Source organism: Pseudomonas sp. GV071 (assembly GCF_003050835.1).
Lineage (GTDB): Bacteria > Pseudomonadota > Gammaproteobacteria > Pseudomonadales > Pseudomonadaceae > Aquipseudomonas.
This window is the reverse complement of the sequence record NZ_QAOJ01000002.1, coordinates 226,255-452,672: the sequence shown is the minus strand read 5'-3', so window position 1 is coordinate 452,672 and position 226,418 is coordinate 226,255. Positions and strand designations below refer to the sequence as shown.

219 protein-coding genes, 2 pseudogenes and 1 riboswitch are annotated in these 226,418 nt (G+C 62.3%); of the genes and pseudogenes, 108 read left to right on the top strand and 113 right to left on the bottom strand.

The genetic code is table 11. From position 1 onward, the window contains the following. Positions 1-4 precede the first annotated feature (4 nt). The 4 genes from C8K61_RS06055 to C8K61_RS06040 all read right to left on the bottom strand — a co-directional run bounded on the left by C8K61_RS06055 (position 5) and on the right by C8K61_RS06040 (position 4,526). A complete protein-coding gene (locus C8K61_RS06055) occupies positions 5-958 on the bottom strand; it encodes a diguanylate cyclase (protein WP_108095296.1) in 954 nt (317 codons plus the stop codon). A gap of 9 nt (positions 959-967) precedes the next feature. Next, positions 968-1,969, bottom strand: coding sequence for a response regulator (locus C8K61_RS06050; protein WP_108095295.1), 1,002 nt, complete (start codon positions 1,967-1,969; stop codon positions 968-970). 156 nt (positions 1,970-2,125) lie between these two features. Beyond that, complete coding sequence (locus tag C8K61_RS06045) at positions 2,126-3,406, bottom strand: glycosyltransferase (protein ID WP_108095294.1); 1,281 nt, start codon at positions 3,404-3,406, stop codon at positions 2,126-2,128. A gap of 196 nt (positions 3,407-3,602) precedes the next feature. Next, a complete protein-coding gene (locus C8K61_RS06040) occupies positions 3,603-4,526 on the bottom strand; it encodes a GntR family transcriptional regulator (RefSeq protein WP_108095293.1) in 924 nt (307 codons plus the stop codon). Between the two features lie 221 nt (positions 4,527-4,747). On the opposite strand from C8K61_RS06040, the gene C8K61_RS06035 reads away from it, so the two are divergent. The 9 genes from C8K61_RS06035 (at position 4,748) to C8K61_RS05995 (ending at position 13,375) form a co-directional block, all read left to right on the top strand. Further along, positions 4,748-5,803, top strand: coding sequence for a spermidine/putrescine ABC transporter substrate-binding protein (locus C8K61_RS06035; RefSeq protein ID WP_108095292.1), 1,056 nt, complete (start codon positions 4,748-4,750; stop codon positions 5,801-5,803). A 130-nt stretch (positions 5,804-5,933) separates the two neighbouring features. Continuing rightward, a complete protein-coding gene (locus C8K61_RS06030; protein WP_108095291.1) occupies positions 5,934-6,794 on the top strand; it encodes an ABC transporter permease in 861 nt (286 codons plus the stop codon). Next, complete coding sequence (locus tag C8K61_RS06025) at positions 6,791-7,597, top strand: ABC transporter permease (RefSeq protein ID WP_108095290.1); 807 nt, start codon at positions 6,791-6,793, stop codon at positions 7,595-7,597. The genes C8K61_RS06030 and C8K61_RS06025 overlap by 4 nt, the downstream gene beginning before the upstream one ends. Continuing rightward, entirely contained in the window at positions 7,590-8,687 is a 1,098-nt protein-coding gene (locus C8K61_RS06020) for an ABC transporter ATP-binding protein (protein ID WP_108095289.1), read from the top strand. Before C8K61_RS06025 ends, C8K61_RS06020 begins: the two co-directional genes overlap by 8 nt. A gap of 43 nt (positions 8,688-8,730) precedes the next feature. Further along, positions 8,731-10,014, top strand: coding sequence for a glycosyltransferase (locus C8K61_RS06015; protein WP_108095288.1), 1,284 nt, complete (start codon positions 8,731-8,733; stop codon positions 10,012-10,014). After that, positions 10,007-10,369, top strand: a complete 363-nt coding sequence (locus tag C8K61_RS06010; RefSeq protein ID WP_108095287.1) for a cupin domain-containing protein — start codon at positions 10,007-10,009, stop codon at positions 10,367-10,369. Before C8K61_RS06015 ends, C8K61_RS06010 begins: the two co-directional genes overlap by 8 nt. Before the next feature lie 124 nt (positions 10,370-10,493). Further along, entirely contained in the window at positions 10,494-10,838 is a 345-nt protein-coding gene (locus C8K61_RS06005) for a cupin domain-containing protein (RefSeq protein ID WP_108095286.1), read from the top strand. 5 nt (positions 10,839-10,843) lie between these two features. Further along, positions 10,844-11,842 carry an aminoglycoside phosphotransferase family protein gene (locus tag C8K61_RS06000; RefSeq protein WP_108095402.1) on the top strand — a complete coding sequence of 333 codons (999 nt, stop codon included), beginning with the start codon at positions 10,844-10,846 and terminating at the stop codon, positions 11,840-11,842. Positions 11,843-11,893: 51 nt separating this feature from the next. Next, complete coding sequence (locus C8K61_RS05995) at positions 11,894-13,375, top strand: aldehyde dehydrogenase (protein ID WP_108095285.1); 1,482 nt, start codon at positions 11,894-11,896, stop codon at positions 13,373-13,375. A 28-nt stretch (positions 13,376-13,403) separates the two neighbouring features. Here the strand turns inward: C8K61_RS05995 and C8K61_RS05990 are convergent, their stop codons facing one another. Genes C8K61_RS05990 through cbiE form a run of 3 tightly spaced genes read right to left on the bottom strand, consistent with a single transcriptional unit; the run spans position 13,404 to position 16,462 of the window. After that, complete coding sequence (locus C8K61_RS05990; RefSeq protein ID WP_108095284.1) at positions 13,404-14,162, bottom strand: cobalt-precorrin-6A reductase; 759 nt, start codon at positions 14,160-14,162, stop codon at positions 13,404-13,406. After that, positions 14,159-15,256 carry a cobalt-precorrin-5B (C(1))-methyltransferase gene (locus C8K61_RS05985; RefSeq protein WP_108095283.1) on the bottom strand — a complete coding sequence of 366 codons (1,098 nt, stop codon included), beginning with the start codon at positions 15,254-15,256 and terminating at the stop codon, positions 14,159-14,161. Before C8K61_RS05985 ends, C8K61_RS05990 begins: the two co-directional genes overlap by 4 nt. A gap of 3 nt (positions 15,257-15,259) precedes the next feature. Continuing rightward, the gene (gene cbiE / locus C8K61_RS05980) at positions 15,260-16,462 is read right to left on the bottom strand and encodes a precorrin-6y C5,15-methyltransferase (decarboxylating) subunit CbiE (RefSeq protein ID WP_108095282.1); all 1,203 of its coding nucleotides are present in this window, start codon (positions 16,460-16,462) and stop codon (positions 15,260-15,262) included. A gap of 112 nt (positions 16,463-16,574) precedes the next feature. Here cbiE and cobG point away from each other — a divergent pair, with 112 nt between their 5' ends. From cobG to C8K61_RS05935, 9 genes and pseudogenes are all read left to right on the top strand, one after another. After that, entirely contained in the window at positions 16,575-17,900 is a 1,326-nt protein-coding gene (gene cobG / locus C8K61_RS05975; RefSeq protein ID WP_305889195.1) for a precorrin-3B synthase, read from the top strand. Further along, a complete protein-coding gene (locus C8K61_RS05970; RefSeq protein WP_108095280.1) occupies positions 17,900-18,526 on the top strand; it encodes a precorrin-8X methylmutase in 627 nt (208 codons plus the stop codon). The genes cobG and C8K61_RS05970 overlap by 1 nt, the downstream gene beginning before the upstream one ends. Further along, positions 18,526-19,272 (top strand): precorrin-2 C(20)-methyltransferase, encoded by a 747-nt coding sequence (locus tag C8K61_RS05965; RefSeq protein ID WP_108095279.1) that lies wholly within the window; start codon positions 18,526-18,528, stop codon positions 19,270-19,272. The genes C8K61_RS05970 and C8K61_RS05965 overlap by 1 nt, the downstream gene beginning before the upstream one ends. 196 nt (positions 19,273-19,468) lie before the next feature. After that, positions 19,469-21,115 carry a precorrin-3B C(17)-methyltransferase gene (gene cobJ / locus C8K61_RS05960; RefSeq protein WP_108095278.1) on the top strand — a complete coding sequence of 549 codons (1,647 nt, stop codon included), beginning with the start codon at positions 19,469-19,471 and terminating at the stop codon, positions 21,113-21,115. 251 nt (positions 21,116-21,366) lie between these two features. Beyond that, complete coding sequence (locus C8K61_RS05955; RefSeq protein ID WP_108095277.1) at positions 21,367-21,780, top strand: hypothetical protein; 414 nt, start codon at positions 21,367-21,369, stop codon at positions 21,778-21,780. 63 nt (positions 21,781-21,843) lie between these two features. Next, positions 21,844-22,140, top strand: coding sequence for a hypothetical protein (locus tag C8K61_RS26805; protein WP_178086427.1), 297 nt, complete (start codon positions 21,844-21,846; stop codon positions 22,138-22,140). Continuing rightward, positions 22,055-22,537, top strand: a pseudogene (locus C8K61_RS05945) (arylsulfatase); the annotation flags it as partial. The gene C8K61_RS26805 and the pseudogene C8K61_RS05945, both read left to right, overlap by 86 nt. Positions 22,538-22,668: 131 nt before the next feature. Further along, complete coding sequence (locus C8K61_RS05940; RefSeq protein WP_108095276.1) at positions 22,669-25,200, top strand: fused MFS/spermidine synthase; 2,532 nt, start codon at positions 22,669-22,671, stop codon at positions 25,198-25,200. A gap of 71 nt (positions 25,201-25,271) precedes the next feature. Then, complete coding sequence (locus C8K61_RS05935; protein ID WP_108095275.1) at positions 25,272-25,658, top strand: hypothetical protein; 387 nt, start codon at positions 25,272-25,274, stop codon at positions 25,656-25,658. Positions 25,659-25,664: 6 nt separating this feature from the next. On the opposite strand, the gene C8K61_RS05930 is transcribed toward C8K61_RS05935, so the two are convergent. The 7 genes from C8K61_RS05930 to C8K61_RS05900 form a co-directional block, all read right to left on the bottom strand. Then, positions 25,665-26,573, bottom strand: coding sequence for an SdiA-regulated domain-containing protein (locus C8K61_RS05930; protein ID WP_108095274.1), 909 nt, complete (start codon positions 26,571-26,573; stop codon positions 25,665-25,667). Positions 26,574-26,691: 118 nt separating this feature from the next. After that, positions 26,692-27,159, bottom strand: coding sequence for an MEKHLA domain-containing protein (locus C8K61_RS05925; protein ID WP_108095273.1), 468 nt, complete (start codon positions 27,157-27,159; stop codon positions 26,692-26,694). 106 nt (positions 27,160-27,265) lie between these two features. After that, complete coding sequence (locus C8K61_RS05920; RefSeq protein ID WP_108095272.1) at positions 27,266-29,758, bottom strand: RND family transporter; 2,493 nt, start codon at positions 29,756-29,758, stop codon at positions 27,266-27,268. Between the two features lie 19 nt (positions 29,759-29,777). Further along, entirely contained in the window at positions 29,778-30,848 is a 1,071-nt protein-coding gene (locus C8K61_RS05915; protein ID WP_108095271.1) for a YCF48-related protein, read from the bottom strand. A gap of 63 nt (positions 30,849-30,911) precedes the next feature. After that, positions 30,912-32,270, bottom strand: coding sequence for a DUF1329 domain-containing protein (locus C8K61_RS05910; RefSeq protein WP_108095270.1), 1,359 nt, complete (start codon positions 32,268-32,270; stop codon positions 30,912-30,914). Positions 32,271-32,308: 38 nt separating this feature from the next. Next, positions 32,309-34,213, bottom strand: a complete 1,905-nt coding sequence (locus tag C8K61_RS05905; protein ID WP_108095269.1) for a DUF1302 domain-containing protein — start codon at positions 34,211-34,213, stop codon at positions 32,309-32,311. Positions 34,214-34,334: 121 nt separating this feature from the next. Then, the gene (locus C8K61_RS05900) at positions 34,335-34,898 is read right to left on the bottom strand and encodes an alpha/beta hydrolase (protein ID WP_108095268.1); all 564 of its coding nucleotides are present in this window, start codon (positions 34,896-34,898) and stop codon (positions 34,335-34,337) included. Between the two features lie 296 nt (positions 34,899-35,194). Here C8K61_RS05900 and C8K61_RS05895 point away from each other — a divergent pair, with 296 nt between their 5' ends. After that, on the top strand, positions 35,195-36,211 hold the full coding sequence (locus tag C8K61_RS05895) for an AraC family transcriptional regulator (protein WP_108095267.1): 1,017 nt from the start codon (positions 35,195-35,197) through the stop codon (positions 36,209-36,211). A gap of 12 nt (positions 36,212-36,223) precedes the next feature. Here C8K61_RS05895 and C8K61_RS05890 read toward each other — a convergent pair whose 3' ends face one another. From C8K61_RS05890 to rpmH, 29 genes are all read right to left on the bottom strand, one after another. Further along, on the bottom strand, positions 36,224-36,955 hold the full coding sequence (locus C8K61_RS05890) for a hypothetical protein (RefSeq protein ID WP_146174270.1): 732 nt from the start codon (positions 36,953-36,955) through the stop codon (positions 36,224-36,226). 63 nt (positions 36,956-37,018) lie between these two features. Next, on the bottom strand, positions 37,019-38,029 hold the full coding sequence (locus tag C8K61_RS05885; protein ID WP_108095265.1) for a YeiH family protein: 1,011 nt from the start codon (positions 38,027-38,029) through the stop codon (positions 37,019-37,021). After that, positions 38,026-38,346, bottom strand: coding sequence for a Rieske 2Fe-2S domain-containing protein (locus C8K61_RS05880; RefSeq protein WP_108095264.1), 321 nt, complete (start codon positions 38,344-38,346; stop codon positions 38,026-38,028). The genes C8K61_RS05885 and C8K61_RS05880 overlap by 4 nt, the downstream gene beginning before the upstream one ends. Then, on the bottom strand, positions 38,343-39,005 hold the full coding sequence (locus C8K61_RS05875; protein ID WP_108095263.1) for a DsbA family oxidoreductase: 663 nt from the start codon (positions 39,003-39,005) through the stop codon (positions 38,343-38,345). Before C8K61_RS05875 ends, C8K61_RS05880 begins: the two co-directional genes overlap by 4 nt. Further along, positions 39,002-40,330 carry an MFS transporter gene (locus C8K61_RS05870; protein WP_108095262.1) on the bottom strand — a complete coding sequence of 443 codons (1,329 nt, stop codon included), beginning with the start codon at positions 40,328-40,330 and terminating at the stop codon, positions 39,002-39,004. Before C8K61_RS05870 ends, C8K61_RS05875 begins: the two co-directional genes overlap by 4 nt. A gap of 96 nt (positions 40,331-40,426) precedes the next feature. Then, complete coding sequence (locus C8K61_RS05865; protein WP_108095261.1) at positions 40,427-41,479, bottom strand: 3-keto-5-aminohexanoate cleavage protein; 1,053 nt, start codon at positions 41,477-41,479, stop codon at positions 40,427-40,429. 75 nt (positions 41,480-41,554) lie between these two features. Then, positions 41,555-42,403 (bottom strand): TauD/TfdA family dioxygenase, encoded by an 849-nt coding sequence (locus tag C8K61_RS05860; protein ID WP_108095260.1) that lies wholly within the window; start codon positions 42,401-42,403, stop codon positions 41,555-41,557. A gap of 10 nt (positions 42,404-42,413) precedes the next feature. Then, the gene (locus tag C8K61_RS05855; RefSeq protein WP_108095259.1) at positions 42,414-43,394 is read right to left on the bottom strand and encodes a quinone oxidoreductase; all 981 of its coding nucleotides are present in this window, start codon (positions 43,392-43,394) and stop codon (positions 42,414-42,416) included. A 191-nt stretch (positions 43,395-43,585) separates the two neighbouring features. Next, complete coding sequence (glmS, locus tag C8K61_RS05850; protein ID WP_108095258.1) at positions 43,586-45,436, bottom strand: glutamine--fructose-6-phosphate transaminase (isomerizing); 1,851 nt, start codon at positions 45,434-45,436, stop codon at positions 43,586-43,588. A 10-nt stretch (positions 45,437-45,446) separates the two neighbouring features. Beyond that, on the bottom strand, positions 45,447-46,217 hold the full coding sequence (locus tag C8K61_RS05845) for a DeoR/GlpR family DNA-binding transcription regulator (protein ID WP_108095257.1): 771 nt from the start codon (positions 46,215-46,217) through the stop codon (positions 45,447-45,449). A 182-nt stretch (positions 46,218-46,399) separates the two neighbouring features. Beyond that, positions 46,400-47,758: a bifunctional UDP-N-acetylglucosamine diphosphorylase/glucosamine-1-phosphate N-acetyltransferase GlmU gene (gene glmU / locus C8K61_RS05840; RefSeq protein WP_108095256.1), complete on the bottom strand. Its 1,359-nt coding sequence runs from the start codon at positions 47,756-47,758 to the stop codon at positions 46,400-46,402. Positions 47,759-47,966: 208 nt separating this feature from the next. Continuing rightward, positions 47,967-48,392, bottom strand: coding sequence for a F0F1 ATP synthase subunit epsilon (locus C8K61_RS05835; RefSeq protein ID WP_108095255.1), 426 nt, complete (start codon positions 48,390-48,392; stop codon positions 47,967-47,969). 44 nt (positions 48,393-48,436) lie between these two features. Continuing rightward, complete coding sequence (gene atpD / locus C8K61_RS05830) at positions 48,437-49,813, bottom strand: F0F1 ATP synthase subunit beta (protein ID WP_108095254.1); 1,377 nt, start codon at positions 49,811-49,813, stop codon at positions 48,437-48,439. 30 nt (positions 49,814-49,843) lie between these two features. After that, positions 49,844-50,704 (bottom strand): F0F1 ATP synthase subunit gamma, encoded by an 861-nt coding sequence (atpG, locus tag C8K61_RS05825; RefSeq protein ID WP_108095253.1) that lies wholly within the window; start codon positions 50,702-50,704, stop codon positions 49,844-49,846. Between the two features lie 63 nt (positions 50,705-50,767). After that, the gene (gene atpA, locus C8K61_RS05820; RefSeq protein WP_108095252.1) at positions 50,768-52,312 is read right to left on the bottom strand and encodes a F0F1 ATP synthase subunit alpha; all 1,545 of its coding nucleotides are present in this window, start codon (positions 52,310-52,312) and stop codon (positions 50,768-50,770) included. 21 nt (positions 52,313-52,333) lie between these two features. Continuing rightward, positions 52,334-52,870 (bottom strand): F0F1 ATP synthase subunit delta, encoded by a 537-nt coding sequence (locus C8K61_RS05815; protein WP_108095251.1) that lies wholly within the window; start codon positions 52,868-52,870, stop codon positions 52,334-52,336. A gap of 14 nt (positions 52,871-52,884) precedes the next feature. After that, entirely contained in the window at positions 52,885-53,355 is a 471-nt protein-coding gene (locus C8K61_RS05810; protein ID WP_108095250.1) for a F0F1 ATP synthase subunit B, read from the bottom strand. A 54-nt stretch (positions 53,356-53,409) separates the two neighbouring features. Next, complete coding sequence (gene atpE, locus C8K61_RS05805; RefSeq protein ID WP_002555987.1) at positions 53,410-53,667, bottom strand: F0F1 ATP synthase subunit C; 258 nt, start codon at positions 53,665-53,667, stop codon at positions 53,410-53,412. Between the two features lie 114 nt (positions 53,668-53,781). Continuing rightward, entirely contained in the window at positions 53,782-54,651 is an 870-nt protein-coding gene (gene atpB / locus C8K61_RS05800) for a F0F1 ATP synthase subunit A (protein ID WP_108095249.1), read from the bottom strand. A 16-nt stretch (positions 54,652-54,667) separates the two neighbouring features. Then, entirely contained in the window at positions 54,668-55,075 is a 408-nt protein-coding gene (locus tag C8K61_RS05795) for a F0F1 ATP synthase subunit I (protein WP_108095248.1), read from the bottom strand. 172 nt (positions 55,076-55,247) lie between these two features. Next, positions 55,248-56,120, bottom strand: coding sequence for a ParB/RepB/Spo0J family partition protein (locus C8K61_RS05790; protein ID WP_108095247.1), 873 nt, complete (start codon positions 56,118-56,120; stop codon positions 55,248-55,250). 9 nt (positions 56,121-56,129) lie between these two features. Continuing rightward, positions 56,130-56,918, bottom strand: coding sequence for a ParA family protein (locus C8K61_RS05785; RefSeq protein WP_108095246.1), 789 nt, complete (start codon positions 56,916-56,918; stop codon positions 56,130-56,132). Between the two features lie 18 nt (positions 56,919-56,936). Beyond that, complete coding sequence (gene rsmG / locus C8K61_RS05780; protein ID WP_108095245.1) at positions 56,937-57,584, bottom strand: 16S rRNA (guanine(527)-N(7))-methyltransferase RsmG; 648 nt, start codon at positions 57,582-57,584, stop codon at positions 56,937-56,939. After that, positions 57,584-59,476, bottom strand: coding sequence for a tRNA uridine-5-carboxymethylaminomethyl(34) synthesis enzyme MnmG (mnmG, locus tag C8K61_RS05775; protein WP_108095244.1), 1,893 nt, complete (start codon positions 59,474-59,476; stop codon positions 57,584-57,586). The genes rsmG and mnmG overlap by 1 nt, the downstream gene beginning before the upstream one ends. Before the next feature lie 523 nt (positions 59,477-59,999). Then, positions 60,000-61,367, bottom strand: a complete 1,368-nt coding sequence (gene mnmE, locus C8K61_RS05770) for a tRNA uridine-5-carboxymethylaminomethyl(34) synthesis GTPase MnmE (protein WP_108095243.1) — start codon at positions 61,365-61,367, stop codon at positions 60,000-60,002. Positions 61,368-61,465: 98 nt separating this feature from the next. Continuing rightward, a complete protein-coding gene (gene yidC / locus C8K61_RS05765) occupies positions 61,466-63,217 on the bottom strand; it encodes a membrane protein insertase YidC (protein ID WP_108095242.1) in 1,752 nt (583 codons plus the stop codon). A gap of 2 nt (positions 63,218-63,219) precedes the next feature. Next, entirely contained in the window at positions 63,220-63,465 is a 246-nt protein-coding gene (gene yidD / locus C8K61_RS05760; RefSeq protein ID WP_108095241.1) for a membrane protein insertion efficiency factor YidD, read from the bottom strand. Continuing rightward, positions 63,458-63,859: a ribonuclease P protein component gene (gene rnpA, locus C8K61_RS05755; protein ID WP_218277798.1), complete on the bottom strand. Its 402-nt coding sequence runs from the start codon at positions 63,857-63,859 to the stop codon at positions 63,458-63,460. The genes yidD and rnpA overlap by 8 nt, the downstream gene beginning before the upstream one ends. A gap of 16 nt (positions 63,860-63,875) precedes the next feature. Next, on the bottom strand, positions 63,876-64,010 hold the full coding sequence (gene rpmH / locus C8K61_RS05750) for a 50S ribosomal protein L34 (protein ID WP_002551315.1): 135 nt from the start codon (positions 64,008-64,010) through the stop codon (positions 63,876-63,878). Positions 64,011-64,551: 541 nt separating this feature from the next. Here rpmH and dnaA point away from each other — a divergent pair. Genes dnaA through gyrB form a run of 4 tightly spaced genes read left to right on the top strand, consistent with a single transcriptional unit; the run spans position 64,552 to position 70,704 of the window. Further along, the gene (gene dnaA, locus C8K61_RS05745; protein WP_108095240.1) at positions 64,552-66,021 is read left to right on the top strand and encodes a chromosomal replication initiator protein DnaA; all 1,470 of its coding nucleotides are present in this window, start codon (positions 64,552-64,554) and stop codon (positions 66,019-66,021) included. A gap of 36 nt (positions 66,022-66,057) precedes the next feature. Then, on the top strand, positions 66,058-67,161 hold the full coding sequence (gene dnaN, locus C8K61_RS05740; RefSeq protein WP_108095239.1) for a DNA polymerase III subunit beta: 1,104 nt from the start codon (positions 66,058-66,060) through the stop codon (positions 67,159-67,161). A 17-nt stretch (positions 67,162-67,178) separates the two neighbouring features. Continuing rightward, the gene (recF, locus tag C8K61_RS05735) at positions 67,179-68,282 is read left to right on the top strand and encodes a DNA replication/repair protein RecF (protein ID WP_108095238.1); all 1,104 of its coding nucleotides are present in this window, start codon (positions 67,179-67,181) and stop codon (positions 68,280-68,282) included. A gap of 4 nt (positions 68,283-68,286) precedes the next feature. Continuing rightward, on the top strand, positions 68,287-70,704 hold the full coding sequence (gene gyrB, locus C8K61_RS05730; protein ID WP_108095237.1) for a DNA topoisomerase (ATP-hydrolyzing) subunit B: 2,418 nt from the start codon (positions 68,287-68,289) through the stop codon (positions 70,702-70,704). Positions 70,705-70,801: 97 nt separating this feature from the next. Here the strand turns inward: gyrB and phoA are convergent, their stop codons facing one another. The 5 genes from phoA to glyQ form a co-directional block, all read right to left on the bottom strand. Then, positions 70,802-72,241 (bottom strand): alkaline phosphatase, encoded by a 1,440-nt coding sequence (phoA, locus tag C8K61_RS05725; RefSeq protein ID WP_108095236.1) that lies wholly within the window; start codon positions 72,239-72,241, stop codon positions 70,802-70,804. Between the two features lie 219 nt (positions 72,242-72,460). Then, positions 72,461-73,234, bottom strand: coding sequence for a 1-acyl-sn-glycerol-3-phosphate acyltransferase (locus C8K61_RS05715; RefSeq protein WP_108095234.1), 774 nt, complete (start codon positions 73,232-73,234; stop codon positions 72,461-72,463). Between the two features lie 30 nt (positions 73,235-73,264). Further along, positions 73,265-73,801 carry a D-glycero-beta-D-manno-heptose 1,7-bisphosphate 7-phosphatase gene (gmhB, locus tag C8K61_RS05710; protein WP_108095233.1) on the bottom strand — a complete coding sequence of 179 codons (537 nt, stop codon included), beginning with the start codon at positions 73,799-73,801 and terminating at the stop codon, positions 73,265-73,267. A gap of 3 nt (positions 73,802-73,804) precedes the next feature. Next, positions 73,805-75,859: a glycine--tRNA ligase subunit beta gene (glyS, locus tag C8K61_RS05705; RefSeq protein ID WP_108095232.1), complete on the bottom strand. Its 2,055-nt coding sequence runs from the start codon at positions 75,857-75,859 to the stop codon at positions 73,805-73,807. Continuing rightward, positions 75,856-76,803 (bottom strand): glycine--tRNA ligase subunit alpha, encoded by a 948-nt coding sequence (gene glyQ / locus C8K61_RS05700; protein ID WP_108095231.1) that lies wholly within the window; start codon positions 76,801-76,803, stop codon positions 75,856-75,858. The genes glyS and glyQ overlap by 4 nt, the downstream gene beginning before the upstream one ends. A 90-nt stretch (positions 76,804-76,893) precedes the next feature. Here glyQ and C8K61_RS05695 point away from each other — a divergent pair, with 90 nt between their 5' ends. The 3 genes from C8K61_RS05695 (at position 76,894) to C8K61_RS05685 (ending at position 78,813) form a co-directional block, all read left to right on the top strand. Further along, positions 76,894-77,448: a DNA-3-methyladenine glycosylase I gene (locus tag C8K61_RS05695; protein WP_108095230.1), complete on the top strand. Its 555-nt coding sequence runs from the start codon at positions 76,894-76,896 to the stop codon at positions 77,446-77,448. A gap of 148 nt (positions 77,449-77,596) precedes the next feature. Then, complete coding sequence (locus C8K61_RS05690) at positions 77,597-78,484, top strand: lysophospholipid acyltransferase (protein ID WP_108095229.1); 888 nt, start codon at positions 77,597-77,599, stop codon at positions 78,482-78,484. A 59-nt stretch (positions 78,485-78,543) separates the two neighbouring features. Then, entirely contained in the window at positions 78,544-78,813 is a 270-nt protein-coding gene (locus tag C8K61_RS05685) for a PilZ domain-containing protein (RefSeq protein ID WP_108095228.1), read from the top strand. Positions 78,814-78,844: 31 nt separating this feature from the next. On the opposite strand, the pseudogene C8K61_RS05680 reads toward C8K61_RS05685, so the two are convergent. The 5 genes and pseudogenes from C8K61_RS05680 to def form a co-directional block, all read right to left on the bottom strand. Further along, positions 78,845-79,162 (bottom strand): annotated as a pseudogene (locus C8K61_RS05680) (tetratricopeptide repeat protein). Between the two features lie 15 nt (positions 79,163-79,177). Beyond that, on the bottom strand, positions 79,178-80,551 hold the full coding sequence (trkA, locus tag C8K61_RS05675) for a Trk system potassium transporter TrkA (RefSeq protein WP_108095227.1): 1,374 nt from the start codon (positions 80,549-80,551) through the stop codon (positions 79,178-79,180). 62 nt (positions 80,552-80,613) lie between these two features. Continuing rightward, positions 80,614-81,942, bottom strand: a complete 1,329-nt coding sequence (gene rsmB, locus C8K61_RS05670) for a 16S rRNA (cytosine(967)-C(5))-methyltransferase RsmB (RefSeq protein ID WP_108095226.1) — start codon at positions 81,940-81,942, stop codon at positions 80,614-80,616. Further along, positions 81,939-82,889, bottom strand: a complete 951-nt coding sequence (fmt, locus tag C8K61_RS05665) for a methionyl-tRNA formyltransferase (RefSeq protein ID WP_108095225.1) — start codon at positions 82,887-82,889, stop codon at positions 81,939-81,941. The genes rsmB and fmt overlap by 4 nt, the downstream gene beginning before the upstream one ends. A 209-nt stretch (positions 82,890-83,098) precedes the next feature. Next, entirely contained in the window at positions 83,099-83,605 is a 507-nt protein-coding gene (def, locus tag C8K61_RS05660; RefSeq protein ID WP_108095224.1) for a peptide deformylase, read from the bottom strand. Positions 83,606-83,758: 153 nt separating this feature from the next. Here def and C8K61_RS05655 point away from each other — a divergent pair, with 153 nt between their 5' ends. The 3 genes from C8K61_RS05655 (at position 83,759) to C8K61_RS05645 (ending at position 86,570) form a co-directional block, all read left to right on the top strand. Then, complete coding sequence (locus C8K61_RS05655) at positions 83,759-84,784, top strand: LysM peptidoglycan-binding domain-containing protein (protein ID WP_108095223.1); 1,026 nt, start codon at positions 83,759-83,761, stop codon at positions 84,782-84,784. Between the two features lie 94 nt (positions 84,785-84,878). Further along, the gene (dprA, locus tag C8K61_RS05650; protein WP_108095400.1) at positions 84,879-85,964 is read left to right on the top strand and encodes a DNA-processing protein DprA; all 1,086 of its coding nucleotides are present in this window, start codon (positions 84,879-84,881) and stop codon (positions 85,962-85,964) included. A gap of 48 nt (positions 85,965-86,012) precedes the next feature. After that, positions 86,013-86,570: an L-threonylcarbamoyladenylate synthase gene (locus C8K61_RS05645; RefSeq protein WP_108095222.1), complete on the top strand. Its 558-nt coding sequence runs from the start codon at positions 86,013-86,015 to the stop codon at positions 86,568-86,570. A gap of 3 nt (positions 86,571-86,573) precedes the next feature. Here the strand turns inward: C8K61_RS05645 and C8K61_RS05640 are convergent, their stop codons facing one another. After that, positions 86,574-87,551: an NADPH:quinone reductase gene (locus C8K61_RS05640; RefSeq protein WP_108095221.1), complete on the bottom strand. Its 978-nt coding sequence runs from the start codon at positions 87,549-87,551 to the stop codon at positions 86,574-86,576. A gap of 179 nt (positions 87,552-87,730) precedes the next feature. On the opposite strand from C8K61_RS05640, the gene hemF reads away from it, so the two are divergent. The 3 genes from hemF to C8K61_RS05625 are packed head-to-tail and all read left to right on the top strand — an operon-like array spanning position 87,731 to position 89,867. Next, entirely contained in the window at positions 87,731-88,651 is a 921-nt protein-coding gene (gene hemF, locus C8K61_RS05635) for an oxygen-dependent coproporphyrinogen oxidase (RefSeq protein ID WP_108095220.1), read from the top strand. Then, entirely contained in the window at positions 88,651-89,469 is an 819-nt protein-coding gene (gene aroE / locus C8K61_RS05630; protein WP_108095219.1) for a shikimate dehydrogenase, read from the top strand. Before hemF ends, aroE begins: the two co-directional genes overlap by 1 nt. A gap of 11 nt (positions 89,470-89,480) precedes the next feature. Next, the gene (locus tag C8K61_RS05625; protein ID WP_108095218.1) at positions 89,481-89,867 is read left to right on the top strand and encodes a DOPA 4,5-dioxygenase family protein; all 387 of its coding nucleotides are present in this window, start codon (positions 89,481-89,483) and stop codon (positions 89,865-89,867) included. An 82-nt stretch (positions 89,868-89,949) separates the two neighbouring features. On the opposite strand, the gene C8K61_RS05620 is transcribed toward C8K61_RS05625, so the two are convergent. The 4 genes from C8K61_RS05620 to betC form a co-directional block, all read right to left on the bottom strand. Next, a complete protein-coding gene (locus tag C8K61_RS05620; RefSeq protein WP_108095217.1) occupies positions 89,950-90,465 on the bottom strand; it encodes an anti-virulence regulator CigR family protein in 516 nt (171 codons plus the stop codon). A 160-nt stretch (positions 90,466-90,625) separates the two neighbouring features. Then, on the bottom strand, positions 90,626-92,200 hold the full coding sequence (locus tag C8K61_RS05615; protein ID WP_108095399.1) for a SulP family inorganic anion transporter: 1,575 nt from the start codon (positions 92,198-92,200) through the stop codon (positions 90,626-90,628). Between the two features lie 171 nt (positions 92,201-92,371). Next, positions 92,372-93,310 carry a choline ABC transporter substrate-binding protein gene (gene choX, locus C8K61_RS05610; RefSeq protein WP_108095216.1) on the bottom strand — a complete coding sequence of 313 codons (939 nt, stop codon included), beginning with the start codon at positions 93,308-93,310 and terminating at the stop codon, positions 92,372-92,374. A 15-nt stretch (positions 93,311-93,325) separates the two neighbouring features. Further along, a complete protein-coding gene (betC, locus tag C8K61_RS05605; RefSeq protein WP_108095215.1) occupies positions 93,326-94,852 on the bottom strand; it encodes a choline-sulfatase in 1,527 nt (508 codons plus the stop codon). 143 nt (positions 94,853-94,995) lie between these two features. On the opposite strand from betC, the gene C8K61_RS05600 reads away from it, so the two are divergent. Together C8K61_RS05600 and pbpG are read left to right on the top strand one after the other, a co-directional pair. Beyond that, positions 94,996-95,886, top strand: a complete 891-nt coding sequence (locus tag C8K61_RS05600) for a LysR family transcriptional regulator (protein WP_108095214.1) — start codon at positions 94,996-94,998, stop codon at positions 95,884-95,886. 210 nt (positions 95,887-96,096) lie between these two features. Then, entirely contained in the window at positions 96,097-97,020 is a 924-nt protein-coding gene (pbpG, locus tag C8K61_RS05595; RefSeq protein ID WP_108095213.1) for a D-alanyl-D-alanine endopeptidase, read from the top strand. A gap of 27 nt (positions 97,021-97,047) precedes the next feature. Here pbpG and C8K61_RS05590 read toward each other — a convergent pair whose 3' ends face one another. The 7 genes from C8K61_RS05590 to C8K61_RS05560 form a co-directional block, all read right to left on the bottom strand. Continuing rightward, a complete protein-coding gene (locus C8K61_RS05590) occupies positions 97,048-97,788 on the bottom strand; it encodes a hypothetical protein (protein ID WP_178086426.1) in 741 nt (246 codons plus the stop codon). 80 nt (positions 97,789-97,868) lie between these two features. Continuing rightward, positions 97,869-98,264: an SCP2 sterol-binding domain-containing protein gene (locus C8K61_RS05585; protein WP_108095211.1), complete on the bottom strand. Its 396-nt coding sequence runs from the start codon at positions 98,262-98,264 to the stop codon at positions 97,869-97,871. Positions 98,265-98,447: 183 nt separating this feature from the next. Beyond that, positions 98,448-98,720, bottom strand: a complete 273-nt coding sequence (locus tag C8K61_RS05580) for an HU family DNA-binding protein (RefSeq protein WP_108095210.1) — start codon at positions 98,718-98,720, stop codon at positions 98,448-98,450. Positions 98,721-98,909: 189 nt separating this feature from the next. After that, positions 98,910-100,058 carry an NAD(P)/FAD-dependent oxidoreductase gene (locus C8K61_RS05575; protein WP_108095209.1) on the bottom strand — a complete coding sequence of 383 codons (1,149 nt, stop codon included), beginning with the start codon at positions 100,056-100,058 and terminating at the stop codon, positions 98,910-98,912. A 72-nt stretch (positions 100,059-100,130) separates the two neighbouring features. Then, positions 100,131-100,298, bottom strand: coding sequence for a rubredoxin (locus C8K61_RS05570; protein ID WP_108095208.1), 168 nt, complete (start codon positions 100,296-100,298; stop codon positions 100,131-100,133). Positions 100,299-100,461: 163 nt separating this feature from the next. Continuing rightward, positions 100,462-100,629 carry a rubredoxin gene (locus C8K61_RS05565; RefSeq protein ID WP_108095207.1) on the bottom strand — a complete coding sequence of 56 codons (168 nt, stop codon included), beginning with the start codon at positions 100,627-100,629 and terminating at the stop codon, positions 100,462-100,464. 173 nt (positions 100,630-100,802) lie between these two features. Beyond that, the gene (locus tag C8K61_RS05560; RefSeq protein ID WP_108095206.1) at positions 100,803-101,468 is read right to left on the bottom strand and encodes a glutathione S-transferase family protein; all 666 of its coding nucleotides are present in this window, start codon (positions 101,466-101,468) and stop codon (positions 100,803-100,805) included. Between the two features lie 383 nt (positions 101,469-101,851). Here C8K61_RS05560 and C8K61_RS05555 point away from each other — a divergent pair, with 383 nt between their 5' ends. The 9 genes from C8K61_RS05555 (at position 101,852) to C8K61_RS05515 (ending at position 109,984) form a co-directional block, all read left to right on the top strand. Next, entirely contained in the window at positions 101,852-102,619 is a 768-nt protein-coding gene (locus tag C8K61_RS05555) for an ABC transporter substrate-binding protein (protein ID WP_108095205.1), read from the top strand. A 79-nt stretch (positions 102,620-102,698) separates the two neighbouring features. Continuing rightward, complete coding sequence (locus C8K61_RS05550) at positions 102,699-103,247, top strand: chorismate lyase (RefSeq protein ID WP_108095204.1); 549 nt, start codon at positions 102,699-102,701, stop codon at positions 103,245-103,247. A gap of 50 nt (positions 103,248-103,297) precedes the next feature. Continuing rightward, a complete protein-coding gene (gene ubiA, locus C8K61_RS05545; protein WP_108095203.1) occupies positions 103,298-104,188 on the top strand; it encodes a 4-hydroxybenzoate octaprenyltransferase in 891 nt (296 codons plus the stop codon). Positions 104,189-104,278: 90 nt separating this feature from the next. After that, entirely contained in the window at positions 104,279-104,968 is a 690-nt protein-coding gene (gene phoB, locus C8K61_RS05540; protein WP_108095202.1) for a phosphate regulon transcriptional regulator PhoB, read from the top strand. An 18-nt stretch (positions 104,969-104,986) separates the two neighbouring features. Next, entirely contained in the window at positions 104,987-106,288 is a 1,302-nt protein-coding gene (gene phoR / locus C8K61_RS05535) for a phosphate regulon sensor histidine kinase PhoR (RefSeq protein ID WP_108095201.1), read from the top strand. Positions 106,289-106,401: 113 nt separating this feature from the next. After that, on the top strand, positions 106,402-107,742 hold the full coding sequence (locus C8K61_RS05530) for a hemolysin family protein (RefSeq protein ID WP_108095200.1): 1,341 nt from the start codon (positions 106,402-106,404) through the stop codon (positions 107,740-107,742). 218 nt (positions 107,743-107,960) lie between these two features. Continuing rightward, complete coding sequence (gene purE, locus C8K61_RS05525; RefSeq protein WP_108095199.1) at positions 107,961-108,452, top strand: 5-(carboxyamino)imidazole ribonucleotide mutase; 492 nt, start codon at positions 107,961-107,963, stop codon at positions 108,450-108,452. Between the two features lie 66 nt (positions 108,453-108,518). After that, the gene (locus C8K61_RS05520) at positions 108,519-109,601 is read left to right on the top strand and encodes a 5-(carboxyamino)imidazole ribonucleotide synthase (RefSeq protein WP_108095198.1); all 1,083 of its coding nucleotides are present in this window, start codon (positions 108,519-108,521) and stop codon (positions 109,599-109,601) included. 137 nt (positions 109,602-109,738) lie between these two features. Next, positions 109,739-109,984 carry a GlsB/YeaQ/YmgE family stress response membrane protein gene (locus C8K61_RS05515; protein WP_108095197.1) on the top strand — a complete coding sequence of 82 codons (246 nt, stop codon included), beginning with the start codon at positions 109,739-109,741 and terminating at the stop codon, positions 109,982-109,984. Here the strand turns inward: C8K61_RS05515 and C8K61_RS05510 are convergent. Beyond that, on the bottom strand, positions 109,971-110,855 hold the full coding sequence (locus tag C8K61_RS05510; protein WP_108095398.1) for a LysR substrate-binding domain-containing protein: 885 nt from the start codon (positions 110,853-110,855) through the stop codon (positions 109,971-109,973). The two genes, C8K61_RS05515 and C8K61_RS05510, sit on opposite strands and share 14 nt — an antisense overlap. Positions 110,856-110,951: 96 nt before the next feature. Here C8K61_RS05510 and C8K61_RS05505 point away from each other — a divergent pair, with 96 nt between their 5' ends. The 3 genes from C8K61_RS05505 to C8K61_RS05495 all read left to right on the top strand — a co-directional run bounded on the left by C8K61_RS05505 (position 110,952) and on the right by C8K61_RS05495 (position 113,316). Continuing rightward, on the top strand, positions 110,952-111,716 hold the full coding sequence (locus C8K61_RS05505) for a sulfite exporter TauE/SafE family protein (RefSeq protein ID WP_108095196.1): 765 nt from the start codon (positions 110,952-110,954) through the stop codon (positions 111,714-111,716). 37 nt (positions 111,717-111,753) lie between these two features. Continuing rightward, complete coding sequence (locus C8K61_RS05500) at positions 111,754-112,284, top strand: DUF3299 domain-containing protein (protein WP_108095195.1); 531 nt, start codon at positions 111,754-111,756, stop codon at positions 112,282-112,284. A gap of 111 nt (positions 112,285-112,395) precedes the next feature. Then, positions 112,396-113,316, top strand: coding sequence for a ZIP family metal transporter (locus C8K61_RS05495; protein WP_108095194.1), 921 nt, complete (start codon positions 112,396-112,398; stop codon positions 113,314-113,316). Between the two features lie 13 nt (positions 113,317-113,329). Here C8K61_RS05495 and C8K61_RS05490 read toward each other — a convergent pair whose 3' ends face one another. The 3 genes from C8K61_RS05490 to C8K61_RS05480 form a co-directional block, all read right to left on the bottom strand. Beyond that, positions 113,330-114,379: a GGDEF domain-containing protein gene (locus C8K61_RS05490; RefSeq protein WP_108095397.1), complete on the bottom strand. Its 1,050-nt coding sequence runs from the start codon at positions 114,377-114,379 to the stop codon at positions 113,330-113,332. Between the two features lie 118 nt (positions 114,380-114,497). Further along, positions 114,498-115,394, bottom strand: coding sequence for a D-hexose-6-phosphate mutarotase (locus C8K61_RS05485; RefSeq protein WP_108095193.1), 897 nt, complete (start codon positions 115,392-115,394; stop codon positions 114,498-114,500). A gap of 23 nt (positions 115,395-115,417) precedes the next feature. Then, positions 115,418-115,816 (bottom strand): acyl-CoA thioesterase, encoded by a 399-nt coding sequence (locus C8K61_RS05480; RefSeq protein ID WP_108095192.1) that lies wholly within the window; start codon positions 115,814-115,816, stop codon positions 115,418-115,420. Positions 115,817-116,117: 301 nt separating this feature from the next. On the opposite strand from C8K61_RS05480, the gene C8K61_RS05475 reads away from it, so the two are divergent. After that, positions 116,118-117,407, top strand: a complete 1,290-nt coding sequence (locus tag C8K61_RS05475) for an MFS transporter (RefSeq protein ID WP_108095191.1) — start codon at positions 116,118-116,120, stop codon at positions 117,405-117,407. Here the strand turns inward: C8K61_RS05475 and C8K61_RS05470 are convergent. Next, entirely contained in the window at positions 117,391-118,701 is a 1,311-nt protein-coding gene (locus C8K61_RS05470) for a sorbosone dehydrogenase family protein (RefSeq protein WP_108095190.1), read from the bottom strand. The two genes, C8K61_RS05475 and C8K61_RS05470, sit on opposite strands and share 17 nt — an antisense overlap. Before the next feature lie 219 nt (positions 118,702-118,920). Here C8K61_RS05470 and C8K61_RS05465 point away from each other — a divergent pair, with 219 nt between their 5' ends. The 24 genes from C8K61_RS05465 (at position 118,921) to argE (ending at position 144,097) form a co-directional block, all read left to right on the top strand. After that, positions 118,921-119,892: a phosphate ABC transporter substrate-binding protein PstS family protein gene (locus tag C8K61_RS05465; protein ID WP_108095189.1), complete on the top strand. Its 972-nt coding sequence runs from the start codon at positions 118,921-118,923 to the stop codon at positions 119,890-119,892. A 176-nt stretch (positions 119,893-120,068) separates the two neighbouring features. Beyond that, positions 120,069-122,357, top strand: a complete 2,289-nt coding sequence (locus C8K61_RS05460; protein WP_108095188.1) for an ABC transporter permease subunit — start codon at positions 120,069-120,071, stop codon at positions 122,355-122,357. Between the two features lie 3 nt (positions 122,358-122,360). Then, entirely contained in the window at positions 122,361-124,040 is a 1,680-nt protein-coding gene (pstA, locus tag C8K61_RS05455) for a phosphate ABC transporter permease PstA (protein WP_178086425.1), read from the top strand. 177 nt (positions 124,041-124,217) lie between these two features. Next, positions 124,218-125,051, top strand: a complete 834-nt coding sequence (pstB, locus tag C8K61_RS05450) for a phosphate ABC transporter ATP-binding protein PstB (RefSeq protein ID WP_108095187.1) — start codon at positions 124,218-124,220, stop codon at positions 125,049-125,051. Positions 125,052-125,182: 131 nt separating this feature from the next. Then, positions 125,183-125,914, top strand: coding sequence for a phosphate signaling complex protein PhoU (gene phoU, locus C8K61_RS05445; RefSeq protein ID WP_108095186.1), 732 nt, complete (start codon positions 125,183-125,185; stop codon positions 125,912-125,914). A gap of 164 nt (positions 125,915-126,078) precedes the next feature. Further along, positions 126,079-126,993, top strand: a complete 915-nt coding sequence (locus tag C8K61_RS05440) for a response regulator (RefSeq protein WP_108095185.1) — start codon at positions 126,079-126,081, stop codon at positions 126,991-126,993. Between the two features lie 114 nt (positions 126,994-127,107). Next, positions 127,108-128,007: a peptidoglycan DD-metalloendopeptidase family protein gene (locus tag C8K61_RS05435; RefSeq protein WP_108095184.1), complete on the top strand. Its 900-nt coding sequence runs from the start codon at positions 127,108-127,110 to the stop codon at positions 128,005-128,007. Between the two features lie 71 nt (positions 128,008-128,078). Further along, positions 128,079-129,929 (top strand): diguanylate cyclase, encoded by a 1,851-nt coding sequence (locus C8K61_RS05430; RefSeq protein ID WP_108095183.1) that lies wholly within the window; start codon positions 128,079-128,081, stop codon positions 129,927-129,929. Between the two features lie 986 nt (positions 129,930-130,915). Continuing rightward, positions 130,916-131,018: riboswitch (guanidine-I (ykkC/yxkD leader) on the top strand. A gap of 46 nt (positions 131,019-131,064) precedes the next feature. After that, entirely contained in the window at positions 131,065-132,081 is a 1,017-nt protein-coding gene (locus C8K61_RS05425; protein ID WP_108095182.1) for an ABC transporter substrate-binding protein, read from the top strand. Positions 132,082-132,158: 77 nt separating this feature from the next. After that, entirely contained in the window at positions 132,159-133,184 is a 1,026-nt protein-coding gene (locus C8K61_RS05420; protein ID WP_108095181.1) for a fatty acid desaturase, read from the top strand. 3 nt (positions 133,185-133,187) lie between these two features. After that, positions 133,188-133,964: an SDR family NAD(P)-dependent oxidoreductase gene (locus C8K61_RS05415; protein WP_108095180.1), complete on the top strand. Its 777-nt coding sequence runs from the start codon at positions 133,188-133,190 to the stop codon at positions 133,962-133,964. Next, positions 133,964-134,716 (top strand): SDR family NAD(P)-dependent oxidoreductase, encoded by a 753-nt coding sequence (locus C8K61_RS05410; protein WP_108095179.1) that lies wholly within the window; start codon positions 133,964-133,966, stop codon positions 134,714-134,716. Before C8K61_RS05415 ends, C8K61_RS05410 begins: the two co-directional genes overlap by 1 nt. Beyond that, positions 134,713-135,594 carry a DMT family transporter gene (locus C8K61_RS05405; protein ID WP_108095178.1) on the top strand — a complete coding sequence of 294 codons (882 nt, stop codon included), beginning with the start codon at positions 134,713-134,715 and terminating at the stop codon, positions 135,592-135,594. Before C8K61_RS05410 ends, C8K61_RS05405 begins: the two co-directional genes overlap by 4 nt. After that, entirely contained in the window at positions 135,594-136,361 is a 768-nt protein-coding gene (locus C8K61_RS05400) for a creatininase (RefSeq protein ID WP_108095177.1), read from the top strand. The genes C8K61_RS05405 and C8K61_RS05400 overlap by 1 nt, the downstream gene beginning before the upstream one ends. Continuing rightward, entirely contained in the window at positions 136,349-136,984 is a 636-nt protein-coding gene (locus C8K61_RS05395) for a cysteine hydrolase family protein (RefSeq protein WP_256589372.1), read from the top strand. Before C8K61_RS05400 ends, C8K61_RS05395 begins: the two co-directional genes overlap by 13 nt. Then, a complete protein-coding gene (locus tag C8K61_RS05390) occupies positions 136,984-137,766 on the top strand; it encodes an N-acyl homoserine lactonase family protein (RefSeq protein ID WP_108095176.1) in 783 nt (260 codons plus the stop codon). Before C8K61_RS05395 ends, C8K61_RS05390 begins: the two co-directional genes overlap by 1 nt. After that, positions 137,763-138,557: a hypothetical protein gene (locus C8K61_RS05385; protein WP_108095175.1), complete on the top strand. Its 795-nt coding sequence runs from the start codon at positions 137,763-137,765 to the stop codon at positions 138,555-138,557. The genes C8K61_RS05390 and C8K61_RS05385 overlap by 4 nt, the downstream gene beginning before the upstream one ends. Then, positions 138,557-139,393 carry an ABC transporter permease gene (locus C8K61_RS05380; RefSeq protein WP_108095174.1) on the top strand — a complete coding sequence of 279 codons (837 nt, stop codon included), beginning with the start codon at positions 138,557-138,559 and terminating at the stop codon, positions 139,391-139,393. Before C8K61_RS05385 ends, C8K61_RS05380 begins: the two co-directional genes overlap by 1 nt. A gap of 5 nt (positions 139,394-139,398) precedes the next feature. Continuing rightward, positions 139,399-140,241, top strand: a complete 843-nt coding sequence (locus tag C8K61_RS05375; RefSeq protein WP_178086424.1) for an ABC transporter ATP-binding protein — start codon at positions 139,399-139,401, stop codon at positions 140,239-140,241. A 225-nt stretch (positions 140,242-140,466) separates the two neighbouring features. Further along, a complete protein-coding gene (locus C8K61_RS05370) occupies positions 140,467-141,099 on the top strand; it encodes a hypothetical protein (protein WP_256589367.1) in 633 nt (210 codons plus the stop codon). After that, positions 141,099-141,524 (top strand): hypothetical protein, encoded by a 426-nt coding sequence (locus tag C8K61_RS05365; protein ID WP_108095172.1) that lies wholly within the window; start codon positions 141,099-141,101, stop codon positions 141,522-141,524. The genes C8K61_RS05370 and C8K61_RS05365 overlap by 1 nt, the downstream gene beginning before the upstream one ends. A 221-nt stretch (positions 141,525-141,745) precedes the next feature. Beyond that, entirely contained in the window at positions 141,746-142,171 is a 426-nt protein-coding gene (locus C8K61_RS05360; RefSeq protein WP_108095171.1) for a RidA family protein, read from the top strand. Then, the gene (locus tag C8K61_RS05355; RefSeq protein ID WP_108095170.1) at positions 142,168-142,845 is read left to right on the top strand and encodes a DUF1028 domain-containing protein; all 678 of its coding nucleotides are present in this window, start codon (positions 142,168-142,170) and stop codon (positions 142,843-142,845) included. The genes C8K61_RS05360 and C8K61_RS05355 overlap by 4 nt, the downstream gene beginning before the upstream one ends. A gap of 97 nt (positions 142,846-142,942) precedes the next feature. Then, a complete protein-coding gene (gene argE, locus C8K61_RS05350; protein WP_108095169.1) occupies positions 142,943-144,097 on the top strand; it encodes an acetylornithine deacetylase in 1,155 nt (384 codons plus the stop codon). 88 nt (positions 144,098-144,185) lie between these two features. Here argE and C8K61_RS05345 read toward each other — a convergent pair whose 3' ends face one another. Continuing rightward, a complete protein-coding gene (locus C8K61_RS05345) occupies positions 144,186-145,022 on the bottom strand; it encodes a MurR/RpiR family transcriptional regulator (RefSeq protein WP_108095168.1) in 837 nt (278 codons plus the stop codon). A 225-nt stretch (positions 145,023-145,247) separates the two neighbouring features. On the opposite strand from C8K61_RS05345, the gene C8K61_RS05340 reads away from it, so the two are divergent. The 5 genes from C8K61_RS05340 to C8K61_RS05320 all read left to right on the top strand — a co-directional run bounded on the left by C8K61_RS05340 (position 145,248) and on the right by C8K61_RS05320 (position 150,406). Further along, positions 145,248-146,306, top strand: a complete 1,059-nt coding sequence (locus tag C8K61_RS05340) for a spermidine/putrescine ABC transporter substrate-binding protein (RefSeq protein WP_108095167.1) — start codon at positions 145,248-145,250, stop codon at positions 146,304-146,306. Positions 146,307-146,447: 141 nt separating this feature from the next. Beyond that, the gene (locus tag C8K61_RS05335) at positions 146,448-147,563 is read left to right on the top strand and encodes an ABC transporter ATP-binding protein (protein ID WP_108095166.1); all 1,116 of its coding nucleotides are present in this window, start codon (positions 146,448-146,450) and stop codon (positions 147,561-147,563) included. Then, positions 147,563-148,465 (top strand): ABC transporter permease, encoded by a 903-nt coding sequence (locus tag C8K61_RS05330; protein ID WP_108095165.1) that lies wholly within the window; start codon positions 147,563-147,565, stop codon positions 148,463-148,465. The genes C8K61_RS05335 and C8K61_RS05330 overlap by 1 nt, the downstream gene beginning before the upstream one ends. Further along, complete coding sequence (locus C8K61_RS05325) at positions 148,462-149,331, top strand: ABC transporter permease (protein WP_108095164.1); 870 nt, start codon at positions 148,462-148,464, stop codon at positions 149,329-149,331. The genes C8K61_RS05330 and C8K61_RS05325 overlap by 4 nt, the downstream gene beginning before the upstream one ends. Then, positions 149,321-150,406, top strand: coding sequence for a P1 family peptidase (locus tag C8K61_RS05320; protein ID WP_108095163.1), 1,086 nt, complete (start codon positions 149,321-149,323; stop codon positions 150,404-150,406). Before C8K61_RS05325 ends, C8K61_RS05320 begins: the two co-directional genes overlap by 11 nt. Before the next feature lie 120 nt (positions 150,407-150,526). On the opposite strand, the gene C8K61_RS05315 is transcribed toward C8K61_RS05320, so the two are convergent. Continuing rightward, positions 150,527-151,447, bottom strand: coding sequence for a LysR family transcriptional regulator (locus C8K61_RS05315; RefSeq protein ID WP_108095393.1), 921 nt, complete (start codon positions 151,445-151,447; stop codon positions 150,527-150,529). 176 nt (positions 151,448-151,623) lie between these two features. On the opposite strand from C8K61_RS05315, the gene C8K61_RS05310 reads away from it, so the two are divergent. From C8K61_RS05310 to C8K61_RS05280, 7 genes are all read left to right on the top strand, one after another. After that, positions 151,624-152,412, top strand: coding sequence for a carbon-nitrogen hydrolase family protein (locus tag C8K61_RS05310; RefSeq protein WP_108095162.1), 789 nt, complete (start codon positions 151,624-151,626; stop codon positions 152,410-152,412). A gap of 261 nt (positions 152,413-152,673) precedes the next feature. After that, on the top strand, positions 152,674-154,161 hold the full coding sequence (locus C8K61_RS05305; protein ID WP_108095161.1) for an aldehyde dehydrogenase: 1,488 nt from the start codon (positions 152,674-152,676) through the stop codon (positions 154,159-154,161). 22 nt (positions 154,162-154,183) lie between these two features. Continuing rightward, entirely contained in the window at positions 154,184-155,563 is a 1,380-nt protein-coding gene (locus C8K61_RS05300) for an aspartate aminotransferase family protein (RefSeq protein WP_108095160.1), read from the top strand. Between the two features lie 284 nt (positions 155,564-155,847). Beyond that, the gene (locus tag C8K61_RS05295) at positions 155,848-156,822 is read left to right on the top strand and encodes an ABC transporter substrate-binding protein (protein WP_108095159.1); all 975 of its coding nucleotides are present in this window, start codon (positions 155,848-155,850) and stop codon (positions 156,820-156,822) included. A 78-nt stretch (positions 156,823-156,900) separates the two neighbouring features. Beyond that, positions 156,901-157,704, top strand: a complete 804-nt coding sequence (locus C8K61_RS05290) for an ABC transporter permease (RefSeq protein WP_108095158.1) — start codon at positions 156,901-156,903, stop codon at positions 157,702-157,704. Continuing rightward, entirely contained in the window at positions 157,701-158,528 is an 828-nt protein-coding gene (locus tag C8K61_RS05285; RefSeq protein WP_371919972.1) for an ABC transporter ATP-binding protein, read from the top strand. Before C8K61_RS05290 ends, C8K61_RS05285 begins: the two co-directional genes overlap by 4 nt. A gap of 104 nt (positions 158,529-158,632) precedes the next feature. Beyond that, positions 158,633-160,270: a GMC family oxidoreductase gene (locus C8K61_RS05280; RefSeq protein ID WP_178086423.1), complete on the top strand. Its 1,638-nt coding sequence runs from the start codon at positions 158,633-158,635 to the stop codon at positions 160,268-160,270. On the opposite strand, the gene C8K61_RS05275 is transcribed toward C8K61_RS05280, so the two are convergent. After that, on the bottom strand, positions 160,267-161,181 hold the full coding sequence (locus C8K61_RS05275) for a LysR substrate-binding domain-containing protein (protein ID WP_108095155.1): 915 nt from the start codon (positions 161,179-161,181) through the stop codon (positions 160,267-160,269). The two genes, C8K61_RS05280 and C8K61_RS05275, sit on opposite strands and share 4 nt — an antisense overlap. Before the next feature lie 173 nt (positions 161,182-161,354). Between C8K61_RS05275 and aspA the strand changes: the two genes are divergently transcribed. Next, positions 161,355-162,785: an aspartate ammonia-lyase gene (gene aspA, locus C8K61_RS05270; RefSeq protein ID WP_108095154.1), complete on the top strand. Its 1,431-nt coding sequence runs from the start codon at positions 161,355-161,357 to the stop codon at positions 162,783-162,785. Between the two features lie 196 nt (positions 162,786-162,981). Here aspA and glsB read toward each other — a convergent pair whose 3' ends face one another. Next, entirely contained in the window at positions 162,982-163,890 is a 909-nt protein-coding gene (gene glsB / locus C8K61_RS05265) for a glutaminase B (RefSeq protein ID WP_108095153.1), read from the bottom strand. 50 nt (positions 163,891-163,940) lie between these two features. Further along, positions 163,941-165,422: a PLP-dependent aminotransferase family protein gene (locus C8K61_RS05260; protein WP_108095152.1), complete on the bottom strand. Its 1,482-nt coding sequence runs from the start codon at positions 165,420-165,422 to the stop codon at positions 163,941-163,943. Positions 165,423-165,648: 226 nt separating this feature from the next. Here C8K61_RS05260 and C8K61_RS05255 point away from each other — a divergent pair, with 226 nt between their 5' ends. From C8K61_RS05255 to C8K61_RS27115, 4 genes are all read left to right on the top strand, one after another. Then, entirely contained in the window at positions 165,649-166,287 is a 639-nt protein-coding gene (locus tag C8K61_RS05255; protein WP_108095151.1) for an FMN-binding negative transcriptional regulator, read from the top strand. A 10-nt stretch (positions 166,288-166,297) separates the two neighbouring features. Further along, on the top strand, positions 166,298-166,747 hold the full coding sequence (locus C8K61_RS05250; RefSeq protein WP_108095150.1) for a GNAT family N-acetyltransferase: 450 nt from the start codon (positions 166,298-166,300) through the stop codon (positions 166,745-166,747). A gap of 24 nt (positions 166,748-166,771) precedes the next feature. Next, positions 166,772-167,446, top strand: a complete 675-nt coding sequence (locus C8K61_RS05245; RefSeq protein ID WP_108095392.1) for a GNAT family N-acetyltransferase — start codon at positions 166,772-166,774, stop codon at positions 167,444-167,446. 207 nt (positions 167,447-167,653) lie between these two features. Next, positions 167,654-170,803: an autotransporter domain-containing protein gene (locus C8K61_RS27115; RefSeq protein ID WP_108095149.1), complete on the top strand. Its 3,150-nt coding sequence runs from the start codon at positions 167,654-167,656 to the stop codon at positions 170,801-170,803. Between the two features lie 96 nt (positions 170,804-170,899). Here C8K61_RS27115 and C8K61_RS05235 read toward each other — a convergent pair whose 3' ends face one another. Beyond that, positions 170,900-171,718, bottom strand: a complete 819-nt coding sequence (locus C8K61_RS05235) for a Cro/Cl family transcriptional regulator (RefSeq protein ID WP_108095148.1) — start codon at positions 171,716-171,718, stop codon at positions 170,900-170,902. 224 nt (positions 171,719-171,942) lie between these two features. Between C8K61_RS05235 and C8K61_RS05230 the strand changes: the two genes are divergently transcribed. Both C8K61_RS05230 and C8K61_RS05225 read left to right on the top strand, forming a co-directional pair. Next, positions 171,943-173,391 carry a sodium:alanine symporter family protein gene (locus tag C8K61_RS05230; protein ID WP_108095147.1) on the top strand — a complete coding sequence of 483 codons (1,449 nt, stop codon included), beginning with the start codon at positions 171,943-171,945 and terminating at the stop codon, positions 173,389-173,391. A gap of 173 nt (positions 173,392-173,564) precedes the next feature. Next, complete coding sequence (locus tag C8K61_RS05225) at positions 173,565-174,569, top strand: asparaginase (protein WP_371919970.1); 1,005 nt, start codon at positions 173,565-173,567, stop codon at positions 174,567-174,569. Positions 174,570-174,682: 113 nt separating this feature from the next. On the opposite strand, the gene oadA is transcribed toward C8K61_RS05225, so the two are convergent. Beyond that, positions 174,683-176,494: a sodium-extruding oxaloacetate decarboxylase subunit alpha gene (oadA, locus tag C8K61_RS05220; RefSeq protein ID WP_108095145.1), complete on the bottom strand. Its 1,812-nt coding sequence runs from the start codon at positions 176,492-176,494 to the stop codon at positions 174,683-174,685. 11 nt (positions 176,495-176,505) lie between these two features. Beyond that, positions 176,506-177,921: an acetyl-CoA carboxylase biotin carboxylase subunit gene (locus C8K61_RS05215; protein WP_108095144.1), complete on the bottom strand. Its 1,416-nt coding sequence runs from the start codon at positions 177,919-177,921 to the stop codon at positions 176,506-176,508. Between the two features lie 162 nt (positions 177,922-178,083). Between C8K61_RS05215 and C8K61_RS05210 the strand changes: the two genes are divergently transcribed. Beyond that, complete coding sequence (locus C8K61_RS05210) at positions 178,084-179,028, top strand: LysR family transcriptional regulator (protein WP_108095143.1); 945 nt, start codon at positions 178,084-178,086, stop codon at positions 179,026-179,028. Here C8K61_RS05210 and C8K61_RS05205 read toward each other — a convergent pair. Continuing rightward, complete coding sequence (locus C8K61_RS05205; RefSeq protein ID WP_108095142.1) at positions 178,988-179,209, bottom strand: PA3496 family putative envelope integrity protein; 222 nt, start codon at positions 179,207-179,209, stop codon at positions 178,988-178,990. The genes C8K61_RS05210 and C8K61_RS05205 overlap by 41 nt on opposite strands. A 138-nt stretch (positions 179,210-179,347) precedes the next feature. After that, positions 179,348-180,226, bottom strand: coding sequence for a transcriptional regulator HexR (gene hexR / locus C8K61_RS05200; protein ID WP_108095141.1), 879 nt, complete (start codon positions 180,224-180,226; stop codon positions 179,348-179,350). Positions 180,227-180,401: 175 nt separating this feature from the next. Here hexR and zwf point away from each other — a divergent pair, with 175 nt between their 5' ends. Then, the gene (gene zwf / locus C8K61_RS05195; RefSeq protein ID WP_218277800.1) at positions 180,402-181,826 is read left to right on the top strand and encodes a glucose-6-phosphate dehydrogenase; all 1,425 of its coding nucleotides are present in this window, start codon (positions 180,402-180,404) and stop codon (positions 181,824-181,826) included. 161 nt (positions 181,827-181,987) lie between these two features. Here zwf and C8K61_RS05190 read toward each other — a convergent pair whose 3' ends face one another. The 7 genes from C8K61_RS05190 to C8K61_RS05160 form a co-directional block, all read right to left on the bottom strand. Beyond that, positions 181,988-182,617, bottom strand: a complete 630-nt coding sequence (locus C8K61_RS05190) for an SCO family protein (protein ID WP_108095139.1) — start codon at positions 182,615-182,617, stop codon at positions 181,988-181,990. An 81-nt stretch (positions 182,618-182,698) separates the two neighbouring features. Then, complete coding sequence (locus C8K61_RS05185) at positions 182,699-183,100, bottom strand: YbaN family protein (RefSeq protein WP_256589366.1); 402 nt, start codon at positions 183,098-183,100, stop codon at positions 182,699-182,701. After that, the gene (locus C8K61_RS05180; RefSeq protein ID WP_108095137.1) at positions 183,093-183,686 is read right to left on the bottom strand and encodes a biliverdin-producing heme oxygenase; all 594 of its coding nucleotides are present in this window, start codon (positions 183,684-183,686) and stop codon (positions 183,093-183,095) included. The genes C8K61_RS05185 and C8K61_RS05180 overlap by 8 nt, the downstream gene beginning before the upstream one ends. 141 nt (positions 183,687-183,827) lie before the next feature. Then, positions 183,828-184,727: a heme o synthase gene (gene cyoE, locus C8K61_RS05175; RefSeq protein WP_108095136.1), complete on the bottom strand. Its 900-nt coding sequence runs from the start codon at positions 184,725-184,727 to the stop codon at positions 183,828-183,830. 25 nt (positions 184,728-184,752) lie between these two features. Further along, complete coding sequence (locus C8K61_RS05170) at positions 184,753-185,784, bottom strand: heme A synthase (RefSeq protein ID WP_108095135.1); 1,032 nt, start codon at positions 185,782-185,784, stop codon at positions 184,753-184,755. A gap of 14 nt (positions 185,785-185,798) precedes the next feature. Then, on the bottom strand, positions 185,799-186,389 hold the full coding sequence (locus C8K61_RS05165; RefSeq protein WP_108095134.1) for a hypothetical protein: 591 nt from the start codon (positions 186,387-186,389) through the stop codon (positions 185,799-185,801). Beyond that, the gene (locus C8K61_RS05160; protein ID WP_108095133.1) at positions 186,386-187,114 is read right to left on the bottom strand and encodes an SURF1 family protein; all 729 of its coding nucleotides are present in this window, start codon (positions 187,112-187,114) and stop codon (positions 186,386-186,388) included. Before C8K61_RS05160 ends, C8K61_RS05165 begins: the two co-directional genes overlap by 4 nt. Before the next feature lie 76 nt (positions 187,115-187,190). Between C8K61_RS05160 and C8K61_RS05155 the strand changes: the two genes are divergently transcribed. Beyond that, complete coding sequence (locus C8K61_RS05155; RefSeq protein ID WP_108095132.1) at positions 187,191-187,394, top strand: twin transmembrane helix small protein; 204 nt, start codon at positions 187,191-187,193, stop codon at positions 187,392-187,394. A 9-nt stretch (positions 187,395-187,403) separates the two neighbouring features. Here C8K61_RS05155 and C8K61_RS05150 read toward each other — a convergent pair whose 3' ends face one another. Genes C8K61_RS05150 through coxB form a run of 4 tightly spaced genes read right to left on the bottom strand, consistent with a single transcriptional unit; the run spans position 187,404 to position 191,647 of the window. Further along, positions 187,404-188,327 (bottom strand): cytochrome c oxidase subunit 3, encoded by a 924-nt coding sequence (locus C8K61_RS05150; protein ID WP_108095131.1) that lies wholly within the window; start codon positions 188,325-188,327, stop codon positions 187,404-187,406. A gap of 27 nt (positions 188,328-188,354) precedes the next feature. Then, positions 188,355-188,900, bottom strand: coding sequence for a cytochrome c oxidase assembly protein (locus C8K61_RS05145; protein ID WP_108095130.1), 546 nt, complete (start codon positions 188,898-188,900; stop codon positions 188,355-188,357). 7 nt (positions 188,901-188,907) lie between these two features. Next, positions 188,908-190,512, bottom strand: coding sequence for a cytochrome c oxidase subunit I (ctaD, locus tag C8K61_RS05140; RefSeq protein WP_108095129.1), 1,605 nt, complete (start codon positions 190,510-190,512; stop codon positions 188,908-188,910). 10 nt (positions 190,513-190,522) lie between these two features. Next, positions 190,523-191,647, bottom strand: a complete 1,125-nt coding sequence (coxB, locus tag C8K61_RS05135) for a cytochrome c oxidase subunit II (protein WP_108095128.1) — start codon at positions 191,645-191,647, stop codon at positions 190,523-190,525. Positions 191,648-192,042: 395 nt separating this feature from the next. On the opposite strand from coxB, the gene C8K61_RS05130 reads away from it, so the two are divergent. Further along, complete coding sequence (locus C8K61_RS05130; RefSeq protein ID WP_108095127.1) at positions 192,043-192,690, top strand: hypothetical protein; 648 nt, start codon at positions 192,043-192,045, stop codon at positions 192,688-192,690. Between the two features lie 79 nt (positions 192,691-192,769). On the opposite strand, the gene C8K61_RS05125 is transcribed toward C8K61_RS05130, so the two are convergent. Beyond that, the gene (locus C8K61_RS05125; protein ID WP_108095126.1) at positions 192,770-193,504 is read right to left on the bottom strand and encodes a carbonic anhydrase; all 735 of its coding nucleotides are present in this window, start codon (positions 193,502-193,504) and stop codon (positions 192,770-192,772) included. A 202-nt stretch (positions 193,505-193,706) separates the two neighbouring features. Between C8K61_RS05125 and C8K61_RS05120 the strand changes: the two genes are divergently transcribed. The 6 genes from C8K61_RS05120 to C8K61_RS05095 are packed head-to-tail and all read left to right on the top strand — an operon-like array spanning position 193,707 to position 199,472. Next, a complete protein-coding gene (locus tag C8K61_RS05120; RefSeq protein ID WP_108095125.1) occupies positions 193,707-194,318 on the top strand; it encodes a CDP-alcohol phosphatidyltransferase family protein in 612 nt (203 codons plus the stop codon). 27 nt (positions 194,319-194,345) lie between these two features. After that, positions 194,346-196,115, top strand: a complete 1,770-nt coding sequence (locus tag C8K61_RS05115; RefSeq protein WP_108095124.1) for a bifunctional alpha/beta hydrolase/class I SAM-dependent methyltransferase — start codon at positions 194,346-194,348, stop codon at positions 196,113-196,115. Further along, positions 196,112-197,458 (top strand): phosphatase PAP2/dual specificity phosphatase family protein, encoded by a 1,347-nt coding sequence (locus C8K61_RS05110; protein WP_108095123.1) that lies wholly within the window; start codon positions 196,112-196,114, stop codon positions 197,456-197,458. Before C8K61_RS05115 ends, C8K61_RS05110 begins: the two co-directional genes overlap by 4 nt. Next, on the top strand, positions 197,455-197,889 hold the full coding sequence (locus tag C8K61_RS05105; protein WP_108095122.1) for a hypothetical protein: 435 nt from the start codon (positions 197,455-197,457) through the stop codon (positions 197,887-197,889). Before C8K61_RS05110 ends, C8K61_RS05105 begins: the two co-directional genes overlap by 4 nt. Positions 197,890-197,899: 10 nt before the next feature. Then, the gene (locus tag C8K61_RS05100) at positions 197,900-198,544 is read left to right on the top strand and encodes a 1-acyl-sn-glycerol-3-phosphate acyltransferase (RefSeq protein WP_108095121.1); all 645 of its coding nucleotides are present in this window, start codon (positions 197,900-197,902) and stop codon (positions 198,542-198,544) included. A gap of 1 nt (position 198,545) precedes the next feature. Further along, entirely contained in the window at positions 198,546-199,472 is a 927-nt protein-coding gene (locus C8K61_RS05095; protein ID WP_108095120.1) for a phosphatidate cytidylyltransferase, read from the top strand. A gap of 37 nt (positions 199,473-199,509) precedes the next feature. Here the strand turns inward: C8K61_RS05095 and C8K61_RS05090 are convergent, their stop codons facing one another. From C8K61_RS05090 to C8K61_RS05045, 10 genes are all read right to left on the bottom strand, one after another. Next, the gene (locus C8K61_RS05090) at positions 199,510-200,448 is read right to left on the bottom strand and encodes a carbohydrate kinase (protein WP_108095119.1); all 939 of its coding nucleotides are present in this window, start codon (positions 200,446-200,448) and stop codon (positions 199,510-199,512) included. Between the two features lie 37 nt (positions 200,449-200,485). Continuing rightward, entirely contained in the window at positions 200,486-201,961 is a 1,476-nt protein-coding gene (xylB, locus tag C8K61_RS05085; protein ID WP_108095118.1) for a xylulokinase, read from the bottom strand. A 9-nt stretch (positions 201,962-201,970) separates the two neighbouring features. Then, the gene (locus C8K61_RS05080) at positions 201,971-203,476 is read right to left on the bottom strand and encodes a mannitol dehydrogenase family protein (RefSeq protein WP_108095117.1); all 1,506 of its coding nucleotides are present in this window, start codon (positions 203,474-203,476) and stop codon (positions 201,971-201,973) included. A 9-nt stretch (positions 203,477-203,485) separates the two neighbouring features. After that, a complete protein-coding gene (locus C8K61_RS05075; RefSeq protein WP_108095116.1) occupies positions 203,486-204,595 on the bottom strand; it encodes an ABC transporter ATP-binding protein in 1,110 nt (369 codons plus the stop codon). A gap of 27 nt (positions 204,596-204,622) precedes the next feature. Then, positions 204,623-205,456 (bottom strand): carbohydrate ABC transporter permease, encoded by an 834-nt coding sequence (locus C8K61_RS05070; protein ID WP_108095115.1) that lies wholly within the window; start codon positions 205,454-205,456, stop codon positions 204,623-204,625. 13 nt (positions 205,457-205,469) lie between these two features. Continuing rightward, positions 205,470-206,402, bottom strand: coding sequence for a carbohydrate ABC transporter permease (locus tag C8K61_RS05065; protein WP_108095114.1), 933 nt, complete (start codon positions 206,400-206,402; stop codon positions 205,470-205,472). 94 nt (positions 206,403-206,496) lie between these two features. Further along, complete coding sequence (locus C8K61_RS05060) at positions 206,497-207,807, bottom strand: sugar ABC transporter substrate-binding protein (RefSeq protein WP_108095113.1); 1,311 nt, start codon at positions 207,805-207,807, stop codon at positions 206,497-206,499. 224 nt (positions 207,808-208,031) lie between these two features. After that, positions 208,032-208,937 carry an AraC family transcriptional regulator gene (locus tag C8K61_RS05055; protein WP_108095112.1) on the bottom strand — a complete coding sequence of 302 codons (906 nt, stop codon included), beginning with the start codon at positions 208,935-208,937 and terminating at the stop codon, positions 208,032-208,034. A gap of 59 nt (positions 208,938-208,996) precedes the next feature. After that, a complete protein-coding gene (locus C8K61_RS05050; protein ID WP_108095111.1) occupies positions 208,997-210,058 on the bottom strand; it encodes a PA0069 family radical SAM protein in 1,062 nt (353 codons plus the stop codon). Between the two features lie 85 nt (positions 210,059-210,143). After that, on the bottom strand, positions 210,144-211,139 hold the full coding sequence (locus C8K61_RS05045) for a bile acid:sodium symporter family protein (protein WP_108095110.1): 996 nt from the start codon (positions 211,137-211,139) through the stop codon (positions 210,144-210,146). Positions 211,140-211,227: 88 nt separating this feature from the next. Between C8K61_RS05045 and C8K61_RS05040 the strand changes: the two genes are divergently transcribed. Continuing rightward, positions 211,228-212,031, top strand: a complete 804-nt coding sequence (locus tag C8K61_RS05040; protein ID WP_108095109.1) for a helix-turn-helix domain-containing protein — start codon at positions 211,228-211,230, stop codon at positions 212,029-212,031. 111 nt (positions 212,032-212,142) lie between these two features. On the opposite strand, the gene C8K61_RS05035 is transcribed toward C8K61_RS05040, so the two are convergent. Genes C8K61_RS05035 through prlC form a run of 3 tightly spaced genes read right to left on the bottom strand, consistent with a single transcriptional unit; the run spans position 212,143 to position 215,243 of the window. Continuing rightward, complete coding sequence (locus tag C8K61_RS05035; RefSeq protein ID WP_108095108.1) at positions 212,143-212,913, bottom strand: DUF1835 domain-containing protein; 771 nt, start codon at positions 212,911-212,913, stop codon at positions 212,143-212,145. Between the two features lie 15 nt (positions 212,914-212,928). Continuing rightward, positions 212,929-213,195: a YheV family putative zinc ribbon protein gene (locus C8K61_RS05030; protein WP_108095107.1), complete on the bottom strand. Its 267-nt coding sequence runs from the start codon at positions 213,193-213,195 to the stop codon at positions 212,929-212,931. Beyond that, on the bottom strand, positions 213,195-215,243 hold the full coding sequence (prlC, locus tag C8K61_RS05025; RefSeq protein ID WP_108095106.1) for an oligopeptidase A: 2,049 nt from the start codon (positions 215,241-215,243) through the stop codon (positions 213,195-213,197). The genes C8K61_RS05030 and prlC overlap by 1 nt, the downstream gene beginning before the upstream one ends. A 115-nt stretch (positions 215,244-215,358) precedes the next feature. Between prlC and C8K61_RS05020 the strand changes: the two genes are divergently transcribed. Beyond that, positions 215,359-215,901 carry a gamma carbonic anhydrase family protein gene (locus C8K61_RS05020; protein WP_108095105.1) on the top strand — a complete coding sequence of 181 codons (543 nt, stop codon included), beginning with the start codon at positions 215,359-215,361 and terminating at the stop codon, positions 215,899-215,901. Between the two features lie 117 nt (positions 215,902-216,018). Here C8K61_RS05020 and C8K61_RS05015 read toward each other — a convergent pair whose 3' ends face one another. Continuing rightward, complete coding sequence (locus C8K61_RS05015) at positions 216,019-216,777, bottom strand: SDR family NAD(P)-dependent oxidoreductase (RefSeq protein ID WP_108095104.1); 759 nt, start codon at positions 216,775-216,777, stop codon at positions 216,019-216,021. A 120-nt stretch (positions 216,778-216,897) separates the two neighbouring features. On the opposite strand from C8K61_RS05015, the gene C8K61_RS05010 reads away from it, so the two are divergent. Next, positions 216,898-217,800, top strand: a complete 903-nt coding sequence (locus C8K61_RS05010; RefSeq protein ID WP_108095103.1) for a LysR family transcriptional regulator — start codon at positions 216,898-216,900, stop codon at positions 217,798-217,800. 66 nt (positions 217,801-217,866) lie between these two features. Further along, positions 217,867-218,514 carry an HAD family hydrolase gene (locus C8K61_RS05005; RefSeq protein ID WP_108095102.1) on the top strand — a complete coding sequence of 216 codons (648 nt, stop codon included), beginning with the start codon at positions 217,867-217,869 and terminating at the stop codon, positions 218,512-218,514. On the opposite strand, the gene C8K61_RS05000 is transcribed toward C8K61_RS05005, so the two are convergent. Both C8K61_RS05000 and C8K61_RS04995 read right to left on the bottom strand, forming a co-directional pair. After that, positions 218,511-218,744, bottom strand: coding sequence for a DUF1161 domain-containing protein (locus tag C8K61_RS05000; RefSeq protein WP_108095101.1), 234 nt, complete (start codon positions 218,742-218,744; stop codon positions 218,511-218,513). The genes C8K61_RS05005 and C8K61_RS05000 overlap by 4 nt on opposite strands. A gap of 102 nt (positions 218,745-218,846) precedes the next feature. Continuing rightward, positions 218,847-219,944: an aminopeptidase gene (locus tag C8K61_RS04995; protein ID WP_108095391.1), complete on the bottom strand. Its 1,098-nt coding sequence runs from the start codon at positions 219,942-219,944 to the stop codon at positions 218,847-218,849. Between the two features lie 133 nt (positions 219,945-220,077). Here C8K61_RS04995 and C8K61_RS04990 point away from each other — a divergent pair, with 133 nt between their 5' ends. From C8K61_RS04990 to C8K61_RS04980, 3 genes are all read left to right on the top strand, one after another. Next, positions 220,078-220,491: a hypothetical protein gene (locus C8K61_RS04990; RefSeq protein WP_108095100.1), complete on the top strand. Its 414-nt coding sequence runs from the start codon at positions 220,078-220,080 to the stop codon at positions 220,489-220,491. Positions 220,492-220,533: 42 nt separating this feature from the next. Continuing rightward, positions 220,534-220,944: a hypothetical protein gene (locus C8K61_RS04985; protein WP_108095099.1), complete on the top strand. Its 411-nt coding sequence runs from the start codon at positions 220,534-220,536 to the stop codon at positions 220,942-220,944. A gap of 109 nt (positions 220,945-221,053) precedes the next feature. Further along, positions 221,054-222,394 (top strand): sodium:proton antiporter, encoded by a 1,341-nt coding sequence (locus C8K61_RS04980; protein ID WP_108095098.1) that lies wholly within the window; start codon positions 221,054-221,056, stop codon positions 222,392-222,394. 91 nt (positions 222,395-222,485) lie between these two features. Here the strand turns inward: C8K61_RS04980 and C8K61_RS04975 are convergent, their stop codons facing one another. From C8K61_RS04975 to C8K61_RS04960, 4 genes are all read right to left on the bottom strand, one after another. Continuing rightward, on the bottom strand, positions 222,486-222,911 hold the full coding sequence (locus C8K61_RS04975; protein ID WP_108095097.1) for an OsmC family protein: 426 nt from the start codon (positions 222,909-222,911) through the stop codon (positions 222,486-222,488). A gap of 73 nt (positions 222,912-222,984) precedes the next feature. After that, positions 222,985-223,980, bottom strand: coding sequence for an LLM class flavin-dependent oxidoreductase (locus tag C8K61_RS04970; protein WP_108095096.1), 996 nt, complete (start codon positions 223,978-223,980; stop codon positions 222,985-222,987). Positions 223,981-224,310: 330 nt separating this feature from the next. Continuing rightward, positions 224,311-224,535 (bottom strand): DUF1161 domain-containing protein, encoded by a 225-nt coding sequence (locus C8K61_RS04965; protein ID WP_108095095.1) that lies wholly within the window; start codon positions 224,533-224,535, stop codon positions 224,311-224,313. Between the two features lie 163 nt (positions 224,536-224,698). Next, on the bottom strand, positions 224,699-224,914 hold the full coding sequence (locus C8K61_RS04960; protein ID WP_108095094.1) for a dodecin: 216 nt from the start codon (positions 224,912-224,914) through the stop codon (positions 224,699-224,701). A 139-nt stretch (positions 224,915-225,053) separates the two neighbouring features. Here C8K61_RS04960 and C8K61_RS04955 point away from each other — a divergent pair, with 139 nt between their 5' ends. Beyond that, positions 225,054-225,377 (top strand): YqjD family protein, encoded by a 324-nt coding sequence (locus C8K61_RS04955; protein WP_108095093.1) that lies wholly within the window; start codon positions 225,054-225,056, stop codon positions 225,375-225,377. 28 nt (positions 225,378-225,405) lie between these two features. Here C8K61_RS04955 and C8K61_RS04950 read toward each other — a convergent pair whose 3' ends face one another. Then, positions 225,406-226,335: a LysR family transcriptional regulator gene (locus tag C8K61_RS04950; protein WP_108095092.1), complete on the bottom strand. Its 930-nt coding sequence runs from the start codon at positions 226,333-226,335 to the stop codon at positions 225,406-225,408. Between the last annotated feature and the right edge of the window lie 83 nt (positions 226,336-226,418).

Genomic DNA, 226,418 nt, shown 5'->3' with positions numbered 1-226,418 from the left:
ACGCTTATTCGTAAACGGTGACGCGGTTACGCCCATCTTCTTTCGAGGCATACAGCGCCTCATCCGCCCAACGAATCCACTCTTCGTGGTGGTCGCAGGTGGTCGACAGGTCGGCCACGCCGAGGCTGATGGTCATGCGCAGCACTTCCCCGGCATGGTCGATCTTCAGTGCGGCCACATGCTGGCGTAGCCGCTCGGCAAACACCCGGCCGCCTTCCTTGTGGGTGTCGGGCAGCAGAATCACAAACTCTTCACCGCCGTAACGGCCAGCCACATCGACATCGCGAATCAGCTCGCGAATGGAATCGGCCACGCGCTGGATCGCCTTGTCGCCGGCCTGGTGGCCATGGGTGTCGTTGATCCGTTTGAAGTGATCGATGTCGAGCATGATGAGCGTCGCCGTGCTGTCGTAGCGGCGGTGACGGGCGTGTTCTTTCTGCAGGCTTTCTTCCCAGTGGCCGCGGTTGTACAAGCCGGTGAGGCGGTCGGTGCTGGACAGTTTCTGCAATTCGGCATTGGCCGAGAGCAGCTGGCGGCGGTTGTTGGCGACGTCGGTGACGTCGTAGATCACCAGGCAGATATGGCCGATCTTGCTGGTCGCCGAGCGCAGCGGAAACAGCGTGGTGTTCTGGTACATGAAGTCTTCACGGCCAGTGATCGGCTGGTAGTTCTTGAAGCGCAGCAGGTACGGGCGCTGCTCCCACACGGTGAAGGCCGGGGTGCCAAGGGCGGCCACGCCTTCGACCTTTTTGCGGAACCACTTGCTGTCCACTTCCGGGAACAGCTCGAAGAACGAGCTGTTGTTGGCCACGCTCGGCTGAATGCCGGAGCGATTCTCCATGAAGGTGTTCCACACCAGCACCCGATAGTCCTCGTCGAACACCACCACGCCCACGTCGATGCTCTGCACAATCGCGAGCAGCCAGTGGAATTCGTTGAGGTCGATCGGCTCGTTCATGGTGGCCGCCTAGTTCATCAGGTACGCGAGTTTTTTGTTGAGCAACTGCACCGAGTCTTCACTGAACAGCATCAGCAGGTCGAAGTGAATATCGTGGCCTTCCAGGCTGTAGCTGATCTCTACCGCCAGGGTTTTCTGGTTACGCCGGCTGTTCACCTGAATCAATTCGTCGATGGCCAGGTGCTCGCCGAGAATCTGCGGGTGGCTCTGGGAAAACACCACATCGATCTGCTCGGCGATGCCCGACAGGCAGGCGCCGATCAGCAGCGTAGAGAGGTCCAGGAGCATTTCCAGGTCACCGCCGTCGTTGCCTTCTCGGTGCAACAAGGTGGCCATGTCGGCGATTTCCGAGTCATGGAAAATCAGCAGCGCCTCACCGGCAATGCCACTGCCGATATAGCCCTGGCAGATCGCGGTCAGGCGCTCGTCGCCCCTCTGCACGTCGGCCAGGGCCATGTGCAGCTCGCCGACTTCCAGCAGATTGACGTTGGGCACCGGCAGTTGCACAAACACATCCAGTACCCGCGCGAGCATGGCGCCGGCGCGGCCGATGGCGACGTTGACGGTTTCCTGCAGGGCATCGCGAAAGCTGCTCGGGCCATCAATGGCCGGCGCGTTGGCGGCCACATCCTGCTGCGGCACGGCGAGCAGGCCGTGCTTGTGCAGAGTGGCGCGAAATTCGGAGGGGTCGAAGGGTTTGCGCAGAAAGGCCAGGGCGCCGAGGTCGAGCACACGGCGGACGGCTTCTTCCTGGACGTCGGCAGAGATCACGATGATGTGCGCTTCGAGACCTTCCTCGCGCACCGCATTAAGCACCTGGTAGCCATCCATCACCGGCATGGTCAGGTCCAGCAGCACCACTTTGCCCAGGCCGTTGCGGATCGCTTCGAGCCCCGCCTTGCCGTTGTCTACTTCGGTGACAGACACCGCCCACTCGGGCGGCAGCGCGCGCAGCAGCTGCTTGCGCACCATGCTTGAGTCATCACAGACCAGCAGAGGAATTGAGGGCATTGCGGGTTTCTCTTCGCGCTCGTACTACGCCGAAATCAGCCAATCGAGAACAAGGTGCCGATAATGGCTCAATGATGGCAACTGAGTCCATGGCAAATTGATGGCAAGTAACGCGCCAGAACGGCGTTGCAGCGATTTTTAGCGAGAAAACCCTGGCTATTCGGTCAGGGCGAGAATCGCCCGAGCGGCCACTTCACTGCCAGGATTGGCTTGCATGGTGGCGCTGATGCGCTGCAAACGGGCAGCCAGGGCGTCATCCTCCAACAGTTGCCGCAGGGCCTCGGGCAGCGCCGCCAGCGGCTCGGCAAAACGTGGCAGATAGGCGCCGACGCCAACTTGTGCAGCACGCTGAGCGTTGTCGTGGCCGTCCCAGCAGTACGGAATAACCACCGACGGCAGGCCGAAATACAGCGCCTCGCAAAAGCTGTTGTTACCACCGTGATGCACGAACAGTCGGCATTCGCGCAGCACGGCCGGCTGCGGGAACCAGCTGTCGAGGTAGACGTTGTCGGGCACGCTGTCATACATCTCGCGGTAGGCGCCGACGTTGATCAGAAAGCGATACGGCAAGCCGGCCACGGTGGCGATCAGGCGCTTCATCATCTGTACATCGGCAGCCCCCAGGCTGCCGAAACTCACGTAGATCAGCGGCGCCTCGTTGTGCGCCGGAAACTCTGGCACCACGTAGGGCGCCTCGGAACGCACACAGCCATCCAGGTACACGTAGCGCGCCGGTGTTAACGGCTGTTCACGGTTGTAACGAACCGGGGTCGGCGACAGCAGCAGGTTCAGATAAGGCGAGTCTTCGAGAAACTGACCGGCCGGGTGCAGCGGGTGCTGGCAGCTTTCCAGAAAACGCGAAAAGCGCCCATGGGCCGGGGCCACCGCCGCGTTGTACCGGCTGACAAAGACCTGCCTGGCGTCGTTGTCGCTGGCGGCGCAACCGGACAGATACGGCGGCACCGCTGCATCGGGCAACTCGGTTTCCGCGCAGGAGACCATCCGCACCCACGGGCAACCGGCCTGGCTGATGGCCGGGAAGGTGACCACGTTGTCGAGCACGATCACATCCGGACGCAACCGCGCGAGCAGTTGCTGCAGCGGTTTTTCCGCCTCGATAGCGGTGTCGATGATCGCTTCCCAGGCTGGCGCCACATAGCTGTCGATCTGCTCCAGAGGTGTCTGGTCGAAGTAGGGAATGTTCTTCTCGATGAAGGTTTCCCAATAGTGCTGGTGTTCGGCGGCAGACAGTTTGGTCTGCGTCGGAATCGGGAACTCGGCAAACCCATACTCGGCAAAAATCCCCTGGAAATGCCCGTGGCAAATGAACACCGGCCTTGCCCCCAGCCCCTTGAGCACCTGGGCGATGCCAATGCAGTTCAGCGCCGCGCCAAAGCTGGCTTCAGGGAAAAAGGCGATCAGGGGTTCTTTGGGCATCAAGGGTTATTCCACACATCAATCTGACCACCGTCGCCCCAGCGCAGGCTGGGGCCCAGGCACGCAAGTCACCCAGCAATGGCGATCCTTTTGCGATTCTGGATTCCGGCCTGCGCCGGAATGACAGTGGAGGGGTTTGGACTATTGGCTACGCGGTATTTTTTAGCACAAAAAAACCAGGCGTGTAGAAAATTGCTTACCGCCGCGCCAGGCCAACCTGCGGCACGCCGCGGTTGGCGGTCTGCGGGCGCTGGGCTGCAGACAGGCGCAGGTGCAGGCGCATCAGGTCGGCAGCGATCTCCAACTGGCCGCGCTCGATGTGCTCGATGATGCGCAAATGCTCGCGCAGCGCCTCTTGCAGACGGTGCACGCTGACCATCGGCAGCAGGTTCGGCAAGCGCCGCAGCGCCTGGTGATGCAACAGCGCATCGCGGATGAACTGGTTGCCGCAGCTTTGCGCAATGCACTCGTGAAAGCTGATATCCAGCTCGCGGAATTGCTGGATATCGAAGCTGCCGATGCTCTGGCCCAGCAGCGTTTCCATGCTTTCACGCAGCAGCGCCAGGCGCGCCAGGTCTGGCTCGAAGCCGGGGCTGAGCAAGGCTTGCGGCTCCATCAGCAGGCGGTAATGCAGGCTGTCTTCCAGTGCGGCGAGGTTGTTCAACAGCGGGCGAAACAACCACGACTGCCCCGGCCCGCGCTCCAGCACCTGGCTTTCGCTGAGCTGGGTAATCACCTTTTGCGCCGCCGGGCGGCCGATGCTGTAGCGGCGCATCAATTCGCTGATGCTGATGCTGCTGCCCAGGCGCCCGGCCATGCGGTCGCGCAGGGCCGACGTGGCCAGGGCTTCTTCCTCGGCTTGCGGCAGCGCGGCGCTCAGCGCCTGGTCGGGCAGCGCCAGCAGGCTGTAGCCCTTGCCGGCTTCGTGGCTCAGCAACCCTTCTTCCTGCAACAGCTTGAGCGCCGCGCGCACCAGGGTGCGGGACACCTGAAAGCTGCGCGCCAGGGCTTGCTCGGATAACGCCTGGCCGATTACCAAACCGCTTTCCTGCACATGTTCAAGAATGCGTCGGGCCAGTTCGAGGTGGTTGCCCCGTGGTTTTTTTTCGCTGCTGCTCAAGCCTGTTTTATCCCTGCCTGTGGGGGCGCCAAACCGCCCCGGTCGTGGTGCTGGGCACCTTATGCCATAGCCCTCGGTGAGCAACAAGAACTGCGCACCCTGAACAAAAAACCGTTGACATAGGAATTTTCCGGTCTTAATTTCGGAAAAAAAACATATTAGCTAGATTTTGCGGCACTGCCTTCGAACACCAACAACAACAGTCGTTAGGAGCGCGCAACATGAGTAAGCTGAACCACCTGTTGTCTCTGGGTCTTGCTGTTTCCCTGGCATTCACTGCCCAGGCCGCCAGCGCCAAAGACCTGGTCATCTCCATCTGGGACGGCTACATGGCCCCCGATGCGCTGGACAAATTCAAAGCCGCCAGCGGTCTCGACACCGACAAGGCGCTGCACGCCACCAACGAAGAAATCATGGGCAAGCTGATGGCCAACGGTGGCGAAGGCTATGACGTGGTGTTCGTCTCTTCCCCCTTCGCCGAAGTGCTGCACAAGCAAGGCCTGCTAGCTGACATCGACCCGGCCAAGTTGCCCAACCTGAAAAACCTCTACCCCGAAGCCGGCAAGCTTGAGTACGACGTCGGCAACACATTCTCCGTGCCTTACACCTGGGGCACCACCGGCATCTGCTACCGCTCGGACAAAATCCCGACAGCGCCCACCAGCTGGAAAGAACTGCTCAACCCCAGCGACGCGCTGAAAGGCAAAGTCACCCTGCTGGCCACCGACCGCTGGATGCTCGGCGCCGGTTTCCTCGCCAACGGTTGGTCGGTGAACGACAGCGACGCCAAGCACCTGGCCACCGTCAGTGCCGAACTGATCGCGGCGAAAAAACGCATCCTGTCCTTCGACGACACCACCTTCTACTCCAAGCTCGCCTCCGGCGAAGCGTTGATGGCGCATGCCTGGGACGGCTGGTGCAACTACGGCACTACCGACAATGCGGCGATCAAATTTGTCGTGCCCAAAGAGGGCTCGGACCTGTGGGTGGACACCATGGTCGTGTTGAAAAGCTCCAAGCACCAGGATGACGCCTTCAAGTTCATCAACTTCATGCTGGCCAAGGAAAACCACGCCTGGGTGGCGGAAAACATCCTCTACAAAGTGCCCAACCAGGCCGCCATGGAAGGGCTCTCGCCCGAGCTGCTGCACAAATACCCCAACCTCACCACCAGCCCGGCTGAGTTGTTGAAGATGGAGCAGTTGCGGGATGTGGGTGGCGCGACGCAAAAGGCCTACACCCGCGCGGTTACCGAAATCATGGCGTCCGGTAGCTAAGCCGGGGGTAGGTTGGGTTGAGCCAATGGCGAAGCCCAACATTACGGTCCAGCGCCAAACACCGAGCGGCCCTTCGCGATAGCAGCGTTGGGCTTCGCCTTCGGCTCAACCCAACCTACGAGTCGTTCCAATGAGTTCATTGCACGCTGACAGGAAACTGTCGGCCTGGCTTCTTACGCCCGGACTTGGCTGGCTGCTCGCGTTTCTCGTGCTGCCGTGCCTGCTGGTGCTGGTCTACAGCTTTGTCGAGCGCGGTGCCTATGGTGGCATCGAGTGGACCTTTACCCTGGATAACTACCAGCGCGCCTTCGACCCGCTGTACCTGGGCATTCTGCTCAAGTCGGCAAAAATCGCTGCGCTGGCCACCCTGTTCGCCGTGCTGATCGGCTACCCGGCGGCCTATGCCATTGCCCGCGCGCCGCGCCATCGTCAGCCGGTGTATCTGTTCCTGGTGATGCTGCCGTTCTGGAGCAATTACCTGATTCGCACCTACGCCTGGATCGTGCTGCTCAACCGCGAAGGCCTGCTGAATAAACTGGCGGCAACGCTGGGCTACAGCGGCGAACCGATCAGCCTGCTGTACACCGAAAGCTCGGTGGTACTGGGGCTGGTGTACAACTACATCCCCTTCGTGATCCTGGCCATCTACTCCTCCTTGTCGCGCATCAATGGCGAGCTGTGGGAAGCCTCGCGCGACCTCGGCGCCTCCGGCTGGATGACGTTTCGCCGGGTGATCCTGCCGCTCAGCGTGCCCGGCATTGCCGCAGGTTCGGTGTTTGTCTTCGTGCTCAGCATCGGCAATTTCATCACCGCCGACCTGCTCGGTGGCAAGCAGGTGCAGATGGTCGGCAACCTGATCTACTCGCAGTTCCTCACCGCCCGCGACTGGCCATTCGGCTCGGCGCTGAGCTTTATTCTGATCGCCATCATGTTGCTGCTGCTGTTCGTGCAGGCGCTGCTGGCCCGTCGCGCCGCGGAGGGCAAAGCATGAGCCGGCCCAGCCTGCGCAGTTCCGCCGCGCTCGGCGCACATCTGTGGTTGGTGTATGCCTTCCTCTATGTGCCGATCCTGGTGCTGATCCTGCTGTCGTTCAACAAGTCCGGGCTGCCGACCTCGTGGAGCGGGTTTTCGCTGAAGTGGTACGTCTCGCTGGCACATAACAGCGCGGTGTTGTCGGCCGCGCTCAACACCTTGATCGTCGCCTTGAGCTCGACCTTTATTGCCTGCGTGCTCGGCACCTTGCTGGCGCTGGGTGTGGAGCTACGGCGTAAAGACAACAACAAAGGCCACGTCGCCGACACCCTGCTGATGGCGCCGATGATCATCCCCGACATCGTCCTGGCCATCGCCCTGCTGAGCTTTTTCAACCTGGTGAAAATGGGCCTGGGCCTGCACTCCATCGTGATCAGCCATGCGGTGTTCAACATCGCCTTTGTCTGCGCGGTGGTGCGCACCCGCCTCAAGCACTTTGACTACTCAATTCTGGAAGCCTCGATCGACCTCGGCGCCAGCTGGTTCACCACCCTGCGCCGGGTGCTGCTGCCGGCGATTTTCCCGGGCGTGCTGGCCGGCGGGTTGCTGGCGTTCACCCTGTCGGTGGACGAATTCATCATCGCCTTTTTCAACTCGGGTTCAGGCCAGGCCTCGACCACCTTGCCGATGCAGATCTACGCCATGATCCGCTTCGGCGTCACCCCGGAAATCAATGCCCTGGCGACGCTGGTGATGCTGGTCAGCATCACCGCGCTGCTGGCATCGCAGCGTTTGAACAAGGCTCCGACGACCCATGAATGAAGTGAAGAACGTGCTCGTCCTCGATAAGGTCAGCAAGAGTTACGGCGACAACCTGGTGGCCGTCGACAACGTCTCCCTGAGCATCCGCGAAAACGAGTTCTTTGCCCTGCTCGGCCCGTCCGGCTGCGGCAAAACCACCCTGCTGCGCATGCTCGCCGGGTTTGAAACCCCCAGCGGCGGCTGCATTTATCTGGACGGCACCGACATCTCGCCGCTGCCGGCCAACAAGCGCCCGCTCAACCTGATGTTCCAGAGCTACGCGCTGTTCCCGAACATGACCGTGCGCAAAAACATCGCCTACGGCCTGGAAATGGAAAAGCTGCCGGCGGCTGAAATTCGCCAGCGGGTGGACGAGGTGCTGGCCACCGCGCAACTGGGCGAGCTGGCCGAGCGCAAACCCGACCAACTTTCCGGCGGCCAACGCCAGCGCGTGGCCCTGGCCCGAGCCTTGGTGAAACGGCCACGGGTGTTGCTGCTGGATGAACCGCTGGGTGCCCTGGATAAAAAGCTGCGGGAAAAAATGCAGCTGGAACTCAAGCGCCTGCAACACGAGAGCGGCATCACCTTCATCATCGTCACCCACGACCAGGAAGAAGCCCTGGTGATGTCCGACCGCATGGCCGTGCTCGACGGCGGCAAGGTCTGCCAATGCGGCTCGCCGGCCGAACTCTACGAGAACCCCAACAGCCGCTTCGTGGCCAACTTCATTGGCGTGAGCAACATCCTCGAAGGGCTGCGCGAAAGCGACAACAGCGTGATGGTGCGCAACCGCGCCCTCAAGGTGGAATCCGCGGTCGGCGAGTTGCGCGGCGAAGCGGTGGCCGTGGTGATTCGCCCGGAACGCCTGCAGGTGCTCAACTCAACCACCCCATTGGCCGAGGAACAGGCCTGCGTGAATCAGGTCGAGGGGCAGATCGTCGAGATCGCCTACCACGGCCTGGACACCAACCTGCACGTACAGACCGCCCTCAGCGACAAGCCGCTGATCGTGCGCGTGCCCTCCTCGCAAGTCGACCACGCCCGGTTCGAACAGGGCGCCAGCATTCGCCTCGGCTGGCAGACACGGCATGCCCGTGTGCTGATCCGCTAAGCAACCCAACACTCACCAATCAGGATCAGGCAGGAGCAGTGCAATGAAGCAAAAAGTCATCGCCTTTTTCCCGGAAGCCGCTTACGGCCCGGCCTTGAACTCAGTGGGCATCGCCCAGGCGTGCGAAGCCCTCGGCCACAAGGCGGTATTCCTCACCGACCCCGGCATGAGCGGCGTGTATTCGGGCTACGGCTTTGAAGAGCACATGGTGAACATGTCGGCGCCCATGCCGCCGGAAGAAATGGCCAAGTACTGGGTCGACTTCATCAACGGCCATATCCCCAACTTCCGCAAAAGCCCGCTGGAGCAGATTCCCAACTACGTGAAGGAGTGCTGGGCGGCCATCGTCGAAACCGCCAAGTGGGCCGAGAAGGATTTGCCCAGCGTGCTGGCCAAGGTGCAGCCCGACCTGATCTGTGTGGATAACGTGATTCTGTTCCCAGCCATCAAGCAGTACGGCAAGCCGTGGGTGCGGATTATTTCCTGCTCGGAGAACGAGATCGAAGACCCCGATATTCCGCCGCACCTGTCTGGCATGAGCGTGCACGACAAAGACGGCCACGCCGAATTCCGCCGCCGTTTCGACGAAGAGGTCGGGCCGATTCACGCCGACTTCAACGAGTTCCTGGTCGCCCATGGCGAGCAGCCGTACCCGCTCGGCACCTTCTTCGAAGCATCGCCCTTCATGAACCTGCTGCTGTACCCGGACCCGGTGAAATTCGAACGCCGCCACGCCCTGCCGCCCGAGCAGTTCCACTACCTGCAAGGCTGCGTGCGCGCCGACAAGCCATATGACATTCCAGAGTTCAAAGCCAACAACGACAAGCCACTGTTATACGTCAGTTTCGGCAGCCTGGGTTCCGGCGACGTGGACCTGCTCAAGCGTCTGATCAGCGCCATCGGCAACCTGCCTTACCGCGCGCTGTTCAACGTCGGCGAGCACCTGGAGGAATACACCGACCTGCCGGACAACGTGCTGATCTCCAACTGGTATCCACAGCCGTCGGTAATCGAGAAGGTCGACGCGGTGATCCACCACGGCGGCAACAACAGCTTCACCGAGTGCCTGTTCTTCGGTAAGCCGGCCATCGTGATGTCCTACGTCTGGGACGGCCACGACAACGCCATGCGCGCCGAAGAAAGCGGCCACGGCTTCAAGCTCGATCGCTATGAATGGAACGAGGCAGACCTGGCCGCCAAGCTCGACGCCTGCCTGACCGACAGCGCCATGCAGGCGCGGTTGAAACAGACCAGCGCCTACATGCAATCGCGTAAAGGCCCGCAAGACGCGGCCAAGATTCTCGACGGACTGCTTAACGATGAGTGAACCAACAGTGACCACAGCACCGGTGCTGTATGACGTCAGCACCCGCACCGACCTGGTGGACTGGGGCGTGCAAAGCGACGCCGTCGAAGGCGTCTCCCACTCCAGCGGCCGCCTGCTGTTCAAGGGCCCGAATAACAGCCCGGAAACCGGCCTGTGGGTGTGCACGCCCGGGCGTTGGCGCCTGTCGATTCCCCGTGACGAGCTGTGCCATTTCGTCAGCGGCCGCGCCACCTACGTTGAGGACAACGGCGAAGTGATCGAAGTGCACCCCAACACCCTGGTGCTGTTTCCCGCCGGCTGGACTGGCGAATGCCACGTGCAGGAAACCATCCGCAACCTCTACATGCTGGCCTAAGCCAAAGCACCAACCCGTAGGAGCGGCTTTAGCCGCGATGCTTTTGATTTATTCACGACCCAATCGCGGCTAACCGGAACGCCGGACCGGCCGCTCCTACGAAATCTTCATAAGGACCAAAACCATGACCACCCCACACCTCTACAACCCGCTGCAAATCACCGACCTCAAAGACTGGGGCACCATCCCGACCATGCTCGAAGGCGAGTCGAAAGTCTCAGGCGTGGTGCTGCACAAAGGCCCCGAAGGCCAGTCCGAATGCGGCATCTGGGTGTGCACGCCAGGCAAGTGGTTCTGTCATGTCACCAGTGACGAGTTCTGCCACTTCCTCGAAGGCAGCAGCACCTACGTGCATGAAAGCGGCGAAGTGATCGAGATCAAACCGGACACCGCGGCGTTCTTCCCAAAAGACTGGAAGGGCACCTGCACCGTCCACGAAACCATCAAAAAGGTCTACATGATCCGGTGATCAGCATGCCCGAACAGTACGCCCGCCCCGAGCAGCGCCGCGCCTTTCTGGCCGGCGCAGGCTTTGCCGACAGCCGCCTCGAAGCCCTGCCAATGGACGCGTCGCGGCGCTGCTATTTCCGTCTGCCGCAGGCGGGTTTGCTGTTGATGGATTCGCCACCGGCGTATGAACCCATCGTGCCGTTTCTGACCCTGGCCCTGCACCTGCGCGAGCTGGGTTTGTCGGCACCGCATGTGCTGGCCAGTGACCGCGCTGCCGGCCTGGCACTGATCGAAGACTTCGGCCAGGCCACTTACACCCGGCTATTGGCCATGGGTTATGCCGAGCAGCCGCTGTACGAATTGGCTGTGGACGCCCTGGTGCACCTGCACCAGGCACCGCGAGCGTTGGCAGTGGACGTGCCAGCCTACGACCTCACTGCACTGTTGGCCGAAGCAGCGCTGTTTATCGATTGGTACGCGCCGCTGCTTGTGGATAAGTCAACGGCAGAGACTCTGCGCGCACCGTATCTGGCCCTCTGTGGACAACTTGCCCACAACGTCGCCAGCCGCCGCGAGGCTCTGGTGCTGCGCGATTTCCATGTAGATAACCTGATGCGCCTGGATGGCCAACACGGTATTCGGGCCTGTGGATTACTGGATTTTCAGGACGCCCTGATTGGCTCCTGCGCCTACGACCTCATGTCGCTGCTGGAAGATGCCCGCCGCGATGTCCCCGACAGCCTGCGTGACCAGCTGCTGACCCGTTACCTGGCGCAGCGCCCGGAGGTGAATGCCGAACAGTTCAGCGCTGATTACCCGGTGCTGGCCGCCCTGCGCCACGCCAAGGTCGCCGGCATTTTTGTGCGCCTGGCCCAGCGTGACGGCAAGCAGCATTACCTGGCGCACCTGCCACGGGTGATCGGTCTGCTCGACCGCGCCCTGCACACCCCGGCGCTGCTGCCGCTGCGCGAATTTCTCGACCGACATCTGCCCGGCTGGGCGCAACCACTGCCTGCCCACTGACCCTGTTTCCGGGTTGTGGATAACCCTTCACAGCCCCCGCCTGGAGCCGCCATGAAGCACTTCATCAACCCCGAATTCATCACCCCGCAGAGCGAACGCCTGCGCGCCATCATCAACCCCGCCACCCTGGAACAGGTAGGCAACATCGTGCTCGGCGATGAGGCCGACGTGAACAGCGCCGTGACAGCCGCCAATGCCGCGCAAAAACAGTGGCGCAAGGTCGACGCAAAAAGCCGGGCGGCGATCCTTCATCAGTTGGCCAATGCCATCGAAAGTGAAGTGGCGGTGAACCGCGAAGCCGGGCGGCTGATGACCCTGGAAATGGGCAAACCCTTCCCTGAAGCCATGGGCGAGCTGGCCAACTGCGCGCCGATTTTTCGCTACTACGCCGAGATGGCCCGCGACGACGCCGGCAAGGTCGCCGGCACCACGCAACTGGGCTCGTTCCAGCATGTGCGCTACGACGCCATGGGCGTGAGCGTGCACATCATGCCGTTCAACTTCCCCATCCTGCTGATGTGCTGGACGGTGGCCGCGTCGCTGGCTGCCGGCAACGCCTGCATCATCAAACCGGCCGAAGCCACCAGCCTGTGCACCCTGAAATTCATGGAGCATTTTCGTTTGCTACCAGCCGGGCTGGTGAGCTGCGTACCTGGCGATGCGAAAACCGCGCAGTTGCTGATCCAGTCCGAAGGCACCCACGCCGTCGCTTTCACCGGCAGCGTGGCGGCCGGCAAAGCGGTGGCCATGGCCTGCGCCGAGCGGATGAAACCCTGCGTGATCGAAGCCGGTGGCAGCGATGCGCTGATCGTCTCCAAACACGCGCCGCTGGATGTCGCGGTGGCCGGTTCGGTGACCGCTGCCTTCCACCTCACCGGGCAGATCTGCACCTCGGCCGAACGCTTTTTTGTGGTGGACGAGATTCACGATGCGTTCGTCGAACGCTTTGCCGCGATGACGCAAAAACTGCGCATTGGCCACGGCCTGGAACACAGCGAAATCGGTCCGCTGGTCAGCGAAGCGGCGCGCGACAAGGTCATGCGCCTGGTCGCCGACGCCGTGGCCAAAGGTGCCACGGTGGTCTGTGGCGGGCGCATTCCGCCAAGCCAGCCGGTGGGCTGGTACTACGAGCCGACCATCCTCACCGGCGTTACCCAGGCCATGGATATCCTCCACGAAGAATGCTTTGGCCCGGTCGCGGCCATCTGCAAAGTGGCCGACTTCGACGAAGCCGTGCGCCTGGCCAACGACTCGCACTTCGGCCTCGGCGCCTCACTGTTTTCCACCGATCTGGCTGAAGCAATGGAAGCCGCCGACCGTTTGGAAGCTGGCATGGTGTGGGTGAACAACCCGCTGATCGACAACGACGCCCTGCCCTTCGGCGGCTGGAAAATGTCTGGCATGGGTCGCGAGTTGGGCCGCCAGGGTCTGGACGCCTTCCGCCGTTCGAAGATGGTGATCATCGACCACCAGCCGCAGATTCACGAGTGGTGGTACCCGTACAAGGACGAGGTGTTTTACAGCGAGGGCTGAAGCAAAAGCATCGCGGCTGAAGCCGCTCCTACGGATCGCACAATTGTGTAGGAGCGGCTTCAGCCGCGATGCTCTTGAGTGCCTCAAGCAGCACCCGCCCTTCGGAAAACGCTCTATCCACCGCCGGCAACTCAGGCCGACGCAGCACCAGCACCGGCACCCCCAGCTCGCGCGCCACCTGCAACTTCGGTTCGGTGGCCTGGCTGCCGCTGTTCTTGCTGATCAGCACATCGCAGTGCAAACGGGCAAACAGCTCGCGCTCGCTTTCCAACGTAAACGGCCCACGGGCGCCGATGATTTCGGCGCGCGGCGTGGCGGGCTGGCTTTGCAGGCAGCGCACGGTCCAGTGCTGGTGTTCGGGGATTTCGTCGAGGTGTTCCAGCGGTTCACGACCGAGGGTGAACAGCGGGCGCCGGAAAGGTTTCAGGCTGTGGATAAGTTCGTTCCAGTCGGCCACTTCTCGCCAGTCATCACCGGCCTGCGCTTGCCAGCCTGGGCGGCGCAACGCCCAGCAGGGAATGCCGGCCAAGGTGGCAGCGCGTACTGCATTGGCGCTGATCTGTGCGGCGTAAGGATGGGTCGCGTCAACCAGCAAACCGATGCCGTTGTCGGCCACAAACTGCGCCAGCCCTTCGGCACCGCCGAAGCCGCCAACGCGTACCTGGCAGGGCAAATCCTCCGGTACGCGGCCAAGGCCGGCGAGGCTATAGATATCGTCTGCCGCCAGTTGCCGGGCCAATGCTAACGCTTCGGTCACGCCGCCCAGCACAAGCACCTTCGGCCTCACTGCCCTGCCCCCGCATACCCTACGATGCCGCCCTGGCGGTCGATGGCGAACACCTCCACCTCGACCTCGGCCGGCACGATGCTTTTGGCAAACGCCAATGCATGGGCACACACCGCATTACCCAGTTCGATACCCTCGGCACTGGCCGAGGCCAACGCCTGCTGGCTGGTATTGCTGGCGACAATCGCCGCTTGCAGGTCAGCGCTGGCGCCAATGGCGGCGGCCCATTCGGCCAGTTGCGGCAGGTCGATGCTGGAGTGGCGGCTGTGCAAATCCATATGGCCGGCGGCCAGCTTGCTGATCTTGCCGAAGCCGCCGCAGATGCTCATTTTCGCCACCGGCGCCACGCGCAAATGCTTGAGCACGGCGCCGACGAAGTCGCCCATTTCCACCAGCGCGGTGTCGTCCAGTTGGTAGTGGCGGCGCATGCAATCTTCGCTGGCGTTGCCGGTGCACGCCGCCAGATGGGTAAAGCCATTGGCCTTTGCGACGTCGATGCCCTGGTGAATAGAAGCGATATACGCCGCGCAGGAAAACGGCCGGACGATACCGCTGGTGCCGAGAATCGACAGGCCGCCCAAAATGCCCAGGCGCGGGTTCATGGTTTTCAGCGCCAGTGCCTCGCCGTTTTCCACACAAGCGGTGACTTCGAAGCCGCCTGCATAACCGTGCTCAGTCGCCAGGTTGAGCAAGTGATTGGTGATCATCTGCCGCGGCACCGGGTTGATCGCCGGCTCGCCCACCGGCAGGGTCAGCCCCGGTTTGGTCACGGTGCCAACACCTGGGCCGGCAAAAAACGCCACGCCCGGTTCACGGCGCAAGCGCACGCGGGCGAACACCAGGGCGCCATGGGTGACGTCCGGGTCGTCGCCAGCATCTTTCAGCGTTCCCGCTTCGGCGCCATCTTCGAATGGCCGGCAGAACTCCAGGCGCATCAGCACTTCGCGGCCTTTGGGCAGGACGATTTCCACCGCATCGCTGACCATGCCGGCGAGCAACAACCGCGCCGCCGCCAGGCTGGTCGCGGTGACACAGCTGCCGGTGGTGTAGCCGCTACGCAGCGGCGCGGGTTGTTCGGCGGTTTCTTCGCGCATGGCTCAGGGCTTCACGGCGTGCAACAAGGTGATCGGCAGCGCGGTGCGCCAGGTATCGAACTCGCCTAACGGTAGCGCCTGGGCGACGCTGATGCGCGTCAGCTCGCCGCCACACTGTTCACGCCAGGCCACTAACCGCGCTTCGCTTTGCAGGGTCACCGCATTGGCGACCAGGCGGCCACCGGGGCGCAGGTTGGCCCAGCAGTGTTCCAGCACGCCAGGAAGGGTGACGCCGCCACCAATAAAAATCGCATCGGCTTGCGGTAAACCATGCAGCGCTTCGGGGGCGCTGCCGGCTACCAATTGCAGACCGGGCACACCGAGGGCATCGCGGTTCTGCGCGATCAGGCCTTGGCGCTCGCCGTTGGCTTCAACGGCAATCGCCCGGCACGTCGGGTGCGCGCGCATCCACTCAATACCGATGGAGCCGCAGCCGGCGCCAACGTCCCACAGCAGTTCACCGGGCAACGGCGCCAGGCGCGCGAGGGTAATGGCGCGTACATCGCGTTTGGTCAGTTGGCCGTCGTGGGCGAAGGCGCTGTCGGGCAGGCCGGGGGTCAGCGGCAGCAAGCGCGCATCGGCGCCGGCCACGCACTCTATGGCCAGCACATTCAATGCAGCCACTTCCGGCAAGGCCCAGGTGCTGGCGAGGCCATCGATGGAACGCTGCAACGGGCCGCCCAGATGCTCAAGCACACGCAAGCGACTGCCGCCAAACCCGCGCTCATTCAACAATTGGGCGATGGCAGCGGGGCTGCTGCCGTCGTTACTCAGCACCAGCAAGCGTTGGCCGGGATGAATATGGCTGTGCAGCGCCGCTAGCGGGCGGGCAACCACAGAAAGGCAGCTGACGTCCTGCAACGCCCAGCCCAATTGCGCCGCCGCAAGCGAGAAAGACGACGGCGCCGGAAACACCTGCATCTCTTCAGCCGGCACCTGGCGCGCCAGGCTGGCGCCGACGCCAAACAGCATCGGGTCGCCGCTGGCCAGCACGCACACCGGCGTGCCGCGCGCGGCCAATACCGGGCCGAGGCTGAACGGGCTTGGCCAGAGCAAACGCTCGGCGCTCAGGCAGTGCGGCAGCAATTCCAACTGGCGCGGGCTGCCGACAATCAGGCGAGCGTCGAGCAGCGCCCGGCGCGCCGGTTTGCCCAGGCCGCTGTAGCCGTCCTCACCGATTCCCACCACTGTCAGCCACGCCGCCATGGGCACTCCTTCACGCCAGCCGACCAGCAGGCTTTTCCTGGGGTCGGGCAAAGCGGGCATAATAGCGCGTTCGCCGGCACCCACAGCCAGCCACGGCGAACCGGTGACCTTTTTGAACGACGCCCAGCCCCTGCCCAACGCCCCCCTGCCACGCCATACCGCGTGCCCGGGTTTGCTGCGCATTGTGCAAGCGCGGGATGGCGGCATCTGCCGGGTCAAATTGCCCGGCGGCCGGCTTAGCGCGGCCCAGGCATTGGCCATCAGCGCCGCCGCCGAGCGCCATGCCAGCGGCGTGCTGGAAATCACCAACCGCGCCAACCTGCAGATTCGTGGAGTGCGCGGCGGTGAAGAGCAGGCGCTGATCGACGCGCTATTGGCCGCCGAATTGGGCCCGCGTAATTCCGCTGCGGACGATGTGCGCAACCTGATGCTCAGCCCCGCCGCCGGTGTCGACCCGCAACAACGCCTGGATGTGCGCCCGCTCGCCGAGCAGTTGCTGAGCTTGTTGGAAAACAATGAGCGCCTGCACCAGCTCTCGGCCAAATTTGCCCTGCAACTGGACGGCGGCGAAGGCATGGCGATGCTCGAGCATCACCATGACCTGTGGATAAGTGCACTCGACGCGCAGCGTTTTGCCTTCGGCCTGGCCAGCAGCCCCAGCGAAGCGCTGGCGGCCGTCAACGCCGACCAGGTGCCAACGCTGGTGAACGCCTGCCTGGAACTGTTTCTGCAGCGCGCCAACCCCGAACACACGCGCATGCGCCATCTGCTCAAGCAGATGCCGACCAGCGACTTTCTCACTGCGCTGCAAGCCCGGCTGCCGTTCCCACTGCAACAAGAGGCCGATGTCCTCGAGTGGCGCAGGCCGGCTGCCGAGCCTTGGGCGCATCTGGGCATTGGTGAGCAACGCCAGGCAGGTCTGCGGCATCTCGGCGCCGCGCCGGTGCTGGGCAGAATCAGCGCTTCGCAATTGGCTGGCGTCGCCCAACTGGCCGCAGACGCGCTGTATTTCACTCCCTGGCAAAGCCTCCTGCTGCGCGATGTGGCAGCTGCTCAGGCGCCAGACCTGATGGCAAAACTCAACGCCCTTGGCCTGCTTACCGACAGCGCCGCGCCGCTGGCACGCATCGTCGCCTGCAGTGGCTCCAGCGACTGCAGCAAAGGCCTTTCCGCGAGCAAAGCCGACGCCCTGCTGCTGGCCGATTTACTCGCCAACCGCGGCCCTATCGACCAAGTGCACCTGAGCGCCTGCACCCGCTCCTGCGCCGCCGCCCATGTGGCGCCGCACACCCTGCTGGCCGTGGCCGAAGGGCGTTATGACCTCTATACACGCGACAGCAACGCAGCCGGTTTCGGCCGTTTGCTGGCCCGTAACCTGACTATTCTTGAAGCCGCCGACACCCTGACCGCGCAGCCCCAAACCATGGAAGCCCCTTGATGCTTGAGTACATCCGCGATGGCCAGGAAATCTACCGCCACTCGTTTTCCATCATCCGTGCCGAAGCTGACCTCAGCGGCATTCCCGCCGACCTGGAAAAGCTCGCGGTGCGCGTCATCCACGCCTGCGGCATGGTCGACGTGGTGCAAGACCTGCGCTTCTCGCCCGGTGCCGGCACTGCCGGGCGCACGGCGCTGGCCAACGGCGCGGCGATTCTGTGCGATGCGCGGATGGTCGCCGAAGGCATCACCCGCGCCCGCCTGCCGGCCAACAACCCGGTGATCTGCACCCTCAATAATGAAGGCGTGGTTGACCTCGCCCGCGAGCTGGGCAACACCCGCTCGGCGGTGGCCCTGGAACATTGGCGCGAGCATCTGGAAGGCGCCGTGGTGGTGATCGGCAATGCGCCCACCGCGCTGTTCTACTTGCTGGAAATGATCGACGCTGGCGCGCCAAAACCGGCGCTGATCCTTGGTTTCCCGGTGGGTTTTGTCGGTGCCGCCGAATCCAAAGACCTGCTCGCCGCCGACAGCCGTGGCGTGCCCTACGTGATCGTGCGCGGTCGTCGCGGCGGCAGCGCGATGGCGGCAGCGGCCGTCAACGCCCTGGCCACGGAGGTGGAGTAATGAGCGGAAAAGGACGTTTGCTCGGCATCGGCGTCGGCCCGGGGGACCCCGAGCTGATCACCCTCAAGGCCCTGCGCCTGCTGCAGTCGGCGCCGGTGATTGGCTACTTCGTGGCCAAGGCCAAGGTCGCCCTCGGCCAGCACGGCAATGCCTTTGGCATCATCGCCGCGCACCTCACCGAGGCGCAGCAACGGCTGCCCATGGTCTACCCGGTCACCACTGAAAAGCTCGCTCCGCCTTTGAGCTACGAAGACATCATCAGCGACTTCTACGACACCTGCGCCGAGCAGATTGCCGAGCACCTGGAAGCCGGCCGCGACGTCGCCGTGATCTGCGAAGGCGACCCGTTTTTCTACGGCTCGTACATGTACCTGCACGACCGCCTGGCCAGCCGTTACCCGGCCGAAGTGGTGCCGGGGGTGTGCTCCATGCTCGGCGGTGCTTCGGTGCTGGGTATTCCGCTGGTGTACCGCAACCAGAGTTTGGCCGTGCTCAGCGGCGTGTTGCCGGCTGACGAACTCAAGCAACGCCTGGCCGCTACCGATGCGGCCGTGGTGATGAAGCTGGGGCGCAACTTCGACAAGGTGCGTGGCGTGCTGGAAGAGCTGGGCCTGGCCGGGCGCGCCAGATACGTTGAGCGCGCGACCATGGAAAACCAGCGCATCGTGCCGCTGAATGAGGTGGACCCGATGGCGTCACCGTACTTTTCGTTGATCATCGTGCCTGGGGAGAAGTGGCAGGCGTGAGGTGAAGGGCTGCGTTTGCCGCAACCCTCTCCCCCAGCCCCTCTCCCGCTAGCGGGCGAGGGGAGCTAAATCGGTGACTGGTTTGGAACCTCAATTCCAGGCCCACCACAAATCAGTCCCCTCGCCCCTCCGGGGAGAGGGTTAGGGAGAGGGGCCGCTACAACGCAGCCCTCCCCGCCGAACACCGGAGTCCTCCATGTCCCCCGCCATTCTCATCCTCGGCAGCGGCGCCCTCACCACCGCCCGGCGCATCCAGGCGTCGTATCCCGGCAGCCAGGTGTATGGCCTGAACGAGCGGGTCACCGCCGACATCAGCTACAGCGACTTCGGCAGCCAACTGCGCGAGCTGTACCAAAGCAACCGCCCCCTCATCGCCCTGTGCGCCGCCGGCATCGTCATTCGCTGCCTGGCCCCGCTGCTGCACACCAAAGGCGCCGAGCCACCGGTATTGGCCGTCGCCGAAGACGGCAGCGCGGTAGTCCCACTGCTCGGCGGCTTGGCCGGGGTAAACGTGCTGGCGCGGGAAATCGCTGCTGCTCTGGATGTGGCGCCCGCCATCACCACCAGCGGCGAACTGCGCTTCGACACCTGCGTGCTCAACCCCCCGAGCGGCTATGTACTGGGCGATATCGAGCAGGGCAAACGGTTTGTCTCCTCCTTGCTCGGCGGCCAAAACGTCAGCATCGATGGCGACGCACCCTGGCTGGAACAAGCGCGCCTGCCGCTGGCCGCCGATGCCCACCTGCGCATCCGCATCAGCACCGACGCCCAGGGCAGCGCCGATGAATTGCTGATCCACCCGCGCAGCGTGGTGGCGCTCAACCCGCCGGCCGATGCAGCACGTATCCAGCAGAGCCTGGCTGCGGCCGGCATCAGCGCCCATGCCCTGGCTGGCCTGCTCTGCCCGCGTGAACAGATGGCCGATAACGCCCTGCACGCCACCGCCGACAGCCTCGGCGTACCGCTGCGCTTCAGTGATCAGCCGACCCTCAACGCACCCCACCGCGTGCTGGAAAGCCAGGGCCTGCAGCTGGCCATCGCCGAGCAGCCGGTGGTTATCCACAGCCTCGGCCAGGCCCGTGGCCGGCTCACAGTGGTCGGTCTTGGCCCCGGCGCCGCCGAGTTCACTGCACCTGCCGTCAAGCGCGCGCTGCAAGAAGCGCAAGACGTGCTCGGCTACGAAACCTACGTGACCATGGCCGGCCCATTCCGCGCTGACCAGGTGCTGCACAACAGCGACAACCGCGAAGAACTGGCGCGCTCGCGCCACGCCTTCGAACTGGCCGCCAGCGGCCGGCGGGTGGTGGTGGTGTCGTCCGGCGACCCCGGCGTCTTCGCCATGGCCGCCGCCGTACTGGAAGCCCTGGAAGCCAGCAGCGACCCGCACTGGCACAGCGTCGAGTTGCAGGTACTGCCCGGTGTTTCCGCCTCGCTGGCCACCGCCGCCAAAGCCGGCGCGCCGTTGGGCCATGACTTCTGCATGATCTCCCTCTCCGACAACCTCAAGCCGTGGGAGGTGATCGAGCTGCGCCTGAAACACGCCACCCTCGCCGACCTCGCCCTGGCCTTCTACAACCCGATATCCCGCGCCCGCCCCTGGCAACTGGGCCGTGCGCTGGACGTGGTACGCGAACAACGCAGCCCGGAAACCGTGGTGGTGTTAGGCCGCGATATCGGCCGCCCGGCCGAAGCGCTGACCGTCACCACGCTCGGTGAGCTGCGCCCGGAGATGGTGGATATGCGCACCATGGTGATCATCGGCTCCAGCACCACACGGCGTTTTGCCAAGGCGGGCAGTGCGGTGGATTGGGTGTATACGCCGCGCTCGTACCCAGGGCCGTAGATCAAAAACATCGAGGCCAAAGGTGTTCTCCCAGATCTAACCGTGCCCCGTAGGATCGGCCGGGCGGCGATCCGCTTCAGCCGCGAGTTTTTGCTCCTCGCTGTAACTCCCTTCTTTGCACAGCTTTAGTGCAATTCGGCATAGCGCCACTGGCCAATCTTCGAATCGCTGCTAACTTCATCCGAGCGCCTCGGCACGGTCGTACCCAACCGGCAGGTGGCGCTCTAGAGAGCTCAGGAGGGATTCCGAGAATGTCAGTTAGCCATCAGTTACCCCTTTATCTGCGTGCAGGCCTCGCTGCTGTGGTGCTGGCCAGTGTGGCCGCGTGCGCGAGTATCGATGCGCAGACCACTGAGTATGTTGGCGCGCCCCACGCCGCCGCCACCAACCCCGCCAACGTGCAAGTGCTGCGCAGTGAACCGACTCGCGAGCATGTGCGCGTGGGTGAGGTGATTCTCGAGGCCAGCACCGAACCCGCACCGCCAGTGACCGAGCTTGAGCAGAAGCTCAAAGACGAAGCAGCGAAGATCGGTGGCGATGCGGTGGTGGTGGTCTACGACCAGATTCAACCCGTGGCAGCCGTGGTCAACGGCCCGCTATGGAACCGCGACATCGAAACCATTGAAGGCCGTCGCCTGAAGGGCATCGTCATTCACTACCAATAAGCCAACCAACACCGGAACGTCTGGGCTGTGTCTTACAGCGTTACCAAATGGAAGAGGTACGCCATGCAGTATTCGATTTACGCGCCGTCGCTGCGCCGCTTTTCTATCGTCGCCTTGGTCACGTGCCCCTTGTTGGCCAACGCCGACAACGCCCGCGATTGGCAGAACACGCCCATCGATACCAACTTCGTGTTCGGCTATTGGAACCTGGTGAATTCCAACACGCCCATCGACAGTTCCTTCCCCCTGGATGGTCTGTCGGTGGATGCCAATGTGGGCGCCCACCACCGGTGGCAAGAGCTTCAAGGTGCACCTGGACGGCTACAACCAATTGCCCTACCTGACCGGCCAACAGCCTAAAGGCAATCGCCACGAGTTCTTCTACTTCAACGATGACGGCGTGTTGGTATCGGCACGGTTCGACAACTGGAAAGCGGTGTTCTGCGAACAACGCGAGCCCGGTGGTTTCCGAGTGTGGAGTGAGCCGTTCGTGTGCCTGCGAGTGCCGAAAATTCTCAACCTGCGCATGGACCCCTACGAGCGCGCCGATGTGGTGTCTGACCAGTACTACGACTGGACCACCAAGAACGTTTACCTGGGTGCTGTAGCGGTAACCAAGTCGGCAGAGTTCCTGCAGACCTTTATCGAATACCCACCGAGCCAACGACCAGCGAGCTTCAGCATCGACCAGATTCGCGCGGCGGTAGACGCGAAGATTGCCGAGGATGCGAAGAAAAACGCGCCAGCCAAACCCTGACCGCATCACCGTTGCTCGTCAGGTGGCGAGCAACCTGTTTTACTTCGGGACCGGCCATGCGCCGGTCTCGTTTTGTTTACCGCCGCATGCGCTTTTATCCGCACCCGCCATTGAACAAGGACCGCTACACAATGCCGTCTGCGAGCAGTTCGAAGTCTCCCGCTCACGCCTCTAGCGTCACCCCCATTGCGGCCAACCCGGCCCTGCTTATTTGCGCCTTGCTGCTGTTCGTTTCCGGCGGCGCGGCCCTGATTTACCAAGTGTTGTGGATCAAACAACTGTCGCTGGTGGTGGGCGTCGAGGTGTACGCCATCACCACCGGTGTCAGCGCCTTTTTTGCCGGTTTGGCCTTCGGCGGCCTGGCCTTCGGCCGCCTTGCCGACCGCCTGGCGCGCCCCGTGTTGCTCTACGCCGGGCTGGAGGTGATCGTCGCCGGGCTGGGCATTGCCGCCACCTATGGCTTGGGCAACGCCGCCGGTTTGTTCGCCCGCCTGGAAGCCCAGTTCGGCCTGCTGGCCTGGCTGCTGCCGTTCGCCCTGGTGGGCATTCCGGCCTTCTTGATGGGCGGCACCCTGCCCGTACTGATGCGCGCCATCGGCCCCGCGACCGGCCAGTTGGGCCGCGCCGGCGGGCGACTGTATGCCGCCAACACCGCCGGCGCGATTGCCGGTACCGTGCTCACCGCTTTCGTGTTGATTCCCTGGTTGGGCGTGCGCGGCACTGCGTTCGCGGCTGCCAGCCTCAACCTGCTCGCCGCCCTGGCTGCGATGTGGCAGCACCGTGGCCAACGCCTGCAGCCGGCAACGCCGATGCTCGAGCGCCATCCGCGCAGCGCCGCCGCGCGTCTGGCCCTGTTGCTCTATACCGTCGCTGGCGGCGTCGCCCTCGGTTACGAAGTGCTGTGGTCGCAAGCCATCGTGCAGTTCATGAGTACGCGCACCTTCGCCTTCTCGGTGATGCTCGCCACCTACCTCGCAGGCTTAGTGCTGGGCAGCGCCCTGTATGCCCGCCGCGCCGACAGCCTGCGCGACCCCTGGGGCCTGTTCGGCCTGCTGATTGCCGCCGCCGGCCTGCTGGCGCTGCTGGAAATTGCCGGCCTCGGCCGCTGGCTGATCGATACACAAAGCCATGTAGAAGCCTGGGTGCTGATCGCCACCGACAATGAGCTGGCCGGCATGTGTGCGCGTTTCCTGGTGGCGGCGTTGAGCATCGTGTTCCTGCCCACCACCCTGCTCGGCGCGGCCTTTCCGCTGGCCCTGCGCCTGGCTGTGGACAGCCGCCATGTCGGCCGTGATGTGGGCGCCATCGTCGCGCTTAACACCCTTGGCGGCATCGTCGGCGTGATGCTTTGCGGTTTTGTCCTGATCCCTTTCCTCGGCCTGGTGCACAGCCTCGCTCTGTTGGCCGTGTTGGCTGGCCTGATCGGCCTGATCGCCGTGAGCTTTGGCGAGCGGGTCAGCAATCGCCTGCGCAATACCGTGCTCGTTGTGGCGCTGGCCTCGGTCGCCGTCGGCCTGTTTACCCCACCACAAACCCTGGCCGAGCTGTTGCCCGGCGCGCAGAAAGGCACCCTGGCGTTTTACGAAGAAGGCAGCGGCGGCACGGTAGCGGTGGTTACCCAAGGCAACCCGAAACAACGCTTCAACCGCCTGTATATCCAGGGCGTGTCCAACACTGGCGATGCCATGCCGTCGTTGCGCTACATGCGCCTGCAAGCGCTGCTACCGCTACTTATCCACAGCGGCGAACCAAGCTCGGCGCTGGTGATCGGCTTCGGCACCGGCATCACCGCCGGCGCCTTGCTGCAGTACCCAACCCTGGAACAGCCGGTAGTCGCCGAACTGCTGCCCGCCGTGATCAGCGCCGCGTCGCTGTTCAAAGGCAACTTCAATGCCGCCAACGACCCGCGCCTGGACATCCGCCTGCGCGACGGCCGCCGCGAACTGCTGCGCAGCGCGCAAAGCTACGACCTGATCACCCTGGAACCGCCACCGCCGTCGGCCGCCGGCGTGGTCAACCTGTACTCGCGCGACTTCTACCAACTGGCCGCCAGCCGCCTCAACAGCCAGGGCATCGTCGCCCAATGGCTACCGCTGCCGACGCAAACCCTCGACGAAAGCCGCGCCTTGGTGCGCGCCTTCCTCGACGTGTTCCCCCACGCCTCGCTGTGGACCACCGAATTCCACGAGATGCTGTTGGTTGGCTCACAGCAACCGATGCCACTGGACGCCGCACGCATCGCCCAACGTTTCGAACAACCCACCGTCAGCGACGCCCTGCACCACATCGGCATCGACAGCGCCGCCGCCCTGCTTGGCACCTGGGTCACCGACCGCACCGGCCTGGAAAGCTTCGCCGGCGATACCCGCGCCGTCACCGACGACTACCCGCGCATTGAATACGCCCCCTGGGTAAAAGCCGACGAAATCACCCGCACCCTGCCCGCCCTGCTCGGCAAAACCACCCGCCCACCGCTGCTCAACGCCGACGATGCCCTGATCAACAAGGTGACCGACCAACAGGAACGGCTGCAGAGCTTCTATGGCGTGGGACTGCTGGCGTACCAAGGCAAACGCCAGGAATGGGAACGGGCCGTGCGCGAAGTGATCCGGCGCGATGGCGGCAATCCGTATTACCGGTGGTTTTTGGGGGTGGGGTTGTAGGGTACTAGTCAGCGGATATCAGGTTCGCCTAATGTTCGCCACTAAAGCCCAACGCAAACCAAGGATGGCCTATGCAAATTCGCTCCCTATTGCTCAAGTACTACGGTCTGAGCATCTTCATCACTGGCATTCTGGCCGTGTTCAAACCCAGCAGTCCGTGGCTCGCCACCCTTGCCAGTCTGTTCATTCTCTCGGGCCTGGTTTACCACTTCATCAAAGACAACTTCGACACCGTCAGCGATAGCGACATGTACAAGATCGTCGCCGGGGTGTCGCTGCCCAGTGTCATCCTCACGCTGGTTTTCTCGTCGCGCCTGGGCTTTGGCCATCTGCCGCTGGGAAGCGCGCTGGGTTATGGCCTGGTGTTTACCGTGGTGAATGCGGTGGCGGTGTATGGGTTTGCGGTGATGTCCAAAGGCATCATTGAGAGCGCCCCAGCGGAGGGGGAAAACGACTAGGTTGCGCTACTCAACGGTCCGCTTGAACCGATAAAACAGATTCGGCTCACTCACCAAATACAAATCCCCATTGCTGCCCATCGCCATCCCTTCGGCCTGCGGAATATCCGCCTTCAACCCCAGGTTGCCAGCACGCAGGTTGAGGCTGCTCAGGGGTTGGCCGTTTTGGTCGAGTTCGATGACCATTTTCGATTCGTCGGAGAGCGCCCACAGGTGTTGGGTGGCGCTGTCGTAGTAGAGGCTGGAGAGGTCGGTGAGGAACAGGCGTTGGTCCCGTTCGGGGTCGGTGCGCACTTGCAGGCGCAAGGGGCCTGGGCCGTGTTGCATAAAGCCGCTGACTTCGAAGATGCGCATGGGGTCGCGCTCTTTGGCGATGAACAGGCGCTGGTTGGCGGCATCGAAGGCCAGGCCTTCGAAACCTTTGTTTTCTTCGCCAACGCTGCTGAGGTCAAGCTGGTGGGCGTTGGCGGGGTCGTCGATGTCGATCAGGGTGGTGGCGTCGTTGATGTGCACTTCGGTGAGCCGACGGCGACGTTCTTCGACAATGATGTACACGCCCGGGCTGATGTATTCGATGGCTTCCGGGTCTTTGAAGCCTTGCAGGGGAATGCTGCGCAGCAGCTCGCCGTCCAGGGACAACTCAAGGAAGTGCGGGCGTTGATTGGTAACGCTGACCAGGGTGTTGCGCTCGGGGTCGAAGGACAGCGCGGAGACGTTGGTTTCCTCACCAATGGCGCGACCTTCGATGTCCACCTGGTAGCTGGGTAGACGATCAGGACCGCCACTGTTTTCCGTTTGTTCGATCTGGAACCACACGCGCTCGAAGTAGCGGTTGTGTTGGACTATCGCGGCAGTGCTCACCAGCGCAAGGGCCAGGCAGCCCTGTACAACTCTGGAAGCAGACAGGCCTTTCATTTCACGCTCCACACTGAACCGAGGGTGCCGCCGAGTATGGCGGGCGGCTATTACAACTTGGCTTGTAATAGATAACCGCAGGTTTCAGAGGGCCGCAGGGGGAAATAGTTCGTGCTGGTTACACCGGCTTCCAGCGGTCGAAGCTGGCGGCCTGGCCGATCTTCTCGCCTTGTTCATTCAGCACATTCCACACGGCAGCCTTTTCGATCCAGAAGCGTTGGCCGTTCTTGGCGATCCGAATGCCGCGGTAATTGGCGACATAGCCGTGGCGCGCCACCTGCTCTAGAAAACGTTGCCGCTCCTCGCGCTCCATGGCTTCGGCGGTCAGGCGTGAGGGCGTGGCGATCAATTCGCTCCAGCTGAAGCCCCACAGCGCCAGTGTAGCGGCGTTGCCGTAATTGAGGATGGGGTCGGCCTGGGGGCCGTGTGACAGCAAGGTGCGTTGGGTGCGGTAAGCGACTTCAGCCAGTTGTTCGCCCTCAAGGGCGAGGGCTCCGGGAATCAGCTCGACGCCGAACCAGTGGCGGTAGCTGGTCAGTATTCGGCGCACTTGCAGAATGGCGGCGGGGGTTTGCCAGGGGTTCATCGGGTTCACCGTAGCGCGGAAAGTGGCGCCCAGCTTCGCCGCTCGACAGGCTGTGTGCAAAGGCCCGGCGGGGTGAACGGCACGCCGGGCCCGATGGTGTGTGTGTTTACGCGCCAGGCGCCACGCACCGCTTGCGTTGCCCGACTCGGCGCAAGGCGCCGTCCGTGTTTGCCGTCGCCGCGTGCTGGCCGACGTTGCGCAGCAGAAAGTGCGACAGCGCGGGAATCAGGATCAGCGCACCGAGCATGTTCCACAGCAGCATAAAGGTCAGCAGGATGCCCATGTCGGCCTGGAACTTGATCGGCGACCACACCCAGCACACCACCCCGGCCGCCAGGGTAATGCCGACCAACGCCACCACTCGCCCGGTAAAGGCCACGGCGCTGCGGTAGGCGTCACTCAAACTGCGCCCTTGGCGTTGGTAGTGCAGCTGCACACTCAGCAGGTACAACGCGTAGTCCACGCCGATGCCCACGCCAAGGGCAATCACCGGCAAGGTGGCAACCTTGACGCCGATCCCCATGGCCACCATCAATGCTTCGCACAGCACCGAGGTCAGTACCAGCGGCAGCAGCGCCACGAGCATCGCGCGCCAGCTGCGGAAGGTGATCAAACAGAAGATCGCCACCGCCAGGTACACGTACAACAGCATGCTGCGGTTGGCTTCGCGCACCACCAGGTTGGTCGCGGCTTCGATTCCGGCGCTGCCGGCGGCGAGCAGGAATTGGCGCTCGTCGGTGCTGTTGTCGCGGGCGAAACGTTCGGCAATGGCCACCACGCCGTCGAGGGTTTCGGCCTTGTGATCCTTGAGGAAGGCAATCACCGGCATCACCGAGCAACGGGTGTTGAACAGCTCTGGCGCGTTCACCGAGGCCTGCTGGGCGGCGTAGTTGAGCACGTCCTGGTTGCGTTGCAGGCTGGCCATTTTCGGGTTGCCTTCGAACGAGCCGGCGGTGATCTGCCGCACCGCGTTGACCAGCGACACGGTGGTCTGCACCCCCGGATGCTGTTGCAGCTCCCAAGCCAGGCGGTCGGCCAACACCAGGGTGCGGTAGTCCAGGCAACCTTCCGGCGGGGTTTTGATCATCACCGCAAACAGGTCGCTGGACAGCGCGTAGTGGCTGGTGATGTAGGCGTTGTCGAGGTTGTAGCGCGAGTCGGCGCGCAGCTCCGGGGCACCGCGATCAAGGTCGCCGATCTGCAGGTGCAGGCTGACGAGAAAACCGCCGACGCCGAGCAGGGTCGCCAACAGCACCGTGACAGTCGCCCATTTGGCCGTGGTGAAGCGGTTGAGGCCGTCCCACATGCGACCAAACCCACGGTGCTGCTCAGCGCGGGTGTCGATGCGCAGCGCACGCTCGGCAGCTTTGCGGCCAACCCCGACGTAGGACAACGCCACTGGCATCAGCAGCAAGCTGGTGAACACCAGCACGGCCACACCAATACTGGCGGCGATGGCCAGGTCCTGGATCACCGGTATGTCGATCAGCATCAGCACGGCAAAGCCCACGGCATCGGCCAGCAGCGCCGTTACCCCGGCAATGAACAGACGGCGGAAGGTGTAGCGCGCGGCGATCAGCTTATGGGTGCCGCGGGCGATGTCCTGCATGATGCCGTTCATTTTCTGCGCGGCATGCGACACGCCAATGGCGAAGATCAGAAACGGCACCAGCACCGAATACGGGTCGATGCTGTAACCCAGCCAGGCGACGATGCCCAGTTGCCAGACCACCGCCAGCAGCGAGCAGCCGATCACCAGCAAGGTACTGCGCAGGCAACGGGTGTACAGCAGGATGATGGCGAACGCTGCCGCCACCGCCAGGGCGAAGAACGCCATGACCTGCACCAGCCCGTCGATCAACTCGCCGACCAATTTGGCAAAGCCGATCACCCGCACGCTGTACGGGCCCTTGCCCTGCGCCGTGGCGTCGATCTGCTCGACCTTCTCGCGCAGCGCTTCCAGGCGTTTGGCGAAGGCGTAGTAGTCGATGCCCTGGCCGGTGGCGGAGTCTTTGTCGAGCAACGGCACCACCAGCATGCTGGAGCGGAAATCATTGGCCACCAGGCTGCCGACCACGCCGGCACGGGCGATGTTCTGGCGCAGTTGCTCGATGGCGGCAGGTGAGCCGTTGTAGGCATCGGGCATCACCGCGCCGCCCTGAAAGCCCTCCTCGGTCACTTCGGTCCAGCGCACGCTGGGCGCCCACAGCGAGCGCAGCCAGGCGCGGTCGACGCCGGGGGTGAGGAACAGGTCGTCGTTCACCTGCTTGAGCACGGCGAGGTAGGCCGGGTCGAAAATATCGCCGGCCTGGTTCTCCACCACCACCCGCACCGAGTTGCCGAGGCCGCGCAGTTGATCGCGGTTGTCGAGGAAGTTGCGGATATAGGGCTGGCTCTGCGGAATCATCTTTTCAAAGCTCGGCCGCAGTTCCAGGCGGGTCAGCGCCATATAGGCGAACAGCACCGAGAGCAGCGCGATGATGGCGATAAACCATGGCCGGTGGTTGAACAGCAGGCGCTCCAGCAGGTGGCCGCTGCTTTGGTCGAAATCGCGCAGGTCGCGGATCACCGGCATGTTGTCTTGTTTGATGGTGCCCATGGGGATTCTCGTTGACCGGTTAGGGCAGGCGCTGGCTGCGCACACCGCGGTTGCCGACCAGCACCAGGCTGTCGTCGGCGCTGAACTGGGCGGCGCTGATGGGCGCCATCTCGGCCTGCGGCACGGCTTGCAGGGCCTGATCAGTGGCGTTCAGGCGCAGCACATGCCCGGCCTGGGTGAAAAATACAAAGCGCCCGGTAGTGTCCCGGGCGGCGGCGGTGATGTTGCTTTGCACGCCGGTTTCCAACTGCTGCCAAGTAAGGCCGTCGTCGCTGCTGCGCAGAACATGCCCGCGCAGGCCGTACGCCAGCAGCTCGTGAGCCGCGCCGGTGACGCCGAAAAAGCTCCCGCTGTAGGGCGTCTGCAGGGCAACAAAACGCTGCTGCTCGGCGCTCCAGCGCAACAGCAGGCCCTGCTCGCCGGCGATATAGGGCACGCCGTCGACGGCGGCGATGGCGTTCAGGTGCAGACGCTGCGGGTTGTCGGTGTGCTCGCCGAAGGGCTGCCAGTGCCCGCCGCCATCTTCGGTACGCAGGATCAGGCCGAACACGCCGACGGCATAACCGAGCTTCTCGTTGGCAAACCACACATCCAGCAGCGCTTTGTCGGCGCCCTCGTCGACCATGCGCTGCGCTTCGGCCAGGCGACTGGCCCACTCGTCATTGCCCGGTTCGGCACTCGCCAACGCGGCGTAATGGGCCTGCATCAGGGCGCCGATCTGGCGACCGTCGAGCTGCTTGCTCCAGTGCTGGCCAGCGTCGTCGCTGTGCACAATCACACCGTCATGACCCACCGCCCAGCCTTGCTGCGCACTGGCGCAATACACGGCAGTCAGGTCGCTGCTCACCGCCACCTGGGCTTGCTGCCAGGGACCGGCGGCGCTGTCGGCCAGCAGGATATGGCCACGCTGCCCGACCGCCACCAGGCGCTCGCCACAACGGCGCACGCCATCCAGCGGCGCCACTCTGGCCAACGGACTGATACGGGCTGGCAAATCCAGCACGTCGATAAATTCGGCCCGCGCCGCCAGGCACACGCTGCATAGGAGCAGCGCCAGCAAGGAGCGCACGGCTTGGTTGAAAATGTTCATGGTCTATCTCGGCATTAAAGGTGCGCCAGCAGGCGTTGCTGCCCTGCCCGCTGGCGCCCGAACTCAGCGGATGCCCGCGCCAGCCAGCGACTCGGGAGACCACTGCGCCTTGGATAGCGCGTCGATGTAGTGGATGCCGCCGTAGGGGCCGACCACGCCGTTGATGTTGTACGAGCCACCCACCAGGTCGTAGATCATGAAGGGCGTGGAGTCCGGTACGGTCTTGTCGTAGCTCTGGCTGAGGAAGGCAAACGAGCCGCGATAGAGCTGGCCACGGGCGTCATATTGGTCCGAGGCCAGCGCCACCCAGCTGTCTTCGTCGAGGTAGAAGCGGCGCTTGGCGTATACGTGGCGAGCGCCGCTTTTCAGCGTGCCTTCCACCACCCAGACGCGGTGTTTTTCCCAACGCACCAGCTCGGGTGCCAGGTGGTTCGGGGTGGTGATGGCTTTGGCGTCTGGCGCGTAGGTCAGGCGGTAGGTGTTGTAGGGCACGATCATTTCCTGCTTGCCCACCAGCTTCCAGTCGAAGCGGTCCAGCGCACCGTTGAAGACGAATACGTCATCGTAGGTGCCGGCACCGGCAGTGCCCGGGTTCGGCGTGTCGTAAGCGAGGTTGGGTGCCAGCTTCACCCGACGCACGCCGGGCAGGTATTGCCAGGCGCGGCGCGGTTGCTGCAACGGGTTGGCGGCATCCTGCAGCATGATCGCCTCACCGGCGCGGCGCGCTGGCGCGGTGTAGTAAAGCTTCATCTGGTAGTAGGTGGCGTTGGCGTTGATCGGCTTGGCCATGTCTTCGTAGATCGGGTAGCTGATAAACGCCTGACCGGTGGTGGCCAGGCTGGCGACGCCAGCGGAATCGACGTTCCATGAGTCGTACTTGGAATTGATGGTCACGCCCTGGTAGCGCAGCAGGAAATTCCACATGGCTTCGGCACCCGACTGCGGAATCGGGAACGGTACGCCAGGCAGCACGTTGTCGATGGCCAGCCCGCCTTCCAGCGATTTGGCACCGGTGGCGTTTTTCACGCTGTTGTCTTGCACGGCCTGCGGCACGGCAGCGGTACGGTGAGTGGGGTAAAGCTCGACGCGAAAGCTGGGAAAACGCTTGGCCAGTTCCACCGTGGTGGCGCTGAGCTGGTCTTTGTATTGGTCGACGTTTTTGCCATCGATCACCACCAGCGGTTTTTCGCTGGCAAAGGGATCGGGGCGCACGCTGTCGCCGCTTTTGAAGCCGGCCGGGGCCTGGCTCAAGCCGCCGCTGTAGGCCGGAATGCTGCCGTCGGCGTTGCCGGCCACTTGTGCGCCAATGGCGGTAAGGCTGGTGCCCAGCTGCGCCGCTTCAGTGGCGGAAACGGCGGCATGGGCCTGGCCGGCCATGGCCAGGGCGAGTGATACAGACAGTACGGTGTGCACGAATTTCATCTTGTTGTTCTCCTGCGCAGAGGCGGGTAATTCGTGGATCAGAAGGTGGTTTTAAACGTCAGGTAAACCGCGCCGCGGTCTTCACCGCTGGCACCGCCACCGGAGAAGGACGAGTAGCCACCGGCGTAGCAGGTGTAACGCTGGGTCAGGTCCAGGGCGTTGGGCAGCGCACCGTCGGTGGCGCCGTCTTTGCACTTCTCGGTGTCGCCGAAGGAGTCCACGTACTTGAGGTCGACGTAGTACTGGTTGTAAATCGCCGCGCTGAGGCCCAGGGCGTAGTTACCGGTGTCTTCGGCGCCGCCAGCAGCAACCGGCGAAACGCCGTCGATGCCGACGTTAATGGACATCGGCGCACTCAGGTCGACGCCTGGAAACACCTGGTACCAGGTGGGCGTGAAGTTGACCGCCACGCCCCAGTTATCGCGGGTCGGCTTGTCGATGCCGCGGTAGCTGCTCTTGCCTTTGTAGAGCGCCTCGTTTTGGCTATCGAGGCTCAGCAGGTTGCTGTAATACACCTCGCCCAACAGGCTCGCGGCATCGAACAGCGCGGTTTCGGGCAGCGCCATCAGGCCGTTGACCACAAAGTGCAGGGTGTCGCCGGTGGCGCTCATGCTCTCGCCTTCGCGCAGCGGCGCGTCGACCACGCCGGTGCTGGCATACCGCGCACTCAACGGGCCGCCACCGGTGACCAGCAGCGGGCTGTAGATCGCCGGAATACTGGCCAGTGGCATGCCATGACGGATGTTCAGGTCGCTGCCGACGCTGACGCCGCCGATGTCCTTGGACAGGCTCAGGCCATAGATATCGATGTCTTCGCCATAGGCCAGGCGGTAGGACGTGGTTTCAATCGAGTTGCGCAGGCCCGGCACGCCACCGACCAGGGTCAGCTTGCGCGCATCGAGCACGGCTTGCGGCAGGATGTCGGAGGTTTTGCGGTAGTAGAAACCCAGGGTGCCATCCAGCCATTCGGGTGCCCACTTGGCCATCACGCCCCAGTCGCCACTGTTGTCCGGGGTCAGGTCATCGCCACGACGAATATTGCTCAAGGTGCCGTTCGGCCCAGCCAGGCCGGCGCCACCGGTGTGGCCGAGAATGAACGACTGCGCGCCTTCGCCGATCAGGTCGGAAGAGCCGTAATAGGTGCCGGCTTCCGGCAACCGCGCTGCGTCCCAACCGAGGAAGTACTGGGCGCCGAACGACCACTCGGAATTGAGGGTGAAGCTGGTGGACAGCTGGTTGCGCGGCACGAACAGCTCTTTCGCTTCGGTACCCGGCGAGGCAGCCAGCTTGGCCAGGTCGAGGCCGGACTGGCCGTAGCTGATCGAGTGCACCGGGTTGAGAATGGTCTCCCCCCAGAACACGTTGTGCTGGCCGGCCTTCATGCTCAGCAGCGACTCCTCGCCGACTTCGGTGCTGTAAAAAACAAAGGCGTCGAGAATCTCGCCAGACGGGCCGCTGTAATAGCGCTGGGCATAGTTGCTCAGGTGCGAACTGCCAAACACCGCGGGGGCGCCAGGCCGACCACCCCAGCCGGCAATCGAGGAGTACTCGCCGTTACCGTTGACGAAGGGGTTGGAGTTGGACCCGGCGTTGTCATAGGCCTTGTCGTACCAACTGGCACCGCTGACGCGAAAGCCCATACGGTTCTGGTAGACCACGTCCAGTTCGGTGAGCAGGTCGAGGCGGTTGGTGATATTGGTGCCGGCTTTGCGGAAGTTGTAGTCGCCGTCGTTGTTGTTCGGCGTGCCGAGCATGCGGCTATCGGCGCTTTCGGTACGCACGCCGTAGTTGTACTTCACGGTGTTGTCGAAGCGCAGGGACAAGTCCGGGTTGCCGGTATCCACTTCAACGGCCTGAACGGCCGGTACCGCCGCCAGCAACATGGCTGTGGCCAACAGGCTTCGACGCAAGGGCGGGCGGTGCTGCTTGTTATTGTTGTACATCGCGTTGACTCCGCTTTTTGTTGTTATGGGTTGCTGCAGGTCGCACACGCGGGGTGGCCGCGCGGGCGGGTAAAGGGGTCCTTGTGGGGGGTGAAAGGATTGCGTGCGTCCGTAACGGGCCTTAGCCCAGCAATCGCTTGATCAGGGTTTCGCCCCGCGGCCATTCGCCGTAGCCGGAAGCGGGGTTGAGGTGGCCGACCGCGCCCAGCTCAACCAGGTTGGCGCCCCAGTCGCCGGCCATCAGGCGCACGGCCTCCAGGCTGGCGAGGTGATCGTTGCTGCTGGCGGCGACAATGCTGGGGAACGGCAGTGGCCCCATCGGCAACGGCGACCAGCCGTTTTGCTCAAGCACCTGTGGGCTCGGGTACTGCGCCGGCCAGGCGCTGGCGAGGTCAGGTGGAGTCACCAGCAAGGCGCCGAGGATCGGTCGTGAATAGCGCGCGGCCCAGTGCACCGTCATCAGCACACCGGCGCTGTGCGCCACCAACACCACCGGACCTTCGATCGTGTCCAGCTCGCGCTGGATGGCGTCGACCCGCGCCAACAGGCTCAGGCCATCCTGTTCCAGCGGCGGCACCGTACGGCTGTTGGGCAAACGGGCGGCGAGCAAGGTTTGCCAGTGCTCGGCGACGTGATCGCGCAGGCCGGGAATAAAAAGCACGGTGACTTCGGAGGTGTTCGCCACAGGGAGCTCCTGACTGCCAATCCGGTTCGGCGCACATAGACGCCGGGGTTGAGCAGACAGTAGAGGCCGGGGCCCCGGCGCCGCTTCACATTAAGCGTCAGCCATTTCGCAATTCATGACAGGGCCGTGCCAAGACCATGGCCAATGCGGCCTGCCGCACTCCTCGAACGCTGCTAGAGTCAGGGTTACGGTGGCCACTTCTCATTTCGTGACACCCCCCGTGACCGCGTGGGAGGGCATCGGGCATGATGCCCGGCGGCCATCGAAATGGCCGTGCCTGTGAAGGAACTAGAACAATGACAACACTGGTTCGCGCAGCGGTTTTGACCAACTTCCTGGAGGTCGCCCAGCACCTGGGCCTCAAGCCCCAGACGCTGCTGAATGAAGTGGGCCTGAGCAAGAGTCAGCTGCAGGACCCGGAACAACGCATCCCCATCGACGCCGCCGTGCGCGTGCTGGAAAACGCGGCCACTGCCAGCGGGTGCCAGACCTTCGGCCTGCGCATGGCCGAGTCACGCCAGCTCGCCGACTTCGGCGCGGTCAGCCTGTTGCTCACCCACCAACGCACCCTGCGCGAGGCGCTGCAGGTGGTGGTGCAATACCGTCATCTGCTCAACGACTCGCTGGCGATCTATATCGAAGAAGCCGGCAGCATGGTGATCATTCGCGAGGAAGTGGTAACCGCCGCCGGCCTCAGTTGCCGCCAGGGCAACGAGCTGGCGATTGGCGTGATGTACCGGCTGTGCGCCGCCCTGCTCGGCAGCCACTGGCGACCGATCAGCGTCAACTTCACCCACGCCGCGCCCGACGATGTGCAGGTGCATCGCCGGGTGCTGGGGCCCAAGGTCGAGTTCAACAGCGAGTTCAACGGCATCGTCTGCCCCGCGGCCGATTTCGACGTGCCCAACCCCCAGGCCGACCCTGGCATGGCGCGCTACGCCCAGCGTTTTCTCGACTCATTGCAGGTGGAGCAGGACTCGCCGCTGATGTTCGAAGTGCGCAAGGCCATCTACCTGTTGCTGCCCATGGGCCGCGCCACCATCGAGCAGATCGCCATGGCCATGGGCATGAACGTGCGCACCCTGCAGCGGCGCCTGGAAGAGAACGAAGCCACCTTCAGCGACTTGATCAACGGCGTGCGCCGCGACCTGGTGATCCGCTACCTGGAAAACCCCGGCTACTCCCTGGGACGCATCGCCGACATGCTCGGCTACTCGATGCCCAGCTCGTTTACCCGCTGGTTTATCAGCCAATTCGATATGCCGCCGGCAACCTGGCGCAGTGAGCACGGCATGGCGCGCAAAGAGCGCTGAACCTGCCGGCGCTCAGGGCGTTGGCGCTGTGCTGACCAGCGCCAGCTCATCCAGATCCAGCACGGCGCGGCTGAGGTAAAACTCCGCACCGCCACTGCCCGCGCCGCCATCCTGTTGCAGTTGCGGACGGACAAAACGGTAGCTGCTGCGCACCTTGGTCAGGGCTTGCAGTTGCCCGGGATACTGGCTCTGCAACTGCTCGAAACGCTGTTCGACCTCGCCGTCCAGTTCGCTCAGTCGCGCCACGGGCAGTAACCAGCGGTCCTTCTGCGTTAACGGGTAATGGCGCAGCTGGTAGTCCAGCAACAGGTTGGCGAGGGTTCGGCTCTGTTCGCCGAAGGGTTCTGCCATGCCGCTCTGGGCCAGGCGCCGGTCAGCCGCCTCACGCAGTTGCTGGCGTTGCTCCAGCAGGCTGCCAATGAGCTCCGGGTAGCGGCGACTGTCGCTGCGCGGCAGGCCGTCGAGTTGCTCGAACAACCGGCGCATGGCCGCCAGTGGCTGCACCAGTTCAGGCGGCTGGCCCAGTTGCAGCACGTCGGTTTCCAGGCTGGTCAGGTGGTGGAATACCGCAGTGACCAGGCGCGGGTCCGGGGCCTGCTCGCGAGGGTCGAAGTACAGCAAGGCGCTGGCGCAGAGCAGACCGCTGTGGCTATCGAGCGCCTGCAATTGGCGCACGCTAAGGGAGTCGGCCTGGGCTGACAGCGCCAGCAAGGCAAACAGGTACGCCAGCACATTCCTTCGCATCGACCTTTCCTTTTTTATTGTTGTTTTCGCCCGCTGCCGCGCTAAAAGGCCCAACCGGCCCTGTCACAGACCCCAGCGCATCAACAGCAGCACCAGCACAGCGAGGAATACGGTTTCACCGACCATCAGCAGGATCGGCTTGATGCCGACGGTGGCCAGTTCCTTGAGCTGGGTCTTCATGCCCAATGCCGCAATCGACACCACCAGGCACCAGCGCGACGCTTCGTTGACCCCTCCCTGCACCAGGCTTGGCACCCAACCGGTGCTGTTGATGCAGGCCAGGAGCAGAAAACCGACGGCAAACCACGGCAGCAGCGGCGGCCGCTGGGCGCCGGGCTCGACCCCCTGGGCACGGGTGATCAGGGCAGCAGAAAGAATCACCGGCAGCAGCATGGCCACGCGCATCAGCTTGACCACAGTGGCGGTATCGCCGGTTTCCGCTGACATGCTGTACCCGGCGCCGACCACCTGGGCCACGTCATGAATGGTGGCGCCGAGAAACACCCCGGCCGCCTGCGGCGACAAGCCCAGGGCATTGGCGATCATCGGGTAGATGATCATCGCCAGAGTCGACAGCGCCGACACACCGATCACGGTAAACAGCGTCGCCCGTTCCTTCTTCGGGTGATTGGGCAAGGCCGCCGCCAGCGCCAGTGCTGCCGAGGCGCCGCAAATCGCCGTGGCACCGCCAGTGAGCATGCCGAACAAACGCGAAAAGCCCAGGGCGCGGGCTGCCAGCACCGAGCAGCCGATGGTCACCACCACCAGAATCACCACCAGCGCCAGCGGCTTCCAGCCCAGCGCAGCGATCTGTTCCAGGGTGATGCGCATGCCCAACAGGGCCACGCCAACGCGCAGCACCGTGCGGGCGGTGAACTCGATACCGGCCTTGCAGCTGCCTTCGCCGGCGAGAAAATTCAGCGCCAGGCCCAGCAACAGGGCGAACAGCATCACTGGCGCGCCGTAGTGTTCGGAGAGGAAAGTGGCGGCGGCGGCCACCACCAGGCTGATACTCACGCCCGGCGCTAATACGCGGGCACGCTCGTTGAACTGAGTGAGAGCAATGGCGCTCATGGCGCGGGGTCCTCGATGACAATAAATAGCTGCTCGCCGTCGTGCTCCACCGGGTAGGTGGTCACCTTGAGCGCTGTGGAATTGAGCAGGTAGCCGCTGGCCAGGTCGAAGCGCAGGCCGTGGGCGCGACACTGGATCACCCGGCCTTGCAACTGCCCGGCGCACAGGGACGAGCCCTGGTGCGGGCAACTGTCGGCGATGGCATGAAAGTGCCCGTCCAGGTTGAACAAGGCAATGCTCTGGCCGCCGATTGCCAGCAGCGCGCGCTGGCCGGCCGCCGGCACCTGAGCGGCCGGCACTGGATGACGCTGGCTCATACCGGCAGGCTCCGCTGCTGCACCATGCCGAGGGCCGCGTGAATACCGCGCAACAACTGCTCGGCCGGCAGCGCACCGGACAGCTGCAGCTGCCCATCGAAGACGAACTGCGGCACGCTGTGGGCGCTGACTTCCGCCGGCAGAAACGGCCGGCCATCGCCATACAGCGCGCGGGCCATGGCCTCGCGCGAGTAACCACAGGCTTCGGCAATGGCCAGCAGGGTATTGCTGTTGCCAAGGTCTTCGCCGTGTTCGAAGTGCGCGGCGAACAGGCGCTCGAGCAACTGGTCGCGCTGCTGCGGGCTACCGAGTACGGCGGCTTGGCACAGCAACCGGTGTGCGTCGGCGGTATTGGGCATGCGCTGAATACGCTCGAAGTTGAACTGCAGGCCAACCGCTGCCGCCGCTTCTTGCACCTGCCGCTGGCGCCCGCGCACCGCTGCTTCGCTGCCGAGGCGACGCAGGTAGAAGTCGTGAAACGACTCACCGATAACCGGCAGATGGGGCAACAACTGCACCCCCTGCCAGGCGATGCTCACGCCCTGGTTTGGCAGGTCCTGCTGCAGTTGAGCCACGGCCTGTTCCAGCTGTCGCTTGCCGATCAGGCACCAGGGGCAGATGAAGTCGAAGGCCATGTCGATACGCAGAGCCGGGCTCACCGCTGCGCCTCCAGCACGGCCGTGCCGCCTGCCGGCGGGCTCGGCTCGCCACGCAGGCGGGCGAGGTCGTGCAGGTAATGGCAGCGCGCGTAGAAAAACACCAACGCCGCGCCGATGCTCATCAGCGGCACCAGCTGGAAGGCCGTCTGCAAACCGAATACATCCGACAGCCGCCCGGTAATAAACGGACCAGGCGCCAGGCCCAGCAGGTTATTGGCCAGGGTCAGGGTGGCGAAGGCAGTGCCGTGCACCGAGTAATGGGTGAGGTTGGCGACCATGGCCCCGGCCGGGCCGGTGGTGCCTGCAGCGATCAACATGCCCAGGCAGATCAGCAGCAATTGCAGGGGACCCGGCGGCAAGGCAAAGGCCAGCGACAGCAACACGCAACTGCCCAGGCAATAGCCGATGGCCAGGGCGATTTTGCGTGCCGGTGCATCGCGGCACAGGCGGTCACTGAGGATGCCGCAGAGAATCATCCCGGCGCCGCTGCACAGTACGATCAGGCCGGCCAACGCGCCGGCCTTGTCGGTGCCCATGGCGTAGTAGCGATTGAGGTAGCTGGGCATCCACACGATCACCGTGCCGCCCACGAACAACTGCAGGCCGCTGCCAATATAGGCGGCCACCACCGAGCGACTGGCGTACAGGCTGCGTAGCGGACGCGAGGCTTTCTGCGCCGCCTGCTGCGCGGCACTGGTGAAGCGCGTATGCGACACCCGCGCCTCCCGCACGATCAGCGGATAGCAGCACGCCAGCAACAGACCGAACAACGCCATGCCGACAAACGCCCAACGCCACCCCAGGTGCGCGGCAATCGCCCCGCCCAGGGCCATGCCCAATACCGAGCCGAACATGCCGCCCGCCATAAAGGCCGCGGTGAGGGTGGCGCGCATATGCTTGGGAAATACCGACAGCACCACCGCGATGCCGACGCTGCCATAGGCTGCCTCGCCGACACCGACCAGAAAACGCGCGACGAACATTTGCTCGTAACGCTGGGCCAGGCCACAAATCAGGGTCGCCACGCTCCACAGCAAGGCCATCACCGCCAGGCTGCGCACACGGCCGACACGGTCGGCCAGCAACGACAGCGGAAAGGTCAGCAGGCCGACCATCAGGGCCACCACGCCACTGAGCATGCCTAGTTGGCTGTCGCTCAGGCTCCATTCAGTTTTCAGCAGGGGAAACACCGCATTGAGCACCTGCCGCGACATGTAGTCGGAGATCAGCAGGCCGAAGGTCAGGGCGAAGACCACCCAGGCGTAGCTGCGGGGAATGCCGACCGAGGTATCTACCTCATCGCCCACGCTGTGATGAAAGGCCATGACGCCTCCTCGTTGCAGTGCAACCGCTTGTTATTGTTTTAGTCGTACCTGACATCGATTGGCGTCCCGGCGAACACGCTCGGGACGCCCTTTACCTTAGCCGCGCTGCGGCACACCCTTTTGCCCGGCCTGGCGATTGGGCGCCATGCCATTGGCGAGCAGGGTCTGCTCGATGCTGTCGTACTGCACACCAATGCGGTAAATCGCCCGCGCCTCTTTGCCACTGGCAATTTCGCGGCCCAGCTCATGGGCAACGCGCACGGTCTGCTCGATCTGCTGCACGGAGCTGAAGCGCTTGCCGTGCTGGTCGATGATGGTGTCTTCAATGCCCACCCGCGGGTGCAAGCCCATGGCCAGGGCCATGGTGTTGAACGGCAGGACGTTCTTCAGCAAGGACTCGGCAGTGAGGGTGCAGCCATCCGGCGCACGGTGGATAAAGTTGAAGAAGTTGAACGGATTGGGGCCGTCGAAACCGCCACCGATGCCAATCCAGGTCAGGTTCAGCGGGCCCTTGTACAAGCCCTTGCGCACCATGCGCTCAAGGGTTTCCAGGGCGTGCATGCCGGTCAGCTGGAAGTGCGGCTGAATGCCATTGGCGCACAGGCGCTTGAGGTGTTCGGCCACCCAGGCCGGGCCGGCCGGCACGGTCATTTCGCTGTAGGCGGCGTGGATACCCGGGTTGTCCAGCGAGGTGCCGGCGAGGTATTCCGGGTAGAGCAACTCCATGATGTTCATCTGGGTGGTGTTGATCGCCACCGTCACCTGATCCGGTTTTGGCGTCAGCTCGGCGAGCATGTGGCGGGTGTCGTCGGACAGCCACTTGGCCGCTTCGCCTTCACCTTCGGGGGCAAACGAAATCGAGCCGCCGACCTGGATGATCATGTCCGGCACTGCCTCACGCACACCGGCGATCAGCTCGTTGAACTTGGACAGACGCTTGGAGCCGGTGCCGTCCAGTTCGCGCACATGCAGGTGCAGCACGGTAGCGCCGGCGTCGTAGCAATCCACGGCTTTTTGGATTTGCTCGTCCATGGTCACCGGAATGTCGTCGCGGAAGTCATCCGGCATCCACTCAGGGCCATAGGGGGCGACGGTGATCACCACCTTTTCCATGTTTTCCGGGTGCAACGAATCGTCGAAGAATTGCATGGGGATGCTCTCGCTTGTTCTTGTTTTAAAGGAGCCCGCCCCGGCACGGTTGAAAACGGGGCGGGCCAAACTGGCCTAGAACGGCTTGTCGCCGATGATCCCTGCGCGTTCCATCTTGCGGTGGCAGGGCGGGTAATCCATCACCGCGTAATGCTGGGTGCAGCGGTTGTCCCAGATCGCCACGCTGTTGGGTTTCCACCGCCAGCGCACTTGGTATTCGGGGATGTACACCTGGCTGATCAGGTAGCGCAGCAGCTCGCCGGCACCCGGGTTGGCGTCCTGGCCAAAACGCACATTGGCGGCGGTGTGGTAGTTGCTGAAATGGGTGGTGAAGGCATTGACGAACAGCACCTTCTCGCCAGTTTCCGGATGGGTGCGCACCACCGGGTGCTCGGCGTCCGGGTACATGGCCTTGAGCGCCAGGCGTTTTTCGATCGGCATGGCCGCACCAAAACTCGCCTCGATACTGTGGCGGGCGCGCAGGTGCTGGATCTTGTCCTTGATTTCCGCCGGCAGGTTTTCATAGGCTAGGCCCATGTTCGCCCACATGGTGTCGCCGCCCACCGGCGGGCATTCCACGCAGCGCAGCACGCAGCCCATGGGCGGCACTTCGCGCCAGGTGGCATCGGTGTGCCAAGCGTTTTCGTAACGGTCGTTAGGCGCGTCGGGGGATTTGTAGATGCGCACCAAGCCCGGATGCTCCGGGTCGCTGCCGGCCACCGGGTGGTCTTCCAGCTCGCCAAAACGACGGGCAAAGGCCACGTGCTCGGCGCGGCTGAAGTCCTGGTCACGCAGGAACAGCACCTTGTGTTGCAGCAGCAGCGCTTTGATCTCGGCAAACAGGCCGTCGTCGCGGGCGGCATCGCCGAGGTTCACGCCACTCAGTTCGGCGCCAATGGCGCAGGTCAGTTGTTCGACTCGCATGGCACCCTCCTCAAATCACGAAAATCGATGAGCCGGTAGTTTTGCGCGACTCCAGATCCCGATGCGCTTGCACCGCATCCTGCAGGGCGTAGTGCTGGTTGATCTCGATCTTGATCCGGCCACTGCCGACGTGATCGAACAACTCGCCGGCCAGCTCGGCTTTTTCCGCCGGGTCGGCGATGTAGTCGGCCAGTGCCGGGCGGGTTACGAACAACGAGCCTTTGATCGCCAACAGCGAAGGATCGAACGGTGGGATCGGCCCGGACGCCGTGCCCACGCACACCAGCAGGCCGCGCCGCTTGAGCGAATCCAGCGAACCGGCAAAGGTGGTTTTACCCACGCTGTCGAACACCACGTCAACGCCACGGCCATCGGTGAGCTCGCGCACCCGCTTGGCCACGTCTTCGACGCCGTAGTTGATGGTGTGGTCGCAGCCGTGGGCGCGGGCCACTTCGGCCTTGGCTTCGGTGGACACGGTACCGATCACGTTGAGGCCGAGCAGCTTGGCCCATTGCGACACGATCAGGCCGACGCCACCTGCAGCGGCGTGCAGCAAGATGCTGTCGCCGGGTTTGAAGGCATGGATGCGGCGCATCAGGTAGGCCGACGTCAGGCCGCGCATGGTCATCGCCGCCGCCGTTTCAAAGGCGATGGTTTCCGGCAGCTTGATCAGCGGTGCCGCTGGAATCAGGCGCTCGGTGCTGTAGGCGCCGAGGGTGTTGATAAACCCCGTGTAGGTCACGCGGTCACCGACGCTGACGTTGCTCACGCCCTCGCCGAGAGCCACCACCACACCAGCGGCCTCCACACCGATGCCATTGGGCAGCGGGATGGCATAGGTGCCGTTGCGAAAGTAGGTGTCGGCATAGTTCAAGCCGACGGCTACATGGCGGATGCGCACGTGACCGGGGCCGGGCTCGCCGACCTCGACATCCTCGTAACGCAGAACCTCCGGACCCCCTGCCTCGTAAAATCGGACGGCTTTGGCCATGCCTGTTCTCCAGTCTTGTTATTAGCCACCAATAGCGTGGATTGGACTGTAGAACCGGGCCCCGTACGGGTGCTTCTCATCGCACGACAGGGGCTTTTCATTTCGTGACAGGGGGTGGCGCGGGGGATTTACGAGCGCGGAGATAAAGCGAAGAGAGCGGCTGTGGATAAGTTATCCACAGCCGTCGGGACTTACTCGACGGTGACGCTCTTGGCCAGGTTGCGCGGCTGGTCGACGTCGGTGCCGCGCAACACGGCCACGTAGTAGGACAGCAGCTGCAGTGGCAGGGTGTAGAGAATCGGCGCCAGGGCGTCGGAGATATGCGGCATGTTCACCACGTGGGTGCCTTCGCCGTTGCTCATGCCGGCCTGGCCGTCGGCGAACACCACCAGCTCACCGCCGCGGGCACGCACTTCCTGCAGGTTGGATTTGAGCTTTTCCAGCAGCTCGTTGTTGGGCGCCACGGTCACTACCGGCATGTCGCTGTCTACCAGGGCCAGAGGGCCGTGTTTCAGCTCACCGGCCGGATACGCTTCGGCGTGGATATAGGAAATCTCTTTGAGCTTGAGCGCGCCTTCCATCGCCACCGGGTACTGCGCGCCACGGCCAAGGAACAAGGCGTGGTGTTTTTCCGCGAACAGTTCGGCGATTTTCTCCACGGTGCCGTCCATGGCCAGGGCTTCGCCCAGGCGGGTCGGCAAGCGGCGCAGTTCATCGACCAGCTCGGCTTCGACGCCCGGGGCGAGGGTGCCGCGCACTTGGCCGAGGGACAGGGTCAGCAGCATCAGGGCGACCAGCTGGGTGGTGAAGGCTTTGGTCGAGGCCACGCCGATTTCCGGGCCGGCTTGGGTCAGCAGGGTGAGGTCGGATTCACGCACCAGGGAGCTGATGCCGACGTTGCAAATCGCCAGGCTGGCCAAGTAACCGCCGTTTTCCGGGCCCTTGGCTTTGCCGTTGCGCAGGGCAGCCAGGGTGTCGGCGGTTTCGCCGGACTGGGAGATGCTGACGAACAAGGTGCCGGGCTGCACCACCACTTTGCGGTAGCGGAATTCGCTGGCCACTTCGACCTGGCAAGGAATGCCGGCCAGGTCTTCAAGCCAGTAACGGGCAACCATGCCGGCGTGGAAGCTGGTGCCGCACGCTACGATCTGCACGTTCTGCACCTTGGCGAACAGCTCGGCAGCCTGCGGGCCGAACGCCTGAACCAGCACGTGGTCGGTGCCCAGACGGCCTTCGAGGGTGCGTTGCACGACCTTGGGCTGCTCGTGGATTTCCTTGAGCATGAAGTGGCGGTACTCGCCCTTGTCAGCGGCTTCGGCGCCTTCGTGGTATTGCACGCTTTCACGCACCACCGGCTGGCCGTCGACGCTCCAGATCTGCACGCTGTCGCGGCGGATCTCGGCGATGTCGCCTTCTTCCAGGTACATGAAGCGGTCGGTGACCTGGCGCAGGGCCAATTGGTCGGAGGCGAGGAAGTTTTCCCCCAGGCCCAGGCCGATCACCAGCGGGCTGCCACTGCGGGCGGCGAGCAGGCGGTCGGGTTGTTTTGCGCTGATCACCGCCAGGCCGTAGGCGCCGTGCAGCTCTTTGACGGTGGCCTTGAGGGCGATGGTGAGATCACCCAGTTCTTTCAGCTTGTGATCGAGCAGGTGGACGATGACTTCGGTGTCGGTGTCCGAGCTGAACACGTAACCCAGGCCTTGCAGCTGTTTACGCAGGGCTTCGTGGTTTTCGATGATGCCGTTGTGCACCACCGCCAGGTCGCTGCCGGAAAAATGCGGGTGGGCGTTGCGCTCGCTCGGCGCGCCATGGGTGGCCCAGCGGGTGTGGGCAATGCCCAGGCGGCCGGCCAGCGGTTCGCCGGCCAGGGCTTGTTCCAGCTCGCTTACTTTACCGACGCGACGACGACGCTCGAGCACGCCGTCGTTGCTGAAAACCGCCAGGCCGGCGCTGTCGTAGCCGCGGTATTCCAGACGTTTCAGGCCTTCCACCAGGATGGCGGTGATGTTGCGTTCAGCGACTGCGCCAACGATGCCACACATAGTTATCTCCTCAAGCTTGCAGCTCCGCGCAGATCAGGTTGACCCCGCGCGCGGTGATGGATGCACGTGCCTCGGCGTCGAGGCGGTCATCGGTGATCAGGGTTTGGACGCTGCTCCAGGGCAGTTCCAGGTTGGGAATCTTGCGGCCGATCTTGTCGGACTCGACCATCACGATCACTTCGCGGGCCACGTCAGCCATCACGCGGCTGAGGCCCAGCAGTTCGTTGAACGTGGTGGTGCCACGGGCCAGGTCGATGCCATCGGCACCGATAAACAGCTGGTCGAAATCGTAGGAGCGCAGCACCTGTTCGGCGACCTGGCCCTGGAAGGATTCGGAGTGCGGGTCCCAGGTGCCGCCGGTCATCAACAGCACCGGCTCGTGTTCCAGTTCGCTGAGGGCGCTGGCCACGTTCAGCGAGTTGGTCATCACCACCAGGCCGGGTTTGTGCCCGAGTTGGGGAATCATCGCGGCGGTGGTAGTGCCGCTGTCGATGATGATCCTCGCGTGTTCCTTGATGCAGGCGACACCCGCCCGGGCGATGGCTTGTTTGTACTGGGAAACCGGCTGGGCACTGTCGGCGATCAGCTCTTGCGGCATGGGAATCGCGCCACCGTAACGGCGCAGCAACAGGCCATTGGTTTCGAGGGCGGCGAGGTCTTTACGGATGGTCACTTCGGAGGTGGCGAAGGCTTTAGACAGCTCATCGACGCTCACCTCGCCATGCTCGGCGAGCAAGGCAAGAATGGTGTGGCGACGTTGCGGTGTGTTGCGCTTCGACATGCGTAAGTTTCGATTCGAAAGATAGGTGCGCGAATCAAAACAAACCGAAGGTTTTGCGTCAAGCAAAAATGTTGGGGATCGGGTGCTCTTATAGGAGCGGCTTCAGCCGCGATGCTTTTAAAGAATCAACAGCATCGCGGCTGAAGCCCCTCCAACCGAAACCTCGGTTTGGCAGCAATCACCTACTTCTTGACCGGGCGCTTCCAGCCTTCGATGTTGCGCTGCTTGGCGCGGCCGACGCCGAGGGTGTTGGCGGGAACGTCAGCGGTGATCACCGAGCCGGCGCCTGTGGTGGCGCCATCACCGAGGGTGACAGGGGCGACCAGCGCGCTGTTGGAACCGATAAACACGTCAGCACCCAGCACGGTGCGGTGCTTGTTGGCGCCGTCGTAGTTGCAGGTGATGGTGCCGGCGCCAATGTTGGTGCGCGCGCCGATCTCCGCATCGCCGAGGTAGCTGAGGTGACCGGCTTTGGCGCCCTCACCCATCACCGCGTTTTTCAGTTCGACGAAGTTACCCACATGCGCTTTGGCGCCCAGTACCGAACCCGGGCGCAGCCGCGCAAACGGACCGCAGTCGGCGCCTTCGCCGAGCTCCGCGCCTTCCAGGTGGCTGTTGGCTTTGACGATGGCGCCCTGGCGCAGGGTGGTGTTCTTGATCACGCAGTTAGGGCCGATTTGCACGTTGTCTTCGATGACCACGCGGCCTTCGAGGATCACGTTGATGTCGATCAGCACGTCGCGGCCAACGGTGACGTCACCGCGCAAATCGAAGCGAGCCGGGTCGATCAGGGTGACGCCCTGGGCCATCAGGCGGCGGCCGGCGCGGTACTGGTAATGACGTTCGAGCTGGGCCAACTGGATGCGGTCATTGGCGCCGAGCACTTCCATTTCATCGCCGGCTTGTTCAGTGGCGACCACCAGGCCATCGGCCACGGCCATGGCAATCACGTCGGTGAGGTAGTACTCGCCCTGGGCGTTGCTGTTGGACAAGCGCCCCAGCCAGTCGGCCAGGCGATTGCCCGGTACGGCGAGAATGCCGGTGTTGCCTTCGCGAATGGCGCGCTGAGCGTCATTGGCGTCTTTGTGTTCGACGATGGCTTCGACGCTGCCCTGGCCATTGCGCACGATACGGCCGTAGCCAGTGGGGTCAGCCAGTTCGACGGTGAGAAGACCCAGCTGTTGCTCGTTTACCAACGCCAGCAGGCGTTGCAAGGTTTGCTGCTCGATCAGCGGCACGTCGCCATACAGGATCAGCACTTTTTCTGCCGAGAGTTTCGGCAAGGCCTGGGCCACGGCGTGGCCAGTGCCCAGTTGTTCGGCTTGCAGGACGAAACTCAGGTCGTCTGCCGCCAACTGCTCACGCACCTTGTCGGCGCCATGGCCGATCACCACCTGCATGCTGCTCGGCTGCAGCAGCCGCGCGGTGTCGATTACGTGTCCCAGCATGGATTTGCCAGCGATGGGGTGCAGCACCTTGGGCAATGCGGAACGCATGCGGGTGCCTTGGCCGGCGGCGAGGATGACGATATCGAGTGACATGGGGCGGGGTCCTGAGCAGGTTGGATGGGGTTTCGGTGAACGCGCTGTTCAGCGAGGAATGCACAAGAACTTCTGTAACCACTAAGAGGTGGAACAACAACTACGAGGTGGAACGCTCGTCACTAATGGACGAAAAAGCCTATTTCAGAAAAAGAAAAAGGGTAGCCAAGGCTACCCTTTTACTTCATCGCGATGAAGAGCTGCGGGCTTAGCCGCCGAACTTCTTGCGAATTTGCTGAACGGTGCGCAGCTGAGCTGCAGCCTCGGCCAGACGGGCAGCGGCGGCACTGTAGTCGAACTCCGAACCTTTCTCATGCAAGGCTTTCTCAGCGGCCTTGACGGCCTCTTGAGCAGAAGCTTCATCCAGGTCGTCTGCACGTTGCACGGTGTCGGCCAAAACCTTAACCATGTTCGGTTGCACTTCCAGGAAACCACCGGAGATGTAGAACACCTCGGTGTCGCCGCCTTGCTTGATCAGACGAATCGGGCCCGGCTTCAGGTCTGTGATCAACGGCGCGTGGCCCATGGCGATACCAAGATCACCCAAGCTACCGCTCGCAACCACCATCTCCACCAAACCGGAGAAGATTTCGCCTTCTGCGCTGACGATATCGCAATGGACTGTCATAGCCATTTGCTTGCCCTACCCTGATTAGCGCCCGTTGCCGGGCGCTGGGATTACAGTTTCTTGGCTTTCTCGATGGCTTCTTCGATGCTGCCGACCATGTAGAACGCTTGTTCTGGCAGGTGGTCGTAGTCACCGTTGAGGATGCCTTTGAAGCCAGCAATGGTGTCTTTCAGGGAAACGTATTTACCCGATGCACCGGTGAAGACTTCAGCCACGAAGAACGGCTGCGACAGGAAGCGCTGAATCTTACGAGCGCGGGATACGAGTTGCTTGTCGGTTTCCGACAGCTCGTCCATACCCAGGATCGCGATGATGTCTTTCAGCTCTTTGTAGCGCTGCAGAACGTACTGGACGCCGCGAGCGGTGTCGTAGTGGTCCTGGCCGATAACGTTCGGGTCCAGCTGGCGCGAAGTCGAGTCCAGTGGATCTACCGCTGGGTAGATACCCAGGGAAGCGATGTCACGGGACAGAACGACGGTGGCGTCCAAGTGGGCGAAGGTGGTCGCTGGCGACGGGTCGGTCAGGTCGTCCGCAGGTACGTATACCGCTTGGATCGAGGTGATCGAGCCTTGCTTGGTCGAAGTAATACGCTCTTGCAGAACGCCCATCTCTTCGGCCAGGGTCGGTTGGTAACCTACTGCAGAAGGCATACGGCCCAGCAGTGCGGATACTTCGGTACCGGCGAGGGTGTAACGGTAGATGTTGTCGACGAACAGCAGAACGTCGTTACCTTCGTCACGGAATTTCTCAGCCATGGTCAGACCGGTCAGCGCTACGCGCAGACGGTTGCCTGGTGGCTCGTTCATCTGACCGTAGACCAAGGCTACTTTGTCGAGAACGTTGGAGTCCTTCATCTCGTGGTAGAAGTCGTTACCTTCACGAGTACGCTCACCCACACCGGCGAACACGGAATAACCGCTGTGTTCGATCGCGATGTTACGGATCAGCTCCATCATGTTTACGGTTTTACCAACACCGGCACCACCGAACAGACCAACCTTGCCGCCTTTGGCAAACGGGCAAACCAGGTCGATAACCTTGATGCCGGTTTCCAGGAGGTCGTTGCCGCCAGCTTGTTCCGCGAAGGAAGGAGCCGGGCGGTGAATGCCCCAGCGCTCTTCTTCGCCGATCGGGCCAGCTTCGTCGATTGGGTTGCCCAGTACGTCCATGATCCGGCCCAGGGTCGCTTTACCGACAGGTACGGAGATGGCTGCGCCAGTGTTGTCGACGTCCAGACCGCGCTTCAAGCCTTCGGTCGAGCCCATCGCAATGGTACGAACCACGCCGTCGCCCAGCTGCTGCTGAACTTCGAGAGTGGTTTCGGCGCCTTGAACTTTCAAGGCGTCGTAGATGCTCGGAACCTGATCACGTGGGAATTCCACGTCGATCACGGCGCCGATGATTTGTACGATACGTCCGCTACTCATAGCTGGATCCTCTGAATATTTGAACCGGTATCAAACCGCGGCAGCGCCGCCAACGATTTCCGAGATCTCTTGGGTGATCGCCGCCTGACGAGCCTTGTTGTAGATCAGCTGTAGATCGCTGATCAGGTCACCGGCGTTGTCAGTCGCATTCTTCATCGCGATCATCCGCGCCGCTTGTTCAGCAGCGTTGTTCTCGACCACCGCCTGGTACACCTGCGACTCCACGTAGCGCACCATCAGGCCGTCAAGCAGCTCTTTGGCGTCGGGTTCGTAGAGGTAGTCCCAGTGATGCTTGAGATCCTGATCCGGGTCGGCTTCCAGCGGAATCAACTGCTCCACTGTCGGCTTCTGCGTCATCGTGTTGACGAACTTGTTGGAAACCACGGACAGGCGATCAATACGGCCATCCAGGTAGGCATCCAGCATCACCTTGACGCTGCCGATCAGATCATTGATCGACGGCTCTTCGCCCAGGTGGCTGATTGCAGCGACGACGTTACCGCCGAAGTTGCGGAAAAACGCCGCACCCTTGCTGCCTACTACGCAGATATCGATCTCTACGCCTTGTTCGCGGTTAACCGCCATGTCCTTGACCAGAGCCTTGAACAGGTTGGTATTCAAGCCACCGCACAGACCACGGTCACTGCTCACCACCACATAACCCACACGCTTGACTTCGCGGTCGATCATGAACGGGTGACGGTATTCCGGGTTAGCGTTGGCAAGATGACCAATCACCTGGCGGATACGCTCCGCGTAAGGACGGCTGGCAGCCATGCGCATTTGTGCTTTGCGCATCTTGCTGACAGCGACCTTTTCCATGGCGCTGGTGATCTTTTGCGTGCTTTTGATGCTCGCAATCTTGCTGCGAATCTCTTTTGCGCCTGCCATGCAACACCTATATAGGTACACCTATCGGCCAGCAGGATGGGGGCCTGGGGCCCCCATCGCGGCTTACCAGGTTTGGGTGGCTTTGAACTTCTCGATACCGGCTTTCATGCCAGCGTCGATTTCGTCATTGAAGTCACCCTTCACGTTGATCTTGGCCATCAGATCGGCCAGATCGCGGTTGAAGTAAGCAATCAGAGCTTGTTCGAAGCTGCCGATCTTGGCGATCTCGACGTCGACCAGGTAGCCACGCTCGGCGGCATACAGGGACAACGCCATGTCAGCGGTGGACATCGGCGCATATTGCTTCTGCTTCATCAGCTCGGTAACGCGCTGACCATGCTCAAGCTGCTTACGGGTGGCTTCGTCCAGGTCAGAAGCGAACTGGGCGAATGCCGCCAGTTCACGGTACTGAGCCAGAGCGGTACGGATACCACCGGAGAGCTTCTTGATGATCTTGGTCTGAGCGGCACCACCAACACGCGATACCGAAACACCGGCGTTCACTGCCGGGCGGATGCCGGAGTTGAACATGGCCGATTCCAGGAAGATCTGACCGTCGGTGATGGAAATCACGTTGGTCGGAACGAACGCGGAAACGTCGCCAGCCTGAGTTTCGATGATCGGCAGAGCGGTCAAGGAACCGGTTTTGCCAGTCACAGCGCCGTTGGTGAACTTCTCTACGTACTCTTCGGAAACGCGCGATGCACGCTCCAGCAGACGGCTGTGGAGATAGAACACGTCACCTGGGTAGGCTTCGCGACCTGGCGGACGGCGCAACAGCAGGGAGATCTGGCGATACGCCACAGCCTGCTTGGACAGATCGTCATAAACGATCAGTGCGTCTTCACCGCGGTCACGGAAGTATTCGCCCATGGTGCAACCGGCGTACGGTGCAATGAATTGCAGCGCAGCGGATTCGGAGGCACTGGCAGCGACGATGATGGTGTTAGCCAACGCGCCGTTTTCTTCCAGCTTGCGAACCACGTTGGCGATGGTCGATTGCTTCTGACCGATCGCTACGTAGACGCAGTAAATGCCGCTGTTCTTCTGGTTGATGATGGCGTCGATGGCCAGAGCGGTTTTACCGATCTGACGGTCACCGATGATCAGCTCACGCTGACCACGACCAACCGGGATCATGGCATCAACGGCCTTGTAGCCAGTTTGCACTGGCTGGTCGACCGATTTACGCCAGATCACGCCCGGTGCAACCTTCTCAACAGCGTCGGTAGCGACGTTGTTCAGCGGGCCTTTACCGTCGACAGGATTACCCAGGGCATCGACTACGCGACCTAGTAGTTCCGGACCAACCGGAACTTCAAGGATGCGGCCGGTGCACTTGGCGCTCATGCCTTCAGCCAGCGACTGGTATGCACCCAGAACCACGGCGCCGACAGAGTCGCGCTCAAGGTTCATGGCCATGCCATAGACGCCGCCCGGGAACTCGATCATTTCGCCGTACATAGCGTCGGCGAGACCGTAGATCCGCACAATACCGTCAGACACGCTGACGATGGTGCCTTCGTTGCGGGCTTGGGAGGCCACATCGAGCTTGTCGATGCGACCCTTGATGATTTCACTAATTTCGGAAGGATTGAGTTGCTGCATTGCTCTGCTGCCCCTTCAAACTCAAGATTTCAATGCTTCGGCTAGTTTCGCGATTTTGCCGCGAACTGAGCCATCGATAACCAGGTCGCCGGCGCGGATTACGACGCCACCAATCAGGCTGGCATCCTCCGCAGCGTGCAGGCGCACTTCCCGGCCGAGCCGTGCACTGAGAACCTTGGCGAGTTTGTCTTGCTGTTCGTCGTTCAATGCAAAGGCACTGGTTACATCCACATCAACCGATTTTTCCTGCTCGGCTTTCAACAGCTCGAACAATTCGGCGATTTGCGGCAGTAGCTCGAGACGGTGGTTCTCGGCTAGTACCTGGATGAAGTTCTGTACCTTGGCATCGAACTTGTCACCACACACCTCGATGAAGGTGGTGGCCTTGTCTGTACTCGTCAAACGCGGGGCCGTAAGCACGCGCAGTACGGTGGCGTCTTGCGACACCTCCGCAGCCAGGCCGAGCATGGCTGACCAATTGGCCAGTTGCTGGTGGGCCTGAGCGTACTCAAAAGCTGCCTTGGCGTAAGGTCGGGCCAACGTGGTCAGTTCTGCCATGATCGCGCCCTCGCTTAAATTTCGGCTGCCAGTTTGGAAACCAGCTCCGCATGCGCGTTTTGGTCGATAGTGGCGCCCAGAATCTTCTCAGCACCGCTGACCGCCAAGCCACCCAGTTGGGCACGCAGGGCGTCTTTGACGCTGTTCAGTTCCTGTTCGATCTCGGCCTGAGCCTGAGACTTCAGGCGCTCACCTTCGACACGGGCCTGATCGCGAGCTTCGTCGACGATCTGGGTAGCGCGCTTTTTGGCTTGCTCAATGATTTCAGCTGCTTGAGTTTTGGCTTCGCGCAGTTGCTGACCCACTTTCTCGTGGGCGAGCTCCAGGTCGCGAGCCGCACGGCTTGCAGCGTCCAGTCCATCAGCAATCTTCTTTTGACGCTCTTGCAAAGCCGCGATGACCGGAGGCCATACGAACTTCATGCAAAAGAGCACAAAGATGAAGAAGGCAACGGACTGGCCAATCAGGGTTGCATTAATGTTCACGCCAACACCTCGCTCGTTCGTTGTCCGTCAAACCAATCACTCGTAAACGAGTGATTAGCCTGCGAGTTGACCAACGAAGGGGTTCGCGAAGGTGAAGAACAGTGCGATACCAACGCCGATCATGGTCACGGCGTCGAGCAGACCAGCCACGATGAACATTTTAACTTGCAGCATTGGAACCATTTCCGGCTGACGCGCAGCGCCTTCCAGGAACTTGCCGCCCAGCAGGCCGAAACCAATGGCGGTACCCAGGGCACCCAGGCCAATCAGCAGTGCAACGGCGATCGCGGTCAGACCAACTACAGTTTCCATCTTTCCTCCCGACTTTTTATGTCGTATTGGTTTAAGGTTTTTAAGGTAAAGCGGTAAAGCAAAATTGCATGCGGCCCCAGGCAGAGGCCGCTCACTGCCAGCGCGTGAGCGCTATCAGTGGTTGTCTTCGTGCGCCATCGACAGATAAACGATGGTGAGCATCATGAAGATGAACGCTTGCAGGGTGATGATCAGAATGTGGAACACCGCCCATGCCCACTGCAGCGCCACACCCAGGGTGCTCAGCCACAGCAGACCGCTGCCGAACATCACAGCGATCAGAATGAACACCAGCTCACCGGCGTACATGTTGCCGAACAACCGCAGTGCCAACGAAATAGGCTTGGCAATCAGGGTGACGAACTCGAGCAGGAAGTTGACCGGAATCAGAAGGATCTGAACCGCGATGTTCTTGCTGCCGAATGGGTGCAGGGTCAGTTCACCGATGAAACCACCGATGCCCTTGACTTTGATGCTGTAGAAAATGATCAGCGCAAACACCGAGAACGCCATGCCGAGGGTGGCATTCGGGTCAGTGGTGGAAACAGCGCGGAACGGAATGTGGTGATCGCCAGAAATCAGCGCGGCCAGTTTCGGAATCCAGTCCACCGGCACCAGGTCGATGGCGTTCATCAGGAACACCCAGACGAAAATGGTCAGTGCCAGGGGCGCAATCAACTTGTTGCGGCCGTGGAAGCTGTCCTTAACGCTGGTGTCGACGAACTCGATCATCACTTCGACGAAGTTCTGCAGACCGCCAGGTTGGCCGGAGGTGGCTTTCTTGGCCGCCATGCGGAACAGCAGGATGAAGATCAGACCCAGGGCAACAGACCAGCCCAAGGTATCAACGTGGAATGCCCAGAAGCCCATTTCTTTGGCTTCTTGTGCGGTGTGGGCAAAGCCCCAATCACCGGTATGCGTCTTCCCGAAAGTCAGGTTCTGCAAGTGGTGCTGGATATAGCCCGAAGCGGTTTGTTCTGCCATGTTTGCCTCAAACGCCCTAAGGTCTCAAAAATCTTGTTCTAGTAAGCAGGGGAGCAAACCAATTGACCAACTGGGTCAGGAAGAACACGCCAAATACCGCCAGCGCATCCAGTGGTTTCACCCCTGCAAAGGTCAGTGCAAACAGCACTGCCGTCAGAATCAGCTTGCCCGCTTCACCGGCATAAAAAGACCGGACTATCGCTTGGGCTGCCCGGGCTCCGGTAAACCGGAAAGCCTTGTGGGCGAAATACATGTTCGGTAACCAGGCAATCAAACCGCCGAGCGCGCCAGAGTAACCACTTACCGTACCGCGGCATTGCCACAAAACGACGGCTGCGATTAGCAATACGACGAGTTGTACAAGCAACACTGGGAACACCGGCAAACGATGGAAGGGCAGGCGGTTGGGCGTGCGTGCATCCATCTACTGTTCTCCGGCTTTCGGCCTCTGGTGTCAGTCGCCGTACAATCAACGACTTGGCATAGTTTGTGCCGACAAAATGCGCGCAGAGTATAGGGGGCGTTCCCCCCCTATTCAACTGCCCGGTAGTGATTTCCGACTACTCGCTACATGAGCAATTGTTTCGCAGCGGAGCTTAGCGGATGTGGGCCAGAACACCCTGCAACTCGTCTAGCGAGTTGTAGCGGATAACCAGCTGGCCTTTGCCCTTCTGCCCATGCTTGATCTGCACCGGCGAGCCCAGGCGCTCTGCGAGGCGCTGCTCGAGGCGACTGATATCCGGATCGACTTTGGTCACCGCAACAGGCTTCTCTTTGGTGCTCAACCACTGGCGAACCAGTGCCTCGGTTTGGCGCACGGTCAGGGCTCGTGCGACAACATGTCGCGCCCCTTCTACCTGCTGTTCCGCCGGTAATCCGAGCAAAGCACGGGCATGGCCCATTTCCAGATCGCCATGGGACAGCAGGGTTTTGATTTCTTCGGGCAGGGAGATCAAACGCAGCAGGTTGGTAATGGTCACCCGCGATTTGCCCACCGCTTCTGCCACTTGCTGCTGAGTGAGCTGGAATTCTTGCTGCAACCGCTGCAAGGCCACGGCTTCTTCGATGGGGTTGAGGTCTTCGCGCTGGATGTTCTCGATCAGCGCCATGGCGATGGCGGCTTCGTCAGGCACTTCGCGGACCATGGCCGGAATCTTGTCCAGGCCAGCAATCTGGCTGGCGCGCCAGCGGCGTTCACCGGCGATGATCTCGAAACGGCCGCTGCCGATCGGGCGGACCACGATCGGTTGCATCACGCCCTGGGCGCGAATCGACTGGGCCAGCTCTTCCAGGGCCGTGCTGTCCATGTCACGGCGCGGCTGGTACTTGCCGCGCTGAATCAGATCCAGAGGCACATATTGCAGTTCACGGGTGTCGACCTGCGCGGCTTCTTCCTGCAAAGCGTTGACACTGGTACCGCCCAGCAGGGCGTCCAGTCCGCGTCCGAGACCTCGTTTTTTGCTGGCCATGGATAATCCTTATGCTTTTGCGGTTCGGGTGGCGTTGCGCTGACGCCGGGACAATTCACCGGCCAATGCCAGGTAGGCGAGGGCACCACGGGATTGCTTGTCGTACGCCAAGGCCGGCATGCCGAAACTCGGCGCCTCGGCCAGGCGGACGTTACGGGGAATCACGGTGTCGTACAGCTGCTCGCCAAAGTGCGCTTTGAGCTGCGCCGAGACATCGTTGGTCAGGCTGATGCGCGGGTCGTACATGGTGCGCAGCAGGCCTTCGATTTTCAGCGACGGGTTGAGCAACTTGCCGATGCGCTGGATCGAGTTGACCAGGTCGGTAAGCCCCTCCAGTGCGTAGTACTCGCACTGCATCGGAATGATCACACCATCGGCGGCCACCAACGCGTTAACGGTCAGCATGGACAGTGACGGCGGGCAGTCGATGAGGATGTAGTCGTAGTTTTCGCGGATCGGCGCCAGCGCTTCGCGCAGACGGTTTTCCTTGGCTGGCATATCCAGCAAGGCCACCTCGGCCGCGGTCAGGTCGCGGTTGGCCGGCAGCAGCTGGTAACCGCCATGCTCGGAGAACTGCATGGCCTGGCCGAGATCGCATTCGCCGATCAATACGTCGTAGATCGAATGCTCCAGGGCCAACTTATCCACACCGCTGCCGGTGGTGGCGTTGCCCTGCGGATCGAGGTCGATCAACAGCACACGACGCTTGGTCGCAACCAGTGATGCCGCCAGGTTGATGCAGGTAGTGGTCTTGGCCACACCGCCTTTCTGGTTGGCGATGGCGAATACTTTAGCCATGGTCAGCGTCAGTCCCGATCATATGATGCGGCGCAGTATCAACAGATGGCGCTGGCCTTGGCAACCGGGAACCTTGAGCACGTGCGTTGCAGCCAATTTAAAGTCGGCAGGCAAGGCTTGCAGTTCGTCATCCGGGTGCACGCCTTTCATCGCCAGCCAACGGGTATCTGTGTCACCCAAGTGGCGCGTCCAATCGGAAAAATCCTGCAAAGAGCTGAATGCCCGCGAGCAGATGCCGGTAAACGGCTGGGCAGGCGTAAAGCCTTCTACCCGGCTGTGGATAACTTCCAGGTTGGCCAGCTTGAGCTCCAGTTTCACCTGAGTGAGGAAGCGAGTTTTCTTGCCGTTGGAGTCGAGCAGGGTGAACTGGCGCTCGGGAAACATGATCGCCAACGGAATACCCGGCATGCCACCACCGCTGCCCACGTCCAGCCAAGTGTCGCCACCTTCGGCGACGTAGGGCACCACGCTGAGGCTATCGAGCAGGTGGCGCGAAACCATTTCGTCGGGGTCGCGCACAGCAGTGAGGTTGTAGGCCTTGTTCCACTTGATCAGCAAAGCCAGATAGCCCAGCAACTGATTGTGCTGTTGTTCGCTCAGATCGACGCCTAATTCGGCGGCACCACGGGACAATTCTTCAGCGTGTTGTGCGGTAACCAAGGACATCAGGCGCTTTGCTCCAGCTCACGACCGGCCGTGCGTTTTTTCAAGTTGATCATCAGCAGGGAAATCGCCGCCGGTGTCACCCCTGGAATACGCGAGGCCTGGCCCAGGGTTTCCGGGCGGGCCTGACCGAGCTTGCTCTGGATCTCTTTGGACAGACCGGCAATCGCGGCGTAGTCGATATCGGCCGGCAGCTTGGTGTTTTCGCTGGCACGCAGGCGGGCGATTTCGTCCTGCTGGCGGTCGATGTAGCCGGCGTACTTGGTCTTGATCTCGACCTGTTCGGCGACCTGAGGATCATCGTGGCCAGGGCCGGTCACTTCGATCAGGCCGGCGTAGTCCACTTCCGGACGGGTCAGCAGACTCATCAGGTTGTACTCGTGGGTCAGCGGCGTACCAAAGCGCTCGGCGATGGCATCACCCTGCGGAGTGTTCGGACGCACCCAGGTGCTTTTCAGACGCTGCTCTTCCTGTTCGATGCCTTCACGCTTGGCGCAGAACGCGGCCCAGCGGCGGTCATCGACCAGGCCCAGCTCGCGGCCTTTTTCGGTCAGGCGCAGGTCAGCGTTGTCTTCACGCAGAATCAGGCGGTACTCGGCACGCGAGGTGAACATGCGGTACGGCTCTTGGGTGCCAAGGGTAATCAGGTCGTCGACCAGGACACCGATGTAAGCCTCGTCGCGACGCGGGCACCAACTGTCCTTGCCCTGCGCGCGCAACGCAGCGTTGGCGCCGGCCAACAGGCCCTGGGCGCCGGCTTCTTCGTAGCCGGTGGTGCCATTGATCTGGCCAGCGAAGAACAAGCCGGCGATCACTTTGGTTTCCAGGCTGTACTTCAGGTCGCGCGGATCGAAGTAGTCGTACTCGATGGCGTAGCCCGGGCGAACAATGTGAGCGTTTTCCATGCCGCGGATAGAGCGCACCAATTCCAGTTGCACGTCGAAGGGCAACGAAGTGGAAATGCCGTTGGGATACAGCTCGTGGGTATTCAGGCCTTCGGGCTCGATAAATACCTGGTGGCTGTCCTTGTCGGCGAAGCGGTGGATCTTGTCTTCGATCGACGGGCAATAGCGCGGACCGATGCCTTCGATCACCCCGGAGTACATCGGCGAACGGTTGAGGTTGGCGGCGATGATTTCGTGGGTGCGGGCGTTGGTGTGGGTAATCCAGCAACTGACCTGGCGCGGGTGTTGTTCTTTGTTACCGAGGAACGACATCACCGGAATCGGGGTATCGCCAGGCTGCTCAGTCATCACCGAGAAATCTACCGAGCGGCCATCAATGCGCGGTGGTGTACCGGTTTTCAGCCGGCCAACACGCAGTGGATGTTCACGCAGACGGTGGGCGAGGGCAATCGAGGGTGGATCACCGGCACGGCCACCGGAGTGGTTTTGCAGGCCGATGTGGATAAGTCCACCGAGGAAGGTGCCAGTGGTGAGAACCACGGATTCCGCGAAGAAGCGCAGGCCCATCTGGGTAACCACACCGCGCACCTGGTCCTGTTCGACGATCAGGTCGTCACAGGATTGCTGAAATATCCACAGGTTGGGCTGGTTCTCTAGGGTTTCGCGAATGGCCGCTTTGTACAGCATGCGGTCAGCCTGGGCGCGGGTGGCGCGAACGGCTGGGCCCTTGCGGCTATTGAGCACACGGAACTGGATGCCACCTTTGTCGGTGGCTTCAGCCATGGCACCACCAAGGGCGTCGATTTCTTTCACCAGATGGCTTTTACCGATGCCACCAATGGCAGGGTTGCAGCTCATGTGCCCGAGCGTGTCGACGTTGTGGCTGAGCAGCAGGGTTTTTACTCCCATGCGGGCTGCAGCAAGCGCTGCTTCAGTGCCGGCATGGCCGCCGCCGATAACGATGACATCAAAACGGGAAGGGAAATCCACCACGCACCTCGTGCCTGTTGAGAATTGGGGGAGGCTTTTAACTGACCCGGCGGCTTTTGACGGCCCGGCGTACTTGGGAAAAGCGGAAAGGCGGCAAGTATAGGGATTTAGCCGGTTTGAAAGAAGCCTTTTGAACAAAAAATAGCCAATGGCTCAGGTTGGCCAGGTCGTCCGGTTAATAAAGAAAGAGAGAAGAGAATTTTTTAAAGCTTTGTTTTTATGTTTATTACTTATGCGCCTGTTTTCTGTGGATAGATTGCTACAAGCCTCTGGCGACGCGGTGGATGGAATTGTATAAGGCTGTGGTCATCTAGCCATGAGGGTTCTGGATAACCGCCTTGAACCTGTGGATGGAAGGGATACTTGTGCACAGGGCCGTTCATCCCCAGCTTTGCCCCAGGGTTATCGACCGGGCTTAGGGGCGGTTATCCACAGGGTTTAAATAACGCCTGTTGATTGTTTTTCAGGCATAAAAAAGCCCCGCCTGCAGGTGCTGCAAGTGGGGCCGGGTATCTGGTGACGCTTACTTGCCGATACAGAAGCTTGAGAAAATGCGACCCAGCAAGTCGTCGGAGCTGAATGCGCCGGTGATTTCACCCAACGCCTGTTGAGCGATGCGCAGGTCTTCTGCCAGCAGTTCACCGGCGCCAGCGAGGGTGAGCTGTGCATAACCATGTTCCAGCGAATTGCTGGCCTGCTGTAGCGCTTCCAGGTGACGTCGACGTGCACTGAAGCCGCTTTCGGCGGTCTGTTCATAACCCATACAGGCCTTCAGGTGGTCGCGCAGCAGGTCCAGCCCAGCGGCCGAACGCGCGGAGAGGCTGATGGTGACGTGACCGTCATTGCTGACCTCTAGGGCCACGGCTTCTGCGGAAAGGTCCGCCTTGTTGCGGATCAGGGTGACCTTGGCCGGATCAGGACGTTGGCTCAGGAATTCGGGCCACAGCGCGAACGGATCAGCCGCTTCGCTGGAGGTGGCGTCCACCACCAGCAACACCCGATCAGCCTCGCCAATGGCCTTTAGAGCGCGCTCTACGCCAATCTTTTCCACCTGGTCGTCGGTATCGCGCAGGCCGGCAGTATCCACCATATGCAGCGGCATACCGTCGATGTGGATATGTTCGCGCAGCACGTCGCGGGTGGTCCCGGCGATTTCGGTGACGATGGCTGCTTCACGGCCGGCCAGGGCGTTGAGCAGGCTGGATTTACCGGCATTAGGGCGGCCGGCGATTACCACGGTCATGCCGTCTCGCAGCAGGGCGCCCTGATTGGCTTCCCGTTGAACAGCTGCCAGGTCACTGCGTACCTCGTTGAGCATCGCCAGCACGTGGCCATCGGCCAGGAAGTCGATTTCCTCTTCGGGAAAGTCGATGGCCGCTTCCACATAGATACGAAGAGAAATCAGACGCTCGGTCAGCCCGTGTACCCGCCGCGAGAATTCACCTTGTAGTGAACGCAGGGCATTGCGTGCAGCTTGTTCGGAGCTCGCTTCAATCAGGTCGGCAATGGCCTCGGCCTGGGCCAGGTCTAGTTTGTCGTTGAGGAACGCGCGTTCGCTGAATTCACCTGGGCGTGCCAGTCGTGCACCCAGTTGCAGGCAACGGCGCAACAGCAGATCGAGCACCACCGGACCACCATGGCCCTGTAGTTCCAGCACGTCTTCGCCGGTGAAGGAGTTCGGCCCGGGGAAGTACAAGGCCAGACCTTCATCCAGCACCCGATTCTGTTCGCCGTGAAACGGCCCGTAATGGGCATAGCGCGGCTTCAGTTGGCGTTGGCTGATGGCTTCGGCAATCACCTGGGCCTTGGGGCCGGACACGCGGACGATACCGACGCCGGCGCGACCCTGGGCGGTAGCGACGGCGGCGATGGTTTCTCGAACAGTGCTCATGGCGCGCTTCTCTTCAGACAAATAGCATCAGGCAAATAGCAAAACGCCCCGCCACGTATTGCTCGGGCGGGGCGCTGATTTAGCTTAGCAAGCCAGGTTTAGGCGTTGGCAGCCTTGGTCGCGGCTTCGATCTTGCGAGTGATGTACCACTGCTGAGCAATGGACAGGCAGTTGTTGACTACCCAATACAGCACCAGACCAGCCGGGAACCACAGGAAGAAGAAGGTGAAGATGATCGGCATCATTTTCATCACCTTGGCCTGCATCGGATCCGGCGGCGCGGGGTTCAGCTGCTGCTGGATGAACATGGTGGCACCCATGATCAACGGCAGAATGAAGAACGGGTCTTTGATCGACAGGTCAGTGATCCAGAACATCCACGGTGCCTGGCGCATCTCGACACTTTCCAGCAGCACCCAGTACAGAGCCAGGAAGACCGGCATCTGCACCAGGATCGGCAGGCAGCCACCCAAGGGGTTGATCTTCTCTTTCTTGTACAGCTCCATCATGGCCTGCGACATTTTCTGCCGGTCATCGCCATGCTGCTCTTTCAGTGCAGCCAGTTTCGGCGCCACGGCACGCATACGCGCCATCGACTTGTAGCTGGCGGCGGAGAGCGGGAAGAAGAAGCCTTTGATGATCATCGTCAGCACGATGATCGACCAGCCCCAGTTACCCAGGATGCTGTGGATATGTTGCAGCAGCCAGAAGATCGGCTGAGCGATGAACCACAGAATGCCGTAGTCGACGGTCAGTTCCAGGCCAGGTGCGAGCGAACCCAGGTGTTTCTGGATTTTCGGACCGGCATAGAGAATGGCCGACACTTCACCTTTGCTGCCTGGCGCGACGCTGACGGTCGGGCTGGTGTAGCCGATGATGTAGTTGCCTTTAGAGTCCTTGCGGGTTTGAACGGTGTTATCACCATCCTGACCCGGAATCCACGCGGTCACGAAGTAGTGCTGCAACCAGGCAACCCAACCGCCTTTCACGGTGTCTTTGACCGGCGTCTTTTCGATGTCTTTCATCGACACTTTTTTGTACGCGGAGTCATGGGTAGCCATTGCCGCACCAAGGTAGGTGGCGGTGCTGGTGGCAGCAGTCTTCGATGGATCGTCGCTGTTGTCGCGCTTGAGCTGGGCAAACATGTTGCCGGCCCAGGCTGCGCTGCTCTGGTTATCGATCAGATAACGCACTTCAACCTGGTAGGAAGAAGGATCGACACACCCTGGTTTTTTCAGCTCTTGTTCTTTCGCCGAGCATTGCGGATTCAAGCCACGCTTGAAGCTGAAACGCTTGATGTAGTTGACGCCGTTCAGGCTGTAGGTGAGGTCCACCGCCAGGCTGTTCTGACCGTCAGCCAGTTGGTAGCTGCGCTGGGCGCTCTGCCAGACCGGACGAACATCTGCGGCCGAATCCGGTGCGTTGGCACCACCGATCAGGCCACTCTGGGCCAGATAAATGCGCTCGTTACCGTTATCGAACAGTTGGAACGGTACGTCCGGACGATCCTGGCGGCGCGGGTATTGCGGCAGGGTCAGTTGGACGATGTCACCACCAGCCGGGTCGATGGCCAGCTCAAGTACGTCAGTCTTAACCCGGATCAGGTCCTTGCTGGCGACAGTAGTCGCGGCGGGAGTGCTGGCGGGTTGAGCGGAAGGCGCGCTAGGTACGTCGCTATCGGTTGTACCGTTGGCACCGGGTACGTCGGACTGCGCCGGGCTGTTAGTGGTCGCGGCGCTGGTACTCGCTGTCGGCAAGGACGTTTGCCCGTAGTCTTCGTTCCACTTGAGAACCATGACATAGGACACGATTGCGAGCGCGGCGATCAGGATCGAGCGTTTAATATCCATGATTACTCGGCCATCGAAGGGGGTCGGGAAGTGGGGGCGACTGGAACCGGATCGTAACCACCGGGATTCCATGGATGACAGCGACCTAACCGACGCAGAGTCAGCCAGCCGCCACGTATGAAGCCATGGTGTTCAATGGCTTCATACGCGTAGCAGGAACAGCTGGGGTAAAAACGACAGTGGCTGGCCATCAATGGACTGATGGCGTAGCGATAAACCTGGATTGAAGCGAGTGCCAGTTTACGCATGGGGACTGTCGGTAACCCCTGCTGCGGGAAGGACTTCCGGGCTTGGCTTGCTGCGTGCCAAGCGTTTCCAGAGTTTGCCGAATTGGTGAGCCAACTCGGGGTTCTCCAGATCACCTAGGCCCTTACGCGCGACCACCACGATATCCCAGCCCACCAGGTTGTCCTGGTTAAGGCGGAATGAATCACGGATTACGCGCTTCAGGCGATTGCGCTCAACAGAGAGCTTGACGCTCTTCTTGCCGATGACCAGACCCAGGCGGGGATGATCGAGATCGTTGTTGCGCGCTAACAGCAGGACGTTTTTACCCGGAATCTTACCGCTGGGGGAGTCGAAGACTGTCTTGAATTGTCGAGGGGTCAGCAGGCGCTTTTCCCGACCGAAGTCTTGACTCACCACCGATGCCGAATTATCAGACTGCCAGACGCTTACGGCCTTTGGCACGACGACGGGACAGAACAGCGCGGCCGTTCTTGGTAGCCATACGGGCACGGAAGCCGTGGGTGCGAGCGCGCTTGATAGTGCTTGGTTGGAAAGTGCGTTTCATGGTGCGTTACCTGGGTGGTCGACAACGGGCCGGAATGGCCCCCGTTTTAAGAGACCGGCAATTCTAGAGAAACCAGGCGGTCAGGTCAATTTCCAACCAACATTCTGTTCAGGTGAGCTGTTTGCTAGATAAAGAATATTAAGAAGAGAGTTTTAAATCTTTTTAGTACTAGTAACTACTCTTAGCGAGCGCCTTTCTGTGGATAAGGTGCTGCAAGCAGCTGATGGCGTGGAATTCAGGCGATGATAACCCTGTCCAGAACAGGTGTGTAGCCTGTTCCAGGCCTGCGAATAAGCTGGGGATGGAATCGGCTTTTATCCACAGGGCGGTTATCCCTAGGCTTGTCCCCAGGGTTATCCCGCTAGCTCAGGCGCTGTTATCCACAGGGTTTATGTTGCATCGGGTTTAAAGCGCAAAAAATGAATAACACCTTGATTTTACGTGCGGAAAACTTGTATCTGCATGTGGATAACTAGTCGGCTGTGTGGGTACAATGCCGGCAGTTTTGGCCCTTGTGGTCTATTTGGCTTAGGGGATTTCTGTGTCTGTGGAACTTTGGCAGCAGTGTGTAGAGCTTCTACGCGATGAGCTGCCGGCCCAGCAATTCAATACCTGGATTCGTCCGCTGCAGGTTGAAGCCTCCAGTGATGAGCTGCGTGTATTTGCACCCAACCGCTTTGTCCTCGACTGGGTCAATGAAAAATACATGAGCCGACTGCTTGAGCTGTTGCATGAGCGCAGCGATGGCATGGCTCCAGCTATTTCCTTATTAATAGGTAGCAAGCGTCCAGCGGTTGCTCGGACGCCGATGGCCGCTCCTGCGCAACCGGTTGCGGCCACCGTAAATGCGTCGGTACGCGAAGAGCCGGTAGCGATGGCCGTTACCAGTGAGCCCTCACGTGCCAGTTTCGATCCTATGGCGGGCGCCGCCTCGCAAACCGCGCCGGTACGCACTGAACGTTCGGTGCAGGTTGAAGGCGCGCTGAAGCACACCAGCTACCTGAACCGCACCTTTACCTTCGAGAACTTTGTCGAAGGTAAATCCAACCAGCTGGCCCGAGCGGCGGCTTGGCAAGTGGCCGATAACCCCAAGCATGGTTACAACCCGTTGTTCCTATACGGCGGTGTGGGTTTGGGTAAAACCCACTTGATGCATGCGGTGGGTAACCATCTACTAAAGAAAAACCCCAACGCCAAAGTGGTGTACCTGCATTCCGAGCGTTTCGTGGCCGACATGGTCAAGGCGCTGCAGCTGAATGCCATCAATGAGTTCAAGCGTTTCTACCGCTCGGTGGATGCGCTGCTCATCGATGACATTCAATTCTTTGCCAAGAAAGAGCGTTCGCAGGAAGAGTTCTTCCACACTTTCAATGCCCTTCTCGAAGGCGGTCAGCAGGTGATTCTCACCAGCGACCGATATCCGAAAGAAATCGAAGGGTTGGAAGAACGCCTGAAGTCGCGTTTTGGTTGGGGCCTTACCGTTGCAGTAGAACCGCCTGAGCTGGAAACGCGCGTGGCGATTCTGATGAAAAAGGCTGACCAGGCGAAAGTCGATCTGCCCCACGATGCCGCGTTCTTTATTGCTCAACGTATTCGCTCCAACGTTCGCGAGCTGGAAGGCGCGTTGAAACGGGTTATCGCTCACGCTCACTTTATGGGCCGCGATATCACCATCGAGCTGATTCGTGAATCGCTTAAAGACTTGCTCGCGCTTCAGGACAAACTGGTCAGCGTCGACAATATTCAGCGCACGGTGGCCGAGTACTACAAGATCAAAATTTCCGACTTGCTCTCCAAGCGCCGCTCCCGTTCTGTGGCGCGCCCGCGACAAGTCGCTATGGCGTTATCCAAAGAATTGACCAACCATAGCCTGCCGGAAATCGGCGACGCTTTCGGCGGTCGCGATCACACCACTGTGTTGCACGCATGCCGTAAGATTGCTGAACTTAGGGAATCCGACGCGGACATCCGCGAGGACTACAAGAACCTGCTGCGCACGCTGACCACCTGACCCATTACGCAGCCCACGAGGCAAAGGGACGAGACCATGCATTTCACTATTCAACGCGAAGCCCTGTTGAAACCGTTGCAACTGGTCGCTGGCGTAGTTGAACGCCGGCAGACGCTGCCGGTGCTGTCTAACGTGCTGCTGGTGGTCGAAGGCCAGCAGCTGTCGCTGACCGGTACTGACCTTGAGGTCGAACTGGTTGGGCGCGTGACGTTGGAAGAGCCGGCTGAGTCTGGCGAAATCACCGTACCGGCGCGCAAGCTGATGGACATCTGCAAGAGCCTGCCGAACGACGCGTTGATCGATATCCGTGTTGATGACACCAAGCTGGTGGTCAAGGCTGGCCGTAGCCGCTTCACCCTTTCCACCCTGCCTGCCAACGACTTCCCGACTGTGGAAGAGGGCCCGGGTTCGTTCACCTTTACCCTGGTGCAAAGCAAACTGCGTCGCCTGATTGAGCGCACCAGTTTCGCCATGGCGCAGCAGGATGTTCGCTATTACCTGAACGGTATGTTGATCGAAGTGCAGACTGGCGTATTGCGCGCTGTGGCTACCGACGGTCACCGTTTGGCGATGTGCTCGATGGAAGCGGGTATCGAACAGGCAGACCGTCACCAGGTCATCGTGCCGCGCAAAGGTATTCTCGAACTGGCGCGTCTGCTCACTGAGCAAGATGGCACTGTCGATATCGTTCTTGGCCAACACCACATCCGCGCCACTACGGGTGAGTTCACTTTCACCTCGAAGCTGGTCGATGGCAAATTCCCTGACTACGAGCGTGTGCTGCCTAAAGGTGGCGACAAGTTGGTGTTGGGTGACCGTCAGGCCCTGCGCGAAGCGTTCAGCCGCACTGCGATTCTCTCCAACGAGAAGTACCGTGGTATCCGTCTGCAGCTGGCTAACAGCTTGCTGAAGATCCAAGCGAACAACCCGGAGCAGGAAGAAGCGGAAGAAGAAGTGGCCGTTGACTATAACGGTGGTTCGCTGGAGATCGGCTTCAACGTCAGCTACCTGCTCGACGTACTGGGCGTGATGACTACTGAACAGGTGCGTCTGATTCTGTCCGATTCCAACAGCAGTGCGCTGGTTCAGGAATCGGACAACGATGATTCCGCCTACGTTGTCATGCCGATGCGCCTCTGACCCTGAATCGAGTCTAGATGTCCCTCAGTCGCGTCACGGTCACCGCGGTGCGCAATCTGCACCCGGTGACCCTCTCCCCCTCCCCCCGCATCAATATCCTTTCTGGCGCTAACGGCAGCGGTAAAACCAGCCTGCTCGAAGCCATTCACCTGCTTGGTTTAGCCCGATCCTTTCGTAGCGCTCGGTTGTTGCCGGTTATCCAGTACGAACAGGAAGCCTGCACGGTTTTCGGCCAAGTGGAACTGGCTGAAGGCGGTCAGAGCAATCTGGGTGTATCCCGTGACCGTCAGGGTGAATTCCAGATTCGTATTGATGGTCAGAACGCGCGCAGCGCTGCACAGCTTGCCGAAACGTTGCCGTTACAGGTGATCAACCCGGATAGCTTTCGCCTTCTGGAAGGTGCTCCGAAGATTCGTCGGCAGTTTCTGGATTGGGGAGTGTTCCACGTGGAACCTCGTTTTATGCCGGCCTGGCAGAGGCTCCAGAAGGCCCTGCGGCAGCGAAACTCATGGCTGCGGCATGGTACACTTGACGCCGCTTCGCAGGCGGCCTGGGACCGCGAGTTGTGCCTTGCCAGCGATGAAATCGATGGCTACCGCCGCAGCTATATCCAGGCGCTTAAACCGGTTTTCGAAGAGGTACTTCGTGAGTTGGTGGAGCTCGAGGGACTGACCCTCAGTTACTACCGCGGGTGGGATAAAGATCGGGAATTGCAGACTGTGCTGAGCACCACGCTTCAGCGCGACCAGCAGCTCGGCCATACCCAAGCCGGTCCGCAACGTGCGGATTTGCGCCTGCGTTTGGGGGCGCATAACGCCGCCGAAATTCTTTCGCGGGGCCAGCAGAAGTTAGTGGTATGCGCCCTGCGAATTGCCCAAGGGCATTTGGTTAGCCAGGCACGACGTGGCCAGTGTATTTATCTGGTGGATGACTTGCCGTCTGAACTGGACGAGCAGCACCGAAAAGCGTTGTGTCGTTTATTAGAAGATTTGAACTGCCAGGTTTTTATTACCTGTGTAGACCATGAATTGTTGCGGGGTAGCTGGCGCACGGATACGCCGGTATCCATGTTCCACGTGGAACATGGTTGTATCACCCAGACCCACGACCATCGGGAGTGAAGGCATGAGCGAAAATCAAACGTACGATTCGTCCAGCATCAAAGTGCTGAAAGGCCTGGACGCCGTACGCAAGCGGCCCGGTATGTATATCGGCGATACCGACGATGGTAGCGGTCTGCACCATATGGTTTTTGAGGTGGTCGACAACTCCATCGACGAAGCCCTGGCGGGCCACTGCGACGACATCAGCATCATCATCCACCCGGACGAATCCATCACCGTGCGCGACAACGGTCGCGGCATCCCGGTTGATGTGCACAAAGAAGAAGGTGTTTCCGCAGCCGAGGTCATCATGACCGTGCTGCACGCCGGCGGTAAGTTCGACGACAACTCCTATAAGGTGTCCGGCGGCCTGCACGGTGTAGGTGTTTCCGTAGTAAACGCCCTCTCCGAACTGTTGCTGCTGACCGTTCGCCGCAGCGGTAAAGTCTGGGAGCAAACCTACGTGCATGGCGTGCCTCAGGCTCCGATGCGCACCGTGGGTGACACCGATAAAACCGGTACCGAAATCCACTTCAAGCCGTCTGCAGAAACCTTCCAGAACATCCACTTCAGCTGGGACATTCTGGCCAAGCGCCTGCGTGAACTGTCCTTCCTCAACTCCGGTGTCGGCATCGTCCTCAAGGACGAGCGCAGCGGTAAGGAAGAGCTGTTCAAGTACGAAGGTGGTCTGCGTGCATTTGTTGAGTACCTGAACACCAACAAGACCGCGGTCAACCAGGTGTTTCACTTCAACGTCCAGCGCGACGATGGTGTGGGCGTGGAAGTGGCTCTGCAGTGGAACGACAGCTTCAACGAGAACCTGCTCTGCTTCACCAACAACATTCCTCAGCGTGACGGCGGTACCCACCTCGCTGGCTTCCGCTCGGCCCTGACCCGTAACCTGAACGCCTACATCGAACAGGAAGGTCTGGCCAAGAAACACAAGATCGCCACCACCGGTGACGATGCCCGTGAAGGCCTGACCGCAATCATTTCGGTGAAAGTACCGGACCCGAAATTCAGCTCGCAGACCAAAGACAAGCTGGTCTCCTCCGAGGTGAAAACCGCGGTCGAGCAAGAGATGGGCAAGTACTTCTCCGACTTCCTGTTGGAAAACCCCAACGAAGCCAAGGCTGTGGTCGGCAAGATGATCGACGCCGCACGTGCCCGTGAAGCGGCCCGTAAAGCGCGGGAAATGACCCGCCGTAAAGGTGCGCTGGATATCGCCGGCCTGCCGGGCAAACTGGCCGACTGCCAGGAAAAAGACCCTGCCCTCTCCGAACTGTACCTAGTGGAAGGGGACTCTGCTGGCGGCTCCGCCAAGCAGGGACGTAACCGCAAGACCCAAGCGATTCTGCCCCTCAAGGGTAAGATCCTGAACGTGGAACGTGCGCGCTTCGACCGCATGATTTCCTCGCAGGAAGTTGGCACGCTGATCACCGCCCTTGGCTGCGGTATCGGTCGTGACGAGTACAACATCGACAAACTGCGCTACCACAACATCATCATCATGACGGACGCCGACGTCGACGGCTCGCACATCCGTACGCTGCTGTTGACCTTCTTCTTCCGTCAGCTTCCTGAGCTGGTCGAGCGTGGCTACATCTATATCGCTCAGCCGCCGTTGTACAAAGTGAAGAAAGGCAAGCAGGAGCAGTACATCAAGGACGACGAGGCCATGGAGGAATACATGACCCAGTCGGCCCTTGAAGACGCCACCTTGCACGTTAACGAAAACGACCCGGGCATCGGCGGTGAGCCGCTGGAGCGCCTGGTCAACAACTACCGCATGGTGATGAAGACCCTCAAGCGCCTGTCGCGTATCTACCCGCAAGAGCTCACCGAGCACTTCGTGTACCTGCCGGCCGTAAGCCTGGACAATCTCAGCGACCAAGCGGGCATGCAGGCCTGGTTGGAGAAGCTCAACGAGCGTCTGCGCACCATGGAGAAGTCCGGCCTGGTGTACAAAACCAACCTGCGTGAAGACCAGGAACGTCACCTGTGGCTGCCGGAAGTCGAGCTGATTTCCCACGGTGTTTCCAACTTCGTCACCTTCAACCGCGACTTCTTCGCCAGTAACGACTACAAGACCGTTACCAGCCTCGGCGAGCAGCTCAACAGCTTGTTGGAAGAAGGCGCCTACGTGAAACGTGGCGAACGCAAGAAGCCGGTCGCTACCTTCAAAGAAGCGCTCACCTGGCTCCTGGCCGAGAGCACCAAGCGTCACAGCATCCAGCGCTATAAAGGGCTGGGCGAAATGAACCCGGACCAACTGTGGGAAACCACCATGGACCCGGATGCTCGCCGCATGCTGAAAGTGACCATCGAAGACGCCATCAGCGCCGACCAGATCTTCAATACCCTTATGGGGGATGAAGTGGAACCGCGTCGTGACTTCATCGAAGCCAACGCCTTGGCGGTGTCCAACCTGGACTTCTAAGCCCCGGTTTACACCGTATAAACAAAAACCCCAGCCGTGAGCTGGGGTTTTTGTTTTAAACGCGAATAACGGCCATCCCTGGCCGTTTAAACCCGCCTTACTTCAGACCCAGTGCATTGCGCATGGTGAAGTACAGGTCGGTTTGGTCGGTCAGGCCGGTAACGTTGGCCGCGTGCGGACCATAAGCCGCCACACGCAGTTGAGTACCGGTGTGTTCTTGCGAAGAGCCTTCTGAGTTGCCGTAGCTGACGGCCATCACGGCGCCGTCTTTAGTGTTCAGCGCCTGGGTCAGACCCGGAGCCGACGTTTCCAGGGCGACGATCTGGCTTGAGTGTGCGTGGTCAGCGGTAACGATCACCAAGGTGTTGCCGTCGGCTTTGGCGAAAGCCAGGGCCATCTGTACGGCTTCATCCAGGTCGACGGTTTCGCCAATCTGGCCGCATGGGTTGGCGGCGTGGTCCTGTTTGTCGATGGACGCGCCTTCAATCTGCAGGAAGAAACCGTTGCGGTTGTCTTTGAGCAGGTCGATGGCTTTGACGGTCATGTCTGCCAGGGTTGGCGTGCTGGCCGTGCGCGCGGCGTTTGGCTGGCAGGTGACCGGGGCCTGTGTCAGGTTACCGTGGTAGGTGGCAGTCGGGCCGATCCAGCGGGTGGGCATATTACCTGGCGAGAACAGACCAATCACCGGCTGCTTCTGGTTAGCGACACGGATTTTCTTCAGCGCGGCAGCGTCTTCAACCAGTACGAAGCCACGGGCAGCGGCTTGGTCGCGCAGGGTTTTGCCGGACCATTTACCAGCCTTGGCCACTTCCGCGAAGGTGGCGGCGCCACCACCCAGGGTGACGTCAGGACGCACGTTGAGCAGCTGCTCGGTGATCGAGCCGGCACCGCCCTTCTCCAAGGCATTGCTTGGACATTGCACGGAGGTGGCCACCGGGCCGTAGCATTTGCGTCCGGTGACGTGGGAGAACAAGGCGGCTGGGGTGGCGTCCTGCAGCTCGGCGGTGGAGACGTTGCCGGTGGCCATGCCACGCAGTTTGGCCAGCTCGAGGATGGTCTGGTGTGGCTTCTCGTGGATATCCACACCCAGCGCGCCGTTGTAGGTTTTAACCCCGGTGGACCAGGCGGTAGCGGAGGCTGCCGAGTCGGTCACGTAGTCCGGTTTGCCGGTGTCTTTGTGCAGGGCGTAGTGGGTGTATTGGCCAGTCAGTGGCAGTGCGTCGATGCCTTTGAAGTAGCCACCAGCGCCTTCGGCGTAGTTACGCGCCAGGGTGATTTCCGAGTCGCCCATGCCGTCGCCGATCAGCAGAATCACGTTCTTGGCTTTGCGGTCGGACAGCGAAGCTTTGATCGAGTCGGTCAGGTCACGGCCCACACGGCGAGCGCCGGCGTACTCGGTGATATCGCCGCGGGCTTCGCGGTTGTACAGGCTCTTGCTGACTTTTTCGTCATGGTCATGGGCAACGCTTGCGGTGGAGAACGACAGCAGCGCAGCAGAAACGGTGAGGGACAGGGCCAACGGTAAGGCAGTAGTCATCTGGAGAGTCCTTATGCAGATGGGCAGAAAAAGGAGGTGTTCTCGCGACTACTGCCAGCAACACTGGACCGACGAGATAAACAAGCAAACCGACAATAGGGATGCTTGGTTAACGTCGCGTGACAGCGCACCGAACAGTGGGGAATCTGTGATGGATTCGGCCAAATGCAAAAGCCCCAGCACGGTGGATGGGGCTTTTCTTTTTAAATCAGTTGGTTACTAGAGTTGAACCGGTGTTTCGCTGATGGGGTTGTCGCCATACAGCGCGCCCATGTCGCGTTGCGCCTGTTCAACCCAAGCGAATGCTCGCTCATTGAGTTCGGCAATCGCCCGTGGGCCCGTGCCTTCGGCGTACATCACGGGGCCGATCACCACCTGGATGGTGCCCGGGGTTTTTCCCCAGCCCTGCTTGGGCCAGAACTCGCCAGCGTTGTGGGCAATCGGCAGCACCGGCAGGTTGGCGTTGACTGCCAGCGCGGTGCCGCCGCGGGAGAACTTGCCTATCTGCCCTGCCGGAACACGGGTGCCTTCCGGAAAAATCAGCACCCAGATGTTCTGCTGCAGACGCTCGTGGCCCTGTTTGGCCAGCTCCTTGAGTGCCGCTTTGGGGTTGTTGCGGTCGATGGCGATTGGCTTGAGCATGGCCATCGCCCAGCCAAAGAAGGGCACGTACAGCAGCTCGCGTTTCAGCACCTGGCTGAGCGGCGAGAAGTAACACGAGAGGAAGAAGGTTTCCCAGGTGCTCTGGTGTTTGGAGAGGATTACGCAAGGCTGCTTCGGCACATTCTCAGCGCCGTGCACCTCATAGCGGATGCCGAGCATGACGTCGGTCAGCTTCACCGCAAAGCGGCACCAGTTGACGTTGATAAAGCGGTAACGGGCTTCGAAGGATTGGAACGGTGCGATGAAGAAGCTCAGGCTGCACCAGAGCAAGGCGCTGACGCCGAGGAGGATATAGAAGAGGAAGATTCTGATGGCCAGCACGATCGACATTTAGCGTTATCCGTCGCGGGCAATCCCCGCCTATTGGGTGTGGAGTAACTGCGCGGCAACCGCCGCCAAATCGTCAAATATCAATGTCCCTTGCGGCAACTCGGTGCCCAGGGTCTTTTCACCTTTGCCGGTCTTCACCAACACAGGCTGACAATCGACGGCCAACGCCGCTTCCAGGTCACCTCGACTGTCACCAACAAACCATACGCCTGCAAGATTTGTGTCGTAATGCGCAGCGATGGTTTTCAGCATGCCGGGTTTGGGTTTGCGGCAATCGCATCCGTCATTCGGCCCATGTGGACAGTGCACCACCAGCCCCAGTTCACCACCCTGCTCCGCCACCAACTGACGCAGCCGCGCGTGCATCGAATCGAGCACGGCGGCGGTGTAATAACCGCGCGCCAGGCCCGACTGGTTAGTGGCAACCGCCACCGTCCAGCCGGCCTTGCTCAGTTGCGCAATGGCCTCGACGGCGCCGGGGAGTGGAATCCACTCCTCCAGCGTTTTGATGTAGGCGTCGGAGTCGTAATTGATCACCCCATCGCGGTCGAGTATCAGCAACTTCACGGCTTACCCCAGCAGCGAGATATCGGCGACGCCCAAGAACAGGCTGCGCAGTTTGGCCAACAGGGCATAACGGTTGGCGCGTACCGACGGGTCGTCAGCGTTGACCATGACCGCAGCGAAGAACGCGTCCACCGGCTCACGCAGCGCGGCCAATTGCGCCAGCGCCTCGCTGTACAGACGGGCTTGCGCCAAGGGCTGTACGGCGTGGTCGGCTTGCTGAATGGCGGCGTTGAGGGAGAACTCGCTGGGCGAATCGAAGTAGTGCGCCTCGATGTTCGCGGCAACGTTGCCCTCGGCCTTGCTCAGCAGGTTGGACACCCGCTTGTTAGCCGCCGCTAATGCTTCAGCTTCCGGCAACTTGCGGAAGGCCTGTACGGCTTGTACGCGCTGGTCGAAGTCCAGTGGCGAAACCGGGTTCACCGCGCGCACAGCCTGGTACACGGCGACTTCCACACCTTCGTCTTCATAACGCGCACGCAGGCGGTCGAAGATGAAGTCCTGTACCAGGGCAGCCAGACCGTCGGATTTGACCTTGGCGCCGAACTGCTCGATGGCGAAGGTGATGGTGGCTGCCAGGTCGAGGTCGAGTTTCTTCTCGATCAGGATGCGCAGAATGCCCAGCGCAGCGCGACGCAGTGCGTAGGGGTCTTTGCTACCGGTAGGCAGCATGCCGATGCCGAAGATGCCGACCAGGGTGTCGAGCTTGTCAGCAATGGCCACAGCCGAACCGGTGAGGGTGCTTGGCAATTCAGCGCCAGCGCCACGCGGCATGTATTGCTCGTTCAGCGCCAGGGCGACGTCTTCCGGCTCGCCGTCATTGAGGGCGTAGTAGTAGCCGGCGATGCCTTGCATCTCCGGGAACTCGCCGACCATTTCGGTGGCCAGGTCGCACTTGCTCAGCAGGCCCGCACGGGCAGCGCGATGGCTGTCGCCACCGATGCGCGCGGCGATAAATGCAGCCAGCAGCGACACACGCTCAGCTTTGTCGAATACCGAGCCCAATTGGGCCTGGAAGACTACGTTGGCCAGGCGGGTGTTGAAGCTGTCGAGCTTCTGCTTCTTGTCTTGCTTGAAGAAGAACTCGGCGTCAGTCAGGCGTGGGCGAACCACCTTCTCGTTGCCGGAAATGATCTGCGCGGGGTCTTTGCTTTCGACGTTGGCCACGGTGATGAAACGCGGCAGCAACTTGCCGTTGCCATCCAGCAGGCAGAAGTACTTCTGGTTGTCCTGCATGGTGGTGATCAGCGCTTCCTGCGGCACGGCGAGGAAACGTTCCTCGAACGAGCACACCAGCGGCACCGGCCACTCAACCAACGCGGTCACTTCATCGAGCAAGGCCGGCGGCACGATGGCAGTGCCCTGCTGCTCGGCAGCCAGGGTATCGACGCGTTTGCTGATCAGCGAACGACGCTCGGCGAAGTCGGCCAGCACATAAGCGCTGCGCAGGTCTTCGAGGTAGTTGGCTGGCGAGCTGATGCGCACGCTGTCCGGATGGTGGAAGCGGTGGCCGCGGGATTCGCGACCGGCTTTCTGCGCAAGGATTTCGCAGTCGACCACCTCGGCACCAAACAGCATCACCAACCACTGGGTCGGGCGCACGAATTCTTCTTTGCGCGCACCCCAGCGCATGCGCTTGGGAATCGGCAGGTCGTTCAGCGAGGCAGTCACGATGCCGGCCAGCAGGCCCACGGCCGGTTGGCCAGGGATGCTTTGGCTGAACTTCAACTTCGGGCCGCTGCGGTCGATGGCGGAGATGTCCACGCCGCATTTTTTCGCGAAGCCGAGAGCGGCTTGGGTCGGGTTGCCATCGGCGTCGAAGGCGGCCTGCACGGGCGGGCCGTCCAGGTTCACGCTGCGGTCCGGCTGCTGCACGGCCAGTTGATCGATGATCACCGCCAGGCGACGCGGCGCTGCGTAAACGCGACTGCCGCTGTAGCTCAGGCCGGCGCTTTTCAGGCCTTTTTCGATGCCGGCCAGAAAGGCGTCACCGAGGGTTTTCAGGGCTTTGGGTGGCAGCTCTTCGGTGCCCAGCTCTACCAGAAAATCGTGTGCACTCATTCTGCTGCCTCCAGCTTGGCCAATACTTCGTCGCGCAGATCCGGCGCCGCCATCGGGAAGCCGAGGCGCGCACGTGCCTGCAGGTAGCTCTGCGCTACCGAACGGGCCAGGGCCCGAACACGGAGGATGTATTGCTGACGGGCAGTCACCGAAATCGCGCGGCGAGCATCCAGCAGGTTGAAGGTGTGGGACGCCTTGAGCACCATTTCGTAGGTCGGCAGCGGCAGTTGCAGCTCGATCAGACGGTTGGCTTCGCTTTCATAGAAGTCGAACAGTTCGAACAGTTTGTCGACGTTGGCGTGTTCGAAGTTGTAGGTGGACTGCTCCACCTCGTTCTGATGGAACACGTCGCCGTAGGTGACCTTGCCGAACGGGCCGTCGGTCCATACCAGGTCGTAGACCGAGTCCACGCCCTGCAGGTACATGGCCAGGCGTTCCAGACCGTAAGTGATCTCGCCGGTCACCGGGTAGCACTCGATGCCGCCCACTTGCTGGAAGTAGGTGAACTGGGTGACTTCCATGCCATTGAGCCAGATTTCCCAGCCCAGACCCCAGGCGCCGAGGGTCGGCGATTCCCAGTTGTCTTCGACGAAACGGATGTCATGCACCAACGGATCGAGGCCGATGCGCTTCAGCGAGCCGAGGTAGAGCTCCTGGAAGTTGTCCGGATTCGGCTTGAGTACCACCTGGAACTGGTAGTAGTGCTGCAGACGGTTAGGGTTTTCGCCGTAGCGGCCATCACCGGGACGGCGGCTGGGTTGCACATAGGCGGCGTTCCAGGTTTCCGGGCCGACGGCGCGTAGAAACGTGGCGGTGTGGAAGGTGCCGGCGCCGACTTCCATATCGTAGGGCTGAAGCACCACACAACCTTGCTCGGCCCAATACTGTTGGAGGGCGAGGATCAAGTCTTGGAAGGTGCGCACGGCAGGCGTAGGCTGGCTCACTAATTTCACCTGTACTGAGGCTGCGACAGAAAGGGCGGGAGTATACCCGATTCACCCTGCAAACCACCCTCACCCTCCCCTAGGAGCCCTATGCCACGCTGCTTCTGGTGCAACGACGACCCGCTGTACATCACCTACCACGACCAGGAATGGGGCGTACCGCAACGAGATGCCGGGCACCTGTTCGAAATGCTCTTGCTCGAGGGCTTCCAGGCCGGGCTGTCGTGGATCACCGTATTAAAGAAGCGCGAGCGCTACCGCCAGGTGCTGTTCGGCTTTGATGCGCAGCGCCTGGCGCAGCTCAGCGATGAAGAAATCGAAGGGCTGATGCAAGACCCCGGCATCATCCGCAACCGCCTGAAGCTCAGGGCCGCCCGCAAGAATGCGCAGGCCTGGTTGCGGTTGCCGGACCCTGTAAGTTTTCTTTGGTCGTTTGTCGGTGGCATGCCCAAGGTCAATCACTTTCCTGGTCGCAGCCACGTGCCGGCAGTAACGCCGGAGGCGGAAGCCATGAGCAAGGCACTTAAAAAGGCAGGCTTCACCTTTGTCGGGCCGACCATCTGCTACGCCTTTATGCAGGCCACCGGCATGGTCATGGACCACACCCAGGATTGCAGTCGCTACCTCGACCTGTGCGGAACGTAGGGCGAATATCCGCAAAGCGGATATCCGCCGTTTCTGCGTCGATAGCAGCGGCGGATATCCCTGCCGGGATATTCGCCCTACGACACCTGTCCCCCGGGCGGTCTCCGATGGTTACAATGCGCCCCTGTTCGAATTCGGAGAGTGTCCGGTGGAGAAGTTCAAAGGTGCGTTGATCGTCGGCTTTCTGCGCCTGTTCGCCTTGTTGCCGTGGCGTGCAGTGCAAGGCCTGGGCGGGGCTATCGGGTGGCTGATGTGGCGCTTTCCCAACGGTTCGCGCAACGTCGCGGCCATCAACCTGAGCAAATGTTTCCCCGAGCTGGACGCTGCCGCCCACGACCGTCTGCTGAAAAAAAGCCTGATGGATATTGGCAGGACCCTCACCGAAAGCGCCTGTGCCTGGGTATGGCCCGCCGAGAAATCCCTCAGGCTGGTGCGCGAAGTCGAAGGCCTGGACGTGCTGCAGGCGGCCCTGGCCTCCGGCAAAGGTGTAGTTGGCATCACCAGCCATCTGGGCAACTGGGAAGTGCTCAATCACTTCTACTGCAACCAGTGCAAACCGATCATTTTCTACCGTCCGCCAAAGCTCAAAGCCGTCGATGATCTGCTGCGCAAACAACGCGTGCAGCTGGGCAACCGCGTCGCACCGTCGACCAAGGAAGGCATCCTCAGCGTCATCAAAGAAGTGCGCAAAGGCGGTTCCGTGGGCATTCCTGCCGACCCTGAGCCCAGCTTGTCCGCCGGCCTGTTCGTGCCCTTCTGCGGCATCCAGGCGCTGACCAGCAAGTTCGTGCCTGGCATGCTCGCCGGCGGCAAAGCGGTCGGCGTGTTCCTGCACGCGCTGCGTCTGGACGACGGCTCAGGCTACAAGGTGATTCTGGAAGCGGCGCCCGACGGCATGTACAGCCTCGACACTCAAGAGGCAGTGGCTGCTATGAGCCAAGTCGTCGAGCGTTATGTGCGGGCTTACCCCAGCCAGTACATGTGGACCATGAAGCGTTTCAAGAAGCGCCCGGAAGGCGAGAAGAAGTGGTATTGATGCGCCGCCGGATAGCTATTACTGTCTGAGCACCGACGCCCGGACATGACAGGATAAGCATGGATAACAAGCGCGAGTTCCGCCGCAGCCCCCTCAAGGTTCAGTTGCGCATCGATCATCCGGTGCACGGCCAAATGATGGTGACTACCCGCGACATTTCCGAGAGTGGCGTATTTGTGGTGATCGATGATGCGCGGAGTCTGCTGAACATCGGCGAAGTGTTCACCGGTCAGGTTCAGGGACTGCCGGTAGAAGCCCCCGTGGTGCGCCTGGAAGTGGTGCGTTTCGAACCCAGCGGTGTTGGCTTGATCTTTCAGCAGGATGCCTAACGCCGCAGGCGCAGCCCGAACACGGTGGAGTTCAGCCCTTCGCGGCTTTATCCAGCTTGCGCAAAAACACGCTCATTTCCTTTTCCGCCTGCTTGTCGCCGTGCCCCTGCGCGGCGCTGATGCCCTGCTCCCACGCCTGGCGCGCCGCCGCCGAGTTATCCAGCCCAAGTTGCGCTTTGCCTAACAGCTTCCACGCCGCCGACTAATTCGGGTCGAACTCGACACAGCGTTGCAGGTGTTCGGCCGCTTTGGCGGGGTCATCCAGATCGAGATAACCCTTGCCCAAACCGAAGCGCAGCAGGGCATTGTCGATGCCTTTGCCGAGCATTTTTTCCAGGGAATCGAGCATCAGTTTCTCGCCTTATCAGAAGAAGGTCAGGCCGACCTGGAACAGGCGCTCGACATCGCGGATGTACTTCTTGTCCACCAGAAACAGAATCACGTGGTCGCCGGACTCGATCACCGTGTCGTCGTGGGCGATCAACACCTCTTCATCACGTACCAGGGCGCCGATGGTGGTACCCGGTGGCAGGGCGATGTCTTCGATGGCGCGGCCGATGACCTTGCTCGACTTCGCATCGCCGTGGGCAATTGCCTCGATGGCTTCTGCTGCACCACGGCGCAGTGAGTGCACGCTGACGATATCGCCGCGGCGCACGTGGGCGAGCAAGGTGCCGATGGTGGCGAGCTGCGGGCTGATGGCGATATCGATTTCGCCGCCCTGCACCAGGTCGACGTAGGCGGGGTTGTTGATCAGCGTCATCACCTTGCGCGCGCCCAGGCGCTTGGCCAACAGCGAGGACATGATGTTGGCTTCGTCATCGTTGGTCAGCGACAGGAAGATGTCGGCGTCGCTGATGTTCTCTTCCACCAACAGGTCGCGGTCCGACGCGCTGCCCTGCAGCACGATGGTGCTGTCCAGGGTTTCGGAGAGATACCGGCAACGCGCCGGATTCATCTCGATGATTTTTACCTGGTAGCGGCTTTCGATGGCCTCGGCCAGGCGCTCGCCAATGTGCCCGCCGCCGGCAATGACGATGCGTTTGTTGTTGTCCTCAAGGCGGCGCATTTCACTCATCACCGCGCGAATGTGCGCTTTGGCGGCGATGAAAAATACCTCGTCATCGGCTTCGATCACGGTGTCGCCACGGGGCAGAATCGGCCGGTCGCGGCGGAAGATCGCGGCGACGCGGGTATCGACATTGGGCATGTGCTCGCGCAACTGGCGCAGCTGCTGGCCCACCAGTGGGCCGCCGTAGTAGGCCTTCACCGCGACGAGCTGGGCCTTGCCTTCGGCGAAGTCGATCACTTGCAGGGCGCCAGGATGTTCGATCAGGCGCTTGATGTAGTTGGTCACCACCTGTTCCGGGCTGATCAGCACGTCGACCGGAATGGCGTCGTTATCGAACAGGCCGGAGCGGGTCAGGTAAGCCGCTTCGCGCACGCGGGCAATCTTGGTCGGGGTGTGGAACAGGGTGTAGGCCACCTGGCAGGCGACCATGTTCACTTCATCGCTGTTGGTCACCGCCACCAGCATGTCGGCGTCGTCGGCGCCGGCCTGGCGCAGTACGGTGGGAAACGAACCCTTGCCTTGAATGGTGCGGATATCCAGGCGGTCACCGAGGTCACGCAGGCGGTCGCCGTCGGTGTCGATCACGGTGATGTCGTTGTGCTCGCTGGCGAGGTGTTCAGCCAGGGTGCCGCCGACCTGACCGGCGCCGAGAATAATGATCTTCATCCGTGTGTATCCCTAGACCTACAGTGAGCGGCCCCGAAAATAGCAGACCTGCGCAGGCGCCACTAGCTGCGTGGCGCGGCGGCGATCTTGATCAGTTTGGCGTAGTAAAAGCCGTCGTGCCCGCCCTCTTGCGCCAGCAACTGACGGCCATGGGGCTGCTTCAAGCCCGGCGGTTGCTGGCCCAACTGGCCGGCGATATCCAGCTCGCGGGCGCCGGGGGTGCGGGCGAGAAAGGCACCGACCACTTCGGTATTTTCGGTTGGCAAGGTCGAGCAGGTGGCGTACACCAGCACACCGCCGACTTCGAGGGTCGGCCACAGCGCATCGAGCAGTTCGCCCTGGAGTGCGGCCAGGGGCGCAATGTCGTCGGCCTGGCGGGTCAGTTTGATATCCGGATGGCGGCGGATCACCCCGGTGGCTGAGCACGGCGCGTCGAGCAGGATGCGCTGGAACGGTTTGCCGTCCCACCACACGTCAACCTGCCGGGCATCGGCAGCAATCAGTTCGGCACTCAGACCCAGGCGTTCAAGGTTTTCCTTCACCCGCACCAGGCGCTTGGCTTCGAGGTCTACCGCTACCACGCCAGCCAGCGCCGGTTCGGCTTCCAGCAGGTGGCAGGTTTTACCGCCCGGGGCGCAGCAGGCATCCAGCACCCGTTGGCCGGGGGCCAGGTCGAGCAGGTCGGCGGCTAGCTGTGCGGCTTCGTCCTGCACGCTCACCCGCCCTTCAGCAAAGCCAGGCAAGGTGGTGACGTCACAGGCTTCGGCCAGCACGATGCCGTCACGGCTGAAGGTGCAGGCGCTGGCTGCAAAGCCTACGCGTTGCAGTTCGGCCAGGTAAGCGTCGCGGCTGCCGTGGCGGCGGTTGACCCGCAGAATCAACGGCGGGTGGGCGTTGTTGGCGGCGCAGATGGCTTCCCAGTGTTCCGGCCAGAACGCTTTCAGGGCTTTTTGCAGCCAGCGCGGGTGCGCGGTGCGAGCCATCGGGTCGTGGTCGATTTCTACCAGTAAGGCTTCAGCTTCTCGCTGAGCTCGGCGCAGCACGGCGTTGAGCAGACCCTTGGCCCACGGCTTTTTGAGTTTTTCCGCAGCGCCGACGGTTTCACCAATCGCCGCGTGTGCCGGAATACGGGTGTACAGCAACTGATACAGGCCCACCAGCAACAGCGCTTCGACGTCGCGGTCGGCAGCCTTGAAGGGCTTTTGCAGCAGGCGTTCGGCCAAGGCGCTGAGGCGTGGTTGCCAACGTGCGGTGCCGAACGCCAGGTCCTGAGTCAGACCTTTGTCGCGCGCTTCAACCTTATCCAGTTGTTTGGGCAGCGAGCTGTTCAGCGACGCCTTGCCCGACAGCACCGTGGCCAGGGCATTGGCCGCCGCCAGACGAGGATTCAAGCGCCGGCTCCCAGCACAGTGCCCACGGCAAATTGCTCACGGCGGCTATTGAACAGATCGGCGAAGTTCAGCGCCTTGCCACCGGGCAGTTGCAGGCGGGTCAGGCGCATAGCGCTGTCGCCACAGGCGACCACTAAACCGTCGCGGCTCGCGTGCAGGACTTCTCCTGGCGCACCGTGGCCCTCCGTCGGTTGTGCGGCCAGCACTTTCAGCGCTTCGCCATTCAATGTGCTGTGGCAAATCGGCCAGGGATTGAAGGCGCGGATCAGGCGCTCCAGTTCGACGGCCGGGCGGTTCCAGTCCAGGCGCGCTTCATCTTTATTGAGCTTGTGGGCGTAAGTGGCCAGGTCGTTGTTCTGTACTTCGCCATGCAGGGTGCCGGCAGCCAGACCTTCGATGGCCTGCAGCACGGCAGGTGGGCCGAGTTCGGCGAGGCGGTCGTGCAGGCTGCCGCCGGTGTCGTCGCTGCTGATCGCGGTGCTGACTTTCAGCAGCATCGGGCCGGTGTCCAGGCCGGCTTCCATCTGCATCACGGTCACGCCGCTTTCGGCATCACCGGCTTGCACGGCGCGCTGAATTGGCGCCGCACCGCGCCAGCGTGGCAGCAACGAAGCATGGCTGTTGATGCAACCCAGACGCGGGGTATCGAGCACCACTTGCGGCAGGATCAGGCCATAGGCGACCACCACCATCAGATCGGCATTCAGGCTGGCCAGCTCGGTTTGGGCGGCGGGGTCGCGCAGGGTCGGCGGCTGCAGCACCGGAATGTCGTGTTCCAGCGCCAGTTGCTTGACCGGGCTGGGCATCAGTTTTTGCCCACGGCCGGCCGGGCGATCCGGCTGGGTGTAAACCGCCACAATCTGGTGCTGGCTGGCGAGCAGGGCTTTGAGGTGTTCGGCGGCAAATTCGGGCGTGCCGGCGAATACGAGGCGCAGTGCTTGGCTCATGGCGGGGCTCACTTAATGCTGAAAAGAAAAAGGCTTGCCGGGCAAACCGTGTGAAAAACTACTGCGCTCGGCTAGGCAGCGTTAAAAACAGATTCAAAAATGCTCATTGGCTACAGCCAACTCCGCTTTTTTCACCTGTTTTTGCCTCGCCTAGCCGTCGCTCGCTACGTTTTCACACAGTCTGCGGGGCAAGCCTTTGGGTCGGCTGTTCAAGCCTGCTGGCGGTGCGCTTTTTCCAGCTTCTTCTTGATCCGGTCGCGCTTGAGCGTAGACAGGTAGTCCACAAACAGCTTGCCGTTGAGGTGGTCGCACTCGTGCTGAATGCAGATCGCGAGCAGGCCTTCGGCGATCAGTTCATAGGGCTGGCCATCGCGGTCCAGCGCCTTGATTCTGACCTTCTGCGGACGGTCGACGTTTTCGTAGAAGCCCGGCACCGAGAGGCAGCCTTCCTGATACTGGTCCATCTCATCGGTGAGCATTTCGATCTCGGGATTGATGAAAACCCGCGGCTCGTTCTTCTCTTCGCTGAGGTCCATCACCACCACGCGCTTGTGCACGTTGACCTGGGTGGCAGCCAAACCAATACCCGGCGCGTCGTACATGGTTTCAAACATGTCGTCGATCAACTGACGCAAAGCGTCGTCAACCACGTCTACGGGCTTGGCGATGGTACGCAGGCGCGGGTCGGGAAACTCGAGGATGTTTAAGATTGCCATATGCGTTGTGTGATGCACTTGTGGAATAAAGTCAAAATCCGCTGCTAATATGCTGAGCAGCATTGAAAAACGGCTTCAGGCCGCGGCTTCCGAGGCTTTCGGAGCAGCCCTTGGGCGTTCTACGTGAAGACACATAATAAAGGGATTCACCGCATGAGGAAATCACTACTCGCCCTGCTACTCCTAGCCGCCACTGGCTTGGCTCAGGCCGAAGTGCAGCTCAAGGAAGGCCATCCGGACCGTTATACCGTGGTCAAGGGTGACACCCTCTGGGATATTTCCGGCAAGTTCCTCAGTGAACCGTGGAAGTGGCCAGAGATCTGGCACGCCAACCCACAGGTTGAAAACCCCCATCTGATCTACCCGGGCGACCAACTTTCGCTGACGTACGTCGATGGTCAACCGCGCCTTACCCTCAACCGTGGCGAGTCGCGTGGCACCATCAAGCTGTCACCACAGGTACGCAGCACGCCGATGGCACAAGCTATTCCGACCATCCCGCTGGAAGCCATCGACAGCTTCCTGCTGAAAAACCGCATTGTTGATAGCGACGAAGACTTCACCAAAGCCAACTACGTGGTTGCCGGCACTGCCGAGCGCGTGGTCAGCGGCGCGGGCGACCGTGTCTACGCCCGCGGCACCTTCGACGAGGCGCACCCGGTCTACGGCATTTTCCGTCAGGGCCGTACCTACACCGATCCGGACACCAAAGAATTCCTCGGCATCAACGCCGATGACGTTGGCGCGGGCCAGGTGATTGCTGAAGAGGAAGGCGTTGCCACCCTCACACTCAGCCGCACCACTCAGGAAGTGCGTAACGGTGACCGTCTGTTCCCGACCGAAGAACGTCACGTTAACTCCACCTTTATGCCGAGCGCGCCGACCACTGAAATCCGTGGTCTGATCCTCGACGTTCCACGTGGTGTGTCGCAGATCGGCCAGTTCGACGTAGTGACCCTGAACAAGGGCAAGCGCGACGGTCTGGTAGAAGGCAACGTACTGGCGGTCTACAAGACTGGCGAAACCGTGCGTGACCGCGTGACCGGTGAGCAAGTGAAGATTCCGGATGAGCGTGCTGGCCTGCTGATGGTGTTCCACACCTACGAGAAGCTCAGCTACGGCCTGGTGCTCCAAGCCACCCGGCAGCTCGAAACGATGGACAAAATACGAAACCCGTAACACCAGAACCCCCGCGAAAGCGGGGGTTTTTGTTTGTGGGCTCTTGTAGGAAGAATCTCTAAAACCGCACGTTTTTCGATCAAGGATGATCAGCATGTCTGCAACCTCCCCCGCTGAACTGGAAGCCCGCCTACGTCTGCACTGCTTGCCCGAACTCGGCACCAAGCGCTTTCGTATCCTCATCAATGCCTTTGGCAATGCCTCGTCCGCACTGAGTGCGCCGGCCGCTGCGTGGCGCGCCCTGGGCCTGCCGGTTGTCTGTGCGGCCGCTCGCCGCGACGATGTTGTCCGTCAGCGGGTGAATGCCAGCCTCGCTTGGTTGCAACAGTCCAACCAGCATTTGCTGATGTGGGACGACCCCGACTACCCCGCCCTGCTCGCCGAGCTGCCAGACCCACCGCCGCTGTTGTTTGTCGCAGGCGATCCCACCTTGTTAGTGCTACCGCAGCTGGCCATCGTCGGCAGCCGCCGCGCGTCCAAGCCGGGCATGGACACTGCCCACGCCTTTGCCCGTAGCCTGGCCGCTGGCGGTTTTGTGATTACCAGTGGCATGGCGTTGGGTATCGATGGGGCGGCTCACCAGGGTGCGCTGGCGATTGGCGGGAAAACCGTCGCCGTGCTGGGCACCGGCTTGCTACAGGTGTATCCGCCGCGCCACCGCCATCTGGCGGCTGATATCGTCGATCAGGGCGGCGCCATGATTTCGGAATTGCCGCTCGACAGCCCGCCCGTACCCGCCAGCTTTCCGCTGCGCAACCGCATCATCAGTGGCCTTTCCCTGGGCGTTCTGGTGGTCGAAGCCAGTCCCTCCAGCGGTTCGCTGATTACTGCGCGGCTGGCCTTGGAGCAGGGCCGCGAGGTGTACGCCATTCCAGGTTCGATCCATCACCCGGGCGCGCGCGGCTGCCACCAGTTGATCCGTGACGGCGCGGCGCTGGTGGAGTGCGTCGAGCATATTCTCGAAGGCCTGCGTGGCTGGCAGAACCTGGCGCCAGTGCCAAGGGTTAAGGTCGCACCGATCAAACACCCGTTGCTCAAGCTGCTGTTCGCCGCGCCTCTCAGCAGCGAAGCGCTGGCCGTCGCCAGTGGCTGGGCGTTACCCAAGGTATTGGCGGCGCTCACCGAGCTGGAACTGGACGGCCGCGTGGCCTGCGAAGGTGGCGTCTGGGTGGGCCGTTAAGCGGCGGTTGGGTACACTGCGAGCAGTTCGACAGAGACCGAGGTGGCGATGATCAGCAGTTGGCGTGTCAAGCAGGTAGCCCGCGTGGTGCGCGATGGTGGGGTGATCGCCTATCCCACCGAAGCGGTCTGGGGCCTGGGTTGCGATCCGTGGAATGCGCAGGCGGTGGAACGCCTGTTGGCGCTCAAGCAACGCCCGGTTGAAAAGGGCCTGATTCTGGTGGCCGACAGCATCCACCAGTTCGATTTCCTGTTCGACGACTTCCCCGAGCTGTGGATTGACCGCCTGGCCAGCACCTGGCCCGGCCCCAACACATGGCTGGTGCCGCACCAGAACCTGCTGCCAGGCTGGATCACCGGCGAGCACGAAACAGTGGCCCTGCGGGTAACCGACCACCCGCTGGTACGCGAGCTGTGCGCGATGACCGGGCCGCTGGTGTCCACCTCCGCCAACCCAGCCGGCAAGCCGCCCGCGCGCAACAGCCTGCGGATTCAGCAGTACTTCCCCGATCAGCTCGATGCCGTGCTGACCGGGGCGTTGGGCGGGCGCAAGAACCCCAGCGTGATTCGCGACCTGGCGACTGGCAAGGTGCTGCGCGCCAGCTGAACCTCAGGGCAGCAGTACGGTGGAGCCGCTGGTTTGCCGTCCGGACAGGGCGACGTGCGCGGCGGCGACATCCTTCAGGGCAAAACGCTGGTTGATGTCGACCTGGATCTTCCCGCTGGCGAGCATGGCGAACAGTTCATCGGCCATGGTCTGTAGAGCTGCCGGTGAGTCGGCATAGCTGCCCAGGGTTGGGCGGGTGACGAACAGCGAACCCTTCTGCGCCAACACCCCGAGGTTGACCCCGCTGACCGGGCCGGAGGAGTTGCCGAAGCTCACCAGCAGCCCACGTGGAGCGGTGCAGTTCAGGGACGTTTCCCAGGTGTCCTTGCCGATCGAGTCGTACACCACCGGGCATTTCTTGCCCTCGGTCAGCTCCAGCACACGGGCGGCCACATCTTCATGGCTGTAATCAATGGTCGCCCAGGCACCCAGGGCTTTGGCTCGTTCGGCTTTGGCCGGCGAACCGACGGTACCGATCAGCTTCACCCCCAGCGCCTTGGCCCATTGGCAAGCGATGCTGCCGACGCCACCGGCAGCGGCATGGAACAGAATGGTTTCGCCACCTGTGAGCGGGTAGGTCTGACGCAGCAGGTACTGCACGGTCAGGCCCTTGAGCATGACGCTGGCGGCCAGCTCGAAGCTGATGCTGTCGGGCAGTTTCACCAGGTGCGCAGCCGGCAGCACATGCAGCTCGCTATAGGCGCCCAGTGGGCCGGTGCCATAGGCCACGCGGTCGCCGACCTTGAGGTGGCTGACCGCGCTGCCCACTGCCTCCACTACGCCCGCGCCTTCCGCGCCGAGGCCGGAGGGCAACGCGGCCGGCGAATACAGGCCGCTGCGGTAGTAGGTGTCGATAAAGTTCAGGCCGATGGCGTGGTTGGCCACGCGCACCTCGTTAGGTCCCGGCGCAGCAGGTTGGTAGTCCACATACTCGAGAACCTCGGGGCCGCCGTGGCGGGCGAACTGAATGCGCTTGGGCATGGAAAACTCCTTGAGCTGGGCTGACGAAAGGGCTCTATCCAACGCCTGTGGCTGATGTGCGTCAACAGCGAAGCAGCCGGTGGCGGTGGTATGCTTGCGCCCCTGTTCGGGCTACGAGCCCCGCCCCCTGCGGCTTCTGGGGCCAAACTTCTTAGTATTTGTGTGTGGAAGGTGATGTCGTGAGTGAACGTAGCGCGGCCGTTAAGGCTTATCTGCTCGACCTGCAAGACCGTATCTGTGCCGCCCTCGAAGCCGAAGACGGCGGCGCGCGGTTTGTCGAAGATGCCTGGGAGCGTCCGGCCGGCGGCGGTGGTCGTACCCGGGTGATCGCGAACGGCGCGGTGATCGAAAAGGGCGGCGTGAACTTCTCCCACGTATTTGGCACCGGCCTGCCACCCTCGGCCAGCGCCCACCGTCCGGAACTCGCCGGCCGTGGTTTTGAAGCCATGGGGGTGTCCCTGGTGATGCACCCGGAAAATCCGCACATCCCCACTTCCCACGCCAACGTGCGTTTCTTCATCGCCGAAAAAGAGGGTGAGGAAGCGGTGTGGTGGTTCGGTGGTGGCTTCGACCTCACCCCTTACTACGGCAACGACGAAGACTGCCAACACTGGCACCGCGTCGCCGAACAGGCCTGCGCGCCCTTCGGCGCCGACGTCTACCCACGTTACAAAGCCTGGTGCGACACCTACTTCCACATCAAGCATCGCAACGAGCCACGCGGTATCGGCGGCCTGTTCTTCGATGACCTCAACGAGTGGGACTTCGACACCTGCTTCGCCTTTATCCGCGCCATCGGCGACGCCTATATCGATGCCTACCTGCCCATCGTGCGCAAGCGCAAAGGCACCGCGTTCAGCGCCGAGCAGCGTGAGTTCCAGGCGTTCCGCCGTGGCCGTTATGTGGAATTCAACCTGGTCTACGACCGCGGCACGCTGTTCGGTTTGCAGTCGGGTGGCCGCACTGAATCGATCCTGATGTCCCTGCCGCCGCACGTGCAATGGGGATACGACTGGAAACCCGAGGCCGGCAGCGAAGAAGCACGGCTGACCGAGTACTTCCTGCAAGACCGCGACTGGTTGGCCGAGGCAGCAAACTGATGGACCGTTATGGCGTATTCGGCAACCCCATTGGCCACAGCAAGTCACCGCTGATTCACCGCCTGTTCGCCGAACAGACCGGCCAGCAACTGAGCTACGAGGCGCTGCTGGCGCCGCTGGATGGCTTCACTGCCTTTGCCCGCGACTTCTTCGCCAACGGCCGTGGCGGCAACGTCACCGTGCCGTTCAAAGAACAGGCCTATCAACTGGCCGATAGCCTGACGCCGCGTGCGCAACGCGCGGGCGCCGTGAACACCCTGAGCAAACAGGATGACGGTGGCCTGCTCGGTGACAACACCGATGGCGCCGGCCTGGTTCGCGACCTGACGGTGAATGCCGGCCTCAGCCTCCAGGGCAAACGCATTCTGTTGCTCGGTGCCGGCGGTGCCGTGCGCGGCGTGCTGGCGCCGCTGTTGGCCGAGCAGCCGCATTCGCTGGTGATCGCCAACCGCACGGTGGAAAAAGCCGAGACCCTGGCGCAGCTGTTTGCCGATCTCGGCCCGGTGGCTGCTTGCGGTTTCGATTGGCTGGAAGCGCCGGTCGATCTGATCATCAACGGCACCTCCTCAAGCCTCTCCGGAGAGTTGCCGCCGATCTCGCCGAGCCTGATCAAACCGGGCCACACGGTGTGCTACGACATGATGTACGGCAACGGCCTGACCGCGTTCAACCAGTGGGCCAGCGAGCAGGGCGCCGCACGCACATTGGACGGTCTGGGCATGTTGGTGGAGCAGGCGGCGGAGGCGTTTTTCCTCTGGCGCGGCGTGCGCCCGGACAGCGCCACGGTGCTGGCCGAGCTGCGCCGCCAACTGGTGTAAGCGGAGCACTTATGGCGACCGAAGCAGACAGCAGCCCCATCGACGAACGCATTCGCGGCTGGCATGCGCATGTCTACTTTGACGCCAGCAGCGTCGAGCGGGCCCGCGGTTTCTGTGAAGAAGCGGCGCAGTTGTTCGATGTGAAGATGGGTCGCGTGCACGAGAAAATCGTCGGCCCGCATCCCGCCTGGAGCTGCCAGTTGGCCCTGCGCCCGGCGGTGTTCGCCGAGCTGATTCCGTGGCTGGTGCTGCACCGCCAGGGGTTGTCGATTTTCGTCCATCCCATTACCGGCAATGACCTGATCGACCACCGCGACCACGGTCTGTGGATCGGCCAGCCGCTGACCATGAACCTCAGCGTGTTCAACGACCAGCCGCCGACCCAGTTCGACTTGTAATCGGCGTTTGCAGGGATCGCGGCTAAAGCCGCTCCTACAAGGACGGTGGTCTCTTGTGGGAGAGGCTTCAGCCTCGATGTTTTTAGTTCAAGACGCCCTGCAAGATGGTGTAAACGATCCCGGTGGTAATGGCGATCAACACCACATCACTGCCCACCCGCCGCCATTCATAGCCGTTGTACTGCGGCAGACCATGCAGTGCGCGGGCATCCAGGCGTTTGCCGTAGCCGTGGGGCAACGGCCGGCCATGTTCGATGCGTACACCGGGTGGCAGATCCGGGCCGCGGCCGATCTGCTCGCGGTGGTCGTAGAACTGTTGGCGCACCGGGGCGAAATCCTGCGGCGGTTGGCCGTGACGGTTATTGGCCTGCTGCGGCTGGCCCTGCGGGCGCGGCTGATTCTGCTGTTGGTTATGCGCGGGTTGGCCGTTCTGGTTGTGACCCTGGTTTTGCCCAGGCGCTTGCTGATGCCCTTGGCCTTGCTGGCCGTTACGTGGGTCTTGGTCCTGGCCCGGGCCACCTTGCGGGGCGGCATTTGCCAGGCTGCTGGCCAACAGGGCAGCAATGCTCAGGCTGGCGATCAGGCGGGAGGTTTTCATGGTCTTGCTCCTTGCTCCAGGCCGCCTCGGCACTGTTGACTGGGCGGACGGGCCAGCGAGTATCGGCGCTGGTTGCAGGATTAGGCGTGACCGAGAGCCAGAAATTCCTCTGTATCAGGACTTTTACACAGCGCTGACCTCTCGTTTACAAGGGCATGCCTTACACAGGCGGCTGAAACTCGATCGGGCATTTCTCTGCCCCTTCGAGCTTGAGCAACTCCTCCACCACCTGGGTTTTGGCGCGACGCAGGCACAGGGTGCGGCCCTGCCCACGCAACCGGTGAGCCTCCTGGTGCAGCATGCTGACGCCGGCATAGTCGATGAAATTCATATGCTGCGCCTCGATCACCACCCGCTGGCCCGTGCTGCGTTGCAGGCGCAGTTGCAGGTAATGGCAGGCGCCAAAGAAGATCGAGCCCTCCACCCGCAGAATCTCTTCATCGCCCTCGAACCACTGCTGCACCCGTGGTTGCGAGGTGCGCTTGAGGTAAAAAAACAGTGAGGCGAGGACGCCGGCGTAAATCGCCGTCTGCAGTTCCAGTAACAGCGTGGCAGCCAGGGTCAGCAGCATCACCACGAACTCAGAGCGGCTGACGCGGAACAGCGCGCGAATGCCGGCGAAATCGATCAGCCCCCAGCAGATCAGCAAAATGCTCGCGGCCATGCTCGGCAGCGGAATCCGCGCAATCAGGCTCGCGCCGAAGAGTGCGAAGGTGGCGACCAGCAGCGCCGAGCAGACGCCGGCCAAAGGTGAGTTGGCGCCGCCTTGCAGGTTGAGCGCAGAGCGGGCGAACGAGCCGGCGGACAAGTAACCGGAAAACCATGCCCCGACCATATTCGACAAGCCTTGGGCACGGACTTCCTGGTTGGCATTGAGCATCTGCTGGGAGCGGCTGGCCAGGGTGCGGGCAATCGACAAACTGGTCACCAGGCCGAGCATGCCGCAGGCAACTGCCGTGGGCAGCAGGCGCAGCAAAGTGGCCGGGTCGAGGCTCAGCGGGCTGAAGGGCGGCAACGAACCGCTGAACGCCGGCACTCGCGGCACGCTGGCAAACAGGGTTGGCAAGGCCCAGACCACCAGGCCACCCAGCACGATGCCGACCAACAGCGCCGGGGCCTTTGGCCACAGGCGCCGCACCACCAGGCTGGCCCCAAGCGTGACCACGGCCACCACCACGCAGGCGGGGTTGAACGTCGGCAGCGCCTGAATCAGGTGCACCAGGCTGTCAAAACCGGTGGCTTGGCTGGGTAGGTTGATGCCCAGGAAGTACGGCAGCTGCCCCAAGGCGATAACCAGCGCCGCACCGGCGCTGAAGCCGAGCACCACCGAGTGGGAAACGAAATTCACCAGCGAGCCAAAGCGCAGCATGCCCAGAATCCACTGGAACAGACCGGCCAGGAACGTCAGCAGCAGCACCAGTTCCACGTAGTCGGCGCTGCCCGGCACGGCCAACGGGCTGAGGCTGGTAAACAGTACGACGGAGATGGCGGCCGTCGGTCCGCAGATCAGGTGCCAGGACGAGCCCCACAAGCTGGCGATCAACACCGGCACCACGGCGGCATACAAGCCGTACTCAGCCGGCAGACCGGCGATCAGGGCATAGGCGATGGATTGCGGCAGGGCCAGTACGGCGCCGCTCAGGCCGACCAGGAAGTCGCGGCGGACACTGCGGCCTGTCTGCGATGGCAGCCAGGCGAGAAAGGGAAGAAGCATCAGGCGATTGGGCCAGCGCATGAACATCTCGGAGCAAAAGGTTCGGCGGACAGGGTAGCAGCTCAACGCATAAACCCTCTCCCCCGCCCTCTCCCGCAAAGCGGGCAGAGGGAGCTGACCACTGTCTGCTGGGGCATACGGGTTTGCTCCCTTCTCCCGCTTGCGGGAGAGGGGCTGGGGGAGAGGGTGGCTTTACAACTTGGCTTTCACTGCGCCTAAAGCATCCGCCCCATCCCTGGTTTTCACCCCTTCAAGCCACCCATTCAATACCTCCGGGTGCGCCGCAATCCACGCCTTGGCGGCCTCGGCATTGGTGGCCTTCTTGCTGTCCACTTGGGCCATGATGCTGTTCTCCATTTCCTGGGTGAACGTCAGGTTGGTCAGCAGCTTCGCCACGTTCGGGCACGCCTGTGCATAACCTTTTCGCGTCAACGTATAAACACTGCCGCTGGCGCCAAAATACTTCTCGCCGCCGGTGAGGTATTTCATCTTGAATTGCACGTTCATCGGGTGCGGGGTCCAGCCCAGGAAGGTGATGAAGCGCTCGCGTTTTACCGCTCGGCCGACCTCCGACAACATGGCCTGTTCACTGGACTCCACCAGCTTCCATTGGCCCAGGTCGAACTCGTTTTTGCTGATGATTTCCTGCAGCGACTGGTTGGCCGGTGCACCGGCACCAATGCCATAAATCTTCTTGTCGAACTTGTCGGCAAATTTGGCCAGGTCGGCATAGTCATGCACCCCGGCGGCATACACATAATCGGGTACAGCCAGCGTGAACTCTGTGCCTTCGAGGTTTTTGTGCAATTGCTCGACGGCGCCGGTTTTTACAAATTTGTCGTAGTGCGCCTGCTGCGCGGGCATCCAGTTGCCCATGAATACGTCCACCAAACCGTCTTTCATGCCGCCGAAAATAATCGGCACCGCCAGCGTGTCGACCTTGGCTTTGTAGCCCATGCCGTCGAGCAAAAAGCCGGTGACGGCGTTGGTGGCGGCGATGTCGCTCCAGCCCGGATCGGCCATGCGCACGGTGTCGCAGCTATCCGCTGCCTGAACGTTGCCAATGCCGAGCGCCAGCACGCCGACCGCTGTGAGCAAACCTGTGGATAACTTGGTGGATAACCGTTTCATAACATCCCCTTGGAATTAGTTATTAGTGTGGGCAGGTGGTTGCGGAAAACGTGCCTTGCGCTCCAGGTCGTCGAGGTCGATGTGGTTGCGCATGTATTGCTGACTGGCATCGGTAAACGGCTGGTGATCCCAGCTCTTCAAGGTGCCCTGGCTCAGGGCGGCGGCGACGAAACGGCGACGTCGCTGGCTGGCCAGTACCTGGTGGTGAATCGCGGGAATGTCCCACTTGATGCGCGCCTCTTCGAGGAAGGCGGCAAACAGCGGCTGATGCTCGGCTGACTGGCTCAGTTCCTCCAGTTCGAACGGGTCTTGCTCGGTGTTGTAGAGCAGGCACGGGTCCTGTTCCGAATAGATGAATTTGTACGGGCCGCGGCGAATCATCATCAACGGGCTGACGGTGCCTTCGGCCATGTACTCGCCGAACACTTCGTCGTGACCGCCCTCGCCTCGCAGGTGCGGCAGCAACGAGCGGCCGTCCAGCGGCAGCTCATCGTGCAGCCGTCCGCCGGCCAGTTCGACCAGGGTTGGTAACAAGTCGGCGGTGGAGATCGAAGCCTTCACCCGGCCGGCGGCAAAACGTGCCGGGGCGTGAATCACCATCGGCACGCGGGCGGCCATTTCGAACCAGTGCATTTTGTACCAGAGGCCACGCTCGCCGAGCATGTCGCCGTGGTCGCCGGAGAACACGATGATGGTGTTCTCGGCCAGCCCCGTGTCTTCGAGGGTTTCCAGCAGCTTGCCGATGTTGCTGTCGATGTAGCTGCAGGCACCGAAGTAGGCGCGGCGGGCGTCGCGAATCTTGTCTTCGGGCAGCGGCTTGTCCCACAGGTCGATGACCTTCATCAGACGCTGCGAATGCGGGTCTTGCTCGTGCTGGGCGCGCGGGTGGCGTGGCAGCGGAATGTTCTGGCCTTCGTACAGGTCCCAGAACTTTTTCGGGATGGTGTAGGGGTCGTGGGGGTGGGTCATCGACACGGTCAGGCAGAACGGCTGCTGCGGCGCTTCGCGCACATGGTCGAACAGGTACTGCTGGGCCTTGAACACCACCTCTTCATCGAAATCCAGCTGGTTGGTGCGCACGCACAGGCCGGCCTGCAGCACCGACGACATGTTGTGGTACCAGCTGGGGCGCACGTCCGGCTCGTCCCAGTTCACTGCCCAGCCATAGTCGGCGGGGTAGATATCGCTGGTCAGGCGCTGTTCGTAGCCGTGCAATTGGTCCGGCCCGCAGAAGTGCATCTTGCCCGACAGCGCGGTCTTGTAGCCCAGGCGGCGCAGGTAGTGGGCGTAGGTGGGCACATCGGCGGGGAAGTCGGCAGCGTTGTCGTAGGCGCCGATCTTCGACGGCAGCTGGCCACTGACCAGGGTGAAACGCGACGGCGCACACAGCGGGCTGTTGCAGTAGGCGGAATCGAACACCACGCCCTCACTGGCCAGGCGGCTGAGGTGAGGCATTTTGATCGGCGATGCGCGGTCATGCAGGGGCAGCAGTGGCGCGGCCATCTGGTCGGCCATGATGAAAAGGATGTTCGGGCGGTTCATGTGGCGGGCTTATCCTATGCGGATCAGTTATGCGGCTTTTTTTATGCGAGACTGCCTGGGTCGATCTTCTGCCTCATGCAATCAGGGGTAAAGCGCATGGCCACGCATGTTTCGGATAACCAATGCTTATGTGAGAAAGCTTCATGAGCCTGCCACTGGATCTACTGCGGGTGTTTGAAGCCGCCGCGCGCTCGCTGAGCTTTACCAGCGCTGCCGCCGAACTGGGCACTACGCAGCCGGCGGTGAGCCAGCAGATCAAGCGCCTGGAAAAGGAACTGGCGGTGCGCTTGTTCGACCGCATTCACCGCGGCATCACCCTCACTGATGCCGGCCAGGTGCTGCTGCAGCATGTGCAGCAGGGGCTGGAGGCCATTGATGCTGGCATCGCCGCGATCACCGCGCAGAACCAGCATGAGGTGCTGCAGGTCTCCACCGACTTCGCTTTCGCCGCCTACTGGCTGATGCCACGGCTGCCGCGCTTTCGGGCGGCCAACCCGCACCTGGACGTCAGCCTGATCACCAGCGACCGCAGCATGACCAGCCTGCGCAGCGACATCGATATCGCCATCACCTTCGGCGATGGTCGCTTCAAACACACCGAAGCCAGCCGCCTGTTCAGTGAAGAAGTGTTCCCTATCTGCAGCCCGCGGCTGCTCGAAGGCCGTCAGCTGCCGTTGAGCAAAGAGCAGCTCGCCGGCCTGCCCCTGCTGCACCTGAAACCCGACGCGAGTAGCCGCTGGTTCGACTGGCAGGGGCTGTTTCAGGCGCTGGGCATCAGCCAGCCGGTGGGGCCGGCGGCGCTGAGTTTCGACAACTACACCCTGCTGATCCAGGCCGCTATTGCCGGCCAGGGCGTGGCCATCGGCTGGAGCCACTTGGTGGACGAGCTGTTGGAGCAGGGGGTGCTTTGCAAAGTGATCGATGGCCAGGCGCAATCGCGCTTCGGCTATTACGCCGTGCTGTCTGAACGCAAACGCCGCGCGCGCTTGCTGCAGCCATTCGTGGAATGGCTGCATGCGGAGCTGAAGCTTTAGGTCAACAGCTCGCGGCTGAAGCCCCTCCCACCCCACCGAGCATTTCTGTAGGAGGGGCTTCAGCCGCGATGCCTTTAATGTTGAATACCCACAATGCGTTTGATGAACTGCATCACAGTGGATTCCATGTCCGGCTAGCCTTTCCTATACTGCGCGGGCCGGCAAGGACTGCTCTGGCGCCCTATTCCTCTGCCTAGTGGACTTGTCCTTGTGAATATTCGTCGCTCTGTCGCCAGCCTGTTTTTTTGCAGCGTACTTGCCCTCCCCACCCTGGCGGTCGCGGCAGAAAAGGTTTCGGTCAAAGTTCAGCCGCTCAAGGTTCAGGAGCTCGCCTCCGGCAGCGCCCTGCTGGTAGACCTGAAAACCAACGAAGTGCTGTACTCCAGCAACCCCGACAAAGTCGTGCCGATTGCCTCGGTGACCAAGCTGATGACTGCCATGGTCACCCTGGACGCCAAGCTGCCGATGGACGAAGTGTTGCCGGTGCAGATCCAGGATGTGAAAGAGATGCGCGGAGTGTTTTCGCGGGTCAAGGTCGGTAGCCTCGCCAGCCGCCACGAGATGCTGTTGTTGGCGCTGATGTCGTCGGAAAACCGCATGGCCGCCAGCCTCGCCCATCACTACCCGGGCGGCGTGCCGGCGTTTGTCGCGGCGATGAACGCCAAGGCCAAGGCGCTGGGCATGAGCCACACTCGGTATGTGGAACCGACCGGCCTGTCGGAGCTGAACGTCTCCAACGCCAACGATCTGGTCAAACTGCTCAAGGCCAGCCAGCAATACCCGCTGCTCGGCCAGCTCAGCACCACCCCGGAAACCACCGCGAGCTTCAAGAAGCCCAATTACAGCCTGGGTTTTCGCAACACCAATCACCTGATCTACAAAGCCAACTGGAACATCCAGCTGACCAAGACTGGCTTTACCAATGAGGCCGGCCACTGCCTGGTGATGCGCACGATGATGAACAACCGCCCGGTGGCGTTTGTGGTGCTAGATGCCTTTGGCAAATACACCCATATCGCCGATGCCGGGCGCTTGAAGACCTGGGTGGAAACCGGACGGGTATCGCCGGTATCAGCCGCTGCTCTGGCCTACAAACGGCAGAAGCAGAGCGCACATCAGCTGGCCGCCGAGTAAGCGACCTATCGCCGACGGCGCTGCCAGTTACTTCAGCGCCGCTCGCCGTGCGGCGAACACAGCCGGCAACTCCTTCACTACCGCTGCCAGCAATTGACTGACCGGCTCCTGCTCATACAGCGCGGCGTAGTCCGCCAACTCACCGCTGGGCATCTGCCGGTAGGCGTAGAGCATGAATGACTGCACCGCCTGGGCACTGGACACCCGCAGTGGCTCCACTTGCTTGGCGGTTTCGCTGCCGAGTTTGGCTTCGCTGATGTTCTGCCCTTTGGCTCGCAACGCCAACAACGCCTGGGTCTTGCCCACTTCATAACGCAGCAGCGTGGCCAGGTCGGTGGTGTGCGCGGCCTTGTCCAGGCGCTGCACCAGCGCTACACGATCGGCGCGCGGTGGTTTGCTGCTCAGCTGTTCGCGGTAAGTGGCCAGGCCGGTGCCACCGTCGCCCTCACCCACAGCGCGTTCAGCCACGGTAAACCGCTGCGCCAGCGGGCTGTCGAGTACCAGAGTGGCTTGTTCCACCTGCTTGGCCGTCACCTTCAACGCCAGGCGCTTGGCCAGGTCGGTGCAGAGGGCGTCAGCGCTGAAGGCTTTCTCCACCTTTTTTTGCTGGGCGTCTGCCAGGCCACGCTGCACCAACGGGCCACTCTGCTCACAGATCAGGCGGATGCCGGCGAGGTCGAAGACGTGCTCAAAAGCGGCGGGTTTGCTCGGTTCGGCATGAGCCGTGGCGGTCAGTAGAACCAGGGAGAGGACAAGAGGGATGCGCATGGCGGGGGATTCCAGAAAGACTCCCCCCAGCCTAGCGAAAGCGCCGCCCGCCGACCAGCAGCGGTGCGGCAGAGCGCGAATCAGGCGGCCTTTTTTTCGGCGGGTTTCTTCTTCTTCGGCATGATGTATTTGGTCAGGCCCTGGAACCAGATCACCAGCGCCGGGTTGCCCTGGATCTGGATCTCTTTGTTCTGGATGCCCTGCATAAACGCCAACTGCTTGTTCTTGGCGTTCATGGTGGCGAAACCGTAGTCGGCATCCTTGAAGCCCAGGGCGAAGTCCGGCTGGTTGGCGGTGCCGCGTTTGCTGGTCAGGCGCTGGTTCTTGACGATGAAGTGGCGAGCCACTTTGCCATCGAGGGTGTGCAGTTGAAAGACCAGATCGCGGCCTTCGAGTTGCTGCTGAAACGCGGGATTGGTCTGGCTGGCCTTGGCCATCATGCGGCCCAGCATCCAGAGAAGAAAACGAAATTTCATGCGCGCTGGCCTCACGTAATAAATGGAACGGCGGCGCATTGTAGCGGTTTGTAGTGATGACTACAGCCAGCCTTTAGCTGGGTTGTGGCGGGGATTTGTAGCGAATGTGCTGCTAACGGCGAGATTGTCAGACAGCTTTGCGAGAAGTGCGCCCGGAGCCGTTCAGCCCCGGGCGTACGCGGCTCAGTTCACAGCGTCTTTCAGGGACTTGCCCGGTTTGAAGGCGACGGTGTTGCTGGCTTTGATTTTTACCGGCTCGCCGGTTTGTGGGTTTTTGCCGGTACGGGCACCACGGTGGCGCTGTACGAAAGTGCCGAAGCCCACCAGGGTCACGCTGTCCTTACGGTTCAGGGCGGAGGTGATTTCTTCCAGTACGGCGTTGAGTACACGATTGGCTTGATCTTTGGTCAGATCAGCATGCTCCGCGATAGCCGCGGCAAGTTCCGGTTTACGCATAAAAAAGCCCCTTAGACGGTTTTTTGTTTTTGTGTCCGTGCTGCCATTCCAGCAGCGCTTTAAGGCGCCGCAACAGCTCTGCGCTGCGGCAGACCCGGGGGAGAATGGCACGCTCCAGAGACCCGCGCCAGTCGTGTCCGACAGTTTTCCCGAGCAACTTCATGATTTATCCGACAGAACGGGCGCCATTCACGCCAAAAGGGCGGGAAGCTCCTTATTCAGTGCCAACTTTTCCTGCACGGCCGTTCCGGTCAGGGCATAGCCCAGCAGGCGGCCTTCGCTATCACGGCACAGCGCTTTGATATCGGCGCCGCTGCCTTCCACCTGCCATTCACCGCTGGTACCGCGCGGTGGCGGCGAAACCACCACCGGGCAGGCTGGGGTTTTCACCTGCACCGGCATGGCGCCGTAGGTGACGGCCGTCGGGTTGCCGGCCAGGGTTTGCGCCAGGGCGCGGGCGCAGCTCATCAGCGGCATTACGTAGAGCAGGTTGAGGCCATCCACTTCGGCGCAGTCGCCAAGGGCGAAGATATTGGCGTGCGAGGTGCGCAGTTGGCGGTCCACCACCACTCCGCGGTTGATGGTCAGGCCGGCGGCGGAAGCCAGGTCGGTGCGTGGGCGCAAGCCAACGGCCGACACCACCACATCGCACTGCACCACGTTGCCATCCGACAGGTGCGCGTCCAGGCCATCGGCGCTGCGCTGCAAGCTGGCCAGCACGGGGCCCAGGTGGAAACGCGCGCCCAGGCCTTCCAGTCCGGCTTGCACGGCGGCGGCGGCGGCGGGATGCAACAACCCCGGCATCACCTGCTCGCAGGGTGCGACCAGCTCGACGCTGTAGCCACCCAGGGTCAGGTCGTTGGCAAATTCACAGCCGATCAGCCCGGCGCCCAGCACCAACACGCGTTTTTTGCCATTGGCGGCCGCACGAAAGCGTGCGTAATCCTCGAGGTCGTTGATCGGGAACACGGCATCGGCGCCATCACCTTCTACCGGTACGCGAATGGTTTCCGCGCCCCAGGCCAATACCAGATCGCGGTACTCCACCGCTTCCTCGCCGATCCACAGACGCTTGTGGCCCGGGTCGATGCCGGTGATGCGGGTATGGGTGCGGATCTCCGCCTTGAGTTGATCGGCCATGGCGCCGGGCTCGGCCATGCTCAGGCCGTCGGCGTCCTTGTTCTTGCCAAAACCGGTCGAGAGCATCGGCTTGGAATAGGAGCGGCCATCGTCGGCGGTTATCAACAGCAGCGGGGTCTCGGCATCGAGTTTGCGAAACTCCTTGGCCACGTTATAGCCGGCCAGGCCGGTGCCGATGATCACCACGGGTGCAGACATGACTCACTCCTGAAAACGTACAAAGGCTGCAGCCGCAGCGGCTGCGAAGAGAAATAGAAATTCGAAGGGGGCTCAGTTGATTTCGATCATCTCGAAATCCAGTTTGCCGACACCGCAGTCCGGGCACAGCCAATCTTGCGGCACGTCTTCCCAGCGGGTACCCGCAGCGATACCGTCGTCCGGCCAGCCCAGGGCTTCGTCGTAAATGAAGCCACACACCACACATTGCCATTTGCGCATGGCGCGTCTCCGCTCGGCCAAATGTGCCAGCGACCCTACCGCAATTGCCTGGCAAGGCCAATAACCCAACGCGTCAGCCAGCCCATGGTTTGTCGTGCTCGGCGGGGTGCAGAAACAACAACGGCGACCCTAAGGTCGCCGCTGAAAAACCGTCACGCGCGAATCAAGCGATTTCGATCATCTCGAAATCCAGCTTGCCGACGCCGCAGTCCGGGCACAGCCAGTCTTCGGGGACGTCTTGCCACAGGGTGCCGGCGGCGATGCCCTCATCCGGCCAACCCAGGCTTTCGTCGTAAATCAGGCCACAGACCACACATTGCCACTTCTTCATTTTGCTACTACCTCAATTCTTCAGGCTGCTCTTCAGGCTACTGGGCACAGCGGTCGATGGTTGAAAATGCCGCCAGGCTCCATGGGGCTTTGTACTGATCGAAGCGCTGGTAATCAAGCACCTTCTAGCGCTCCCGACCTTTGGCTGGGGTGCCAATCAGACGCTCCTGCGCTTCATGCATACGCATATTCGCCGCCACGCTCCAACGCCCGCTGATACGCCGGGCGTGCATGGATGCGTTCGAGAAACGCTTTGAGCTTTGGCCGGCTGGCATCCAACCCGGCTCGCGAAGCAGCGGCTTCCAGCGGAAAGCTCATCTGGATATCGGCGACGCTGAAGCTGTCACCGGCGAACCACTCGCTTTTGTCCAGCTCACCTTCCAGATAATCCAGGGTTTGACGCAGCTGTGGATTGATATACGTGCCCTTCATCTTGCTGGAAATGCCACGGGCAATGGGTTTGACGAAGAACGGCATGGGCGCGCGTTCCAGGGTGTCGAACACCAGCTTGAGCAGCAGCGGTGGCATGGCCGAGCCTTCGGCGAAATGCAGCCAGTAGGTGCAGCGCAAACGCTCGGGTGAACCCTCGGCAGGCAGCAGTTGCCGGCCATAGCGGCCGGCCAGGTATTCGATGATGGCGCCGGACTCGGCCAGGGTCAGTTCGCCATCGGTGATCACCGGCGACTTGCCCAGTGGGTGCACGGCACGCAGTTCGGGCGGTGCCAGCATGGTCTTGGGGTCGCGCTGGTAGTGCTTGATCTGGTACTCGACGCCGATTTCTTCCAGCAACCAGAGAATGCGCTGTGAGCGCGAGTTGTTCAGGTGGTGGACGGTGATCATGCAAAGCTCCCTGGGCGTGGGGGTGTTGGCGTGATGATGATGTGGTGCCGACGTTAGCCATATTCGGCGTACTGCGCCAGCTGACGCCCGGTTCGGCGCATTACGGCGCAGGTTGCATCCGTTTCGGTGCAGGTTCAGCTCCATAGCGCCAATACGCGTCCTGCTTCACATAAAACTGCCGAGAACGACAAGTTAAGAGAAGGTGCCAGCTTTCAATCGTCACTTTGACTGAAAGCCTCTATATCAGTGGTTTCAAGCAGAATTACAGCAATATACGGCCTGTCATATTCGGCCTTCATGATCGTATTCCTGTCTTTGTCGACAACATTTGGAATGCTTATTGCTCTCCCGATTTTTTCGTCATTTCACAAGGAGGGCGTGGTATGTGGCAGAAGTTCGTAGTGCTGGCATTGCTCCTGGGCTGGGTGGACAAAGGGTTGAGCGCGGCGACGCTGACATTCGCTGCCGCCGAGTTCGTGCCGTTTGTGTCGGTGAAAGATGGTCAGCCCAGCGGCGCGGTGACCGATATCGTCAGGCAGGCCTGCCGCGAGGCGCAAATCGAGTGCAGTTTCAAGGTGCAAGCCTGGAAAGACTCCAAGGCCGAAGTGGAGGCCGGCAAGCTCGACGGCCTTTTCGTGGTCAGTTGGGAGCGCGATCGCGCGCAATGGCTGAGTTTCAGCCTGCCGTTGCTGCACACCGAGTGGGGTTATCTGGTGCGTGCCAGCGATACCCGTGCCTATATCGGCCTTAACAGCCTGCGCGGTTACCGCGTCGGTGTGTTCGGCCCGTCGAGCAGTTCCGAGGCGCTGGAGCGGGTCAAGCCGGTGCTGGGCCTGGACGTGCAACTGAGTCAGGACGACCTGGCCAATGTGCGCCGCATGCTCGTTGGCGAACTGGATGCGGTGTATATGAACCGCGACGTGGCGCAAAGTCTGCTGCTGCGCAACGGCCTGCAAGGTCAGGTGCGTTACGTGATGGGCGACAACGGCCGCAATTATCACCTGGCGTTCAGCAAGCAGGCCGATGTGCAACTGACCGGGCCATTCAACCGCGCCCTGCGGCGCATGTTCAAGGCGCAGGAAGTGCAGCAGGCGCTGACCAGCCAGCAGCTGGAGCCGGCACGCTGGACGTCTACCTACCAGGCCAAATAGCCCACGAAGACGCAGCGCGGCGGCCATCCAGGGCAAACATGCTAAGCTCGCCGCCCCGTTTGCCGCCGATGTCTTTGCCGTGCCGCACGCCTCTTTTGCCGATACCGCCGACTGGCTGACTGCCGACCAATTGCAACCTGCGCCCGCGCCTGCAGTGCTCGACTGGTTGTTCGATGATGGCTCGCTGACCCGCCGCCTGATTACCCTGTCCAACGATGGTTTCACCGTCACCCCCCTGCAAGAAAGCTGGCAGACCCTGCGCAGTGACGAATGTCAGGCCCTGAACGTGCGCGAAGGCAGCGTTGGCTGGGTGCGCGAAGTGTTTCTGCGTGGCCATGGCCAGCCCTGGGTGTTTGCCCGCAGCGTGGCTGCGCGTAGCCAGCTGCTCAGCTCTGACTTGCATATGGATGAGCTGGGCAGCCGTTCGTTGGGCGAGTTGCTGTTCAGCGATCAGGCGTTCAGCCGCGGCGTCATGCAGGTGTGCCGGTACCCCGCGCACTGGCTGCCGGCCGAGGTCAGCGCCGCCGAGCTGTGGGCGCGTCGCTCATGCTTCAGTCGTGATGGTTTGAGCGTGCTGGTCGCCGAAGTGTTTCTGCCATCACTGTGGGCCGCCGCCGACGTCCTATAATCGGCCCCCTGCGCTTTCAGCCCGCCTCCCCAACCAAGGAACCGCGCTCGATGTACACCCGCCTGCTGCAATCGCTCAATCACCTCCACCCGCGCGCCTTCGACTTTATTCAGTTGATGCGCCTGGAACGCCCCATCGGCATCTACCTGCTGCTGTGGCCAACCCTATGGGCGTTGTGGGTTGCCGCCAAAGGCGTGCCGTCGCTGGGCAACCTGGTGATCTTCGTGCTTGGGGTGATTCTGATGCGCTCGGCTGGCTGCGTGATCAACGATTACGCCGACCGCAACTTCGACGGCCATGTGGCGCGTACCAAAGGCCGGCCGCTGGCCACCGGCAAGGTCACGCCGAAAGAAGCGCTGATTTTGTTCGCGGTGTTGGTGGCGCTGAGTTTTATCCTGGTGCTGTTCACCAACCTCACCACCATTCTGATGTCGTTCGGCGCCCTGGCGATTGCCGCCACCTACCCTTTCATGAAGCGCTTCACCTTTTATCCACAGGTGGTGTTGGGCGCAGCGTTTTCCTGGGGCATGCCGATGGCGTTTACCGCCGAAACCGGCGAGCTGCCAAGTGCGGCCTGGCTGCTGTTCATCGCCAACGTGGTGTGGACCGTGGGCTACGACACTTACTACGCGATGGCCGACCGTGAGGACGACTTGAAGATCGGGGTGAAGTCCACGGCAATTCTGTTTGGCGACGCTGACCGGGTGATCATTCTGCTGCTGCAAGGCATCGCCCTATTCTGTCTGGCCCTGGCTGGCGCGCGCTTTACCCTGGGTATCTGGTTCTTGCTGGGCTTGTTCGTGGCGGCTGGCTGTTTTGCCTGGGAGTTCTGGAGCACTCGCAACCGTGAGCCACAGGTGTGCCTGGCGGCGTTTCTGCACAACCACTGGGCGGGGTTGGCGATTCTCGTTGGCATCGCGTTGGACTTCGGCCTGCGCTAAGGGCTCGGCGAAATCTTCTGTCACACAGCTGCAATAATTCCGTTATCTAATGCGCCGCAAGACAGATTAAACGACCCGAGGTTTTGCTCCATGGTTGGTAAGAACATTCTGATCGTTGATGACGAAGCGCCGATCCGCGAAATGATCGCGGTGGCTCTGGAAATGGCCGGGTACGAGTGCTTGGAAGCCGAAAACACCCAGCAGGCCCATGCCATCATCGTTGATCGCAAGCCCGACCTGATCCTGCTCGACTGGATGCTGCCCGGCACCTCCGGCATCGAGCTGGCCCGCCGCCTCAAGCGTGATGAGCTGACCGGTAACATCCCGATCATCATGCTCACCGCCAAGGGCGAAGAGGACAACAAGATCCAGGGCCTGGAGGTCGGCGCCGACGACTACATCACCAAGCCGTTCTCGCCACGTGAACTGGTGGCCCGTCTGAAAGCGGTGCTGCGCCGCGCCGGCACGGGCGACAGCGACACCCCGATCGAAGTCGGCGGCCTGTTGCTCGACCCGATCAGCCACCGCGTGACCATCGATGGCAAACCCGCCGACATGGGCCCTACCGAATACCGTTTGCTGCAATTTTTCATGACCCACCAGGAACGCGCCTACACCCGTGGCCAGTTGCTGGATCAGGTCTGGGGCGGCAACGTCTATGTTGAAGAGCGTACCGTCGACGTGCACATCCGCCGCCTGCGCAAGGCGTTGGGCGAGGTGTACGAGAACCTGGTGCAAACCGTACGTGGCACCGGCTATCGTTTCTCCACTAAAAGTTAGGTCGGGAACTCTTCCTCTGTGAATCAAGACTGGCGTGGCGTTGTCATCCGCCGCTTGTTACTGCTGATCGCCGCCTGCCTGCTGGTGGGCCTGGTCAGTGGTGAATATGCCTGGAGCCTGGTGGTCGGCCTCGGTGCCTACCTGGGCTGGACCCTTTCCCAACTGTTGCGCCTGCACAACTGGCTGAAACACCACCAGACCGACCAACCGCCGCCCGATGGTTATGGCCTGTGGGGCGAGGTGTTCGACAGCATTTACCACCTGCAACGCCGCGACCAACGCGTGCGTGGCCGTCTGCAAGCCGTGATCGACCGGGTGCAAGAGTCCACCGCCGCGCTCAACGACGCCGTGGTAATGCTCGATAACGATGGCAACCTGGAATGGTGGAACCGCGCCGCAGAAACCCTGCTGGGTCTGAAAACCCCGCAAGACAGTGGCCAACCGGTGACCAACCTGGTGCGTCACCCGCGCTTCAAGGACTACTTCGAGCTGCCCGCGCACCCCGAGCCGCTGGAGCTGATTTCGCCGGTCAACGACCGCATGCACCTGCAGTTCCACATCACCCAGTACGGCAATGGCGAGCACCTGATGCTGGTGCGCGACGTCACCCGCATGCACCAGCTGGAACAGATGCGCAAAGACTTCATCGCCAACGTGTCCCACGAGCTGCGCACCCCGTTGACGGTGATTGCCGGCTACCTGGAAACCCTGCTGGATAACGTCGACGACGTGAACCCGCGCTGGCTGCGTGCGCTGCAACAGATGCAGCAGCAAGGCGGGCGCATGCAGAACCTGCTCAACGATCTGCTGTTGCTGGCCAAGCTGGAAGCCACCGACTACCCCTCGGACAACCAGCCGGTGGCGGTGGACCTGTTGCTGCTGTCGATCAAGGGCGATGCCCAGGCGTTGTCCAACGAGCGCAACCACCGCATCAGCCTGGACGCCGATCACAACATCCGCCTGAAGGGCAGCGAAGCCGAACTGCGTAGCGCGTTTTCAAACCTGGTGTTCAACGCGGTGAAATACACCCCGGACAACGGCGAAATCCGCGTGCGTTGGTGGGCTGATGAACACGGCGCGCACCTCTCGGTGCAGGACAGCGGCATCGGCATCGACGCCAAACACCTGCCGCGCCTGACCGAAAGGTTCTACCGCGTCGACTCCAGTCGCGCCTCCAACACCGGCGGCACCGGTCTGGGCCTGGCTATCGTCAAACACGTGCTGTTGCGCCACCGTGCGCGCCTGGATATCAGCAGCGTGCCGGGCAAAGGCAGCACATTTACTTGCCACTTTGCCCCGGCCCAGGTGGTCAGACGTTAACCCTGCAACAGTTCGACGCTGGGCAACGGCCGCGTGAGCGGCTAGTCTGCTGATCTGGTCGCGCCTGATGCACGGCCCTCTACCTACAAATCTGGACACTCTGAACCACCCCTATGGACCCTTCTCCTAGTTACGACGCCGCCACGTATTTCGCCGACTTCGGCCTTATCCTCTTCGCACTTCTGCTGGTTCTGCTCAACGGCTTCTTCGTTGCCGCGGAATTCGCCATCGTCAAACTGCGCGCCACCCGCGTTGACGCCATTGCCGCCAAGAACGGCTGGCGCGGACATATCCTGCGCACCGTGCACAACCAGCTCGACGCCTACCTGTCCGCTTGCCAGCTGGGTATCACCCTGGCATCCCTGGGCCTCGGTTGGGTCGGTGAGCCGGCGTTCGCCGAGCTGCTGACACCGCTACTGCACAGCCTGGGTGTGGACTCGCCGCAACTGGTACACGGCATCGCGTTCTTCACCGCTTTCTTCATCATTTCCTACCTGCACATCGTCGTGGGTGAGCTGGCCCCCAAATCCTGGGCGATCCGCCAGCCCGAGCTGCTGTCGCTGTGGACGGCCGCGCCGCTGTACCTGTTCTACTGGGCCATGTACCCGGCGATCTTCATCCTCAACGCCAGCGCCAACGCCATTCTGCGTATCGCCGGCCAGGGTGAACCCGGTCCGCACCACGAACACCATTACAGCCGCGACGAACTGAAGCTGATCCTGCACTCCAGCCGCGCCAGCGACCCCAGCGACCAGGACATGCGTGTGCTGGCCTCGGCGGTGGAAATGGGCGAGCTGGAGGTGGTCGACTGGGCCAACTCCCGTGAAGACCTCGTGTACCTGAACCTCAACGCCGAACTGCATGAAGTGTTCACCGTGTTCCGCCGCCACAAGTACAGCCGCTATCCGGTCTACAACGAAGAGACCGAAGAGTTCGTCGGCGTGCTGCATATCAAGGATTTGCTGCTGCATCTGTCCTTGCTGGAAATGCTGCCTTCGGCGCTGAAAATCAGCGACCTGATGATGCCGGTGGAGCGCGTCACTCGGCATATGCCGCTGTCCAGCCTGCTGGAAGAGTTCCGTAAAGGCGGCTCGCACTTCGCCCTGGTGGAAGAAGCCGACGGCAAGGTGATCGGCTACCTGACCATGGAAGACGTACTGGAAGCCCTGGTCGGCGATATCCAGGACGAACACCGCAAGGCCGAGCGCGGCATCCTCGCCTACCAGCCCGGCAAGCTGCTGGTGCGCGGCGACACGCCGCTGTTCAAAGTCGAGCGCCTGTTGGGCGTTGACCTCGACCACATCGAAGCGGAAACCCTCGCCGGGCTGATCTACGAAACCCTCAACCGCATGCCGGAAGAGGAAGAAGTGCTCGACGTCGAAGGCCTGCGCATCATCGTCAAGAAGATGAAAGGGCCGAAGGTGATTCTGGCCAAGGTAGTGAAGCTGGATTGACCTGCCTGATCACGGGCTCGTAACCCTGGTGTATCCGGCGTAAATGCCCCGCCAAACGGTCGTTTTTGCCGGGTACTCCCAGCGCCAGCCTTTACGTTATACTGCGCGGCCTTTGGCCGGCTTCGCTCCGGTCTTCGCATACAAGCCACGCCTGGTTTTCCAGCGTGGCTTGTTAGTTTTTGCCGCGCCGCCAGGCGCCAATGAGAAGAGGCACGACGATGAGCGCACTGGTTGGCGTGATCATGGGCTCCAAGTCCGATTGGTCCACCCTTAGCCACACCGCCGATATGCTGGAGAAGCTGGGCATCCCTTACGAAGTGAAGGTTGTCTCCGCTCACCGCACCCCGGATTTGCTCTTTCAATACGCAGAAGAAGCCGAAGGCCGTGGCATTCAGGTGATCATCGCCGGTGCTGGCGGTGCTGCCCATTTGCCGGGCATGTGTGCGGCCAAAACGCACCTGCCGGTACTCGGTGTCCCGGTGCAGTCGTCAATGCTCTCGGGCGTCGATTCGCTGCTGTCGATCGTGCAGATGCCGGCCGGCATTCCGGTCGCCACCCTGGCCATCGGCAAGGCTGGTGCGGTGAACGCCGCCTTGCTGTCGGCGAGCATCCTCGGCCACCAGCACCCGCAGTTCCATGCCGCGCTGAAGCAATTCCGCACTGAGCAGACGGACAGCGTTCTGGATAACCCGGACCCGCGCATCGCCTGATCAAGGTGGCGGGTTTTATGCGGTGTTCCGGCGCCGCTTCGATTGTTTTCGAATAGGTCTGTTGAGATGAAAATCGGTGTAATCGGTGGCGGCCAACTGGGTCGCATGTTGGCGTTGGCAGGCACCCCGTTGGGGATGAGCTTCGCCTTTCTCGACCCGGCGCCCGACGCCTGTGCCGCTGCTCTCGGCGAGCACCTGCGCGCCGATTACAGCGACCAGGACCACCTGCGCCAACTGGCCGACGAAGTGGACCTGGTGACCTTCGAATTCGAAAGCGTACCGGCCGAAACCGTAGCCTTCCTTTCGCAGTTCGTGCCGGTCTACCCAAGCGCCGAAGCCCTGCGTATCGCCCGCGATCGCTGGTTCGAAAAGAGCATGTTCAAAGAGCTGGGCATTCCAACGCCCGAGTTCGCTGACATTCAGTCCCAGGCCGATCTGGACGCTGCCGTTGCGGCTATTGGCCTGCCGGCTGTGTTGAAAACCCGCACCCTGGGTTACGACGGCAAGGGCCAGAAAGTCTTGCGCAAAGCTGAAGACGTGGTTGGTACTTTCGCCGAGCTGGGCAGCGTGCCGTGCCTGTTGGAAGGCTTCGTGCCGTTCACGGGCGAAGTGTCGCTGGTGGCCGTGCGTGCCCGTGATGGCGAAACCCGCTTCTACCCGCTGGTGCACAACACCCATGTGAACGGCATTCTCTGCCTGTCCATCGCCAGCACCGCGCACCCGCTGCAAGCGCTGGCCGAAGACTACGTCAGCCGGGTGCTGAACACGCTCGACTATGTGGGTGTGCTGGCCTTTGAATTCTTCGAAGTCGACGGTGGCCTGAAAGCCAACGAGATCGCCCCGCGTGTGCACAACTCCGGGCACTGGACCATCGAAGGCGCCGAGTGCAGCCAGTTCGAAAACCACCTGCGTGCGGTTGCCGGTTTGCCCCTGGGCTCGACCGCCAAGCTGGGCGAAAGCGCGATGCTCAACTTCATCGGCGAAGTGCCGGCGGTGGAGCAGGTAATCGCCATCGACGATTGCCATCTGCACCACTACGGCAAGGCGTTCAAGGTGGGCCGCAAGGTCGGCCACGCCACTGTACGCAGCGCTGACCGCGCTACGCTGGATGCACAAGTTGCCAAGGTGCAGGCGCTGATCAAGGGCTGATTAGTAAGCGGTTTTCCAGCTCGCGATTCCAGAGTTTCGGATCGAACGCTGCTGTTCAAAGATGGAACCTCCCCCGCCCACTACTCTCTGATCTCAGGGTGCCAGCGTCGGCACCTGTCATTCAGAGAGGATTTCCCATGGGCATTATCGGCACCATTTTTATCGGCTTTCTGGCGGGCCTGGTTGCGCGCTTTTTGAAACCGGGCGACGACAGCATGGGCTGGATCATGACCATCCTGCTGGGCATCGCCGGTTCGCTGGCGGCCACCTATGGCGGCCAGGCCTTGGGCCTTTATCAGGCTGGCGAGGGCGCAGGGTTTGTTGGTGCGGTGGTTGGCGCCATTGTGCTGCTGGTGATCTACGGCCTGATCAAGAAGAAGTAAGCGCCTCCAGCAACGCCTGGGCGTAGCCCGGCAAAGCGGTGAAATCCGTGGCGCACAGCAGCAGCTTGCGCTGTGCCCACGGGTCGCTCAATGCCACGCTGGCAAAGCCGGTCGCGCCCTGCCAACGCTCAATCGCCGCCTGCGGCACCACGCCCAGGCCGGCACCGCGCGCCACCATGCGCAATACCCCATCGAAACTTTCCGCCCGCACCCGAATGCGCAGGCGAGCGCCGGCGTGCAGTGCCTGTTCCTCCAGGTAGATTGCCAAAGCACTGTTCAGCGCCAGGCCGACGAACTCATGTTCCAGCGTGGCCGCGAAGTGCACTTCGCGGTGCTGCGCCAACGGATGATTCAACGGCAGCACCAGCGCCAGCGGGTCATCACGAAACGGTCGGGTTTGCAGGCCACTGCTGTCTACGGCGTCGGAGATGATGCCGATATCGGCCGCGCCCTGACGGATGCCGTGGAGGATGCGCAGGCTCGGCTGCTCTTGCAGGTCGATATCGATATGCGGGTGGCTGGCGAGAAAGTCGGCCAGCACTTCCGGCAGGTATTCGCTCAGCGCGGTGGTATTGCACAGCAGGCGTACCTGGCCCTTGAAGCCCTTGGCGTAGTCGGCGAGGTCGAACTGCAGGTGTTCAACCTGCTGCAGAATCAGCCGCCCGTGGCGGGCCAACGCATTGCCGGCGGCTGTCGCGTTGACGCCGCGTCGATTGCGCGCGAGCAGCGGTGTACCCAACGAGCCTTCCATGGCCCGGATGCGCGCACTGGCCGACGCCAGAGACAGGTGGCAGCGGCTGGCGCCAGCGGTGATGTTGCCCGCTTCGAGAATGCGCACGAACAGGCGCAGGTCGATCAGATCGAAGTGCATGGTGTTTCCCCAGAACGTCATGCCTCAGTCTATGCCAGAGGCTGGCTACGCAACTGGCAGATTTTCAGCCGCCTTGCTCAGGGGCAGCATGGCGCCATGAACAGTTACCTCGATTTCTATCAACACCTCGGCTTCAGCTTGTCGCTGCTGGTGCTCTTGACGTTCTTGCTGGCCGGTACGGTCAAGGGCGTGATCGGCCTCGGCTTGCCGACGGTGTCCATGGGGCTGCTGGGTCTGGCTATGTTGCCACCACAGGCAGCGGCGCTGCTGCTGGTGCCGAGCACCGTCACCAACCTCTGGCAACTGGCCTTTGGCGGTGCGCTGCGGGCGTTGGTGAGGCGCCTGTGGCCGATGCTGGTGTTGATTGTGCTGGGTACCGGGCTTGGCACCTGGTGGCTGGGGTTGGGCGCTGGCCATTCAATGACCCGCGCGCTCGGCGCCGCCCTGCTGCTGTATGCCTTGAGCGGCTTGCTGTTGCCGCCGCTGCGTATGCCTGCTGGCTGGGAGCACTGGCTCGGGCCGCTGTGTGGACTGCTGACCGGCATGGTCACGGCCGCCACCGGGGTCTTTGTGATTCCTGCCGTGCCCTATCTGCAGGCGCTGGGTTTGCAGCGTAACGAGCTGGTGCAGGCGCTGGGCCTGTCGTTCACGGTCTCGACCCTGGCATTGGGCGCCGGGCTGTTTTGGCGTGGTGCCGTCGGCAACGCTGAGCTGGGGGCTTCGTTCCTGGCGTTATTGCCCGCCCTGGCCGGCATGCTGTTGGGCCAATGGTTGCGGCAGATCATCAGCGCCGTGGTGTTCAAGCGGGTGTTCTTTATCGGCTTGGGACTTCTGGGCCTGCACCTGCTTATAGCCGGCTGATAGACTCGCCGGCTTTCTCCCCCGCCCGAGTTTGTCCATGCGCCGCTTACTGTTCAGCCTGCTGTTACTCAGTGGTTTTGCCCACGCGCAGCTCCCGGAAACCGATTGGTTATCGCTGATGCCCAAGTCCGATCAGAAGGCCTTGGAAGACATGCCGGAGATCAGCCACAACACGCCCGAAGGCGACGGCACGTTTAACAGCAAAGGTGGCTTGAAGCAGGAGAAAGGTCTGCCCGCGGTGATGTATTCGACCAAGACCGTGGCGGCCATGAACAACAAGGCCATCCGTATCGGCGGTTACCCGGTGCCGTTGGAAACCGATGGCAAGGGCCGCAGCACCCTGTTCTTCCTGGTCCCCTACCCGGGCGCCTGCATCCACGTGCCGCCACCACCACCCAACCAGATGGTGCTGGTGCGCTACCCCAAGGGCTTGAAGCTCGACGATATCTACAACCCGCTGTGGGTAACCGGCACGCTGAAGGTGGAAAAGGTCAGCAATGACCTGGCCGATGCTGCCTACGCGCTGGATGCCAGTAACGTGCGCAAGGTGACGGAAGCGGACCTGTAGGCTCGCCTTCCAGCGGCAAAGCATTAGCACCGTAATAGATTTTTTCTTATGGCCATAAGCCGGCGATAGCTTTTAATCTGGCGACCAGTCCACTTGCCCCTGGTTGCCGCTATGCCGACTTCGCTGAATGCCATGCGCAACGCCTGGGTTAACCAGGCCCACAGCCACCCGTACACCACCCTGGGTTTTGCCGCCGCCGGCCTGGCCGTTTTGGTGCTGGTGGTGATCAGTATCTATAACGCCTTTCAAGGCGACGGCTCCGGCCACTTGAGCTACGCCTTGCTCGGTGGTTTGGCCGGTTTTGGGGCCACGGCAGCGGGCGCTGTTTTCGCCCTGACCCTCGGTTCCATCAAAGCGCGCACGCAAGACACCATGCTCGGTTTCGCCGCCGGCATGATGCTCGCCGCCAGCTCCTTCTCGCTGATTCTGCCGGGCCTGGCCGCCGCCAAAGAGATCACCGGCAACGGCCCGATGGCCGCGCTGACCGTGGTGGTCGGCCTGGGCCTCGGCGTGCTGCTGATGCTTGGCCTCGACCGCTTCACTCCCCATGAACACGACAGCACCGGCCCCTGCGGCCCGGAGGCCGAGCGCATCAACCGTGTCTGGCTGTTCGTGCTGGCCGTGACCCTGCACAACATTCCCGAAGGCATGGCCATTGGCGTGAGCTTCGCGGGCGGCGACATGAATGTCGGCCTGCCGCTGACCACCGCCATCGCCATCCAGGACATTCCCGAAGGCCTGGCCGTGGCCATGGCCCTGCGTGCTACCGGCATGTCGTCGGTAAAAGCGGCGGTGCTGGCGATTCTCAGCGGGGCCATGGAGCCGCTCGGGGCGTTGATCGGCATTGGCGTGTCCAGCGGCTTTGCCCTGGCCTACCCGATCAGCATGGGCCTGGCGGCGGGGGCGATGATCTTTGTGGTGTCCCACGAAGTGATCCCGGAAACCCACCGCAATGGCCACCAGACGCCCGCGACCCTCGGGCTGATGGCAGGTTTTGCCGTGATGATGTTTCTCGATACCGCGTTGGGCTAGGAGCAACAGCGCCCTACGGAACGGTGCTGCTCAGCACCAGTTGATTACGTCCCAGCTCTTTACCGCGGTACAAGCGCTGGTCGGCGCAGCGGTACAGCTCGCTGGCGCTGTGGCCATCGGCCGGCCACTGGGCCAGGCCGAAGGTGGCCGATAGGGCAATGCTCTGTTCGCCATACAGCAGCGGATTGCCGGCGATCTGTTGGCGCAAGGTTTCCACCAATGGCGTGGCGGCGGCCAGGTCGGTGTTGCGCAGGATCAGGCCGAACTCTTCACCGCCCAGGCGGCCCAGGCTGTCCGTCACCCGCAGCCGCAGCAGCAGGCCCTCGCAGATATGTTGCAGGGCCTGGTCACCGGCATCGTGGCCCCAGCGGTCGTTGACCCGCTTGAAGTGGTCGACGTCCATGATCACCAACACCAGCGGCACATTGCTGCGTTCGGCCTCCTGAATGCTGCGCTCCAGCGCCTGCTGGAAACTGCCGCGGCTGGCCACCCCGGTCAGCGCGTCGGTCTGCGCCTGGCGCGCCAGTTCGTCATAGGCTGCCGCGCGGCGGGCTTCGTAGAGGTGCACGAAGATGATGATCATCACCCCGCAGAGCACCGCATTGAGCACATCGATCATGCCGGCGGAGTGGCTGGGTAACGGGAACTTGTCGAAGTACAGGACGATGGCCGCCAGGGCGAACGGCATGGTCAGCAGAAAGCCGCGGATGCGCCCGAGCAGCAGGTACGACAGCAGCGGAATGATGTAAATCCACACATAGGCCGTGGTGGAGGCGGCGGGCATGACGATGATGTACAGCAGAAAACAGAAGGTCGGGATCAGGTACAGGTAGATCCACGGCGTCAGATTACGCACGCTGACGATCTTCCAGCCACCCCATACCAGCACCGCACTGGCGAGCAGTTCAAACGTGGCGGTCAGCGGGTTACCGGCAAGAATCTGCAGGATGCTGAAGCTGCTGAGCACCACGCCGGTGCTGACCAGAATCAGGCGCATAAGGGAGCGCTTGCCGGTTTCTTCCAGGCCGTTCTTGCCAGCGGAAACGCTGAATTTTATGAGCATGGCGCCGAACACTGCGATTCGAGTGATGGCGCATTGCAATACAGCGCCGGGTTATTGGCAAGGGGCCAGTGCTGCTCGTGTGGGAGAGGCTTCAGCCTCGAGAGATTTCCCGCCCTTGCTACAGCGGCTCCGCCCACAGCGTAACGGCCATGCTGTGCTGCTCACCCGGTGCGAGGCTGACGATATCGTCCATCACGTTGGCGGTTTCGATGCACAGCATGCCCGGCCAGGCATCGTCAGCAAACTGGCTGAGGCGTTGGGCCTTGGCGATCCACGGGTTCCACACCACTGCCGAATGCGAGCCGCTGCTGGCCAGGTGAATGCGCCGCTGCCAGAGCGGGTCGACAATGCTCAGCGCGGCCGGCACGTCCAGGTAGATGCGGTCGGTTTCGCCTGTGAACGTCACTGCTCCCTGCTGCTGGCGCTGCTGCCAGTCTTCCAGGGTTTCGATATAGCGCGTTTGTTCGAGGCCTTCGATGCGGGTCTGGTGAATGTCCGCGACGGCAAAATAGGTGTGCAGCGCCTGGCTCAGCACCAGTGGCTGGCTGCCGGCGTTGCGGGTGGTGAGGCTCAGGCTCAAGCGCTGGTCCAGGCGCACGTCGAAGCTCAGCTCGACGCCCTTGGGCAAGGTGGCCAGCGCGCTGGTTGGGAAGGAGAAGCGCAGGTTGACGCCCTCGTCGTCCTGGTCGATGCCCTGCAGCTGCCAGTCCAGGCCCCGTACCGGGCCGTGAGCCGGCGCGGCGCCACCGGCGTGTAGCTGCTGAATCGTTTCGGGGTTGCGCGCCAGGTCGCCAAACCACGGCCAGCACACCGGCACGCCACCGCGCACCGATTGGCCTTTTTTATACGCGGCTTGCTCGCTCAGCCAGATGATTGGCTGTTGCCCATGGGGTTGATAACGCAGCACCTGCGCACCCTGTTGCGCCACCAGCAATTCCGCCTGTGCGGTGCGAATGCGCCAGCACACCAGTTCATCCAACTCGACACGTTCGACTTGTGGGGCGGTGCTGGGCATAGGGCGGGGCTCCGTGGGGAAATTTAGCGGCGCGGGACGGGGCGGGTGCGGCCGCTGCCATCAATGGCAACAAATACGAATACCGCTTCGGTGACCTTGCGCCATTCGCTGGAGAGCGGGTCATCGCTCCACACTTCCACCAGCATCTGGATCGAGCTGCGGCCGATTTCCAGGGTCTGGCTATAGAACGAGAGCTGGGCGCCGACGGCGACCGGAACCAGGAAGGCCATACGGTCGATGGCGACGGTGGACACGCGTCCGCCTGCGACCTTGCTGGCCATGGCGGTGCCGGCGAGGTCCATCTGCGACACCAGCCAGCCGCCGTAGATATCGCCGAAGCCGTTGGTTTCGCGGGGGAGCGCGGTGATTTGCAGCGCCAGATCGCCCTGCGGCGTTGGGTCTTCTTGTTCGAGTTCGATCATGCCTAGGGTGCCTCTTACCCGTCACTCTTATTGGTTGTGGTCAGTCTCGGGCTTGACTGCTCACTCGGCTAACAGGCCGCAAGTTGGGTTCGCAGAAGACCCGGCCGCTCTAGCCGGGGCCAGACGCAGACACGGCGCAGTATATATAGGCTTCGGGCCGAGCACGACTACACAGTCTTACATTTGACCGGGAACGTGACATTGCTGTGTCGTTTCGTCGCAATTTGCTATCGTGCGCCCCTGTCGCGCGGGGCTCGAGCCCCCTGTGGCTGCGCTTTCAGCCGATGAGAAGCCCTTTTTTATGTCCACCGCTGCCATGCCCACCACGCCTGTTACCCGTCCGCTGACCCGCAGCGATTACAAAACCCTGTCGTTGTCTGCTTTGGGCGGAGCGCTGGAGTTTTACGACTTCATCATTTTCGTGTTCTTCGCGGCAGTGGTCGGCAAGCTGTTCTTCCCGGCGGAAATGCCCGAGTGGCTGCGCCAGATGCAGACCTTCGGGATCTTCGCCGCCGGCTACCTGGCGCGGCCCTTGGGCGGCATCGTGATGGCCCACTTCGGCGACCTGCTGGGGCGCAAGAAGATGTTCACCTTGAGCATTTTCATGATGGCGGTGCCGACCCTGCTGATGGGCTTGCTGCCCACTTACGCACAAATCGGCATCTGGGCGCCGATTGCCCTGTTGGTATTGCGGGTGATCCAGGGTGCGGCGATTGGTGGTGAAGTGCCGGGCGCGTGGGTATTCGTGGCGGAGCATGTGCCGCCACGGCACGTCGGGTACGCCTGCGGCACCCTGACCTCGGGCCTGACCGCCGGCATTCTGCTCGGCTCGCTGGTGGCCACCCTGTTCAACAGTCTGTTCACCCCCGAAGAGCTGCTGGCCTACGGCTGGCGCGGCCCATTCCTGCTGGGTGGGGTGTTTGGTTTGCTGTCGGTGTACCTGCGTCGCTGGCTGCACGAAACGCCAGTGTTCGCCGAGCTGCAACAGCGCAAGGCGCTGGCAGACGAGGTGCCGTTGAAGGCCGTGGTACGCGACCACCGCGGCGCGATTCTGCTGTCGATGCTGCTCACCTGGGTGCTGTCGGCCGGCATCATCGTGGTCATTCTGATGACCCCGACCCTGCTGCAAACCGTCTACGGTTTCAATGCGGCCACGGCGCTGCAGGCCAACAGCCTGGCGATCGTATTCCTCAGTCTGGGTTGTGTCGGTGCTGGCGCGCTGGCCGACCGTTTCGGCGCTGGCAAGGTGTTCATCGTCGGCAGCCTGTTGCTGCTGGCCAGCTCCTGGACTTTCTACACCCGCATCAGTGCCCACCCCGAGTGGCTATTCCCGCTGTACGCCCTGACCGGTTTGTTTGTCGGCATGATAGGTGCCGTGCCGTTCGTGATGGTCAATGCCTTCCCGCCGGTGGTGCGTTTTTCCGGGTTGTCGTTCTCCTACAACCTGGCCTACGCGATTTTCGGCGGGCTGACACCGATGATGGTGACCCTGCTGTTGAAGGCCGACCCGCTCGGGCCGGCCTACTACGTCGCCGCGCTGTGCGGCCTGGGTTTCTGTGTGGGCCTGTACCTGCTTACTTCGAAGCGCTGACCCGCCAGACTTTATTGCCGACATCGTCGGTCACCAACAGGGCGCCCTGTTTGTCGTTGATGACATCCACGGGGCGGCCCTGGGCTTCGCCCTCGGCGTTGAGGAAACCGGTCAGTACATCCAGTGGTTGGCCGTTGGGTTTGCCGGCGCTGAACGGCACAAAAATCACTTTGTAGCCGGCGCGTGGGTCGCGGTTCCAGGAACCGTGCTGGGCCACAAAGAGCCCATCCTTGCGTTCCGGCAGCGCACTTTTCTCACCAAACACGATGCCCAGTGACGCGGTGTGAGCGCCCAGCGCGTAATCCGGCACCAGGGCCTTGGCAACCAGTTCCGGTTTCTGCGGTTTTACCCGCTCATCCACATGCTGGCCGTAATAGCTGTAGGGCCAGCCATAGAAGCCGCCGTCCTGCACCGAGGTGATGTAGTCGGGCACCAGGTCGTTGCCCAGCTCATCGCGCTCATTCACCGCGGTCCACAGCTTGCCGGTGCTCGGCTCCCAGGCCAGGCCATTGGGATTGCGCAGACCGGTGGCGAACAGGCGTTTGTCGCCAGTGACCGGGTTCACCTCCCAGATGGCCGCGCGGCCTTCTTCCATCTCCAGGCCGTTTTCACCGACGTTGCTGTTGGAGCCGACGGTGACATACAGCTTCTTGCCATCCGCGCTGGCGATGACGTTCTTGGTCCAGTGGTGGTTCAGCCCGGCGGGCAGGGCGGTGACCTGGGTCGGCGGCTCGCTGATCTGGGTTTGCCCGCTGACGTAAGGCACCCGCACCAGGGCATTGGCGTTGGCGATATACAGGTCGTTGCCGACCAGGGTCATGCCGAACGGCGAATGCAGGTTTTCCAGAAAGGCGGTTTTGATTTCCGCCACACCGTCATGGTCGGCATCGCGCAGCAGCGTGATGCGGTTGGCGCTGGGTACACCGGCGCCGGCCTTTTCCATGATCTTGCCGGCCACGAAGTTCTTGATGCTGAAGCCTGGGTCTTGCTCCGGCGGTGGCGTGTTGCTTTCGGCCACTAGCACGTCGCCGTTGGGGAGTACGTACAGCCAGCGTGGATGGTCGAGACCCTCGGCAAAGGCATTTACCTGAGTGCCAGCAGCGGCCACGGGTTTGGCCCCGGCCGGCCAGCCGATGGCCTTGGCGACATTAACGGTGGGTACCAGGCTGGATTCCGGTGCGGGCAATTGCGGGTTGGGGCCGAAGCCGACGGCGGTCGGTTGCGAGGCGGTTTCGGCACAGCTGCTGCACGCGACGGCGAGCAGGGTAAAGGGCAGTAAACGAGCGAGTTGCATCGGGCAGTCTCCGGGTCGTTTCAGGTGGCTCAATTAAGGACAGCGTAGTCATCAGCTTGTTTTGAAAAGGTGCCACGTGCAGCTAGCCGGAATTTATCGAGCGCAGCAGCTCCATGATGGCCTTTCATCTAATTGTCACATTCGGGTCATAGAGTCGTCACACGGCCTCCAGATACTGGGCCCCGTTGAATCACACCCCTATCCTGCTAGGAGCAAGGCATGAAGATTAAGCGTTTGATGGCGGCCCTGACTTTTGTCGCCGCTGGCGTCGCCACCGCAAGCGCGGTCGCCGCTGTTGACCCGTCGATCCCGGCCTACACCAAGACCACCGGCGTATCCGGCAACCTGTCCAGCGTTGGTTCCGACACCCTCGCCAACCTCATGACGCTGTGGGCTGAGGAATACAAACGTCTGTACCCTAACGTCAACATCCAGATTCAGGCCGCTGGTTCCTCCACCGCGCCACCCGCTCTGACCGAAGGCACCGCTAACCTGGGCCCGATGAGCCGCAAGATGAAAGACGTCGAACTGCAAGCGTTCGAATCCAAATATGGCTACAAGCCGACCGCCGTTCCGGTAGCTGTCGACGCCCTGGCCGTATTCGTGCACAAAGACAACCCGATCAAAGGCCTGACCATGGCCCAGGTTGACGCCATCTTCTCCGCTACCCGCCTGTGCGGTGGTTCGAAAGACATCAAGACCTGGGGTGACCTGGGCCTGACCGGCGACCTGGCCAACAAGCCAATCCAACTGTTCGGCCGTAACTCGGTTTCCGGCACCTACGGCTACTTCAAAGAAGAAGCCCTGTGCAAAGGCGACTACAAAGCCAACGTCAACGAACAACCAGGTTCCGCTTCGGTTGTGCAGTCGATCAGCTCCTCGGTTAACGGCATTGGCTACTCGGGCATCGGTTACAAAACCGCTAGCGTCCGTACCGTTGCTTTGGCCAAGAAAGAAGGCGGCGAGTTCGTTGAAGACAACGAAGCCAACGCCCTGAACGGCACCTACCCGCTGTCGCGCTTCCTGTTCGTGTACGTGAACAAGGCGCCGAACAAGCCTCTGGCTCCGCTGGAAGCTGAGTTCGTGAAAATGGTTCTGTCGCAATCCGGTCAGCAAGTTGTGGTGAAAGACGGCTACATCCCGCTGCCAGCCAAGGTTGCCGAGAAAGCTCTGAAAGACCTGGGTCTGTAAGACCAGCCGGGGCGGCCGACGCTGCCCCTTGCAACGACAAAAGCCTGGTTGGGTGATCCCCGGCCAGGCATTTCGCAAGCCTGCTGCACCATTACACTTTCGTGTCATTGGTCAGTGGGTTTTTTGCGTCACTGCTTTGTCATGTTTCTGTCATACAGAGCCGCTAGGGTGTGCGCATGAACGATCTGGCAAATTCCCCCATGACTGCGAATTCCTCCTCCGGACGCATTGATTTCAATACGCCCGAGCTGCAACGCAAGCGCCGCATCCGTGCGCTTAAAGACCATCTGGCCCGCTGGTACGTAATGATCGGCGGCCTTTCCGTGCTCGGCGCTATCACGCTGATCTTCTTTTATCTGGGTTATGTGGTGTTCCCGTTGTTCCAGGGCGCCGAGCTGACCGAGAAGAAGGTACAAAGCCCCGCCTGGCTGCAGCAGGACGCTGGCAAACCGCTGCTGCTCGCCATCGAAGAGCAGAACCAGGTGGCCATGCGCGTTTCCGACAAAGGTGAAGTGATCTTTTTCGCCACCAAGAACGGCGACGAAATCAAACGCGTGCCCCTGACCCTGCCAGCCGGCGCCAGTGTGGCGTCCATCGGCCAGGCACAAGCCGGTAACAATCTGGTGGTGTTGGGTCTGTCCAACGGCCAGGCCCTGGTGTTCAAACACAACTACGTGGTCACCTACCCGGACAACCACAAAACCATTACCCCGGGGCTTGAATACCCCTACGGCGAAGCGCCGCTGGTGATCGACCCGCAGGGTCGCCCGCTTGAGCACGTGAGCCTCAGCGCCAACGATGAAACCATGTTGCTGGGTGCCTCCAGTGGCAGCGAACTGCTGATGCTGTCGCTGACCAGCGAAGAAAACATGATGACCGGCGAAGTCACCCTGACCCAGGACCGTGTCGCCCTGCCGCAGATCGCCGAGCCGATCAAAGCCCTGTACATCGACCCGCGTCAGCAGTGGCTGTACGTGCTCAATGGCCGTGCCCAGGCCGACGTGTTCAACCTGCGTGAGCGCAGCCTCAACGGTCGCTACAAACTCCTGGAAGACGCCGACAGCGAAGTGACCGCCAGTTCGCAACTGCTGGGCGGCATCTCGCTGATGATCGGTAACTCCAAAGGTGGCATCAGTCAGTGGTTCATGGCGCGCGACCCGGATGGTTCCTCGCGCTTCAAACACATCCGCGACTTCCAGCAAGGTGATTCGCCGATCGTGCAGATCAACCCGGAAGAGCGCCGCAAGGGCTTCGTCGCCCTGGATGCTGCCGGTGAGCTGGGTGTCTACCACAGCACTGCCGAACGCACCTTGTTGGTGGAAAAGATTGTCGACGGTAAGGGTGCCCTGGCCATGTCGCCCCGCGCCAACCGGCTTGTTGTTGAATCGGGTACGACTCTGCACCCGCTGGCCCTGAAGAACCCGCACCCGGAAGTGTCGTTCAGCGCGCTGTGGGGCAAGGTCTGGTACGAAAGCTACGACGAACCCAAGTACATCTGGCAGTCCACCGCCGCCAACACCGAGTTCGAGCCCAAGCTGAGCCTGGCGCCACTGACCTTCGGTACCTTGAAGGCCGCTTTCTACGCCATGCTCCTGGCCGCACCGCTGGCCGTCGCCGCCGCCATTTATACCGCCTACTTCATGGCGCCGCGCATGCGCCGCAAAGTGAAGCCGGTGATCGAGTTGATGGAAGCCCTGCCAACCGTGATTCTCGGTTTCTTCGCCGGCCTGTTCCTGGCGCCGTATGTAGAAGGCCACCTGCCGGGCATCTTCAGCCTGTTGATCCTCACGCCGCTGGGCATCCTGCTCGCCGGTTGGGGCTGGAGCCGCTTGCCGGAGTCGATCCGCCTGCGCGTGCCGGAAGGTTGGGAATCGCTGACCCTGATTCCGGTGATCCTGATCGTCGGTGCCTTCGCCCTGGGCATGAGCCCGTACATGGAAAACTGGTTCTTCGGCGGCGACATGCGCCTGTGGATCTCCCATGACCTGGGCATCACCTACGACCAGCGCAACGCCCTGATCGTCGGCCTGGCCATGGGTTTTGCGGTGATCCCGAACATCTTCTCGATTGCCGAAGACGCCGTGTTCAGCGTGCCGCGCAGCCTGACCCTGGGTTCGTTGGCACTCGGTGCCACCACCTGGCAGACCATGACCCGCGTGGTGATCCTCACTGCCAGCCCGGGCATCTTCTCCGCCCTGATGATCGGCATGGGCCGTGCGGTCGGTGAAACCATGATCGTGCTGATGGCCACCGGTAACACCCCGGTGATGGAAATGAACCTGTTCGAAGGCCTGCGCACCCTGGCAGCCAACGTTGCGGTGGAAATGCCGGAGTCGGAAGTTGGCGGCAGCCACTACCGCGTGCTGTTCCTCTCGGCACTGGTACTGCTGCTGTTCACCTTCATCATGAACACCTTGGCCGAACTGATTCGTCAGCGTCTGCGCAAGAAATATGCAGCGCTCTAAAGGATGAATGCCGTGAAGAAGAATTCTCTCAACGCTTGGTTCAAAAGTGGTTCGCCAGGCATCTGGATGAGCGGCGGCGCGGTGTCCATCGCCGTGATCATGACCATCGGCTTGCTGCTGGTCATCGCCTTCCGCGGTTTGGGCCACTTCTGGCCAGCTGACCTGCTGCAAGCCACCTACGCCATTCCCGGGCAACCCAGCCACGTGGTGGTCGGTGAAGTGGTACAGGCCGAAGAAGTACCGCTGGCACGTTTGAAGGGTGCCGGCTTGCCGGTGCCGGACAACGGCCCGGAGTTCATGACCCGTGAACTGCTCAAGGTCGGTAACCGTGATATCTACGGTGCCGACTTCACCTGGCTGGTCGGTGACTGGCTGGTGGATCAGAAGAAGCCGGTCGAATTGATGACCCTGGTGCGCCGCGAATGGGGCAACTTCTACGGCACCCTGGTCAGCGTCAAGGAAAGCGGCAAAGTGATCGCCGAAGGCGAGGCCGGCTGGCCGACCCTGCAGGAGCGCATCGTGCGTGTCGAAGGCCTGGCCACTCAGTTGAGCAAGCTGGAGAAAAAAGACATCGGCGCGATCAACCATGACCTGGAACGCCTGCGTCTTAAAACCCGCAAGCTGGAACTGGAAAAATCGCTGACCGCCGAAGCGCAAGCCGACATCGACGCCGAGCGCGCCGAGCTGGACGCCAAATACAAAGGCCTCGAAGGCCAACTGCTGGAGCTGCACCAGGCGGTGGACCGCGACAGCATCGTGGTGCGTGAGGCCGACGGCAAAGAAATCGAAATCAGCCTGGGCAAGATCGTGCACGCCTACCAGCCCAACGGCATGGGCGTGTTCACCAAGCTGCGCATGTACTTCGCCAACCTGTGGGAATTCCTCAGCGACGACCCGCGTGAAGCCAACACCGAAGGCGGTATTTTCCCGGCGATTTTCGGCACCGTGATGATGACCCTGATCATGGCCATGATCGTCACCCCGTTCGGCGTGCTGGCCGCGGTGTACCTGCGCGAATACGCCAAGCAGGGCCCGCTGACCCGCATCATCCGCATTGCGGTGAACAACCTGGCCGGCGTGCCGGCGATCGTTTACGGCGTTTTCGGCCTGGGCTTCTTTGTCTACGTGCTGGGTGGCTCCATCGACCGCCTGTTCTTCGCCGAAGCGCTGCCGGCACCGACCTTCGGTACCCCGGGGCTGATGTGGGCTTCGCTGACTCTGGCGATTCTGGCCGTACCGGTGGTGATCGTCGCCACCGAGGAAGGCCTGGCGCGTATTCCCCGTGCCGTGCGTGAAGGCTCCCTGGCCCTCGGCGCGACCAAGGCGGAAACCCTGTGGAAAGTGGTGCTGCCGATGGCCAGCCCGGCAATGATGACCGGCATGATCCTCGCCGTGGCCCGCGCCGCTGGCGAAGTGGCGCCGCTGATGCTGGTGGGTGTGGTCAAGCTGGCACCGTCGCTGCCGGTAGACGGCAACTACCCGTACCTGCATCTGGACCAGAAGATCATGCACCTGGGCTTCCACATCTACGACGTCGGCTTCCAGAGCCCGAACGTAGAAGCGGCCCGCCCGCTGGTGTACGCCACCGCGCTGCTGCTGGTGATGGTGATTGCCGGCTTGAACCTGTCGGCGGTGGCCATCCGTAACCACCTGCGCGAGAAGTACAAAGCGCTGGATCACTAAGAAAGAAACACCGTCGTCCTCGCGCAGGCGGGGACCCAGAATGGTTGGGGCAACGCATGCTCCTGATCGAATCTGGATCCCAGCCTGCGCTGGGATGACGGAGTAAAGAATTCGAATGACTTATCGCTGGCCAGCGCACCGGTCAGCCAAACGTAAATTACGCATTGAGGTTTCTCCATGCAGCACGAAGCCCAGCCACACGGCATCAACATCTCTGCCCTTGGCCGTGAAAAACAGAACCTGACCCTGGCCAATGAGCCGGTGACCCTGGAAGTGCCTGGCCTGAGCCTGTTCTACGGCGAAAAGCAGGCGCTCTACGACGTCAAGATGAACATCCCCAAGCAGCGCGTGACTGCCTTCATCGGGCCGTCCGGCTGCGGCAAGTCGACCCTGCTGCGCTGCTTCAACCGCATGAACGACCTGGTCGATGGCTGCCGCGTCGAAGGTGAAATCAACCTCGACGGCACCAACATCTACCGCAAAGGCGAAGACGTGGCCGAGCTGCGTCGTCGCGTCGGCATGGTGTTCCAGAAGCCCAACCCGTTCCCGAAAAGCATCTACGAGAACGTCGCCTACGGCCTGCGTATTCAAGGCATCAACCAGAAGCGCGTACTCGACGAAGCCGTTGAAGCCTCGCTGCGCGGCGCGGCGCTGTGGGACGAAGTGAAAGACCGTCTGCACGAGTCGGCCCTGGGCATGTCCGGTGGTCAGCAACAACGTCTGGTCATCGCCCGTACCATCGCCGTGCAGCCCGAAGTGCTGCTGCTCGACGAACCGTGCTCGGCACTGGACCCGATCTCCACGCTGAAAGTGGAAGAGCTGATCTACGAACTGAAATCCAAGTTCACCATCGTCATCGTCACCCACAACATGCAACAGGCGGCGCGGGTTTCCGACTACACCGCGTTCATGTACATGGGCAAGCTGATCGAGTTTGGTGACACCGATACGCTGTTCACCAACCCGGCGAAAAAACAAACCGAAGACTACATCACCGGTCGTTACGGCTAGTCGCCGATCAGTCCCCTCTCCCTCTGGGAGAGGGTTAGGGTGAGGGGCTCTTGCCACAGACGCAGCCCTCACCCCCGGCCCCTCTCCCGAGGACGGGAGAGGGGAGTCAAACCCCGGTTCAGGACGTGCACATGATCAACAAAGACAGCCTCACCCACCACATTTCTGCGCAGTTCAACGCTGAGCTGGAAGACGTGCGTAGCCACCTGCTGGCCATGGGCGGCCTGGTGGAAAAACAAGTCAACGATGCCGTTACCGCGCTGATCGACGCCGACTCAGGTCTGGCCCAGCAGGTGCGCGAGATCGACGACCAGATCAACCAGATGGAGCGCAACATCGACGAAGAGTGCATCCGCATTCTTGCCCGTCGTCAGCCGGCTGCTTCCGACCTGCGCTTGATCATCAGCATCTCCAAGTCGGTAATCGATCTGGAGCGTATCGGCGACGAAGCCACCAAGATCGCCAAGCGCGCCATCGAGCTGTGCGAAAACGGTGAAGCGCCACGCGGCTACGTGGAAGTGCGCCACATCGGCGACCAGGTGCGCAAAATGGTCCAGGAGTCGCTCGACGCCTTTGCCCGTTTCGACGCCGACCTGGCCCTGTCGGTGGCCAAGTACGACAAGACCATCGACCGCGAATACAAAACCGCGCTGCGCGAACTGGTCACCTACATGATGGAAGACCCGCGCTCCATCACCCGCGTGCTGAGCATCATCTGGGTGCTGCGCTCGCTGGAACGTATCGGCGACCACGCCCGCAACATTGCCGAGTTGGTGATTTACCTGGTGCGCGGCACTGACGTAAAACACCTGGGTCTGGCCCGGATGGAAGAAGAAGTTAAAGGTACAGTCGACAAGGGTTAATCGATAATCCGGTAGGGCGGATATCCGCTCCACGAACGTTCCAACAACGCCCGGCATCGCCCGGGCGTTGTCGTTTTTGTGCGTTAGCGTCGGGTTCGCAAACACGGTTTGGCTATTCGCCACCAGGCGAGGCTATGCTTATGCCATTACTGAAGGGGTGGTCGATGAGCAAAGTCAGCGTGCTGGTGGTGGATGACGCGCCGTTTATCCGTGATCTGGTGAAGAAGGGGCTGCGTAATTCCTTCCCCGGCATCCAGATTGAGGACGCGGTGAACGGCCGTAAAGCCCAGGTAATTCTGGGCAAGCAGCGCTTCGACCTGATTCTTTGCGACTGGGAAATGCCCGAGCTGTCCGGTCTGGAACTGCTCACCTGGTGCCGCGAGCAGCCGGAGATGAAAACCACCCCGTTCATCATGGTCACCAGCCGTGGCGACAAAGAGAACGTGGTGCAGGCCATTCAGGCCGGCGTCTCCGACTTCATCGGCAAGCCGTTCACCAACGAGCAACTGGTCACCAAGGTCAAAAAAGCCCTGCACAAATCCGGCAAGCTTGAAGCCTTGATGGGCAGTGCGCCGAAAACCGCCGCTTCGCCGTTCGGCAATGACTCGCTGTCTGCCCTCACCGGTGGCAAGGCCGAAGTGGTCAAGCCCAAGACTGCGGCGCCTGCCCCGGCGGTCACTGGTTCCGCCGCTGCCTTACTCGGTGGCGCAGCCAAAGCCGCTCCTGCGGCGGCTGCGCCTTCCGGGCGTGGCCAAGGCCAACTGCGTCTGGCCAGTGGCAACCTCGCCTGCGTGATCAAAGCCCTGAGTCTGAAAGAAGCGGCCCTGCTGGTGAAACGCCTGGATAACCTGCCGCAGGTGCTGGAGCAAGCGGTGCTCGACCTGGAGCAAGGCGACGGCGGCGAAGTGGCGCGTCTGAACGGCTATTTGCACTCCGTGGCCGCTTTCGAACCCAAGCCCGACAGCGAATGGCTGCAGCTGATCTTCCGCTTCGTCGACCGTGATCCGCAGAAGCTCGACTACCTGTCGCGCCTGATTGCCCGCGGCACCACCCAGAAGCATTTCTCCCCCGGCGCGTAAGGCAGCCGACCAATGGCGCGCGAGCTTCGTCACAGCGCGGCGGCCCGCGCCTCGCGGGGCAAGCGAGGCGCTGCTAGTCTTGCTCGTCCAAGAACCCATTAGAACGATGCCGTTATGCCAGGGCGCATTATCTTTCTCTGTGGTCTGTTGCTTGCCGTTGCCAATCCGGCAGCGGCCTTGACCATCTACAAATACACCGATGCCAATGGTGTGGTGACCTACACCGACAAAGCCGCGCCGGGCGCGCAGGTGTTCGTGTTCCGCGACCGCATGGTCGAGCGCCTGGACACCCAGGTGAAGCTGGAAACCAAAAAGCATGATGCCGGCGAAACCCTGCTGGTGCGCAACGACCTGTATGCGCCGGTGGAAGTCGAGCTCAGCGTCAACAACGCAGTGAACGTCTCCGGCGCGCCGGATAAACCGATTCACTGGGTACTGCCACCGCGCAGCAAGATCCGCCTGGCCACCCTCGCCCCGCGCGACCCCGGCCAGCCAATGCGTTACAAACCCAAATTGCGTACCGCCCTCGGTGACCCACGCCTGCAGCCGCTCGACTACGACTACCCGCTGCCTTGGGTTGGCGGGCCGTTCCGGCAGAGCCAGGGCGCCAACGGCAAGTACAGCCATTTCACCCCCAAAGGCCGCTACGCCATCGATGTCGCCATGCCGGAAGGCACGCCCATTGTCTCGGCTCGTGCCGGCATGGTGGTGAAGGTGGAAAACCAGCAGAGCGGGCGCGGCAACAACCCGTCGGGCAACTTCGTGCGGGTGCTGCACGACGACGGCACCATGGGCGTGTACCTGCACCTGATGAAAGGTTCGGTGCTGGTCAACGAAGGCCAGCGTATCTCCCTCGGCACGCCGCTGGCGCGCTCGGGCAACACCGGCAACAGCAGCGGCCCGCATCTGCACTTCGTGATTCAACGCAACATGGGCCTGGCGCTGGAGTCGATTCCCTTCGACTTCGTGCAACCGGTCGACACCTTGCCCAACTTCGCCGTGGGCGGTGACTGAAAGCGCCTGCTAGCCTGTTTTGCAGAACGTCGGTTGCTCCCCATGACCGACACGCAGGCGAAGGGCGAAGAATGCGGCTACGTGTACACCTCGTAACCCTGGTGATGGGCTGGCTGGCAGCTTTTTCCTGCTCGGCCGCGCTGGTGCAGCTGCAGGACGACATGGAGCCCCTGCGCCTGGGCCCGCAGCTCGAATACTTGTTGCCCCAGCAACCCCTGCAATTTGTCGACGCCCAACGTTCACGCGGCTGGCAGGCGGTAAACGCCGACTCGCTGAACCTCGGTCACCAGGAAGACGCCGTGTGGGTGCGCATGCACCTGCTAAACATCGCCAACATCAACGACTGGCTGCTGGTGCTGGAGTGGCCGATCATCGACCGCGCCGACGTGCGTCTGTACTACCCGCAAAGCCGCAGCTGGGGCGCCATGCAGTCTGCCGGTGACCACCTGCCATTCAGCAGTTGGCCAGTGGCCGAACGGCAACTGGTATTCCCCCTGAGCCTGCAGAAAGCCGAAGAAGCCTGGGTTTACATGCGCGTGCGCAGCAAAGAAAACCTGGTGCTGCCCATGCAGCTGTACAGCGACGCGCAGTTCCAGGCCCAGGAAAAAAGCCTGCGCATGCTCCTGGGCATGTTCTTCGGCGCCATGCTGGCGATCCTGCTCTACAACGCCAGCCTGTACCTGTTCACCCAACACCGCAGCTACGTCTGGTACACCCTGTACCTGCTCGGGGTGATCATTTACGAGCTGAGCATTTCCGGCATCGGCCCGCTCTATGTGTGGCCGGACCTGGGTAAACCGGCGCGGCAGATCTACGCCCTGTCGGCGTTCTGGAGCTTCTTCGCCGCCGCCATGTTCATCCGCGCCTTTCTGCGTCTGCCACGCTACGGCGGTTGGCCGCTGTGGACCAACAACCTGTTGGCCGCGTACTGGGTGGTGGCGCTGTTGCTGACCCTGGTGCAACCCGACTGGTTGTATTGGATCGGCATCAACCAGGTGGCCCTGGCCTCGTGCATTCTGGCGCTGGTGGTGGCCATCGCCGCCTGGCGTCGGGGTAATGCCTCGGCGCCGATGTTTATCCTGGCCTGGAGTTTTCTGATCGTCTGCACCTTCATTCACGTCGCGGCACTGGAAGGCTTGCTGCCAATCAACCAGGTCACCCTGCGCATGCAGACCCTGGGTTTTTTCGCCGAATTCATCCTGCTCTCCATCGCCCTCGCCGACCGCCTCAACCGCGAGCGCGCGGCCCGCGTCGAGGCCCAGCACAGCCTGCTGGAAGCCCGCGAACAGGCGCTGGCCACCCAGCAGCAGAGCCTCGAGGTGCAACGGCGCACCAACGAAGAACTCGAACACCGGGTGCAGGAACGCACCTCCGCCCTGCAGCGGACCAAACAGGACCTGGAGCAAGCCAACAGCGAACTGACCCGCATCAGCCACACCGACGCCCTCACCCAACTCGCCAACCGCCGCTACTGCGACCAGCAACTGGCACACCTCAACGACCCGGCGCTGGCGGTGCTGATGATCGACATCGACCATTTCAAGCGGATCAACGACACCTACGGTCATCCCTTTGGTGACAGCTGCATCAGTGCGGTGGCCCAGGTGCTGAAACAGGCGACCCGGCGCAGCGCCGACCTGGCGGCGCGTTATGGCGGGGAGGAGTTTGTGGTGTTGCTGCTGGACAGCAATCCCAAGGATGCCTTTGAGCTGGCTGAGCAGATTCGCTTGGCAGTGGCGGCGATCACGTTGGAGGCGGGTGAGCAGCGGGTGCAACTGACGGTGAGTATCGGCGTGGCGTGTAATTCGCTGGAACGGCCGCTGGATGTGCAGGCGCTATTGAGCGCGGCGGACCGGGCGTTGTATGCGGCGAAGCAGGGGGGGAGGAATCAGGTGCAGGGGGAACAGGCGTTGTTGGCCTGATCGGCGGGATTTATTTGCCCGTGTTCTTCTTCGTTACCGCGTGCGCTGAGCGTTTTGTTTCGCGCCTTACGCGCGACTCACTTTTTGCCAGTCGCCGGTGTGCCGGACCAGGCAAAAAGTAAGCAAAAAACGCTTGCCCTGACCTCGGCCCTACGCTGCGCTTCGGGTCCCCTCGTTTCGGCGCTGCTCCAGGGGCCGGCAAAACAGGCCATCCATGGCCTGTCTTTGCCTTTCGCGGCTCCCGGCCGCTCAACCCCTTACACAGCGCCTGCACTCGGCCTTCGCCCACGGGGCGGGCAGATCAACAGCCAAATCAAAAGCCCCTCACCCCCGACCCCTCTCCCGCGCGCGGGAGAGGGGGGCGTAGGGCCACCATCCCACTCGGTCAGCTCCCTCTCCCGCTTGCGGGAGAGGGTTGGGGTGAGGGGCGGTTGATCTTGATCTTGCTTGTGATCCACCCGCCCCGTTAGCGCAGGCCGAGCGGAGTCGTTGTGGAGGGGGTTGAGCGGCCGGGAGCCGCGAAAGGCGTGATGGGCCATGGATGGCCCGTCTCGCCGGCCCCCGGAACAACGATGTAGCGAGGGGAGTCGCAGCGCAGCGCAGACCCAAGGTTGGGGCAAGACCTTTTGGTTTCTTTTGGGGCGACTGCCAAAAGAAACTCGCGCGTAAGGCGCGAAACAAAACGCCCAGCGCACGCGCCGACGAAAAACTCCGCTATACCAAAGCAAACGAAGCGTAATCCAAAAAAATAGCCCCAAGCGCACTGAAACCATGCGCCCTTGCCTACCCCTGGTGCGCCCCCACCAGACATCCACCCCCCAGCCCTCCGACGCTATCCAGGCAAACCCTTGAATCCGTGCGGTTTTTACCGCCAGCCAAGCGCCTGGCACCGACCTTGCTACATCACCTCCCGAACGGGATGAGTTTTTCGCGTCGGCACCGCCGTCACAAAGCTGCTCATGACGCTTGGCACACAGGAGCTGTAACCAGAGGCGAACTAGGGTTCCGGTCCACAGAGGTGGACGCTGGTCCGAGAGTTTTCCGGCCCTAAGGAATAGGGCTACACGGCGGGAGAAAAGCCCGGGAGACGTGATGTCATCCCGTGCCTGTTTCCCTAACGTGTAGGAGTGTTGCCATGACCACGCCGTTGTCTTGCTTCAAGCTTCCTTCGTTGCGCAAAAGCCTGCTCGGGGCTTGCCTGGCCACTGCTGCCAGCCTCTTGCCCATCGCCTCCCAAGCCGCTGAAACACTGAAGATCGGTACCGTTGTCTGGGCCGGTTACGCGCCGTTTTATGTCGCCGACAAGCTCGACCTGTACAAGCCGCACGGCCTGAAAGTGGAGCTGCAGTTTTTCAACGACCCGGCCCTGATCCCCACCGCCATGGTCGGCGGCGCGCTGGATGGCGGCATGCTCACCTACGACCAGGTGGTCGGCGGCGCCGCCAAGGGCCTCAAGCACAAGGTGGTGATGCCCATCGACTTCTCCAACGGGGGCGATGCCATCGTTGCCGACAAGTCCATCACCTCGGTGAAGGACTTCAAGGGCAAGAAGGTCGGTTTTAACCCGCTGTCGCCGTCGGATTTCCTCCTCGCCTACGCGCTGAAAACCAATGGCCTGACCGAGAAAGACATCAGCCCGATCAACATGACCCCGGAAAGCATCCCCGGCGCCATGGCCTCCGGCAGCCTGCCGGTGGGCGTGACCTACGAGCCGAACGTGTCGCAGATTCTCGGCATGCCGGGTGACAAGTTCCACGTGGTGTATTCCTCCAAAGACGCCCCGGGCCTGATCACCGACGTGCTGGTGTTCGATGAGAAGGTCATCGCCAAACGCAAAGTGGCGATCAACGCCCTGATGCAGGGTTATGTCGACGGCCTGGCGTATATCAAAAGCCATCCAGAAGAAGCCGCCGAAATCATCGGCAAGGTGCTCGGCGTAAGCGCCAAGGAAGCCACTGAGCAAATGAGCGGCGTGTACAACATTCCGCTGGCGGAGATGAGCAAGAACTTCGAGAAGTCCGACGCCACCAGTTCGTTCTTCGGTAGCGGCGCGGTGATCGGCACCCTGCTCAAGGACAACGGCCAGATCCCGGCCATTCCGGATTTCGCCACCACCTTTGACGCGTCCTTCGTCGAAGCCCTGGCCAAGTAAGGCAGGCAATCGACGTCACGTTGCCGGTGCGCATGTCCCTGCGCACCACTGGCAACGCCGATTCACGAGGAGCCCACATGTCTACGCAAGTTTTTCGCTACGCCGACGGCAAACTGCCTAACAGCCTGGCGTTCGCCTATGTCTTTACGGCCTACATCGGCGGCTTTGCCCTGCTGTTCTCCGCCCACTGGGCGTTGAACCTGCTCGGTACCCTATTGCTCGGGCACGGGATGATCATCGCGGCCTACCTGATTCACGAGTTCGCCCACGGCACCATTTTCGCCAAGCCCAAGCACAACGAATGGGCCGGGGAGGTCTGCAGCTGGCTGTGTGGCAGTTGCTACGCCGGCTTTCAGTACCTGCGCAAAAAGCACATGCGCCATCACGTCGACCGCGCCGACGTGATCACCTTCGACACCAAGGTCTTTATGAACGCCTGCCCGCTGTGGCTGCGCAAAATCATCCTGGCGCTGGAATGGGCGTATATCCCGGCCATCGAGCTGGTGATGCATTACTACGTGGTGGTGTTGCCCTTTATCACTCAGGACGAAAAACACCGCGCCAACCGCAAGAAGGTGCTGCTGACCCTGGCCGTCCGTTCGCTGCTGTTTGCCGTGCTCGCTGCCGTGTCGTTCAAGGCGCTGGTGCTGTATTGCCTGGCCTGGATGCTGATGCTCACCGTGCTGCGCTTTGCCGATGCCTATCAGCACACCTACGACGCCTTCGCCGTGCTCGAAGACGGTGGCGCGATTCCCAATGACAAGGTCCGCGACCGTGTGTACGAGCAACACAACACCTACAGCAACGTGGTCTCGGCGCGCTGGCCGGCGCTCAACCTGCTGCTGCTGAATTTCTCCTACCACAACGCCCACCACGAAAAACCGGTGGCGCCCTGGTACCGCCTGCCGGCCTTGCACCGCGAGCTGTATGGCAGCGATTACGCCCAGGTGCTGCCCATGCGTCTGTTGCTGAAAAGCTTCCATGAACACCGTCTGCGCCGGGTGATCGACGACCACTACGGCGAAGTGGCCGCGCCTGAGCAGCAACGGCGTGCCGATGGTTTTTACGGCGCGGTGGGCGTGTCGTTTCTGACGGCGGTGTAGCGGATGAACCTCGACTACAGCGGCAAGACCGTGGTCCTCACCGGCGCTGCCAGCGGAATCGGCAAGGGCCTGGCCAAAGCCTTCGCCGAACAGGGCGCGCGCCTTGAATTGCTCGACCGCAATGGCGAGGCCCTGGCCGCTGTGGCGGAGGAACTTCACAACCTCACGGCGGTGACGGTCAGCACGTTGGACCTGAGCGACAGCGAGGCCATCGCGGCGTTTGCCGCTGGCCGCGAAGGGCGCCCTATCGATGTGCTGATCAATAACGCCGGCGTCGAATACGCCACGCCCTTGAGCGACACCGGCGCGCAAGCCGATGCCCACTGGCAGGCGCTGCTGGATAACAACGTCGCCTCGATGCTGCGCCTGACCCGCGCCCTGCAGGGCCAGCTCAAGGCTGGTAGCTGTGTGATCAACCAGGCCTCGATCTGGGGCCTGAAAGGGGTGCCGGGCTTTAGCGCCTATGTGGCCAGCAAACACGCGGTGATTGGCCTGACCCGCTCGCTGGCCTGGGAGCTCGGCCCGCGCCGTATTCGGGTCAATGCGGTGTGCCCAGGCTGGATCGGCACCGAAGCGGCCATGCGTTCGCTCAAGGTGATGGCCGCCGCCAATGGCCGCAGCGAAGCCGATGAACTGGCGAGCATTCTCGCCGCCCAGGCGGTGCCGGAGTTGCTGACCCCGGCGGACCTGGCCGGCACCTTTCTGTTTCTCGGCAGCGCCCTGGCCCTGCCCCTGACCGGGCAGGCGCTGTCGGTCAGCCATGGCGAGGTGATGCACTGATGAGCGAGTTACCCCTCAGCGGCCAAGTGGCGCTGGTCACCGGCGCCGCCACCGGCATTGGCCGCGCTACTGTGTTGGCCCTCGCCGCTGCTGGCGCCCAGGTGTGGATCAATCACCTTGGCCAGGCCCAGGCAGCGACTGGCCTTGTGGCGCGCATTACCTCGGCGGGTGGCTGGGCGCGGGCGGTGGAGGCGGATGTCAGTTCTGCTGCCCAGGTGGCGGCCATGTTCGACGAGGTTTTCGCCGCGGGTGCCCTGGATATTCTGGTCAACAACGCCGGCATCATTCTGGAAAAGCCTTTCCTGGAAACCAGCGAAGATGATTGGGCGACCCTGCTCGGTGTCGACCTCAGCGCCGTGTACCGCTGCTGCCGCCATGCCCTGGGCCATATGCAGCCGCGCGGTTCGGGCAGCATCGTCAATATCGCCTCGGAGCTCGGCCATCTGGGCCGGGAAAACTTCGCCGCTTACTGCACCGCCAAGGCCGGGGTGATCGGCCTGACCAAATCCCTGGCCCGCGAATTCGCCCCGGCCATCCGCATCAATGGCGTGGCGCCCGGGCCGGTGGATACCGCCATGGTCAGCGCAGAAAACATGAGTGTGGAAATGATCGCCAAGGAAGTCGCGATCCCTGCCGGCCGTCTCGGCCGCCCGGAAGAAATCGCTGCCGCCGTACTGTTTCTGGTGTCGCCCCAGGCCAGCTTCTTTCAGGGACAAATGCTCGGCGCCAACGGCGGAGCGTGGATGGGATGAACGTGCTGCTTAAACCGGAAAGCATCCTGCTGTTTGCCGCCGTGCTGTGGGGCCTGGGCTGGATGCCGCTGCACCATTTTGCCGAGCAAGGCCTCAGCGGGATGCCGGTGGTGCTGGCCACATACGGGCTGCTTTGCGGGCTGGCGATTCCGGTGTTGGTCTGGCAGCGCCACGCGTGGTGGTCGCAGCGCTGGGGCCTGTTTGCGATAGGTGTACTCGGCGGTTTTGGCACGGGCGGGTTGGTCGGCGCGCTGTCCGAAGGCGATGTGGTGCGGGTGATGCTGCTGTTTTATCTGGCGCCAGTGTGGGGCTTGCTCGGCGGCTGGCTGGCCCTGGGCGAAAAGCTCAGTGGCGAGCGCTTGCTGGCTCTCGGCTTGGCCATGCTCGGTATTGCTCTGACCCTGGGGCTGAGCCGCGACACCTTCAAGCCGCTGAGCGCCGCCGACTGGCTGGCGCTGGTCGCCGGTTTTGCCTTTGCCATGAACAACCTGGTCACCCGTGCCGCCGATCAGGTGCCGCTGGCGAGCAAGTCGGTGGTGGCGTTTCTCGGTAGCGCGGCAGTGGGCGCGGTGTTTTGTCTGCTGCAAGACACGCCATTGCCGCCGATGTCTCTGGGGCTATGGGGACAGGTACTGCTGTTCGGCATTTTCTGGCTGGTGGCCATGGCCACCGCGCAATACGGCTTCAGCCATGTCGAGATCGGTCGTGCGTCGGTCCTGGTGGTGATGGAGCTGGTCGTGGCGGTGTTGACCAGCGCCTGGTTTGGCGACCGTGAATTGGGCATGCGCGAATGGTGTGGCGGCGCGCTGGTCACCCTGGCCGCCGTGCTGGCCGCGCGGCCACCCCGCAATAACACTCAACCTTGTGAGGCCTCTTAATGACTAGCGTACGCATGGACCAACTGAGCTGGGTGGAATACGAGCGCCGTGTACGCGAAGACGCGCCGGTGGTGTTTCTGCCCTGCGGCGCCACCGAGCAGCATGGCCCGCATCTGCCGCTGGGCACCGATGCCCTGCTGGCCAGCGCCTTGTGTGAAGACGTCGCGGCGAAAGTCGGCGGCCTGGTGGCACCGGCGTTGTCTTACGGCTACAAGTCGCAGCCCAAATGCGGTGGCGGTAACCATTTCTGCGGCACCACCAGCCTCGATGGGCAAACGCTGATCGCCCTGGTGCGCGATGCGGTGCGCGAATTCGCCCGCCATGGCGTCACCCGCCTGGTGCTGGTGGACGGCCATTACGAGAACCAGTGGTTTGTCACCGAAGGCATCGAGCTGGCCATGCGCGAGCTGGGCAAAGACACCCAGCTGGAAGTGATGCGCCTGGAGCATTGGGATTTTTGCACCGAGCAAACCCTGGCGGCGGTGTTCCCCGCCGGTTTCCCCGGCTTCGCCCTGGAGCACGCTGCGGTGATCGAAACCTCGCTGATGCTGCATTACCTGCCGCACCTGGTACGCATCGACCTGATCCCCGATGAGCCGCCGGCCGACTTCCCGCCCTATGACATGTACCCGACCCGCACCGACTGGGTGCCAGCTTCCGGCGTGCTGTCCTCGGCCAAAGGCTCGACGCCCGAGAAGGGCGCGCGCATGGCCGCCGATATCACCCAGGGCATCGCCCAGGCCGTGCGCAAGGAATTCAAGCTGTGAGCATCGCCCTGATCGTCATCGACATGCAGCGCGACTTCTGCGCGCCTGGCGGGTATGCCGATCAGGCCGGGCTGGATATCAGCCTGCTGCGCGCGCCAATTCCGGCTATTCAACAGCTGCTGGCCAGTGCGCGGCAGCGTGGCTTGCTGGTGCTGCATACCCGCGAAGGCCATCGGCCAGACCTCAGTGATCTGCCCGAACCGAAACGTCTGCGCGCCGCAAACGCCGGTGCAGCCATCGGCCACCCCGGTCCACTGGGGCGCTTGCTGGTGCGTGGCGAGTTTGGTCATGACCTGATCGCTGAGCTGCAGCCCTTGCCCGGCGAGCCGGTGATCGACAAGCCCGGCTACAGCGCCTTTGCCAGCACCGACCTGGACCTGTTGCTGCGCAACCGCGGCATCACCCAGCTGTGGATAACCGGGGTGACTACTGAAGTCTGCGTGTCTTCCACCCTGCGCAGCGCGGTGGATCTGGGCTACGCCTGCACCCTGGTCAGCGATGCCTGCGGCTCGGCCTACCCCGCGTTGCACGCAGCGGCGTTGGCCATGGTCGATGTCGAAGGTGGCTTGTTCGGGCGCGTGTGCGACAGTCAGCGCCTGATCGCCGAGTTGGAGCAACGTTGATGACCCAGGTAACGAAAATGTGGCCGCTGCTCACTGCCACCCACCGCTACGACAAGACCATCTCCACCCGCAACCGCGGCCATGGCGTGCAGATCGAAGCGCCCATCCTTGCCTACCTGATCGAAACCCAGCACGGGCGGATTCTCTACGACGTCGGCTGCGACTACGCCAAGATCAACGACCCTAAGCTGCGTGCGCGCTGGTACGACCCAGTGGAATTCCCCATGGGCGCGCCGCAGATGAGCGAAGAGCAACGCCTGCCCGCGCACTTTGCCCGCCTGGGTTTGACCCCGGCGGATATCGACTTGGTGTTTCTCGGCCACCTGCACTTCGACCATGCCGGCGGCTTGTGCGAAGTCTGCGGTGCCGAGGTGCATGTGCATGGCGCCGAGCTGGAAGCGGCGAAAGCCAAGGCCGACGACGCCTACTTTGTCGATGATTTTGCCGGCGACTACCGCTGGAAAATCCAGACCGAGGAGTACGACCTGGTGCCTGGTGTGCGTGCCATCAACACGCCAGGGCACACGGCCGGGCATATGTCCCTGCTGATCGAACTGCCCCACGGCCGGCCGGTGATTCTGGCTGGCGATGCGGCGGACCTGACGGAAAACATCGACGACGAAATCGCCCCCGGCACCCTCTGGCAGGAGCGCGAAGACCTGGCCATCGCCAGCATCCGCAAGCTCAAAGCGCTGGCCAAGGACACCGACGCCGACCTCTGGCCCAACCACGACATGGCGTTCTGGCGCGGGCTCAAACAGTTTCCGGAGTTTCATTCATGAGTGGCTCGCCTTTGAGCGCCGCGCCGGTACCCGAACGTTACCTCGGCGTCTGGCAACGCACCTTGCTGACCACCACCGCCGGCAAACACGACACCAGCACCCAGGTGTACTGGCTGCAGACTGCGCGGTTGTTCGCTGACCTGCGCATTCCCCAGCCGGTGCCGCAAACCAGCTGGGAGCTGGCCAACCAGGGCGGTTTTGCCGGCATCACCGAAGTGACCCAACCGGCAGCCGGCGAAGAGCTGTGCCAATGGCACCGCGCAGTGGATTTTCAGCCACCCCGGGCCAGCAAGGATATTGGCCGCATGCTCTTCGAGCGGCCTGACTGTGTGCTCGAAGACGGCCTGGACGACAGCTACCACGAAGTCTGGGAGCGCCTGCCCCACTCCATCGGGCGCAACTGGGGCACCTGGCTGGAAGCGGCCGATGGTCGCCAGGGCTGCCTGCTGCTAGCCGGAGACTGCTTTATGTTTGTCGCCAGCCGAGCTGCGCCTTTGCCAGCGGCCAGTTCCCTCGCCGAGCTGTTGGATGGCGAGGCCAACCCGGCGCCCCTGCTGGCGTGCGAGCTTTCGTTTGGCCGCCACCAATACGGACGGCGGCCGTGGTTTATCGAGCTGTCGACTATTCCCCAGCGCGTCGGCGCGATGCTCCTGCCTGCCATCGTCGACCCTGACCATGCCGAGCAACTGTGCGCCGCTGACACCCTGGCGCTGCTCGGCCACGAGCCGCCGCTGAGCGGCTGGCGCCGTCGGCGCGATCCCCTTTTTCCTGTTGCCGAGGAGGCCTTGTGATGAGCGCCCATCAACCTTTGCCCACCCCGAAAGCGGCCACCCGGCCCAAGCGCCCGAGCTGGTGGGTGATCCGCGGCGAGCTGTCGCGCAGCGCCGTCTGGGGCCTGGCGGCGGCTGGCCTGGTGCTGCCGTTGCTGGTCTGGTGGGCCTACACCGCCACCGGCCTGGCCAACCCGATGTTCATGCCCGGGCCGGATGCTGTGCTGGCGCGGGTCGGGCACTGGTGGAGCGACGAAGGCCTGCTGGCCGATATCGGCATCAGCGTGTACCGGGTGATGACCGGCTTCCTCGCCTCGGCGCTGTTCGCCCTGCCGCTGGGTCTGTACATCGGCACCTACCGCCCGGTGCAGGCGTTCCTCGAACCGCTCACCGACTTCATCCGCTACATGCCGGCGGTGGCCTTTATTCCGCTGGTGATGCTGTGGGTCGGCATCGATGAAAGCTCCAAGGTGCTGATCATCTTTATCGGCACCTTTTTCCAGATGGTGTTGATGGTCGCCGAAGACGTGCGCCGTGTGCCGATGGCGCAGATCGAAGCGGCGCAGACCATGGGCGCCAGCCGCAGCGAAATCGTCAAGCTGGTGATTCTGCCCTCGGCGCGCCCGGCGCTGCTCGACACCTTGCGCATCACCTGCGGCTGGGCCTGGACCTACCTGGTGGTGGCCGAACTGGTGGCCGCCAACTCGGGCCTCGGTTACGCCATTCTCAAAGCCCAGCGCTACATGCAAACCGACAAGATTTTCGCCGGCATCATTCTGATCGGCGTTATCGGCCTGCTCACCGACCAGGCGTTTCGCTGGCTCGGCCGCGTGGCCTTTCCCTGGTTGAAGAGGTAATGACCATGACCGATGCCAAGATCCAGATCCGCCAGGTCAGCAAGGTATTCAAAACCCGCGGCCGCGACGTGCAGGCCCTGCAGGACATCAACCTGGAGATCCAGCGTAACGAATTCATCACCTTTGTCGGCGCCTCTGGCTGCGGCAAGTCCACCCTGCTGCGCAGCATCGGTGGCTTGGAGCAGCACAGCGAAGGCGACATCCTGCTCGACGGGCGTGCCGTCAACGGCCCCGGTATCGACCGTGCCATGGTTTTTCAGCACTACAGCCTGTACCCCTGGCTGAACGTGATGCAGAACATCAAATTCTGCCGCCAGCTCAAGGTGGTGTCGGACACGGTGAAGAGCGACGGCGACATCGAAGTGGCCAGCGGCCGCGCCGATGCGTTGCTCAACCTGATGGGCCTGTCGGCCTTCCACCAGGCCTACCCCAACCAGCTCTCCGGCGGCATGCAACAGCGGGTGGCGATTGCCCGCGCGTTGATGCCCAAGCCGGAAATCCTGCTGATGGACGAACCCTTCGGCGCCCTTGATGCACAAACCCGCGAAGTGATGCACGACCTGATTCGCCACGTGCACCGTTTGGAAAAGAGCACCATCCTGTTCGTCACCCATGACGTCGAAGAGGCGATCTACCTCGGTGGCCGTGTGGTGCTGATGGCGCCGCGCCCCGGACGCATCGACACCATCTACGACGTGCCGCTGCCAGCCGAACGCCATCAAGACATGAAACTGTCAGCTGAATTCCTTAGCTTGAAACGCGAGATCCTCGCGCGGATCCGGGAAACCTCGGGGATGAGCACTGACCTGGAGCTCCTCGAGCAACTGACCCGGACTCAGCCGGCCTGACTCGGTCTGTTCCAGATGACCGTGTTCTTGCCGATGGGAGGCTCGCAACTAAAGACCAACCGTCCGGTCTCACCTGTGCCCGGCGTAGATCTTGCTGGACCTGGATACTGCTTCACCCCCTTCTAATAAAAACCAACCGATGCATCCCTTGCTGTGTGGCGTTCTGCCGAGAATAATCGCCGCCGTCGAGTGACCGACCGCGGCTGTGTGAATGTGAGGGATAACGTGGAATTCGCCTTGTCGATTGCGCCCTATGCGGGCATTACCGTGATGATTCCGGCCGTGTTGTTACTGGCCGTCTGGCTCAATTACAGCGCCTCGCGACGCGTGGCTGGGCTGTGGTTGGCGGTGGTGGTGCTCGCCTATGGTGCGGTGATGGTCAGCAAACTGGCATTCAAAGGCTGGGGGCATGGCCTGGAAGCGTTGAACATCGCGGTGTTCAGCGGCCATGCAATGAACGCCTGCCTGGTCACCCCGGTGCTGGTGAGCATGCTTGCTCGCCAGTGGCACCCGTTACTGCGCTGGCCGGCAGCGGGCCTGACGCTGATCGGCGCCTGGTATTTCAGCGTCACCGTGGTTGCCCCCTATGTGCACCCCTTGCCCGAAGCGATTGCCGGTGCGCTGATTGGCAGCCTGGGTTCGATGACCTTCCTGCGGTTGGCCGAATACGTCGAGATCCGCCCACTGCCGGCCCGCGCTGTGGCCATGGGCCTGACGGTGATCGCCGTGTGCGCCAGCCTGCCGAAATACACCGCCGAAGGTTTGCTCAACCACTTTGCTATCACCCTGTCGGGGGCTGAAGCGCCATACACCAAACCGCACTGGCACGACTCACCCACCGCACAGTCGTCACGCTGATGCGCGGACGCGGGTTGCTGGTCCTGCTCGCCGTCCCGCTGCTGGCCGTGGGCGGCTACCTGTGGGCCAAGGCCGAGCACTACCCGACTGAGGCAGTGGACCGCGCCCAGGCCTTTATCACCCTGCTCGAAGCCGGCCAGCTGGAACAAGCCCAGGCACTGGCTTTGCGCAATGAATACGTCGGCCACACTCCCGCCGAGTTCGCTGAACTGACGGCGCGCCAGCTGTGCCGCGTCGACCACGTGGAATGGACCGCCCCTCCCCAAACCAACGGCAACCGCCTGCGCCGCTGGTGGAATGACGTCGAGGTGGAAATGCCCGAGGTGGACGTCGAGTTCCAAGGCAGCTGCCTGCTCAAGGTCAACCTGCGCCATGGCGAGGACGGCCAGTGGCGGGTGTTCAACCTGCAGCGCCACGCCGGCTAGAGCCAAGCCAGTTTTTGCCTAACCCACGACGACAAAAAACCTAATTTCGCTATTGCCGGGGCGTGGCCAGAATGCGGGCATAGGTCGTGGGCTGGGCAAAAGCACCCTCACCCCAGCCCTCTCCCGCAACCTTTCGTCGAACGCCGCTCCAGTCCCCTCTCCCGTTTACGGGAGAGGGTTAGGGAGAGGGGCTCTTCTAACAGCAAACCTAGGGCGTCCCCATGAGCAAACCCACGCACACCCGCATTCGCATGTTCAACACCAAGGACACCTACCCCAACCAGACCCTGGACAACGACCTGTGCCAGGCCGTGCGGGCCGGCAACACCGTGTACGTGCGCGGTCAGGTGGGGACTGACTTCGAGGGCAATCTGGTCGGCCTCGGCGACCCGCGGGCGCAAACCGAACAGGCAATGAAGAACCTCAAGCAACTGCTGGAGGAAGCGGGCAGCGACCTCAGCCATATCGTCAAAACCACCACCTACCTCACCGACCCACGCTACCGCGAGCCGGTGTACCAGGAAGTGGGCAAATGGTTGAAAGGGGTGTTCCCGATTTCTACTGGCTTGGTGGTTTCGGCCCTTGGCCAGCCGCAATGGCTGATGGAAATCGACGTTATTGCTGTCATTCCGGATGACTGGAAATGACCTTCTCCATCGTCGGCCGCTGCGCCGAAACCGGCCAATTGGGCATCGCCATCAGCTCCTCCAGCATCGCCGTCGGTGCCCGCTGCCCGTGGGTGCGCGGGGGCATTGGTGCGGTGTCCACGCAGAACATCACCCTGCCGGCCCTGGGCCCGGAAATTCTCGATTTGCTCGAGCAAGGCGCGAGTGCCAGCGAGGCGCTGGACAAGGCCCTGACTACCCACGGTTTCAGCCAGTTCCGCCAGGTGACGGTGATCGACCACCACGGCGACACCGCCCTGTTCACCGGCAGCGAAGCCCTGGGTTTGCATAACGCAGTGGCCGGCGAGCAATGCGTGGCGGCGGGTAATCTGCTCTCCAGCCCGCAGGTGATCGAAGCCATGGTTACCGCGTTCGAAGGCAGCAGTGGTGAGGCCTTGGCGGATCGTCTGCTCGCCGCCATGAACGCGGCGATGGCCGCGGGTGGCGAAGCCGGGCCGGTGCATTCGGCGGCGATGTCGGTGGTCAGCGACCTGCTGTGGCCGATTGTCGATCTGCGTGTGGACTGGGCCGAGCACGACCCGATTGGCGAGCTGGGCACGCTGTGGACCGCCTACCGCCCACAGATGCAGGACTACATCACCCGCGCCCTCGACCCGACCAAAGCGCCGAGTTACGGCGTGCCCGGGGACGAGTAAACGATTGCGGAGTAGGTTGGGTTGAGCGTAGCGAAGCCCAACATTGCGATCTCCCGTTGGGCTTCGCTACGCTCAACCCAACCTACGGACCTGCGCCATGTATTCCAGCCGCGACCTGCTATCCCACCTGATCGCCTTCGACACCGTCAGCCGCGAGTCGAACCTGGCGTTGATCGAGTTTGTCCGCGATTACCTCACGGGCCTGGGCATCGACAGTGAGCTGATCTACAGCGACGACCGCCGCAAGGCCAATCTCTACGCCCGCCTCGGTCCTGCCGGCGGCGGTGGCGTGATGCTGTCGGGTCACAGCGATGTGGTGCCGGTAGACGGCCAGGCCTGGACCGTGCCGCCGTTCGCCATGACCGAGCGTGACGGCAAGCTGTATGGCCGCGGCACGGCCGACATGAAGGGCTATATCGCCTGCGTGCTCGCCGCCCTGCCGGGCTTTCTCGCCCAACCCTTGCGCGTGCCGCTGCACCTGGCGATTTCCTATGACGAAGAGGTTGGCTGCCTTGGCGTGCGCAGCCTGATCGACGCGCTCGAAGGCCGCCCTGAGCGCCCGAGCCTGTGCATCATCGGCGAGCCGACCTTTATGCGCCCGGTGCTTGGCCACAAGGGCAAGCTCGGCATGCGCTGCGAAGTGCATGGCGCCGCCTGCCATTCGGCTTACGCGCCACAGGGCGTGAACGCCATTGAGTACGCTGCCAAGCTGATCAGCCGCCTCGGCGAAATCGGCCAGCGCCTGGCCGCCAAAGCGCGTCACGACGCACGCTTCGACCCGCCGTATTCCACCGTGCAGACCGGCACCATCAGCGGCGGCAGCGCGCTGAATATCGTCCCCGAACATTGCCGCTTCGACTTTGAAGTACGCACCCTGCCGGCGGACGATGCCGAGCAGATTGCCAGTGAATTGCAGGCCTATGCGGCAGAGCTGGTGCCGCAGATGAACGCCGTACAACCCGGCACCGGCATTCGTTTCACACCCATTAGCGCGTACCCAGGGCTGGCCACCGCAACCGATAGCGAGGCCGCGCAGTTGCTGGCGCTGATCAGTGGTTCGGCGGATTTCGGCACCGTGGCCTTTGGCACCGAGGGCGGGTTGTTCGACCAGGCCGGCATCGCCACCGTGGTGTGCGGGCCGGGCAGCATGGATCAGGGGCATAAGCCGGATGAGTTTGTGAGTCTGGAGCAGCTCGCTCAGTGCGACGCCATGTTGGCGCGGTTGGCTGAGTGGATGCAGGCGATGAGCTGACGCTATTTTGTAGGAGCGGCTTCAGCCGCGATGCTTTTGATCGTTCAAGAGCATCGCGGCTGAAGCCGCTCCTACGAGATCGTGGGCATCATGGGCGATAGAGCTTCAAACTTTCCACCCGCGACCGATACGCCGCCAAGCGCTCTTTCAACTCGCCCTTACGCTGCGACGCCACGCAGTGCAGCAGCACATTCAGCGCACTGGTCAGCCCGCCGGTGGACTCCAGAATCAGCCCGGTCTTGGTTTTCATGGTGATGATCAGCGGCGTGTCGATGTGCCGGGCAATGCCGTATTCGTCGGTGAACACCACCAGGTCGGTGTCGCTTTGCAGGCAGTTGTTGGCGAAGGCGATGCCGGCGTCGGCGTAGGGTGCGATGTCGATCAGAATCACGCAGCAGCGCTTGTCGCGGCTGTCGATCCAGCGCCCCAGCACGCCGCTGTAGAGGTCAAGAAATTCCACCCCGCTGCGCACCAGTGACAGGCGATTGGCAAAGTCTTCGGCCAGGCCTTTGATGGTCTGGAAACCGCAGACAAATACCCGCTCGGCCAGGCTCACACGCTGCACGATGTCCTGCCAGTGCTGGCTGCCCATCTGCGCGGCGAAGGCGCTCAAGGCTTCGATTTCTTCGTTGAGGTGGGCCAGCAGGTCGTCCGGTTGCTGGTCGACACGCTCGATCAGGGTGGTGTTGAGCAAGGATTGAATGCGCACGTCATCGCGCAACTCTTCCTTGAGCGTCTTCAGCCCCTTGTAGCCCAGGCGGCGCAGAAAGCGGCTGACGGTGTTGGGGCTGACCTTGCTCTTTTCCGCCAGGCTGGCGCCATTTTCAAAGGCGATGGTTTCCCGGTTGGCCTGGATATAGGCCCACAGCGTGCGCTCTGCGGGGGTCAGCTTGCCGTCCAGTTGTTCCATTTTGCTATCGAGCATGCCTGCGCTCCGGCTGGCTAAAAATTAAAATCTGACACGAGTATGTCAGAGAGTTGATATTTGGAAGAAATATATTCTATTCTCGGCTTGCCCTACCAAAAGGCTCGCTCAGCAGACGAAGGCGCTCAGACCTTCCCCGATATCGCCGAACAGCCCTCGCAATTCCTGCCGCAACAACAGTGCCAGGCCACGCCTTGCGCAATCAAAACAGTGGAGAACAGGAACATGCTCGACCTTATCACCCGTCCCCTGCGCCAGCTTTCCTTGCCCGCCGTTATCGGCGGCATCCTCGCCCTCAGCGCCGGCGCCGCCCAGGCCGCCGAAGAGCTACGGCTGTATAACTGGGGCGACTACATCAACCCGGAAGTACTCAGCCGCTTCACCGCCGAAACCGGCATCAAGGTAGGCCTCGACACCTACGGCAGCAACGAAGAAATGCTCGCCAAGCTGCAGGCCGGCGCCACCGGCTACGACATCGTGTTTCCCTCAGTGCATATGCACGACACCATGGCCGCGCTGAACCTGCTGGAAAAAACCGATATCAACCAGAGCCCGGCATTCAAGAACATTGACCCGGCCTACCTGCGCGCCAAGTCCGACCCCAAGGGCGAGTACTGCATGCCCTACGCCTGGGGCACGGTGGGCATCTTCTACAACAAGAACAAAGTGAGCAAACCGATCGAAACCTGGACCGACTTCTTCAACGAAGCCAAGGCCGGCAAAAAGGTGGCGATGCTCGACGACATGCGTGAAGTGTTGGCGGTCGGCCTGATCAGCAACGGCCTGTCGGTGAACACCACCAGCGCCGATGACCTCAAGGTCACCCAGGACTGGCTGCTGGAGCGCAAGCCGCTGATCTCGGCGTTCAGCTATGAAGTGGTGCCGATGGTGCAGTCCGGCGACGTGGTGGCCGCGCAGTACTTTGTCGGCGCGCTGATGTACGTGAAACAGGACCCCGCCAACCTCACCTACGTGATCCCCAAGGAAGGCGCGACGATGTACCAGGAAGACATGTGCGTGCTGAAGACCGCGCCGCACAAGGCCAACGCCAAGCGCTTCATGGAGTTCTTCCTGCGCCCGGAAATTGCCTCGCTCAACACCATCCAGCAAACCAACGGCACCCCCAATGCCGAGGCGCTGAAACTGCTGCCGGCTGAGCTGAAAGACAACCCGGCGGCCAACCCCCCGGCCGAGGTCAAGGCCAAGCTGCAGATCTTCAACGACCTGGGCAAAGACCTGAAGAAATACGACCGCGCCTGGACGCGGGTGCGCACCGCTAATTAAGCCATGCGCTGCTCCTCGGTCCTGTGGGAGGGGCTTTAGCCGCGATGCTCTTGATCTTTAAAAGCTCGCGGCTAAAGCCCCTCCCACAAGGATCACTGATAGCCGCGTGAAATGCGTTCTCCCGCTTTACCGGAGCTGTTCATGTCTAACGCCAATACCCCGGTGGTCGAAATCAAGGCTGCCGTGAAGCATTACCGTACCCCTGAAGGCCAGGCGGTGCGGGCGCTGGATGGGGTCGACCTGAGTGTCGGCGCCAATGAATTCGTGACCTTGCTCGGCCCTTCCGGCTGCGGCAAGACCACCCTGCTGCGCGCCATCAGTGGCTTCGAGCAGTTGGACAGCGGCAGCCTGATCATCCAGGGCCAGCCGATGAACGATGTGCCGGCCTATCAGCGCCCGGTCAACACCGTGTTCCAGAGCTACGCGCTGTTCCCCCATCTGAGCGTGGGCGACAACGTGGGTTACGCCCTGGAAGTACGCGGCGTGCCGCGCAAAGAGCGCGACACCCGTGTCGGTGAAGCGCTGGAGATGGTCGGCATGGGTGGCCTGCAAAAACGCAAGCCGGGCCTGCTATCCGGTGGCCAGCAACAGCGCGTGGCGTTGGCCCGCGCCATCGTCAATCGCCCCGCTTTGTTATTGCTTGATGAGCCGCTGTCGGCCCTCGACCGCCACCTGCGCCAGAGCATGCAGCGCGAGCTGAAAAAACTGCAGAGCGAGCTGGGCATTGCCTTTGTGTTCGTGACCCATGATCAGGAAGAGGCCCTGACCATGTCCGACCGCATCGTCGTGCTCAATGGCGGCCACGTGCAGCAGATCGGTCGCCCCGAGGAAATCTACGACCGCCCCGCCAACGCCTTCGTCGCCGGTTTTATCGGCGAGAGCAACCTGTTCAAGGCGCGGGTCAGTGCGCTGGATGAACAGCACGCCGAATTGCTCAGTGAGCTGGGCGACACCTTGCGCGTGAGCCGTGGGGAGTTGCAGCTGAACCAGCCGGTGCAAGTGCTGCTGCGCCCCGAGCACTTTCACCTCGACTGCCCCGGCAACCCCGAAGTTCACGCCTGGCTGGAAGGCGTGGTGGAGCAGACGGTGTTTGTCGGCAAGGACTTCGAAGTGAGCATGCGCACGCCCCACGGCAGCCAGGTGAAAGCCGTGGTCCGTGATGCAGCGCGCCAGGCGTTGCAGCGCCTGCATGCCGGCGAAACCCTGCGCCTGTGGTACGCCACGGCGGCTGCCCATGTGCTGGCAGGTGACGCCTGATGAGCGGCCTGACCCTGCAGGGGCGCAATCGTCTGCGGCTAGTCGGCTTGCTGAGCCCGGTGACCCTGTTGATCGGCGGCTTTTTTATCGCGCCGCTGTTGATCATGGCCGCTTACAGCCTGGCCGAGCCGGGCATGTACGGCGGCGTGCAATGGAATTTCTACCCGGACAGTTTTGGCCGGGTGCTCGGCTGGGCTGACGGCAGCAACGAAGAGTTCGATATCGTCTACCTGGAAATCATCCTGCGCTCATTCCGCATCGCTTTGCTGACGGTGCTGGTGTCGCTCTTGGTGTGTTACCCGGTGGCGTTCTGGGTCAGCCGCCTGAATGAGCGCAAGCGCAATTTCTTTCTGTTTCTGATCACCCTGCCGTTCTTCGCCAGCCTGATCGTGCGCCTGTACGCCTGGGTGCTGATTCTGCGCCCCAGCGGCTTTCTCAATCAGTTTCTGCATGGCCTGGGCATCAACGCCGAGCTGGACCTGATCTACAGCGAAACCGCGGTGCTGATCGGGCTGGTGTACATCTTTATCCCGTTTATGTTCCTGCCCATCTACGCCAGCGTCGAGAAGCTCGACCGCCGCCTGATCGAGGCTTCGCAAGACCTCGGTGCCAGCCGTTGGCAAACCTTCCGCAAGGTGATTTTGCCGCTGACCATGCCTGGCGTAGCCGCCGGTTCGATCATTGTGTTTATCCCGAGCTTAGGCAATTTCATCGTGCCGTCGCTGCTCGGTGGCGCCAAGGTGCTGATGATCGGCAGCCTGGTGGAGCAGCAGTTTCTCGCCGCCCGTAACTGGCCGTTTGGCGCCGCGCTGGCGATGTTATTGATGGCCAGCGTGCTGGTGTTTTTGCTGCTGTATGTGCGCAGCCTTAGCCGCGCCGAAGCGCTGGAGGGCCGTCCATGAGCCGCTCGTTGATCAAAGGTCTCGGGCAGAAGCTGCTGTCCGGTTACAGCCTGCTGTTCTTTATCTTTCTCTACCTGCCGATCGGCCTGATCTTCGTCTACTCGTTCAACGGCAACCCGCTGAACATGATGATTTGGAGCGAGGCGTCGCTGGACTGGTACCGCTCGATCTTCGGCATGGCCAACCACCTGGCCGACAACGTGCAGTACATCGAGTCCACCGACCAGTTGCTGGGCTCACTGCGCACCAGCCTCAGCGTGGCGCTGATCACCGCGCTGATCAGCACCGTGATCGGCACACTCACCGCCTTGGCACTGGCGCGTTTCCGCTTTCGCCTGCAGGGCTTCTACCGCATGTTGCTGTTTATGCCGATGATGATGCCGGACGTGGTGTTGGGCATTTCGTTGCTGATCTTCTTCGTCAACATCGGCATTCCGCTGGGCAAGGTGTCGATCATCATCGGCCACTGCAGCTTTCTGGTGAGCTACGTGTTTATTGTGGTCAGTGCCCGCTTGGCCGGCATGGACACACGCCTGGAAGAAGCCTCGGCGGACCTTGGCGCCAACCCCTGGTACACCTTCCGGCGTATTACCTTGCCGATGATTCTGCCGGGCGTGATTGGTGGCGCGCTGCTGTCGTTCATCATTTCCATGGACGACCTGGTGATCACCTACTTCATCTCCGGCGTCGACTCCACCACCTTGCCGGTTTACATCTACGGCATGATCCGCCGCGGCATCAAGCCCGAGATCAACGCCATCGCCACCTTGCTGATTCTCGCCTCGCTGCTGATTGCCGCAGTGGGCTTGTACCTGCGCAACCGTCAACCCGCTGCACTGAAAGCCGAGGACTCCCATGGCTCCTGACAAGCCCCGCGCCCGCCAGCTTGGCCTGGCCTTTCCCGGCCGTACCGGCCCCGACAACGCCATTACCGATGTGCCGGGGGTGTTGGTGGGGTTCCAGAATGTCGAGGGCACCGCAGCCAACGGCAAACGCATCCAGACCGGCGTCACCGCCATTCTGCCGCGGGGCTACGAGCCCGAACCGATGCCGGTGTGGGCGGGTTTTTCAGCGCTCAATGGCAACGGCGAAATGACCGGCACCCACTGGATTGAAGACGGCGGCTACTTCGTCGGCCCGGTGTGCCTGACCAACTCCCACAGCGTCGGCATCGTCCACCAGGCCGCCACACGCTGGACCATCGACCACTACGCCCAGGCCTGGGAAAGCAACCACCTGTGGGCGATGCCGGTGGTGGCGGAAACCTACGACGGCGTGATCAATGACATCAACGGCCTGCACGTGACTGAAGCCCACGCCCGTTCCGCACTGGACGGTGCCATGACCGGGCCGCTGGCCGAAGGCAACGTCGGCGGTGGCAACGGCATGATCGCCTATGGCTTCAAAGGCGGCACCGGCACCGCCTCGCGGGTGATCGAGGTGGACGGCAAAACCTACACCCTCGGCGTACTGCTGCAAGCCAACCACGGCATGCGCGACTGGTTCAAAGTGCTCGGCGTGCCGGTGGGTGAGCGGTTGCCGGATGAGCTGCCAGAGGGGTTGGACCGTGAGCGTGGATCGATTGTGGTGATCATCGCCACCGATGCGCCGATGCTGCCGCACCAACTGCGTCGCCTGGCCCGTCGCGCCGGGTTGGGGATTGGTCTGGCGGGGACGCCGGGGGGGAATAATTCCGGGGATATTTTCCTGGCGTTGAGCGTCGCCAATCCACGGGCTATGCCGCAGCTAAGCGGGCCGCTGCAGAACCTGGATTACCTGAATGACGATTGCTTCGACGCGTTTTACCTGGCGGCGGTGCAGTGCACGGATGAGGCGATTTTGAATGCGATGTTGGCGGCCGAGGATTCGCCGATGCAGAAGCCGGTGGGGGTGTGCAAGGCGTTGGATGGGGAGCGGTTGTTGGCGGTGATGAAGGCGTAGAGCCTACCCTCACCCCGGCCCTCTCCCGCAAGCGGGAGAGGGAGACCAGCGGACGGAGTTGTTTGGACTTACGGCGATCTCGTCCCCTCTCCCGCTAGGCCGGCCGGGCAGGCGAGAGGGTTAGGGTGAGGGCAGCTTTTCCGGCGCCAACTCCTGCTGACAATAATCGGCAAACAACTGCGCCACCTTGGTCAATTGCGAGCGCTTCAACCACGCCGCCACCAGCCCTGAGCCGGTGACGTCTTCGGCAATATTCACCGCCACCACCTTCTGCCCGTCATAGGTGCATTCCGAGTGCGGGCGGGTCACCAGTACTGAGAAACCGAAGCCCTGGCCGACCATGCCGCGCACCATCTCGATGGAGGGCGAGCTGAAGGCGATATGCGGGGTCAGGCCGAGCTCTTCGAACAGGCTGACGAAGTAGGTTCGGCTCGGCAGCACATCGAGCAGAATCATCGGTTCCAGCGCCAGGTCACGCAGCGACACCTGCGCTTGCTGGGCAAAACGGTGGTCGGCGGGCAGCAGTGCATAGGGGCGCTGCGGCGGCATCAGCGCCTGGGTTTCGATGGTGCCGTCGAGGTCGTGGTCGTAGAGGATCGCCAGGTCGAAGCTGCCGGACGTCAGGCCCTGTACCAGCTCCTGTTGCTCGCCATCGCGGATGCGGATTTCCACCCCTGGATAGAGCGCGTTGAAGCCGGCGATCAGGCGCGGCAGGTACAGCGGCGCCACGGTTTCAAAGCAGCCGATATCGATCTGTCCGGCAATGATGTCGTTGTCGGCCAGGGCGTTCTGTTCGAACTCCTTGGCCATGCGCAGCAGTTCCTGGGCCTTGCGGTAGAAGCGCGCGCCGCTGGGGGTCAGCGACACGCCCTGGGCGTGGTGACGGATAAACAGCTGCACGCCGAAGCTTTCTTCCAGACCCTTGATCGCGGTGGAAATCGACGGCTGGGCGATGTACAGCTTGCGCGACGCCTCGGCGACGCTGCCGCATTCCACGGTGGTGACGAAATATTTAAGTTGGCGCAGGGTATAGGCAGCCACGACAAACCTCGGGTAGGACATTTCTGCGCACACCTTACCGCGTTGGCGGGGCCTGACGTGCACACCTTTTTACGCAGCACAGGGCATATTTTTCTTGGCCGGTTGCTTGCTACAACCGTAGCCGGCTCGTAGCAAAAGCCGTACACACTCAGCATAAAAACAAGGGAGGAAGCAGCATGCGTCTGGCGCTCTGGCAAACCGAAGGACACCCCGGCGACATCGCCGCCAACCTCGCCGACCTGGCCACCCAAGCCCGCGCGGCCGCTGCAGCCGGTGCTCAGTTGCTGCTGTGTTCGGAGCTGTGGCTGGGTGGCTACAACCTGCGCGCGCAACCGGCCGAAGCCGCCGATGGGCCGGCAGCGCAGCGCATTGCCGAGCTTGCCCGCGAGCATGGCATCGCCATCTGCTACGGCTACGCCGAAAGCCACGAGAGCGGCGGCAAACCCTATAACGCCGCGCAGTTGATCGACGCCAACGGCCAGCGCCTGTGCAACTACCGAAAAACCCATCTGTTCGGCGCGTTCGAGCGCACCTTGTTCACCCCGGGCGAACGCCTGGAGAAGCCCGTCGAGTTCGCGGGCTGGAGCATCGGTTTGCTGATCTGCTTCGACGTCGAGTTCCCCGAGAACGTGCGCAAGCTGACGCTCGAAGGCGCCGAACTGCTGCTGATCCCCACTGCATTGACCCCGGAGTACGGCGCCGTGCCCAACCTGATCGTGCCGGCCCGCGCCGTGGAGAATCAGCTGTTCGTCGCCTACTGCAACCACAGCGGCGTCGAGGCGGGGCTGGCCTTTCTCGGCGGCTCCTGCGTGGCAGCGCCCGATGGCAGCAAGCTGGCCAGCGCGGCCAATGGCGAGGCGCTGTTGGTGGTGGACCTGGACCATGGCCAGCGCGCGGCACAGGAAAGCACCTTCCCCTACCTCGCCGGCCGCCGCCCGGAGCTGTACGACGGCTTCGACCTGTAATTCGGTCCCTGTGGGAGGGGCTTCAGCCGCGATGCTGTTGATCTTGGAAGTCAAAAGCTCGCGGCTAAAGCCCCTCCCACATTGCCGTGCGCTCAGGCCGGCAAATTGCTTTGCACTTTTATCTGGCACCCAGCACCACCTCGGTGCAGCCCAAAGCAGCTTTTTCATATACCCCGAAGACATTTTTAATAATTTTCCTATCCAGCCCGTTCCGCCACCATCGCTCTCACCAAAAGGTTTATCGGTGAGAGGGGCGACGGGGTGTTTGAGCTTAACGACTGGCAACAACGGGCGGCCGCCCAGCGCTTTGCAACGCTGGCGATGATCGACGGCCAGCAGGTGCCGGCGTTGTCCGGGGCAACCTTCGCCGCGATCAACCCGGCCACCGGTGAAACCCTGGCCAAGGTTGCTGCCTGTGGCGAGGCGGATGTCGATGTGGCCGTTCGTGCGGCGCGTCAGGCATTCGATTCCGGGGTCTGGTCGCAGCGTTCCCCCACCGAGCGCAAAGCCGTGTTGCTGCGCCTGGCCGAGCTGATTCTTGAGAACCGCGAAGAGCTGGCGCTGCTCGACTCGTTGAACATGGGCAAGCCAGTGATGGACGCCTACAACATCGACGTTCCGGGCGCCGCTGGCGTGTTCCGCTGGTACGCCGAAGCGCTGGACAAGCTCTACGACCAGGTCGCCCCCAGCGCGCAGAACGTGCTTGCCACCATCACCCGTGAAGCCCTGGGTGTGGTCGCCGCCGTGGTGCCGTGGAACTTCCCCCTGGACATGGCCGCCTGGAAACTCGCCCCGGCCCTGGCCGCCGGCAACTCGGTGCTGTTGAAGCCGGCCGAGCAGTCGCCGTTTTCGGCGTTGCGCCTGGCCGAGCTGGCCCTGCAAGCGGGCATTCCGGCGGGCGTGCTCAACGTGCTGCCAGGCCTTGGCGAACACGCCGGCAAGGCCATGGGCCTGCACCCGGACATCGACTGCCTGGCGTTCACCGGCTCCACCGAAGTGGGCAAATATTTTATGCAGTACTCCGCCCAGTCGAACCTCAAGCAGGTGTGGCTGGAGTGCGGCGGCAAGAGCGCCAACCTGGTGTTCGCCGATTGCGACCTGGACCTGGCCGCAGAAAAAGCCGCGTTCGGCATCTTCTTCAATCAGGGCGAAGTGTGTTCGGCCAACTCGCGCTTGCTGGTGGAACGCTCGGTTCACGATGAATTCGTTGAGCGCTTGGTCGCCAAGTCCCAGGCCTGGCAGCCGGGTAACCCGCTGGACCCGAAAAGCGCCACCGGCGCCATCGTCGAAGCGCGGCAGACCGAGCGGGTGATGAGCTATATCCGCGGCGCCTTTGAGCAAGGCGCACACCTGGCCTGTGGCGGCGAGCAGCTGACCTTCAATGGCTCGAACAACTTTATTCAGCCGACCATCTTCACCGGCGTAACGGCGGATATGCGCCTGGCCCAGGAAGAAGTCTTCGGCCCGGTGCTGGCGGTAATCCCGTTCGACAGCGAGGAAGAGGCCGTGCGCCTGGCCAACGACAGCATCTACGGTCTGGCCGCCTCGCTGTGGACTGACAACCTGCACCGCGCCCACCGCGTGGCCAAACAACTGCGCGCCGGCACGGTGTCGGTGAATACCGTCGATGCGCTGGATGTGACGGTGCCGTTTGGTGGTGGCAAGCAATCCGGTTTTGGCCGCGACCTCTCCTTGCACTCATTCGACAAGTACACGCAGCTGAAGACCACGTGGTTTCAGCTCAGATAAGAAAAGATCCGGAGACATTTAGATGACTGCCCCGACGCCCAAGCGCGAAACCAGCGACTACCAAGCCTCTGACGCCGCCCACCACATCCACGCCTTTCTCGACCAGAAAGCGCTGAACGCCGAAGGGCCGCGGGTGATTGTGCGCGGTGAGCGTTTGCACCTGTGGGACAACGACGGCAACAGCTACCTGGACGGCATGTCCGGCCTGTGGTGCACCAACCTCGGATATGGCCGCCGCGACCTGTCGGCCGCTGCTACCCAGCAGATGGAGCAGCTGCCGTACTACAACATGTTTTTCCACACCACCCACCCCTCGGTGGTGGAGCTGTCCGAGCTGCTGTTCAGCCTGCTGCCCGGCCACTACAGCCACGCGATCTACACCAACTCCGGCTCCGAGGCCAACGAGGTGCTGATCCGCACCGTGCGCCGCTACTGGCAGATTCTCGGCAAGCCCGAGAAGAAAATCATGATCGGCCGCTGGAACGGTTACCACGGCTCCACCCTGGCATCCACGGCGCTGGGCGGCATGAAATTCATGCACGAGATGGGCGGCATGATTCCCGACGTCGAGCACATCGACGAGCCGTACTGGTACGCCCACGAGGGCAACCTGACCCCGGCTGAATTCGGTCTGAAAGCCGCGCAGCAACTGGAAGAAAAAATCCTCGCGCTGGGCGCCGAAAACGTCGCTGGGTTTATCGCCGAGCCGTTCCAGGGCGCGGGCGGCATGATCTTCCCGCCGGAAAGCTACTGGCCGGAAATTCAGCGCATTTGCCGCAAGTACGACGTGCTGTTGTGCGCCGACGAAGTGATCGGCGGCTTTGGCCGCACCGGCGAATGGTTCGCCCACGAGTACTTCGGTTTTGAACCCGACACCCTGTCCATCGCCAAGGGCCTGACCTCGGGTTACATCCCCATGGGCGGCCTGATTCTCAGCAAACGTCTGGCCGAAGTGCTGGTGGAGCAAGGCGGCGTGTTTGCCCACGGCCTGACCTATTCCGGCCACCCGGTGGCGGCGGCCGTGGCCATAGCCAACCTCAAGGCCTTGCGCGATGAAGGCGTGGTTACTCAGGTGAAAACCGACACCGGCCCCTACCTGCAAAGCTGCCTGCGCGAAGTGTTCGGCAACCACCCGCTGGTGGGCGAAATCCAGGGCGCCGGCCTGGTCGCGGCGCTGCAATTTGCCGAAGACAAAGCCACCCGCAAACGCTTCGCCAATGAAAACGACATCGCCTGGCGCTGCCGAACCATCGGTTTTGAAGAGGGGCTGATCATTCGATCGACCCTGGGCCGGATGATCATGGCGCCAGCGCTGGTGGCCACCCGTGGTGAGCTGGATGAGTTGGTGACCAAGACCAAACGTGCGGTGGACCGTACGGCGCAGGAGATCGGTGTTCTTTAACCAATCGAAGCTCCATGTGGGAGGGGCTTTAGCCGCGATGCTTTTGATCTGAAAGCTCACCCTCATTTAATCGAGAGACATGTAGGAGAGGCTTTGGCCATGAGCTCGGCGCTACTTTCATCGCGGCTAAAGCCCCTCCCACAGAAAATCAAGAACAGAACCAGCAACACCGCAGAACAAGAACCCCGCCCAACAGAGGCCGGGTCACGGAATACCTTGGCCGCTGGCCATTACTGCCCCGCAATTCAACCAATAACTAAGCCGTCAGGCTGTGGGAGTGTTCCATGCGTAAGTCCTTGCTCAAGCGTGTCTCGCTGTCCCTCGTTTTAGCGGCCGTCGCCACTGGCGCGCAGGCTGGCAAATTGTCCATCGGCCACACCACCTGGGTGGGCTACGGCACCCTGTACCTGGCTCGCGACCTGGGCTACTTCAAAGACGCCGGCCTCGACCTGGAACTGACCACCATCGAAGAAGCCTCGATGTACATGGCCGCCCAAGCCTCGGGCAAGCTCTCCGGTTCGGCTTCGACCATCGACGAAATCCTCAAGTACCGCTCCAAGGACTTCTGCTTCAAAACCGTCGCCGCGCTGGATGAAAGCCATGGCGGCGACGGCATCGTGGTGACCAAAGACATCAAGAGCATCAAAGACCTCAAGGGCAAATCGGTTGCCGTGAACGAGGGCTCGGTGTCGCAGTTCTGGCTGTCTTACCTGCTGAAGAAAGAAGGCATGAGCATGGCCGACGTCGAGGTGCAGAACATGACCGCCGACGACGCGGCCAGCGCCTTTATCGCCGGTCGTATTCCGGCGGCCGTGACCTGGGAACCGAACCTGACCATGGTCAAGCAAAAGGGCACCGGCGACGTGTTGGTCGACAGTTCGGCGACCCCTGGCGTGATCGTCGATGTGGTCGCGTTGTCCTGCGATGTGATCGAAAAACAACCTGAAGATGTGAAAGCCCTGGTGGCCGGTTTGTACAAAGCCGTGCAGTACACCAAGGACCATCCGAAAGAGGCGTACACCATCATGGCCAAAGGCGTGGGCGGCTACCTGTCCAAGCCTGAAGACCTGGCAGAAGCGGCCAAGGGCGTGAAGTTCTACGACCAGCCGATGAGCGAAAAACTGCTCGGCACTAAAGGCAAACCCGGCGACATCGCCGAGATCATCAAGCTCGCTAACGAAACCTGGAGCGAGCTGCAAGGCAAGCCGTTCGCGGTGAGCTACGACGACCTGGTCGACACCTCGTTCGTCACGCCTTAACGCCTTTCACGCTGCGTGTTCCGGCACGCGGCGTGCTTCTTTCTGCCGTGTTTCCCTGCCTTATGTGGAGGTGGCGCTGTGGCCACTGCTCGTTCCTGGATCAACCGCTGCCTGACCCCCAAGGTCGGTCTGCCGGTAAAACTCATTTTTGCCGCCAGTACCCTGTGCTGGCTGGCAGTCCTCGGCCTGTGGGTCGGCCTGTCCTATGGCGGCGTGGTGCCGACCATGTTTCTGCCCACCCCTGGTGCGGTGTTCGACGCCGCCGTGCGCCTGACCAACGATGGCACCCTGGCCAAACACGTCGGCGCCAGCCTTGAAGTGGTGCTGATCGGCTTTGCCATTTCTTCCCTGGTGGCGGTGCCGTTGGGCCTGCTGATGGGCAGCTTTCGTATCGTGCAGGCGTTCCTCGAACCCCTGGTGAACTTTATCCGCTACCTGCCGGTGACCTCGTTTGTGCCGCTGTTCATTCTGTGGATCGGCATCGGTCTGGAGCAGCGAGTGGCGGTGATTATTTTCGGCACCTTTTTCCAGCAGCTGGTGATGATTGCCGATGTGTCCAAAGGTGTTTCCAAGGACCTGGTAAATGCCAGCTACACCCTCGGCGCCACCCGCCGTGACGTGGTCTTCCATGTACTCGGCCCGGCCTCCCTGCCCGGCGTGCTCGACACTTTGCGGGTGACCATGGGCTGGGCCTGGACCTACCTGGTAGTGGCTGAACTGGTGGCGGCTTCCAGCGGCCTCGGTTACATCAGCCTGAAGGCCATGCGCGGCTTTCAGGTGGACGTGATTTTCCTCGCCATCGCCATCATCGGCCTGCTAGGGCTGATCACCGACCAACTCTTCCGTCTGCTCCGTCTGAGGATTGCCGCATGGGCACAATGACCTCCACCAAGCCCTACATCATGCCGGCCCTCAGCGAGTACGCCGCCGTGGAAAGCCGCCTGAAGGTGGAGGGTGTAAGCCTGCGTTACCAGTCGCCGAGTGGCGAAACCTTTACCGCGCTCGACAACGTTTCGTTCGAAGTGCCGGACCAGCAATTTGCGGTGATCGTCGGCCCGTCAGGCTGCGGTAAATCCAGCCTGCTGTACCTCACTGCCGGTTTGGCCGAGCCGAGCGATGGCGCCATTTATGTCGGCGGCAAAAAGGTCGAAGGCCCGGGCGCTGATCGCGGCATGGTGTTCCAGAGCTACACCCTGTTTCCCTGGCTGACGGTGCGTCAGAACATCGAGTTCGGCCTCAAGCGCCGCGGCCTGCCGGGCGATGAGATCAACACCATCGTCGAGTTCTACCTGAACGAAGTGGGCCTGGCCAAGTTCGCCCGGCATTACCCCAAGCAGCTCTCCGGCGGCATGATGCAGCGCGTGGCGATTGCCCGGGCGCTGGCCAACGACCCGCAGATTCTGCTGATGGACGAACCGTTCGGCGCCCTCGACAGCCAGACCCGCTTGCAGATGCAGCAACTGCTGTTGCAGGTCTGGGGTAACGCCAAGAAGACCGTGGTGTTCGTCACCCACGACATCGACGAAGCCATTCTGCTGGCCGACCGCATCTACGTGATGGGCGCCCGGCCTGGGCACATCAAGGAAGTGCTGGACGTGCCCATGGACCGCCCGCGGTCCATGGACGTGGTGATGGAGCCCGAGTTCATCCGCATGAAACGGCGGATTCTCGAGCTGCTGCACGACGATCTGGCCGAAGTTCATTAAGAGCAAAAGCTTCGCGGCTAAAGCCCCTCCCACAGGGATCGCATTTCCTTGTGGGAGGGGCTTTAGCCGCGATGCGCTTAAACACATTTTCAAGCGAGGCACCCATGCCTGACTACGACTACCTCATCGTCGGCGCCGGCTCGGCCGGTTGCGTGTTGGCCAACCGCCTGAGCGCCGACCCCGCCGTGCGCGTGTGCCTGCTCGAAGCCGGTGGCAGCGATGCCAGCCCGCGGGTGCAAACCCCGGCCGGCACCATCACCTTGTACAAGAGCAAAATCTTCAGCTGGAATTTCTTCTCCACGCCGCAGAAAGAACTCAACAACCGCCGCCTGCACACGCCACGGGGCAAGGCCCTGGGCGGCTCCAGTTCGATGAACAGCATGATCTACATCCGTGGCGACGCCTCGGACTACGACCGCTGGGCCGAGCAGGGCTGCACGGGCTGGAGCTGGGCCGACGTGCTGCCGCTGTTCAAGAAATCCGAGCGCAACCTGCTCGGGCAAAACCCGGCGTTGCACGGCACGCTGGGCGAGTTGCTGGTGGACCGAGCCCGTGACCCCAACCCGCTATCGACGCTGTTCGTAAAAGCGGCCGCACGGGTGGGCATCAAGACCAACGACGACTTCAATGGCGGCGAGCTGGAAGGCGCCGGCATCTACAACCTGACGCAGAAAAACGCCAAGCGCCTGTCCGCTTACCGCGCCTTTGTCGCGCCGGTGCGTGAGCGCGCCAACCTGACGGTGCTGACCGGCTGCAACGTGCAATCGCTGCTGTGCGAGGGTACTCAAGTGCGTGGTTTGCAGTTGCTCAAGGACGGCCAGCCACTGACCCTGAACTGCAGCCGCGAAGTGATTCTGTGTGCCGGTGCCATTGGCTCACCGCAGATTCTTCTCAACTCCGGCATCGGCCCGCGCGCCGAGCTGGAAGCCGCCGGCGTGCCGCTGGTGTGCGATGCGCCCGGGGTGGGCAAGAACCTGCAAGACCACCTTGATGGCCTGATCACCGTGCGCTCGGCCAGCCCGCTGACCCTGGGTTTTTCCTGGGGCTCGCTGGGCAGCATCCTCGCCTCGCCAATCAAATACCTGCTGCAGAAAAAAGGCTGGCTCACCACCAACTACGTGGAAGCCGGCGGCTTTGCCCGCACGCCGTTGGCCGAGGCGCTGCCCGATGTGCAATTTCACTTCGTGCCGGGCTACCGCAGCCACCGCGGCCGCCTGTTCGAATGGGGCCATGGCTACGCCGTACACACCTGCGTACTGCGGCCCAAATCCATTGGTGAACTGCGCCTGAACCCGCAGCGCGAACTGGAGATCGACTACAACTTTCTCGCCGACATGGACGACGCCAAGGTGCTGATCGAAGGCCTCAAGCTGGCGCGCAAGGTGCTGGCCGACAGCAGCTTCGATGCCCTGCGCGGCAAGGAAATGCTGCCCGGTGCCGAGGTGCAGAGCGACGCACAACTGCTGGCCTATATCCGCGACTACGCCGCCACCGTGTTCCACCCGGTGGGCACCTGCAAGATGGGCGTGGATGCCCTGAGCGTGGTCACCCCCGCGCTGCAGGTGATAGGCATGCAGGGCCTGCGGGTGGCCGATGCCTCGATCATGCCCACGCTGATCAGCGGCAACACCAACGCGCCGTGCATCATGATTGGCGAGAAGGCGGCGCAGTTGATCCAGAGTGAAGGGGCGCGTGCAGCGGCCGCGGCGAGCAACCACAACGCCGCGGTGCAAACCGCTTAGGCCTGCGCCTGCGCGCCGACCCCGGCCTCAAGCTTGCGCCAGAGCAGACGGATCGCCGCCTTGCGCACCAGGGCGCAGCGGTACAGGCGGATCTCCAGTGGCAACTGCCACTGCGGGCCGCCACATTCCACCAGCTCGCCACGGGCCAGCTCGGCGCCGATGCTCAGACGCGGCACCCAGGCCACGCCCAGGCCTTGCAGGGCCATGCTCTTCAAGCTGTCGGCCATCGCGGTTTCATACACCGTGGTCGACCGCAGGCCGCGTTGGCGCAGCAAGGCATTCACCGAACGGCCGAGAAACGCGCCGGCGCTGTAGGCCAACAGCGGCACGCTCTGGCCGCTGTCCAGATCAAACAGCGCCTTGCCCTCGGCATCCACACCGCACACCGGCAGCATTTCGCTGCGCCCGAGCAGCATCGAGGGGAAGATTTCCGGGTCCATCTGCAAGGCGGCGTCCGGGTCGTAGAACGCCAGAATCAGATCGCAGGCGCCTTCGCGCAGGGCATGCACGGCCTCGCCAACGTTGGTCGCCACCAGGCGGCTGGCAATGTTCAGCCCTTCGTTGCGCAAGCGCGCGATCCAGGCCGGGAAGTAGCTCAGCGCCAGGGAGTGGGCGGCGGCGAATTGCAGTACCTCGCCTTGCTGGCCTTCCAGGTGATGCAGGTGGCGCACCACCTCCCCCAACTGTTCGATCACGCTGCGCGCGGTAACCAGAAACAATTGCCCGGCTTCGGTCAGCTCGATGGGCGTGCGTGCGCGGTTCACCAACGTCAGGCCCAGGGCTTCTTCCAGGCTGCGAATCCGTCGGCTGAATGCCGGCTGGGTGACGAAGCGTTTCTGCGCCGCCTGGGAAAAACTGCGGGTGCCGGCCAGGGTGACGAAATCTTCCAGCCATTTGCTTTCGAGGTTCATGGGATCTCCCGTGCGATACCGCTAATTACGCTCGCCGACAAGCGGCAGTCACACCTGCATTATGCCGTTTGTGCATACCCCAGTGTTTAACAGCATTGGCCTAAAAGCGTGTCCGTCCCTAGTCTAGCCTGCATCGCGGCCTAGCCCGTGCCTACCCTGAGATGAACCTCATCATGTCCCCTGTTGCATCATCGCGCATCGAAAAAGATCTGCTTGGCACCCTCGAAGTTCCTTCCGACGCTTACTACGGCATTCAGACCCTGCGGGCTGTGCACAACTTCCGCCTGTCCGGCGTGACGCTGTCGCACTACCCGAAACTGGTGGTTGCCCTGGCGATGGTCAAGCAGGCGGCAGCCGATGCCAACCGTGAACTGGGCCACCTGAGCGCCCCGAAGCATGCGGCGATCAGCGAAGCCTGTGCCCGTCTGGTACGTGGCGAGTTCCATGACCAATTCGTGGTCGACATGATTCAAGGCGGCGCCGGCACCTCGACCAACATGAATGCCAACGAGGTGATCGCCAACATCGCCCTCGAAGCCATGGGCCACAACAAGGGCGAGTACCAATACCTGCACCCCAACAATGACGTGAACATGGCGCAGTCCACCAACGACGCCTACCCCACCGCCATTCGCCTGGGCCTGCTGCTGGGTCACGACACCCTGCTGGCCAGCCTCGACAGCCTGATCCAGGCGTTCGCCGCCAAAGGCCAGGAATTCAGCCACGTATTGAAGATGGGCCGCACCCAGTTGCAAGACGCCGTGCCGATGACCCTCGGCCAGGAATTCCGCGCCTTCGCCACCACCCTCGGTGAAGACCTGGCGCGCCTGAAAAGCCTGGCGCCGGAGCTGCTTACCGAAGTGAACCTGGGCGGCACCGCGATTGGCACCGGCATCAACGCCGACCCGCGCTACCAAGCCTTGGCTGTCGAGCGTCTGGCAGTGATCAGCGGCCAGCCGCTGGTGCCGGCCGCCGACCTGATTGAAGCCACCTCGGACATGGGCGCCTTCGTGCTGTTCTCCGGCATGCTCAAACGCACCGCGGTGAAACTGTCGAAGATCTGCAACGACCTGCGCCTGCTCTCCAGCGGCCCGCGTACCGGCATCAACGAAATCAACCTGCCGGCGCGTCAGCCTGGTAGCTCGATCATGCCCGGCAAGGTCAACCCGGTGATTCCGGAAGCGGTCAACCAGGTGGCGTTCGAAGTGATCGGCAACGACCTGGCCCTGACCATGGCGGCCGAAGGCGGCCAACTGCAACTGAACGTGATGGAGCCCCTGATCGCCTACAAGATCTTCGACTCGATCCGCCTGCTGCAACGCGCCATGGACATGCTGCGCGAGCACTGCATCGTCGGCATCACCGCCAACGAAGAACGCTGCCGCGAACTGGTGGAAAGCTCCATCGGCCTGATCACCGCACTGAACCCCTACATCGGCTACGAAAACGCCACCCGCATCGCCAAGCAGGCGCTGGAAAGTGGCCGTGGCGTACTGGAGCTGGTGCGTGAGGAACAGCTGCTGGATGACGCCAGCCTGGCCGAGATCCTGCGCCCGGAAAACATGATTGCACCGCGTCTGGTGCCGCTCAAAGCAGCGGTCTGACGCCACCCCGTTACACAGTCACCAGGCATTGGGGCCACTCATCCCAAGCCCTTCAGGGAGATACAGCGCAAGCTGTGTCTCCTTTTTTTTATTCCGCTTGGTGTGCCCCGTAGGAGCGGCTTCAGCCGCGATGCTCTTGCCCATCAAAAGCATCGCGGCTGAAGCCGCTCCTACAGGATCGTGTCGCCAACAAAAACTAAAACACCGACCAACCAATGCGCTGACTCAACAATTCCAGCGCCGCCATGCCCACCAGCGAATTACCCGCCGCATTCAGTTCCGGCGACCACACGCACACCGTAAAGCGCCCCGGCACCACCGCGACTATGCCGCCGCCGACCCCGCTCTTGCCCGGCAGCCCGACCCGGTAGGCAAAGTTACCCGCCTCGTCATACAGCCCGCTGGTGGCCATGATCGAGTTCACCTGCTGGGTTTGCCGCGCGGTCAGAATCTGTTCGCCGCTGTGTTTGCAGAAGCCATCGTTTGCGAGAAAACAGAACGCCCGCGCCAGGTCGACGCAGCTCATGCGCAGTGCGCAGTAGCTGAAGTAACTGCGCAGCACCGCCTCTACATCGTTATGGAAATTGCCGAACGACTGCATCAGATACGCCATCGCCGCGTTGCGCGCGCGGTGCTGGTATTCCGACTCGGCCACATGGCGGTCGACCGTCACCTCAAGGTTGCCCGACAGCCGCCGGACAAAATCACGCATCGACAACACCGGCGCAGCAAAGCGTGACTGGTTGATATCGCAGATCACCAAGGCGCCGGCATTGATAAACGGATTGCGCGGCCTGCCACGCTCGAACTCCAACTGCACCAGCGAATTGAACGGTTGCCCCGACGGCTCGTGACCGAGCCGCTCCCAGATCGTCTCCCCGGAATGCTCAATGGCCTGCACCAGGCTGAACACCTTGGAAATACTCTGCACCGAGAACGGCGTATTGGCATCGCCGGCGCAGAACAGCTCGCCATCGTTGCCATACACGGCAATGCCCAACTGGGCAGCAGGCACTTCGGCGAGTGCCGGGATATAACTGGCCACTTTGCCCTGGCCAATCAGGGGGCGGACTTCATCGAGAATTTCGGTTAGCAGCGCTTGCATGGGTGGACTCCGTGGCGAACCTTGGCTAGACGCTTTATGGGTGGCGGACATCACGTAGGTTTCCAGGCGCTCTTCAAGGCGGTTAGCGCCTGGGCAATATGGGCTTCGCTCACGCCAGCAAAACCCATCACCAACCCGGCACGATCATCTTCAGTGCCGGGCGAATCAGGCAGCCAGTAATCGCTCAAGGCATTCAGTTCTACGCCCACCGCCGCGGCCTTGGTCACCAGCTCCAGCTCGCGTTGGCGGCTCGCCACCCGTACGCTCAGGTGCAGCCCGGCGTCCACTTGCGGCAAGGGCTGGCAGCCCGCCACGTCGCTTGGCCAGCCTTTGAGCAGGGCATCCCGGCGCGCCTGCGCGGCGCGGCGCATGCGGCGGATATGGCGCTGGAAATGCCCGGCGGCAATGAATTCGGCCATTACCGCCTGGGTGCCGATTTCCGAGTGGCGCACGCCCAGGGCGCGCACCTGGCTGAAGGCTTGGGTGAGCGCGGGCGGCACCACCAGGTAACCGAGGCGCAGGCCGGGAAAGGCGATCTTGGAGAAGGTGCCGACGTACAGCACGCGGCCGTGCTGATCCAGCGCGGCCAAGGGCGACAGCGGCGTACCGCGGTAGCGGTATTCGCCGTCGTAGTCGTCCTCGACGATCCAGGCCTGTTCACGGGCTGCCCATTCCAGCAGCTGCAAACGGCGTGGCAGCGACAGGGTCACCCCGGTGGGGTACTGGTGCGAAGGGGTGACATAGGCCAGGCGGCATTCTTTCAAGCTGGCCAACTGGCGGGTATCGAAGCCTTCTTCGTCCACCGCCACGCCGTGCAGGCGCGCACCGGCCAGGGCGAAGGCTTTGCCGGCTGCGCGGTAGCCGGGGTTTTCCACCGCCACGCCATCGCCGACATTCACCAGCATTTGCGCGCACAGGCTGATGGCCTGCTGGGCGCCGCTGGTGATGATCACCTGGCCGGGGTCGCAGACCAGGCCGCGGCTATTGCGCAGGTAAGCGGCGATCAACTCACGCAACTGCGGGTCGCCGGCGGCGTCGGCATAACCGAGGCTGGCCATGGGTGGGCGGCGCCAGAAATTGGCCTGCAGGCGCGCCCAGGTGTTGAAGGGAAACAGGTCGAAGGCTGGAATACCGACCCGAAACGCGCGCGGTGCATCCAGGCGTGGCTCGGGCAAATGTTCGGTCTGCAGTCGTTCGAGCAGATTGCTCTGTGGTGCGCTGGCGGGGGGGGCGACTGGTTTTTTGGGCGCCTTGCCACGGCCCTTGGTGGCCAACTCCGCCACGTAAGTGCCGTCGCCGATCCGGCCCTGCAGGTAGCCCTCGGCATACAGCTGGTCGTAGGCGCGCACCACGGTATTGCGCGATACCCCAAGGGCTTGTGCCAGATCACGGGTGGCGGGCAGGCGCACCAGGCTGCCGAGCTGACCGCCGAGAATGCGTTCACGCAGGGCTTGATACAGCTGGCGCGACAGGCCGTGCTTGCGGTCGAGGTGAATGCCGGAAGGGTCGAAAGGCAACGGGGTAGGCGACATAACGAAGTTCTCGTAGGTTGGGCTGAGCGCAGCGAAGCCCAACAGGCCGGCCGCAGGACGGCGCGTATCGGTCTCGGGGAAATTTCCACGCGGAGCCCTCTGGGCTCCCTGTTGGGCTTCGCTGCGCTCAACCCAACCTACATTGGCTCCATGAAATTTGCCATAAATGGCTCTTACAACAGACCAATAGCTGCCCTAGGATCGGTCCATCTGTTGGAGGTTCACCATGTACACGCCCGCTGCATTCCGCGAAGAAGACCTGCCCACCCTGCACGCGCAAATGGTGCAGACACCCCTGGCGATTCTGGTCAGTCACGATGAAAACGGCATGCAGGCCAGCCACCTGCCGTTGCTGCTGGTGCCTGGTGAAGGCCGCCTTGGCACCCTCAAGGGGCATTTCGCCAAAGCCAACCCGCACTGGAAAAGCTTTCAGGCCGGTGCCGAGGTGCTGGTGATCTTCCCTGGTGAGCAGGCCTATATCAGCCCCGGCTACTACCCGAGCAAAGCCGAACACGGCAAAGCGGTGCCAACCTGGAACTACATCGCCATCCACGCCTACGGCCACGCCGACACCTTCGACGACCCGCAGCGCCTGCGCCAGTTACTTGGCGAGCTGACCCAGCGCCATGAGCAGGGCCGCGCCCAGCCGTGGACCCTCGATGAAGCGCCGCCGGCCTATATCGACAGCATGCTGCGCGCCATCGTCGGTTTCGAGCTGCCCATCGAACGCCTCGAAGGCAAGTGGAAGCTCGGCCAGAACCGCGACAAAACCGATTACGACAGCGTGCGCGCTAACCTCGCCGGCAGTGGTTTGAACAATGAAGCCGAGCTGGCCGCGCGCATGCCGCCCCATGCCTCTACCTGAAGGACCGACCATGAGCACCTTGACCATCCGCGCCATCACCGCCGCTGACCACGCCGCTTGGCTGCCTTTGTGGCAGGGCTACCAGCGCTTCTACAAAACCGTGATCAGCGACGAAACCAGCGACGTCACCTGGCAACGGTTTCTCGACGGCGCCGAGCCGATGAATGCCGCGCTGGCCTGGCAAGACGGCAAGGCCATCGGCCTGGTGCACTTCATTTACCATCGCTCGACCTGGACAGTGGGCAACTACTGCTACCTCCAGGACTTGTATGTAGAGGACGGCATTCGTGGCGGTGGCGTCGGCCGCCAATTGATCGAGCATGTCTACGTGGCGGCCAAGGCGGCGGGCGCTTCCCGCGTGCATTGGCTGACCCACGAAACCAATACTGACGCCATGCACCTGTACGACAAGATTGCCGACCGTTCCGGCTTCGTGCAGTACCGCAAACTCTTCACTTAATTCGCCAGGAATCGCCCCATGAGCCTGACTCCGCACCTGAACTGGACACCCGTCGCCGCCCCTACCCGCGACACCCTGCAAGGCCGCACCGTGCGCCTCGAAGCCCTCGACCCGGCGCGCCATGGCGATGACCTGTGGCTCGCCTTGCAAGGCCCCGACTCCGACCCGCTGCTGTGGGATTACCTGCCTTACGGCCCGTTTACCGAGCGCGCTGCGTTCGATATCTGGCTGAGCAACAACGCCGCCAGCAAAGACCCGCTGTTCTTCGCCGTGGTTGAACAAGCCAGCGGCCAGGTGCAAGGCCTGCTCAGCTACCTGACCATTGCGCCAGCGCACGGCAGCATCGAGATCGGTCATATCTGCTACGGCCGCGTAATGCAGCGCAGCGTGCAGGCCACCGAGGTGATCTACCTGCTGGCCAGGAATGCCTTCGACCACGGCTACCGCCGCCTGGAATGGAAATGCAACAACGGCAATGCCCGTTCCAAGCGCGCCGCCGAGCGTTTCGGCTTCAGCTACGAAGGCTTGTTCCGCCAGCATCTGGTGGTCAAAGACCGCAACCGCGACACCGCCTGGTACTCCATCATCGACAGCGAATGGCCGGGCATTGCCAAGGGGTATGAGCGCTGGTTGGCGGTGGATAACTTTGACGCGCAAGGGCAGCAGCTTCAGGAGTTGAAGGCGTTGCGCGAGGAATAATTTTCGCCTCACACCGTCATTCCCGCGTACGCGGGAATCCAGAATCTCGTGTCGGACGTAGACATTCGTACAGTCCTCAACTCTGGGCCCCAGCCTGCGCTGGGGCGACGGTGGTGGGTGGCGATTCTGGCGTACCGCCTCGTCAACTGTTTGTAACAAGCCGCACGCATAGTCGCCGCACTTTTTCTAATAAGAGCGGTGAGATCTATGCATTTCCACACCTCCAGCTTCCGTCTGCTGCCCCTGGTCATCGCCCTGCAAGCGGCCAGCATCGGCGTGGCGCAGGCCGCCAGTTTCAGCGTTGCCAGCGGTACCACCGACACGGTGATCAAAACCGTGACCTCGGGTGAAGCCGGCACCATCGCCAATGGCGGCAAGCTGCAAGTCAACGTTGACTCCGAGGCCGTGGATATCACCGGCACCAGTGGTACGGTCACCCTCAATAACAGCGGCACCCTGGCAAACACCAACACGGGTGAAGATGCCCGTGCAGTGGATAGCAACACCAACGGCGTCAACCTCGTTATCAACAACGACGGCAGCATTACCACGGTCAGCGCCGACGCCATTCGGGTAAAAAAAGCCAATACCTCGCTGGTGTTGAACAACAACGGCACCATCAAGGTGACTGCCAGTGGGACCAGCGGCGGCCAAGCGCTGGATATGCGCGATGCCACCGGCACGGGCAGCAAAGTGATCAACAACGGCTCGGCCACCAACAGTAGCGCGCTGATCGAGTCGGACAACGACGACGCCATCCGCCCGGGCAGCAACACCACCATCAACAACTACGGCACCATCATCAGCAAGGGCTTGGTCAACACCAAATGCCCCGACTACATCAGCGCCTGTAGCTCTGCCACTTCAGCGGCAGACGCCATCGATTCCAAGCTGGCTGTCACCGTCAACAACTGGGGCACCATTTCCGGCCCCCGCCATGGCGTGACCTCCGATGCCGGCGTTACCGTGACCAACTACAAAGGCGGGCAGATCATCGGGCGCAACGGTTCGGGCGTGGGCAGCGATGGCGTCGGTACGGTGGTGAACTACGGTTTGATCAGCGGCCGTTACGCCGGCGCCGGCAAGGTCTATGAACACCTCGGCGGCAGCACCGGCTACAGCACCGCCAACAACGGTGACGGCGACGGCGTGGACATCGACGGAATCGCCAGCATCACCAACTACGGCCGCATCGAAGGCCTGGGCGCCGGTGGCGTCGACTCCAGCGGTTTCCCCAACGGCGCCGACGGCATCGCTGCCGGTGGCGGCACCATCAGCAACTACGCCGGTGGCGAGATCTTCGGGCAGTCCAAGGGCATCCTTATCGACGACGGCGCCAACGGCACCTCGATCGCTGCCCAACGCGGCACCGCGACCGCGGTTGGCGGCATTGCGACCATCACCAACGGTGGCAGCATCATCGGCGCCGACAGCACGGCCATTGGCCTGGTCGGCAACTTCGCCGACAGCCTGACCAACCTCGCTGGCGGCGTGATTCGCGGCGGCACCCAGTCGGTGCGCGTCGACCAGTTGAACAGCACCACTGCGGCGGCGGCTGTGCAAATGGGCGCAGGCAACGACAGCCTGAGCAACGCCGGCTCCATCGTCGGCCTCAACGGCCTGGCCGTGGACATGGGCACTGGCGATGACCAACTGACCGTTCTCACCGGCGGCACCTTTGGCGGCCTGGTGGATGGTGGCGCTGGCAGCGATACCCTGACCCTGGGTGGCAGCGGTAGCGGCACCTTCGACAACAGCCAGAACTTCGAAACCCTGGCCGTCGCTGGCGGCAAATGGACGGTCAGCAGTAGCGATTTCAGCGCCGGCGGCAGCGTGGCCAGCGGCGCCAGCCTGATCAACCAGGGCAGCATCGGTGGCCTGCTCACTGTCGCCAACGGCGCCAGCTACGGCGGCAGCGGGCGCCTAGGCAGCCTGCAACTGAACAGCGGCTCGACCTTCAACTACGACCTCAACGCCAGCGGTGCGCCGGTGCAGGTGAGCGGCACCGCGACCCTGGCCAACGCCACCCTCAACCTCACTGCCAACGGCAGTGGTTATGCCAGCCACAGCAGCCTGCTGATCGCCACCGGCGGGGTTACCGGCCAGTTCGGCACAGTCACCAACAACTTCGCCTTCCTCACCCCCACACTCACCTACACCGCCACGTCGGTGGAGCTGCAACTGACCCGCAACGACACCGCGTTCGCCGCGCTGGCGACCACCGACAGCGCGCGCAACCTGGCCAACAACCTGGCCACGCAAACCAACAGCAGCCTGTACAACGCCCTGCTGACCTCCGACAGCGCTACCGCCAGCCAGGCGCTGGAGCAGTTGTCCGGCGCCAGCAACGCCAGCATGGCTGCGGCTACGTTGGCTGGATCGAGCCAGGTCGGTACCGTGATGCAAGGCGCCATGAGTCAACTCGGCGGTTTGGGTGGCAGCTTGCAGGCTTCGATCCTGCGCGATGACGGTCCGCAACTGGTGTCCGTCGGTGTACCCAATGAAGCGCGCGGTCTGCACGACCCGAAAGCCGCCGGCCGTCTGTGGGTTCAAGCCCTCGGCAGCCACGGCACGGTAGACGGCGAACACGGCAGCAGCGATGTTGACCAGAACACTGCCGGCACCCTGTTTGGTGCCGACTGGGCGATGACCCAAGACTGGCGTCTGGGCGTGGTCGGCGGTTACTCGCGCACCGACGTCGATGCCGGCCAGGGCGCTTCGGGCGATATCGACAGCTACCACGTCGGTGTCTACGCCCTAACCCAGTTCGACCAACTGGCCCTGCGCCTGGGCGCCGCCTACAGCAGCCACGATGGCGAGAACAAACGCCGGGTCAGCTTTGCCGGGGTGAATGAAAAACTGCACGGCGACTACGACGCCGACAGCCAGCAAGCCTTCGCCGAACTGGCCTACCAGTACGCTGACGGCCGCCTGCTGGCCGAGCCGTTCGCCGCCCTCGGCTACCAGCGCTACAACCGCGATGCCTACAACGAAAAAGGCGGCGACGCCGCCCTGCACGTCGACTCGCAAGACCAGGACAACGTCAGCAGCACCCTGGGCCTGCGCATCGCCCACCTCGGTCAGTTCGACAACGGCATGAGCTTCACCCCACGCATGAGCGTCGGCTGGCGCCACACCTACGGCAACGTCGACAGCGAAACCCGTCAGGCCTTTATCAGCGGCGGCAGCAGCTTCAGCGCGCAAGGTACGGCGCTGGACCGCAACAGCTTGCTGCTGGAAGCGGGCTTTGATGTGGGCCTCACTGCCACCCAGACCCTGGGCTTGGGTTATGCCGGGGAAATGGGCAGCAACGCGCAGAACCATGGCGTGATTGCGCAGTGGCAGTTGGCGTTTTAATCGGCAATTGATGTTTGCCGGAGTTCGCGGCTAAAGCCCCTCCCACGCGGATCGCAGGTCCTTGTGGGAGGGGCTTTAGCCGCGATGCTTTGGGGGCTACTCGATCTCGAACAGGCCATTGCTGATCGGCCCTACGGTGAGCCGCTGACGAATGTCTTCGTCAATCCGTGGGTCATCCGGCCGGTACAGCATCACCTGCCGATACGCGCTTACCCGGTTGATCTCCTCGCCCAGATATTCCCACACCACCCGGGTACAGGCCGGCGTGCGCCGGTCGCCGCTGGAGACGCCAGTCTTCAGGCCGTTCAGGCGGGTGATGCGGCTTTTGTAGCTGGGAATCAGGATGGTCTGGCTCATTTCATTGAGGGTCAGCGACTCATAGTCGATCAGAAACACCCGGTCCTGCAGGTGAAACGCCGCGCCCAGATAGCGGCAGCGCACCCAGTCTTCCGCCTGCACGTTTGCGCTGGCCGAGCGTTCCTGGCGTTCCTGGCGCTCGAACAGAAAAGTCCCGCGCTCCTCACGCAAATGCACCAACGACAGCAGGATGGTGCCCGGCACCGACATGCAGTTGGAGTATTCGAAGTAGTAGCCGCAGTAGCGCGACAGGCTGGTGGAATGCTCGCGCAGCGGTTGCAGCAGGTTCGACAGCGGGTCGTTGCTCGGCATGTTGCTGGTGTCGGCCAGGCGCGCGCCGATCAGACGGGCGAACTGCTCCGGCGGCAGGCTCAGCTCGTACTCCTCGACGCCGAAGAAATCGCCGATGCGTTTGCGGTTGTAGCTCGTCGGCTGGCTTTGCCCGCTGAGGTACTTGTTGAACTGCGCGCGGTTGATCGACAGCAGGCGGCAAACCTCCGCAATAGAGCGGTAGTGGCTGCACAGCAACTTCAGATTGATGCCCAGATTGTCCGACACGATGCTGCCCTCCGGTGATGCGAGCGGCGCGACTATAGCATCAACTCGCATCACATCGAATCGACCCGCGAAATTGCCTACACGGCGAGCGCTGGCCAACCATGCGCCCCACGAATTTTTCGAAACGTTTTTTCTGCCAGCTGTACTGCCGTACCTGTTACCCGCACTTCGTTAGCTGCAACCCACCTGCTGCATTCGAACAATAAGAGTCGAGGAAACCTCCCATGCTTGAAATGCTCAATGACTTCCTGTCCGGCAAGCTGCTGATCGTGCTGATCGTCGGCCTGGGCAGCTACTTCACCATCCGTTCGCGCTTCGTGCAGTTCCGCCATTTCGGCCACATGTTCAGCGTGTTCAAGCAGTCGTTGCGCAGCAGTGGCGGCCAACTCAGCTCGTTCCAGGCACTGATGTTGAGCCTGGCCGGCCGCGTCGGCGCGGGCAACATCGCCGGTGTCGGGATTGCCGTGACCCTCGGTGGTCCCGGTGCCGTGTTCTGGATGTGGGTGACTGCGCTGGTCGGCATGAGCAGCAGCTTCTTCGAATGCTCCCTGGCGCAGCTGTACAAGCGCGCCGACGGTGACGGCCTGTACCGCGGCGGCCCGGCTTACTACATTCAGCACGGCCTGAAGCTGCGCTGGATGGCCATGGTGTTCGCCGTGCTGCTGCTGGTGACCTACGGTTTCGCCTTCAACGGCCTGCAATCGTTCACCGTGACCCACTCGCTGGAAAATGCCTTCGGCTTCCCGGTGCAGTACACCGGTATCGGTCTGGCCGTGCTGCTGGGTCTGGTATTCGTCGGTGGCATCAAGCGTATCGCCTCGGTGTCCGACCTGCTGGTGCCGGTGAAAACCCTGGCCTACATCGGCGTGACCCTGTACGTGATCTTCACCCAGATCGACCTGGTGCCCGGCATGCTGGTGACCATCGTCAAGAGCGCCTTCGGCCTTGAGCCTGCCTTCGCCGGCCTGCTCGGCAGCGCCATCGTGATGGGTGTGAAGCGTGGCGTGTTTGCCAACGAAGCGGGCCTGGGCAGTGCGCCTAACGTGGCCGCCGTGGCCAGCGTGCAACACCCGGTTGCCCAGGGCGTGGTGCAGGCGTTCAGCGTGTTCCTCGACACCTTCGTGATCTGCACCTGCACCGCCTTGCTGATTCTGCTCTCCGGCTTCTACACCCCAGGTTTTGAAGGTGACGGCATTGTCCTGACCCAAAACTCTCTGGCGGCAGTGGTCGGCGATTGGGGCCGGATCTTCGTCAGCGTTGCCCTGAGCCTGTTCGTGTTCACCTGCATCCTCTACAACTACTACCTCGGCGAAAACGCCCTGCAGTTCCTCCTCGGCAAAAGCCGTGCGGCGCTGCTGACCTATCGCGGTCTGGTACTGGCGCTGATCTGCTGGGGCTCGATGCAGAACCTCTCCACCGTGTTCGCCTTCGCTGACATCACCATGACCTGTCTGGCCTTCGTCAACCTGATCGCCCTGGCCATGCTGATCAAAGTCGGCCTGCGGGTGATGCGCGACTACGACGAGCAACGCAAAGCTGGTGTCGCCACTCCGGTGTTCGACGCCCGTAAATTCGCCGATCTGGACCTGGATCGCGATGCCTGGCCTACCGCGCCACAAGCGCAGGCCAGCAGTGAAGCGATCGATGGGCGGCTGGCTACCAGCCACCGATAAACCCACGCTTCACTTTTCAATGGATGCCGCTCCCGTTTAGTCGCGGGCGCGGCATTCTCGTCTCTGCGGGTTGGCCATGTATGCTGCAACCTGCGTAAAAAGAGCTCGCGGCTAAAGCCCCTCCCACAGGGGATCGCAGTCCCTTGTGGGAGGGGCTTTAGCCGCGATGTTTTTTGATCCCCAATAAGGAATCCGGCATGAAGCTTTTCGTGCTCTATACCGGCGGCACCATCGGCATGCTGCAAACGGCCCAGGGCCTGGCGCCAGCGGGCGGCTTCGAAGCGCGCATGGGCGAACACCTGCAGAGTCTGTCGCCGCCCGTGGCCATCGACTGGCAGTTCCATGAGCTGCTGCCGTTGCTCGACAGCGCCAACATGAGCCAGGCCAATTGGCTGGCGATGCGCGATGTGATTGTCGAGGCCGTGGCCCAAGGCGCCTTCGATGGCGTGCTGGTGCTGCATGGCACCGACACCCTGGCCTACAGCGCGGCGGCCTTGAGCTTTCTGCTGCTGGGCCTGGATGTGCCGGTGCTGTTCACCGGCTCGATGCTGCCGGCCGGCGCCGAGGGCAGCGATGCCTGGGGCAATCTGGTCGGTGCCATGCAGGCGCTGCAGGCCGGGGTCAGTCCGGGCGTGCACCTGTACTTCAATGGCCAACTGATGCATGGCGCGCGGGTCAGCAAGCTGCGCAGCGAGGCATTCGATGCCTTCACCGTGCAGCCGCGTCATCGCGTCGGTGAGCGCGCCGACAGCGTTCCGGCAGCGCTCGGCTACCGGGTGCGCCGTCAGCCAGTGAACATCGCCGTGCTGCCGCTGTACCCCGGCGTACTCGCCAGCCACGCCGAAGCGTTGCTCAATACCGGCGCGCAGGCACTGTTGCTGGAATGTTATGGCGTGGGCACCGGTCCTTCGGACAACGCCGAATTGCTGGCCGTGCTCAAGGCGGCGCATGAGCGTGGTGTGGTGCTGGCCGCGATCAGCCAGTGTCCGCAGGGGCATGTCGAGTTTGGGGTGTATGCAGCGGGTAGCGCGTTGCTCAGTACCGGGCTGATTTCAGCTGGCGGCATGACCCGCGAGGCAGCGTTGGGCAAGTTGTTTGGCTTGCTCGGGGCGGGGCTGAATCAGGCGGATGTGGAGCAGTGGTTTGCGCTCGACCTGTGCGGTGAGCGGGTGTCCTAATCCAAACCACGATCCCGTAGGAGCGGCCGGCCGGCGCTCCGGTCAGCCGCGATTGGCCCGAACAGGCGCCAAAAGCATCGCGGCTGAAGCCGCTCCTACAGAGACCGAAGTTTTTACGCCTCGATTTCCACCAGCACTTCACCTGGATTGACGCGGTCGCCCTTGGCCACGTGAATGGCTTTGACGGTACCGGCAATCGGTGCCTGCACTTCGGTTTCCATCTTCATCGCTTCGGTAATCAGCACGGCCTGGCCGGCTTTGACCACGTCGCCTTCTTTCACCAGCACATCGACGATATTGCCTGGCATGGTGGTGCTGACATCGCCCGGGGCGCTGGCGTTTTTGCGCTTGCTGCCGCCACCGCCACCGACAAATTCGTTCAGCGGTTCGAACACCACTTCTTCCGGCATGCCGTCGATGGACAGGTAGAAGTGCCGCTTGCCGTCGGTCTTCACGCCGACGCCGGTGATGTCCACACGGTAGCTTTCGCCGTGCACGTCGATGACGAACTCGGTCGGTACACCTTCGCCGCCCGCGCTGGCCACACGACCGGCTTCGGGGATCGGCAGCAGCACTTCCGGGGTCAGGGTGCCGGCCGCGCGCTCTTCAAGGAACTTGCGCCCGATGTCCGGGAACATGGCGTAGGTCAGCACGTCTTCAGCCGACTTGGCCACCGCGCCGATTTCGGCGCGCAGCTTGTCCATCTCCGGCTTCAGCAGGTCGGCCGGGCGCACGTCGATCAGCTCTTCGTTGCCGATCGCCTGCCGGCGCAGTTTCTCGTCGACCTGGCCGGGCGCTTTGCCGTAGCCGCCTTGCAGGTACAGCTTCACTTCGTTGGTGATGGTCTTGTAGCGCTCGCCGGCCAGCACGTTGAAGAACGCCTGGGTGCCGACAATCTGCGAGGTCGGGGTAACCAGCGGCGGGTAGCCGAGGTCTTTGCGCACCCGCGGGATCTCGGCCAGCACTTCGTTCATGCGGTTCAGCGCGCCCTGCTCTTTGAGCTGGTTGGCCAGGTTGGAGATCATCCCGCCCGGCACCTGGTTGACCTGCACACGGGTGTCGACGCTGGTGAATTCGCTTTCGAACTGGTGGTACTTCTTGCGCACGGCGTAGAAGTACAAACCGATTTCCTGCAGCAGTTCCAGGTTCAGGCCGGTGTCGAATTCGCTGCCTTTGAGGGCGGCGACCATCGACTCGGTACCCGGGTGGCTGGTGCCCCAGGCGAAGCTGGAGATGGCGGTGTCGATATGGTCGGCGCCGTTCTCGATGGCTTTCAGCTGGCACATGGCGGCCAGGCCAGCGGTGTCGTGGGAGTGGATAAACACCGGCAGCGACTGCTCGGCTTTCAGCGCTTTCACCAACTCGCCAGTGGCGTAGGGGGTGAGTAGGCCGGCCATGTCTTTGATGGCGACCGAGTCGCATCCCATGGCTTCCATCTGCTTGGCCTGGGTGACGAAGGCTTCGATGGTGTGCACCGGGCTGGTGGTGTAGGCGATGGTGCCCTGGGCGTGTTTGCCGGCAGCCTTCACCGCTTCGATGGCGACGCGCAGGTTACGCACGTCGTTCATGGCGTCGAAGATGCGGAACACGTCGATGCCGTTGACGGCTGCCTTGGCGACGAAGGCTTTGACCACGTCGTCGCTGTAGTGGCGGTAGCCCAGCAGGTTCTGGCCACGCAGGAGCATTTGCAGGCGGGTGTTGGGCAAGGCCGCGCGCAGTTGGCGCAGGCGCTCCCACGGGTCTTCCTTGAGGAAGCGCACGCAGGCGTCGAAGGTGGCGCCACCCCAGACTTCCAGCGACCAATAGCCGACTTTGTCGAGCTTGTCGCAGATCGGCAGCATGTCTTCGGTGCGCATGCGGGTGGCCAGCAGCGACTGGTGGGCGTCACGCAGGATGGTGTCGGTAACGTGGATCTTCTTGCTCATGAATGTATTCCTCACAGGCCTGCGTGGGCGGCAATGGCGGCGGCGATGGCCAGGGCCAGCTCTTCGGGTTTGCGCTTGACGGAGTAGTTGGTCAGTTCCGGGTGGGCTTCCACGAAACTGGTGTTGAACTGGCCGCTACGGAATTCCGCGTTACGGAGAATTTCCTGGTAATAGGCGGCGGTGGTTTTCACCCCCTGCAGGCGCATGTCATCCAGCGCGCGCAGGCCGCGGTCCATGGCCTCTTCCCAGGTCAGCGCCCAGACCACCAGCTTCAGGCACATGGAGTCGTAGTAGGGCGGAATGGTGTAGCCGGTGTAGATCGCCGTGTCGGTGCGCACGCCGGGGCCGCCGGGGGCGTAGTAGCGGGTGATCTTGCCGAACGAGGGCAGGAAATTGTTCTTTGGGTCTTCGGCGTTGATCCGAAATTGCAGGGCGAAACCGCGGTACTGGATGTCTTCCTGCTTCACCGACAGCGGCAGGCCGGAGGCGATGCGGATCTGCTCGCGGACGATGTCGATACCGGTGATTTCTTCGGTGATGGTGTGTTCCACCTGCACCCGGGTGTTCATTTCCATGAAGTACACCTCGCCCTCGGCGAGCAGGAACTCCACGGTACCGGCGTTCTCGTAACCCACGGCCTGGGCGGCGCGCACGGCGAGGTCGCCGATATAGGCGCGCTGTTCCGGGGTCAGTTGCGGGCTGGGGGCGATTTCGATCAGCTTCTGGTTGCGGCGCTGAATCGAGCAGTCGCGCTCGAACAGGTGAACCACGTTGCCAAAGCTGTCACCGAGAATCTGCGCTTCGATGTGTTTCGGGTTGACGATGCATTTTTCCAGGAACACTTCGGCGGAACCGAAGGCCTTGGTGGCCTCGGAGATCACCCGTGGAAAGGCCTGCTCCAGTTCTTCGCGGCTGTTGCAGCGGCGGATACCACGGCCGCCACCACCGGAGGTGGCCTTGAGCATCACCGGGTAACCGATGCGGTCACCTTCGGTGAGGGCTTCGTGAATGTCCGCCACGTTGCCTTCGGTGCCGGGGGTCACCGGTACGCCGGCCTTGATCATGCTGCGGCGCGCTTCGGTCTTGTCGCCCATGCGCCGGATCACTTCGGCGGAGGGGCCGATGAACTTGATCCCGCGCTCGGCGCAGATGTCCGCCAGCTCGGCGTTTTCCGAGAGAAAACCGTAGCCCGGGTGCAGGGCATCACAGCCGGTTTCCACTGCCAGGTTCACCAGCTTGCGCGGGTTGAGGTAGCCGGCCAGCGGCTCTTCGCCAATGCTGTGGGCTTCGTCGGCACGCTTGACGTGCAACGCCATGCGGTCGGCATCGGAATAAATCGCCACCGAGCGAATGCCCATTTCGGCGCAAGCACGCACGATACGGACGGCAATCTCGCCACGGTTAGCGATCAGAATTTTCTTGATCACGGAAGCTGGCCCTCAGCCGGTTGAACGGGGCAACGCCAGAAGCGTCAACGTGCTGACACCGTAGCCCCCTGAAACAATTACCTAAAATGATTAATTATTGGGTTAGGCATAAGCGAAGCCTTATAGTTGCGCAACCAGACAGCCACTCAGGGGCTCATAGCGATGCGTAAGTCATTGCTGCGTATGACATTACGGCAGCTGCAAGTTTTCCAGGCGGTGTGCGAAAGCCGCTCCTACAGCCGTGCTGCCGAAGAAATTTCTCTGACACAGCCTGCAGTTTCCTTACAGATTCGCCAGTTGGAAGCGCTGATTGGCCAGCCGTTATTCGACTACATCGGCAAAAAGCTCTACCTAACCGAAGCCGCCGACGCACTGCTGCGCGCCAGCAGCGATATTTTCGGGCGTCTGGAAAGCCTGGATATGCAGCTGTCGGATCTGGAGGGGTCGTTGCAGGGCCAGCTCAACCTGGCGGTGGAATCCAGTGCCAAGTACTTCGTTCCGCACCTGTTCGCCGCGTTCAAGCGTCAGTACCCGGAGGTGAACCTGCAACTGGTGGTGGTCAACCACGCGCAGACCATCCGCCGCCTGAGCGCCAACCGCGATGATTTGTTGATCATGTCCCAGGTGCCGCAGGACATGTCGCTGGAGTTCTTGCCGTTTCTGGACAACCCGATCATTGCCGTGGCGCCGCCCGAGCATGCGCTGGTGGGCCGCGACAACCTCAAGCTGCAGGACCTCTGCGCCTGGCCGCTGCTGGTGCGTGAACCCGGTTCGGGCACGCGCAAAGCCATCGAGGATTACTGCCACCAGAAGCGCGCGCACTTCCAGCAGACCATCGAGCTCGGCTCGATGGAATCGCAACGCGAAGGGGTAATTGCCGGGCTCGGCATTGCGCTGTTGTCGCGGCACGCGGTGCGCCGCGAACTGGAAACCGGCGCCCTGCGCGAGCTGCCGGTGGTAGAACTGCCGCTGATGCGCAGCTGGTGCCTGGTGCACCCGCGCGGCAAGTACCTGTCACCGGTGGCGCAGACGTTCTTCGCCTTTATCCGCGCCGAACGCGCACAGATCAGTGGCTTGGCGGCCCGCTTCGGCGCGGTGCCTGGATAGCGGCAAGGTAGTTGGCGGCAAGCAGGTCGGGGAAGTCGGCCAGCTCGAGTTGCAGGCGGCGCTCGGCGGTGAAGTCTTCAATCGCCCGGCGGTAGGCCATGCGGCGCTGGTCTTCCTGTTGGCGTTTGGTTTTCGCGGCAGCGTTTTCGTAGGGTTTTGCTTCATCCAGATAACGAGTCATGTGTGTGCTCCCATCGTTGGATTCGGGAGTACCAGCCTGGGCGTTGAAGACGACAGTCGTGTGCCAGGTCGATGAACATCCGATGACGGTGGCCCACAAAAAAGCCCGCTTTCGCGGGCTTTTCATTCGAGCGTCGAGTCAGTCGGCGCGGGCATCGTCCGCCGCTTTCAGCGACTTGGGCGACAAACGCAAACTGCGCAAACTGCGCTTCACGCTCTTCAGGTGGTTGACCAGGGTCGGCCCACGGGCCATGGCCACGCCCATGGCCAGCACGTCGATCACCACCAGGTGGGCGATACGCGAGGTCAGCGGGGTGTAGATCTCGGTGTCTTCCTGCACGTCGATGGCCAGGTTGACGGTGGACAGCTCGGCCAATGGCGTCTGGCTCGGGCACAGGGTGATCAGCGTGGCGCCGGTTTCACGCACCAGGTTGGCGGTGATCAGCAGGTCTTTCGAACGCCCCGACTGCGAGATGCAGATGGCCACATCGGTCGGCTTCAAGGTAACCGCCGACATCGCCTGCATGTGCGGGTCGGAGTAGGCCGCGGCCGTCAGCAGCAGGCGGAAGAACTTGTGCTGGGCATCGGCCGCCACCGCGCCGGACGCACCAAAACCGTAGAACTCCACGCGCTGCGCTTGCGAGCAGGCGGCGATGGCGTGTTGCAGGGCTTTGGGGTCGAGCTTCTCGCGCACCTCGATAAGGGTGTGCAGGGTGGTGTCGAAAATCTTCAGGCTGAAGTCGGCGACCGAGTCATCTTCATGAATGGCGAACTGGCCGAAGCTGGCACCGGCGGCCAGGCTTTGCGCCAGTTTCAGCTTGAGGTCCTGGAAACCGGTGCAACCGATGGCTCGGCAGAAACGCACGATGGTCGGCTCACTGATGCCGACGCTGTGGGCCAGATCCGCCATGGAGCTGTGCATCACGGCCGCAGGGTCGAGCAGCACGTGATCGGCGACTTTAAGCTCCGATTTTCGTAACAGGTGACGCGACTGGGCAATGTGTTGCAAGAGGTTCAAGGGTTTGGCTCTTTTGATGAGTTATGATCGGCCGGGCCGGGTTGTAGCGCGCGTGTAGTTATACTACATGACCTCCCCGACGCCCAGCCAAACCACGCACGACGGGCAAAAAGCCGTGCGCTATCCCAGGCCTGCTAACTCCCGGAGGGCTCTTTTGCAAACAATCCCCTGCGACATGCTGGTGTTTGGCGGCACCGGTGACCTGGCGCTGCACAAGCTGCTGCCAGCGCTCTACCACCTGCACCGCGACGGCCGCCTGCACCAGGACACCCGCATTCTGGCCCTGGCCCGCAGCCCGATGGCGCGCAGCGCTTACCAGGCCTTGGCTGAACGCCGTTGCCGCGCCCAGGTGGCGCGTGCCGATTTGGATGCCGCGACCTGGGCAAGCTTTGCCGAGCGCCTCGACTACTTCCCCATCGACGCCTCGCAAAGTGCCGACTTCGGCCGCCTGGCCCGGCACCTCGGGCCGGCCGGCGAGCGGGTACAGGTGTTCTACCTGGCCACTGCACCGAACCTGTTCGAAGACATCGCCCGCCACCTGCGCGTCGCCGGCCTGGCCGGGCCGAACGCGCGCATCGTGCTGGAAAAACCCATCGGCCATTCGCTGGAGTCGGCCAAGGCGATCAACGCCGCGATCGGGGCGGTGTTCGATGAGTCGCGGGTGTTCCGTATCGACCACTACCTGGGCAAGGAAACGGTGCAGAACCTGATGGCGCTGCGCTTTGCCAACATGCTGTTCGAACCGCTGTGGCGCAGCGGGCACATCGACCATGTGCAGATCAGCGTGTGCGAAACCCTCGGCGTGGAAAACCGCGGCGCCTACTACGACCGCTCCGGGGCCATGCGCGACATGGTGCAGAACCACCTGCTGCAGCTGCTGTGCCTGGTGGCCATGGAAGCGCCGGCGCAGTTCAATGCCGAGTCGGTGCGCGATGAAAAACTGAAAATCCTCCAGGCACTGAAACCGATTCAGGGCATGGACGTGCACGACAAGACCGTGCGCGGCCAGTACACCGCCGGCAAGATCGGCGGCCAGGAAGTACCGGCCTATTACTTCGAAAAGCACGTCGACAACGACAGCGACACCGAGACCTTCGTTGCCCTGCAGGTGGCGATCAACACCTGGCGCTGGGCCGGCGTGCCGTTCTACCTGCGCACCGGCAAACGCCTGGCGAAAAAGACCTCGGAAATCGTCATCCACTTCAAGCAGGTGCCGCACCTGCTGTTCGACAACACCCAACCCAACCGCCTGATCATTCGCCTGCAACCCGAAGAGCGCATCAGCCTGCAACTGATGGGCAAAACCCCGGGCAAAGGCATGCGCCTGGCGCCGGTGGAACTGGACCTCAACCTGGCCCAGGCCTTCCGCCAGAAACGTCGCTGGGACGCCTACGAGCGCCTGCTGCTGGATGTGATCGAAGGGGATTCAACGCTGTTTATGCGCCGTGACGAAGTGGAAGCGGCGTGGAAATGGGTCGACCCGATTCTCAAGGGCTGGCAGGACAACTACCAGGACCCACGGCCTTACGCCGCCGGCAGCAATGGGCCGGAACAGGCGCAGAGTTTGTTGGAATTGCAGGGCCGTAAGTGGGCCGAATGACGTAGGTTGGGCTGAGCCAAAGGCGAAGCCCAACGATACGAAACAATCAGCGTCGCCGCTGATGTCGAACAGGACGGGCCGGTGCTGCAAAGCGTGCGGTTTGGCGGCGGTGTCGCGGCCTAGCCTTGGGTATCGTTGGGCTTCGCTGCGCTCAACCCAACCTACGGCTTCACTAGTTCCGGAATCTGCACCGCCAACTTGGCGTTGTTCAACGGCGCGCGAATGAAGCCGCGTTGGGTGCCGTCCGGCCCGATCACCACCAGATTGCCGCTGTGGTCGACGGTGTAGTTTTCCTTGCTGGTGTCACCCGGAATAAACGGAATGCTCACCGCATTGGCGAGCTTCTGGATGTTCGCCAGCTCGCCGGTCAGGCCCTGGAACTGCGGATCGAAGTAGCCGAGGTATTTTTTCAGTTGGTCGGGGGTGTCGCGGTTGGGGTCGACGCTCACCAGCACCACTTGCAGGTTATCCACCGCCTCTTTGGGCAGCTTGGTTTTCAGCTCGCGCAGTTGCGCCAGCGTGGTCGGGCAGATGTCCGGGCAGAAGGTGTAGCCGAAGAACAGCAGGCTCCATTTGCCTTTCAACTGGTCCACCTGCACCGGCTCACCGAGCTGGTTGGTCAGGCTCAGGTCTGGCAGGGTGCGGCTTTGAGGCAGCAGGATGATGCCGGCGTCGATCAGTGCCGCCGGGTCACCGTGGCCTTTGCCACTGAGCACGCGGTTGACGGTCAGGCCGAATACCAAGGCAACGATAGCGACAAGAATGGCGACGGTGATTTGCTTGCGGGTCATAGGCTGGGCAGCTCAAGAGTTCGTAGGCAGAGAAGCGCCAACGGTACCCCATCGCCTGAGCGACCGAAACCGTCAAGCGTTTCAGGATTTGCCTTGTTCCGGCCGTGACCAGATCCACGCCGCGCCACAGCTCATGCCCAGCGCGGCAAAGGCCACCGAGGGCAGGTGATTGACCGTGAGCAACATGATGCCCAACGCCACCAGCATGCTCAGGCTGGCCATCAGCTTGGTGTGCCGGGTGATGACGCCGCCGTCCCGCCAGTTGCGCAGCAGCGAGCCAAAAATTCGGTGATTTTCCAGCCAGGCGGCCAGGCGCGGCGAACTGCGCGACGCCGCCCAGGCGGCGAGCAGAACGAACTCGGTGGTCGGCAGGCCGGGAATGATCACCCCCAGCACCGCCAGCCCCAGGCTCAGGTAGGCCAGCGCCAGCCACAACCAGCGCAATGGCCGGCGTGGGGCCAGCGGTTCACAGGCCTCAGGCAAAGCTGCGTTCCAGGTGGTCGGCAAAGCGGTTGAAGGCAGCGATGGCAGCGGCCTCGGCCTGACGCTCTTGCTCTGCATCCAGCACCACGCCATCGAGCGCGGCCACGAATTTCTTCCAGCCTTGGGCGCGACCGCCTTCGGGTTCGCCGAGGTGACGGGCGCCGAAGTTGTCATTCAGTTCCAGGGCTTCAGCGCGCTTGATCAGAAAGGCCGCACCGAGCTTCGAGCCCTCGGAGACAAATACCCAACCCAGGGCGGCGCCCAGGCCGTGCTGCTGACTACGCACCGACTCATCACCTTGCGGCACCGCGTGGTTGAGGTCGGCCAGGTCCAGGCGCGCCTGTTCAACGCGGGCACGGCTGGGCAGGTCGTCGACGATCTGCGCCAGCTCGGCGTTGCGGTACAGGTTTTCCAGGTCGTACTGGAACAGGTACTGAGCGGCGACGAACTTGGCAAAATTCTCGCGGCTGCCGAACGGGTCGTGGCTTTTTACCAAGGCATCGAGACGCGCGTGCGGCTCGTGGGTCAGGGCGTTCAGGCGTTGCGAGCGCAGGGCGTGGGTCAGTTGGAATTGTTGAGCGGTCATGGGCAGTCTCGACGAAGTGGCTAGGGGCAAGCCCTGGTCCCTAGAAGACGACGCAGACGAGAAAAACCACAGTCGGGGCGGCAAAAAAATCATCACCTCGGTTTGCCGCGCCCACCCGGTCGAGCGTGTTGCCCTCAGTTTTTACTGGCTCAAGAGAAAGTAATGGTCCACCAGCAAGGCGATAAACAGCAGAAACAGGTAGTAGATGCTGTATTTGAAGGTGTTGATTGCCGCATGGGGTTTGCTGTCGAAATACAGCACCCAGCTCCACTGCAGAAAGCGCGCACCCAGGGCCACGGCGCAGGCGAGGTAGAGCAGGCCGCTCATGTGAATCACATAGGGCATCAGGCTGACGGCCAGCAGCACCAGGGTGTAGAGCACGATATGCACCTTGGTGTAGTGCTCGCCATGGGTGACCGGCAGCATGGGGATATCGGCCTTGGCGTATTCCTCTTTGCGGTGAATGGCCAGGGCCCAGAAGTGCGGCGGGGTCCAGGCGAAGATGATCAGCACCAGCAGCAGCGGTTCGGCGCTGACATGGCCGGTGACCGCTACCCAGCCGAGCAGGGGTGGCGCTGCGCCGGCCAAGCCGCCGATAACGATGTTCTGCGGCGTCGCGCGTTTGAGAAAGCCGGTATACAGCACGGCATAACCCAGCAAGGAAGCCAGGGTCAGCCAGGCCGTCAGCTCATTGGTGAAGGCCAGCAACACCACCAGACCGAGCACCGACAGCGCCAGTGCAAAACTCAGCGCCGCCACCGGCGACACCCGCCCTTCAGCCAGCGGCCGTTTATGGGTGCGGGCCATGACTGCATCGATACGCCGGTCCACCACATGGTTGACTGCCGCTGCGCCGCCGGCACACAGGGCAATGCCCAGATTGCCGAACACCAGCACCGTCCACGGCACGCCGGCGCGGGTGGCGAGGAACATGCCGACCAGGGAGGTGATCAGCATCAGCACCACCACCTTGGGCTTGGTCAGCTCCAGGTAGTCGCGCCACAGCGCTTGGCTGTGACCTTCACTGAGTAGAGTAGCCATGGCGTCTCTCCTTCTTTTTTATTGTTCAGGTAGCCGATTGGCTGACCCAATTTTTTGCCGCTGCGTGCGCCGGGTTGGCGGCCGCGCGCAGGCGGTAATTGACTAAAACCAGGGTCAGTAACAGCAACGCACCACCGGCGTTGTGCGCCACGGCGACGGCCAGCGGCAGGTGCAGCAAAACGTTGCTCACGCCCAGGCTGATCTGCACTGCCAGGGCCAACACCAGCAAGCCGGCCAGGCGCCCGTGATGGGCGCGCTGCAGCTGCCAGGCTAGGGCCAGCAAAATCAAAGTGACCAACCCGGCGCCGAGACGATGGGTGAAATGAATGGCGGTGCGCGCATCGCTATCGAGTTGGCCGCCGAGGTAGTTGGGGCCAATGTGCTGGCTCAAGTGAAAGCCGTTGGCAAAGTCCATCTCTGGCCACCATTGGCCGTGACAGGTCGGCAGGTCGATGCAGGCAACTGCTGCGTAGTTGGAACTGACCCAGCCGCCGAGGGCGATCTGGCCGATCACCGCGAGCAAACCCACGGCCGCCAGGCGCCGCAGCTGCACCGGCACCGCCGGCAAACGTTGCAGCCGGCCAGACAGGCGCAGCGTCAGCAGAAACAACAACGCCAAAGTGGTGAAGCCACCGAGCAGGTGCGCGGTCACCACCTGTGGCCAAAGCTTGAGGGTCACCGTCCACATGCCAAACGCAGCCTGGGCCATCACCACGCCGAGCAGCAGCAACGGCAGCTTCAAAGGTTGCCCCGGTTCGCCACGACGGCGCACGGCAACGGCTGCCAGGGCGACAATCAACAGCCCCAGGCTGCCGGCGAAGTAGCGGTGAATCATCTCGTTCCAGCCCTTGTGCGCTTCCACCGGGGCGTGGGGAAAGTTGGCTTCGGCATGGGCCAGTTGTGCCTCGCTGGCCGGCACGCTGATAAAGCCGTAGCAGCCCGGCCAGTCCGGGCAGCCGAGGCCGGCGTGGGTCAGGCGGGTATAGGCGCCAAGCAACACCACCACCACTGCCAGAACAGTGGCGAGCAGGGCTAAACGAAATCCGGGCTTGGCCATGGGGTTCCCTTCTCTCAGCCGATGTTCGAAAGCTTCAGCAGCAGGCGCAGGTCATTGAGGATCGCCTTGCCCTTGGTTTTCGCGTCGTAGCGCAGCACCAGGTTGCCGTGCGGGTCGATCAGCCACAGCTGCGGTTCGGCGCCAGTGGCCGGGGTGGTTTTGCTGTAGGCCTGGGGGTCGAGGCCGTAGCGGTCCAGGCGCGGGTAGTCGCGGGCCAGCTCGGCGTTGTAGGCCTCGCTTACCGGTTGCGCGGTGGCCAGGCCGTGGGTGGCGCGCGAGGCTTCGCGGCCCAGGCCGATCTGCAGTTGGCGGGCCAGGTACACCAACTGGCGGCAGTCATCAGCACAGGCGGCGGGGGCTGTCACCACGATCTGCCAGGTGTTGCCTTCATCGCCTTGAATGCCCAGGTCGGTGCGGCTCTGGCCGTTGCCGATCAGTTCGCCGCTGTAGTTGCGGCCCTCAGGCACCCAGAAGCGGAACTGGTACATGCAGGTGGCCAACACCATCGGGCCGATGGTCAAAGCCAGCAGCAGAATCAGTTGCAGGCGACCTTGGCGGCGTTGCGGTTGTGGCGCGTGGGACATGGGCATCACGGAGCTGGTCATTGTTGTTCTCCCAGAATTGGCTCGCGCTTGGGCGCAGCGTGAAAACCGAAATAGATAAACAGCCCGAGCAGCGCCGCCGCCAGGGCGAACCACTGCACGGCATAGGCCTGGTGCCGCTCCGGCCCCATGGCGACTACCGGCCAGTCGGCCTGGTAGGCTGCGGCGCTGGGCTCCAAGCGCACTTCATAGGCCAGGCCCGCGCGGCCCAGTTGCGTCCACAGCGCCTGTGGGTGCACGGCGTTGAGCAGCAGCGGCCATTGGTTGCTCGGTGCGTCGGCTTGCAGTTGGAAGGTGGCGCCGGGCGGTACATACACCCAGGCGTCCAGATTCTGCAGCGCCGGTGGGGTGCTGAATTGCGCGGGGTTACGCCGGTCTGGCCAGGGCAGCCAGCCGCGATTGACCAGCAGCCACAGGTCGCTGGCCTGGTCGTAGAAGGGTTGCAGCAGCTCGACACCGACCTTGCCGTCGCGGGTTCGGTTGTCCAGCAGCACGCTGTGCTGCTCGTCGAAATAGCCACTCAGGTGCACCCGGCGATAAGCCGCGTCCGGTGTCGTTTCAAGCTCGATAATGCCCATCGGGGCGGCCATGCGCCGCGCTTCATAGCTGACCAGCAACTGGTGTTTTTCCTCGGCCCGCGCCAATTGCCAGAACCCCAGCAGCACAAGCACCGGCAGCAGCACCGCCACCACCAGCGTCGGCAGCCAGCCAGGGCGAAACCGCCTCACTGGACGCGCCCGGACTGCGGCGGGTGACTGGCTATACTCCACGGCATTCCCCTTCCCCATTGGCGAGACTCACACCATGCTCAAAGCGGCAATCGTGTTCATGCTGTTGGCCACCATCGTCAGTCTGTTCAGCGGCCTGTTCTTTCTGGTCAAGGACCAGGGCAACTCATCCCGTCTGGTCAATGCGCTGACCGTGCGTGTGGTACTCGCGGCGCTGACCTTGGCGTTGGTGACCTGGGGCTTTTACAGCGGCCAGTTGGTCACCCACGCTACGTGGTAAGCCTGCGCGCTAAAGCACGTAGACAAAGATAAACAGCCCCACCCACACCACATCGACGAAGTGCCAATACCAGCTGGCCGCTTCGAAGCCGAAGTGCTGCTTCTCATCGAAATGGCCGCGCAGGATGCGGATCAGCATCACCGCCAGAATCAGCGTACCGATGGTCACGTGGGCGCCGTGGAAACCGGTGAGCATGAAGAAGGTTGCGCCGTAGATGCCCGAACCCAGGGTCAGCCCCAACTCGTGGTAGGCCTCGACGTATTCCACGGCCTGCAAAGTAAGGAAGCACAGGCCGAGCAGAATGGTCAGCCCCAGCCAGGCCTTCAGCGCGCCGCGTTTACCGTGGCGCAGGGCGTGGTGGGCGAGGGTCACGGTGACGCTGGAGCTGACCAGCAAGATGGTGTTGATCAGCGGCAGGTGCCACGGGTTGATGATGTCTTTGGGCGCCGGAAACAGCTTGGGGTCGGGGGTGTGCAGCAGCGGCCAGGTGTATTCGAAGTTCGGCCAGAGCATGTGCGCCACGCCCTTGGCACCTTCGCCGCCCAGCCACGGGCCGGCCCAGGTGCGCACGTAGAACAGCGCGCCGAAGAAGGCGATAAAAAACATCACCTCGGAAAAGATGAACCAGCTCATGCCCCAGCGGAACGAGCGGTCCATCTGCTTGCTGTACAAGCCCGAGCGGCTTTCTTTGACCACGGTGCTGAACCAGCCGAACAGCATGTAGGCCACCAGCAAACCACCGATGGAAAAAATCAGCGGGCCGTGGGATTCCGGGCGGGCCGCCTTGAGGTCGTTGAACCAGGTGCCCAGGCCGTACATGGTGGTGAGCATGCCGATGGTGGCAATGATCGGCCACTTGCTCTGGGCGGGAACGTAGTAGTGCTCGTAATCGGAGTTGGGGCTCTTTGGCAGGGCCTCGTCGTGCGTCGCCATCTTATTGTTCTCCTTGTTTTACACCGCTTACTTGGCCGCTATCGGCGCATGGCGAGCAGTGATGTCGAACAGCGTGTAACCGAGGGTCAGGTGGTAGACATCCTTGGGCAGATCACGGTCGACGATGAAGCGCACCTTCATTTCTACGCGTTCACCGGGTTGCAGCACTTGCTGGTTGAAACAGAAGCAGGCGGTCTTGTGGAAATAGGCCGCCGCTTCCGACGGCACGATGCTTGGAATCGCCTGCGCGGCCATGGGTTTGTCGGTGGGGTTTTGGGCGATAAAGGTCATTTCATTGACCGCGCCCGGGTGCACCGTGAGGTCGGCGGCCACCGGGTGAAAGTCCCAGACCATGTCGGCGGCGTTGGTGGCGAGAAACTGCACCTTCACCTGCCGGGCTTCATCCACCTGTTGCTGAGCGCCGGAATACTGCCCAGCGGTTTTGCCATTGATGCCGAAGGCTTTGCACATCACGTCGTAGATCGGCACCAGGGCAAAACCGAAGGCGAACATCACCACCACCAACAGCAGCAGGCGGGTGACCAGTTTTTTGGTGGCGATGCCTTCGCTCATGGCTGGCTCACTTCACTTCCGGAGGGGTAGTGAAGGTGTGATACGGCGCTGGCGAGGGAATGGTCCACTCCAGGCCGTCGGCGCCATCCCAGGGTTTGGCGGGTGCGGGTTTGCCGCCACGGATGCACTTGATCACGATGAACAGAAACAGGAACTGCGTAGCGCCGAAGCTGAAGGCGCCAATCGAGGACACCATGTTGAAGTCGGCGAACTGCAGGTTGTAGTCCGGAATCCGCCGCGGCATGCCGGCCAGACCGACGAAGTGCATCGGGAAGAAGGCCATGTTCATGCCCACGAACGACAGCCAGAAATGCAGCTTGCCGAGGGTTTCGTCGTACATGTGTCCGGTCCACTTCGGCAGCCAGTAATAGGCCGAGGCGAAGATACCGAAAATCGCCCCCGGCACCAGCACGTAGTGGAAGTGCGCCACCACAAAGTAGGTGTCGTGGTACTGGAAGTCCGCCGGGGCGATGGCCAGCATCAGCCCGGAGAAGCCGCCGATGGTGAACAGAATCACGAAGGCCACGGCGAACAGCATCGGTGTCTCGAAGGTCAGCGAGCCTTGCCACATGGTGGTCACCCAGTTGAACACCTTCACCCCGGTGGGCACGGCGATCAGCAGCGTGGCGTACATGAAGAACAGCTCACCCACCAAGGGAATGCCGACCACAAACATGTGGTGAGCCCAGACGATAAACGACAGGAAGGCGATCGACGCGGTGGCGTAAACCATCGAGGTGTAGCCGAACAGCGGCTTGCGCGAGAACGCCGGAATGATCGAGCTGACGGCACCGAAGGCCGGCAGAATCATGATGTACACCTCGGGGTGACCGAAGAACCAGAACACGTGTTGGAACAACACCGGGTCACCGCCACCGGCGGCACTGAAGAAGCTGGTGCCGAAGTGGATGTCCATCAACATCATGGTTACGCAGCCGGCCAGTACCGGCATCACCGCAATCAGCAGGAAGGCGGTGATCAGCCAGGTCCAGACGAACAGCGGCATCTTCATCAGGGTCATGCCGGGGGCGCGCAGGTTGAGGATGGTGGCGATCACGTTGATCGCGCCCATGATCGAGCTGATACCCATCAGGTGAATGGCGAAGATAAAGAAGGTCACGCTTTCCGGCGCGTAGGTGGTGGACAGCGGCGCGTAGAAAGTCCAGCCGAAGTTCGGTCCGCCGCCGGCGGTGAACAAGGTGCTGATCAACAGGCCGAAGGCCGCCGGCAGCAGCCAGAAGCTGAAGTTGTTCATCCGTGGCAGGGCCATGTCGGGCGCCCCGACCATCAGCGGAATCATCCAGTTGGCCAGGCCGACGAAGGCCGGCATCACCGCGCCGAACACCATCACCAGGCCGTGCATGGTGGTCATCTGGTTGAAGAACGCCGGCTCGACGATCTGCAGCCCCGGTTGGAACAACTCGGCGCGGATCACCATGGCGAACGAGCCGCCAATCAGAAACATGGCAAAGCTGAACCACAGGTACATGGTGCCAATGTCTTTATGGTTGGTGGTCAGCACCCAACGCATCAAACCCTTGGCGGGGCCATGGTGGCCGTGGTCATGGTCATCGGCGTGCCCAGCATGGCCAGGCTCAATCACTGCACTCATGGTGGGGCTCCTATTTGTTCGCCTGTTTCAGGGCCAGAACGTCTTTCGGGGTGACCATGTCACCGACGTTGTTGCCCCACGCATTACGCTCGTAGGTGATCACCGCGGCGATATCGACTTCCGACAACTGCTTGCCGAAGGCGGCCATGGCGGTGCCCGGCTTGCCGAAGAACACGGTGTGCAGGTGGTCTTCTTTCGGCCCGGTGGCGACTTTGGAGCCCTTGAGTGCCGGGAACATCGGCGGCAGGCCCTGGCCTTCGGCCTGGTGACAGGCGGCGCAGGTGGTGTGGTAGATCTTGTCGCCGCGCTCAACCAGCTCTTCGCGGGTCCATTCCTTGCTGGTCAGTTCTTTCATCGCCAGCGCTTCCTGCTTGCGCTCGTCCAGCCACTTGGCGAAATCCTCTTTGGATTTGACCTCGACCACGATCGGCATAAAACCGTGGTCCTTGCCGCACAGCTCGGCGCATTGGCCACGGTAGATGCCGGGCTTCTCGACCTTGGTCCAGGCTTCGTTGACGAAGCCGGGAATGGCGTCGCGCTTCACTGCCAGTGCCGGCACCCACCAGGAGTGGATCACGTCGGCTGCGGTAATCAGAAAACGCACCTTGGTGTTGGCCGGGATCACCAATGGCTGATCGACTTCGAGCAGGTAATGCTCGTCTTTCGGCGCCTGGTTATGGATCTGCTCGGTGGGGGTGGCCAGGTTGCTGAAGAACTCCACCTCCTGACCGAGGTATTTGTAATTCCACTTCCACTGGTAACCGGTGATCTGGATATCCAGCTCCGACTCGCTGCTGTCGTAGATGTTGATCAGCGTCTTGGTCGCCGGAACGGCCATCGCCACCAGAATCACGAACGGCACGACGGTCCAGAGAATCTCCACCGTGGTGCTTTCATGAAAGTGCGAGGCGACCTGGCCGGTGGAGCGTCGGTGTACCAGCATCGACCAGAACATCGCGCCGAATACCAGCACGCCGATAACGGCGCAGATCAGGAAGATTGTCATGTGCAGATCGAACACGGCGTTACTGGTTGCCGTTGCACCCTGCGTCATATTCACGGTCCAGGCAGCGTGCGCCTGGCTGAATACCGACCACAGCAGGAGGCCCATCCAAACTCGTGGATGTCGCATCATTGCGGGTTCCCCTTATCGTTCTTGTTATCCCGCCGGCTGGGCCTGCGGCGAAGGGAGCGTCGAGCTAGAAAACTGACTTAGCTGTCGCACCCATTCCTTGCCTTGGCTCAGTCCGGGTTCATCAGGTCATGTCTTTCGCTTCGGAGTATAGCCAGCGACTTCGACCTCGCAACGTCGAAGCAAAAAAGACAATTGGCAGCCAAGGCTTGAGCTAAAGCCCGCGGTTCTATTGGCTTGGGAAAAGGTGTAACGCCAGCGTTATAACGGCCTCGACGGTAAAGATTATGCAATTATGACAATCGCGTCTTAGCATCTGCGCAGTGCCAGCTAATGTTCCTGTCTTCCACCGGGTGACAGAACCTTCTTACATACATGTCCTTTGTTCGGGAGCAGTCATGAAAACCGCCGCATTGCGCGAGCTGATTCAACGCGCACACCAACACGAAGCTGAAAGCGCGCACCTGGCCAATCAGCTCGAAGGAAAAATTGCTGACCTGCACCGCGCCATTCGCCTGCCAGCTGCTGACGGCAAAGGCGCGCTGGTGCGGTTCGTCGCCGCCTACATCGACCAGGTTCCGGACATTCTTGACGCCGCCAACCAGGTGGCGCGAGACGCTGGCATCGAAGGGCAGATCAAGCCGGTGCTGAAAGTCGCCGAAGAGTTCTTCCTCCACCCGCCCGCGCTGATGGCCGGCCATGAAGGGTTGGATGGCATGCTCGACGAAGCCTACCTGGCGCACCGCCTGGTGGAAGAAGTGAACGACCGCTACATCACCCACCTGGGCCAGCCGCTGATTCCGCTGGATACCACCGTGGCCAACCTGATTGCTCACCAACTGATCGGCGAACCCTTCGCCAACCAACTGGACGAAGCCGTACACCACGCCGTGGACGGGATGCTCGATGCGAGCATCTTCGAACAGGCTTCGGTGCAGGCCTATCGCGGCCGCTTGAGCAGCCCCAATACCCACGCGGCCTGGCAGCAGTGGCCTTGCCTGTCACGGCAGTTGGGGGTGGAGTTGCAGTTGCAGGAAGTGGTGTAAACACCGTCCCGTAGGGTGTGCTGCGCGCACCAAGCGATTACCGAGTAAACGCCAGGGTGCGCATAGCACACCCTACGACCTATTGCGGGGAGTACCGCGGGCGCGGCGTGGCCATCGGAATCGGGCTGGTGCCATCCAGCGGCAGAAACTCCGCCCGCTCGGCGTCATAAGCGCGGATCTCGCTGGTATCGATGCTGTACACCCAGCCGTGAATGAACAACTGCCCGCTGGCCATCCGCGAGGCCACCGATGGGTGGGTGCGCAGGTGTTGCAGCTGCGCCACCACGTTCTCTTCGGTCAGCACGCCAAGGGTTTCATGCTCGGTGCCGCAGCTGCAGTTGTCGGCGACCATGATCTTGGCCACCTCGGCATGGCGTAACCAGGCTTTTACCGTCGGCATTTTTTCCAGGGTGTCGGGATTCATCACCGCGCGCATGGCACCGCAATCGGAGTGGCCGCACACGATGATGTGGTGCACGCCCAGGGCCAGCACCGCGTATTCGATGGCGGTGGAAACCCCACCGTTCATTTGCCCATAAGGCGGCACCACGTTGCCGACGTTACGGGTTACGAACAAATCGCCTGGCGAGCTCTGGGTAATCAATTCGGGAACGATGCGCGAGTCGGCGCAGGTGATGAACATCGCCCGTGGGCGCTGAGCCGTGGCGAGCTTTTGAAACAGCTCCTGCTGCTGGGGGAAGACGTCCGTGCGAAACCGTTGAAAACCCGCAACGATCTGCTGCAACGCCTCATCGGCGCCCTCGCCTTCGGCCTGGTCGAGGCGATCGAGGTTTTGTTGGTCGCGCGTGTTCATGGAAGCACTCCTGAGCGAGAAACGAGGGAACGGGATGACTATAGCCGGGCCGATATTGTTCCAGCTTCGCCGTTCAGCGGCCACCCTCCAGCCGTTGCTCGGCTAAACAGCACCACCCAACCGGCGCGGTGTGACCAATTCCCGGCAGCGGCGTTCTGTTCTGCGTACAGTCCTTCGAGGCTCTTTTCACTGCGAGCGCCCCATGCCGTCGATCTACGATCTCAAACCCCGCTTTCAGAATCTGCTGCGCCCCTCCGTTACCCGTCTGCATGCCCGCGGCGTCACCGCCAATCAGGTGACGCTGTTTGCCTGTGCTATTTCGATTGTGGTCGGCGCGGTGGTGGCGATATTGGCGGAGCACCGTGCGGTGTTTGCGCTCTTACCGCTGTGGATGCTGCTGCGCATGGGCCTGAATGCGGTGGATGGCATGCTGGCTCGCGAATTTGGCCAGCAATCGCGCCTGGGGGCCTATCTCAACGAAATTGCCGATCTGGTTGCCGATGCCGCGCTGTATCTGCCGTTTGCTTGCCTGGCCGGGGTGTATGGCGCTGCTGTCGGCGCCGTGGTGCTGTTGGCCTGGCTGAGTGAATACGCCGGCGTGCTGGGGCTGATGGTCGGTGCTTCGCGCCGTTACGACGGGCCGATGGGCAAGAGTGATCGCGCGTTTGTCTTCGGCCTGCTGGGCTTTCTGCTGGCCATTGGCATTCCGGTCGCACCCTGGCTGACGTCCGTCATGGCCGTGCTGGCCGCCTTGCTGGTGTACACCACTTACAACCGCGTGAAGCGCGGGCTGGCTGAGCGACCTGCCAGCTAACCTCAATTCATTACTGGAGTTCTACGGATGGAAACCCAACGCCTGCAACACAACGCCACTTTTCCCACCCATGACGGCGTTGACCTGTTCTATCGCTACTGGCCTGCCGTCGATGCCACCCCCGACGCCCCGCGCAAAGCCATTGTGCTGCTGCACCGTGGCCATGAGCATTCCGCGCGCATGGCGCACCTGGTGGACGAACTCAACCTGCCGGACTTCGCCTTTTTTGCCTGGGACGCTCGTGGCCATGGCCATTCGCCGGGCGAGCGCGGCGACAGCCCGAGCTTTGCCGCCAGCGTGCGCGATGTGGAGGACTTCGTCGCCTTTATCCAGCGCGAGCATGGCATTGCCATCGAAGACATTGCCGTCGTGGCGCAAAGCGTTGGCGCCGTGTTGGCCGCCACCTGGGCCCATGACTACGCGCCGCGCATTCGCTGCATGGTGCTGGCCTCGCCGGCCTTCGATATCAACCTTTACGTGCCCCTGGCGCGCCCGGGTCTGACCTTGCTGCGCAAGCTCAAAGGCAACTTCTTCGTCAAAAGCTATGTGCGCCCCGGCATGCTCACCCATGACAAGGCGCGCGCCGAGAGCTATGCCAGCGACCCGCTGATTGCCAAGGCGATTTCGGTCAATCAGCTGCTCGGTCTGTATGAGGCCGCCGACCGCGTGGTAGCCGACGCCGAGGCGATTCAGGTACCGACCCAACTGCTGATTTCCGGCGCCGATTTCGTGGTCAAGCGCAAACCCCAGGAGCTGTTTTTCCAGCGCCTCGGCACGTTGCAGAAGGAGCGTCATCTGCTCCCCGGGTTCTACCACGACACCCTCGGTGAAGCGGATCGCCACCTGGCCGTGAGCAAGGCGCGCGGCTTTATTGAGCTGCAGTTCAGCCAGCCGCTGAGCCGCCCGCAGCTGTTGAACGCCGACCTTATAGGCTTCACTAAATCTGAAGCCGAAGGCCTGGCCACGCCGCTGCCGCCGCTGTCGCCCGCCGGCCTTTACTGGCGCGTCACCCGTGCCTCGATGGGCTTGGGCGCCAAATTGTCGGCTGGGGTGAAGCTGGGTTTCGACACCGGCTTCGACTCCGGCAGCACCCTGGATTACGTGTACCGCAACACGCCGACCGGCACCGGTTCGCTGGGGCGGATGATCGATACCAACTACCTCAACTCTATCGGCTGGCGCGGCATCCGGCAGCGCAAGCTACATATCGAAGAGCTGCTGCGTGACACCCTGCAGACGTTGCAAGCGCAGGGCAAACCGACGCGTATCGTCGATATCGCCGCCGGCCATGGCCGCTACGTGCTCGAAGCGCTGCAGGGCCTGGAACAACGCCCGGACTCGATCCTGCTGCGCGATTACAGCGACCTCAACGTCAGCCAGGGCAGTGCCCTGATCGCGGAAAAAGACCTGGCGGATATTGCCCAGTTCGTCAAAGGCAACGCTTTCGACCCGGTCAGCCTGGCCAGCCTCGATCCGAAACCGACGCTCGCGATTGTCTCGGGCTTGTATGAACTCTTCGGCGACAACAGCATGGTCAGCGCTTCCCTGGGCGGTTTGGCCGAGGCGGTTGAACCCGGCGGTTATCTGATTTACACCGGCCAACCCTGGCACCCGCAGTTGCAGCTGATTGCCCGCGCCCTGACCAGCCACCGTGGTGGTCAGGCCTGGGTGATGCGCCGTCGTACCCAGGCCGAGATGGACCAGTTGGTGGAAGCGGCAGGGTTCCGCAAGGTTATCCAGCGCATCGATCAATGGGGCATTTTCAGCGTCAGCCTGGCGCAGCGGATCGAGGCATGAGCGAGGCCGTCACCCTGGCGCCCGTGCATCCGCAATTGAGCGTGCGCCAGCGCTTTCCCCGGGCGCTGGTGTGGCTGCTGATTCTGGCGCCGCTGTTCTTCGCCACCTACAGCTTAGCCAACTGGTTCACCAGCCAGCGCGCGGACGTCGGCACCCTGGTATTTGCCTGGGAACACCACACGCCGTTCTGGGCCTGGACCATCGTGCCGTACTGGTCCATCGACCTGCTCTACGGCCTGTCGTTGCTGCTGTGCAGCAGCCGGCACGAGCTGGATATCCATGCCCGTCGCTTGCTCAGTGCGCAGGTTCTGGCCATTGCCGGGTTTCTGTTGTTCCCGCTCACCTACACCTTTGCCCGCCCGGAAATGACCGGCTTTTTCGCCTGGATGTTTGAGGTGTTGATGGGTTTTGACAAACCCTTCAACCAGGCACCTTCACTGCATATCGTGCTGCTCATCGTGCTGTGGGTACGCTACGCCGCTCACACGCCCAAGGGGTTGTTGCGGTGGTTGCTGCATATCTGGTTCGGGTTGATCGGCCTGTCCGTACTCACCACCTACCAGCACCATTTCATCGATTTGCCCACCGGCATTCTGGTGGGTTGGCTGTGTATCTGGCTCTGGCCATTGGATCGCCCCAGCCCGCTGGCGCACCTGCGCTGGCAGGCGCAGGCCAAAGGGCGACGCCTGGCTTTTTACTACGGGCTGGGCGGTTTGGCGCTCGGTGCACTGGGCGTCAGCGTTGGGGGCCTGGGTTGGTGGCTGACCTGGCCGGCCACTGCGCTGGTGTTGGTGGCATTGAATTACCTGCTGGTGGGCGCCGCCGGTTTCCAGAAGCACGCTGACGGCGCGCTCAGCTGGGCGACGAACTTTCTGTTCGGGCCTTATCTGATCGGCGCGTGGGTTAACTCGCGCTTGTGGACCGCACGCCAGCCGGCGCTAGTGCTGGTGATGGATGACGTGTGGCTGGGGCGGATTCCCAACAAAGGCGAACTCGACGGCATGCCGATCCGGGCCATTGTCGACCTGTGCGCCGAGTTGCCGTGCACGAGTGCCGGCTGCGCTTACCACAACCTGCCCACCCTCGATCTGCTTCCGCCCAGCCCGGAATTGCTGCAGGCCGCAGCCAAGGCCATCGAGCAGGCTCGGCAACAGGGGCCGGTGCTGGTGTGTTGCGCCCTCGGTTATTCGCGCAGCGCCGCAGCGGTAGCCGCCTGGTTGCTGACTACCGGCCGTGCGGCCGACCCGCAGGCGGCCGAAGCGCTGCTGCGTCAGGCCCGGCCTGGTGTGGTGCTGCGTGAAGAGCACCGGCGCAACCTGGCTGCGGTAGGAGTAGAGACATGAGCGATCTGCGTTTGCTCAGCTGTGCCCGCTTGCTCGAACAGGGGCAGCGGCTGGATCAGTTATCCACAGGTCTGAGTGTGGTGGCACTGGCCAGTGCCTTGCTGCTGACCCTCCAGTACAAGTGGGTGCTGGTCGCCGTATTGCTAATGCTCGCGTTGCTGGCCGGCGCGCTGGAAAAATACTGGGCCATGCGCGTGGCCTTCGATGCGGCGCTGTTTGCTCGCCTGGCCGACGCCGATGACCTGGACGCAGCCACCGCGCAACTGGACGACGGCCTGCTCGGCCTGGGCCTGATGCCGGCCGCCAATGTCGGACGCGACTGGACCTTGCGCTGCAAGGGCGCCCTGGGTCTGCTGCGCAAGCAGGGCCTGGCGTTCGCTGTACAACTTCTGTTGGCGGTGGCCGCTGTAGCGGCTGGCGCGTTTGCCTAGAGGACGCCCTATGTCACATGTATCGGATTACAGCTGGCGCGGCGCCTTTGTCGCCCGCCTGATCATTGGCTTTGCGGCCGCTGTCACCGGCGCACGCGCGCTGTGGGTTGGCTGCGCGCCGGATCCGAAACCGCGGGTCTACTTTGCCAATCACAACAGCCATGGCGACTTCGTGTTGCTGTGGTCGTCGCTGCCCAGCCATATGCGCGGCAGCACCCGGCCAGTGGCCGGGGCCGATTACTGGGGCAAGGGTGGTGTGCGCAGCTTTCTGATCAACAAGGTCTTTCGCGGCGTGCTGATCGCCCGAGCGCCCACCGCCGAGGACCCCAACCCCATCGACCAGATGGGCGCGGTGCTGGAGGGCGGCGAGTCGCTGATTCTGTTTCCCGAGGGCACCCGTAACCTTGAAGACGGCCTGCTGCCGTTCAAAAGCGGCCTGTTCCACCTGGCCAGCCGTTGCCCGGATGTGGAGCTGGTGCCGGTGTGGATCGACAACCTCAAGCGCGTGATGCCCAAGGGCCGTACGCTGCCTTTGCCCTTGCTGTGCACCCTGACCTTCGGCACGCCCCTGCAGTTGCTGGAGGGTGAAGCCAAGGCAGACTTTCTCTCCCGCAGCCGTGAGGCATTGCTGGCCCTGACGCCTGAGGAGGCCTGAGATGGATCGGCAAACCCTGAATGTATTTATCGCCGTCGGGCTGTTTCTGGCCCTGGCGTCCTTGGTGGGGCAGATCCTGAAATGGAAGAAAGGCGCCACCCCGGTCATCGAAAACCTCAACGCGCGGATCAACGCCTGGTGGGTGATGGTGGCGATTCTTGGCGTCGCGTTCTTTTTCGGCAAAGCCGGCGTGCTGGTGCTGTTCTTTATGCTGTCGTTCTTCGCCCTGCGCGAATTCATCACCCTGACGCAGACGCGCATGGGCGACTACCCGGCGCTTGTGGCGGCGTTCTACTGCGTGCTGCCGTTCCAGTACTTCCTGGTCTATACCGAGTGGTACGGGCTGTTCAGCATCTTTATCCCGGTGTACGTGTTCCTGCTGATGCCGTTCCTGGCCTCGATTGGCGGTGACACCACGCGCTTCCTCGAACGCACGGCCAAGGTGCAATGGGGATTGATGATCTGCGTATTCAGCATCTCCCATGTACCGGCGCTGCTGACCCTGCATATCGCCGGTTATGAAGGCCGCAACCTGCTGCTGATCGCTTTCCTGGTGCTGGTGGTGCAGTCCTCGGACGTACTGCAATACATCTGGGGCAAGCTGCTGGGCAAAACAAAAGTGGCGCCCAATCTGTCGCCCTCCAAAACCCTGGAAGGCCTGATTGGCGGCGTGGTGTCGGCGACGCTACTGGGGGGCGCGCTGTTCTGGATGACGCCGTTCAGTTTTCTCGGCGCGTTGGCCCTGGCCTTCGTGATTTGCCTAATGGGCTTTATCGGCGGGCTGGTGATGTCGGCCATCAAGCGTGACCGTGGGGTGAAAGATTGGGGCCATATGATCGAAGGCCACGGCGGCATGCTCGACCGCCTGGACTCGGTGTGTTTTGCCGCGCCGGTGTTCTTTCATCTGGTGCGGTACAACTTCACCTGAGCCTGGACGGTGGCCTGCCGCGCTGCGTTGAGGGGGGTTACACCACCACGTCGTGCTGATGGGGCAGATCCGGCCCGGTGCGCGAGCAGGTCACGGCGGCGGCTGCCACGGCGTAGGTGAGCAGGCTTTCAATCTCCTCCCGACTCAAGCTGGCCACCCCGTGCGGGCTATCCAGTTCCGCCCGGGTCAGCCAGGCCAGCAACGCCGCCTGAAAGGTATCGCCCGCGCCCACGGTGTCTTTTACCTGCACCGGCCGGGCCGGCACGCCGAAGCTGCCGTGCTGGCGACTGAATGCCGTGGCGCCACCGGCGCCGCGCGTCATCAGCACCAGCTGGCAACGCCCACCCAGCCAACGCTCGATGATCTGTTCCGGCGCCGTCTGCGGATAGAGCAGCTGCAGGTCTTCATCGCTGACCTTGATCAGGTCCGCCAACTGCGCCAACTCTTCCACCCGCGTGCGCCATAGCTCGACATCGGGCTGCGGGTTGAGGCGCACATTGGGGTCAAGGCTGATCAACCGTTTGCCCGTCTCGCGGCGTACCAGTTCCAGCAAGGTGTCGCCAATCGGCTGTACCACCAGCGAGAACGAACCCACGTGCAGGCCGCGCACCTCCGCGCCCAACGCCGGCAGGTGTTCAGTGCGCAACGCACGGTCGGCGCAGCCCTCGCCACGGAAGGAATAGCGCGGGTGGCCGTTGGCATCCAGTGCCACCATGGCCATGGTCGATGGCGCATCGAACGCCACCAGAAACTGCTCGCTCACGCCTTCCTCGACCAGCACCCGCCGTAGGCGCTCACCGAGAAAATCGGTGGACAGCCCGCCAAACAGCGCCGACTCCACGCCCAGCCGGCGCAAGCCCACTGCCACGTTGAATGGTGAGCCGCCGGCGATGGCTTTGTACTCAAGCTCGCTGCTGCGCCCGCCGGCGGCCTGGGTGAAAAAGTCGAACAACGCTTCGCCGCAAACCAGGTACATGGGGAACTCCTGAAACGCATAAATAGGTGGGGATAGCTTATTGCAGCTGCATGACCTGCTGCCGGTAACTTTGGTACACCGGCTCGTACGCGGCGCTGGCGGCTGGGTCGGGTGTGGTCACGGTGCGCGTATCGAGGCTTACGCAGCGATGGCACAACGCGTCCAGACTGCCTTCGCCGTCGCTCCACGCCGCCTGAATCGCCGCGCCCAATGCGGCCGCCTCAGTGTGCTGCGGGCACACCAGCGGGGTGGCCATGATATCGGCGACGATCTGCCGCCACACCGAGCTTTTTGCCGCGCCGCCGATCAAGCGGATCTCGCGGCTTTCGAGGCCGCTGGCGCGCAGCAGGTCGAGGCCATAACGCAGGCCGAAACACACGCCCTCCAGCACCGCACGGCAGAGGTTGGCGCGGGTCAGGTTATCGCTGGTCAGCCCCAACAGGCTGGCACTGGCCTGGGGCAGCGCCGGCACCCGCTCGCCATTGAGGAACGGCAGCATCAACACCCCTTCGGCGCCAATCGGAGCTTGCGTCACCAACGTCCCGAAGCTGGCCAGGTCGAGCTCCAGCAACTGTTGGATGGCGCCGGTGGCGTTGGTCAGGTTCATGGTGCAGATCAGCGGCAGCCAGCCGCCGGACGAGGAACAGAAGGTCGCCACCGCCCCATGCGGGCTCACCTGCGGCTGCTCGGCATAGGCGTACAGCGTGCCGGAGGTGCCCAGGCTCATGGTGATGGCGCCGGGGCTGATATTGCCGGTGCCGATTGCACCCATCATGTTGTCGCCGCCGCCGCTGGCCACCCGCGCCTGCGGGTTCAGGCCCAGGCGCCGCGCCACATCCGGCAGCAGGGTGCCGACGCTTTCATCCGCGCCAATCAGGCTTGGTAGCGCATCGTTAAGGCGTCCGCTGGGGTCGATATGGCGCAGCAGTTCATGGTCCCACTCGCGGGTTCGCACATTGAAATAGCCAGTGCCGGAGGCGTCGCCGTACTCGCTGCAGTAGCGGCCGGTGAGCCAGAAATTCAGGTAGTCGTGGGGCAGCAGGATATGGGCAATGCGGCTGTAAATAGCCGGATGCTGCTCCTTGGTCCACAGCAGTTTCGAGACTGTGTACCCCGGCGCGATAGCCACGCCCAGGCGCGCCAGCGAGCCTTGTTCGCCACCCAGGTAATCGAGCAGGCGCTGGTTTTCGGCGGCCGACTCGGTGTCGCACCAGAGCTTGGCCGGGCGCAGCACCTGGCCCTGAGCATCAAGTAGCACCAGTCCGTGTTGCTGGCCGGAAACGCCGATGCCGACAATCTCCTGGCCGCTGATGCCCGCCTCGGCCAGCGCGGCGTGAATGGCCTGTTCAAACGCGTTTAGCCAGTCTGCCGGGTGCTGCTCACGGTGGCCGTTAGGCCCGCTGATCAGCCGATGCGGTGCGCCACCGGCGCCCAGCACCTGCCCACTGACAGCGTCGAGCACCAGGGCTTTGGTGCCCTGGGTACCGCAGTCGATACCGAGGTAAAAACCCATCACAAAACCTCAGCGATGCTGTTGCAGCAAATCGGCACGGCCGCCGTCCAGCAGCGCCTGCAGGGTGCCGCTCACGCCCAGGGTGCGCAGGTTATGCAGCTGGCGCTCGAACGCGGCGACAAAGGCGGCAGAGGCTGGAATTGCCGGACCGAACACCAGCTCGGCGCCAAGCAAACGGGCCGTCAGGCTGGCTTGGTCGGCCACCAGACTCTGCGCCCACTCCGCCCGCGGATCGGGAATACGGTAGGGGGTGCCCTGCTCATCTACGCCATCCAGATACAACGCCCAGGCCGCCACCACCAATGCCGCGCGATCCAGTTCGGCGCCATCGGCAATCAAGCGGTTCAGGGTCGGCACGATGAATTTGGGGAATTTTGACGAGCCGTCCGAGCACACCCGCTCCAGCTGGTCGGCAATCGCCTGGTTGGAGAAGCGCTCAATCAGGGTGTCTTTGTAATCGGTCAGGTCGATGCCCGGCACCGGTGCCAGCTGCGGGGTCACGTCGAGGTCCATAAAACGCCGTACATACCGGCGGAACAGCTCGTCGTTCATGGTCTCGTGCACAAAGCGGTAGCCCTTGAGAAAACCCAGGTAGGTCAGGGCCAGGTGGCTGCCGTTGAGCAGCTTGATCTTCATCTCTTCATAGGGCGACACGTCGTCGGTGAACTGCACGCCGACCTCTTCCCAGGCCGGGCGGCCGTTGACGAACTTGTCTTCCAGCACCCATTGCAGGAACGGCTCGCACACCACTGGCCAGGCATCGTCGACGCCATGCTCGCGGGCCAATTGCTGGCGGTGGGCGTCACTGGTCATTGGCGTAATGCGGTCGACCATGGCATTGGGAAAGCTGACGTTGTCTTCGATCCACAGCGCCAGGTCGGCATCGGCCAGGCGCGCATAGCTGAGCAGCGCCTTGCGGGTCACCGCGCCGTTGTGCGGCAGGTTATCGCACGACATCAGGGTAAACGCCGCCGTGCCAGCGGCGCGGCGTTTGGCCAGGGCGGCACACAGAAAACCGAACACGGTTTTTGGCGCCTGCGGGTTGGCCAGGTCGTGCTGGATGGCCGGCAGCTCGGCGAGGAATTCGCCGCTGGCGTCATCGATGCAGTAGCCGCCTTCGGTAATGGTCAACGACACGATGCGAATCGCCGGCTCGGCCAGTTTGTCGATCAGCGCCTGGGCCGAGTCTTCGGCCAGCAGCATCGCGCCGATCACGCCGACGATGCGCACTTCCAGATCCGGCGTGTCGCCCAGTTCCACCTGGGTATACAGGTAGTCCTGGCTGGCCAGGGCATCGCGCATCGCGCGGTCTTCGCTGCGCAGGCCGACGCCGCAGATGCCCCAGTCCAGATCCTTGCCCTGGTTCTGCAAGGCTTCGGTGTAGATCGCCTGGTGGGCGCGGTGAAAACCGCCGACGCCGATGTGGGCAATGCCTTGCGTTCGTGCGCCGAGGTCATAGGCGGGCAGAGCGATATAGGGCACCAGGCGGGTCAGGTTGGAGCGGTTGAGCTTCATAAAAAATCCTTACGCGGCCTGCTCGGCAGCGCTGCGTTTATCAATGGCAACGCCTGCGGCATCGAAGAGGTGGCAATGGGCGGTGTCGAAGGCCAGCTCCAGCGGCTGGCCATAGGCCGGGGCGAAGTCGCCGCGCACGCGGATGGTCAGGTTCTCGCCGGAGGCGGTACGCACGTGGCAATAGGTGTCGCTGCCCAGCCGTTCGCTGACATCGGCGATCACCTGCAATTGGCCTTCGCCGGCCGGCACGATATTGAAATGCTCCGGGCGCACGCCGAGGGTCACGCTGGCGCCCGGCGTCTGCCCGCAGGCTACCCGCGGCAAGTGCAGGTTGGCGCCGGCATCGAGCTGGACTTCGCAGCTGCTGCCATCCACACCGCCCACCGTGCCGCGCAAAAAGCCCATCTTCGGCGTGCCGAGAAAGCCGGCGACAAACAGGTTGGCCGGGTGGTTGTACAGCTCCAGCGGCGAACCCACCTGCTCGACACGCCCGCCGTTGAGCACCACCACCTTATCGGCCAGGGTCATGGCTTCGACTTGGTCGTGGGTGACGTAAATCATCGTCGCCTTCAGCTCTTTATGCAGACGCGCCAGTTCCAGGCGGGTCTGCACGCGCAAGGCGGCGTCGAGGTTGGACAGCGGTTCATCGAAGAGAAAGATCTTCGGGTTGCGCACAATCGCCCGACCAATCGCCACCCGCTGACGCTGGCCACCGGAGAGCTGCTTGGGCTTGCGCTCCAGCAGGCGCTCCAGTTCGAGAATGCGCGCGGCGTTGTCGACCTTGGCCTTCACCGTGTCCTTGTCGACCCGCGCCAGGTCGAGGGCAAACGACAGGTTTTTGCGTACGGTCATGTGCGGGTACAGCGCGTAGGTCTGGAACACCATGGCCAGGTCGCGCTTGGCCGGCGCCAGGTCGGTGATGTCCTTGCCATCCAGGGCGATGGTGCCGCTGGTGACTTCTTCCAGGCCGGCGATCAGGCGCAGCAGGGTGGATTTGCCGCAGCCCGACGGGCCAACGAACACCACGAATTCGCGGTCGCGCACATCCAGGTCAATGCCCTGAATGATGGCGTGGCCATCGAAGCCTTTCTGCAAATTGCGAATGCTGAGATCAGCCATGGGAGCACTCCTTGAATACGCGGCCGGTCATTTCACGGCACCAAAAGACAGGCCACGCACCAGTTGCTTCTGGCTGATCCAGCCAAAAATCAGAATGGGGGCGCAGGCGAGGGTGGAGACGGCGGACAACTTGGCCCAGAACAGCCCTTCGGGGCTGGAGTAGGAGGCCACCAGTGCGGTCAGCGGGGCAGCGGCGGAAGAGGTCAGGTTGAGGGACCAGAATGCCTCGTTCCAACAGAGGATCAGCGACAGCAGCATGGTCGAGGCCAGGCCGCCTCGGGCAATCGGCAACAGCACACGGCCAATTTCCTGGAAGGTGGTGGCGCCGTCCAGGCGGGCGGCTTCAAGGATATCCACGGGAATATCCTTGAAGTAGGTGTACACCATCCACACCACGATCGGCAGGTTGATCAGGGTGTAGATCACGATCAGCGCCAGGCGTGAATCGAGCAGGCCCATGCTTTTGCACAGCAGGTAGATCGGCATCAACACGCCCACCGGCGGCAGCATTTTGGTCGACAGCATCCACAGCAGCGTGCGTTTGGTGTGGCGGCTTTCATGGAAGGCCATGGAGTAGGCCGCCGGTACCGCGATGAGCATGCACAGCAGGGTGGCGGAGAACGAGATCAGCACCGAGTTCCAGGCAAAGCTGAAGTAGTCGCTGCGCTCGTTGATGTGCAGGTAGTTCTCCAGCGTCGGCATAAAGAACAGCTGCGGCGGCGTGGCGATGGCGTCCATCTCGGTCTTGAAGCTGGTGAGGATCATCCAGAAGATCGGGAAGAAGATCAGCAGCGCCACGGCCCAGGACAAGGTGCCTACCACCACGCTGTGCAGGCGCCGGGATTGCTTTAAGGTCAGCATCGTCAGGCTCCTTTCACTGTTGGTCGGTGAGGTTTTTGCCGATCATCCGCACCAGGATGATGGCGGCGATATTGGCGATCAGCACGGCGATCAAGCCGCCCGCCGAGGCCATGCCGACGTCGAACTGCAGCAGCGCCTGGTTGTAGATCAGGTACGCCAGGTTGGTCGATTCGTAACCGGGGCCACCGCTGGTGGTGGTGAAGATTTCGGCGAATACCGAGAGCAGGAAAATCGTCTCGATCATCACCACTACGGCTATTGGTCGGGCCAGGTGCGGCAGGGTCAGGTGCCAGAAGATCGCGATGGGGCCGGCACCGTCCAGGCGCGCGGCTTCCTTCTGGTCCTGGTCGAGTGACTGCATGGCGGTCATCAGAATCAGGATGGCGAACGGCAGCCACTGCCAGGACACGATCAAGATGATCGACAGCAGCGGGTGATGGGCGAGCCAGTCCACCGGCTGGGCGCCGAAGAACTTCCAGATGGCGGCGAGAATGCCCGACACCGGGTGGAAAATCAGGTTCTTCCACAGCAGCGCGCTGACGGTTGGCATGATGAAAAACGGCGAGATCAGCAGCACCCGCACAATGCCACGACCCCAGAATTCGCAGGCCTCGAGCAAGGCGCTGATCAGCACGCCGAGGATCACGCTGATGGCCAACACGCTGCCCACCAGGGTCAGGGTGTGCAGGGCGCCGGGCATAAAGCCTGGGTCGGTGACAAAGAACTCGAAGTTCTCCAGGCCGACAAATTCGTTGTCACCGGGCGACAGCAGGTTGTAGCGGATCAGCGAGAAATACACGGTCATGCCCAGCGGCACGATCATCCATAACAGCAGCAAGGCAACTGACGGGCTGACCAGAAACCAGCCAGGCTTCAGCGCCCGGCGTTTCGCCCGGGGTATGGCGGCAGATGTGCCGGCGAGGGTGTCGAGGGCCGAGGAATTCATGGCGACTCCATGGGGTGGCGTAGAACGCCGGCAGGCGGGGGAGCACGTGCCGGCGGTGTTGCCTCTACGGGGGTAGATTCAGGACGGCAGCGCGTTACTTGGGGTAGCCGGCGCGCTTCATCTCACGCACGGTGCTGGTCTGCGCCGCGGCCAACGCCTGGTCCACCGGCATCTGCCCGGTGAGGGCGGCGGCGAACAACTTGCCGACCTGGGTGCCAATGGCCTGGAACTCCGGAATGGTCACCAACTGGATGCCCACATAAGGCACCGGGCGCACACCGGGGTGGGTCGGGTCGGCGGCTTTCAGCGATTCCAGGGTGACCTTGGCGAATGGCGCCGCGCTCATGTAGGTGTCGCTGTAGGTGGACGCACGGGTACCTGGCGGCACGTTGGCGACGCCGTCTTTTTCCGCGACCAGGGCGCCGTACTCTTTCGAGGTGGCCCAGGCACTGAAGGTTTTCGCCGCGTCTTTGGCCTTGGAACTGGTGGGGATGGCCAGCGCCCAGGAGTACAACCACGCGGCGCCTTTGTCGGTGACCTGCTTGGGCGCGTAGGTAAAGCCAACGTGGTCGGCAACCTTGCTCTGCGACTTGTCGGTGACGAACGAGCCGGCGACGCTGGCGTCCACCCACATGCCGCACTTGCCGCTATTGAACAGCGCCAGGTTCTCGTTGAAGCCGTTGCTGGAAGCGCCCGGCGGGCCGTATTTGTTCATCGTCTCGACGTAGAAACTCAGCGCGTTTTTCCATTCGTTGCCGCTGAATTCCGGCTGCCATTTTTCATCGAACCAGCGCGCGCCGAAGGCATTGCCGACGGTGGTCACCAGCGCCATGTTCTCGCCCCAACCGGCCTTGCCGCGCAGGCAGATGCCGTATTGGTCCTGGTCGGGTTTATTTAGTTTGGCGGCGAAGCCGGCGATCTGTTCCCAGGTCGGGTGCTCAGGCATCTCCAGGCCGGCGGCCTTGAACAGGTCGGTGCGGTAATAGGTGATCGAGGCTTCGGCGTAGAACGGCAGGGCATACAGGGTGCCCTTGGCGGACAGGCCTTCACGTACCGAGGGGAACACGTCGTCGAGGTCGTAATTGGCCGGCAGGTTGGTCATCGGCTCGAGCCAACCCTTGGCGCCCCACAACGAGGCTTCGTACATGCCGATGGTCAGCACGTCGAACTGGCCACCCTGGGTGGCGATGTCAGTGGTCAGGCGTTGGCGCAGGACGTTTTCTTCCAGCACCACCCATTTCAGTTTGATCTCGGGATGCTGCGCTTCGAAGGTTTTCGACAGCTTTTGCATGCGGATCATGTCGCTGTTGTTGACCGTGGCGATGGTCAGGGTTTCGGCCGCCAGGGTAGCGGCGGACGAAGACAAGCAGAGGGCGGCAACCAGTGCCTTGAGCGTGTGGTTCATGGTGTTGAACTCCTCTTGGCGGCCAGGTCGGCTGCGCAAGACATTATTGTTTTTGTTTGACCGGGGTCGATTACACGCCTGCTGGCCGGGGCGAACAACGCCGCGCCTGCACCTTTACCGATACTTTTTTGCACTGTTGAGATGAGCGAATTCTGCCTGGAAAGCGCGCGCAGGCGCTTTAGCACGGTAATCAGAGGCGGATAAGCAGTTGCGCAGGGTGTGAATCAGTACAGGTTTTGCTCGGTCATCCGTTGCGTTACCAGGCGACGGTAACCGGACGGGGTCATGCCCTTGAGCTGCTGGAAGCGGCGATTGAAGTTCGACACATTGCTGAAGCCCGACTCGAAACAGACATCAGTGACCGGCTTGTCGCTGGTGCTCAACAACTCGCAAGACTTGCTTACCCGCAGGCGATTAACGAACTCGACAAACCCCCGGCCGGTGGCCTGTTTGAAAAACCGGGAAAAGTAGGTGGGGGTCATGCCCAGTTGTTCTGCCACCTGTTCCTGCGACAGGTCCTGCACATAGTGCTGAAAGATGTAATCCACCGCCCGGTTGATGCGCTCCACGTTGCTCTCATCGGCCAGCTCGGCGGCGCGCACGGCCGAGAGCAGCTGGTAATCCTCCGTGGCGGCCAGCAGTTCCATCAGAATCAGAAAATGCCCGAGGCGGGTCATGCCGCTGGAGTCGGCAATCCGCTGCATCAGCCCACGCACCTCGGCAATCAACCGCGGGCAACGAAACTCGATGCCGTATTGCGCACGCCCCAGCAGCGGCGCCAGACCTTGCAATTCAGAGAACACCGCGCTGCCGCTGTCGAGCACTTCATCAGTGAAATTCACCAGCATGTCGCGCTGCGGATACACCTCATCGGCGGCCACCTGACTGATCCAGTTGTGCGGCAGATTTGGGCCGGTAAGGAACAGCGTGTCCGGGGCAAAGTTGCCGATGTAATCACCGATAAACACCTTGCCCGAACTGGCCACGATCAGGTGCAGCTCGTATTCCTTATGGAAGTGCCAGCGCACCAACGGACTGGGAAAACCATGCTGGCGATAGATCAGCGAATGGCCTTCGTGGTCATCCATCAACTCGTAGGACGGGTCGGTAATTCGCGACGTGCGGGCCATGCTGCGCTACCAGTAACGGGGGGCTGGAGCGATGAACCATAACGCGCGGAGCAGAGTGCCTACAACAGATTCATCTGCGCCCCCGGCGGGCAGAACTGGCTGCAATCCAGGTCGAAATCGCCGCGCCGGTTCAGGTCCAGGCGCTTGATTGCCAGCTTGAAGCGCTGGTTCAGCAGTTCGGCAAAGATGCCTTCGCCTTTCATCCGCACGCCAAAGCGGCTGTCGTAGTTTTTGCCGCCGCGGGACTGGCGAATCAGGCTCATCACGTGCGCCGCGCGGTCGGGGAAATGGCTGTTCAGCCACTCCTCGAACAACTCGGCAATTTCCAGTGGCAGGCGCAGCAGGATATAGCCGACCGAGCGCGCACCGGCGTCTTTGGCGGCGGCGAGAATCTGTTCGAGCTCCATGTCATTGATCATCGGAATCACCGGCGCCACCAGGGCGCTGACCGGCACGCCGGCTTCATGCAGCTCTTTCATCGCCCGCAGGCGTGCCTTGGGTGAGGCGGCGCGTGGCTCCATGATGCGTTTCAGTTCGTCGTCCAGGGTGGTCATGCTGAAGGCCACGCTGACCAGGTTGCGACTGGCCAGTTCGCTGAGCAGGTCGAGGTCGCGCAGGATCAGCGAGCTCTTGGTGATGATGTGCACGGGGTGGCGGTAGCGCAGCAGAATTTCCAGGCTGCGGCGGGTGAGTTGCTGTTCGCGTTCGATCGGTTGGTAGGCGTCGGTGTTGATGCCCAGGGCGATGGGGGCCGGCACATAACCGGGCTTTTGCAGTTGCTCTTCGAGGCGGTTGGCGAGGTTGGTCTTGGCGATCAGCTTGGTTTCGAAATCGATGCCGGGCGACAGGTCCCAGTAGGCGTGGCTGGGGCGGGCGAAGCAGTAGCTGCAGCCATGCTCGCAACCGCGGTAGGGGTTTACCGAGCGGTCGAAGCCGACATCCGGGGAGTTGTTGCGGGTGATTACGCTCTTGGCGAATTCCTCGCGGACTTCAGTAGTGAAGGTCAGCGGGGTTTCTTCCTGGTACCAGCCATCGTCTTCGCGCACCGAGCGGGTGGCGGCGAAGCGATTATGCGGGTTGCTGGCCGTGCCACGGCCGCGGGGCGGGAGAAACTGCGACATGGGCGTATCCGTGAATACAATACTGTATGCATAAACAGTAATTTATTCGACAGATACGCGCCAGCCGTACTTAGGAAATTTCCGCTCAGCGGCTTTCGGCAGCCGCTGTGTCTTCGCCTTCGCTGCGCTCGGAAAAACGCTGAGCCAGCACCGCGCAGACCATCAGCTGAATCTGGTGGAACAGCATCAGCGGAAGAATCAGCAGGCCGATGGAGCCGCCGGCAAACAGCACCTGGGCCATCGGCACACCGGTGGCCAGGCTCTTTTTCGAGCCGCAGAACAGAATGGTAATGCGGTCTTCCATATTGAAACCGAGCCACTTGCCCAGCAGGTGGACGATGGTCAACGCCAGTGCCAGCAACACGCAGCAGGCCAGCACCAGGCCCAGCAGTTTCGGCAGCGGCACCTGATGCCATAGGCCTTCGATCACCGCTTCGCTGAAGGCGGTGTAGACCACCAGCAGAATCGAGCCTTGGTCGACAAAGCGCAGCCAGTTCTTATTGGCCGCCACCCAGGTGCCGATCCAGCGACGGGCGATCTGCCCGGCAATAAACGGCAGCAGCAGTTGCACGCTGATCTTCAGGATCGCATCGAGGGTCGAGCCACCTTCGCCGTGCACGTTGAGCAGCAGGGTGACCAGCAGCGGCGTGAGAAAGATCCCGAACAGGCTGGAAGCCGCCGCACTGCAGATGGCGGCCGGAATATTGCCGCGCGCCAGGGAGGTGAAGGCAATCGCCGACTGCACGGTGGCCGGCAGCGCGCAGAGGTAGAGGATGCCCATATACAGCTCGTTGCCCACCACCGGCGACAGCACCGGTTTCAGCGCCAGGCCGAGCAACGGGAAAAGAATAAAGGTGCAACTGAACACCAGCAGGTGCAGGCGCCAATGGCCGGCGCCGGCGATGATCGCTTCACGCGAGAGCTTGGCGCCGTGGAGGAAAAACAGCAGGGCGATGGCGATGTTGGTGATCCAGCCAAAGGCCACGGCGGTGCTGCCGCTGCAGGGCAGCAGGCTGGCGGTGGCGACGACGGCGATCAGGGTGAGGGTGAAGTTGTCGGGGAGCAGCTTGGAGCGGGCCATGGGCGTGGTACCGGGGACGGGTTGCCAAAGGGTAGGCCGGGACTTTACCGTGGCAAACTATTGCCGACTAACGCCAGAAAGCCAGAATATGCCGCCTAACGGACAGATTCCGCCCCAGCCCCTTGGTCAACGCCGTGTTCCCGACATGGTCAACCTGCCGCGTCCGGTGTTTGCCCGCGCCGAATCGCTGCCGTTGCAGGTCGGCACGCCGCGCCATAGTCACCCCTGGGTGCAGCTGTCGTACGCCATTCAGGGCGTGCTGCATGTGCACACCGACGCCGGGAGCTTTGTCGCCCCGCCGCAGCGGGCGATCTGGATTCCTGCTGGCTTGGAACATGAGGTGATCAGCTCTCCACACACCGAATTGCGCGGCTTGTACCTCGATTGCGCAGTCACCGGTTGGGCGCCCGGCCATTGTCGGGTGCTCAGTGTCAGCCCGCTGACCCGAGAGTTGATCAGCCGTTTTTCCGCCTTGCCGGTGGAGTACCAGGAAGACGGTGCCGATGGCCGGCTGGTGCAGGTGCTGCTGGACCAACTGCGCAGTGCCGAGGAAGTGCGGCTGTCACTGCCATTGCCCACCGACCCGCGTTTGCAGCAGTTGTGCCGGCAGTTGCAGGCGCACCCCGACGATGGCCGTAGCCTGGCCGATTGGAGTGGGCAATTGGGCGCTTCGGAAAAGACCCTCAGTCGCCTGTTTCTACGCGATACCGGGCTGACTTTTCGTGCCTGGCGCCAGCGCTTGCGGCTGCTGGGCGCGTTGTCGCCGCTGGAGCAGGGGGTGCGGGTAACGGACGTGGCGTTGGCCTGTGGGTATGACTCGACGTCGGCGTTTATTGCCGCGTTTCGGCAGCAGTTCGAGTGCACGCCGGGGGAGTTTTTTCGGCGGGGTTAGATCAGGCACTGTCATCCCAGCGCAGGCTGGGATCCAGGCTATTGCGTCTTGGGCAAAGGCGTGTGCCATCCGGAATTCTGGGTCCCAGCCTGCGCTGGGACGACGGTGGGTTTAGGAGGGGTTGCGAACGCTCAGCTCGGTATACGGGTAAGCCTCGGCATCATCGGAAAGCTCCAACCGCCCCGTCTTGGCCAACTCTCTTGCCCGCCAGAACAGAAAGAAGTCGCTGGCAAAGAACCCGTCGCTATGCCCCATCACTTCGGCCATTGGCCGCGCCAGCGGTTGCCACTGGGCGCTGCAGGCAGTCAGCAGTGCATGGTCGATGGCGCGGTAATCTTCGCCGTGGAAACTGCCATTGAACCAACGCCGCACCAGCGCGTTGTCACTCACGGCCTGCTTCCACTGCGCCGCCAGGTGCTGACGCCGCGCCGGGCTAACCAGTTTGGGTTCGTACAGGTTCAGCAGTTCATCCGGCGCATGCATGGCCACCGCCCGACGCCAGGCCACGCGGCTGTCGCCTGTGCCGCAGGGCACTTCGAAAAACGGCAGGTGGCTGTGTTGCACGGCGGCGGCAACGCGGCACAGCATGAGTTGCTCAGAGGCACTGTCGCCGTGCCAGAGGGTCACGGGTTCGCTATGGGTCGCCAGGCTGGCCAGCCATGACACGTCATCACTGAGCCCTGCAGCAAAGTCCGGAGCCGGTTGCACCGACGCCGGCCACGTTGCCTGCCAAAAGGCTACTCGCTGACCGCAGGGTGGCTGGTCGACATCCGCCAGCGGGCCGACGGCGAGGTCGTCGCGCAGCACCTGCAGCGACAGCTCCTCGCCGACCACGCGGGTCACGCCTTCGGCGGCGTTGTCGCCACACACCACGTGCCACATAACGGTGCTCCGCAATTACTCGGTGGGTTTTTTCAGCTTCGGGTTCGGGAAAAACTGCACGCCCTGCACCTTGGGGTCAGCCTGTTTCACCGCGATCTTGTTGACCCGCGTGCCCAACTCCCTGGGAACCGACTGACCCTGCTCGTTCAAGGTATCAGCGTAGCCGCAGGCCACGCATTCGCGGTTCGGAGTGCCGTCGACGTCCCACATCTGGATCTTGTCGCTTTCGCTGCACGCCGGGCACACGGCGCCGGCGATAAAGCGTTTTTTGCCGATCGCCATTACGCTGCCTCCGCGCTCAGACCGAGGTGCCGCAGCAGGGCGTCGATGCTCGGCTCGCGGCCGCGGAAGTCGACGAACAGCACCATCGGCGCTTGCGAGCCACCACGGGCGAGAATCGCCTCGCGGAATGCACGGCCGGTTTGCTCGTTGAGCACGCCGTCTTCCTCGAATTTGGAGAAGGCATCGGCCGACAGCACCTCAGCCCACTTGTAGCTGTAGTAACCCGCTGCGTAACCGCCGGCGAAAATGTGCGCAAAGCTATTGGGGAAGCGGTTATAGGCCGGTGGACGCATTACCGAAACCTCGCTGCGGATGCCTTCCAGCACGTCCAGCACCGAACGACCGTCGCCATGGGTGGCGTGCAGTTCGAAGTCGAACAGGGAGAACTCCACCTGCCGCGCCATCATCAGGCCGGACTGGAAGTTTTTCGCCGCGAGCATCTTTTCCAGCAGGTCCTGCGGCAGGGCTTCGCCGGTTTTGTAGTGACCGGAAATCAGCGCCAGGCCTTCAGGCTCCCAGCACCAGTTCTCCATAAACTGGCTCGGCAGCTCCACCGCATCCCAAGCCACACCATTGATGCCTGAGGCACCGGCGTGTTCGACGCGGGTCAGCAGGTGGTGCAGGCCGTGGCCGAATTCGTGGAACAGGGTGGTGACTTCATCGTGGGTCAGCAGCGCCGGCTGGTCGCCGACTGCCGGGGTGAAGTTGCACACCAGATTGGCCACCGGGCTGACCACGCTGCCAGCGGCGGTGCGGCGTTTGTCGCGCGCGCCGTCCATCCAGGCACCGCCGCGTTTGTTGGCGCGGGCATAGAGATCGAAGAAGAAGCGGCCGACATGCTGGCCGTTTTCCTTGATTTCGAACAGGCGGACATCCGGGTGCCAGGTGTCGAAGCCTTTCAGTTCGGCGATTTCGATGCCGTAGAGCTTCTGCACGATGGCGAACAGGCCGCTCAGTACTTTGTCGATGGGGAAGTAGGCACGCAGGATTTCCTGGGAAATGCTGTAGCGCCGCTCACGCAGTTTTTCGCTGTAGTAGCCCACGTCCCAGCTTTGCAGATCGGTGCAGCCGTGTTCGTTGGCGTAGCCGCGCAACTCGCTGAGGTCCTGTTCGGCAAACGGCTTGCTGCGCTGCGCCAGGTCGCGCAGGAAACTCAGCACCTGGTCGTTGTTCTCGGCCATTTTGGTCGCCAGGCTGAGCTCCGAGTAGTTGGCGAAACCCAAGAGTTGAGCAAGCTCCTGACGCAGGTCGAGGATCTCGGCCATTACCGGGCCGTTGTCGTTCTTGCCGGCATTCGGGCCCTGGTCGGAGGCGCGGGTGCAGTAAGCGGCGTACAGCTCTTCACGCAGGGCACGGTCGTTGGCGTAGGTCATCACCGCGTAGTAGCTGGGGAATTCCAGGCTGATCAGCCAGCCGTCCAGCTCTTTGGCCTGGGCTGCTTGCGCCATCTGCGCCTTGGCCGAATCCGGCAGGCCATCCAGGGCATCTTCGTCGAGGATGTGTTTGGTCCAGGCCTGTGTGGCATCGAGCAGTTGGTTGGAGAAGCGGCTGCCGAGCTCCGAAAGTTTCATCTGGATGGCGCCGTAGCGCTGTTGCTCGGCGGCCGGCAGGTCGATACCGGAGAGGCGGAAATCGCGCAGGGCGTTTTGCAGAATGGTGCTTTGCGCTACATCGAAATTGGCAGCGGCCGGGCTGTTGGCCAGGGCTTCATAGGCCTGGAACAGGGCGCGGTTCTGGCCGAGTTCGGTCCAGTATTCCGACAGCTTCGGCAGGCAGGCCTCGTAGGCCTGGCGCAGCTCGGCGTTGTTGCACACCGCGTTCAGGTGGCTGACCGGGCTCCAGGCACGGCTCAGGCGCTCGCCTTGCTCGTCCAGCGCGAGCACCAGACCGTCCCAGGTCGGGGTTTGCGGTTGTTCGGCCAGCAGCTTGGCCAAGGCTTCGCGGCCTTCACGCAGCAGGGTGTCGACGGCAGGCTCGACGTGCTCTGGGCGGATGGCGGAGTAGGGCGGGAGGTCGAAGGCTTGCAGTAGAGGGTTGTTCTCGCTCACGACGGTCACCTGTCTGGCTGTGAAATTTGCACCGAAGCTAATTGGATGCGCTCCAGCGAATATGGCGCCATCTTAATTACAATCAAGGCCGGACGCAGCTTAAGAGGTTTCTATCGTGGCAATTCGAACTTACCAAGGCACCACACCCCAGCTCGGCGAAAAGGTTTTCGTCGATGCATCGGCGGTGGTGATTGGCGACGTGGTACTGGGCGATGACAGCTCGGTCTGGCCGTTGACGGTGATTCGCGGCGATATGCACCGCATCCGTATTGGTGCGCGTACCAGCGTGCAGGACGCCAGCGTGTTGCACATCACCCACGCCGGGCCGTTCAACCCCGATGGTTTCCCGCTGCTGATTGGCGACGACGTGACCATCGGCCACAAAGTGATGCTGCACGGCTGCACCGTAGGTAACCGCATTCTGATCGGCATGGGTTCGACGGTAATGGATGGCGCGGTGATCGAGGACGAGGTGATTCTCGGCGCCGGCAGCCTGGTGCCGCCAGGGCGGGTGCTGGAGAGCGGCTTTCTGTATGTCGGCAGCCCGGCCAAACAGATACGCCCGCTGACCGAAAAGGAGCGGGCGTTTTTTACCTACAGCGCGGCGAATTATGTGCGGTTGAAGGACCAGCACTTGGCCGAAGGGTATGACGCGTAGGTTGGGTTGAGCCAACGGCGAAGCCCAACAGGCCGGCCATCGGCCGGCGCGTATCGGTCCTAGTCCTAGTTGGGCTTCGCTGCGCTCAACCCAACCTACGTCGCTCCTACAAAAGGGTTAGAGAAACATCCCGCCCGACGCCTCGATGCGTTGGGCGTTGATCCAGCGGCTGCCGTCGCTGAACAGCAGGGCAATCGCCGCGCCGATATCGTCTGGCATGCCTACCCGGCCCAGCGCGGTGTTGCTGGCCACCATGGCATTCAGCGCCGCGTTGTCACGCACGGCACCGCCACCGAAATCGGTTTCGATGGCGCCGGGTGCCAGGGTATTCACGCTGATGCCACGGGCGCCCAGCTCTTTGGCCTGGTAACGGGTCAGCACCTCAATGCCGCCTTTCATCACCGCATACGCGGCGTAACCCGGAAGGGCAAAGCGCGCCAGGCCGGACGAGACGTTGACGATTCGGCCGCCATCGGCCAACAGCGGCAGCAACCGCTGCGTCAGAAAGAACGGGCCTTTGAGGTGCACGTTCACCAACTGGTCGAACTGCGCTTCGCTGGTTTCGGCGAAGCTGGCATGAATGCCCATGCCGGCGTTGTTGAGCAGAAAGTCGAAGCTGTCGCGCTCGAAGTGGCCGCTCAGCGCGCTGCGCACGTTATCGGCAAAGTTGGCGAAGCTGGCGCTGTCGGCAACGTCCAGTTGCAGCATCACGGCGCGGCCGCCGGCTTCTTCGATCTGTGCCACCAATGCCTGCGCTTCGTCGCGACGGCTGTGGTAGGTGCCGATGATGTCGACGCCCTGGGCGGCCAGGTGCAGTGCTGCGTTTTTGCCGAGGCCGCGGCTGGCGCCGGTGATCAGTGCGATTTTACGGGTCATGGTGGGTATCTCCAGAAGGGCTAGCGGTGAGGTCGAGGCCACTGTAGGGTTTGCGCATAAGCCGATAAAGACGAAGAATCTGCACAAACCATGCGGATAAGCCGAACAATAGGTGGCGCCATGAATAAGCTCGACCTGTATAAAACCTTCGCCCGCGTCACCGAACTGGCGAGCTTTACCCAGGCCAGCGAAAGCCTGGGGCTGCCCAAGTCGACGGTGTCTGAACACGTCCGCCTGCTCGAAGACCTGCTGGGTGCGCGCCTGCTGCAACGCACCACGCGCAAGGTGCAGGCGACCCAGGACGGCCTGGTGCTGTACGAACGCTGCAAAGACATGCTCGACCAGGTCGACGAACTGGAAAGCCTGTTCCGCCAAGACCAGAGCGTGCTGCGCGGACGTTTGCGTATCGACTTGCCGACCGTCACCGCGCGCGAATACGTGCTGCCGCACCTCCCTGAATTCAGCGACCAGCACCCGCTGATCGAGCTGGAAATCAGCGCCACCGACCGGCGTGTCGACCTGGTGCGCGAGGGCTTTGACTGCGTGCTGCGCGTGGGTGAAATGCCCGACGCCAGCCTGGTGGCGCGCCCACTCGGCGCCCTGCGCCAGGCCAACTACGTCAGCCCGGCCTACCTCAAGCGCTATGGCACGCCTCGCACCCTGGACGATCTGATCGAGCATCGGCTGGTGCACTACGTGTCGAATTTCGGCTCACGCTCGACCGGTTTTGAGTACCAACAGGACGGCAAACGCCACTGTCTGCCCATGGCTGGCACCGTGACGGTGAACAACACCGACTGCTACAACGCCGCTTGCCTGGCAGGCTTTGGCATCATCCAGGCGCCAGTGGCTGGCAAGCGTGAATGCCTGGCGCGCGGTGAATTGGTGGAGGTGTTGCCTGAGTGGGTGCCGGCGCCGATGAACGTCACCCTGCTCTACGCCCATCGGCGCAACCTGCCGCAGCGGGTGCGGGTGTTTATGGAGTGGTTGGCGGTGACGATGGCGCCACATTTGAACGCGTAGATCAAAAGCATCGAGGCTGAAACCCTGGGTTATCATGGCGCCCCCCGCACTTTGGGCGCTTCTACCATGCACCAGCAGAACATCCTGTTTGACCTCGACGGCACCCTCACCGACCCCCGTGAAGGCATTACCCGTTCGATTCAATTCGCCCTCGCCCAGCTCGGTATCGACGAGCCGGACCTGCGTCAACTCGAACACTTCATCGGCCCGCCGCTGCTGCAGGCATTTATGCAGTTCTATGCCTTCGACGAGGCCAAGGCCTGGCAGGCGGTGAACTTCTACCGCGAGCGTTTCAAGGTCACCGGGCTATACGAGAACCTGGTATTCGACGGCGTGGCAGAGCTGCTCAGCAGCCTCAATGCCCAGGGCCGCACCCTGTATATCGCCACCTCGAAACCCCACGTGTTTGCCAAAGAAATTGCCCGCCACTTCGACTTCGCCAAGCACTTCAAAGTGATCTACGGCAGCGAGCTGGATGGCACCCGCACCAACAAGGTCGAGCTGATTGCCTACTTGCTGGAGCAGGAGCAGCTGGACCCCAGCCAGACCCTGATGATCGGCGACCGTAAACACGACCTGATCGGCGCGCACAGCAATGGTCTGGAGTGTGTGGCGGTGGGGTATGGCTTTGGCAGCGAGGAAGAGATTCAGGCGCAAAACCCGACCTATCACTTCCGCACCCTGGCCGAGTTGCATGCCGCCTTTGGCGGTTAACGGCCGTTTTTCTGGTAGATGATTTTCTTGCTGCCGTACTCACAGCTGCCGACCACCATGCTCGGGTCTTTGGCTTCAGCTTTGTCGACGATCTCCAGGGTGTAGCTAACCACCCCGGCAGCCTGGATCTTGGTTTCGATTTCCTGTTTGAGTTCGGCGCAGGATTTCGGCGCGGCCCATGCCGGAGCAGCGGCCATAACGAACAGCAGGGTCAGCAGGATTCTGTTCATGGTTCGCTCCGAAACGGGTGGTGGATTCCTCGCGGCTAAAGCCCCTCCCACAAGAGCACGCATCTCTCCTGTGGGAGGGGCTTTAGCCGCGATGCTTTTGATTTAAGGTTTCGACTCTAACGCCGCCTGGTCGGTTCGTCCTCTGTGCAACTGCGCCAGGCGTTTCTGCCGCTGGTCATCCGGCAACTCCCCCAAGGCCTTCACCGCCGCATAAAACCTCGGCCAATCCCCGTTCACCTCCACAAACAGCGCCGCAAACGCCGGTTGCCATTGGTCATACAAGCCAAATGGCAGCAGCTTGGCGTTGTTCAGCGGGCCGTACATCCACGCGTCATAGCGTCCGTCGCCGGCCCATTGGCTGCTGCGCAGCACCTGGTATTCGCCGCGTAAACGCTCGAACTCGGCGGCCTTGCCGACGCGCATCTGCGCCTCGGTCTGGCCGCTGGTGTAGAGGCTCTGCAAGCGTTCGCGGCTGGCCAATACCAAGCTGCTGAACTGTTCACGCTGACGCTCGCGCGCGCCGTTTTCCGCGGCCTTCAGGCCTTTTGCCGCGCGCCATTGGCGTAGCCCCTCGGTCTCGACAAAGCTGGCGTAGGACTCATTGAATGCGGTGTCGCCCGGTAGGTAGAACTGCTGGTGCGCCAGCTCATGGAAGATCACCGACACCCAGCGCTGGTCGTCCCAGCGCAGCATCGTGTTGAGCAGCGGGTCGGCGAACCAGCCAAGGGTGGAGTAGGCCTCGATGCCGGCCACATAGGTGTCCAGTCCTTCCTGCTTGAGCAAGGCGGCCGCACCGCGTGCGCGGTTCTGCTCATAGAAGCCGCGATAGGCCACGCAGCCGGCAATCGGGAAGCAATGGGTTTGCGCCTCCAGGGAAAACTCCGGCGTGGCAAACAGGTTCCACACCACATAGGGCCGGCCGAGGTCGGCGTACAGGCGGTAGCTCTGGTTGTCCGGCAGCGCCAGTTGGCGGCTGGCAAAACTGCGCGCGTCCTCGGCCAGCAGCAGGCGCTGGCGCAATTGCGGGTCGAGATCGGGCTTGGCCAGCAATTCGCTGATCGGCTCACGGCGGGCCAACAGGTCGACCTGGCCGTTCAGCAGCTGCGCGTAATAGCTGCAACCGTTCAGCAGCAAAACCAGGGACAGCGGAACCCAGCGCCAGCGCGACAGGTCGAGTAACCAGGATAAGCAGGGCGGCATCGGGCGATCCGGGGGCAAGGGCTGGAAGAACAGCGGCAGCACGCGGCAAAACCTACCCTATCCCGGCAACGCGCTCCAGCCGGCTGTCCGCCTCAGCACGAATAAAAAATCAGACCGACCACGGAGCCTCACCATGCGCCCACTGCTACTCACTGCCAGTCTGCTCAGCCTCTGTGGCTGCGCGATGCTGCCCACTCCCGACCCGAGCCAGGCCTGGGTCGACTTGCGCACCAGCGAGACCAATACCCTGCAGGCCGCCAAGGTGGATGCCAGCGAACTGGAAGACGACCGCTACTTTCAGGTCAGCCCTGGCCAGCATGAGCTGCATATGCGCCTGCAGTTCGACGTCGCGCCGACCAACATCGGGCCCGACAGCCAGGGCCTGGAGCGCACCTGCGTGCTCAAGCTCGACTACCCTGAATTTGCCGCCGGGCAACGTTACAACTTGGTGGCCGGCAGCATCGGTTTCCGGCCCTGGGCCAAGCTCTATGACCAGCAACACCAACTGCTGGCACGCGCCAAGGAAGGCCGTTGCGGCGAGGTGTGAATGCCACCATGATTGCCGCTCACCGTTAGCTACGAGACCGCCATGCGCCTGATGCCCGTTCTGTGTTGCGCCCTGCCCCTGACTGCCTGCGCGGCCGCCTTGCCCGAGGCTGACCCGCAGCAAGCCTGGATCGAGCTGTACAGCACGCCGGGCAACACCCTGATGGCGCAAAAGCTCGACGGTAAAAAAGTCAGCGATGGGCGTTTTTTCCAAGTCAGCCCCGGCAACCATGAACTGCGCGCGCGCTTCCAGTTCGATATCGATAACGGCGGCGGCACCATGGGCAATCCCCGCCAGATCACCTGCCACCTCAAGGTCAAGTACGACTTCGTCGCCGGCCAACGCTACCGCCTGGAAGCCCGCCCGGCCGCCATGACTACCCAGGCTTGGTTGTACGCGTTGCCGCGCAAACCGCTCAAGCAAGTGACTGTGGATAAGTGCGGGCCCTTGTAGGGCGATATCCGCCCCACGCGATGGGCTGAACCTTCCTTCTCTCTCCCGCCTCGAACCTAGGTAGCGCGCCGTCATCCCGACAGGCCCAGCACCGACGGGGAAAGCATCCATGAGCTTTCTGCACTGGATGGCGGTGCTTGGCAGCATTTTGCTGATTCTCACCCTGGCCTCGGCCTACCTGCGCTGGCTACCGGTCAGCACTTCAACCCTGTACCTGATCTTCGGTCTGGCCATCGGCCCGCTGGGGCTGGGTTTGTGGCAAATGAAATTTGCCGAGGTGGCCGGCTGGCTGGAACACCTGGCGGAGATCGCCGTGCTGGTTTCGCTGTTCAGCGGTGGGATGAAACTGCGCCTGGGTTTTGCCGATCCGGCCTGGCGCGCTGCCTACCTGCTGGCCGGGCCGGTGATGCTGGCGTGTATCGCCGGGGTCGCGCTGGTCAGCCATTACGGGCTGGGTATTGGCATCGGCCTGTCGATGTTGATCGGCGCTGTACTGGCGCCCACCGACCCGGTGTTGGCCAGCCTGGTGCAGGTCAACCATGCCGGCGACCTTGACCGGGTGCGTTATGGGCTGTCGGGGGAGGCTGGTTTCAACGACGGTGTGGCCTTCCCTTTTGTGCTGTTCGCCCTGCTCTGGCTTCAGCACGACGGCGACAGCAGCAGTTGGCTGACTGGCTGGGCCGTGCAGCGTTTGCTCTGGGCAGTTCCGGCGGGGCTGCTGATCGGTTTTTTATTGGGCCGTGGCGTCGGCCGCGCCGCCATCTACCTGCGCACCCGGCACCGGGATGCGGCGATTTCGCCCAACGACTTTCTCGCCATGGCGCTGATCGCCCTGTCCTACTGGCTGGCCGAAACCGTCGGCGCGCTGGGGTTTCTCGCCGCCTTTGCCGCGGGCATTGGCCTGCGCCACGCCGAGCTCGATTCCTCGGGCAACTCCAGCGTGCCGGCCGAAGAAGTGGCCTCGGCGATTCCCAAAGAGGGCGGCAGCCTGGACGAAATCAAGGAACAGGTCAGTAACACGGACGAGCCGAAAGTGGTGGCCGGTTTGTTGATGGGTGAAATGTTGTCCTTCGGCGATATCGTCGAGCGGGTGCTGGAGGTGTTGCTGGTCACCCTGCTCGGCGCACTGCTGGCCTTTCACTGGGACTGGCGCGCGGTGCCGCTGGGTCTGGCGCTGTTCTGCGTGATCCGCCCGCTGAGTGTGGTGATGCTGGTGCGCGGCCGCGCCCTGAATGAAGGACAGCGCTGGCTGATGGGCTGGTTCGGTATTCGCGGAATCGGCAGCCTGTATTACCTGGCCTATGTGCTCAACCACGGGCTGCAAGGGCCGGCAGCGCAGGAGGCGATTGGCCTGACGTTGTCGGTGGTGGCCTTGAGCATTGCTGTGCATGGGCTGACGACGCAGCCGTTGTTGGACAGGTATGAGCGGCGCAAAACCAATCGCGGCTGAAGCCGCTCCTACGGAGTGTGCGATTCGTAGGAGCGGCCGGTCCGGTGCTCCGGCCAGCCGCGATTGGGGTTATTCGGTCCTGCAGCAAACCTTAGTTCTCTAGCGTCGCTTCCAGAGTGATCTGCGCATTCAGCACCTTGGAAACCGGGCAGCCGGTCTTGGCGCTTTCCACGGCTTTTTCAAACGCGTCACGGTCGGCGCCAGGGATTTTCGCGCTGAGCTTGAGGTGCACGGCGGTGATGGCGAAGCCGCCGTCGACCTTGTCGAGGGTCACTTCGGCCTGGGTGTCGATGCTCTCGGCGGTCATCCCGGCTTCACCGAGTTCCTTGGACAGGGCCATGGAAAAGCAGCCGGCATGGGCGGCGCCAATCAGTTCTTCCGGGTTGGTGCCGGGCTTGTCTTCAAAGCGGGTGTTGAAACCGTAGGGGCTTTTGCTCAGCACTCCGCTCTGGGTGGAAATGGTGCCTTTGCCGTCTTTGATGCCGCCTTGCCAGTGGGCCGATGCTGTCTTTTTCATCTGAGTTCTCCTTGCCGTTGGGTATAGGGTTCAGAGGCACTGGCGCAGCAGTCGTTCGGATTTTCTTTGCCGCTTAGCGCAGGTTGGCCAGCACCTCGTAGGAATGTAGGCGATCGACGAAGTCATACATGTCGCTGGTGAAAATCAGCTCGTCGGCGTCGGTCTGCTCCAGCAACTGGTTGACGTGGCTGCGGATGGTTTCCGGGCCGCCGACCATCGCCAAACCAAAAAACTCACCTACCGCTTGCCGCTCATGGGGCAGCCACAGGCCTTCCATGCTCTGCACCGGTGCTTTTTGCACCAGGCTCTGGCCGCGCAGCAGGGCGAGGATGCGCTGGTAGGCGCTGGTGGCCAGGTATTGCGCCTGCTCGTCGGTGTCGGCCGCGAGCAATGGCACGCCGAGCATCACATAGGGCTTGCCCAGCACCGCCGAGGGTTTGAAGTGATTGCGGTAGACGCGAATCGCTTCGTGCATCAAACGTGGCGCAAAGTGCGAAGCGAAGGCGTAAGGCAGGCCGCGCTGGCCGGCCAACTGGGCGCTGAACAGGCTGGAACCGAGCAACCAGATCGGCACTTCGGTGCCGGTTCCCGGCATGGCGATCACCCGTTGGTTGCGCTGCAGCGGGCCGAGGTAGGTTTGCAGCTCGGTAAGGTCTGCGGGGAAATCATCGGCGCTGCCGGAACGCTCCCGACGCAGGGCGTGGGCGGTGTACTGATCGGCTCCCGGCGCACGGCCAAGGCCCAGGTCAATACGACCGGGATACAGCGTGGCCAAGGTGCCGAACTGCTCAGCAATCACCAGCGGTGCGTGGTTAGGCAGCATCACCCCGCCGGCGCCGAGGCGAATGCTGCTGGTGCCGGCGGCGAGGTAGCCGATCAGCACCGAGGTGGCGGAACTGGCGATGCCGTCCATGTTGTGGTGCTCAGCCACCCAGAAACGAGTGAAACCGAGTTTTTCCGCATGCTGGGCCAGCGCCAGGGAATTGCGTAGCGCCTGTTGCGGCCCGCCATCGGCGCGAATCGGCGCCAGGTCGAGAACGGAGATCTTGATATCGGAAAGGGTTTTCATGAATGCACTCCGGGCGCGATTTCCTGGTCCAGCCTCGGAAATCTTGAGAGGGGAAAACAGTAATACCCGACTGTTTCAGTTGGTCTTACTGTACTGCGCGAACGCCCTTAAGGCAAATCTTTAGCTTTTATGATTGCCGCCCCTCTCAACTGCAGAGCGAGCGAGCTAGAGCGGAGCAAGGCGGAAACGGCTTTTGAAGCGCAGTTGGCTGTAGCCAATGAGCATTCAAAAGTCGTTTTCAACGCAGCCCCGCCGACGCGCAGCCGCTCGCCGCCGGACAATAAAAAACCGGCGCCACAAGGGCGCCGGTTTGATAGTGCCTAGGCGCGATCAATTGCGCTGGTAGACGATCTCTTTGCTACCTGCATCGCAGCTACCTACGACGGTCTTGTCGCCAGCGCTGCCTTTCTCAACGATTTCCAGGCTGTAGGACTTGGCGCCCTTGGCTTGGATCTTTGCATCGATTTCCGACTTCAGCTCTTCGCAGGGTTTTGGGGCCGCGAAGGCCGAGCCAGCCATAACTAACAGGCCAAAGGCCAGGATCACTTTTTTCATGGGGTAACGCTCCCTCGTTGGTAACGACAAATGCTCGAACACCACGCCAAACCTCGAGCAGCAAAATTGACGACCTGAGGTCGCCAAAAGCAACACCGGGCGTTGTCCCACAGCCTCGGTGAGCGTTGACGGCCCGCAGGCCGTCACGCGTAAACAGGGGCTATCAGCTATCGCCGATGCGGAAGCCCACTTTCAAGGTCACCTGATAGTGGCCGACTTTTCCGTCAACAATATGACCGCGGGTTTCCACCACTTCGAACCACTCCAGATTGCGCACCGTCTTGGCCGTTTCGGCCAGGGCGTTCTGAATGGCCTCTTCAATGCTGGTGGGCGATGAGCCGACGATATCGATCAGTTTGTAGGTGTGATGATCCGACATGCTGTTGTCCTCTCTTGTGGGCAGATGCGCTTACAGAATGAGTCCCGCCTGGCGCCGGATAAGTTCAGATTAGCTGCACTTTCCAACTTGAGCGCAGTCACACCCAGTACGCCCTTATGAACGATAGGAGAGACTGACCATGGCCATTTTTGCCTCGCGCAACAAATCCCTGCACAGCATCGAAACCGAGATCGAGCACTTGATCTCCAGCCTCGACAGCCTGAAAAGCGAAGTCAGTGAGGAGTCGCAGAAGTCCCTCAAGACCCTGCGCTCAAGCGCCGAGCGCGTACTGGGCCACTCCCGCGACCTGCTCAGCGACACCTACGCGGATGTGAAGGAAAAGACGTATCAGGCCGGGGTTGCTACCCGTGACCTGACCCGTGAGCACCCGGTGGCCTCGGCCAGCCTGGCCTTGGGTGTGGTGGCGTTGGCGGGATACCTGGTGTTTCGCAATAACAACTGAGCCGTTGTAGATCGTCGTAGGAGTGGCTTCAGCCACGATCGCTTTTTGCAGGGATCGCGGCTGAAGTCGCTCCTACGGACAGTTGCTGTTCCAGCCACTGCGCCAACCTGGCAGCCCGTGCCGATGGCGTACGCGCCGGCACCCACAGCGCCAGTCGCGCGCTGGTCTCAACAAACCCCCAAGGCGCCACCAGACGCCCCGCCGCCAACTCATCGGCAACCAATTGCTGCGGCGCAATGGCCACGCCCAGGCCGGCCACGGCCGCTTCCAGCAAGTAATACAAATGCTCGAAGCCCTGCCCCAGCTGCAGCTCTGCCCGTTTGATTGCCTGGCTCTGCGCCCACTGTGGCCAGGCTTGTGGACGCGAGGTGGTGTGCAGCAATGACTCGCTGAGCAACTGCTGCGGCGCGGCGTGTTGCAGTGCAGCAAAACCTGCATAGCGTGGACTGAGTACCGGGCCAATGCGCTCCACCGCCAGCTCGAACACCTGCATATCTGCCGGCCACGGCGGCTCGGCAAACCACAGGGTGGCATCGATACCGGCGCGTCGCGGGTCCAGCTCGCCATCGCTGGCCGACAGCTGCAAGCGCAGTTCCGGCAGTTCGCGGTTGAGCCGGTCCAGGCGCGGAATAAACCAGCGCGCCAGCAAGCTGCCTGGGCAGGCCAGCACGAAGGGCGCGTCGGCAGTTTGTTGTTTCAGTTCGGCACAGGCTCCGCGCAGACGCTCGAAGGCTTCGGCGCTGGCATCGCGCAGACGAATGCCGGCATCTGTGAGTTTTAGGCCGCGCCCCTCTTTGCTGAACAGGGCCAGGCCGAGGTCATCTTCGAGCACCCGAATCTGCCGGCTCACGGCGCCGTGGGTCACACTCAACTCCTGCGCTGCTTTGCTCAGACTATGCAGCCGGGCAGCCGCTTCAAAGGCCCGCAGGGCATTCAAGGGGGGAAGATCACGCGCCATGTTTGACTGATTAACCTGTGAGTTTTTCTGACAGATGCCGGCGATCTTATCGCTTTATTCCAGCGAAAGTCGCGCCTACAGTG

Excerpts from the sequence above, each read along its gene's own strand:
- C8K61_RS06055 (WP_108095296.1), bottom strand. The coding sequence starts at position 958 with ATGAACGAGCCGATCGACCTCAACGAATTCCACTGGCTGCTCGCGATT.
- C8K61_RS06050 (WP_108095295.1), bottom strand. The coding sequence starts at position 1,969 with ATGCCCTCAATTCCTCTGCTGGTCTGTGATGACTCAAGCATGGTGCGC.
- C8K61_RS06045 (WP_108095294.1), bottom strand. The coding sequence starts at position 3,406 with ATGCCCAAAGAACCCCTGATCGCCTTTTTCCCTGAAGCCAGCTTTGGC.
- C8K61_RS06035 (WP_108095292.1), top strand. The coding sequence starts at position 4,748 with ATGAGTAAGCTGAACCACCTGTTGTCTCTGGGTCTTGCTGTTTCCCTG.
- C8K61_RS06030 (WP_108095291.1), top strand. The coding sequence starts at position 5,934 with ATGAGTTCATTGCACGCTGACAGGAAACTGTCGGCCTGGCTTCTTACG.
- C8K61_RS06025 (WP_108095290.1), top strand. The coding sequence starts at position 6,791 with ATGAGCCGGCCCAGCCTGCGCAGTTCCGCCGCGCTCGGCGCACATCTG.
- C8K61_RS06020 (WP_108095289.1), top strand. The coding sequence starts at position 7,590 with ATGAATGAAGTGAAGAACGTGCTCGTCCTCGATAAGGTCAGCAAGAGT.
- C8K61_RS06015 (WP_108095288.1), top strand. The coding sequence starts at position 8,731 with ATGAAGCAAAAAGTCATCGCCTTTTTCCCGGAAGCCGCTTACGGCCCG.
- C8K61_RS06010 (WP_108095287.1), top strand. The coding sequence starts at position 10,007 with ATGAGTGAACCAACAGTGACCACAGCACCGGTGCTGTATGACGTCAGC.
- C8K61_RS06005 (WP_108095286.1), top strand. The coding sequence starts at position 10,494 with ATGACCACCCCACACCTCTACAACCCGCTGCAAATCACCGACCTCAAA.
- C8K61_RS06000 (WP_108095402.1), top strand. The coding sequence starts at position 10,844 with ATGCCCGAACAGTACGCCCGCCCCGAGCAGCGCCGCGCCTTTCTGGCC.
- C8K61_RS05995 (WP_108095285.1), top strand. The coding sequence starts at position 11,894 with ATGAAGCACTTCATCAACCCCGAATTCATCACCCCGCAGAGCGAACGC.
- C8K61_RS05985 (WP_108095283.1), bottom strand. The coding sequence starts at position 15,256 with ATGCGCGAAGAAACCGCCGAACAACCCGCGCCGCTGCGTAGCGGCTAC.
- cbiE (WP_108095282.1), bottom strand. The coding sequence starts at position 16,462 with ATGGCGGCGTGGCTGACAGTGGTGGGAATCGGTGAGGACGGCTACAGC.
- C8K61_RS05970 (WP_108095280.1), top strand. The coding sequence starts at position 17,900 with ATGCTTGAGTACATCCGCGATGGCCAGGAAATCTACCGCCACTCGTTT.
- C8K61_RS05965 (WP_108095279.1), top strand. The coding sequence starts at position 18,526 with ATGAGCGGAAAAGGACGTTTGCTCGGCATCGGCGTCGGCCCGGGGGAC.
- cobJ (WP_108095278.1), top strand. The coding sequence starts at position 19,469 with ATGTCCCCCGCCATTCTCATCCTCGGCAGCGGCGCCCTCACCACCGCC.
- C8K61_RS05955 (WP_108095277.1), top strand. The coding sequence starts at position 21,367 with ATGTCAGTTAGCCATCAGTTACCCCTTTATCTGCGTGCAGGCCTCGCT.
- C8K61_RS26805 (WP_178086427.1), top strand. The coding sequence starts at position 21,844 with ATGCAGTATTCGATTTACGCGCCGTCGCTGCGCCGCTTTTCTATCGTC.
- C8K61_RS05940 (WP_108095276.1), top strand. The coding sequence starts at position 22,669 with ATGCCGTCTGCGAGCAGTTCGAAGTCTCCCGCTCACGCCTCTAGCGTC.
- C8K61_RS05935 (WP_108095275.1), top strand. The coding sequence starts at position 25,272 with ATGCAAATTCGCTCCCTATTGCTCAAGTACTACGGTCTGAGCATCTTC.
- C8K61_RS05930 (WP_108095274.1), bottom strand. The coding sequence starts at position 26,573 with ATGAAAGGCCTGTCTGCTTCCAGAGTTGTACAGGGCTGCCTGGCCCTT.
- C8K61_RS05925 (WP_108095273.1), bottom strand. The coding sequence starts at position 27,159 with ATGAACCCCTGGCAAACCCCCGCCGCCATTCTGCAAGTGCGCCGAATA.
- C8K61_RS05920 (WP_108095272.1), bottom strand. The coding sequence starts at position 29,758 with ATGGGCACCATCAAACAAGACAACATGCCGGTGATCCGCGACCTGCGC.
- C8K61_RS05915 (WP_108095271.1), bottom strand. The coding sequence starts at position 30,848 with ATGAACATTTTCAACCAAGCCGTGCGCTCCTTGCTGGCGCTGCTCCTA.
- C8K61_RS05910 (WP_108095270.1), bottom strand. The coding sequence starts at position 32,270 with ATGAAATTCGTGCACACCGTACTGTCTGTATCACTCGCCCTGGCCATG.
- C8K61_RS05905 (WP_108095269.1), bottom strand. The coding sequence starts at position 34,213 with ATGTACAACAATAACAAGCAGCACCGCCCGCCCTTGCGTCGAAGCCTG.
- C8K61_RS05895 (WP_108095267.1), top strand. The coding sequence starts at position 35,195 with ATGACAACACTGGTTCGCGCAGCGGTTTTGACCAACTTCCTGGAGGTC.
- C8K61_RS05890 (WP_146174270.1), bottom strand. The coding sequence starts at position 36,955 with ATGCGAAGGAATGTGCTGGCGTACCTGTTTGCCTTGCTGGCGCTGTCA.
- C8K61_RS05885 (WP_108095265.1), bottom strand. The coding sequence starts at position 38,029 with ATGAGCGCCATTGCTCTCACTCAGTTCAACGAGCGTGCCCGCGTATTA.
- C8K61_RS05880 (WP_108095264.1), bottom strand. The coding sequence starts at position 38,346 with ATGAGCCAGCGTCATCCAGTGCCGGCCGCTCAGGTGCCGGCGGCCGGC.
- C8K61_RS05870 (WP_108095262.1), bottom strand. The coding sequence starts at position 40,330 with ATGGCCTTTCATCACAGCGTGGGCGATGAGGTAGATACCTCGGTCGGC.
- C8K61_RS05865 (WP_108095261.1), bottom strand. The coding sequence starts at position 41,479 with ATGCAATTCTTCGACGATTCGTTGCACCCGGAAAACATGGAAAAGGTG.
- C8K61_RS05860 (WP_108095260.1), bottom strand. The coding sequence starts at position 42,403 with ATGCGAGTCGAACAACTGACCTGCGCCATTGGCGCCGAACTGAGTGGC.
- C8K61_RS05855 (WP_108095259.1), bottom strand. The coding sequence starts at position 43,394 with ATGGCCAAAGCCGTCCGATTTTACGAGGCAGGGGGTCCGGAGGTTCTG.
- glmS (WP_108095258.1), bottom strand. The coding sequence starts at position 45,436 with ATGTGTGGCATCGTTGGCGCAGTCGCTGAACGCAACATCACCGCCATC.
- C8K61_RS05845 (WP_108095257.1), bottom strand. The coding sequence starts at position 46,217 with ATGTCGAAGCGCAACACACCGCAACGTCGCCACACCATTCTTGCCTTG.
- glmU (WP_108095256.1), bottom strand. The coding sequence starts at position 47,758 with ATGTCACTCGATATCGTCATCCTCGCCGCCGGCCAAGGCACCCGCATG.
- C8K61_RS05835 (WP_108095255.1), bottom strand. The coding sequence starts at position 48,392 with ATGGCTATGACAGTCCATTGCGATATCGTCAGCGCAGAAGGCGAAATC.
- atpD (WP_108095254.1), bottom strand. The coding sequence starts at position 49,813 with ATGAGTAGCGGACGTATCGTACAAATCATCGGCGCCGTGATCGACGTG.
- atpG (WP_108095253.1), bottom strand. The coding sequence starts at position 50,704 with ATGGCAGGCGCAAAAGAGATTCGCAGCAAGATTGCGAGCATCAAAAGC.
- atpA (WP_108095252.1), bottom strand. The coding sequence starts at position 52,312 with ATGCAGCAACTCAATCCTTCCGAAATTAGTGAAATCATCAAGGGTCGC.
- C8K61_RS05815 (WP_108095251.1), bottom strand. The coding sequence starts at position 52,870 with ATGGCAGAACTGACCACGTTGGCCCGACCTTACGCCAAGGCAGCTTTT.
- atpE (WP_002555987.1), bottom strand. The coding sequence starts at position 53,667 with ATGGAAACTGTAGTTGGTCTGACCGCGATCGCCGTTGCACTGCTGATT.
- atpB (WP_108095249.1), bottom strand. The coding sequence starts at position 54,651 with ATGGCAGAACAAACCGCTTCGGGCTATATCCAGCACCACTTGCAGAAC.
- C8K61_RS05795 (WP_108095248.1), bottom strand. The coding sequence starts at position 55,075 with ATGGATGCACGCACGCCCAACCGCCTGCCCTTCCATCGTTTGCCGGTG.
- C8K61_RS05790 (WP_108095247.1), bottom strand. The coding sequence starts at position 56,120 with ATGGCCAGCAAAAAACGAGGTCTCGGACGCGGACTGGACGCCCTGCTG.
- C8K61_RS05785 (WP_108095246.1), bottom strand. The coding sequence starts at position 56,918 with ATGGCTAAAGTATTCGCCATCGCCAACCAGAAAGGCGGTGTGGCCAAG.
- rsmG (WP_108095245.1), bottom strand. The coding sequence starts at position 57,584 with ATGTCCTTGGTTACCGCACAACACGCTGAAGAATTGTCCCGTGGTGCC.
- mnmE (WP_108095243.1), bottom strand. The coding sequence starts at position 61,367 with ATGAGCACTGTTCGAGAAACCATCGCCGCCGTCGCTACCGCCCAGGGT.
- yidC (WP_108095242.1), bottom strand. The coding sequence starts at position 63,217 with ATGGATATTAAACGCTCGATCCTGATCGCCGCGCTCGCAATCGTGTCC.
- yidD (WP_108095241.1), bottom strand. The coding sequence starts at position 63,465 with ATGCGTAAACTGGCACTCGCTTCAATCCAGGTTTATCGCTACGCCATC.
- rpmH (WP_002551315.1), bottom strand. The coding sequence starts at position 64,010 with ATGAAACGCACTTTCCAACCAAGCACTATCAAGCGCGCTCGCACCCAC.
- dnaN (WP_108095239.1), top strand. The coding sequence starts at position 66,058 with ATGCATTTCACTATTCAACGCGAAGCCCTGTTGAAACCGTTGCAACTG.
- recF (WP_108095238.1), top strand. The coding sequence starts at position 67,179 with ATGTCCCTCAGTCGCGTCACGGTCACCGCGGTGCGCAATCTGCACCCG.
- gyrB (WP_108095237.1), top strand. The coding sequence starts at position 68,287 with ATGAGCGAAAATCAAACGTACGATTCGTCCAGCATCAAAGTGCTGAAA.
- phoA (WP_108095236.1), bottom strand. The coding sequence starts at position 72,241 with ATGACTACTGCCTTACCGTTGGCCCTGTCCCTCACCGTTTCTGCTGCG.
- C8K61_RS05715 (WP_108095234.1), bottom strand. The coding sequence starts at position 73,234 with ATGTCGATCGTGCTGGCCATCAGAATCTTCCTCTTCTATATCCTCCTC.
- glyS (WP_108095232.1), bottom strand. The coding sequence starts at position 75,859 with ATGAGTGCACACGATTTTCTGGTAGAGCTGGGCACCGAAGAGCTGCCA.
- C8K61_RS05695 (WP_108095230.1), top strand. The coding sequence starts at position 76,894 with ATGCCACGCTGCTTCTGGTGCAACGACGACCCGCTGTACATCACCTAC.
- C8K61_RS05685 (WP_108095228.1), top strand. The coding sequence starts at position 78,544 with ATGGATAACAAGCGCGAGTTCCGCCGCAGCCCCCTCAAGGTTCAGTTG.
- trkA (WP_108095227.1), bottom strand. The coding sequence starts at position 80,551 with ATGAAGATCATTATTCTCGGCGCCGGTCAGGTCGGCGGCACCCTGGCT.
- fmt (WP_108095225.1), bottom strand. The coding sequence starts at position 82,889 with ATGAGCCAAGCACTGCGCCTCGTATTCGCCGGCACGCCCGAATTTGCC.
- def (WP_108095224.1), bottom strand. The coding sequence starts at position 83,605 with ATGGCAATCTTAAACATCCTCGAGTTTCCCGACCCGCGCCTGCGTACC.
- C8K61_RS05655 (WP_108095223.1), top strand. The coding sequence starts at position 83,759 with ATGAGGAAATCACTACTCGCCCTGCTACTCCTAGCCGCCACTGGCTTG.
- dprA (WP_108095400.1), top strand. The coding sequence starts at position 84,879 with ATGTCTGCAACCTCCCCCGCTGAACTGGAAGCCCGCCTACGTCTGCAC.
- C8K61_RS05645 (WP_108095222.1), top strand. The coding sequence starts at position 86,013 with ATGATCAGCAGTTGGCGTGTCAAGCAGGTAGCCCGCGTGGTGCGCGAT.
- C8K61_RS05640 (WP_108095221.1), bottom strand. The coding sequence starts at position 87,551 with ATGCCCAAGCGCATTCAGTTCGCCCGCCACGGCGGCCCCGAGGTTCTC.
- aroE (WP_108095219.1), top strand. The coding sequence starts at position 88,651 with ATGGACCGTTATGGCGTATTCGGCAACCCCATTGGCCACAGCAAGTCA.
- C8K61_RS05625 (WP_108095218.1), top strand. The coding sequence starts at position 89,481 with ATGGCGACCGAAGCAGACAGCAGCCCCATCGACGAACGCATTCGCGGC.
- C8K61_RS05620 (WP_108095217.1), bottom strand. The coding sequence starts at position 90,465 with ATGAAAACCTCCCGCCTGATCGCCAGCCTGAGCATTGCTGCCCTGTTG.
- C8K61_RS05615 (WP_108095399.1), bottom strand. The coding sequence starts at position 92,200 with ATGCGCTGGCCCAATCGCCTGATGCTTCTTCCCTTTCTCGCCTGGCTG.
- choX (WP_108095216.1), bottom strand. The coding sequence starts at position 93,310 with ATGAAACGGTTATCCACCAAGTTATCCACAGGTTTGCTCACAGCGGTC.
- betC (WP_108095215.1), bottom strand. The coding sequence starts at position 94,852 with ATGAACCGCCCGAACATCCTTTTCATCATGGCCGACCAGATGGCCGCG.
- C8K61_RS05600 (WP_108095214.1), top strand. The coding sequence starts at position 94,996 with ATGAGCCTGCCACTGGATCTACTGCGGGTGTTTGAAGCCGCCGCGCGC.
- C8K61_RS05590 (WP_178086426.1), bottom strand. The coding sequence starts at position 97,788 with ATGCGCATCCCTCTTGTCCTCTCCCTGGTTCTACTGACCGCCACGGCT.
- C8K61_RS05585 (WP_108095211.1), bottom strand. The coding sequence starts at position 98,264 with ATGAAATTTCGTTTTCTTCTCTGGATGCTGGGCCGCATGATGGCCAAG.
- C8K61_RS05580 (WP_108095210.1), bottom strand. The coding sequence starts at position 98,720 with ATGCGTAAACCGGAACTTGCCGCGGCTATCGCGGAGCATGCTGATCTG.
- C8K61_RS05575 (WP_108095209.1), bottom strand. The coding sequence starts at position 100,058 with ATGTCTGCACCCGTGGTGATCATCGGCACCGGCCTGGCCGGCTATAAC.
- C8K61_RS05570 (WP_108095208.1), bottom strand. The coding sequence starts at position 100,298 with ATGCGCAAATGGCAATGTGTGGTGTGTGGCTTCATTTACGACGAAGCC.
- C8K61_RS05565 (WP_108095207.1), bottom strand. The coding sequence starts at position 100,629 with ATGAAGAAGTGGCAATGTGTGGTCTGTGGCCTGATTTACGACGAAAGC.
- C8K61_RS05560 (WP_108095206.1), bottom strand. The coding sequence starts at position 101,468 with ATGATCACCGTCCACCACCTGAACAACTCGCGCTCACAGCGCATTCTC.
- C8K61_RS05555 (WP_108095205.1), top strand. The coding sequence starts at position 101,852 with ATGTGGCAGAAGTTCGTAGTGCTGGCATTGCTCCTGGGCTGGGTGGAC.
- ubiA (WP_108095203.1), top strand. The coding sequence starts at position 103,298 with ATGTACACCCGCCTGCTGCAATCGCTCAATCACCTCCACCCGCGCGCC.
- phoB (WP_108095202.1), top strand. The coding sequence starts at position 104,279 with ATGGTTGGTAAGAACATTCTGATCGTTGATGACGAAGCGCCGATCCGC.
- C8K61_RS05530 (WP_108095200.1), top strand. The coding sequence starts at position 106,402 with ATGGACCCTTCTCCTAGTTACGACGCCGCCACGTATTTCGCCGACTTC.
- purE (WP_108095199.1), top strand. The coding sequence starts at position 107,961 with ATGAGCGCACTGGTTGGCGTGATCATGGGCTCCAAGTCCGATTGGTCC.
- C8K61_RS05520 (WP_108095198.1), top strand. The coding sequence starts at position 108,519 with ATGAAAATCGGTGTAATCGGTGGCGGCCAACTGGGTCGCATGTTGGCG.
- C8K61_RS05515 (WP_108095197.1), top strand. The coding sequence starts at position 109,739 with ATGGGCATTATCGGCACCATTTTTATCGGCTTTCTGGCGGGCCTGGTT.
- C8K61_RS05510 (WP_108095398.1), bottom strand. The coding sequence starts at position 110,855 with ATGCACTTCGATCTGATCGACCTGCGCCTGTTCGTGCGCATTCTCGAA.
- C8K61_RS05505 (WP_108095196.1), top strand. The coding sequence starts at position 110,952 with ATGAACAGTTACCTCGATTTCTATCAACACCTCGGCTTCAGCTTGTCG.
- C8K61_RS05500 (WP_108095195.1), top strand. The coding sequence starts at position 111,754 with ATGCGCCGCTTACTGTTCAGCCTGCTGTTACTCAGTGGTTTTGCCCAC.
- C8K61_RS05495 (WP_108095194.1), top strand. The coding sequence starts at position 112,396 with ATGCCGACTTCGCTGAATGCCATGCGCAACGCCTGGGTTAACCAGGCC.
- C8K61_RS05490 (WP_108095397.1), bottom strand. The coding sequence starts at position 114,379 with ATGCTCATAAAATTCAGCGTTTCCGCTGGCAAGAACGGCCTGGAAGAA.
- C8K61_RS05485 (WP_108095193.1), bottom strand. The coding sequence starts at position 115,394 with ATGCCCAGCACCGCCCCACAAGTCGAACGTGTCGAGTTGGATGAACTG.
- C8K61_RS05480 (WP_108095192.1), bottom strand. The coding sequence starts at position 115,816 with ATGATCGAACTCGAACAAGAAGACCCAACGCCGCAGGGCGATCTGGCG.
- C8K61_RS05475 (WP_108095191.1), top strand. The coding sequence starts at position 116,118 with ATGTCCACCGCTGCCATGCCCACCACGCCTGTTACCCGTCCGCTGACC.
- C8K61_RS05470 (WP_108095190.1), bottom strand. The coding sequence starts at position 118,701 with ATGCAACTCGCTCGTTTACTGCCCTTTACCCTGCTCGCCGTCGCGTGC.
- C8K61_RS05465 (WP_108095189.1), top strand. The coding sequence starts at position 118,921 with ATGAAGATTAAGCGTTTGATGGCGGCCCTGACTTTTGTCGCCGCTGGC.
- C8K61_RS05460 (WP_108095188.1), top strand. The coding sequence starts at position 120,069 with ATGAACGATCTGGCAAATTCCCCCATGACTGCGAATTCCTCCTCCGGA.
- pstA (WP_178086425.1), top strand. The coding sequence starts at position 122,361 with ATGAATGCCGTGAAGAAGAATTCTCTCAACGCTTGGTTCAAAAGTGGT.
- pstB (WP_108095187.1), top strand. The coding sequence starts at position 124,218 with ATGCAGCACGAAGCCCAGCCACACGGCATCAACATCTCTGCCCTTGGC.
- phoU (WP_108095186.1), top strand. The coding sequence starts at position 125,183 with ATGATCAACAAAGACAGCCTCACCCACCACATTTCTGCGCAGTTCAAC.
- C8K61_RS05440 (WP_108095185.1), top strand. The coding sequence starts at position 126,079 with ATGAGCAAAGTCAGCGTGCTGGTGGTGGATGACGCGCCGTTTATCCGT.
- C8K61_RS05435 (WP_108095184.1), top strand. The coding sequence starts at position 127,108 with ATGCCAGGGCGCATTATCTTTCTCTGTGGTCTGTTGCTTGCCGTTGCC.
- C8K61_RS05430 (WP_108095183.1), top strand. The coding sequence starts at position 128,079 with ATGCGGCTACGTGTACACCTCGTAACCCTGGTGATGGGCTGGCTGGCA.
- C8K61_RS05425 (WP_108095182.1), top strand. The coding sequence starts at position 131,065 with ATGACCACGCCGTTGTCTTGCTTCAAGCTTCCTTCGTTGCGCAAAAGC.
- C8K61_RS05420 (WP_108095181.1), top strand. The coding sequence starts at position 132,159 with ATGTCTACGCAAGTTTTTCGCTACGCCGACGGCAAACTGCCTAACAGC.
- C8K61_RS05415 (WP_108095180.1), top strand. The coding sequence starts at position 133,188 with ATGAACCTCGACTACAGCGGCAAGACCGTGGTCCTCACCGGCGCTGCC.
- C8K61_RS05410 (WP_108095179.1), top strand. The coding sequence starts at position 133,964 with ATGAGCGAGTTACCCCTCAGCGGCCAAGTGGCGCTGGTCACCGGCGCC.
- C8K61_RS05405 (WP_108095178.1), top strand. The coding sequence starts at position 134,713 with ATGAACGTGCTGCTTAAACCGGAAAGCATCCTGCTGTTTGCCGCCGTG.
- C8K61_RS05400 (WP_108095177.1), top strand. The coding sequence starts at position 135,594 with ATGACTAGCGTACGCATGGACCAACTGAGCTGGGTGGAATACGAGCGC.
- C8K61_RS05390 (WP_108095176.1), top strand. The coding sequence starts at position 136,984 with ATGACCCAGGTAACGAAAATGTGGCCGCTGCTCACTGCCACCCACCGC.
- C8K61_RS05385 (WP_108095175.1), top strand. The coding sequence starts at position 137,763 with ATGAGTGGCTCGCCTTTGAGCGCCGCGCCGGTACCCGAACGTTACCTC.
- C8K61_RS05380 (WP_108095174.1), top strand. The coding sequence starts at position 138,557 with ATGAGCGCCCATCAACCTTTGCCCACCCCGAAAGCGGCCACCCGGCCC.
- C8K61_RS05375 (WP_178086424.1), top strand. The coding sequence starts at position 139,399 with ATGACCGATGCCAAGATCCAGATCCGCCAGGTCAGCAAGGTATTCAAA.
- C8K61_RS05365 (WP_108095172.1), top strand. The coding sequence starts at position 141,099 with ATGCGCGGACGCGGGTTGCTGGTCCTGCTCGCCGTCCCGCTGCTGGCC.
- C8K61_RS05360 (WP_108095171.1), top strand. The coding sequence starts at position 141,746 with ATGAGCAAACCCACGCACACCCGCATTCGCATGTTCAACACCAAGGAC.
- C8K61_RS05355 (WP_108095170.1), top strand. The coding sequence starts at position 142,168 with ATGACCTTCTCCATCGTCGGCCGCTGCGCCGAAACCGGCCAATTGGGC.
- argE (WP_108095169.1), top strand. The coding sequence starts at position 142,943 with ATGTATTCCAGCCGCGACCTGCTATCCCACCTGATCGCCTTCGACACC.
- C8K61_RS05345 (WP_108095168.1), bottom strand. The coding sequence starts at position 145,022 with ATGCTCGATAGCAAAATGGAACAACTGGACGGCAAGCTGACCCCCGCA.
- C8K61_RS05340 (WP_108095167.1), top strand. The coding sequence starts at position 145,248 with ATGCTCGACCTTATCACCCGTCCCCTGCGCCAGCTTTCCTTGCCCGCC.
- C8K61_RS05335 (WP_108095166.1), top strand. The coding sequence starts at position 146,448 with ATGTCTAACGCCAATACCCCGGTGGTCGAAATCAAGGCTGCCGTGAAG.
- C8K61_RS05330 (WP_108095165.1), top strand. The coding sequence starts at position 147,563 with ATGAGCGGCCTGACCCTGCAGGGGCGCAATCGTCTGCGGCTAGTCGGC.
- C8K61_RS05325 (WP_108095164.1), top strand. The coding sequence starts at position 148,462 with ATGAGCCGCTCGTTGATCAAAGGTCTCGGGCAGAAGCTGCTGTCCGGT.
- C8K61_RS05320 (WP_108095163.1), top strand. The coding sequence starts at position 149,321 with ATGGCTCCTGACAAGCCCCGCGCCCGCCAGCTTGGCCTGGCCTTTCCC.
- C8K61_RS05310 (WP_108095162.1), top strand. The coding sequence starts at position 151,624 with ATGCGTCTGGCGCTCTGGCAAACCGAAGGACACCCCGGCGACATCGCC.
- C8K61_RS05300 (WP_108095160.1), top strand. The coding sequence starts at position 154,184 with ATGACTGCCCCGACGCCCAAGCGCGAAACCAGCGACTACCAAGCCTCT.
- C8K61_RS05295 (WP_108095159.1), top strand. The coding sequence starts at position 155,848 with ATGCGTAAGTCCTTGCTCAAGCGTGTCTCGCTGTCCCTCGTTTTAGCG.
- C8K61_RS05285 (WP_371919972.1), top strand. The coding sequence starts at position 157,701 with ATGACCTCCACCAAGCCCTACATCATGCCGGCCCTCAGCGAGTACGCC.
- C8K61_RS05280 (WP_178086423.1), top strand. The coding sequence starts at position 158,633 with ATGCCTGACTACGACTACCTCATCGTCGGCGCCGGCTCGGCCGGTTGC.
- C8K61_RS05275 (WP_108095155.1), bottom strand. The coding sequence starts at position 161,181 with ATGAACCTCGAAAGCAAATGGCTGGAAGATTTCGTCACCCTGGCCGGC.
- aspA (WP_108095154.1), top strand. The coding sequence starts at position 161,355 with ATGTCCCCTGTTGCATCATCGCGCATCGAAAAAGATCTGCTTGGCACC.
- glsB (WP_108095153.1), bottom strand. The coding sequence starts at position 163,890 with ATGCAAGCGCTGCTAACCGAAATTCTCGATGAAGTCCGCCCCCTGATT.
- C8K61_RS05260 (WP_108095152.1), bottom strand. The coding sequence starts at position 165,422 with ATGTCGCCTACCCCGTTGCCTTTCGACCCTTCCGGCATTCACCTCGAC.
- C8K61_RS05255 (WP_108095151.1), top strand. The coding sequence starts at position 165,649 with ATGTACACGCCCGCTGCATTCCGCGAAGAAGACCTGCCCACCCTGCAC.
- C8K61_RS05250 (WP_108095150.1), top strand. The coding sequence starts at position 166,298 with ATGAGCACCTTGACCATCCGCGCCATCACCGCCGCTGACCACGCCGCT.
- C8K61_RS27115 (WP_108095149.1), top strand. The coding sequence starts at position 167,654 with ATGCATTTCCACACCTCCAGCTTCCGTCTGCTGCCCCTGGTCATCGCC.
- C8K61_RS05230 (WP_108095147.1), top strand. The coding sequence starts at position 171,943 with ATGCTTGAAATGCTCAATGACTTCCTGTCCGGCAAGCTGCTGATCGTG.
- oadA (WP_108095145.1), bottom strand. The coding sequence starts at position 176,494 with ATGAGCAAGAAGATCCACGTTACCGACACCATCCTGCGTGACGCCCAC.
- C8K61_RS05210 (WP_108095143.1), top strand. The coding sequence starts at position 178,084 with ATGCGTAAGTCATTGCTGCGTATGACATTACGGCAGCTGCAAGTTTTC.
- C8K61_RS05205 (WP_108095142.1), bottom strand. The coding sequence starts at position 179,209 with ATGACTCGTTATCTGGATGAAGCAAAACCCTACGAAAACGCTGCCGCG.
- zwf (WP_218277800.1), top strand. The coding sequence starts at position 180,402 with ATGCTGGTGTTTGGCGGCACCGGTGACCTGGCGCTGCACAAGCTGCTG.
- C8K61_RS05190 (WP_108095139.1), bottom strand. The coding sequence starts at position 182,617 with ATGACCCGCAAGCAAATCACCGTCGCCATTCTTGTCGCTATCGTTGCC.
- C8K61_RS05180 (WP_108095137.1), bottom strand. The coding sequence starts at position 183,686 with ATGACCGCTCAACAATTCCAACTGACCCACGCCCTGCGCTCGCAACGC.
- cyoE (WP_108095136.1), bottom strand. The coding sequence starts at position 184,727 with ATGGCTACTCTACTCAGTGAAGGTCACAGCCAAGCGCTGTGGCGCGAC.
- C8K61_RS05170 (WP_108095135.1), bottom strand. The coding sequence starts at position 185,784 with ATGGCCAAGCCCGGATTTCGTTTAGCCCTGCTCGCCACTGTTCTGGCA.
- C8K61_RS05165 (WP_108095134.1), bottom strand. The coding sequence starts at position 186,389 with ATGACCAGCTCCGTGATGCCCATGTCCCACGCGCCACAACCGCAACGC.
- C8K61_RS05155 (WP_108095132.1), top strand. The coding sequence starts at position 187,191 with ATGCTCAAAGCGGCAATCGTGTTCATGCTGTTGGCCACCATCGTCAGT.
- C8K61_RS05150 (WP_108095131.1), bottom strand. The coding sequence starts at position 188,327 with ATGGCGACGCACGACGAGGCCCTGCCAAAGAGCCCCAACTCCGATTAC.
- C8K61_RS05145 (WP_108095130.1), bottom strand. The coding sequence starts at position 188,900 with ATGAGCGAAGGCATCGCCACCAAAAAACTGGTCACCCGCCTGCTGCTG.
- ctaD (WP_108095129.1), bottom strand. The coding sequence starts at position 190,512 with ATGAGTGCAGTGATTGAGCCTGGCCATGCTGGGCACGCCGATGACCAT.
- coxB (WP_108095128.1), bottom strand. The coding sequence starts at position 191,647 with ATGATGCGACATCCACGAGTTTGGATGGGCCTCCTGCTGTGGTCGGTA.
- C8K61_RS05130 (WP_108095127.1), top strand. The coding sequence starts at position 192,043 with ATGAAAACCGCCGCATTGCGCGAGCTGATTCAACGCGCACACCAACAC.
- C8K61_RS05125 (WP_108095126.1), bottom strand. The coding sequence starts at position 193,504 with ATGAACACGCGCGACCAACAAAACCTCGATCGCCTCGACCAGGCCGAA.
- C8K61_RS05120 (WP_108095125.1), top strand. The coding sequence starts at position 193,707 with ATGCCGTCGATCTACGATCTCAAACCCCGCTTTCAGAATCTGCTGCGC.
- C8K61_RS05115 (WP_108095124.1), top strand. The coding sequence starts at position 194,346 with ATGGAAACCCAACGCCTGCAACACAACGCCACTTTTCCCACCCATGAC.
- C8K61_RS05110 (WP_108095123.1), top strand. The coding sequence starts at position 196,112 with ATGAGCGAGGCCGTCACCCTGGCGCCCGTGCATCCGCAATTGAGCGTG.
- C8K61_RS05105 (WP_108095122.1), top strand. The coding sequence starts at position 197,455 with ATGAGCGATCTGCGTTTGCTCAGCTGTGCCCGCTTGCTCGAACAGGGG.
- C8K61_RS05100 (WP_108095121.1), top strand. The coding sequence starts at position 197,900 with ATGTCACATGTATCGGATTACAGCTGGCGCGGCGCCTTTGTCGCCCGC.
- C8K61_RS05095 (WP_108095120.1), top strand. The coding sequence starts at position 198,546 with ATGGATCGGCAAACCCTGAATGTATTTATCGCCGTCGGGCTGTTTCTG.
- C8K61_RS05090 (WP_108095119.1), bottom strand. The coding sequence starts at position 200,448 with ATGTACCTGGTTTGCGGCGAAGCGTTGTTCGACTTTTTCACCCAGGCC.
- xylB (WP_108095118.1), bottom strand. The coding sequence starts at position 201,961 with ATGGGTTTTTACCTCGGTATCGACTGCGGTACCCAGGGCACCAAAGCC.
- C8K61_RS05080 (WP_108095117.1), bottom strand. The coding sequence starts at position 203,476 with ATGAAGCTCAACCGCTCCAACCTGACCCGCCTGGTGCCCTATATCGCT.
- C8K61_RS05075 (WP_108095116.1), bottom strand. The coding sequence starts at position 204,595 with ATGGCTGATCTCAGCATTCGCAATTTGCAGAAAGGCTTCGATGGCCAC.
- C8K61_RS05070 (WP_108095115.1), bottom strand. The coding sequence starts at position 205,456 with ATGCTGACCTTAAAGCAATCCCGGCGCCTGCACAGCGTGGTGGTAGGC.
- C8K61_RS05065 (WP_108095114.1), bottom strand. The coding sequence starts at position 206,402 with ATGAATTCCTCGGCCCTCGACACCCTCGCCGGCACATCTGCCGCCATA.
- C8K61_RS05060 (WP_108095113.1), bottom strand. The coding sequence starts at position 207,807 with ATGAACCACACGCTCAAGGCACTGGTTGCCGCCCTCTGCTTGTCTTCG.
- C8K61_RS05055 (WP_108095112.1), bottom strand. The coding sequence starts at position 208,937 with ATGGCCCGCACGTCGCGAATTACCGACCCGTCCTACGAGTTGATGGAT.
- C8K61_RS05050 (WP_108095111.1), bottom strand. The coding sequence starts at position 210,058 with ATGTCGCAGTTTCTCCCGCCCCGCGGCCGTGGCACGGCCAGCAACCCG.
- C8K61_RS05045 (WP_108095110.1), bottom strand. The coding sequence starts at position 211,139 with ATGGCCCGCTCCAAGCTGCTCCCCGACAACTTCACCCTCACCCTGATC.
- C8K61_RS05040 (WP_108095109.1), top strand. The coding sequence starts at position 211,228 with ATGCCGCCTAACGGACAGATTCCGCCCCAGCCCCTTGGTCAACGCCGT.
- C8K61_RS05035 (WP_108095108.1), bottom strand. The coding sequence starts at position 212,913 with ATGTGGCACGTGGTGTGTGGCGACAACGCCGCCGAAGGCGTGACCCGC.
- C8K61_RS05030 (WP_108095107.1), bottom strand. The coding sequence starts at position 213,195 with ATGGCGATCGGCAAAAAACGCTTTATCGCCGGCGCCGTGTGCCCGGCG.
- C8K61_RS05015 (WP_108095104.1), bottom strand. The coding sequence starts at position 216,777 with ATGACCCGTAAAATCGCACTGATCACCGGCGCCAGCCGCGGCCTCGGC.
- C8K61_RS05010 (WP_108095103.1), top strand. The coding sequence starts at position 216,898 with ATGAATAAGCTCGACCTGTATAAAACCTTCGCCCGCGTCACCGAACTG.
- C8K61_RS05005 (WP_108095102.1), top strand. The coding sequence starts at position 217,867 with ATGCACCAGCAGAACATCCTGTTTGACCTCGACGGCACCCTCACCGAC.
- C8K61_RS05000 (WP_108095101.1), bottom strand. The coding sequence starts at position 218,744 with ATGAACAGAATCCTGCTGACCCTGCTGTTCGTTATGGCCGCTGCTCCG.
- C8K61_RS04995 (WP_108095391.1), bottom strand. The coding sequence starts at position 219,944 with ATGCCGCCCTGCTTATCCTGGTTACTCGACCTGTCGCGCTGGCGCTGG.
- C8K61_RS04990 (WP_108095100.1), top strand. The coding sequence starts at position 220,078 with ATGCGCCCACTGCTACTCACTGCCAGTCTGCTCAGCCTCTGTGGCTGC.
- C8K61_RS04985 (WP_108095099.1), top strand. The coding sequence starts at position 220,534 with ATGCGCCTGATGCCCGTTCTGTGTTGCGCCCTGCCCCTGACTGCCTGC.
- C8K61_RS04980 (WP_108095098.1), top strand. The coding sequence starts at position 221,054 with ATGAGCTTTCTGCACTGGATGGCGGTGCTTGGCAGCATTTTGCTGATT.
- C8K61_RS04975 (WP_108095097.1), bottom strand. The coding sequence starts at position 222,911 with ATGAAAAAGACAGCATCGGCCCACTGGCAAGGCGGCATCAAAGACGGC.
- C8K61_RS04970 (WP_108095096.1), bottom strand. The coding sequence starts at position 223,980 with ATGAAAACCCTTTCCGATATCAAGATCTCCGTTCTCGACCTGGCGCCG.
- C8K61_RS04965 (WP_108095095.1), bottom strand. The coding sequence starts at position 224,535 with ATGAAAAAAGTGATCCTGGCCTTTGGCCTGTTAGTTATGGCTGGCTCG.
- C8K61_RS04960 (WP_108095094.1), bottom strand. The coding sequence starts at position 224,914 with ATGTCGGATCATCACACCTACAAACTGATCGATATCGTCGGCTCATCG.
- C8K61_RS04955 (WP_108095093.1), top strand. The coding sequence starts at position 225,054 with ATGGCCATTTTTGCCTCGCGCAACAAATCCCTGCACAGCATCGAAACC.
- C8K61_RS04950 (WP_108095092.1), bottom strand. The coding sequence starts at position 226,335 with ATGGCGCGTGATCTTCCCCCCTTGAATGCCCTGCGGGCCTTTGAAGCG.